Raw genomic sequence first — 230686 nt, forward strand, 5'->3', positions numbered from 1 at the left:
TCAAGATCACCGACCTTCTGCCGCAAGGGTGCGGCAGTAGAGGCTCCAGGGATGGATACCCACCGTGTCGGTGATACGTGAAATCAGACATCCATAACAGATGTGAAACAGTAGCCTATTTTGATTCGATGGTAACGACACTGATCCTCGTACCATCACGCATCAGGTTTACTTCATTCCAGTTCTTAAAGGTTCCTGCACTGATCTCCTGGTCGCTCCCACGTAGCACAAAGAAAATCTCACTGCCTACATAGCCGCGGCGTATTCCCATATTATCTTTTTTACACTCGGCTATAGTCATTGTTACGGTCGACTTTCCGGTTGGGACCGGGTCAATATATCCGTCATTATGGGTGTAGTCATATACTCCTCCGCAGGTCTGGCGAATATGCAACTTCACGATATCCCAGCCTGAATTACCTGTGTTCAAAGAGTAGGGGCTGGTCTTGCCTGCAGAGAGCAGATAGAAGTGAATATCTGTTTTGTGATGTCCGGCAAAAGAGCAGAATGAGATAGCAGACACAGTGCCCGCTAGCAGTAGTTTTTTAAGCATGCTTCATTCCCTTGAGGCTAAAGGCTAATTTATACATTCTTAGAATTTACAGCTGCCAAGGTACTTTGCTTGCTGAAATATAGCCAGCTCCAGGTGAATTGATCCGTCAGAACTCTTCGCAGCGCGGAGCGAACTTTTGGTTACTTTTCTTGACAGAAAAGTGACTCGTCGGTCGGGCGAGACCGACAATTGCCACACCGTGGCAAATAGCCATCCGCAGGATATATAAGGTTCGCTATTGGTACAAAGCGAACCTTTATCATTTGACCTGCAGTCGGCGGTTTTGTACCTGCGGCACAATTGTCCGGCCGCGGACTGCGGGTCAGGGGAACTGCTCACCCAGTCCCCCTAACAACCCCGAGGGTGCCCCCCGATTCGCGTTGATCCTCAGAGCCACTGGTTTTATGAGATACGCAGAAACGAGCCATCCATGGCTCGACCCTGCTTTCAGGATATCCATATCCTTCAATCTCAAACACCAACGTGGCCCTTCGGTGCGAATCAAAGGGGAGTTTAAACCCCGTTAGCGAGCGCTGAGGCGAACTATAAACCCACTATTTTTGTTTTCGAGACAGGGTGTAATTGCTCCCGGAGCAATGAAACGCGAGGTAGGGATACCGAGCTGGTAGGATTATCAGGGATGATAATCGCCGAGCACCGCAGCTCTGCGGAGGGACTCGAAGCGCGAAGGGAGGTTTTGCTGACTTTTGCCGATACAAAAGTCAGGCGCTGTCGGCGCCCCGACATATCTGTGGCGAAGCCACAATATTAGCTGCATGCAATGCTATCAAGTTCGCTATTGGTACAAAGCCAATTCTGATTTGTCCTTCGGACGGATATTTATGGCTTTGCCATATGGCCGTATTCGCCCGGCGGTCGAGTTACTTTGGTATCGCTCAAAGTAACCAAAGGCTCACTTCGGAACGATGTTCCCGACATCGACCTGCGTGGCTCGGCATCCTGCCTCTAACACATAAAAACCTAAATTTCCTCTATAGCCGAATCGGAGAAAGGAACATGATCCCCCCGTGAGCGAGCGCCGAGGTGAACCGTAGAGGATGGAGGTCGAGAAACAGGAGGTTTCGAGAGAACAGTCAGTATAGGGACATACTGTCTGTTCGGAACTTTAATCCTCAGGTGAGCCGAGGATAAAGCAAGATCCGGGGCGCCCCGGGAGATGCAAGAGGGTGCGGGCGAGCGCACCTTCTTGCCTGCTGCCGATCAGCACCGGCACTTGTAGCGAAGCTGCAGATTAGTCGTGCGCAGCACAAGCAATGATGGTGATTTCACCTGCGGTCAGCTTTTTGTGCCTAAGGCACAGTTGTCCGGCCGCGGATGTTGCACATGGATGTGCGAATGTAGCGATAGCCAAGGAGGGCGTTAGCTACCTGCGGGAAGAGGCCGTTCCCAGGCATCCTGCCTTTCTCGGCATTAATACATCCCTGTATGGCAGGATATGTTTGTCCAATACCCTCTTCACTCCCAAGGACACCCCGATATTTGCTTCTTCCTGATGCTTCAAGTTCGCAAAAGTACAGACAAACAGCCCGCATATCATCCATGATATGCCTCCCCAGTTCGGCATCCTGCCTCTCGTTTCGTTACTTAGGAAGTAACTTCACCCATATACTGTTTGTCTTTTCGTGGCATCCTTGCCACTCACCCTTTGCTCCTACTTGAAACTCTCGGCGCAAATAGACGGGGCCAGCTTCCCACGTGAGCGAGCACTCTGTTGAGCTATAGACTTGCGGCTTTTGTTTTTCGAGACAGGGATGGCGAGCCACGCAGGTCGATGGAGGACCCATCGCGCGGAGTGAGCTTTTGATTACTTTTGGCGATACAAAAGTAATGTGCTGCCGGCACCCCGGCTATTATGCAGCGCAGCCGCAAAAAGGCTATCCGCAGGATATAGAAAAGGCTCGCTTATCACATAAAGCGAGCCTCTGGAATCTGTGCCCGTCGGCAACTATGCAGGCTGCAGCTGGCACAGAGTTTAGTTCCCCATCAGATCCTGAAGGAGTCGCTCTTCAACCAGCGCCCGCTTGATGATCGCAAAGCCACCTATGGTTGGCTGGTTCTGGAAGCGTGCTGCGACGATTGGCAGATCCTGATGGAAGCTGGGAAGGGACTGATGCTCGATACAGCGCTGGATCGCCGGAAACAGGATCTCACTGGCGGCGACGATCTCACCGGTCAGCAGCAGCTTTTGCGGGTTAAACAGGTTGACCATGATGGCGATGGCGCGCCCTAAGTGTTCACCTACATGATCCAGGACACTGCGGGCTAATGGGTCTCCCTGAATCGCGGCCTCGCAGACGCCCTCAATGCTCAGATCCTTGGCACTGAGCATGCTGCTATGGCGGCCATCCTGGAGCTGATCGCGCACCCGTGACAGGATAGCACCGTTAGAGACTATGGTTTCCAGGCAGCCAAAATTGCCACAGGCGCAGCGTTTCCCCAGGGGATCGACCTGGATATGGCCAATCTCTCCCACACTGTTGTTTTGAGTGCGGAACACCTTACCATTGGTCAGGATCCCGGAGCCGATTCCCCGGTGGATACTCACCAGGATAGAGTCGAGGCTATCCTGGGAGGCCCCCAGCAGGTGCTCGGCCAGTGCCATTGCCAGAATATCGTTGCCGACAAACACCTGGCAGCCAAAATGCTCACGCAGGATCTTGGCGAGAGGGAGCTGGCGACAGCTATAGAGTGGTGTATAGACTATGGTGCCGTTATTGGAGTCTATGATTCCGGGAATGGTTACCGCAATGCCGATCAGTCGCTGAGAGGGATGGCAGTGCTCTGCCATAAAGACTTCAAGCTCATCCGTCAGAGTCTGGATCACCTGTTGTTGCTCAATCCCCGGCATATCCGCTTCGTGGTAAGCCTGCTCATTACCGGTCAGATCATAGAGGCTGACCTGCATTTTTCCCCGGGTCAGCTTGACCGATAGTAGCTGGAAAGATTCCTGGACCGTGGTGAGGGATACGGCGCGTCTGCCCCCGGTAGACGCCTGTAGAGCGACCTCCTTGATCAGGCCGTGCTCGAGAAGCTGGCGGGTGATCTTGGTGATACTCGCGGGCGCAAGCTGGCTGAGCTGGGCGATGCGGACCCGGGATATCGGGCCCTGCTGATCGATCAGCCGATAGACGGTCGCGCTATTGACCTGTTTAATCAGATCGACATTTGCAATTTGGCTAACTGGCATTCTAGTGACGGTTCATTTTTCCATTAACGATAGTGGCATCGACCCGGAAATTGGCATCAAAGACAGTCAGGTTGGCAATTTTCCCTGGTTCCACGGAACCTAGCCTGTCATCGACACCGATTGCCTGTGCCGGATAAAGGGTGGCCATCCGAATCGCTTCGTCCATCGGCAGGCCCACCTGCTCAACCAGATTCTGGATTCCCTCGATCATGGTTAGAGCTGAACCGCCAAGTGTACCATTATTATCGACGCACTGCCCATCACGAAAATAGATTGTTGAGCCCACAAAATCAAAATGATCGAATCCGGCAGGTGCGCCTGCGGGTGCAGCTGCATCTGTGACCAGGCAGAGCTTTTGCTGCTTCATCTGGTGGGCGATACGTACGTTCGCATAGTGGACATGGTGGCCATCGACGATGATCCCTGCATAGATCTCGGGGGAGTCGTAGACTGCACCGACCAGACCCGGCTCGCGGCCACTACCGATCGCACTCATTGCATTAAACAGGTGGGTGGAGAAACCGATCCCTGCGTTAAAACCTGACACAGCCTGCTGATAGGTGGCGTTACTGTGACCTGCTGATACCATGATTCCGGCATCACGGAGCTTGCCGATATGCTCGGCAGGCACCTTCTCGGGCGCCAGGGTGAGCATGCTGATGACGTCGGCATTGTCGCAGATATGCTCAATCATCCCGGGATCACTGGGGCGAATATACTCGGGGTTGTGGATTCCCTTTTTCTCAACATTGATGTAGGGGCCCTCCAGGTGCAGCCCTAACACCTGATTTGGCTGATCGCTCAGGTAGTCCCGGGTGACAGAGATCGCCTTGCGCATATCCTCATCACTGGAGGTGATCAGGGTCGGCAGATAACTGGTGGTGCCTGATTTGAGGTTCGCCTGTTGCATCGTCTGCAGGGTTGCAACACTGATATCAGCGTTGAGCATGACGCCGCCACAACCATTGAGCTGCAGATCAATAAAGCCTGCGCTGACCTGCTGTCCCTGAAGATCAATCTGCTCAATGGAATCATCCAGGGAAGACACAGGAACGATAGATTCAATCCGATCATCTGAGATGATCAGAGCATGCTCCCGCAGCGTCTGATGACCACAATGGAGAATACAGTTTACCAGTGCGTACATCGATGCTCTCCTTAAAGGTGTTTAATATTTTCAGCTTCCAGTTCCTGGAAGTAGCGAACCGTTTTGACTTTCAGCTCCATGGTGGAGGCCTGGTCACAGACGATCATCCCCTTGGGGTGAAGTTGTAAGGCAGATATGGTCCACATGTGGTTGACACTTCCCTCGACGGCCGCTTCCAGGGCCTGAGCCTTATTATGTCCGGTTACCAGGATCAGGATCTCTTTGGCATCCAACAGGGTTCCGACACCAACTGTCAGAGCAAGTTTGGGTACCTGGGTTATATCGCCATCAAAGAAACGAGAGTTGGCGATACGGGTATCTTCGGTCAGCGTTTTGATCCGGGTGCGCGAAGCCAGCGAGGAGTTTGGCTCATTAAAAGCGATGTGACCATCAATGCCGACGCCACCCATAAAGAGGTGAATTTTACCATAATGGCGAATTTTTTCCTCAAAGCGTTCACACTCTGCCTCTAGATCATCGGCATTGCCATCCAGTATATTGATGTTTTCAGCCAGAATATCGATGTGGTTGAAAAAGTTGTTGTGCATGAAGCTGTGGTAGCTTTGAGGGTGGTCTTTGGCAAGACCCACATACTCATCCATGTTGAAGGTGACCACGTGTTTGAAGCTGACTTCACCAGCCTGATACAGCTCAATCAAACGCTTATATGTACTCAGTGGGGTACCTCCGGTCGGGAGGCCGAGTACGAAGGGGCGCTCTGCAGTGGGATTAAACTTGTTGATACGATCCACTATATAGCGGGCGGACCAGAGGGCGACGTCTTTTGCATTCTTCAGAGGTATCAGTCTCATAGTGTTTCTCAACTCGCAAAGGATCTAGTGTTTCAGAACGTAAGTTATTTCATAGCGTAAACAAAGATAGCTACATTTTCCAGAATAGTTATCTGTAAGTACCATCATTAGTGACAAACCTCACACTTTCAAGGGTGTATCGAGGTTCATTATTAATTTTATAGTGTCATTAGTGACAACTGTCACAAATCATGTCTATTTAATTTGCAGTGTAAATTAAAGTGATTACACTTTGTTACAGCGCCAATAAGCACCTTGAGTGAGCGGTGTAGGCCTTGTGAGAGTCGTACTGAATTAGGAGAGTCAATGTGAATATTCTTGGTGGATTGCAGAAACTTGGGCGAGCGCTGATGCTCCCCATTGCGGTCATGCCTGTTGCAGCGATCTTGCTTCGTCTGGGACAGCCTGATGTATTTAATATTCCTTTCATGGCAGATGCGGGTAATGCAATCTTTGCGAACTTACCTATCCTGTTTGCCATCGGTGTTGCGATAGGTCTTGCAAAAGATGATGCCGGGGCCGCGGGCCTTGCCGGTGTCGTAGGCTACTTTGTGCTGGTATTTGCCGCTCCGGCGATCAATAAGACAGTGGATGCTAAATCCCTGAGTGTGCTTGGCGGGATGATCTCGGGTGGTGTGGCTGCCTGGGTTTATAACCGTTTCCATCAGATAAAAATGCCGGAGTTTCTGGCCTTCTTTGGTGGTAAGCGCTTTGTTCCCATCATGACAGCCCTGTGTATGTTAGTGGTGGCACTGATCTTTGGTTATGTATGGCCACCGATTCAGCACGCGATCCAGCTGGCTGGTGAGTGGATGCTGGCCCATGGTACCCCGGGTGCCTTTGTATTTGGTGTCCTTAACCGTCTGTTGATCCCAACCGGTCTGCATCAGGTTCTTAACTCTCTGGCCTGGTTCGTCTTCGGTAGCTACACCAACCCTGTGACCGGTGTTGTGGCTCACGGTGATATCGCTCGCTTCTTTGCGGGTGACCCGAATGCCGGCATGTTCATGACAGGTTTCTTCCCTGTGATGATGGGTGGTCTTCCCGGTGCTTGTCTGGCGATGTACTTTGCCGCTCGTAAAGAGAACAAGGGTAAGGTTGCAGGCCTGCTGATTGGTGTTGCCCTGACTGCCTTCATTACTGGTGTGACTGAGCCGGTTGAGTTCATGTTCATGTTCATTGCTCCGGTTCTGTACGTGGTACACGCAATCCTGACCGGTATCTCTCTGGCGGTGACCACGGCGCTTGGTATCCACCTTGGTTTTGGTTTCTCCGCGGGAGCCATCGACTTTGGTCTGAACTTCAATGCTCCGGCGGCTCGCCACAGTGCCTGGCTGATTCCGATGATCGGTATCTACTTTGTCCTGTATACCGCAATCTTCTACGCTGTTATCAAGTTGCTGAACCTGCCAACTCCGGGCCGCGAGTCTGACCTGGATGATGCCGATAGCTCTGTGGCTGTCGAGTCGGATATGAATGGTCTGGCAACTCAGTACCTGGAGCTTCTGGGTGGTCGTAATAACCTGACCGATATCGATGCCTGTATCACCCGTCTGCGTCTGGGTGTCAAAGATAAGTCTATCATTGACGATGCCGCGCTGAAGGCTCTGGGAGCTAAGGGTGTGGTTCACCTGGGCGAGAAAAATATGCAGGTGATTTTGGGTCCTCTGGCTGACCCGATTGCCACAGAGATGAAGAAGATGCCAGTTTAATCAAACTCTCCTTTACTTATGAAAGCCCGGGCGATTGCCCGGGCTTTTTTATTCCCAAATACTGGCTCAGTGCTGCATGTTTGCATCTGAGTTACTGCAGACAGGCCCAGGGGAGGCATTAGCTTTACTCAGGTGGACTCAAAATCCAGGGGAACAAGCTCTCTTGAGCAACATAGAGCTGCTTTGGGTTAATCAGCTTCATTATGTTCAACTCACCGAAAAGAGCTTCAGGCTTTGCTAAGCTGACCTTTTGCAGTAGAGGGGCCAAGGGCGTGGTTGCATCGTAACAAGCGAGAGGCATGGGGGGAATTGCCTCCTGGCAATAAAACGGGAGGCAGGATGCCGAGCTGGTGACGATGCCCATGGATGGGCATCGTCGAATTGGTGAGGATTATCATGGATGATAATCGGTATTGCGAGTCAGGGTGTAAATCCTGAGGTTAATCGCAGCATGGGTTCTATTTATGGACAAAATGCTCTGGCCTCAGTGGCAGGGAGCTAACAGGAGCTTTCAAATTCATGAAATTATATCGGTTCCTGCTCCTTTGGTTGTGTTGGCCTGACGGCTCAGCAATAATGGCGCGTCCTCAGGCAGGAGAAGGGGGCTTTGACTCAAAAAGTGATCTCTTTTATCCGGTTATTTCTGCATGAACCCTCTGCTCGCTTAGCCTGTGTCTCCATCATTATCTGGCTTGGAATCTCGTTATGTTGTTATCCCGAACCCCTTCTTATCTTCGCTGGCGGCTGTTGCTGTGCGTTACTCTACTTTTTTCCTTTTCTGCGATGGCCAGTCGCACCATTACCGATCAGACCGGCCACAGGGTGCAGATCCCGGATCAGATCCAGCGAGCGGTGATTTTGCAGCATCATACCCTGGATATTGCGGTCGAGCTGGGGGCGCAATCCCGGGTGGTTGGGGTCCTTCGTAACTGGCAAAAATTGTTGGGGGCCGACTTTTCAAGGCTCGCTCCAGGTTTGAAAAGCCTGCCGACCCCGGGGATCTGACCTCGGTGAATCTTGAGGAGCTGTTGAGTCTGAAACCAGATGTGGTGTTTATGAGTAACTATGCTCCGGAGCAAATGGTCAGCCAGGTAGAGCGCCTTGGGATCCCGGTGATCCGGATGAGCTTTTTTGTGGCGGGAGGGGAGCAGCAAACGCGGCTGAACCCTAAGATAAAGGATCCGGCGCTTGCATACCGTCTGGGAATGGAGCAGGGGATCCGCCTGCTGGGGCAGGTTTTTCACCGTCAGCAGGCCGCAGAGGCGTTGGTCCATGAGATCAAGGTGACTCACCGATTGATCGCCAAGCGTGTCAGTGGATTGACTGCAAGTCAGAGGACCTCCCTGTATATGGCAAACCCGGATATGAATACCTATGGCTCGGGTAAGTTTACCGGGGTGATGATGTCTCAGGCGGGTGGCAATAATGTGGCCCATGAAATTCATGGCTATGGCAAGGTCACCATGGAGCAGATATTGGCCTGGGATCCGCGGGTGATCTTTGTTCAAAGCCGTTACAGTCAGGTTGCAAAGCAGATCATGAGCGATCCTGCCTGGCAGGGCGTTTCGGCCCTTAAAAACCATCGTCTCCATATCTCGCCCGAATATGTGAAGCCTTGGGGCCATCCGGTTCCTGAGAGTTACATTCTGGGAGAGCTATGGATGGCCAAAAAACTCCACCCCAAACTCTTTGCAGACATTGATCTGAATCAGCGAGTTGAGAGTTTTTATCAAACCTTCTATCACTCTCACTATCTTCCCCGGGAGCAACAGGGATGAAGGATTTCAGTTATCCACGCTTGATGCTGCTCCTGTGTTCTGGGACTTTGTTTGTGATGCTGGTAGCTGCCTGTCTCGGACGTTATCCGATCGCGCCGCTGACTGTGCTGCATACCTTGTGGGAGCGGTTGATGGGGGAGCCGTCGTCATCTGTAGCGATGACGGTTCTGGATGAAGTCCGTTTGCCGCGGATCGCGATGTCCTTGCTGGTGGGGGCTAATCTATCCGTCAGCGGGGCTTGTTATCAGAGCCTGTTTCGTAACCCATTGGTGAGTCCTTTTATTTTAGGGATATCGGCAGGGGCTGGGTTTGGTGCGGCCTTGGCCATCTTATTCACTGCGGGCGGCTATTGGCTTTACCTGTGTGCTTTCGGGTTTGCGGTGCTGGCAGTTGGGTTTTCCGTCTTGCTGGGAGGGCGCCAGGGGCAGCACTCTACTCTGGTGCTGGTTTTGTCCGGCATCGTGATTGGCTCGGTCTTTACCGCCTTGTTGGCCCTTTTGAAATATACGGCGGATCCTGATAATAAACTGCCGGTGATCGAATACTGGCTGATGGGCTCTCTTGGGAACGCTCGCCCCAAGGTTTTGGCCTACTATGCCCTGTTTACCCTTCCGGCTCTTGCCCTGTTGTGGCGGTATCGCTGGCGACTCAATCTTCTGGCAAACCCAGATGAGATTGCTCAATCACTCGGGGTTCATGTGCGGCGTGAGCGGATGCTATTTATTGGGATTGCAACCTTGCTGGCATCGGCATCGGTTGCTGTGTGTGGGATCATCGGCTGGCTGGGGTTGGTGGTCCCTCATCTGGCACGGATGCTGGTGGGAGCCGATCACCGTAAGTTACTCCCTGTGACCCTGGTGCTGGGGGGCGCATTTTTGTTGGTGGTTGATACCATCGCCCGTTGTAGTGCCAGCTATGAGATCCCTCTTGGGATCATCACGGCCCTGGTTGGTGCGCCGGTATTTGCTTTGCTACTCAGAAAGGGGGAGCAGGTATGGATCTAAGGGTTGAGAGACTTGAATACTCCTACCCGGGTAGCGGGATCGCCATCTTTGAGGGGCTGTCATTGACCATTCCCAAAGCTCAGATCTTTTCGATCCTGGGTCCCAATGGGGTGGGTAAATCGACCTTGTTGCGCACCCTGGCTGGACTGCTTAAGCCAAACTCGGGTCTCATCTGGCTTGGAGAGCAATCCCTGCTTGATTTGAGTCCGGCACAGCGTGCTCGCAAGATAGCATTTGTCTCTCAGAGTGAGGCGCCAGCCTTTAGTTTTTCGGTGCTGGATGTGGTCCTGACCGGCTATGCAGCAAAGCTTGGCTTTAGTGGGCGTCCCGGAAACGTGGAGCAGGATGGAGCGATGGCAGCCCTCAGTTCCCTTGGAATTGAGGGGATGGCAGCCCAAAGCTATGCCCGGCTCAGTGGTGGGCAGCAGCAGCTGGTCAGGATTGCCCGAGCCATGGTCCAGCAGTGTCCGGTGATCCTGTTGGATGAACCCACCGCACACCTTGATCTTGCTTATCAGTTGCAGGTGCTTAAGGCGTTGCTCAAACTCAGAGATCAGGGGCATACGGTGGTGATGACGACCCATTCACCGGATCATGCACATTTTTGTGGGGGGCATGTCCTGATGCTCGGGCGAGAGCAACAGCAACAGGGGAGCACTTCTGAGTTAATCCACGCTGATGTGCTGCGTCAAATCTACCAGATTGAGCTTGAGGTGTTTCAAAGCCCCAGAGGGAGCCTGGTCTGTGTTCCGGACTATCAGAGTCTTGTGGTGGATTAGTCACCAATATTTATTAACATAAACTGTGCATGACCCTGTGGATAGTTTTGGAAAAGCTATGGCATATGAGTCTCTACAAGGGGTGGTTAAAAAATAACCTATATTGTTGTTTGTTTTTTCAAGCCCTTATGTGGTAAGGGATTGACAGGAGGGTTAAGCAGCAGCGTCGAGTCGCAACCTGAGGTCTGGGTGGGGATTTTTGAAAACGTTATCATAAAATCAACTGTTGATAACTAGGGCTATTTGATGTAAGTGCACGCTTGCACACCTAACCACTCATTTTACCGGTTGTGGGCAGAGACGTTATATAACCCTTCTGAAACCTCTTATCTCCATAGAGTTGATGGTTTCTTCGACAGCATCTCCTCCAGATGGATAGGGGATAGAAATAATCTAAAGAAAATCCTGCTCTGGCGATGGTTTGCTATTGAGCCTGGTCCCTGAATGGGGGATGATAAGCGGCTACGATTTTTTCTTATCGACGACAGAGGTAACCGAATGAGCCAGGCGGAGAATCGCCCCAGTAATTTTATCCGTCAGATCATTGATGCGGATCTGGCGAGTGGCAAACATGAGCAAGTGCATACCCGTTTTCCTCCGGAGCCAAACGGCCATCTTCATATCGGGCATGCCAAATCAATCTGTTTGAACTTTGGCCTGGCCCAGGATTACCAAGGCACCTGTAATCTGCGCTTCGATGACACCAATCCCGAAAAAGAGGAGCAGGAGTTTGTCGACGGCATCAAGAGTAACATTCACTGGCTTGGCTTTGAGTGGGATGGTGAGGTTCGTCACTCCTCGGATTATTTCGACAGGCTCCATGGCTACGCGGTTGAGCTGATTGAAAAAGGCCTGGCCTATGTGTGTGAGCTCTCATCCGACGAGATCCGTGAGTACCGCGGTAATCTTAAGGAGCCGGGTAGAAATAGCCCCTATCGGGAGCGGAGCGTTGAGGAGAACCTAGAGCTCTTCGCCAAGATGAAGGCCGGTGAGATCGCCGAGGGTAAGGCGTGCCTGCGTGCTAAGATCGATATGGCATCCTCTTTCATGTGTATGCGCGATCCCGTGATTTACCGGATCAAGTTTGCCGAGCATCACCAGACGGGGAATCGCTGGTGCATCTATCCCATGTATGATTTCACTCACTGTATTTCGGATGCGATCGAGGGGATCTCTCATTCCTTGTGTACCCTGGAGTTTCAGGATAACCGTCGTCTCTATGATTGGGTGCTGGATAACATCAGCATCGAGTGTCACCCACGTCAGTATGAATTTAGCCGGTTGAACCTGGAATACACAGTGATGTCGAAGCGCAAGCTGACCCAACTGGTTTCTGAAGATCTGGTAGAAGGCTGGGATGACCCACGGATGCCGACCATCTCCGGGATGCGTCGTCGCGGTTATCCTGCGGCATCGATTCGCGATTTTTGTCAGCGTATCGGGGTGACCAAGCAGGAGAACACCATAGAGATGAGCCTGCTGGAGGCTTGTGTCCGTGATGAACTCAACCACAATGCACCACGTGCCATGAGTGTGCTGGAGCCGGTTCGGATCGTCATCGAAAACTATGATCAGGATAAGGTTGAGATGCTGACCGCTCCTAACCATCCGAGCAATGAGGCGATGGGCAGCCGTGAGATCCCCTTCACCCGCGAGATCTTTATCGATCGTGCCGATTTCCGTGAAGAGGCCAACAAGAAGTACAAGCGCCTGGTGCTGAATAAAGAGGTTCGTCTGCGTTACGGCTATGTGGTGAAGGCGACCCGGGTCGATAAGAACGAGGCCGGTGAGATTGAAACCATCTACTGTGAATACGATCCCCAGACCCTGGGTCAGGATCCGGCAGATGGCCGCAAGGTTAAGGGGGTGATCCATTGGGTCTCTGCCAGTCATGGTGTTCCGGCTGAGATCCGCAGCTATGACCGCCTGTTTAAGGTCCCCAATCCGGCCGCGGAAGATGACTTTAAAACCTGCATGAACCCTGAGTCTCTGGTGCTGCATCCCCATGCGGTGGTTGAGCCAATGCTTGCCGAAGCGACTCCTGAGCAGGCATACCAGTTTGAGCGGGAAGGTTATTTCTGCCGTGATAACAAGCACCTGGATCGCCTGGTATTTAACCGGACCGTGGGTCTTCGTGACTCCTGGGCCAAGGTTGAAAATAAAGGCTAATTTAGAGTGTCTTGATGAGTGAAAATCCGGCCGAGTGCCGGATTTTTTGTATCCGTTTTTTGAATCATGGTGAGAAGAGAGGATGGAAGATCACTTTCAGGGGAAATATGAGGTCGAGTTCAAGTATCGTGTCGATGAGCTTGAGCCCTTCGCACTCAGGCTCGGTGAGATGGGGGCACTCCCGCATGTTTTGGATAACCATGAGCATGACCTCTACTTTGAGCAGGCCGAGGCTGGCTTGAACTCCAGAGGGATCAGCATGAGTCTTCGACAGATGGAGCCCAGTGGGATCAAGCTGTGGATCGTGAAGGGGCCGGAGCACTCTCAGTGCCAGGCGACCCGTATCGAGGATCTCAAGACGGCGCAGAACATGCTGCAGACCCTGGGCTATCGGGTTGCTTTTGAGATAGAAAAAGAGCGCAGCCTCTATTTTTTCGGAAAATTCCATATCACCCTGGACCGGCTGAGCGGACTTGGTCAATTCGTTGAACTTGCCGTGTTTTGCGATGATGAAGCCCAGTTACCTGGACTTAGGGATGAGCTCGAAACACTGGCTGTGAGTTTAGGACTGACCCGGGAGCAGCGCGAGCCTTGCTCCTATCGCCAGTTACTGGGTTTTTGAGGTTTACTTTATAAAAAGAGGGGTAGAATTCCCTCCTTTTTCTAAGAGGGGAACGTTGTGGCGAAATCGGGTCAAGGGGGAGAGCTTCATCCCAGAAATCCTCACCGGGGACGATACGATCTGGCCGCACTGTGTCGCTGTTGTCCCGAGCTTAAATCTTATCTCACAGTCAACCCCAGGGGACAGCAGACCATTGATTTTGGCGATCCCAGGGCGGTGCTGTGCCTGAACCGGGCACTGCTGGCTCATCACTATGGGATCCAACACTGGAAAATCCCCGAAGGTTACCTGTGCCCGCCGATCCCGGGACGTGCCGACTACATTCACCATGCAGCGGATCTGCTGGCGGGCCAGCCCCAGAGCTGTGATCCTGTCAGGGTGCTGGATATAGGGACAGGGGCGAACTGCATCTATCCTATTCTTGGGACTCAAAGCTATGGCTGGCAGTGTGTGGCGAGCGATATCGACCCCATCTCAATCAAAAATGCCCGGGCGATCGTTGACGCCAATCCGGCGCTTGTGGGCAAGATTGAACTACGGCTGCAACAGCACAGCGGCTCAATTTTTAAGGGGATCATAAAGCCGGGGGAGCGCTATGCATTGACCTTGTGTAATCCACCATTTCACGCTTCCCTGGCCGAGGCGATCGCTGGCAACCGACGCAAGTGGCAAAACCTCAGTCAGGATAGAGCTGCCAAAGCCAAGCAGAAGCTGAATTTTGGCGGACAGAAGGCCGAGCTTTGGTGTCCCGGGGGAGAGCGCGCCTTTTTAATCAAGATGGCGAAAGAGAGCTGTGACTATGCCAGCCAGGTGACTTGGTTTACCACACTGGTCTCTAAGAGTGATAATGTCCGCCCCCTGAAGAGAAAGCTAACCCAGCTTGGTGTGAAGCGTCTTGAGGTGGTCAAGATGAGCCAGGGGCAGAAAATTAGTCGGATGCTGGCCTGGAGCTTTTTCAGCGCTAACTCGCCGGATTAAACCACAGTTTTTAGCGGCACGTTAAGCTGCTCGCGTAACCAGAACAAAGCGGGATCGATTTCACTGAAATACCGCACCAGAACGCATGGTTGGGGTTTTTTCAATGAAGTGCTCGAAGACAGCTCCTAGTCCGCTCATGACGACAGCACCTAGCTTCTTTATGACTCAAATCTTTTGATTGCGTGGAGGAGTCAAAGATCAATAATGGCCGCTATCCCGGGAGCTGGACTATGGTGTATCTGGGGATTCATCCTGGGTGGTTTACTGGTATGATGCCGCTTTTATCTGAGCAGGGAGGAAGTTTATGGGCGAGTTACTATCGCATACTTTTGAGAGCGGAGCCGGGTTTGATAAGGCTCTGGCTGAGCTCAGGGGGCGCCTTGACAGCTTTCCACAGCATAGGGATCTGTTAGAGAAGCTGTGTCAGTTCGAGCTGGGGCGATTTCTGGTTGAGCACCGGGGAATTGATGGTTACTGGACCGATGTTGTGGTGAACCATCCTGAGCGGGGACGAGTCACAGGTGTCAATGCTCAGGGAGAGCCACTGAGCCTTCTGGAGAGACAGATCCTGGATCAGGCGCCCACCTTTCTGGCAACTCAGCAGCGTTATCAGATCTTTCGCAAGCAGTTACAAAAAGAGTTGCCCAAGGCGCGGCGCTTATTGTCTGTACCATCAGGTCTGATGAGTGAGCTATTAAGCCTGGATTACTCCGGGAGTGAATCTGTGCAATTGATTGCGGTGGATCTGGACTCATCGATTCTGCAAAGAGTGCAGGAGAATGCTAAAAGCCATGGCTTTAATGGTGAGCTTGAGCTGGTGAAAGCCGATGCTTGGGATTTTACACTGGATCAGCCGGTCGATCTCATCACCAGTAATGGTCTGAACATCTATGTTGCAGAGGATGACAGGGTCGAGGCTCTATACCGCCAATTTTACCGGGTGCTCAAGCCTCGGGGGCGGCTGGTCGCAAGCTTCCTGACGCCGCCTGAAAGCTGGGATATGGATAAAATAGACCCAGAGGCGCTTTCACTGCAAAAAAGTGTTTTTGCTGATCTGCTCGGAGTCAACTGGCAGCAGTATCGAAGCGAGCAGTTAACCCGTCAGCAGCTGCAACATGCCGGATTTTCCGAGATTGAGTTCATCTATGATGAGGCGCGGATGTTCCCGACAGTGGTTGCGTCAAGATTGGACTAGTCTAGGGGCTGTCGTCATAAGATAGCAGCCCATAGTGCTACACAACGTATTTGAACAGCCGCTTCAAATGAAGCGGTATTTTTTGCATATCGTGTCGCGATCCCCCGCCACCTCTTCAAATGAAGAAAGGCATTCTCTACCAAATGCCTAACTCTATAGAGACCTTTATCATGCTCCCGTTGCACCTTCCGGTTTCTCCTCGATGGAATAACCACTTTCATTCCCAGAAACTCGGCTTGGGAGACCAAGGCATTGCCTCTGTCAGCCAGTAAATACTCAGCATCGACACCATCAATCAGAGCCAAGGCCTGAGAACAGTCTGCCGTTGTACCTGAGGTAACAAAGCACTTCACAGGCATGCCATGAGAGTCTACTGCCAAGTGGATTTTACTGTTTAGCCCCCTTTTGTTATCCCCATATCTTGATTACCTCCCTGAGCACCGCTGGCATCCGGATGAACTTTGATATGGCTGGCGTCGATCATCAGCCACTCAAAATCTGGCTCATGGATTAAACGTTCCTGGAGGCGAGCCCAAACTCCCTTATCACGCCAGCGACTAAATCGTCGATGAGTATTTTTCCAGTCGCCATAATCGGGAGGAAGGTCTCTCCAAGGAGAGCCTGTCCTTAAAATCCAAAAAACAGCATTGATAAAGAGTCGGTTATCTCGACCCGCCTTTCCCCAGTCACCCTTTCTTCCCAAAATATGGGGTTCGATTAGGCTCCATACTCGGTCTGATATGTCATGGCGTCGGTGGGCTGGGCTCTTCATTGTGTAGTTTCAGATTAATGATGAAAGCACATATTGTACTCAAACTAGTCCTCTCAAGACGACAGCCCCTAGTCTAATCAGTTCATAAGTGCATTGCAGCTGTGTTGTAAACGGCTGCAATGCATCAACAGTCTATCGTATTAATCACCTATCAATCTGTGGGCTGAAGGGCCTTGCGACGGTTCTTTCCTGATTTGTAGCTCTCCCAGCTTCGCCCCTCCTGACCAAAGTGCAGCCCGGTTTGGCTGAATAGAAAGTCACAACCAGGGGCGATAAGATCCGCATCAATCATAATCTCAAGGTAGACCCCTGTGTCTGCTTCTTCAGCCTCTTTTAAAGCGTTTGCCAACTCCGTCGGCTCGGCTAATCTTCCGGGTAAGCCAGTGGCAGCCAAGGGCCTTTGGAAGCTCTGAGAACTGCCAGGGAGGGAGATCATTATAGATCTCATCCGGGTTACGATTGGTGACACGTTCAGCCAGGTATCCACCGTTATTGATCACCAGGAAAACGGGCTTTACCCCATAGCGCTCAAATGTTCCAAGCTCATTCATCGTCATCTGATGCCCCCCTTCACCCGCGAGTATCACGCAGCGGCGCTCGGGCGCAGCAATTGCGTGGCCCAGTGCCGCTGGCGTCCCCCAGCCGATTGCACCCCAGGAGAGCTGTGATTCAAGATCGACCCCGGCCGGAAGCTCTGCCCTGGCGGAGAAACACATTGAGGCCATTGCAGTGTCCGAGATCAGGATATCTCCAGGTTTGATAAATGCCTGGATCTGTTGATACAGGGCTTCATAGTTCAGGGGGGAGTCTGAAAGTAGCGGGGAGCCGATCGCCGTTTGGCTTTCCGGAAGTGGGGGATGAGAGTTCAACCTCAGATCCAGCTTGTCGATTAAGTCTGTCAGCAGCTCCTGCATATGAATGTTTTCATAGCAGTGATCGCCAATCTGTACCGAGTGGGGCATGATCTTAATCAATGCCCGGGGATCATAAGCCAGGGTATGGAAGCCATTGTTAAAATCATGGCTTTCGGTGCCAAGGGCCAAAATACAGTCACTGCTTTCAACCCAACCTGTGACCCAGGGATCGGCCCAGCCATGATATTGCCCCATATAGCTCCCGATGTAGTTGGGATGATCCATACCAACAATACCTCGTCCCTGAAACAGGTCGACAAAGGGAAGCCCGGTTTTGTTGATAAGCACCCGGGCTTGATCAACCAGTTGATGGCGTCGCAGCAGGTATCCCGGGATCACACAGGGTTGCTTCGCCTGATGTAAGCGGTAGCAGATCTCCTGGGCAAGCCAGGCTAACCTTTGCGGATCACAGGTAGGATGGCTCAGGGGGATCGGCAGGGGTTCAGACGGCATAATCACCGGGGCATGGGGCACATCCCGGGGAAAAGCAAGGTTGATAGGCTTGGAGTAATAGCGCATGGCTGCAATGAGCCGCTCCGTCTCATACACGCAGTTTTGTGGGGTGATCACCACAGCCCCATCGCCTCCGGCGGTCAGTGGTCGGGTCATCTGCACAAACAGATCATAATCCGGATCCTGATCCCCGATCATGTGATGATACCTGAGTTTTTTTCTCTGCTCAGCAAGGCCAGGCATGCCGGTCAATGAGATCAGCTGTGAGCTTTCTGCGTGAGCCCCTGCGAGCCCACCCAGGGTACAGAGCTCACCGGCACCATAGGTCGAGACCAGCACGCCGACGCCCCGGGTCCGTGCATATCCATCGGCGGCGTAGCTGGCATTGAGCTCATTGGTACATGAAATCCATTGAAGCTCTTCATCATCGATGATGGCGTCGCACACAGGGTACACAAAGTCTCCGGGAACCCCAAAAATATCGGTGACACCCAGGGATTTAATTCTTTGAAGAACATACTCAATCACAGTCGTGGGCTTGCTCATAACGGCTCCTTGAATAATCGATAGTTGTGATGCATAAAAGGGGGAGATGAGTTGAATGCCTTTAAGGCATTCAACTCATCTGTAGCGCCATTAGTAGCCTGCAGCCTCATAGGGGCCGCGATCTTTTCGGTAGACCAGCAGGGTGCGTCGATAGGAGAGTACCTCCTGCTGGGCTTCGTCATAGCAGCGGGTCAGCACATTGACGATACCCTGATCGGGCCGCGATCTGGATTCTCGCTTGTCGATGATCTCAGAGGTGACTCTAAGCTTCTCGTTGGGGAAAACCTCCCGGTGCAGTTTCACATCGGTCCAGGCGAGGTTTGCTACGACTCGCCCCAGGGTACGGGTGGTACAGGCGGTCATGGCTCCCATCCAGTAGCTCTCGGTGACCGGTGGCAAGCTGCTTTCTCCGGGCCTGGCCAGGTAGTTTTTGTAAAAGTCAGGATCCACATATTTGGGGTTCCACTCCAGTGAGCGCTGAGCATGGCTGATCGCTTCATCGGGGCTGATGAGCTTATAGGCGGCGTGCTCATAGAGCTCTCCGGGCTGAAGATCTTCAAAATAGATCCCGACGCTCTCTTTGAGGGAGCCGTCTGCCTGCAGGGCATAGGCTGAGAACTTATCCCCGCTGAGCTGGCAATCCAGCGAGCCATAATAGGGGTGCTGTCCCGCTTTATAGATGCGGATGTTATAAGTGACCCGGGTAACTATATCCCCGTGTTGATTGGTGCCTCGGGTCTCGACCCGCAGGATGCCGCATTCATCTTCGGGACACTCCTCAACACCAAGGATCTCGGATTCGGCATACAGGGTGTCGCCCCCGAATACCGGATGGGTCATCGCGATACTGGTAAATTCGATGATCCGATCCTTTCTGGCAAAGGTCTTCCAGCTGCCACCCAGCACCTTTTGCAGTGTCATGGTGCTCACCCCCAGGCAGTGCTGCCACTCGGTGTTGGAAGCATAGTGCTGATCATAGTGGAGCTGGGCCGAGTTCATGGTGTCTGTGGCTTCATCCACATTATCCTGCTGACTGATGGTGATCCCGGGCCTGTGATGAAACAGTTGTCCCTTCTCAAACTGCTCAAAGTCCAGTCCAAAGATTTCCCGGTATCTGTGTTGGTCGATTTTTGCGTATGCACTAAACATGATGTTCTCCTAGCGAATGAGTCCCATGGCTTTTGCCTGCTCGGTGAGTGAGGGGCGAAAATCCGGATGAGCCAGGTTGATGAGGGCCTTCGCCCGCTTGACGTTGGACATGCCGGCTAAATTGACGCAGCCGTATTCGGTGACCACATGCTGCACATCGGTGCGAGCCGTGGTGACTATGTTATTGAGTCTTGGCACTATCTTGGAGATGGTGCCATTTTTGGCGGTGGAGGCGGCGGCCAGGAAGCTCTTCCCTCCCTTTGAGGCGCTGGCTCCGCGCACAAAATCGACCTGACCGCCGGTGCCGGTGATCTGCTTCCAGGCGACTGACTCGGAGGCAACCTGGCCCAGCAGGTCAATCTCAACGAATGAGTTGATGGAGATCATCTTGTCTATTTTCTCAATGACACTGGCATCATTCACATAGGAGGCCGGGTAGCACAGCATGGAGGGATTGTTGTCCATCACCTTGTAGTAGGATGAGTCCGGCAACATGGCAACATTAAATACGGTGTGGTGGCGGTGGATGTTTTTGTATTTGTTGGTGACATTGCCGTTCTTCACCAGATCGATGAGGGAGGCACACATCAGCTCGGTGTGGATCCCCAGATCATTCTTATCCAGCAGGTATTTCCCCACCGCATCGGGTACCCCACCGATACCGAGCTGGATGCAGGCACCATCCGGAATCGAGTCGATGATAAAGTCTGCGATCCGGTGATCATTGTCAGTCATCGCCTTGGTTGGCAGGCGAAGCAGCTCGCTATTGTGCTCGACAATGGCATCGATCTCACTTAAATGGATGATCCCATCGCCGAAGGTACGTGGCATGTTTTCATTCACTTCGACCACGATTCGTTTGGCACGCCGGGCTGCCGGAATCGAGAAGCTTCCATCGAGCCCAAAGCTGAAATAGCCATTCTCATCCATGGGAGAGACCTGGAACATGTGGAGATCCGGATCGCCATACTGGGTCAGAAAACCACTCTCCATGTGGCTAAAGTGCCCGGAGATATATTCCGGATACTGCACCTTGTCCAGGTGATTGCGGGCGGTTTTCAGCAGGGAGCCAATTTCACCGCCGATGAATGGTAGCATCAGGTGGATTGACTCGAGCACCTCGGGATCATTAAAAAATTCTGTCACCTGGGAGGAGCAGCGGAACAGATAGGTATCGATCACCTGTTTAAAATATCCCTCTCTGGCGGCCTGGGCATAGGCTTTGGCCAGGGCGACCGGGGTCGCGGCATAGCAGCCAAAGGTGACAAAATTAACATCCTGCGCCAGGCTGCGGATCGCCTGATCTGCATCCATCAGCTTGGCCTGATATAGCTTGGGGATCTCGGCTTGATCATATCTGTAATGGGTCATCATTGGCTCCTTAGTAGGCAAGGTTTAATCTATCCAGAAGATCCTGACTTTTTTTGACGACAGGCACATCGAGCATCTTGCCGCGGTACTGGCAGGCAGAGCCTTGGGCCTCTTTGAAAATTTTGAGGATCGATTGTGCTTCAGAGATCTCCTCGTTGGTGGGAGAGAACACCTCGGCAATCGGTGTGAGCTGGGCCGGATGAATAGCGATCTTGGCGCTGTAGCCCATCGCTTTCACTTTTTTGGTTTCGGCAATCAGTCCGGCTTGATCTTTAAAATCTAAGTAGGGCACATCCCAGGCGACTTTCCCGGCAAAGCGCGCGGCCTGGACGATTCTGGCCCGATAGCTTTGGGTGTTTTCGAGGCTGAGCTCAACCCCGAGATCGGCGGCCAGATCGGCCCCGCCGAAACCAAGGGCCGCGACACTCGGGTGAGATGCGATCTCATGGGCATTCTGCAGACCGACCGCGGTTTCTATGGCTGCGATAAAAGTGATGGGAGTGTGCCGGCCCTGGTTCAGCAGCTCGCTGTAGAGCTCGATCTCCTGGAGGTTCTGCACCTTGGGTAAAAAGATGGTATCGGGAGCCAGCTCCTGTTCGACCAGCGCGCTAATATCCTTAAGGCCTGCCCGGGTGCTGATAGGGTTGATCCGGATGGCGGTGATCATGGGGTGGTCGGCGGGGATCCTGCCCCACTGTCTCAGGTATTCGATGAGGGTGTGGCGGGCGCCGTCTTTCTCATCCAGGGCCACCGCATCCTCAAGATCCAGTACCACCATCTGGGCATCACTGCACTGACCTGCTTTGGTAAAACGCTCGGGGCGATTGGCCGGGGTAAACAACAGGGTGCTGCACAGTTCGGGTCTTAGCTGTTTCATCTTCTGTTCCTTCATCTTGTTCTCAGTGGCCTGAGCGAAGCTCAGCTCATGATTTGCGTTGTCTGTTGTCCCGGGTACAGGGAGAGATTAAAAGGTCACAGGGGAGGGAAAAACAGGAGATCTGCAAAGATAGGTTGCACAATTTGCAACAATGGCTGAAGGGCCAGAATATAAGGGAAATTGGTGTTATAAAACTTGTGGGGGCTCTTATAATGGAAAGGCTCTTAGCGAGCCGAGCAGTTCACTTTTCAAATAAGTAAGTTGATCGCATATTACTCAACTGAATGCTATTCACTGTTCGTTGATTTTTTGCGACACGCTGTGAACCCATTCATGGGCGCTCTGATACCGCATCCATGCGGCAGAAGGTCGAAAAAACCTGCAAACAGCTTACTTTAGAAATAAATTGGGTGTGGTCGAGTTTTGGAGCTATATGGTGCTCTAGTGTATAAGAGGGAGGTCAAATGCAATCGGTCGAGTCTCTTCATTACTTTATCGCCGTGGTTAAATGGGGCGGCTTTTCGGCAGCGGCGAATCAGCTGAACTGTGCGACCTCAACGGTTTCGCGGCATGTGCAGCAACTCGAAGAGGAGCTAAAAACGCCGCTGTTTATTCGTCATACCCGTAAGCTGGCTCTTACCGAAGAGGGGCAGCTGGTGTATGACAGGGGTCTTGATATCTGCTCACAGCTTGAGGATCTTGAAAACTCCCTGGCCTACCGTCATCAGGAGATCCGGGGGATGGTGAGGATCAGTGCCCCCCACTGGTTTACCGCCAATCTGATTGCACCGCTCCTGCCAGAGCTGCATCAAAAGTGGCCGCAGCTTAAGATCTATATCAACCATGGGGATGAATATCGCGATCCCTTTCTGGCGGAGCATGATATCTACTTTTGTGTCGCAAGACCGGTGGACTCCTCCCTTATCATGCGTCCGGTCAGCTACCCTGAGTTCTGGCTCTGTGCCTCTCCAGAATACCTTAAATCGGCACCCGGGCTGAATAGCCCGGATGATCTTAAACAGCATAGCTTGCTGGGGCTGGAGCGAAACAAGCAGCTGGTGGATTGGTTCTTTAATAGTGCAGATGGGGAGCACAGGGTCAGCATAGATACATCCCACGCCTGGTTTGCCTGTAATAGCTACACCGCGCGCTATCAGGCGTGCCTGAACCATGGCGGAGTGGCCTTGATCCCTAAAGCCATGGCACAAGAGGCGGTCAGAGCAGGGTTGCTGCGCCGTTTATTGGTGAACTTCCAGTGTTCGACCATGGATGAGCAAAATGCCCTGTATATCGTATACACAAAGGAGAGCTCACGCAGACCTCGCGTCAAGGCGGTGATCGATGAGTTGATGCAATCTCTGCATTCATAATTGCGAATTATCCTGGCCGCGACAAAAATTAGATAATCAGCCTGTAACTATGAGGTCATCGGTGTGAGAGTCTTACCTGTGATGACCCTGCTTCTATTGCTGCATTCCTTGATGTTACCCGGCCTGGCCCTCGGAGATGAGGCTGCGGCCAGGCGCTGGGTTGAGCTTGAGTTCTCCCCCTCCACCCTTACCCGCGAACAGCAGCTCAAAGAGATGCGCTGGTTCATCCAGGCAGCCAAACCCTTTCGGGGGATGACCATTCGGGTGGTGTCTGAGCGGATTGCGACCCATTGGTATGAAGCTAGTGTGCTGGCTAAGGCCTTTTACCAGATCACCGGGATCAGGCTGGTTCATGAGTTGACCGGTGAGGATGATGTGATCAAGAAGCTGCAGACCCAGCTGATGATCGGTGAGAATCTCTATGATGCTTACATTAATGATAGCGATCTAATCGGCACTCACTCCCGCTCGCAAAAGATCCTGGTGCTCTCTGATTTTATGCAGGAAGAGGGGCGGGATGTCACCCTGCCGACCCTGGATCTGGATGATTTTATTGGCCTGGCCTTTACCACGGGAGCCGATGGTAAGCTGTATCAGCTCCCGGATCAGCAGTTTGCCAATCTTTACTGGTACCGTCATGACTGGTTTAGCCGACCCGATTTGAAACAGCGCTTTCGTAAGCTTTATGGTTACGAGCTGGATGTTCCGGTGAACTGGTCCGCTTACGAGGATATCGCTGATTTTTTCAGTCACCATGTCAAAGAGCTGGATGGTAAGCCGGTGTATGGCCACATGGATTACGCCAAAACTGATCCCTCTTTGGGCTGGCGGATCTCTGATGCCTGGTTGTCGATGGCGGGAGTGGGCGATAAGGGACTACCCAATGGACTGCCGGTGGATGAGTGGGGGATCCGGATGCAGGGATGCCACCCGGTGGGGCTTCGGTTGCCAGGGGAGGCGCCCTTGATGGACCCGCGGCACAATATGCGATCCGTAAGTTTATTCAGTGGTTACAGACCTATGCACCGGAGGAGGCGATTAATCTCAATTTTACCGAGGCCGGACAGTGGGTTGGTAAGGGGCAGATCGCCCAGCAGATCTTCTGGTACACCGCATTTGTCGCCGATCTCACCCGGGAGGGTCTTCCCGTGGTTAATGCGGATGGGACCCCCAAGTGGAGGATCGCGCCATCTCCGGTAGGGGCTTACTGGGAGAAGGGGATGAAGTCGGGCTACCAGGATGCGGGTTCCTGGACCCTTCTGAAGAGTACGCCCCTCAAGCGGCAACAAGCGGCTTGGCTCTATGCCCAGTTTGTGGTCTCCAAAACCGTCTCGCTGAAAAAGACCCTGGTGGGCCTGACGCCAATTCGCCGCTCTGATATCGACTCCGAGGTGATGACCAAGCAGGCTCCAAGGCTTGGGGGGTTGGTGGAGTTCTACCGGAGCAGGGGGCGGGATATCTGGACGCCGACCGGTAATAATGTTCCGGATTATCCGGGGCTGGCTGGTTACTGGTGGCAATATATTTCACGGATAGTTGAGGGCCGGGTCAGTGTCGCCCAGGGTTTGCAGGATTTTGCCCGGGTGGTGGACCAACACCTGCTTAAGCTCTCTAAGGATAAGGCGCTGCGCTGTCGCCCTGAGTTAAATCCACCTCGGGAGCCGGGGTACTGGCTCAGCCAGCCGGGCTCACCCAAGGCTAAAAGAGATGAAAAACCTCCGGGTAAGACCCTCAGCTATCAGGAGGTGATCCATGCCTGGCAATAAACTGAGCCTCATACTCTGTCCGTTGCTCCTTACCCTGGGCTGTTGGGTAAGCCAGGTGGCTTCTCAGATGATTACGGTCATCACCTACGAGGAGGCTCCTTGGGTTATCAAGGGGTCCAAGCTTGCCACCGGGTTGGTGCCGGATATTCTTCAACAGATGTTTGAACGTAGCGGTATCAAATATCGGCTCAGTATCCGGCCGGCCAAGCGTTCGCTGCTGATGGCGGAGCGGTTGCCATTTCACTGTATCGTCCCGGTTGAGCGTAGCCAGGAGCGGGAGTCGACCTATCGCTGGATAAGCCCGCTGGTGATCTCACGCTACGGTTTTTTCAGCATGCCGATGAGCAGCATCCAGCTGGATACACTGCTGGATGCCAAGCCCTACCGGATCGGTAGTTACCTGGGGAGCGGCATTGCTGAATATCTCCAGCCCTTTGGTTTTAAGGTTGAGCTGGCACCGCGTAATGAGATGAGCGCCTTTAAGCTTCTCAGAGGACGAGTCGATTTGTGGGCGAGTGATATCGATGCGGCGCTGTATTTGATCCAAGACAGCTCGAGCGAGCTGTTAGGCCATAAACTGATCGGTATCGGTAAACCCAAACTGGTTTTTTTCACCACCATCCGCGCCATGGGGTGTCACCGAGAGATCCCACAGCAGTTAACCCAAAAGCTTCAGCAATCTCTCAACCAGATGTTTTTGGATGGCACCGTCGCCAAAATTTACAAGAAATATGGGATTGAGCGTTGAGCCAGACCGGGATCCTAAGAAAATGGTCTGGCTTATTCATATCTGTGACCCAATTACCTCAACACATGGGCGACGGCGCGCACCGGGATCAGCAGATCTCTGCCCAGCTGACGGCTGCGCTCAGGGGACCAGCCGAAAAGGGGATCCGGTAGCTCGCAATTATCTTTAAACGGCATCTCCAGGGTATAGGAGAGGCAGTCGAAAGCTTCGGCCACCGCATTGGTGGCGACCGTCATATTGGCTTTACCCGGCTCATCCTTCTCATAGCCATGCTCATCCTGAAACTCTGGGGTGGCGAGTTTGAAGGCGTGCTTGAAATTATCCTCCAGAGCCTGGCGGCGGGTGTTATAACTTGGAGTACCTTCACTGCCAGCGAGGAAGTTAAAGGGCAGGGCCTCGTCACCATGAATATCTAAAAACAGATCTACCCCGGTTTTCTGCATCATCTCCCTGACCAGGAAGACCTCAGGGCTTTTCTCCATGGTCGGGGTCGCCCATTCGCGGTTAAGATTTGCGCCGGCTGCATTGGTGCGAAGATGTCCACGGGCGGCGCCATCGGGGTTCATGTTAGGCACAATATAAAACACAGCCCGGTTCAGTAGATCCCGAGCGACGCCATCCTCTTCGTCCAGCAGTCGCTCCAGCAATCCCTCTATCAGCCACTCGGCCATGCTTTCCCCCGGATGCTGGCGAGCAATGATCCAGATCGAGGTTTTTAGGGGGTTGGCTCGCCGATGGTCAGCAGCGACAGGTCACGCTTATCCAGAGTTTCCCCCAGGTGGGTAAGCTGACAACGAGGTGAAATCTGGGCCCAGGCCAGCAGATCCTGGTGTCTCTCATAGGAGTAGGGCGCGAAATAGGCGTAGTAGACCTGAGAGCACTCCGGAGTATGCTCAATGACAAGATTATCCCCATCAAACTGGGTCGGCACTCTGAACCATTCCTGGCGATCGTAGGAGGCAACAGCCTGGTACTCTTTCCAGCCATCCGGGTAAGCCGACTGTTTGAGATCTTCAATGGTCATCCGGTGCGGCGTGTCTGGGATGGTTTCCAGCTTATAGTGAAACCATTGATAGAATTCGGATTGGTTGTCCTTGTTGATTCTAAGGGTGATGGCATCGGCGCTATTGGCCTGGATCACCTGGATGTTACCACTATCGAAGTTGCTGCTTATTCTCATTGTTTTGCTCCGGAGAAATCGAGTGTCACTAATCTATCACAACTGCTCAACATCTAAGAGCCTGGCATATGCATATCCCTTGCGCTGTAGCAGGTTTTTTTTTGTTATACTCGCCCGCCTCAGTCACTTTTTCTTTCTCCACAGATAGATGGAATACTTTACCCAGTTTGAATATATAGGCCTTTTTTTATCCTCTTTTTTAGCGGCGACCCTACTGCCACTGAGCTCTGAGGTGGTGCTGAGCCTGTTGCTGCTCAAAGGACTTAATCCAACGACCCTGGTGGCTATTGCGACCCTTGGCAATGTGCTGGGCTCTTTTACCAACTATGGGGTCGGGCTGTGGGGTGGAAGTGCACTGGTGCGTAAACTTTTCAGAACCACTCCCACCGAGATGCAAAGGGCGGAGCAAAGGTTCTATCGATACGGGGTGCTGGCCCTGCTGTTTGCCTGGGTGCCGGCAATTGGCGATCCCCTGACTGTGGTGGCGGGCTTTCTGCGGGTCAATCTCGTCTGGTTCTGCCTGCTGGTGACTGCCGGAAAACTGGGACGCTACCTGGTGGTGAGCTACATGGTTCTTTAGTGGTTTTTGGTTAAGTTCGATGCAATATGGGCTCTAATTAAACCCAAAGGATTTACGACTTTGGCCCAATATGGTTCAAAATAGGATCGTCTTTTACATCTGTTGTTGATGTCTGACTCCCGCCTCACCAACAGGGTGTTTATCCGTCCATGGAACCTCTGCGGCCGTGACTACCATCCCTAATAGCCCATCCCAGCTCGGTATCCATACCTCGCGTTCAATGACTCAGTGAGCCATTTCACCCCTGCGACAGAAGGTTGGAGACCTTGAAATCAGTACACCTTTGTATGAGCAACGGATCTGAGACATAACCCAAAATGGTTTCATCCAGGATAAGAGCTTATTGATCTGCAGTGGCCGAAACATACCGACGGGTTATTGTCTCAAGCTTGCCATTTGCCACTATCGTCTCAAGCGCCGCCTTCAGCCTGGTTATTTTTTGCGGATCGCTTTCCCGGGATACAGCAATATAGTGGGGGTAGGTCTTAAAACGGACCGGCAGGATATAGAGTCTATCCTGCAGTTTATAATGGTCTATCGAATATTTAAGTCCCAGATCGTGATAGTAGGCGAAGCGGGCCTCTTTTGATATCACCGCATCCAGCATGGCGAAAACAGAGTTTTCAGTTTTGACATCTAACCCGGGGAACTCTTTGAGATAACGGTGGGTTGCCGTGTTCAGCAATGTAACCACCAGATTATCTCTTTTGATGTTAACGATATCCTGGAGCGAGTTAATCTCAACTTCATCGCCTTGACGGGCCACCAGAACATGGCTGACCTGATAGAGAGGCGGCATCATAAAATGGTGGTGCTTGGCTCGCTTGCTATTTTTAGCTGCGCCAAAGAAAACATCAAGCTGACCTAGCTTAAGTCGTTTGAAGATCCGCTGAACCGGGATAAATTTTGGCTCACTGTGAAAGTGGATGCTTGGATCTTCATCGGTGATCGCTTGCATGATCTCAGGCTCTAGTCCGGTAAACACCTTCTGGCCATCCACAATAGATTCGATGTACTTAGGTGTACTATCTTGATAAGCGGTTTTATAAACAGCAGCTTGAAGACTCTGGCTATCAAGGAGCGCGAAGAGGATGATGAGGTAGAGTGCCCGCCTGAGTCCTAGTGGCATAATCTCTATCCATGGAGGGATACTAAAGATAATTATAGTTTGTTTTCAGCTAGCTCTTAGGCTTGCCCGGCTAAGGCGGGTGGCTGAAACCTGTGTTCAACAAAAAGCCCCGCGTAGGCGGGGCAGCTGGAGTTACCCAGGGAGGGGGGCTTAACGGCGCGCCCGCTTGCGCACGATCTGCTGGTTGCGCCTTAGCAGGTAGCCCACAGGGACGCTCAGCATGTGAACCAGCCGGGTAAAGGGGAAGATCAGGAAGATAGTCATCCCCAGCACGATATGGGTCTTAAACACCCACTCGGCGTTGGCGACATAAGCCGCGGCACCGGGCCTGAAGGTGACTATGTGTTGCGCCCACTCGGCGAGCTCAACCATCCGGGAGCCATCGGTATGCTGGGCCGAATAGAAGATGGAGGTTAGCCCCAACAGCAGTTGCACCAACAAGACGATCAGGATGGCAATATCGGCAAAGGTAGTGAGGGCGCGGATCCTTGGGTCCTGCAGACGACGCGACAGCAGCATCAGCAGACCGACCAGGCACACCAGGCCAAAGAAACCGCCAAAGCCCATCGCCATCCACTGCTTCACCATCACCGGCAGTCCCAGCACATCCGCATACAACCAGTGGGGGGTGAGCAGGCCAACAAAATGTCCCAAAAGGATCATGATGATCCCGATATGGAACAGGTAGCTGGCCCAGATGAAATTGCCTTTGCGCAGCAGCTGGCTGGACTTGGTGCGCCAGGAGTAGGGATCCCTGTCCATCCTGAGGATACTACCCAACACAAACACGGTGAAGCAGATATAGGGGTAGATCCCGTAAAAGAAGGTATCCAGTCCAGACACCTCGGTCACAGGAAGTTGCGTGATACTCATGGGCGATTCTCCTGTTGACAGTTGCCCGCATGGGGACAGCCTTGATTGGGTTGGCCGGAGAAGGGTTCCTCCTCCTGCCAGTTTTCGTCCAGCTCTTGTGAGCTTGGTAGCTCTCCCTCACTGATTTTCATTGCGGCCTTCACCCGGCGCGCATTGGGCTTGAGCTTAGATAGTTCAACCAGGGCGGCAAAGATTCCGGCATAGGGACTCTGGCGTTTCTCAAGGCGTTGGCGCAGGGTTTCGAGCAGATCAACCAGCTCCCTGAGGCTCTCTTGGGCATCACTCACTTGGATCACCGACAGGTATTCAAGGAACAGCGGCAGATAGTCCGGCAGCTCGTTGCTGGTGGCAGCAAGCCCGGATTGCTGATACAGGTTTTGCAGATCGGCCAGTGCCTGCCCCCTGGCTCTGTCATCACCAAACACATGTTCAAACAGGTGAAGAGATAGGGAGGGGGTGCGGTCGAACAGATCCACGTATTGGATCTGCAGCTCCATCAGCTCCTGGCTTCGGAGGTGGTCGAATAACTCACACAGCTGGCGATAGCTGCCTCTTTTTAACAGTGATTCCTGCTCGAGTATCCCCTGGAGCTCATCGATGGCTTGGACCAGCTCAGCCTGAGGATAGAGCAACAGCGCTGAGAGAATGCGATAGGTTTTCATCACTTGTTCTCCTTAGGGTTAGCGGAATCATCCTGGGAGGGCTGGTAGTGATCCCTGACAAAGATGCGATTGATCTGCTGGCCCGGAGTCGCGGCCTCAAAGAAATCCGTATCATTGTTTGAGTGGTTTGAGCAGCCATTGCCAAAACTAAAGCCACAGCTGCCCCGCTCATTGTAGGCGTCCAGTGTGTCCTCCTTATGGGTAGAGGGGATCACGTAGCGATCTTCATAGTTGGCAATCGCCAGCAGCTGATACATCTCTTGAACCTGATCTTCGGTCAGAGAGACTTTCTCCAATAGCTTGGTGTTGGGGTTTTTCTCAACCGTGACGCTGCGCATGTAGCCGCGCATCGCTAGCAGTTTCTCCAGTCCCTCCACCACCGGCTTTTCATCCCCGGCGGTGAGCATATTGGCCAGGTATTTCACCGGGATCCGCATCGAGTGAACATCCGGCATCCCCTCATCACTCCAGGGTAGCTTGCCCTGCATGGCCGCGGTCTGGATCGGGCTCAGGGTGGGATATACCACACCATCGGCAGGGTGCGGTACTCAGGGTGCAGGGGCAGGGCGACCTTCCACTCGACCGCCATCTTATAGATGGGGGATTTTTTAGCGGCCTCCAGCCAATTGTCGGGGATCCCCTCGCTGCGTGCCGCGGCAATGACCGCAGGATCCTCTGGATCGAGGAACAGGTCGAGCTGAGACTGATAGAGCCTGGTTGGGTCTGCCACCGAGGCCGCCTCTTCGATCGCATCGGCATCATACAGCAGCACCCCCAGGTAGCGAATTCGTCCGACGCAAGTTTCGGAGCAGACCGTGGGCTCACCGCCCTCGAGGCGCGGATAGCACAGGGTGCACTTTTCGGCCTTGCCCGATTTCCAGTTGTAGTAGATCTTCTTGTAGGGGCAGCCGGACACACACATCCGCCAGCCGCGGCACTTATCCTGATCCACCAGGACCACGCCGTCCTCTTCCCGCTTATAGATGGAGCCGGAGGGGCAGGAGGCGACACAGGCCGGGTTAAGGCAATGCTCACACAACCGCGGCAGGTACATCATGAAGGTGTTTTCAAACTGGCCGAAGATCTCCTTGTCGATGTTTTCAAAGTTATAGTCGGCCTTACGCTTATCAAACTCGGTGCCCAGGATCTCCTCCCAGTTAGGCCCCCACTTGATCTTCTCCAGCCGCTCGCCCGAGATGAGGGAGCGCGGCCGGGCCGTGATGGCGCTGCGACTCTCTGGAGCGTTGTGCAGGTGAGAGTAATCAAAGGTAAAGGGCTCGTAGTAGTCGTCAATCTCGGGCAACCTTAGGTTGGCGAAGAGCTTGGCGATGATGGTGAGCTTGTTCCCCTGGGAGAGCTGCAATTTTCCGCTGGAGTTGAGACCCCAGCCGCCTTTCCACTGGCTCTGTTTCTCCCAGTTTTTCGGATAGCCGATGCCCGGCTTGGTTTCGACATTATTAAACCAGACGTACTCCATACCATCCCGGCTGGTCCAGACATTTTTACAGGTCACCGAGCAGGTATGGCAGCCGATGCACTTATCCAGGTTCAGGACCATGGCAACTTGAGCGCGGATTTTCATTGTGCATCCTCCTTCACCGGCTCATCGAGCCAATCGACATTGTCCATCTTACGAACCACCACGAATTCATCCCGGTTTGAGCCGACGGTTCCATAGTAGTTAAAGCCCCAGGAGAGTTGGGCATAGCCGCCGATCATGTGGGTCGGCTTGAGGGTCGCCCGGGTGACCGAGTTGTGGATCCCCCGCGGGTGCCGGTGATCTTGCTGCCCGGCACATTGACAATTTTTTCCTGGGCGTGGTACATCATCACCATCCCGGCAGGGACCCGTTGACTGACCACGGCTCGGGCCACCAGGGCGCCGTTATTGTTAAAGGCTTCTATCCAGTCGTTATCCTCGATGCCCACCTTTTGGGCGTCCTTTTCACTGAGCCAGACGATGGGGCCCCTCGCGACAGGGTCAGCATATGCAGGTTGTCTGAATAGGTGCTGTGAATTCCCCATTTCTGATGGGGGGTGATGAAATTGAGGGTGATACAGGGGGTCTCGTGACCATGCTTATCCAATAGGCTGGTCAGAGAACCGGCCGAGATTGGGGGTTTATAGGTGGTAAAGCCCTCTCCAAAGTCTCGCAGCCAGGGGTGATCCTGGTAGAACTGCTGGCGACCGGTCAGGGTTCGCCAGGGGATCAGCTCGTGGACATTAGTGTAGTTTGAGGTGTAGGAGACATGCTCGGACTCAAGACCGCTCCAGGTGGGGGAGCTGATGATCTTGCGTGGCTGTGCCTGAATATCCCGAAAACGGATCTTCTCCTCCTCTTTGCCCTCGGCAAGCTTGCTATGGTCGCGGCCGGTGACCTTAGATAGCGCCTTCCAGGCCCTGAGGGCCACCTCGCCATTGGTTTCGGGAGCCAGTGACATCACGGTGTCGCAGGCCTGAATATCTGTCTCCATCTTGGCCCGCTCGCGGCTGTCATCGGTGCCGTGAAGCTTTTTGAGCATCTCGACTTCACTCTTGGTATCCCAGGCGATCCCCTTACCCCCATTGCCTATGGTCTCCATCAGGGGGCCCAGCGAGGTAAACCTCTGATAGACATTGGGGTAGTCGCGCTCCACCAGTTTCATGGCAGGCATGGTTTTCCCCGGGATGGGCTCACAGTCACCGCTCTTCCACTGTTTTACCTCTGTGGGTTGCGCCAGCTCGCCCGGGGTGTCGTGTAAAATCGGGGTCAGCACCAGATCCTGCTCGACCCCCAGGTGGCCGGGCACCAGCTCTGAGAAGCGCTTGGCCAGTCCCTTGTAGATCTCCCAGTCGGAGCGACTCTCCCACACGGGATCGACCGCCTTGGACAGGGGATGGATGAAGGGGTGCATGTCCGAGGTGTTGAGATCGTTTTTTTCATACCAGCTGGCGCTGGGCAGCACTATGTCGGAGTAAAGCGCTGTGGTCGACATCCGAAAGTCCAGGGTCACCAGCAGATCCAGCTTGCCCCGGGGTGCCTCACCATGCCATTTGGCCTCCTGGTTTAATTTCGCTCCCTCGGCGCCGAGATCCTCTCCCTGGACGCCGTGCTCGGTACCCAGCAGATGCTTGAGGAAGTATTCATGGCCCTTGCCCGATGAGCCCAGCAGGTTAGAGCGCCACACAAACAGGTTGCGGGGCCAGTTGTTGGGATGATCGGGATCTTCACAGCTCATCGACAGCTTGCCCGATTTGAGCTGATTGACTGTGTAGGCCAGGGGATCTTCCTCTTTGGCCTGCTTGGCTATCTTAAGCGGGTTCTCCTGGAGCTGTGGCGCCGAGGGCAGCCAGCCCATCCGCTCGGCGCGGATGTTGGAGTCGATGATCGAGCCCTGCCAGCTGCTATTATCCGCCAGGGGCGAGAGCAGCTCCTGAGGTTTTAGATGTTCATAGCGCCACTGATCCGTATGGGCGTAGAAAAAAGAGGTGCTATTCATCTGGCGGGGAGGGCGAGCCCAATCCAGGCCAAAGGCGATCGGTTGCCAGCCGGTTTGAGGCCGGAGCTTCTCCTGGCCGACATAGTGGGCCCAGCCACCACCGCTTTGACCGGTACAGCCACACAGCATTAGCATATTGATGAGGCCCCGGTAGTTCATGTCCATGTGATACCAGTGGTTCATCGCGGCACCGACGATCACCATGGATTTTCCCTGGGTCTTGGCGGCGTTATCGGCAAACCCGCGGGCAACCTGGATGATCTGCTCCTTTGGAACGCCGGTGATCTTTTCCTGCCAGGCCGGGGTATAGGGGGCGTTATCCTCATAGCTGCTGGCCTGACTCTGGCTGTCGAGGCCACGATCCACCCCATAGTGCGCCACCATCAGGTCGAAGACGGTTGCCACATACAGGGTCCCCTGCTTGGTGGTAATGGCCCTGACCGGTACCTTGTGCTTGATGATCTCCTGCTGGGGATTATTGGCAAAATGCTCGTGCTCTATGCCGCCAAAGTAGGGGAAGCTGATATCCAGGATCTCGTCGTAGGCCCCGATATTGGTCAGGCGGGGCTGAATCGCCTCCCCCTTGGCTCCCTCACGCGGCTCCAGATTCCAGCGTCCCTCTTCACCCCAGCGGAATCCGATGCTTCCCTGGGGGGCGATCAGCTCACCGCTCTGCTCATCAAAGCAGATGGTTTTCCACTCGGGGTTATTTTGCTGCTCTAGATCATCGATGAGATCGCTGGCCCTGAGGAATCGATCGCTGCATAGGTGCTCATCCTGCTCCTTGAGCAGCACCAGCATCGGCAGATCGGTAAACTGGCGGGCGTACTCCTCGAAATAATCCACCTGCTTATCGATATAGAACTCTTTTAAGATCACATGGCCCATCGCCATCGCCAGGGCGGCATCGGTTCCCTGTTTGGGAGCCAGCCAGATATCGGCGAACTTACTCGCTTCACTGTAGTCCGGGGTGATCACCACCGCCTGGGCCCCCTTATAGCGCACCTCGGTGAGAAAGTGGGCATCCGGGGTTCGGGTTTGCGGGACATTGGAGCCCCAGACAATCAGGTAGGAGGAGTTGTACCAGTCGGCGCTTTCCGGGACGTCGGTCTGCTCGCCCCAGGTTTGCGGTGAGCTTGGCGGGAGGTCGCAATACCAGTCATAAAAACTCATGCAAGTGCCGCCAATCAGCGACAGGTAGCGGGATCCTGCGGCGTAGGAGATCATCGACATCGCCGGAATGGGTGAGAAGCCGATGATCCGATCCGGGCCATAGCTCTTGATGGTATAGATGTTGGCGGCGGCGATGATGGTATTAACCTCATCCCAGGTGGAGCGCACAAAGCCCCCGTGACCGCGGATCTGCTGGATCGATTGGCGCAGGGTCTGGTTGTCCTGGATACTGGCCCAGGCATCCACCGGATCCGGATACAGGGTGATCGCCTGGCGCCACGCCTTGATCAGCCGTCCGCGTACCAGGGGGTATTTCTGGCGATTGGCGCTGTAGAGATACCAGGAATAGCTGGCGCCCCGGGCACAGCCCCGTGGCTCATGGTTGGGCAGATCGGGGCGGGTCCTTGGGTAATCGGTCTGTTGGGTCTCCCAGGTGATGATGCCGTTTTTGACATAGATCTTCCAGCTGCAGGAGCCGGTACAGTTGACCCCATGGGTGGAGCGGACGATCTTGTCGTGTTGCCAGCGCTGGCGATACCCATCTTCCCAGCGACGATTCTCGTCAGTGGTCAGACCGTAACCGTTGGCAAAGCTCTCATTTTTTTTAAAAAAGTTGAGACGGTCTAGAAAATAACTCATGTTGAGCGCTCCTTAAGGATTACGGAATTTGACGCCGGGGCGAAGGTAAAACCACCAGTTGAGGATCACGCACACCAGATAGAAGGCGGCAAATCCATAGAGGGCGATCTCGGGTGTGGTGGCTTTTATCTGCTCCCCCAGAACTTTCGGGATGATGAAGGCGCCATAAGCCGCAACGGCTGAGGTCCATCCCAGAACCGGGCCCGCCTGCTCTTTATCAAAAACGATGGCGATGGTGCGGAAGGTCGATCCATTGCCGATGCCGGTGGCGGTAAACAGCACCAGAAACAGCAGGAAGAAAGGCACGAAGTACTGCTCAGGCGTTGCCGACTGGTAGGCAAGCTGCATGTAGTAGGCAACTCCCAGAGCACTCGCCACCATCACGATGGAGACGATCTGGGTGACCAGGGCCCCCCAATCTTATCGGAGATCCAGCCTCCCACCGGGCGGATCAGGGCTCCGATGAAGGGGCCCATCCAGGCATACATCAGGGCGCTCGGGCCGTTTGGGTTCACCAGGTTGTGCGTCATCACCCCATCGGCACCCACCACATGGGAGAAGCCAAAGATGATCTTGATCGCCAGGGCAAAGGCCGCCGAGAAACCGATAAAGGAGCCAAAGGTCATGGTGTAGATCACTGTCATCACCCAGGTGTGGGGGTTACGGAAGATCTGGTACTGGCGTTTGAGGTTTTCTTTGGCCGCTCCCTTGAGGATGAACCTCAGCAGGAATACGGTGGCAGCGATCACCAGCGGCAGGATGATCCATTTACTGATCTCGGTACCGGCACCATTGGCGGAGGCGGGCAGCATCAGGTACAGGCCTACAGAGGCTGTCACTAAGCCAACCAGCAACATCACGCTGATAATGCCAAAGGATTTAAAGGCCCCGCCGATGTCCGGGGAGACATGCTTAGCCTTGATGTTATTCATCCCAAACCAGGCGGCGATCACCAACACCACCAGGATCACCACCCAGATATAACCTGCATTGTGAATATAGGTTTCGGAGCCGGCCGGGATCTTACCGATCAGGGTACCGCTGGTGTTTTTCAGCACCATAGGCGAGCCACCAAACATCCCGAAGGTCATCACCAGGGGAACCAGGATCTGCATGGTGGTGACCCCAAAATTTCCTAACCCGGCGTTGAGCCCCAGGGATAACCCCTGCTTTTTCTTGGGAAAGAAAAAGCTGATGTTGGACATGGAGGAGGCAAAGTTACCGCCCCCAAAACCCGAGAGCAGGGCCAGCAACTGGAAGACCCACAAAGGGGTATCCATGCTTTGCAGGGCAATTCCTGTTCCCAGTGCCGGCAGGATCAGCAGCGCTGTGGTGAAGAAGATGGTATAGCGGCCACCTGCCAGGCGAATGAAGAAGGTGCTGGGGATCCGCAGCGTGGCACCCGACAGGCCGGCAATGGCCGCCAGGGTAAAGAGTTCGGCGTTGCTAAAGGGGAAACCCAGGTTCAGCATCTGAACCGTGATGATCCCCCAGTAGAGCCAGACCGCGAAGCCACACAACAGGCAGGGGATCGAGATCCACAGGTTACGGGTGGCGATCCCTTTACCTTCACTCTCCCATTGCTCACTGTTTTCGGGATCCCAGGTACTCAGATCATGATCGAGTTGTGGTTTGTTCATGGAGACCTCTCCTCAGGGGTAATTTTTCTCGTCATTTGATTGCAGCTCGAGAGTGCGGGCGGCTCTCAGGATTGAGATATGCATCCAGGTCAGGGCGGCGCCTGTGATGATAAACAGCAGCATGAAACAGCTGGTCCAGACACCCACCACATCATTCATAAAGCCAAAGGCGATCGGCAGGATAAAGCCACCCAGGCCACCAATCATGCCGACCATGCCGCCGACGGCACCCACATGCTCCGGGTAGTAGACGGGGATATGCTTGTAGACAGCGGCCTTACCCAGGGACATGAAAAAGCCCAGGATGATGGTCAGGGTCACGAAGGGCACCAAGCCTATGCCGATGGAGAACTCATAGTTTTGGTTAATCCCGTGGATCACATAGTCGGTCAGGGGGTAGGACATGAAGAACAGGCAGAGCAGCGAGACCCAGAAGGTCCAGTACATCACGGCCCGGGCACCGATTTTGTCGGATAACCAACCCCCTAAGGCGCGGAAGATACTGCCGGGCAGGGCATAGGCCGCGGCCAGCATGCCGGCAGTGGTGATATCGAGGTGGTAGACCCCGACATAGTAGCGAGGCAGCCACAGTGCCAGGGCGACAAAGCCACCAAACACAAAGAAGTAGTAGAGGGAGAAGCGCCATACCTGGATCTCCTTGAGGGGCTCCATCTGCTCAAAAATGCCGCGCGCCTTCTCCTTTTTGTCACGCCGCTCTACCAGGTGTGGGTCATCTTTGGTAAAGATAAAGAACAGGATGGCGGTGAGTGCCAGGATGATGGAGTAGACGATCGCCGTCTTGTGCCACCCGAGGGCGACCACCAGGAAGGGGGCGCCAAAGTTGGTGACGGCGGCACCGACATTTCCCATGCCGAAGATCCCAAGGGCGGTGCCCTGATGGTCGGGGTCCCGGGTAAACCACTGGGAGACATAGGCGATTCCGACCGCGAAGGAGCCACCGGCCAGACCGACTCCCAGGGCTGCAACAAGCAGCATGGGGTAGGTGGTCGCAGTGGTCAGGGCAAAGGTCGCGACCGCCGTTGTGAGCATCAACAGGGTGTAAACCAGCCGGCCACCATATTGGTCGGTCCAGATCCCGAGGATCAATCGGCTCAAGGAGCCGGTGAGCACAGGGGTTGCCACCAGGATCCCGAACTGGGTATCGCTTAACCCAAGCTCTTGTTTAATTTTAAGTCCAATGATGGAGAAGATGGTCCAGACGGCAAAGCAGACGGTAAAGGCAAGGGTACTGGCGATTACCGAACGATATTGATCACCTCGTGTGACATGCATGGGCACGCTCCTTGGTAGTGTCCCTGACCATTTGATTAAGGCATACTAAAACGATTATCCGATTGACAATTGTCAAGTGACACCATGGATGGTGATCCAATATGGAGAAAAAATGGGATTGATTGCCGAAAACATCCGACAGAAGGTGCCGTACTTACTGGGGTTGAAGCTGTTCCGGGACCTGTCTGAACAAGAGTTAGAAATTTTGTTAATCCCATCACAGATCAAGCATTTCTCTGAATCGGCAATGCTGCTCATGGAGGGGAGCCGGCCCGAATTTATCTGTGTGCTATTAAGTGGTCAGGCCCGCATCTACAGGGCCGATGAAAATGGCAATGAGGCGGTGACCCGGATGTTGCAGGCGGGTGAAACTATGTTTGAAAATGTGCTGTTTGATGAAAGACCCTCTGCGGTGAACGGCCAGGTGATCCGCGAGGCCGAGATCCTGTTTATTCCGGCCAGAGCTGTGCATAAGCTTTTAGAGCAGAGCCAGGCTTTTGCGAAGAACCTCATTCAGATCCTGGCGGAGCGGACCAACCAGATGATGCACAGGGTCGAGCAGGTGGCGATCCATACCGCCAGCTACCGGCTGGGTGCCTATCTTCTGGGGACCATGAAACAGCAGCAGGTGATCGATGGCAGCTTTACCCTGCAGTTTGATAAGTCGATGATCGCCAAGTACCTGGGGATGACGCCCGAAACCTTCTCAAGGGCGATCGCGAATCTCAGGAAGCAGGGGATCGAGGTGCTACAGCAGCAGATTGTATTAACCGAGCCCGATGCCCTGTGTCAGTTCTGTGATAGTTTTTGCGCTCCTCATTGTGAGAACCATCAGGGCGGAAGGCCCTGCTCGAAGCGGGAAAATAATGGCTGTCGTTGATTCTGGAGGTGCATTCGATCTCCAGCCGATTCACCTCTATTCCTGCCTGAGAGTCTGTTTACCCCTGTAGGGCCTTAATTGACATGAGGTATTAAAGATGTATATTAAATGCAACTTTAAATCGTGTCAGATTGACATTGGCAGGAGTACGACAGGTGCTGTTTGAACTGCAAATTCCCGAAAACTATTTGAAATGCCAGACCCTGAAATTATCCGGGCTTACCGATGCTAAAGCGGAACCACTCAAACCCGGGATCTGGGGCAGGCTTAAACTGCGCTCCGGTGCTCTCAAGGTAGAGCTGCTCGACGGGGAGGGAAACATCAGGGAGGAGTTGAGGCTTCAAGGCGATCAATCCCTGATAATACCCCCCGGTGTGAGTTATCGGAGCTCCTCGGCGGAGGGTGAGGTGCAGGGCCTGCTCGAGCTTTACTGTCATCCTGAGCACTATTTTCATGAGAAATATCAGCTGACCAAGCCTCACTCAGAAGTGATTCGCCTTAATGAAAAAATTCTGAGAAATCGATTGGATTCGCAGACAAGCCTTGATGTGCTTGATCTGGGCTGTGGGCGCGGGCGCAACAGTCTTTATCTTTCTCAGTTTGGCCATAACATCCGGGCCCTGGATATCGACTCAAAGCAGCTCAATATCTTATCCAATATCATAGATCGCGAGACGATCGATAATATTGTGGTCGAAGGGGCCGATCTGGAGCAGATCCGCCTCAATAAGAAGTATGATCTGGTGCTGCTGAATGTGGTGCTGCAGTTTCTTGATCCACTGCGGGTGTGGCATACCCTTGGTCAGGCTCAATCCTCGACCCGGCCCGGGGGATTGCATCTCATCGTTTGCCCGATTCAGACCCCTGGAATGAGCTGGCCTGCTCATTTTCGCTCGGTGTTTCAGCCCGGGGAGCTGCTCCGGGCCTATCAAAATGCGGGCTGGGCTATTCAGGAATACAATGAAAACTTTGGTAACCTTCACCGGCTTGATGCCGCCGGGCTGCCGATCCGGGGCCGCTTTGCCACCCTGATTGCCCAGAAGCTATTTCCCTCTTAGGGAGAAGCCCGGTAGGGGATTATCTTTTCAGATAGCGATACAGGGTCGGCTCAGAGATATCCAGAATGGAAGCGACGTTGGAGATAAACCCCTTGATCATGAAAAGGCCGCGCTTATCCAGCTCGCGAACAATCTGGCTCTTCTCTTCATTGAGCAGCTTTTCGGGCTGGCTGCCATATTGGCGGAGCTCCTCGCGGAGAATGTCCATCCCGACCTCTTCCACATTGTTGGCCAGAACCTCCAGGTGCTGCTGATCCGGGGCCTTGGGAAGCAGCTCTTTTACCGCCTCCAGGGCACGATAGTAGCGCTGATCATCTGAGTTGATGCAGACCATCAGCGCAGCGCCACTCTCTCTTGGAAGGATGAGGGAGGAGGAGCGAAGGGAGCGGCCATCCTGAGTCTTGCTGCTGTAGTTGAGTTTACAGGCCGGACTGTTCTGTTCTTTTGCCATCATCAATGCCAAATCGGTGGCCGGAGAGCCGACCTCGCGTTTGGTGATCCAGCCGTTACGGATCACCTTGAGTGAGCTTTCGACATTGGAGAGATCGTGGATCGCAACCTCATGATCATCGCCCAGGATCCCACTTAGAAAGTCTGCCAATAACTCGGCATCGATTGTAATCTGCATCGCAACAGCTCTCTCAACTCAGTTTTATCAAACTAGGCATTTTTACCACACTCTGGGGAATGATCAACTCTGAACCTCCCTTTTTGGCCCCTGTGTGTGAAGGGAGTGGGCCATCGTTCAAATATGGCATACTGTGGCGTTGACCGGAACCGTCTCTGGTTGACTCTCATTCGAGCCCCTTCATACTTGGAGAGTGGCTGTAACCATTTTTTGAGGATCATATATGTCAACGGATGCCCGCTTTATCTCTGGCTCGACTATGCGGCATGTTGTAGTGATGGCGAGTACCGGGGCAACCGGGTTAATGGCGCTGTTTTTGGTTGATCTGCTGGATATGTATTTTATCAGCCTGCTGGGGCAGGTTGAGCTGGCAGCAGCGATTGGCTTTGCCGGAACCTTGCTGTTTTTTTCAACCTCAGTGTCAATCGGGATCTCAATTGCCCAGGGTGCCCTGGTCTCGCGGGCGATCGGCTCCGGTGATCGACAAAAAGCGATCCGGGTTGCCTCCAGCGTGTTTGTGTTCTCCTTTATCACAGGTTGTGTGGTTGCGGCCCTGATGCTGTTTTTTCTCCCTGAACTATTGGCGATGATCGGCGCCAAGGGGAGGCTGCAGTCAAGGCCAAAGAGTACCTGATTATCATGTTGCCAAGCGCCCCTGTGCTGGCGATCGGCATGTCTGCCGGTGCGACCCTCAGAGCGCTGGGGGATGCCAAGCGCTCCATGTACTCCACCCTGGTAGCAGGATTTGTCAATGCGATCTTAGACCCCATCTTTATCTTTGGCCTGTCTATGGGAGTACAGGGGGCGGCAACCGCCTCGGTGATTGCGCGCTGCGCCGTCTTGGGAGTGGCTTTTTATAGCCTGGCCCGGCATCACCAGTTTTTGTCAAAACCTGAGCGTAAGCTCTTTGCCGAGCACTTTAAGTTGGTCGCCGTGATTGCGGTGCCGGCAATTTTGACCAATGTCGCGACCCCGGTGGGTAATGCCTTTATCACCTCCTATATTGCTCACTTTGGCGATAATTTTGTGGCGGGCTATGCGGTGATCGGTCGCCTGATGCCGGTGGCCTTTGCGCTGATCTTTTCACTCTCCGGGGCGATAGGTCCCATTATTGGCCAGAACTTTGGCGCCGAAAAGTGGGATCGGGTCTCCGGAGCGCTGCGAGATGCGATGATCTTCTGTGCCCTCTACTGTGTCGGAGTGTCGGTTATCCTGTACCTGGGGCAGGGGCTGCTGATATCGGCCTTTAGCCTCCACGGCGAGTCGGCCCACCTGCTCGCTGTCTTTTGTAGCTTTATCGCCATTACCTTTATGTTTAACGGCGCCCTGTTTGTCGCCAATGCGGCCTTTAACAACCTCAATCGACCCACCTGGTCGACGGCACTCAATGTGGGCAAGGCGACCATTGGTACCATCCCCTTTGCCTATGTGGGGGGGCTGCTGGGGGCGCTGTGGGCGTGCTGATGGGCCAGGCGGTGGGCTCAGTGGTTTTTGGTGTGCTTGGGTTTGTGTTGGTGAAACGGGTGACCCGCAAGATGGCGGCCTGCCACGAGCATCAGCAAAAGGTGCTGGTGACCGAGCCTGCGATCCCGCCAACGCCGTTTTGCTCATCACGGGCGTATATGGCGCAGGATGATGAGGAGCGTTAACCTGGCTGTAGCTAAGCGTTATTATCCATAGCGCTTAGCTGGGTTTTATGGTTTGCAGCTTCGCTGCATGATTGCCGGGGTGCCGGCAGCACATTACTTTTGAACCGCCAAAAGTAATCAAAAGCTTCCTCCACGTGATGAGTCCCTCCATCAAGCTGCGGTGCTCGGCATCCTGCCTCGAAAACAAAAATAGTGGATTTATAATTCTCCTCAACACTCGCTCACGGAGGGAAGTAGGGCCCCGTCTATTTGCGCAGAGGGTTTCAAGTAGGAGCAAAGGGTGAGTGGCAAGGATGCCACGAAAAGACAACCAGTACATGGACGTACTGTTTGCCTGTACCTCTGCGAACTTGAAACATGAGGATAGAGTAAATACCGGGGTGTCCTTGGGAGTGAAGAGGGTATTGGACAAGCAATACCCTTTTCCCGCTGTCCGCGGGAGGACACTGTGCCGCAGGCACAAATTAGCTGACCGTAGGTCAAGCTGCAGCCTTTTTTATCCTGTGGATGACTATTTGTGGCTACCGTCACTGGGATGTCGGGGGCGCCCTACAGCGCCCTACTTTTGTATTGTCAAAAGTAGGCAAAACCTCGCTGCGCACTGTCAATCCCTTTACAGAGCTACGCGGCTCGGCGTCCATGCCTCGAAAAAATTAAACTTCAAAGGACTCTCTATGAGCATCTTTGTAGCTGAATCGAAGAGATGGTTTCCACTCCCCGTGACGAACGCCGAGGCGAGCCGTAGAGGATGAAGGTTGAGCGGCAAGGATGCCGCGAGAGCTTAGCCGCGACAGGGAGGTTGCGTCTAAGCGAAGCCTGAATTATCAGGAGAGGTTAGAGTTTAGCGAGGTCCGGGGCACCCTCGGGTTGTTAGGGGGACTGGGTGAGCAGTCCTCCTGACCCGCAGTCTGCGGCCGGACAATAGTGGTTGCGAGCAACAGCCCCTAGCTAGCGCTGAGATATTCACTCAGGTTGGCATCGGCAATTGCGGATGCGATGCGGTAGGCCCGCCCGGGGCAGATGTCGGCCAGCGGGCTGCACATCACCATCCAGGATGCTTTTTTCCAATGACCTTGCTGTAACTCTTTGAGTAACCCCTGATGATTGAGCACCCAGGACTCCCCCAGGGCATCCAGGAGGTTGACGAATGCGACCTGTCGGGTCTGATCAAGGGCCTCAATGAGCGCACTGATTGTTTCGTTAGCTAGTGAGATGGAGCCGGTTTGAACTTGAGGATTCAAACGATGCTCAAACTCTAAAGCCTGTCGTGTTGAAACCTGTTTCATTTTAATCCGCCTTCTGTAACATTCATCCGCTTCCTGTCTACTTAAAACAGTGCATTATCTATTCCTGAAAAATGTCACCGTTCTGTCTTTTTTATCGGCCGGTTAAGCAGAATGATGAGGAGTCAGTGAAGCTTTCAGCGGGTCTTGTATTATGCTCTCTCCTCTTGCTGAGTACACAGCGAGGGGAAGTGCAGATTTCCAGATTTATTCTATCATCACAGGTAGATGAACCCTCCCCGGAGTTGCTATGTGTATCCGGCTTACTATCCTGATCCTGGCACTGAGTTGGAGTGCTGGCATAACTGCTGCTGGTAATACGGTGCGTATTGCCAGTGGGGACTATCCCCCCTATCTATCGAAGACCCTTCCCAACCAGGGGCTGCTATCCCATATCGTAACTTCTGCCTTTGGGACTCAGGAGCTTAAGGTCGAGTATGGCTATTTTCCCTGGAAGCGTACCGCCAAGCTGGTCAAGATGGGGCTGTGGGATGCATCACCGGGCTGGGTATGGAGCCAGCAGCGGGCCGAAGATTACTGGTTTAGCGATACCATAGTGGTTGGTGAGGGGGTATTTTTTTACAAGAAATCGACAGCATCCAAGCAATTTGAGTGGAGCGGCTTTAAAGAGCTGCATGGACTCAGGGTAGGGATGACTCTTGGCTACTATTACGGAAAGGATCTGGAGCGAGCCAGGAAGAATGGGGTGATCAAGGTCAGTAATCATAAAACCGATCTGGAGATCCTGATGAGCCTACTTGCCGGCAAGATAGATCTGGCTCCCTTGGATCGCTGCGTTGGCTTGTATCTCATCGACAAACACTTCCCTGACAAAAAAGAGATCCTCACCTTTGCGGATAAGCCCTTTCAAACTAACGAGTACAAAATGATTTTTCATAAAATCAACCAGGATAGCCAAGGATTACGTGAGAAGTTTAATCAGGGCTTACAAAGCCTGGATCTAAAAGATAACCTCAAAGACTTCGACCGATACAAGTGTTTGCGTGGGAGTTAAGCTCAAGGACAGGTATCGACAATCACTAAATTCGCCAGGGCACGGTATTATGCCGGGCCCTGGCAAGCTTCAGGGGGAAGCAGCTCCGGCCGGCTTAGCCTGGGAGAGCGCCTAATCGCGCCAGGCCTGGATCAGGGTATTTCTGGGGGTGATTCCCCGTTCACAGAACTGGCTCATCTCAACCCGGTAACCCTGCTCCTCAAGATAGAGGACCCTATCCAGCAGCAGCCACCACTCCAAGGCTTTTCGAAAGCCAAGACGCGCCTTCTCGAGGCGTTGAATGCGGGCGAGTTTCTGCCCGGCCCTATGTAAAATATCCTGGAAGTCCACTTCTCCCGGCAGGGAAAGCTGCTGCCAGTGGGCCATCTTGATGCAATAGTCCTCAAAAGTGCCGGATAGCTGGGCCTTATTGATTGAGGGGGTCGGCTGATATCGGTCACATCCGGTGAGCTGACGCTGCAGCAGATCATAGCCGGTTCGCCACAGGAGCTCCTGTTGGCGCAGCCGTTTGACCCGCTCCCCTCCGGTTACTGTTTCCATCACCGCCAGGCGCAGCTGTGAACGGGTTAAGGTTAATTCAGAGTTCTGTCCGGCCCTGGAAAGAGCCTGGTAGTGCGGTTCTTTGGTCAGGTGATAGCAGCAAGGGGAGAGCGCTATCTGCGGTGCATGGTGCCGGCAGGCATGGCTGAGCATGGCCTTGTGCAGATCACCACAGGCGTGCAGGGCGGTATGTAAGCTGACTTTCGAATTATCCAGGCTCAGAGCTGGGTCAAGCACATCCTGCTTGATGAGGCTGACATCTGCCTGTTGCTGCTGATTCAGCAAGGTGCCCTGCTCACACAGTTTGGGATCATACTCAAGCGCCAACACCCTTTGCCGGCTAGCAAAGTGAAGTTGACGCGCCAGGTGACCCTTGCCTGAGCACCAGTCAATAATCGGGCCTGCTGGAGACTTGCCAGCTGTGACTGCCGAGGTAAAACTCATGATCTGGGTAAGCTTGCGGCCCGGGATCCCCACATCACTGAATTTGGGAGCTGATAGCAGGGGAGCCTGGCCAGGAGCGATTTGCCATCTCTCTAACAGCGCCAGCTCGGGCAGGAAGTTTTGAGTCCAGGCGATGAGATTAGATTCATCTTCGAGCTCTTCAAGCTCATCATCACTGAGATTTTGCAGTGCATCGGCAAGCTCGCCATGATCGCTTAGCCAGCTCGGGTGATCCTGAGTAAAAGGGGATTCACGCCAGATCGGCTGAAATTGAACCAGCAGGCAATCGATCCCGTTAAAGGCATCCTGATAATTGAGTGAGCTGAGGCTGGAGGAGAGCATAGGGTGTCCGATAACAATGAAAGGCCTCATGCCCGGAATACGGCCACCTTGCCGAGGTGCAATTGTAATCACTAACCGTTCAGTTGCAATAATTGTGAAGGGAAAAATAGCACCGCAGTGTCATCATGGGACGACACTGCGCTTTAACAGGGGGCTAATTATAGAATTTGAGACGCTCGAGCAGCAGGTTTACAAACTGCAGGCGATCCACATCAACGACCAGCTCACAATTTGCCGGGTTAGCGGTCAGATTGTAGTAGTCTACGACTGTCATACCACGAGTTAATTCACCGGTTGTTTCCACGCCCACCCAGCACTCCTGGGTAGTAAAGATCTCGGGGGCCAGCAACCAGGCGATGGTGCAGGGATCGTGCAGAGGCGCTCCATCAAAGCCCCACTTGGGATCCTTGTGGTAGATGCAGAAGTAGTCGAGAAGGTCGGCCACTATCCGGGCGACCGGGTTACCGATCTCGCGGATCATGCTGATCTCATGCTCATGGATCTGTGCCCTGTGAGTGACATCCAGGCCGCACATGGTAATCGGGATCCCCGACTCGAAGACCGCCTTGGCGGCTTCCGGATCGACATAGATATTGAATTCAGCCGCCGGGGTCCAGTTCCCGAGAGCCGCTCCGGCTCCACCCATCAGCACAATCCGCTCAATATTGGTTTGAAGCTCAGGGTAGGTCGCCAGTAGCAGGGCGATATTGGTCAGGGGGCCGGTGGGTACCAGGGTGACCGGTTCCCGGGAGTTACATATTTTTTGTGCCATCAACTCCACGGCATGCAGTGGCTCGGGGTCGAAGCCTGGCTCGGGAAGAATGGGGCCATCCAGCCCCGATTCACCATGCACAGAGTCGGCGATGATGAGATCGCGGAGCAGAGGTTTGCTCGCTCCCGAGGCAACCGGGATATCTGTGCGCTTTAACAGAGTCAGGATACGCAGGGCATTATTCAGGGTCTTGGGCTGGGTCTGGTTTCCGGCACTGGTTGTGACCGCAAGGGTCGATAGCTCGGGGCTGGCAAAAGCAAGGATCAGATTGATGGCATCATCATGACCAGGATCACAATCGATAATAATTGGACGAGACATGGTTTTCCTCGGTCTGGTTGAAGGCTGACTGCTCATGCTAGCCCGAAGCTGGCTATTTGTGTAAATCCCATTGTTGTTTTTTGAGCCAGGGCTCATTTCCGCCAAGGAGCTGATTGATATGTGCTCAATAGACACTCTTCTTTAATGGCTATACTTGGGGTGTATGCCATGGAGGGTGTGTCATGAGACGAGTATGTGTGTTGTTGTTTACTTTTGTCCCCATGTTGGCACATGGCAATTTTTTACACTGTAGTGGGGCAGAGCAAAAGGACTCATCCAATCAACTGACGCTCAATCTGGAACTACCTAAGGCGATGGATCTCAGTGCAACCCTGAGTGATCGGGAGGGAGATGTGACGACCCTTCTGAGCTCCCTTGCGGTTGGTCAGGGTAAAATTGAGGTCAAGCATGGCACCAATGAGCCCAGGGAGCATACCCTCATTGTGACTCAACTCCCGGATAATGAGATGGATGTTCCCCTGGTGGGGTTCTACATCTTCCGTCACAACGTCCATGTGCTCAAAGCGGATCTATATAGTAAAGAGCGACCCTTCTATCTGTTCTCTCCCCTCTACAAGGGCGCAGCTCTATTCACCGGAAGCTGTGATTGAAGAGGTTTTACCCGGTGTAAATAGATAGTAAAATGCCCGTTACATTCAGGGGCATTCCCTCTTTTTATCTTTGGAAATTTATCTTTGGATTGTCGATGACCAAGAAAGATCTATCTGTTTCACTCCTACAGCGGCTTTTCTCTTTAGTGATGAGCTCCCTGTTGCATGGCGCGATTGTCGCGGTCCTGCTCTATTATGTGGCTCCGAGCTGGGTCGATCTCTACTCCTACTGGTTATTTGGTGCTGCACTGCTGGTGACCCTGGTGATTGTTGGCTCAGATGCTCTTCAGTCTGCTCTTGGGATCTCCTGTGCCGGTAAGGGGTGGCGATTGCTCCACCAGGGGAAGCTTGAAGATCAGCCGGTGGTTATCGCCCGTGATACCCTGGGGCGTAAGCGGGTATTTGTCTACCAGCAGGGCTGGAGCTTGCCCAGTGGCAGCCGGGTGACCAACAGCCGCACCCTGCGGTGGCTCGATGGGATCAAGGCAAGCGGCTAAGGCTAAGGGGCCGTAACGATAGATGGCCCCCTTGGTTGTCCCGGGGTGATGCTTTGCCAAACAATCGATTAGCTGAGGCAAAGCTCCAGGCTATCGAGTGTTTCCAGGTTGTGGTAGTTGGCCAGGACCTCGGCATTTTGCAGGTGGCGGCGGAGCAGATCCTGAGCTGCCATCGTGATGAGCTGCTGCATCAATGGATGGGGCCAGCGACCGATGCGCAGGTTTTTACCCCAAAATTGCTCCCGGGTCACCAGCGCAATGCTGACGCCATCGGTCTCTCTTCCCAGGCTGGATGTTCCAACCAGTAGCAGGTATTGACAGCCCAGGCCGGAAAACTGTTGGCGGGCCAGGCTTGCAAGCTGTTCCAGCTCAACGGGGAGGGCTGGCAGCCAGCTGCCATGCTTGAGATATTCACCCTCGCTCAGGGCCTGAGTCAGCAGGCCGCCGCTAAAGTTCTCGATCACACATACACTGTGCTTATCCAGCTGCTGGTTAAACCAGCCCCCCATGCTGGGAGTATCGCCGCTTCCCATCAGGTAGTGTCCCAGCTTCTGTGCCAGAAAGGCTTCGCTCTGATCCAGGGCAAGTTTGGGATCATCAAGCCCCCTGGCGATCAGCTTGAGTTCTATGGTGGGGAGGTCGGAGCGATAACCCAGGGTGACTCCCTCGGGCCACAGATGGTCTTTAAACTGATCACTGAGCCAGGACTCAGAGAGGCCAAAACTGTAGTAGCGGCGCAACCGGGTCTGTTGTGTCAGCTCGCTTTGCTGGCGAATCGCCGGCAGGATCTGATGCTCGATCATCTCAAAGAACTCTGAGGGCACTCCCGGGGTAAAAAAGAGCGTCGCCCGGTTAAGCTTGAGGCTAAAGCCACAGGCGGTTCCACAGGGGTTATCGATGAGTTTTGCTCCTTCGGGAAGCAGCGCCTGTTTACGGTTACTCACGGGCATGACTCGGCCCCTGTCCCGGTAGAAGGTTTCAAGCTCTTCGAGCCAGCGACTGTCCTCAACCAGCTCAAGATTTGCGGCCTTCGCAGCCGCCTCGGCAGTCAGATCATCCTCGGTGGGGCCCAGACCGCCGTTCACTATGATGATATCAGCCAGCAGGCTTCGTTCATTAAACAGGTCGATCAATGCACTGAGTTCATCGCCCACGGTGGAGCGGCGACTCATCTCCAGCCCCTCATCGAGCAGGGTTCGGGCAAGCCAGGCTGCATTACTATCCACGATGAGCCCGCTCAGGACTTCATCTCCGGTGGAGATCATTTCGATGATAGGGTTCATGTTATTCCTTTGTTCAAGTCTGAGGGCTGATGCCTGTCTGGTTTTCTAATTAGAGGCAATTTAACACCCAATTTCAACCGTACCCGGGATTATTCAATATTTGATAGTTATAATGCTTTGTTAAGCTAGAATGTCCATCTCAATTGACTTAATGAGATTTAAAAAGGAGTGCTTTTTGATTATGAAGCGTATTCTATTGTTGTCTGTTTTGTTCGTTTTTGCGCCTATTGCATTTGCACAGGGAGCAAATATGAGTGTATTTCAGGCGATTAATCAGCGGTTGACCTATATGCAGGATGTCGCCCTATATAAAGCTCAGCATAAGCTACCTATTGAGGACAGCACTCGCGAAGCTGTGGTGTTAAAGAAGGCTCAGGCCCAGGCAAGTCAAGCTGGGTTGGATCCTCAAACCATATCAGCATTTTTTAAAGCGCAGATCAATGCAGCCAAAGCGATCCAGTATCGTTATCGAGCTCAGTGGCTCTCTGATCCACAATCAATGGACAAACAGCCAAGGGATTTGGTAAAGGTTGTTAGGCCTGCACTGATCACTCTCGGTGATCAGATCGTGTTGAAAATCAAGGCTCACTTGCAACAGAAGGGACCCTTTACCCAAGAGGAGCGGTCACAATTTTTCCAGCAGATGAAGGTAAAAAATTTGTCGAGTAGTGATAAATCAATGCTTTATGATGCCTTAATGCAGATCCGTTTAAAGAAGTAAGCTTTTTCCAATGGACTAAAGAGCCCAAACCATGGTTGGGGCTCTTTATGCTTAACGATGGATTTGCGGTGGTAATAGCGAATTAGTTCACTATATTCCCCACAAAGTAAGCAAAGATGGTGAGGAGCAGGGTGCAGATCAGGTTGAGCACGATCCCCATCCGCATCATCTCCCGCTGACGAATATGGCCACTGGCAAAAACGATGGCATTGGGAGGCGTGGCCACCGGCAGCATGAAGGCGCAGGAGGCGGCTACCCCGATCAGCACCGACATCACTATGGGGGAGACCCCAAGGGCTTCGGCCACGGTAGCGAATACCGGGACCAGCAGGGCTGCGCTGGCGGTGTTACTGGCAAGCTCAGTGAGTGCGACCACAAAGGCGGTGATCACCAGCAGCACCCAGAACAGGTTTGCTTCTGCCAGCAGGGTACGGATCTGCTCCGCCAGAAACAGCGAGGTGCCGGTGATCTTGAGGATCACGCTCAGGGTGAGGCCGCCGCCAAACAGCAGCAGAACGCCCCAGTCGGTGGCCTTATCCACATCCTTCCACTCGGCACAGCGGGTGATCCCAAGCAGCACGATCGCCAGCAGGGCGGTCAAGCTATCCAGTCCCTTGATCCCACCGAGCATCTGCGAGATAGGCCGGGAGAAGATCCACAGGCAGACCGTCAGGGCGAAGATGGCGAGGGTCAGTTTTCGCTCCCGGGTCCAGTGAAATTTTTCTAAGGTCACCTCAAAGCGGGAGGAGAGCTCTGGCCTGAGGAGCAGGTACAAAATGACCACCATGCAGGGGAGCATTACCAATACGACCGGGATCCCAAACTCCATCCACTGCAGGAAATCCAGACCCGCCTGCGCGGCGGCGATGGCATTGGGGGGGCTACCGACCAGGGTGCCGATACCACCGATACTGGCAGAGTATGCGATCCCCAGCAACACAAACACATAGGTGGAGCGCTGCTTTTTCTCATCCAGCTGGCTGAGTAGCCCCAAGGCAAGGGGGAGCATCATCGCGGTCGTTGCCGTGTTACTGATCCACATTGACAGGGCGGCGGTGACGGCAAACAGCAGAAGGGTTGCGACTCCGAGATTGCCCTTTGAGAGGGCAATTAACTTACCGGCGATCGCCTTATCCAGGGCTTGTCGGCTCAGGGCTGCCGCCAGGGCAAAGCCACCGAGGAACAGGAAAATAATTGGGTTAGCAAAGCTTGCCAGGGAAGACTTGACCGAAAAGATCCCGAGCAGGGCTCCAAGAAGCGGCACCAGCAAAGCGGTAATGCTGATATGGATCGCTTCGGTCAGCCATAAGATGGCGATAAAGATCAGCAGGCTCAGTCCCTTGGTGACCATGGGGTCAAAGGGAAGCATCTTGAGCAGGGTGATCAACAGGATGATGTCGATCGCGAGTATCCAGGATTTGATAGAGAGCGGGGATTTAAGGGGCATTGTTTTTACTTCGGTGCAACATGGTAACCCCGATGTTACATTAACGGGGCCGGATTGAGGATATTCGGGGAGTTAAACAGTGAAATAGCTCACAGCCAGGCGTTGTTTAAGGGGCAGAGGCACAGGTGTAGATGGCTGGTTTTAGTTACTTGTTGCTAAACCGTTCAACAACCCAGCCGCTGGGCTCCAGAGCAAGATAGCCATGTCGGTCAAAGAACCAGCCATCGATATAGCCCTGTTGGCGCATCTGTTTCAGGTTATACCAAGCCTCCCGGGCTTCGGCACGGGCCTGATCTTCATCGTAAAAGGCGCGAAAGTAATCGGTTAATGCTTCAAGGGATACAGATTGTGAGACGCTCATGGGGATACTCCACCCTGGGACTCTGATCCAATAGTAGCCAATGAGCCGGCCGAGTGGCCGACTCGAATGCGTATATTTGGCTAAAAAGTTTCAGATTTGAGAGGAGCGGATCAAACGAGCAGGGCGGAACCCTGGTGATCAGTAACGTCCGAAATCACTCTTGGGTGGATGACGCTGATCTTTGGGGTGCCAGAACTCATCAAATCCGGTATTGAGGCTGGTCCCCTGGCGAAGCTGGATGATAAAGCGGTAGCCAAAGTCGGGAAGGAAGCCATCTGAGCCTGAATTAATAAAGCGAAATGATGCAATAAGGGTAAATATAAGCAGCACCGCCACCACGATTAATATCGGCAGGTTATGGCACTTTTGGCCATGGTATTTAGCGATCGCTTGTTGATCATTTTCAGCGCTGAGACGGCTGACAATCCGGTAGCCCTCGCCGATGAGCCTGTTCACACGCTTACGCTCCCAGGCATTATCCCGCTCTATGGCGATAATAGATTTTGATTTTTTTAATAATAGAAAAATCTGTTCAGTCACAAAAGAATGCCTCAGCACGATTGAGATGGATAAATAAAAGTAAGCTTTATATTTCTTTTTGGGTGACTCTTTCAGAGCCTGAGTGCTTACCCTGGTAACATCTTCTTATCTGTTAAAAGAACTCGAATGGCTCTTTTATTTCGAATTAGTGGTTCAGGTTATAGAAAAAAAGACCGGGCTGTCAATTTTTGGCGTGATGTTCTGTGATGGCGCTCCCCTTGAGACTGGCGGTTCGGTTAATCCGTAAGCTGAAGAGGGAGAGATGTCATCGCTAGTTTAGCGACTCTCATCCCCGGGCGCAGTCGATTTCTAAGCATTATGGTTTTTAATGTATTCCTCCCTGATGCCGTGAGTTTATTTATTGGGAGCTTTATTCAGGTGCTCCTGAATTTTTAACTGCTTCTAAAGTATCCGTTCGCTGAAAAAGAGCACGGCTTTTCGTGGCAGGGCTGGCCAGTTGATCCCATCAGGGGCTATAATCGCGACCCTATACAAAGGCTCAGAATCAACAGAAGGCAGACTCATGATTGAGATTGGAAAGATGAACACCCTGACGGTGCTCAAAGAGGTGAGTTTTGGGGTTTACCTCGACGGCAAGCAGCTTGGTGAGATCTTGCTCCCTCGACGCTATGTTCCCGAAGGCTGTGAGCCTGGCCAGCGTGTTGAAGTTTTTATCTATCTCGATTCAGAGGATATGCTGATCGCGACCACTCAAAAGCCCCGCGCTTGTGTGGGAGAGTTTGCCTCGATGCGGGTCAAGTCTCTTACCAAGGTTGGCGCATTCCTGGATTGGGGGTTGGATAAGGATCTGTTACTGCCCTTTGGTGAATATAAGCAGAGCCTTGAAGAGGGGCGCAGCTATCTGGTGTATGTCTATCTGGATAACAGCGAGCGCCTGTGTGCGACCACTAAGGTGGATCGTTACCTGGACAAGACGCCCGCGACCTATGTGCCGGGAGAGGCAGTGGATCTGGTGATCGCGGATAAGACCGAGCTTGGCTATAAGGCGATCGTCAATGGTGAGCACTGGGGCGTATTGTATGAGAACGAACTGTTCCGCCGGGTGAAGCGCGGCTATCGGACCAAGGGCTTTATTAAGAAGGTGCGCGATGATGGAAAGATTGATCTGACCCTGGAGAAGCCGGGCTATCTGCGGCTGGATGAGGTCGGTCAGGCAATCATCCGCAGGTTAGAGATCAATGATGGTTTTCTGCCACTCAATGATAAGAGTGATCCTGAATCGATCCGTGATGCATTTGGCATCAGTAAAAAGGTGTTTAAGAATTCGATTGGATCCCTCTATAAGCAGCGGCTGATCCGAATTGAGGCGGATGGCATCTACCTGAGCGAATAATTCACCGCTATAGCTTGTGAGCTCTGAGAATCCATAGAGTTAAAAATGCCGGTCGGCTCATTGACCGGCATTTTTGATCTTCAGCCAGGGGTTTGGCTACCGCTTCTAGTCAGCATCCATATCTGGACGTTGCGCAGAAGGCACGAAATCAACTAACCGCAGTCAAACATATCCTGTGGATGAGTGCTTTGCAGCTACGCTGCATATGCCGGTGCTGACCGGCGACAGGTAAGAGGCCGTTCTTAGGCGTCCTGCCTTTCACGGCATTAATACATCCATGTATGGCAGGAATACGCTCACCACACCTCTGATACACAGGGAAGTGTGAATGCCGCGTTAAACATGGATGTTGTTAGCGGCGTGCATCTCCCGGGGCGCCCCGGATCTCGCTGAATCCTCGACTCACCTAAGGATTGAGGCGCCACTTAGACATCACATCCATGTGATGACTAAGCTCTCGCAATATCCCTATCGCTCAACCTTAATCCTTAATGGTTCGCCTCAGCGCTCGCTTACGGGGATTTAGGGCCCTGTCTATTCGCGTCGAGAGTTTCAAATATGAAGAAGAGGAAGAGTGATATGGACACTGTGAAAAGACGACCAGAACATGGGCGTATTGTTCGTCTGCACTACTGCGGAGTTGAAACTTGAAGGTAAAGCAAACTCAGAGGTGACCTTGGGAGGTCAGAGGGGGTTGGACAAGCAATCCCCTCAGGCCGCAGGTAGCTAATGTCCTCCTTGGCTATCGCTACATTCGCACATCCATGTGCAGCATTCACGGCCGGACATGTGCTGAAGGCACAAAAACTCTGCATCCATCAAACAGTCGTGATTGACGGGTGATCACGACCGATTGAGCTATGCGTTACTAGTCAGCCCGCCCCATGAATTTCTTCTCCTGGGTGTGAATTTTGACCCGTTCGCCGCTGGCGATATATTCAGGAACCTGAATGGTCAGCCCGGTTGAAAATTCGGCAGGCTTGGTTCGCGCGGTAGCAGAGGCACCCTTGATGGAGGGGGCGGTTTCGCTAATCGTCATTTCAACCGAGGTGGGAAGTTCAAGGCCGATCGCACTTCCCTCAACAACCAGCACCTGTAACCCCTGAGTGTCTTCGTTGATAAACAGCAGCTCTTCGCTGATATCCTGCTGCTTGAAGCCGTATTGGGTGTAATCCTCGTTATCCATGAAGATATACTCATCGCCATCGATATAGGAGAAGCTCACCGGATGGCGGCTCAGATCGATCAGGTTGAGAATATCATCCCCTTTAAAGCGCTCTTCGACCTTGCCTCCGTTTTGAACATCGCTAAAACGCATTTTATAGAGGGTCGAGGCGCCGCGAGCACTGGGGCTCTGCACATCAATATCCTTGACCAGCAGCCGCTTTCCCTTGTATTCGACGGCCATTCCTTTTTTTATTTCACTTGCTCTTGGCATGATTGGCTCTATGTAAAACATCAATTGAGAGTGGCCGCACCTTACCATGAAGCGGGTTTGAGGCCAATGATCAGGATTATGCTCTGCTCAGATAACAGATTCGAGCACTTTGGGGTTAGTCGGATCACCAGGTTCAGCCCGGGCAGATTAAAATTCCAGCATTGATTCCATCTATGGAGAAAATGCTCTAAGTTCAAACTCTACCGCACCAACAAAGAAAAAATATCCGAATCCGGTTGAGGTACCCGGTTATCGGCAAGTTACTACCGATTTTTTCACTCTCGACAAGCCTGGGGTTTTGGTGTGAGATAGGGGAAAGGCATGGACTCAAAAGGATAGGGGCCTGTTATGGAAAACCGAGCCGTTCAGATCACAGTCTATCGCTGGGCCGGCCACTGGGGGCCTTTTAGGGTGAGGATCCCCTGTGGAGAGTGCTCCCTGACTAAGGATGTGATCCTGGATACTCTGGACAATGAGTTAGAGGGGATCCCGGTTGAGCTTGAGATGCGTGATTGGTTGAGCCAGTGGTGGAAACCCCTGATTAAGGGGGGCTGGCATGCTCCGATCGTGATGGTTGAGGGCAGGGTGATCTCTCAGGGGCACGCACTGAACCGGGGAGTACTCACTCAGGCGGTGATCGAAAGTTATGATCTGAAATCAACTCTTGAAGGGAACCACCTGTTTGGTAAAAGCAACTGTCCTCACTGTGTTCGGGCCAAGGGATATCTGGACAATGCAGCCATTGATTATCAATACCATGATGTGATTCACAGTCCCAGAGCCCTGTATGAGATGTTGGCGCGGGTGAAGCCAATTGTCGGCCCTAAGACCCCCATTACAGTGCCACAGATCTGGATTGAGGGCCTGTATGTTGGGGGAGCAGATGAGCTGAGTGATATTGTCGCACAGCCTGTGGAGGCGAATCCTGAGCGCGGTCAGTGCTCCATCTCAAAAAAGAGTTGAGAGTGATGAAAGAGGAGAACCAATGGGTTGGCTGACGTTTCAGGGGAGCCATCTCTATTATTTGTCGCAGGGCGAGGGACCGCTGCTGATATTGCTGCATGGGCTGGGGGGCAGCCATCTGGACTGGCAACTTCAACAGCAAGCATTTTGTGATGACTACCGAGTGATCTGTGTTGATTTAAGGGGCCATGGGCGATCGGATAAAACTTCGGGTCCTTACAGTATCGAACAGATGAGTCAAGATATCCTGACGCTGATCGAACACTTAGCCTGTGAGCCCGTCCACCTGCTGGGACTCTCCCTCGGGGGATGGTTGCACTGCAGACAGCTCTTGAGCGCCCCGAGCTGATCCGCAGCCTCACTTTGGTCAATACCCTGGTGGAGTTTCGCCCACATACGGTTCGCCAGAGGTTTGCGTTGTTTAGCCGGCGTATGATGCTTCGCTGGCTGAGTATGGAGAGAATCGCCTCGATTCTGGCGCAAAAGCTGTTTCCACAAGCGAACCAGACCGAGCTGCGTCGGCAGTTTGTGGTGCGCTGGAGTCAGAACGATAAAAAGGTTTACCAGGCGGTATTTGACCAGATGCTTCAATGGAGCGCCCGAGAGCGCCTTGGCGAGTTAGAGCTGCCGGCTCTGGTGATAGCTGGCCAGGAGGATTATACGCCGGTGGTGCAAAAAGAGGCGTATGTGAGACTGATGCCACAGGCCCAGCTCAGAGTCATCGAAGACTCCAGGCATGGGACCCCGGTCGACCAGCCCGGTACCTTTAATGCAGTCCTGAGGGAGTTTTTGCAGTCCCATTAGGTTCTGTTGCTGTTTCCAACTTTGAATCTGCTCCTGAAACCTTCTGTTTGCGATGGCTATCATGAGGTTTCGTTGTTTGATGAATAATAATGAACAGGTTTTTTTCAGGTGCAATTTACGAGGATGTGGCAATTTTCCGCCCTGCTGAGTTATCAGCTTCTCGGGTAGAGAAAGGGCAGTACAGAACGTGTGCCTTAGCGGACGAAAAATAGCCCATTGCACAGGAAAATCTGCAATGTCTGCAGAGCCCAGATGACAAAGCCCGCCGCGAGGCAGGCTTTGTGGCAGAGCCGTGCAGATTAGCCCTCTGTGAGAATTTTCATCAGCTCTTTGGGATCTTCGGTTTTTTCGAGAGCGGCTCTTACATTGTTGAACGCTTTACAGGCCTCATCTGGATATTTCCCAAAGGATACAACGCCAGTATGGCTCCAGCCTCCGGCTGCGATGATATCTTTTTTGAATTTCATTCCTTCATTACCGCCACCGCCGATCTGTAGCAGAGCTTGCTCGATCTGAGTGTGTGGCAGTGGGTCACGCGAAAAGGTCAGAAAATGTTCTGCCAAAACTTCCTTGAACTCCATGTAGCATCCTCCTAACGCCAAGATCTCAATCAAAGTATAACCCCAGTTTCGATTAATTCACGACTCCTTGCTGAGAATTTGTTAACCATTATGAGGCTGGCTATTTGTTTTGATCGGACAGGCCTAAAGCTGCCGTCACGCTGGTGGTGGGGAGGGGAGCTGGGTATTCGGAGTGAGACTACTGTTCGGGTGGTTAGAAACCACTGAAAAACAGGTAGAGAAAGATCCCGGTTAATCCAAGGCTGATAAATTCAATGAGAATAAAGGGCCAGCTTGCCTCAAAAAAACTTTCTAATGAAAAACTTACTGAGTCCGAGTACGCATGAATGAAGATCGGTGCCAGGATGCATAGGGTAATGATCAGCAAGGTGGCAGACAGAGTAATGGCGGGCCGCATTTTTCCTTGAGATTCAAATAAATGTTGCTCGTATCATAGCGAGCATTCACCAAAGAACAAACCATTTTTTGACAAGTTGCATCAACAGAGCCGGGATAACCAGAGTTTAAATAAACGCAGACTATGGATAATTATGCCGGCAGGGTAAGATATGGACTGATTTTCATGGAGCCAAGGGAGAGAAGATGATCGATTTTCGAAGTGATACAGTGACCCGGCCTTGTGCCAGAATGCTCAAAGCGATGGCTGCAGCTGAAGTTGGAGATGATGTATGGGGAGACGACCCAACAGTACTCAGGTTACAGGCTGCGGTTGCCGAGATCGCGGGTAAAGAAGCTGCGCTCTTCTTTCCGTCCGGCACTCAGAGCAACCTGGCCGGGCTGATGGCCCACTGCCAGCGGGGGATGAATACATTGTTGGTCAACAGGCGCATACCTATAAGTTTGAGGGCGGAGGTGCTGCGGTGCTCGGCAGTATTCAGCCACAGCCCATTGAGCATGCCGAGGATGGAAGTCTACCCCTTGAGAAGATCAAGGCAGCCATTAAGGCAGATGATATTCATTTTGCCAAAACACGGCTGTTGGCTCTGGAAAATACCATTGGCGGTAAGCTTGTTCCCCAACTTTATATGAAGCAGGCAACAGAGCTTGCGCACTCTCTGGGGTTATCGACGCACCTGGATGGAGCCCGACTCTTTAATGCCGCGGTCGCCAGCGGTCTTCCACTGAATGAATTGACCCATGGCTTTGATAGTGTCTCCATCTGCTTTTCAAAAGGGCTCGGAGCCCCGGTGGGTTCTGTTCTGGTGGGAACTAAGGAGTTGATTGAACAGGCCAGACGTTGGCGTAAGGTCCTTGGGGGAGGGATGCGTCAATCGGGGTTCCTTGCTGCAGCTTGTCTCTATGCCCTTGAGCATAATATCTCCCGGCTGGCAGAGGATCATCGCAATGCAGAGGATCTGGCGGCTGGATTGAAGGAGATTGCGCCCATCAGCAATGTTTCTCAGGCAACCAATATGGTTTTTGCCTGTTTTGCCGAGAAGGATTGCAGCGGTCTCGAATCCTACCTCAGGCAGCAGGGGATCCTTGCCGAGATCAAACCTCGCTCGCGTTTTGTGATCCATCTTGATGTGGACGGGGAAGCGATCAGGCAGTTCATTGCCGCCATCAAAGCCTATTTCCAGCAGGGATAACAGGCCATAGTTGTTTGACCTGCGGTCGGCTGACTTTGTGCCTGCGGCACAGATGCCACTGCCGGGTGGCGACGGGAAGAGGGTATTGCTTGTCCAATACCCTCTTCACTCCCAAGGACACCCCGATATTTGCTTCATCCTCAAATTTCAAATTCGCAAAGGTACAGACAAACAGTACGTCCATGTACTGATTGTCTTTTCGCGGCATCCATGCCGCTCACCCTTAGCTCCTTTTTGAAATCCTCGGCGCAAATCGACGGGGCCCAACTTCCCCCGAGAGCGAGCGCTGAGGTGAGCCACTAAGGATTAAGGTAAGTCGAGGGCTTAGCTATACTAGCCTTGTTCGCTGGCGATCACCTCAGCCAGTGAATAGGGGTGAAGCTTGATGCAGACCCCATCTTTTTTCAGGGCCAGGGTTGGGTTTGGCAGGCGTTCATGTTCTGCCGAAGGGGAGCTTTGTTTCGCTTTGATCCCAAGCGCCCTGAGCTGCTCTGAATCGTGTATGCGGGCAAACGCAGGAAAACGCTCCCAGAGCTGCTGATAGAATCTCTCCGGCTGGGCTTGCTTAGTTGGGATCACCCACTCAATGTGCTCCCAACCCTCTTCTGGGTAGCTTTTCTCGCCGGGATAGGGCAGCTCGAGCAGCTCTATATTCCAGTGGGCCACTCTCAGAGGCTGGTGCAGCCGGATCACCACGATAGGCCGGCCATTGATCTGATTGACAGAGATCTCCTCACCCAGAGCCAACCACAGTTGGTGCAACTCCCTGGCCTGATCTGAATCATTGATTCTAAGAGCGATGTGATCGGCGTAGCAGTCATTCAGCTCCAGTTTGAGCTCACTGGCAAGGGCTTGGATCTGTTTTGCAAAGTCCGGCAGTCGGGCGATCATCTGCTCGGGAGTGAGTCCTTTATCGTAGAGAGATTGCATGAAGGCTCCTGATGAGAGTAGGGAGGGTGATTGTAGCGGTAATCCCTGATCGGGACAATGAGTGGGGAGCAGGGATAGGGCTGGATCCGTATGGGTCTGAAATTTTCAGGAAAATCAATAAGATGGCTATTTTTTGATTCCTATCAACTCAAAAAACTGCGCTTTTCTATAGGATGCGGCATCGGTTTGATAGGACTTAATTCGAAAGAATTGTCTTAATTCGACATTGAGGTTATGGATTTAGTGCTTTGCAAGCCTAACTGAATTAAGCCAAACCTGTCCTTCGACTGGATCTCATAAGGATATTCATATGAAGCTAGACAGTAACTATCTTTCGTTTCGCCAGGCTCGGCACTTTAGCGATCTCATCAGGCAGAGCGCCTCAGATATTGAGGCCAGCCATGTCTGTTACACCTATCTTTCACAGGATAAGGGGATCCAGGTGATGGGAACCGATCCACGGTGGATTCACAGCTATTTTGATGCGGATCTTCAGGAGAACATGGCAAGCCGGATCAGCGATGGGGTGAATTTATGGCATCACTGCGATCACCTGACGGCAGAGCTGCTGCTGGCAAAAAAGCATGGCATCTATAAGCTTGATTTTCCAAGGCTTCGCCAGGGAGGTAGTGGTGAGATCCTATCTTTTGCTTTCTCCGAACCCCCCTCAAATGTTCCGGGTCTATACCGGCTGCTGTCATTGCTCAACGAATTGTCTCAGCATGCACTCAAACTTAGGCTTTCCCACAGAGGGCGATGCTTCATCGAGCCCTACTCAAGGCTGGAGATTTGTGATGAGCGAGAGCGATTGCAACCGGCTGAGAAGCAGCTGGTGCTCTATCTGATTGAGGGATATTCAACGGCCCAGATAGCCTCTGCCGAGGGGAGCAGTAGGACGGTTATTGAACATCAGCTACGACTGCTGGAGCGTAAGTGCGGAGCACCGGTGAGTCCCAGAGAGAGATTTGTTGAAGCTGTCTTTTCCAGGGGACTGTTGGAGCTCTGACCAGTGAACCTTAGTTTCAGGCTCTCAGTCGGGTTTGAGTGCAAACCTGCCACTTCCCAGAAACAGCAGCGCCAGACCACAAAATAGATAGATCACTTCCAACTCAATCGACCATCCCCCCTGATTCGTGAGACTGAATACCCCATGCTGATGTACCAGAAACAGGGCGAGCAGCATATTGATGAAGACCAGCAGCCCTCCTAACCGACAGGCAATACCGAGGATAATCAGCAACGGGGCGACGATCTCTCCCAAAAAGACCCCGTAGGCCAGAAGCTCCGGCAGCCCATGTCTTGCGAGCTGTTGGCCTATCTGCTGCAGACTGTCTAGCTCAAAGATCTTATGGATACCATGCAGCAGGATGAGTCCCCCCAGGGGTAGGCGCAGTAACAGCTTGCCGAGGCTATTTTGCTTGAGCAGCTTCATTGAAAACTCCTTGGTCAGGAAAATCGGGCCGATCACCTTGTGTGTTGAGGTTTGGCTGATTCGTAGAAAAATCTTCTATCCAGGCTGAAATCTTCGCCTGAGCCTTGGCTGAATAGGGAAGTCCCAGGTGGTTTGCCCCCTCAATCATGACAAAACCGACTTTAGGTGCATGTTGTTCCAGCAGTGGATAAAACTGCTCGGGATAAAAACTTTCATCCTGTGAGCCTATCAGTAGCAGGGCAGGGGGGGGTAACTGTTCCAGGGCCCTGACATGATCCTCAATCGACATGGACTGGTTGAGTCGGTAACTATAACTTGCAGGAAGCCGCGGATCCTTGATTGAGTCGGGACGATTAAAGAACAGTACCGGCAGATTGTTGAACCATCGAACATGCAGCTGATTGAGCATGGATAAGCCGATGTAGCGCTTTGTCGCAACCTGGACCCAGCCTCCTGAGTCGGGACGGACCGTGGGGGAGCGGTAACCCAGGTAAGGGGCCAGCATCAGATAAGCATCTGCTCTGGTGTTGGAGAATGCAGCATGCTTGAGGGCAAGCCCTCCTCCCGAAGAGTGTCCTCCCAGGATGATTTTTGCATCCGGGTGTTGTTTACGAAGCCTGGCCAGGAGATCGGTTAGATCGTCCATATACTGTCCAAGATAATCGATATCACCCAATATCGGTGTTGAGCGGCCATGCCCCCTGAGATCGGGCAGGATCACCAACAGATCCAGCTGTTCAGAGAGGCTGGAGGCCAATGGGATCAGGTAGCGGCTATCGGCTCCTGAGCCATGCAGAAAAACTAAAATGTCAGAGCCTTTCTCTCCAAGCTTCCGGTAATAGAGCGGCTTACCATCACGGGCCCGATATTGGCTGAGGTTATCCAGTGTTATATTTGCAGGGAGCTGCTGAATGGCAGAGAAGTCCAGGGTGCTCTTGCTTTTTTTATCCGAGATCGGCCAAAAGATCAGTAGCAGAGCGATTCCCAGGTAGATGAAGCCACTTATCAAGATAAATCGCAGCAGATGTTTGAGCTTTTTAAGGAGCATCGGCTTTCTCTAAGGAGGCTGTTGTTAACAGTGTAGCTCCAATATCACTCATCTGAGTCTCTATTTTTGCGAGTCGGATCAGCTTTCTGCCGGGCTGCTGTTGAGCTCAGTTTGCTGGATGTCTTGAATAAACTGCAGGGCAAAGGGGGAGATCAGGGTGTTAGCGACGGCAATACTGACTACCCTGAGTTGTTTCGGGGAGCGGATCTCAACCTGAGCGACCTGGACACCGACCACCCTGAACTGACTGGGCTCTCCCGGAAACTCATGCACCTGGATCAGCGGGCCTCCTGAGTCACCTTCAAAGGCGTGGCAATTGTGTTCAAGCAGGGCATTGCCTCGGTTTTTAATCAGGCTGCAACGCTTGGAGAGGCTCAGGACATAGGGGCGATCCTGGCGATAGCCTGCGAGTAACAGGTTATCTGAGCCATTTTTCAGCGGCGCCGTAGACAGTGGGATATAGCCAATCCAGCGCCCCAGAGGCTTGGCGAGCTCAAGCAGGGCCCAGTCATGGACCAGCTCACGAAACGGTGGATGCTCTTTAAAGTGATAGTCTTTCGAGCCGACCAGTTTTTTCCCCCGCGAGTGAGCCAAATGAGTATCGAGCTGGGCACCAGCCACAAAGTGGATTTCAGTGGCCGGGTAGAAACGATTTTTCCAGGGGTTCCATAGACAGTGCGCTGCCGTCAAAACCAGGGATTGGTGGATGAGCACGCCACTGCAGCGCCTTTGTCCGGCAACATTGATCTCACCGATACTACGCCAGGGTTTCATCGAGGCGTCGATGGCATAGCGGCTCTCGGGATAGCTCTCTGGCAGTTGATCTCTTTTGGCGGCTTGACTGGCCTGAACGGAAAAGATCAGCCCAATTGCGCTGGCTGCCAGCGTTACTCTGAGCGTACTCATGAGCACGGAAAGATTCACGCCGCAGGCTCCCGGGGATGAATCTTGATCTCCCGCTGCGGGAAGGGGATCTCAATCTTTTGCGCCTCAAGGGCCTGATGAATCGCCAGGTTCGCCTGGTAGCGGGTTTCAAAGAGCTTCTCGGTTTTGACCCAGCAGCGGATCCCAAGATCGATGCTGCTGTCGCCAAACTGATCTATTCCCACCAGGGGCTGGCGTTTTTGACTCAGATGCTCAAGGGTGCTGAGTGCCTGGCTAATCACAGCGATCGCCTGCTGTGGATCGCTGTGATAGCTGATGCCAACGCTCAGCTCTAATACTGTATCTTGCTGGGAGTTATGCAGGATCTCCCCCATGATATGGCGGTTTGGAATGGTGATCATCACCTCATCCTCATTACTGAGGATGGTAAAGGCAAGCCGCACCTCCCGCACTATGCCGCTGACCCCTTTGACCTGGATGGTATCCCCAACCACATAGGGGCGGGTGATGATGATATTGAGCCCTGCTCCATAATTGGAGAGTAGTCCCTGGACTGCCAAACCAGCTCCCAGTGAGAGTGCACCAACGGCTGCGATAAAGGGGGTGACGCTGATCCCTAATTTACCAAGGGCGATGATCACCACCATGGTGACCAGCAGCAGGCGGGTCACACTGGCGGTAAAATGGCTGAGGGTAATATCCAGCTGCTTACGCTGACACAGTGCAAAAACTGCGTTACCCGCTTTTCGGGCGATCAGGATCCCGATCACCAAAATAATAATGGCTCCCAGGAGCTGGAAGCTGTAGTTGGTCAGAAACTCAATGACCAGCTGATAGATCTCCTGAGCTTGTTTTAGTTCGACTGGCATCTGTCATCCTTGAAATCAGAAATTAAGCGCATCTTTATAATAATGCGCTTAATTTGAGTGATTGTCAGGGAGTCAGATTAACCGTTAGATCAGAGCTCTTGCCCGGATTCAGATCTCAGGTGACCACTTGCTCCGAGCCGTGCTCCAGGGGACGATTCTCTTTTTGGCTGGCTTCCTGGCGGGAGGTATATAGGGTGTGGTAGATGACTCCACTCATCACCATCAGGGTTGGGATCAGCTGTATTTTGATCCCCTGGAGCAGCTCGGCAAAGCCATAACGACCAAATCCATAATAGATCAGAAGACTACTCAGGGCTGTGATAACGGGACCAAACTGCATCACAATCGAGTTGAAGGCGGAGCGATGGGTCACGCTAAACGCCATCACCAGGAAAAGATAGCCCAGCAGATAGTTCAGCAGAAGATACAGCCCCCAGAAGATGAGACCACTTTCCATGCTGATAAGGGTGCTGTGGCTCTGATCCATGCCTCCCTGAGCAAGAGTTGAGATAAATGTGCTCAGGTAGCTGTGAGCAATGGCCTCGGGGTGACAGAGGGCACTGGCGATCAGGGCGAGGATTGCCAGGGGGGCGGCGAACACAAAGCGGATCAGGATCACCTCTTTAAAATCGAAATCATGGCCTAAAACACCCGAGTAGATATTGGCGGCGCCAAACAACATGCCTGAGATACCGATATAGATGATTGAGACATTAAAGACATACTGGCTGCTGCCACTGACAAGTCCCAGGGCGATGACACCGCAGAGCACCAGGGCCGAGGCAATTCCATCCGGGAGGGTAAAACGGTTGCGAAACAGGATCACACCAAGCAGGAGTGCTGCGATAAGATCCAGCTGCTGGGCTACGATATTAAAGGATGAGTTGACCCCCGAGCCATCGATCCAGGGCAGGGACCAGCCATACTGAACCAGGATCACCGAGACGAAGGTTCCCAGGGTTCCGGTGATGATGCTCGGAGCTAGGTGGCGCTTTTTAAATTTTTTGAGCAGGGTGGGCAACCGGCCATTGGCGATGAAATACCCGCCGTATAGCAGAGTCACCAGCAATACATTGATGGCGGTAAAAGGCAGGCTGAACCAGATTTGGGACACAGGGATAAATGCCAGCAGTGACAGGCCAATCCCAAAAAGACAAGCAGTTAAAAATGGAAAGATCACGATTTCACCTGGATATGTTGGCTCTTTTTAACCGGCCGTCGAAGACACATCACGGCTCTCTGAGAGCTAAGTCGGGAAAATATAGCATATTTGCCGCCGGCCAGCACCGGCACTTGCAGTCAAGCTGTAGATTTAGCCGCGCGCCGCACAATCAAAGGTTCGCTTTTGGTACAAAGCTGACTTATCTCTTTGTCCTTCGGGCAGGGTTTTGTGCCTGCGGCACATTGCCCGCTGCCGAGCGGCGGCGGGGAAAGGGTATTGCTTGTCCAATACCCTCTTCACTCCCAAGGACACCCTGGTATTTGCTTCATCCTCATGCTTCATCAGATTCACTAACGGACAGACAGAACGTCCCTGTTCTGGCTGCCCTTCAATCACATCCATGTGATTGATACGTTCATCAACAATAAAACATTCGGCGCAAATAGACGGGGCACTAAATCCCCGTTAGCGAGCGCACCTTCTTGCCTGTCGCCGGTCAGCACCGGCATTTGCAGCGAAGCTGCAGATTAGCTGTGCGCAGCACAATCAAAAGTTCGCTTCTGGTACAAGCGAACCCGGATAGTTGGACCAGCAGTCAGCTTTTTGTTCCTGTGGCACAACTGTCAGGCCGCGGATGCTGCACAAGGATGTGCGAATGTAGCGGTAGTCATGGATGGCGTAAGCTACCTGCGGGTCAGCCCGTAATAGCAAGCGGCTGCAATGGCGCTCAAACCGAGCATCACTCCCGCCAGGGGAATAAATGTATCGGTACCGACGCAGGTGGCGATCATGGTTCCGCTAAAGGCGCTGAGCATCTGGATCATGCCTGCCAGACCAGCAACTCTTCCTCCCCATGTTTTTGGAAAGGGCAGGAACATGGCGCTGGTGGTGTTTGAAAACAGAAGTCCTGCGCCCGAGCCAAACAGGGCTAAAGGGATCAGCAGAGCTGGCAGTGATTGTGTATTGGGCAGGCTTATCGCCAGCAAGGCGATCGGGGCCAGATTAATAAAAATCAGGGCTATGCCGTTTAACTGGTGCAGAGTGAGCCTTCCAATGAGCAATGAATTGGCAATTTTTGCCAGTAGTATGGTTGCACTGAGGCTAAGAGTGAACCATCCATAGCTGACTGCGTTCAACTGAAACTGTTTATGGAGCACAAAAGGGCTGATCGAAAAGAACACCATGGCACCGCTAAAGGCCAGAGACTTAGCGAGGGCGTTGGCAACAAACTGCCTATGGGAGAGGATCTGATGATAACTATGCCGCAGCTCAGCCCAACCAGCGCTAGCGAGGTTGGGCTGGGTTGATGGATCATCTTTCATCCAGGTGAGTGCGAATAATACCAACAGTGAGTAGCAGAAGATCAGGGTAAATATCAGTTGCCATCCATACAAGTGGCTGATGTATCCGCCAATAATAGGAGCGAGCAGTGGCCCTAAGCCGAAAATAACTGACAGTAGCGAAGCGGTTCTGGCAAAGCGCTGATCTCTGGCGATAGCGGGGACGGCGACACTGATTGCGGAAAAACCAGTCCCCTGGAGAAAACGTCCGAGGTTTAGTATCCACAGCTTGGTTGCTACAGCCGATAGCAGGGCACCAAAGCATCCCAGCCACAGCACCCTTAGCGCCCCCCGCCTTTTACCAAACCGGTCCAGCAGTGGCCCATAGAGCAGTTGTCCCATCGCAAAGGCGATGAGATAGAGGCTGATACTTAGCTGTACCGAGCTGGGTTCAGCCGAGAAGGATTGGCTAATTTGCGGCAGACTGGGAACATACATATCGGTTGCAGCTGACCCGAGCAACCCCATAAAGATCAATAGAGTACATAACGCAGGATAGGACATGGAAAACTCCCCTGGTTTGTAAAAACAATCCCTTCCCTATGTTTTTATCCAAAGAAGTTACTGGTGGTGAGTTCGACCCTTGCTCGCGTGGAGCTTTCCCGATGGAAGGGGGAGGCGCAGGGTTCGCTTCAATGATCCTACGTTTTCGGTTCAGACCCGTCAATTGTGAGTGAATACTTCGTATGGGTCTGATTCTGAGGACTCTGCCAGATATGTTAGATTAGAACGATGCCTATATCCGTTAGCGACTTAGCTGTGTAAGATTCATAAGCTGTTAAAAAATATAGGTTTTATCTATGTCGGCTTTTTGCGACAGACCCTGCCAAAAAAAATGCGTCAATATTTGACGCAACCTGTTGTTAGTATTTCATCCTGAGAAGTGCAACCAAGAAAGATATGTGGATATCGCCTTTGATGATGATAGATAGAGCCCATAACTTTCTTAACTGTTTAGTCGTTCTTATGATTGGGTGAGGCCGTTATGAGTAAAGTAAGAAATAAGCTGTTGATGACTTTGCGTACTTATGATCAATGGATGACCTCAAAAGAGTTATCTGAGAAATCCGGTGTGTCCGAGAATAGCATCCACTGTGCGTTTGCCTGCTTAGACTCAGATAACGTGATGTATAAGCTTAATGCCCAGGGGGCTCGCTTGTATCGCTATAAGAACAATCAGTATTTCTGGAGTATGGCACTGAATTTTCCAATTCCAACCATGACACGCCAACAGGCATGGGGATAAGTCGCTACTTTTTGATGCCCATGGATATAGTGACACCAAACCCTGTTAATGATGTTGGTCTTGCATGCCCGGGATAGCTGAGCATAATGATGCTAAAAAGCATAAATTGAAACTTAAAATGAGCCTAGGCATGTTACCTTTATCATGGGATAAGCTAGTTTTAATTTATTAAACGATATAATTTGTCGTGCGAATTATTTGCTTTTTTGAACTGGATTGACTTGAGTCCTGATCACTCTAACAATTAACCCTGATGAATGGTTATAGATGTTTTTCATCCTGACATGAGCCGCCTTTTTGAGGTGCCGTGGCTCTATCAATTACTATTTTTCATGGTTTAGAGTAGTGGACTGTTATTTAATTAAACTGAATGCTGAGTAAGTTATTTAAATGAATAGTCAAACTATCCAGGTTTTTTATCTGTGCGCTCCTTATTATCTGGATAGCTCTACTCTCTAAAGTCTTTTTGGAGAGATTCCAATGCAAGTCAAAAAGTTAGTGGGTTTGTTAGGTTTAGTGGGGGCCATGACGGTCACTCCTTTCTATGCCACGGCTTCTGGAGCTGCGGCCCTGATGCCAGTTAATAATCATGCAACCAAGCCTCAGGATGTGATGTATTACCAAAATGCCACATCGAAAACCATTACCCTGATGAACCACTCCAATAAAGTCATCTATCCGGTATTGGTTGGGGCAAACTCCAATTCGAAATATGACCGCCACGATCCTGAAAATCAGGCGTACCGTGCATATGTGGGTTACCAGGAAAATGGCAGGAACTACCTTGGCTTAAAGCCAGGAACAGTGGTGAAAATTCCAGTGCCCCAGGCCTTTTGGGATTCCGGGAGGATGGAGTTATTAGATGCTAATCCAGTGTCATCCAAAGATAGTAATACATTTACTTATAAGGTGGATGCAACACGTTTTGCTCAGCCCATTAGCAAAACTGCATCCATGACACTGAAAAGTGGGGAAACTCTGCAGGGCAGTGATGGGGTGCTGATGCTCTATCACTCACCGGTTCCTCAGGCGATGGGACTGGATGCACCGAGTCAGCTGATTGAGTTTACCTATCGCGATCCCTCACTGGCAGGCCCCGGGGCTCCTGCGTCAGAGACCCATAACCTGATCAACTATGATGTTTCCTACGTGGACCATATGTATCTGCCGGTAGCGATGGAGGCTCAATCTCCGAGCGGGAGTGCCCAGGTTGGATACATAGGCACCGGGATCAGTGTCGATAAGATGCAAAATGCAATCAAAGAGTTTGCTGATAATAGTGGCGATATTCTGGGGATTACTTTGATGGCAATGGCTGGCCAGAATTTTACATGCCGGCAGGTTTGACCCAAAGCGTGAAGATCCCGGGAGCCTATAACCTGTTTGCCCTCAATGGTCCGGCGTCAACTTATGATTCCAGCGAAAAGATGCTGGCAACCGGCACCCAGATGGGTGACCAGATCCAGGCTCAAAAGCTGACCTCTCTGTGGTTCTCCTGGGTTGCTTATTACCAGAAGAGCTCTGGTGCACCTCAGATCCCGGGGCAGGATCAGGTACAACTGAGCCCATTGAGCATCACGCGTGCAGAAAAGAGCAAGGCAGATGGGTTTGCCAAAGTCGTTTACAATGTGGTTGCTAACTTCCGTCAGGCGTTCCCCAAGGCAACCCCTGAGCAACTTATCGAAAATATTGTCGGTTTCTATCTGCCAACCGATAGAAAAACCACTCAAACCCGCGCTCAGCTAACCGAACAGGTGAAATCCCTGCTGCGTGGAGTACCGGATTACACCAAGACTCCCGATGATAAAAGCTGGTATCCGGATCCGAGCCAGGATGATTCAGCCAAATACAACCTGGACCCCTTTGTCTGGTTTGCCCATATCAAACTTGGGATGACAGGCTATGGCTTCTCGATTGATGATGATACCGCCGATGTGGGGGTTAATGGAGCCGAGAATCTGTATGTGAGTATCGGTAGTTTAGCGGGCCTTCCTAATCAGGATCCCTATGACAGAGGGCCTCAGCCCGGACCATAACCTTCGCCTTCTAAGGTGAATCTCACCTTTGCACCGGGCTGGCAAGGGGGAAGTTACTCCATCCGTGGCTGTGGGGTGACGGGGAGTGCGATAACCAGTACCACCTATGGGTTGAAACCGACTGCGGATGATGCTTGTCAGCTTACACTGAGTGATAGCAGTCACAGCTACCAGTATCAGCTGAGCTTTAGTCATGGCAGGATTAACTCAGTCACAACTCCAGAGAGTCAAGATCCCAACCATCATGGGGTGAACTTCTTACAACCCCACGGCGGAAATATTAGCGTCCCAGTGCCAAGCGCTATTTTTGGCAGCTAGTTTTGGATCAGGATGAGAATAAAGGGCTGCACTTCAGCCCTTTTTATGCGTCTCAACAATTCCTATCTATCGATTGTTGATCAATTCTTACCCTTGAATCGAGGCAATGGCGACTAGCGCCATAATTTGGCATATTGCTCCGGCGTCATTCCAGCATATTTACGGAACATGGCGATAAAGGCTGAAGGTGAAGTATAACCGACATCGAAGGCGAGTTGCTGAATGGATATTGGATCGCGCTTGAGCCGGTCCAATGCGTGAATGAACCGACATCTTTGGCGCCACTCACTAAATGTCAGGTTGAGCTCTTTTTTAAATCGCCGGGCCAAAGTCCTCTCTGTGGTGAAAAGCTTCTCAGCCCAATCATCAAGGGAGGCTTCATCCCCGGGGTATCGATTCAAATGTTCAATGATGGGTTGAAGATATCGGTCACAGCTGGTTGGCAGATAAGTTCTCATCAAAGGGGCTTGAATCAACTGTTCGATTAACACCTCTGACAATCTTAATTGAGATGCATTCCAGATCTCTGTAATACCAGATGCGATAAAATGATTGATAACCGCTTTGAGCAGGGGAGGGATAGCCTTAACGCATGGGTGATCCGGTAAGCCCTGGACGGAGGGACTCACTTTAAGGATACACATTTGGTTGACATTTTTAGTGGCACAGGAATGCTCAGTCTGTTGTGGAACCCAGATCGCATTATCCCTGGGTGCAATCAGGTGCTGGCCATTGGTTTTGACTTCAGCAATACCCTCATCAATCAATACTAAATGTGCGTAGTTATGGGAGTGGCTTTTGTAAGCATGATCAGCTTGACAATTCTGGTATGTAAAACTTATCTGTGACTCCAGATTATTCAGGTCGGCTATGTCATTCATAGGTTGTCTATTAAAAGGCATCAGGTGTCGAGTTGAGAATATAGGGCAAAAGTATACTGTGTGAAAATAGCTCCACAAATTATGGACAGGGAGTTCGACTATAGGATGTGAGATCTAACCTGAATCGAAAGTTATTTATATTATCGAAAGCATATGGGAAGAATTGTCTATTTCCATGTGTCAATTCATGCTTTTTCTTCTTTTTAATCAGCTTGCGTTTTTTGGTCCATCGCGATCACCCAATAAGATCGATAGCGATCACTGAATAATATCGATCGCGATCGCTCAATAATATCGATGGCGATCACTTTTGAGTTTTATATTATTGGGTGATCGGCATGAATATTATGCAGTCCCGACCGAAATGTTATTCATTTCAACTCCCGTTTCGCAGGTGTTTTTTTAACCGGCTATGCTCTCTGTTTGACCTCGAGCGGAGAGCCAGCCATGCCAACGGTGCATATCACCATGCGAAAACTCAAAGAGATCCTCAGACTCAAGTACCAAGGCGGCCTGAGTCACCGCCAGATCGCAAGCAGCCTGTCTGTGTCTCCGTCGACTGTGTCCAATTACTGCAAAAGGGCCCAACAGATGGGGCTATGCCAATGGCCTCTGCCTGCTGAGTGGGATGAAGAGCGGCTGCGCCGTGAGTTCCTTGAGACCCGGATCACGGTTCGTCAGACACCTCCTCTGCCGGATTGGGCCGTGGCCCATCAGGAGCTCAGACGCAAAGGGATGACGCTACAACTCCTGTGGGAGGAGTATGCTGAGCGACATCCCAAGAACCACTACAGCTATAACCATTACTGCATGCGTTATCGTGAGTGGCGTAAATGCCAGTCTCCCTCAATGCGTCAGAGCCATAAAGCCGGTGAAAAACTGTTTGTTGATTACTGCGGTCCAACCGTGCCCATCGTGGATCCGAGGACTGGGGAGGAGCGTCGGGCTCAGATCTTTGTCGCTGTGATGGGTGCATCCAGCTACACCTACGCCGATGCAACCTTGAGTCAGGGGCTGGAAGACTGGGTGATGAGCCATAAACGGGCCTTCGAATTTCTGGGGGAGTACCAGAGATGATCGTTCCGGATAATCTCAAAAGCGGAGTCAGTAGAGCGTGTCGCTACGAGCCAGATCTCAATCCTACCTATCAGCAGCTGGCTGCACACTATGGTGTTGCAGTGCTTCCTGCCCGTCCTTACAAGCCCAAAGATAAAGCCAAGGCTGAGGTGGGCGTGCAGATCGTTGAGCGCTGGATCCTGGCAAAACTGCGCCATGAGACCTTCTTCAGTCTGGCTCAGCTAAACCAGCGGATCGGGGCTCTGCTCACCGAGTTGAACAATCGCCCGTTCAAGAAGCTGCCGGGAAGCCGTAAATCACAGTTTGAATTGCTAGACAAACCGGTGCTCAAATCGCTGCCTCAAAACCCCTATCAGTTCACCCGGGTGAAGGCGGTTCGGGTTCATATCGACTATCACATCGAGCTCGACAAGCACTACTACTCGGTTCCCTATACCCTGCTCAAACGCAAGCTTGAAGCGCATATCTGCGACAACCTGGTACGGATCTATCATGGTGGTCGCTGTGTCGCGACACATCCACGCAGCTATCAGCAGGGAGGGCAAACCACCCACCCCGATCATATGCCGGTCGCACACCAAAAGCAGATGCAATGGACCCCGGGACGCTTTCTGAACTGGGCTCAGGAGATAGGCCCCTCCACGCTTGCGGTGATCAAACAGCTGCTCTACCGAAAGTCCCACCCGGAGCTTGGATATCGGGCCAGCCTTGGGATCCTCAACCTGGAAAAGCGATATGGACGCCCCCGCTTAGAAGCGGCCTGCCAGCGAGCAGACCGAACGGGCGTTTACTATCAGAAAGGGATCCGCTCCATCCTGGAAAAGGGGCTGGATGGCCAGCCACTGCCCGAAACTCAGCCGGATCGTCTGGCGGAGCTCACTCACCTCAATATCCGTGGCTCAGGCTACTATCACTAAGGATCAAAGATGACAGAACAACTCAAACAGCAACTTCGGGAGCTGAAACTAAGTGGTATCCGGGATGCCCTGGAAAGGCAACATCAGCAACCCGGGCACTACCAGGAACTCGGGTTCGAAGAGCGACTCAGCCTGCTGCTGGAGCAGGAGCTGACGGATCGGTCTCAGCGGCGGATCGAGCGCCTTATCAAGCAGGCCCGATTCCGGCTGCAGGCAAATCTGGAGCAACTGGATTATCGAAGTGATCGCGGCTTGCATAGAGCCCAGATCCGCTCACTGGCAGAGGGATACTGGCTTAGCCTGGGGCAGACTCTGATCCTGACCGGGGCGACCGGGTGCGGGAAAACCTATCTGGCCTGCGCCCTGGGCCATCACTTCTGTCTGCAGGGACTCGGGGTTCGCTACTTCCGGTTTAAAGAGCTGCTGGAGCAACTGCAGCTGGCTCAGGCTGATGGCAGCTATCGAAAGCTGATGGTTCAGTTGAGAAACACGCCGCTTCTGATCCTCGATGACTGGGGACTGGAGTCGCTGAATGCGCTTCAGCGTAGCGATCTACTGGAGTTAATCGATGCTCGCCATGGTCACGGAGCCACACTGATCGGCAGCCAGCTTCCGCTGGAGCACTGGCACACAATGATCGGTGAATCAACCCATGCGGATGCGATCCTGGATCGTCTGGTTCATGGAGCGATCCGTGTAGAATTATGCGGAGAATCGATGAGAAAAATCACCGCAGAGTTGACGGATGCCGATCACTCAGGGTAAAAAATAACCCAGTCTGTGAGACGGGATGTTGAGGTGATCGACATCATATTATTCGGTGATCGCCATCGCGATAATACGCAATCAGCTTTATTTTTGTGTGAAAATTGAGCGTTAATCCTTATGTATGAGCATGAATAATTCTTTTATGAGTTAAATCTAACTTATTGGTGCTTTTATGAGATATGCAACTAAAAAAATTACGCTAGCCACAGCGGTACTGACTTTGCTCAGTTCAGGTATCGCTCAGGCTGCAAGCTCTGCTCCATACTCAGATGTAACTATTCCAAAAATAGATGCCATAGTATCGAATTTTAGTATTCAGGTTCAGTTACCTTCTTCCTGGAAATTAGATCAGAAACAAAACCCGATCACCTACACTCTTCAGGGCGAAAAAAATGGTAGCTGGAGCAATATTTTTGGTACTGGAGCACAGGCAAATACTCAGATAACTCTCCCTGTGGTGGGGGGGAGTGCTTCGCCCAAGTCTGTTCACGTGGTTGTCCCTAAGTTTTCAACGGCTGGTTATTCTGATTACCGCTTGTTATTTATGGTCAAGGTTAGCACAGATCATCATTACCAGATGCTGGGTACGATTCCATTACAAAGTGGACAAGTGAGTAATAACGGATCTGTTGCTGGAAACATCTATACATTGGAGTGGCAAAATGGTGCGCCACAGCAGCTTAATCCGACTGGAGGAATCAATGCACTAACCACATCAACTCATCCGCCTAAAATTGCTGTTGACCCTCAAACGAAACATAAAATCCTGATGGTATGGAGTGAGACTAAGGGAGATTATGAGCCATTCTTTATTCGAGGGATGGACTATGAGCCGACGCCGGTGGGGCAGCTGAATGAGAGTGGCTCACCCATTACAGCTCCTGGTGAATCCGTTCACCTGGCTGATTTTAACCAAACAGGTGGTGGACAAATATGCTCATCTTTAGTGGGTGGACCCTTTGGTACTCCGAATAAGTCTTACTGCTTTGATAGCGATATGACAGGCCCGATGCACCAATACCTGAATAATACATCGCTAGCTGGTGCAGCAGAGCATAATGCCCTCCTTAAGCAAAGATGGGAAAGAGACTTTAAAATGATGAAGGCGATGGGAGTCAATACTATTCGGATTTATCATATTGACCCCCTGGTTCGGAATATGACCGATTTTCTGAACCTTGCTCATAGCTATGGAATCTATACCATAATGCCTGCGCCTGCTCCAAATCCTTCACAAACATTTGAAGGGAGCCCGTTAACAGGACATCTTCTGAGCTGGGAGCAAATGAGGGAGCCTAATAGTGGTCAGCCCTGGTCTGCCCTCATGCAGTTAGAGTTGGCGAAGTACGCAGCGAATTCGGATATCCTTGCCTGGACTGTGGGTAATGAAACAGAAGCGGATGAGCCTACTAACCCTGTGGCAAAATCAGCTGCAAAGGTTGAATGGACGCTGGCGAAAACCATAAAGCAGTTTGATCCGAATTTGCTGGTCACATCAACGAACCAGGATCACTATAATAGTGTTGACAACTTCAAGAGCTATTATGATGTCTTTAAAAAAGAGGGGGTGGAAGCTATCTTGATTTTTACTCTGTGAATTCCTATCGAGGCATGACTCCAACTAAGCTGGAACTTTCAGGAATGCAGAGCTTATTTAATACATACAACCAGCTAAAAAGCCCATATAACCTACCTCTGTTTATATCTGAATGGGGTAAGTATGATGACTATGATTGGGGAAAATTTGATGACCAGTGGGGCTTCGCGCGCCTGTGGCGCATGCTCTTAACCAGTAACTCTGATCCTGTCTCTTCTACACATCTCAAGAGCAGGGGAACTTTCTGAGCATAGAGTGATCTGATCATCGTATAATCCCGTTTCAAGGTACTCATACGATGCAGATTTCTCCCCATGATCCCCAACGCTGGGCCCAGCACATCTTTGGTTCGGCACAGCTTGGAGACGTGCGGCGTACAGCCCGGTTAGTCACACTCGCCAGCCATTGTGGTAGACATGTGGGGAAATCTTTGGCCGCTTCCTGTGAGGGTGACGATGCCCTGCTTGAAGGCAGCTATCGCTTTATCCGTAATCCAAAGGTCGAACCAATGAAAATACGTCAGGCTGGTTTTGAAAGGACAGTTGAGATAGCCCAGGATATTCCCGAACTCCTGGCTCTGGAGGACACCTCTTCATTAAGTTACAAGCACCAAGCCGCTTCGAAGCTGGGGAAATTAGGAAAGAAGGAGGATAAATCAAGAGGATTCTGGGTGCATTCCCAGTTACTACTCAATGCCCGAACGCAGCAAACGATAGGGTTGGTTCATCAGGAGTGGTGGTTGCGGCCGGATAACCCTGAGGATGCAGACGAGAAAGAGAGTGGTAAGTGGCCCGATGCGTCAGCCCTTTGCCGACACAGGATGGGAGCGCTGATGTCCCGGGTGATCACCGTTTGTGATCGAGAAGCAGATATCTTTGACTATCTCAAGGATAAGAAGGAGCACCAAGAAAGATTTATCGTGCGGGCAAAGCATATGCGCAAAGTGGAAGAGTCCGGACTCCCTTTAGATGAACATCTGCGCTCCCAAGCTTCCCTGGGCGGATATGAGCTTCATATCCCTCAAAAAGGGATGGTAGATAAGCATGGGAAACGGAAGAATCGGCCGACTCGCAAGGCGAGGCTACAAGTCTTTAGCAGCTCATTGACCCTCACTCAGGGGGGCAGAACTCTCACCCTCAACGCAGTACTGGCTGAAGAGCTGGGTCAGCCTAATGGTGCAGAGCCGATCCGCTGGCTTCTGCTGACCAGCGAGCCAGTTTCAACTCTGGAAGAGGCCCTGAAAGTTATCCAGAGCTACACGGCCAGATGGCGAGTGGAGGATTTCCACAAAGCCTGGAAATCCGGTGCAGGTGTAGAAGAGCTAAGAATGGGGTCGGTAGACAATCTGGAGCGAATGGCGTCGATACTTGGCTTTTCAGCGGTTCGGCTGATGCAGTTGCGGGAGAGTTTTACCTTGCCACTCAGCCTGAAGAAGCTGGGCCTGATTAAAGAGGCGAAGGAGGTCAGTCAGATAAGTGCGTCACGAGTGCTTACCGGAGAAGAGATTAAGCTCTTGATCTTGCTGCGCAATAAGAAGCAAACGTTCGAACCGAGTTTGGAGTGGGCTTACCAGGAGATTGCAAAGCTGGGAGGGTTCAATGATACCAAACGAAGCGGGATCGCAGGCTGGGATACTCTCTGGGAAGGTTGGAATCGACTTCAGGATTATCTTCGAGGATTTATGGTTGCCAGAGAGGCTATGACTTCAGGCTTGGAGATCTGATCAAGAGACAGACTCTGATCTTCTTGGGGCTGCTTACTTTGAGTTTTCGGATGAGCCGGTTGCAAAAAACCTTAGGGAGCAGCATTACATGGGGCTTGTTTCCTATCGCTTACCTGAGGACTATAGTCCTGATAATGATATGATTTCGGATGAGATCATGCCGAAGTTTAGTGGCTATAAGGGTGTGTTAGTGGGTGATAGTGGAATGTATCAGAACTACCCGGCGGTCAAACAAGCGGGGGTATTTGATTCCTTTATTGGTGATAACAGTGACTCTTTAACCCATGACTCCGGAGTCAATGTTGTTCCGAATATCTCTTACTGTTCATTTAGCCAGTCACCCGCACCGTGGGATATTCATTCAAACTGCTTAAAGCTAGATGCTTCGGTAAATCAAGCACAGCACCCTTATGTAATATCCATTACAAAGCCTGACTCTGTGACTATTGATAAGCAAACACTCAATAATATATCTATCACAACGGCCGATAATAATATGACAGGAACAGTAACTATTGTTGCCCATGATAGCTCTTCCGGACATAAGGCAACCCTGAAAATTGGTTTTAGTAAGCTAGGGGATATTCCGAGTGAACAGAATAATACTATGCTGAGTGAAGGCTTTTCAGGAAGACCAATGGCTCAGTGGGATAGTGCTAACCAAAAGTTGCTGATATCCCTTACACCTATTGCATAAAGCATTAATTGCTATGAATTAGTGTTATGGGCAGCCTTAGCCTGCCTAAGAAACAGGCTAAGGCTGCTCTTTTCATTGGTAATTAAGCCTCACCCTTAAACCAGGGTTCCTGTGTTAGGGAATCGATAGCCCTCTTTAAATACCTCAAGGCAGGCATCAACTACTGTGGGATCAAAGCGAGTTCCGCTATGGGTCTGGATCTGGTAGAGGCCAGCCTTGATCCCAAGGGCCGGTCGATAGGGCCTGTGGGTGGCGACCGCCTCAACCACATCGGCGACTGTGACGATTCGAGCACAAAGAGGGATCTCGTCTCCTTTCAGGCCCTTCGGATACCCCTGGCCATTGATCCATTCATGGTGGCAGCTGATGATCTCCTCCAAAGGCCAGGGCGTTTGGGTTTTAGCGACTATGTCGGCTCCCAGGGAGCAGTGTTCGCGGATCAGTGCAAACTCTGTATCACTGAGTTTGGATGGTTTAGAGAGGATCTCAGTGGGAAGGGCTATTTTTCCGATATCATGGATCATGGCTCCGAGGAAGATCCCCTCCTGCTCCGGTTGTGGCAGTCCCATCTTTTCAGCGATAGCTCGGGCCAGGGAGGCGACCCGGGCCTGATGACCATAGGTGTAAGGATCCCGGTATTCGATGGTTTTGGAGAGCATTTTGATGAGTTGCAGCAGCGAGTTTCGCACCTCCCGGGCGCTTTTTTCCAGGCAATGGGTAAAGTGTTGCTGTTGCTGACGAAGGCTGATGATGCTGTCGGCTAGGGCATAGTTACGGGCGACCCCCTCCAGAAGTTCAATGTTGTCCGGGCTGAAAAAACTGCTGGAGCGGGAGAGGTAGACTATGACCCCAAGCAGCTCGGGAGACTCGGTCGAGCGGATTGGGATCGCGAGGATAGATCGCACACCCTGACCCCATAAAAAATGCTGTAACTCGCCCACAAGAGTGGAGTGCTCAAGCTGCTGCAGAGCATTGAGTCCGGTAGTGAGGGCAGAGGTTGCCGGGCAGCCTTCATCCAGCTTACCCTGTGGAGTAAACAGCAACTTTTTGAGATCCCGGATATCAAAGCCATGGCTGCCAGTGACCTGCAGTTCACTTTCATTCGTCCTGCGAGGATTGAGCCCAATCCAACTTCCCGCCAGCTCACACTCAACGGTTGCGATTTCGCAGATAAGGTTGGGAAGCTCACGATTGCCACAGAGGGTGTTTTTTAGCAATAGCTCACTGGTGCGCGCCAGAACCCGTAGCGCGCGTGACATCTGACACAGCTGGTTCTGGCTTTGATGCTTCTCCGTGATATCTTCGATCAGCCAGACCGAATACTGGTACTCACCATCCTTATCCCGGATCGGTACATTAGTGGTGCGATAGACCCGCTCGTCATGGATCAGATCTTCACAGTATTCACGATAGTGGTGGTGGCTCTGGCGCAGGACTTTATTGTGAGGGGCCGCACCTTTGGGAAAGACTTTCCAATACTCCTGGCCGAGTATCTCACTGAGTTTCACCCCGGCAAGCTTCGCATAAGAGTGGTTGGCCCGGCGGATCCTAAGTTGCCTGTCATGGACAAACATCGGGCAGCGGATCGCATCATAGACCGACAGCCATTCAGTTGTTTCTATCCCTATGTTTGCCTGCATCACACCCAGCTCCTGGATTAAATCGACAGCTTCCTTGCTCTGGTTGTTTTCTCTGCAATCCCTGTTCCATTTGGCTAATAAATCGGCCTGTCCTGGCAGATCTGACAGTCGCTAGCCTGTGTTTGGGGGCGCTCTCAGAGTGAGAATTTGCAAAATGCCAGCTATCAAATTGATAAGCAATTTTGATAATTCGCAAAAGCTTTGAAGTGCGGTCTTAGTGCAACTGGCTGTTTTTTAACTGCATCTTGTTGCCTTTGTTAACCTGGCTCACAATTTTATCGATTGTCATCCGCTTTATCTCAACCAGGCCCGGTTCCTGCTTTTACCCTCCCAGAGATCGCTATCGGGCCGCAGAGCCTGAATCGAATTAACAACAATCGCCGGCAAATGCATCCAATACAAGATCAACATAGTGTGCATTGAACCAAGCCCAGCCAGGAGGAATACCATGGGTGATATCATGCGTCCCGTACCATTCGGCGCACTCATCGATAGAGTCTTTAGTGAGTACCGTGCCAGCCGCTCCATCTTCGGGATCCCCGAAAAGCAGTTCTACCACAAGCCCAACGAGACCAAGCTTTCTATCTTTGGTGAGTCCTGTAACACACCGGTTGGTCCGGCGGCAGGCCCCCATACCCAGCTCGCGCAGAACATCATCAGCTCCTGGTTGACCGGGGGGCGTTTCATTGAACTTAAGACGGTTCAGAAGCTTGATACCCTGGAGATCGCCAAGCCCTGTATCGATGCCGAGGATGAGTGTTTCAACACCGAGTGGTCGACCGAGTTTACCCTGCCCAAGGCTCATGATGAGTACCTTAAGGCCTGGGTGATTCTGCATCTATTAGAGACTCTGTTTGATCCGGTATCGGGCGAAGAGAAGTCGTTTATTTTTAACATGAGCGCCGGTTATGATCTGGCCGGGATCAAGACCCAAAAGATGCAGACCTTCCTGGATGACATGATGGACTCGAGTCAGCATCCAAAGTTTGCCGCCTACATTGGTGAGTTGCGTCGCCTAGTCAATGATGAAGCCTTTATCAACGACATCGGCGCCGGGAACAGAGCCGCACAGCTGCGTGAGTTGCCGGATCGGATCTCGCCTAAGATCGCCCGCTCCATGACATTATCGACCATGCATGGCTGTCCACCCGATGAGATTGAGGCGATCTGCCGCTACATGCTGTGTGAGCGGCAGATCAATACCTTTGTGAAGCTTAATCCAACCCTGCTCGGCTATGAGCGGGTGCGCTCTATTCTGGATCAATGTGGGTTTGGCTATGTGACCCTGGATCCCCATGCCTTTGAGGCGGATCTCAAGTATCCCGATGCGACGGCCATGTTGCGTCGTCTGCTGGAGGCGGCTAAACAACATGGGGTTCAGTTCGGGGTTAAGCTCTCCAATACCCTGGGAACCGTCAATACCAAGGGGGTGCTTCCCGACAAAGAGATGTATATGTCCGGGCGTGCTCTCTATCCGCTGACCATTAATGTTGCCGCTAAGCTTGCCCGTGAATTTGCCGGTAAGCTGGATATCTCCTACTCGGGAGGCGCCTGCAAACTCAACATTGAATCCATTTTTGCCACGGGGATCCGCCCCATCACCATGGCTACCGATCTTCTCAAGCCCGGCGGCTACCTGCGGATGAAAGATTGCGCCGAGCTTCTGGATACCAGCAGGGCCTGGCAGCGCGAGACCCTGGATATTGAGGCACTGGAGAAACTGGCTGCCGAGGCGTTGGAGGTGGATTATACCCAGAAAGAGTGGCGCGGACCTGAGACCATTTCGGTGGATGATCCTTTGCCGATGACCGACTGTTATGTGGCGCCTTGTCAGCATGCCTGTGCCATTCATCAGGATATTCCTGAGTATATTCGCCTGGTCGGACAGGGGCGCTACAAAGAGGCTCTGGAGGTGATCTATAGCCGGAACGCCCTGCCTTCCATTACCGGGCATATCTGTGATCATCAGTGTCAGTACAACTGTACCCGCCGTGACTATGAAGGGGCCCTGAATATCCGGGAGCTCAAGAGAATCGCTCTGGCCCAGGGGTGGGATCAGTACCTGGCACAGTGGCAGCACCCCAAGCTTCATCGCGAGGCGCGGGTGGCCGTGATTGGTGCGGGGCCTGCGGGATTGTCAGCAGGGTACTTCCTGGCGCGCAGTGGTTTCCCAGTCACCATCTTTGAGCGGGAGGCCAACGCCGGAGGCGTGGTGAAAAATGTGATCCCTCATTTTAGGATCCCGGCTGAGGCGATTAGCCATGACATCGAGTTTGTGCGTCAGCATGGGGTTAACTTTGAGTTTGGCTGTGATCCGGCTCTGACCGCCGATAAGCTCAAAGCTCAGGGGTTTAAGTATGTGATCCTCGGGGTAGGCGCCGAGAAGGGGAATCGGATGCGTCTTGCCGGTGATAATCAGCAGGTGTTTGAGTCACTCGATTTCCTGGCCCGCTTTAATCAGGGTGAGCAGCTGGAGTTGGGGCGGCATGTGGCGGTGGTTGGCGCCGGCAATACCGCGATGGATAGCGCTCGTGCGGCTCTTAAAGCACCCGGGGTGGAGAAGGTGACCATAGTGTATCGGCGCACCGAAAATGAGATGCCCGCCTATCAGGAGGAGTATGAGCTGGCACTGGCCGATGGAGTTCAGTTCCATTTTCTGACCAACCCAGAGTCCTTTAGTAAGGATGGCACCCTGCTGTGCCGGATGATGGAGCTCGGGGAGCCCGATGAACAGGGGCGCAGGCGTCCGGTTCCCACGGATCGCACCGGCACCCTGCAGGTTGACTCAGTGATCACCGCGATCGGTGAGCAGGCCGACTCCAGCGTATTGCAGCGGATGGGGGCTCCCTTAGGTGATGATGGCTGGGCGCTGGTGGACCCCGAAAGCTGCGAAACACCGGTCGAGAACCTGTTTTTGGTCGGCGATGCCAATACCGGACCCTCGTCGATCGTCAGTGCCATGGGGCAGGCGCGCAAGGCGGCCAATACCATTAGTGAGCGTGAGCAGGTCGAGGAGCACAGTGGTCCCGAGTTTGAAGCGGTGGATATCGAAGCCATCTATCAGCGTAAAGGGGTGATCCCGGTCCAGCTGGTGGACGGCAGTGATATCGATGCCTTCCGGGCCCAGGAGGCGCAGCGCTGTCTGGAGTGCAACTATGTGTGCAGTAAGTGCACGGATGTTTGCCCCAACCGGGCCAATGTCACCCTGGCGATGCCTGGTTTTGCCAATCCCTTCCAGATCATCCACCTGGATGCTTACTGTAACGAGTGTGGCAACTGTGCTCAGTTCTGTCCGTGGGAGGGGCGGCCCTATCAGGACAAGCTGACCATCTTCAGCCTGGACGAAGATTTTAGTAACAGCAGTAACCCGGGATTCCTGCTCCAGGAAGGCTCACTTAAGCTGCGCCATCAGCAGGAGATCTACAATCTGCCACTGGACGGAAAAGGCAGGGTGGCTGAGGTACCGGCTGGTCTCGAAGAGATCTGCACGATGGCGAACTTTATCATCGAAAATCATGGTTATCTGTTGGGTGAGGTAGAGGTATGAGCATGCTATTACTGAAAAATGCGACTCTGGTTGAGTTTGCACCGGCCCGGGTCCAGGAGGGGATGGATATCCTGCTTGAGGGCGATCTCATCAAGGATGTCGGCAATCAACTCGAATCCACCTATCCCACGGCAACCATCAAACAGATGCATGGTAAGCTGGTGATGCCGGGCATAGTTTGCTCTCACAATCACTTTTACTCGGGGTTATCGCGCGGGATCATGGCCAACATTGCACCCTGTCCCGACTTTATCTCGACCCTGCAAAACTTGTGGTGGCGGCTGGACAGAGCCATCGATGAAGAGGCTCTCTACTATTCGGGTCTCATCTGTTGTCTGGAGGCGATCAAGTCCGGCTGTAGCTCGGTCATAGATCATCATGCTTCCCCCTCTTTTATCCAGGGCTCTCTCAAGGTGCTGCGAGATGGGTTTCTCAAGGCGGGATTGCGCGGTATGACCTGTTATGAGACCACGGATCGTAATGGGGGAGTGGACGAGTTACAGGCCGGTGTCGAAGAGAATATGGCCTTTGCCCGGTTGATCGACCGCGAAAAAGAGCAGGGCAGCTCCCCCTACCTGGTGGAATCCCATATCGGGGCTCACGCCCCCTTTACCGTCAGCGACCCCGGACTGGAGATGATAGCCGAGGCGGTCAAGGCAACCGGGCGCGGCATTCATATCCATGTGGCGGAAGACAGGTACGATGTGTCCCACAGCCACCATCATTATCAAAAGGATATCCTGTTACGACTCGAGGCCTTTGATCTCTTGAATCACAAGAGCTTGCTGGCACACGGCCTGTTTCTCAGTGAGCAGGATATTGAGATCCTCAACCGACATGATAGCTTCCTGGTACACAACCCCAGATCCAACATGAATAATTCAGTGGGCTATAACCAGCAGCTGCAGAAGTTCAACAATGTGGCATTGGGGACCGATGGGATCGGCGCGGATATGTTTGAAGAGCTCAAATTTGCCTTCTTTAAACACAGGGACGCCGGTGGTCCGCTGTGGCCCGATAGTTTCCTGGGATATCTCAACCAGGGGAACAGCCTGTTGGAGCGCAATTTCTCAGCCAGCTTTGGCAAGATAGCCCCTGGCTACAAGGCCGATCTCACCATCTGTGATTATCGCTCGCCCACGCCGCTGGTGGGGGACAACCTGCCCGGACACTTTGCATTCGGCCTGAATTCATCGAGCGTCGACAGTGTGATCGTTGAGGGCCGCTTCGTCCTTGAAAATCGCCAGTTCCCCTTCGATGTGGCGCCTATCTATCGTGAGGCGCAGAAGGTGGCACAGCGCTTGTGGAAAACGATGGACGGTTTGGGTTCCTAAACAGGGAGGATTCGGGATGCAACATCTGGATGCTCTCGATTGTGACTTCAAACTGGCAGAAACCCGCGGGGAGGCCGCCTATGTGGCGGATCTTCCCCACAAGGGAATATGGACGGCGCGTTTTTATCGCGCCTCTATCCCAAGGGGAAGGATCCTTAAGATCCATCTTCCTTCGTTGCCAGCCGATTATCATGTGTTTGGTCCCGAGGATATTCCGGGTCACAACAGTCTTAAGATTGTCGGGCTGGACTGGCCGGTACTGGCCGATGGAGAGGTTCGCTATCTGGGACAGGAGATGCTGCTGTTCGTGGGCCCAGATCCCGACCTTCTTGATCGTCTGATAGAGGCGACCAAGGTTGATTTTGAGCCCCTGCCCATAGTTGCGGATATTGATGAGGCTGCCCAGCTTAAGGGAGGAGCGATTCATGGTGATGACAACCGCTTTGGGGCGATCGAGGTGGCAAGGGGGGATGTTGACCAGGCCTTTAATGATGCGCCCCGGGTGATTGAGGAGTGCTGTGAAACGGGTTACCAGGAGCACTCCTATATTGAAACCCAGGGGATGTGCGGGCGGATTGACTCACAGCAGCGACTTTGTGTCGAGGGATCGATGCAGTGCCCGATGGATGTTCACCATGCGGTGGCGCATATGTTGGGCCTTGAGCAGTCCAAGATCCGGGTGGTGCAGTGCCCGACCGGGGGCGGATTCGGCGGAAAAGAGGATTACCCCTATTTGCTGGCGTGCGCAGTCGCGCTGGCTGTGCATCGGCTTAAACGCCCGGTACGGATGATCTATGACAGGGTCGAGGATATGCTGTGCAGCACCAAGCGCCATCCTTCACGAATCCGTTTTCGCAGTGCTCTCAATGAGCGCGGAGAGCTTGTCGCAACCGATATCCTGATTGAACTCAACTGTGGTGCCTACGAGAGTCTGAGTAACATTGTGCTGCAGCGGGCCGTCACCTCGATCACCGGCAGTTACCGGATCCCCAATCAAAGGATCCGCGGCATCGGCTGGGCCACCAATGCGGTTCCAAGTGGTGCCTTTCGTGGTTTCGGGGCCCCTCAGGTCTGTTTTGCCATCGAGAATCATATGCAGCATCTGGCCGGGGTATTGGGGGAGGAGCCGGTTCACTTCAAACAGCGCCACTTTATCGCCCAGGGCGATCCCTTGGTGACCGGTGCACCGCTGCATGACAAGCTGGTGCTCGATGAACTGATCGAACAGGTGACACGCCAATCCGATTATTATCAAAAGCGTGAGCGATATGGGCGGGGAACCGGCCGGGGCATCGCCCTGTCTTTGGTCTTTCACGGTTGCGGCATGGCCGGTGATTGTGAGCAGAATCTGGTGGGAGCGATTGCCCGCCTTGAGAAAGATGGCGAGGATCGGGTCTCTATTCGGGTCAGTAACGTGGATATTGGTCAGGGGCTTTCCCTGACCTTTAGAAAGATAGTGGCCGGCGCGCTGGATTGCCCTCTCTCACAGGTGCTTTTTCACAACCCGGACACCAGCCTCATTCCGGATTCAGGGCCGACGGTGGCGTCCCGCTCCATTCAGGTGGTGGGTTATATCCTGGAGAAAGCCGCCCGCCGTCTCAAGGAGTCATGGCAAGCGGGGCAAGTGCAACAAGTGGAGGAGCAGTTTCGTCAGCCGGATTATCACCAGTGGGATCAGCAGAGTTTTCAGGGAAATCCCTACCTGACCAATAGCTGGGCGGCAAATGTGGTGGAGGTTGAGGTCGACCCGCTCACCGCGGAAGTGAGTGTCACCGGGATCTGGGGCAGTTATGACATCGGGCGTCCCATCGATCGCCGGGTGTTTGAGGGACAGATTGATGGGGGATGGCCCAGGCCCTGGGCTATGCCTACTACGAGAAACTTGAGTGCCGCCAGGGACGCTTTGCACAACACACCATGGCCGATTATGTGATCCCAACGTCCCTGGATCTACCGCGAATTGAGAGAAATTTTGTGGAGAACCTCTATCCCTACGGGCCCTTTGGTGCCAAGGGCGGTGGAGAACTGACCATTAATGGTGGGGCGCCCGCCTTTGTTGCGGCGGTTGAGCAGGCGGTGGGGCAGAGTTTTTCGGCGATTCCCCTGACTCCCGAGGTGATTTTGGAGGCACTGCAATGAAGCTATCTTTTATTCTCAATGGCGAAAGGCGAGAGCTGGAGACCGATCCTCTGCGTTCCCTGCTGGATCTACTGCGCAGTGAACTCCGAGCGGTTGCAACCAAGGAGGGGTGTGGTGAAGGGGAGTGTGGTGCCTGCTCTGTCTTGATGAATGATAAGTTGGTTAACAGCTGCCTGATTCCGGCGATTCAGGCTCAGGGAGCACAGATCCTGACCCTGGAGGGGCTCAAAGAGACGGCGCATGGACAATCCCTGACCCGGGCATTTCGCCAGGCGGGGGCGGTGCAGTGTGGCTTTTGTACCCGGGCATGCTGATGGCGCTCTATAGTCTGCTCAGGGACAACCCGACAGCGGATGAGCAGCAGATCCGCGAGGGAATATCCGGCAACCTGTGCCGCTGCACCGGTTATGGGATGATCATTGAGGCGGCGCAGATCGCGTTGGCGGATGGAGGTGGCTTATGGAACAGCTGATCCGCCCGGATAGCCTCGAGGAGGCCCTGGAGTTTCTGGGGCGCACCCGGGCCAGGGTGTTTGCCGGCGGCACCGATCTGATGGTTCGCCATCGTCGTCATGGGGGTCTGCGTGCCGATCTTACCGGCGATCTGTTATTTATTGATGGAATTTCTGAGCTTTGCCGAATCGAGTTCACCGAACAGGAGGTACGGATCGGGGCGGGAGCACTGCTCAGCGAGATTGAGCATCATCCACAGCTTCCGAAGGTTCTCAGGCAGAGCATCCGCGGCATTGCGGCTCCGGCATTGCGCAATCGTGCCACCCTGGGTGGCAATATCTGCAACGCCTCACCGGCGGCAGATACGGTGCCGGCTCTTCATGTGCTGGATGCTCAATTAGAGCTTCGTTCGGCAACGGCCCGTCGGCGCGTTTCGATCGCCCAGATGATCACGGGCCCCGGGGCAACCCTCCTAAACAGCGATGAACTTCTCACCGAGATCATCTTTCCGCGGCTTCAACCCGAGCTAAGCTTGTATCGTAAGGTGGGGACCCGTCAGGCTAATGCGCTGTCGAAACTATCGGTGGCAGCAATGGCTACCAAAAAGGGTGATAATTTTAGTGAATTTCGCATCGCCTTTGGAGCGGTTGCTCCGACAGTGGTACGCTGCCCCAAACTTGAGGAAATGGCCATTGGAGTCCCAATGGATGGCCCATGCATTGAGCAGATTTGTCACGGTTATGCTGAGCTGATCCAACCTATAGATGATCAGCGTTCGAGCGCCCGCTATCGTCAGCGAGTCGCTCTGAATCTGCTAAAACACAGTCTGCTGTCATTAGGCACACTTTAGGAAACCGCTATGAACGAACGTACGCAACGCCTGGAAGGAGAGCCGCAGAGTGCTAATAACACCCTGTTTGAGAAGATATTTCACTTGCGAGCCCATGGCACCAATGTTCGCACCGAGGTGATTGCCGGTGCAACCACCTTTTTTACCATGTGCTATACCCTGCTGGTAACCTCCGGCCTGATGTCTCAGGCCGGGATGGATAAGGGAGCCGTGTTTGTTGCAACCTGTCTGGTAGCGATTGTCGGTTGTTTGCTGATGGCATTTTTGGCCAACTATCCGATTGCGGTTGCTCCCGGAGTCGGCCTGCTGGGTTATTTTGCGTTTAGCGTGATCATAGGGAGCGGGGTGCCCTGGCAGACGGCACTGGGCGCCGTGTTTATCTCCGGGGTTTTGTATGCGGTGATCAGTCTGTTTAAACTCAGGGACTGGATCATCGAGAGCATACCCGACTCGTTGCGCATCGGTCTGAGTGGTGGGATCGGCCTGTTCCTGGCATTTATCGCCCTTCGTAACAGTGGGATCCTGGTGGCGAACCAGGCGACTCTGGTCTCCCTGGGCAATGTGGTCTCACTACACTCTCTGCTGGCGTTACTGGGATTTTTCCTGGTGATCGCCTTTGAATCGCGGCGGATCAAGGGTGGGGTGCTGCTGTCTATTATCATCATCACCATCATAGGATTGGTGATGGGCGACATTAACTACCATGGCATTGTGTCTCTGCCTCCCTCTTTGTCTCCGACCTTCATGCAGCTGGATCTGATGGGCGCCCTGCAGCCGGATATGATCAGCATCATTCTCACCCTGCTGCTGATCGCTATCTTTAACGATGTGGGAACCCTGCTGGCGATCGGTGATACCTACCCGGACATGAAAACCAAGCAGGGCAAGATGCCGCGTATCGGCCGGGCGCTGTTCTCCTCTGGAGCAACCTCGGTGTTTGCATCATTTTTCGGAACACCGACCGCGGCGGTTTATGCGGAGAACTTTGCCGGGGTATCGGCCGGGGGACGGACCGGCCTGACCGCATTTACCATAGCGATCCTGTTTGCGCTGGCCCTGCTGTTCTCTCCGGTTGCCGAGATGGTTCCCAACTATGCAACCGCCGGCGCCCTGCTATTTATCGCTGTGTTGATGATGGGAGGATTGGCCCGGGTGGACTGGCTGGATCTGACCGAGGCGGCTCCGGCTGTTGTGACCACCGCCATGATCCCGCTGAGCTCCTCCATCTCTGACGGTCTTGGGCTGGGCTTTATCTCCTACGTGGTGATCAAAGTTGTTTCCGGCCGCTTCCGGCAGATCCCTATCGGGTGCTGGGTGCTGGCCATCGTGTTCCTGCTGAAATTTATTTTTCTGCATTAACCTGAACGGGGAGAGTGGAAGGACCCTCCCCAAGTAGTGTGAGTTAATCGATAGGAATAATTATGATTAAACAATACTTAAAACCGCGCTCTGTCGCTGAAGCCTTGGCGCTCAAGGCTGAACATTCAGAGCAAGCGGTCTTTTTAGGGGGTGGCTCAAAACTAAACGCTGCTCTGACTCAAACATCCCGTGAAACTGTGATTGCCCTCGACGCCCTGGAGCTGACCGGCATAGAGGCGGATGGTCATAGCCGGCGGATCGGCGCCATGACCCGGGTCCAGGAACTGTGTGACAGTGAGCTGATCCCGGACAGCCTTAAACAGGCCGCGCATTTTATCTACTCGCGTAACCTACGCAATCAGGCCACCCTGGGGGGAGAGATTGTCGCACGGCAGCGTGAATCACATCTGCTGCCGGCCCTCATTGCGCTCAATGCCAAGCTTGAGCTGGCCAACGGCGAGCGGCTGGATATTGAACGCTATCAGCAGGAGCACGCCGGAGCCCTTATCGTAGCCGTGCACCTTGACGATATCCGGCGGCCGCTGGCGTGTCAGCGGGTGAGCCAAACCGTGGATGGTTGGTCGGTGTTGTCGGCTGCGGTAGCGGTTGAGCCTGCCGGTGGATACCGGATGGTGCTCTCAGGATTGGAGCCCCAGGTGCTTCGTCTCAAAGAGATTGAGCAGATGCAGATCGAAGGGGAGGCGTTGCAGCAAGCGGTCTATCGCGCCGTGAACCCGATGAGCGATGTTCGTGGTAGTGAGAGCTATAAGCGGTATATCAGTGGGTGGTGATCGCCGATCTGGTCGAAGCATGTAAGCAGCAGGGGGCTCAATGATGGATATCTGTTTTACCCTTAATGGTCGTCCTCATCAGCTTGAGTGCGAGGCGGGACAAAATGTGCAGGCGCTTTTGAAAAAACTTGGCATGCACTCGGTCCGCAACAGTGATGATGGATTTGGTTTCGCCGGATCAGACTCCATCTGGTTTAACGGACGGGTGGTCAATGCCTCGCTGCTAATCGCAGGGCAAATCGATGGGGGAGAGATCCGCACCGCCGAATCTCTTGGCAGTTGGAATGAACTGAGCCTGGTGCAGCAGGCGATGGTCGATGTGGGGGTGATCCAGTCCGGCTACAATGATCCGGCGGCGGCACTGCTGCTGACGGATCTCTTAGAGCGTGACAGCGCTCCATCCCCGGAAGCGGTCGATGATGCATTGTCGGGTTTGTTTAGCCGGGATGCCGGCTACCAGCAGTTTTATCAGGCGGCGGAGCTGGCCAGTATCAGGCTGCGTGATCCGGATTATAAGCCACAGGTAGCTCCTTCGTTCCGTGATGATCTTGAGCTGGTGGGCAAGGCCACCCCTAAGATTGATGCGGCTAAGCTGGTGCAGGCCAAACCCTGCTTCGTTGAGGACTTTGTCCCCTCCGATGCCTGTGCGTTGAAGATTTTGCGTAGTGAACATGCTCACGCCTGGCTGAAAAGCCTGGATGTGTCACAGGCCGAAGCGCTTCCCGGGGTGGTTCATGTGATCACTTACAAAAACTGCCCCGATATCTCATATACTCCGGGGGGCAGAGCGCTCCCGAGCCATCTCCCCTGGATCGCCGCATGTTCTGTCAGAAGCTGCGCCATGTGGGGGATCGCATCGCCGCCGTGGTTGCCGAGTCTGAAGCGATCGCCCTTGAGGCTCTCAAACTCATCAAGGTCGAGTACGAGATACTAGATCCTATTTTGAGTGTCGATGATGCGATGCAACCCGATGCACCGATTATTCACAATGAGCCGGTTGAATACCGGGCCGGAGCTCCGGAGAACCTGGCAGAGCAAAATGAAAACACCGATCCCCGCGCTGGTAAGCTGGTGGTGAATTTCCCCATCGGTTGTGAGCCGCGCAAGAATATCGCGGCCCGGGTCAGCGGTCACATCGGTGATATCGATGCAGGGTTTGCCGCGGCGGACAAGGTGATTGAGCGCACCTATCACTCGACTCAGGCTCAACAGTGTCCGAGTGAGCCTCATGTCTGCTATACCCGTATGGATGGCGATCGGCTGGTGGTGCATGCCTCGACCCAGGTTCCCTGGCACATTCGTCGTCACATCAGCAATATCGTTGGGATCAAGCAGAACAAGGTGCGGGTGATCAAGGAGCGGGTTGGCGGCGGCTTTGGTGCCAAGCAGGATATGGTGTTAGAGGAGGTCTGCGCCTGGGCAACCTGGCAGACCGGGCGTCCCGTTTATTTCCGCTATACCCGGGAAGAGGAGTTTATCGCCTCATCGACCCGCCATGTCGCCAAGGTCAAGGTGAAGCTCGGAGCCAAAAAAGATGGCACCATCACCGCGATCACCATGGATTTTCGGGCGCTGACCGGTCCCTATGGAAATCACTCACTGACGGTTCCCTGTAATGGACCGGCCCTCTCTTTGCCGCTATATCCCTGTGATAACGTGCATTTCGATGTGACCACCTATTACGCCAATATCTGCCCGACCGGGGCCTACCAGGGATATGGGGCGCCGAAAGGAAACTATGCGCTGACCATGGCGATCGCCGAGCTGGCGAAAGAGCTCGGTATCGATCAGCTGGAGATGATCGAGAAAAACCGGGTTCATGAGGGAGATACCCTGAAGATCCTGGCTGCTATCGGTGAAGGCAAGATGCCGACGACGGCACCCACTGCTGCCAGTTGCGCCCTGGATGCCATCATGTCTAAGGGGCGTGAGATGATCGGCTGGGACGAGCCGAAATCTGATGCTGACAGTGACTGGAAGTTAGGTCGCGGGGTGGCGATTATCCAGCAAAAATCCGGGATCCCGGATATTGATCAGGCAAACTGTTGGATCAAGCTGGCCTCCGATGGCACCCTGATCGTCCACCCGGGTGGTGCAGACATAGGCACCGGGCTGGATACCGTGGTCGCCAAGTTGACCGCCGAGGTGCTCAAGACGCCACTGGAAGATGTCACCATTCTTTCCGGGGATACGGATCATTCGGTATTTGATAAGGGCGCCTACGCCTCCTCCGGAACCTGTTTTTCCGGAAATGCCGCCAAGCGTGCCGCCGAGGCATTGCGCGATAAAATCCTAAGCTGCGCCGCCGAGATGCTTGAGGAGCCACTTTCACAGCTCTCCATCGAGGCGCCGTCTCAGGTTCGTGGCCAAAATGGCGTTGTTAAGTTTAGCGAGATCGCCCATAAGTCAGAGAGTGGCACCGGCTGGGGGCAGCTGATGGCCCAGGGCACTTTCATTACCCCTGAGTTTGCTTTCCCCTATGGGGCTAACTTTGCCGAGGTTGCCGTCAACCAGCGAACCGGAGAGATCCGTCTTAACAAGTTCCATGCCCTTCTGGATTGCGGCACCCCGATCAATCCGGATCTGGCGATGGGACAGATTTACGGGGCCAGCATCCGCGCCATCGGCCATAGCCTGTATGAGGAGCTGCAGTACGATAGCAAGGGTGTGCCGCTTAACCGGGATCTCCAAAGTTATGGAGCCCCCAAGATTGGCGATATTCCGGCCGACTTCAGAGCCGTGTTGGTGCCCAGTGATGACGAGGTTGGCCCCTATGGTGCTAAATCTATCTCGGAGATCGGGGTTAACGGGGCGGCGCCAGCCATCGCGACTGCGATTCATGATGCTACCGGGGTATGGTTGCGCGAGTGGCATTTTACACCGGAGAAGATCTTACGGGGGTTGAATCGCTTCTGATTTAAAGGGGGAGTCTGTCCCCCCATGCCAGGCTCTGTTATCTAAACGGAGCCTGGCCATCAGCTTTAAATCCTGGATCGTACCTGTTGCAAGTCAATCACTCAGCGAGTCGACTGGCGGTGGGTCTGTCCTCAAGAGATAACTATAAGAGAGTCGTCACCATGGAAGCGATGAATGCGTTAAAGGCAATGCGAGGTCCGATTTTAGATATTCTCAAGACTGTGGATTGTCCCGAAGAGATTGAAGCGAATGTTCGGTATATCGAAGATGGCCTGTTACTGGTCAGGGGAGGCCGATTTGAGTGGGTTGGAACCTTCGAGGAGGGGCGTAAGCTAGTCCCGGAACAGGTCAGGATCCGAGATTACCGTGGAAAATTGATGGTTCCGGGGTTTGTGGATACCCATATTCACTATCCTCAGGCAGAGATGGTGGGCGCTTATGGAGAGCAGCTTCTGGAATGGCTGAATAACTATACCTTCCCGGCTGAGCGGCGCTATAAGGATCCAGAGTATGCGAAGGAGATGTCCAGCTTCTTTTTAAAGCAGCTTCTTCGAAACGGTACCACCACGGCTATGGTGTTTGGTACGGTTCATCCGGAATCGATCGAGGCCCTGTTCCATGAGGCTGAAAAACATCATATGCGCCTCATCGCCGGTAAGGTGATGATGGATAGAAATGCCCCGGATTACCTGAGGGATACACCGGAAACCAGCTACCGGGAGAGTAAGGAGCTGATTGAGAAGTGGCATAACAAGGGGCGCCTGCTCTATGCGGTGACCCCCGCTTTGCACCAACCTCCACCCCGGAGCAGCTTGAGGCGGCGAGGCGTCTTAAGCAGGAGTATCCGGATGTCTATCTGCATACCCACCTGAGTGAAAACTTAGGAGAGATAGCCTGGGTGAAGGAGCTCTACCCGGAGCAGAAGAACTATCTGGATGTGTATCATCATCATGGTTTGACCGGGGATCGCAGCGTGTTTGCCCACTGTATCCACCTGGATGAGGATGAGTGGGACTGCATGGCCGAAACCAATTCGACCGCGGCATTTTGTCCGACCTCCAACCTTTACCTGGGCAGTGGTCTGTTTAAGCTTAGAACGGCCTGGGAGAAGAAGGTTCGGGTCGGGATCGGAACCGATATTGGTGCCGGAACCACCTTTAACATGCTACAGACAATGAATGAAGCCTATAAGGTGATGCAGCTTCAGGAGATGAAACTGTCGGCTTTTGAAGCCTTTTACCTGGCAACCCTGGGTGGGGCCAGGGCGCTGTCTCTGGACGATAAGATCGGCAATTTTGAGGTGGGCAAAGAGGCGGACTTTGTGGTGCTGGATCCGGTTTCAACCCCCCTGCAGCAGCTTCGCCACGATAACTCAAAGACTCTTGCAGAGCAGCTGTTTGTGCTGATCACCATAGGGGATGATCGGGGGATCTACCGAACCTATGTGGATGGCCGCCTTGCTTATGAGCGGACTTGAGCTGGATTTATCGCTTTCAGGATAAGTTCTGCTAAAAAGTGACAGCGAGTTGCCAATTGCCGTCAAGCTGCGGCATGCAATCGTTTTCACAAGCCTCAATTGGAGACTGCCTTTTCAGGAAACTGTGAAGGTGGTCTTTTGCTTTTCAGAGCAATTTGTCTAGTATAAGGGCTCCCCATCATCAAGGCAGTGAAGCAAATACCCAGGTATGGGTCGTGACTTTTCTGTATTCAGGAAATCGGTAGTCAATCGGATGATGTTAGATAAAGTACGCCGGCCTGTGTCTGAACTGATGCAGATACAGCCAACCATCATGCATTACGCAAAACTGCTTGCCGGGATCATGCAGCTCGATGTCGAGGTCGTCGATGAAGAGCTGGTCCGGCTTGCCGGAACAGGCCGTTATGATCTGGCCATCGGTGAGCCACTGACGGCAGGCACCCGGGTCCTTCGCCATGTCATGGAGACCAAGCAGCAGAAGCTGCTGCTGGAGCCTACCCGGGATCCGGTCTGCAAAGGATGTAAAAAAATTGAGTGCTGCAACGAGAAAGCGTTTCTCGGAGTCCCGATTATTGTCCAGGGAAGTTGCATCGGTGCTCTGAGCCTGGTTGCCTTTACCGACAAGGCCCGGGATCACTTGCTCGTCAATCAGCAGCTTTTCAGTGATTATATCCGGCATACCTCAGAGATGTTTGTGTCTAAGGTTCTCGAGCAGCGTGCCTATTCGACTCCTCAGGTTCCGCCCCAGGAGCTTCAAGAGCTGTTACGGCTTTTGATCGACAGGGTCGAGCAGGGGGTACTGATCCTCTCACAAAGTGGCCGGGTCGACTATTGTAATCAGGTATTGCTCAACCATCTTGGATGTACCTGGTCTGAGCTGAGTGCCTGTCAAACCCGGGTCCTTCCGACGGCTTACTCCAGCCACCAGGGGGAGGGGGCACAGCATTTTCATATCAGCTTTGAAGAGAAAACCGTGCTGGTCAGTGGTCAGCTACACACTCTGCCAGGTCGGCAGATCCTGGTCATGGCATTGCGCCAGCATCAGCGCTGCGATCGTTTGGATGAGGGGCTGCCCGAACTCTCCTCGGTGATCGGTGAGTGCAGCCAGATGCAAAGACTCAAGCGGATTGTCGCAAGGATCGCATCCAGCCCATCAACCGTGCTGATCCGCGGAGAGAGTGGCACCGGAAAGGAGGTGTTTGCCAAGGCGATCCATGAGCTCAGTGAGCGGCACAACAAGCCATTTATGGCGATCAACTGTGCGGCGATCCCGGACCAGCTTTTGGAAAGCGAGCTGTTTGGCTACGAGAAGGGGGCGTTCACCGGAGCGTCCAGCAAAGGGAAGAAGGGACTATTGCTCTCAGCCGATGGCGGTACCCTGTTTCTGGATGAGATCGGTGACATGTCGCTGCAGCTGCAGGCCAAGCTTCTGAGGGTGCTGGAGGAGCGAGAAGTGATGCCGGTCGGTGCCAGTAAGGCGATCCCAATCAATGTGCGGGTGATCTCGGCGACCAACCGTGATTTTGAGCAGATGATCCTGGGCAATGAGTTTCGTGAGGATCTCTATTACCGGCTCAATGTGATCCCCCTGTATCTACCGCCTCTGCGCGAGCGCTGCGGGGATGTGGCACTGCTGGTGCACCATTTCCTCGATCTGCATGTGCGTAAGATTGGCGGGCATTACCCTGAGATCACGCCGGCGGTGGTTGATCGCCTGTCCGCCTATGAGTGGCCGGGAAATATTCGTGAGCTGAGTAATCTTATCGAATACCTGGTGAACCTGGTGCAGCCGGGAGAGGCTATTGATGTGAGCCTGCTGCCACCTCAGTTTGATCGACTCAGGATCAGCTCCTCACCTGCGACCAGTCAGGGAGCCTCTTCGGTTAGCCTCGAGGAGATGGAGAGAACAGTGATTGTGGAGGCCCTGGCGCGCCACGACAATCGCAAGCAGGCGGCAGAAGATCTGGGGATCGGGATCGCGACCCTGTATCGTAAAATTAAGAAGTATGGCTTGAGTTGACCTCGCAAACAGATTGCCGCAGCCTTTGGTTTGTGGCACTGTCTGCGATAGAGGCTGGTTTTCCCGGTAATCTCGGGGGTTTTTTATGCCAGTCATAGCTTTTTTTTGATGGTCACTATAATAGCCTGTCATTGCTAATATTCGGGCATTTAGCCCCATTCATTTTTGTATTCAAGGGCATACATGGATAAATCAGAGAAGCTGGCCAAGATTAAGCAGGTGGTGGTTTACCTGACAGAAAAATTCCCCAACTGTTTCATTGCACAAGGCGAAGCGAAGCCGCTGAAAATTGGCATTTTTCAGGATCTGGCCGAGCGCCTGAAAGATGAGTCTGAGCTAAGCAAAACAACCCTGCGCGCGGCGCTGCGTCAATACACTTCAAGCTGGCGCTACCTCCATGGCTTAAAAGCCGGTGCAGAGCGTGTGGATCTGGATGGTAACCCTTGTGGCGTATTGACTGAAGAGCATGTTGAACATGCCCAGGCTGCGCTGAAGGAAAGCAAGGATCGCGCCTATGCACGCAAGCGCAAGAATGCGGATGCAGAGAAGGGTGACAAGCCTAAAAAGCGTCCTCAGGGAGCTCGCAACAAGGCAACCCCGCGTCCTGCAAAAAAGGTGGTACCTAAAAAGCCTGTCGATCCGTCAACACTGAGTGTCAATCAGGGCGTACAGGTTCTTGTCGGTAAGTCGCCCGTGCCTGCTACTATTAAAGAGATACAGAAAGATGAATTGCTGGTCCAGCTGAACTCTGGAATGGTTGTCAAGGTCAATTCACAGCACGTAATTCTTTAATATGAAATAGCGGGGGTTCCTGGCTATGACAAAGTGCTTTTTGCGATCACTGGTGATCGTGTGTGGGATTGTTTTATACGGATTTTCAGCTCAGGCAGCGACGCCCCCCTACAAGGAAAGCGCTTTGCCCCACCTGGCACAGGAGCCCCAGCACAGTGCTGAGAGTAAGCGGATAGCGGCTTACTTTACCCGAGTTCACTACAAGCATGTGCTGCTCAATGACGCTCTGTCACAGAAGATTTTTGATCGTTACCTGAATTTCCTCGATTACCGACACTGGATCTTTTTGCAATCGGATATCGATTCATTCAAGGCCTATCGGGATACCCTGGATGATGAGATTGAGCGGGGGCAATTGTCGGGTGCTTATCTGATTTTTAATACCTATATCAAGCGCCGTTATGAGCGCTTGAGTTATGCGCTTTCTCTTCTGGATAAACCCCTGCCACTCAATACTCCGGCCGCCGCCTTTGAGCTGGATCGCGAGAAAGCACCCTGGGCTAAATCCCGAACTGAACTGGATAAGCTCTGGTATAAACGGGTTCGTTATGATGAGTTGAATCTCGCCCTGGCCGGAAAAAAATGGCCCGAGATCCAAAAAATTCTGACCAAGCGCTACAGCAACGCTCTGAAATTTTTGAAGCAGAGTGAGAGTGAGGATGTGTTCTTTGCTCTGATGAGCTCGTTTGCCCACACCATAGATCCACACACGGATTATCTGTCACCGCGCCGCGCCGATCAGTTCAGCTCGAATATGAATATCTCCATCGAGGGGATTGGGGCTGTGCTGCAGGCTGAGGATGACTATACAGTGATCCGCTCCCTGGTTCCCGGGGGACCGGCCGCCCGCAGTAAAAAGCTCAGAGCCGAGGATAAGATCATCGGTGTCGCCCAGGAGTGCGGCAAGATGGTGGATGTGGTCGGCTGGCGGCTGGATGATGTGGTTGATCTCATCAAGGGGCCGCGCGGCTCCAAGCTGTGCCTGCAGATCCAGCGTGGTGAGGGTGCGATCTCAGATACCCATGTGGTCAAATTAGAGCGGGATAAGGTTCGACTGGAGGACAGGGCTGCTAAATCAAAGCTTCTGACCGTTCAGGGCGAAAAAGTGGGCTTGCTGGAGATCCCGGGCTTTTACGTAGATCTGCATCAGGATGTCGAAAAACAGCTTCTCAAGCTCAAAAAGCAGGGGATGCAGTCTCTGGTGGTCGATCTGCGTAGCAATGGTGGTGGCCTGTTGACCGAGGCGGTTGATCTGACGGGTCTTTTTATCAAGCAGGGACCCGTGGTGCAGATCCGCAATAACCAGGGCGATGTGGAGGTCGAGAAAGACAAGGATCCCGGTGTGGTCTATACCGGCCCCATGGTGGTTTTGATTGACAGGCTCAGTGCCTCTGCCTCAGAGATTTTTGCGGCGGCGATGCAGGACTATGGGCGGGCGGTGATCCTGGGCCAGGATAGTTTTGGTAAGGGAACGGTGCAGCAGTATCGGAGTCTGGGGCGTATCTACGACTTCTATCACCAGCCGATGGGTTATGTGAAATACACCATATCCAAGTTTTATCGGATCAATGGTGGCAGCACTCAGGATAAGGGGGTGATGCCGGATATCATTCTGCCGCCGCTTATCGATGCCAGTAAGGTGGGCGAGAGTGTTGAGAAAAATGCTCTTCCCTGGGATCGGATCAAGCCCCTTGATTATCGCCGGAGCACGGAAGTGAGCAAACTTCTGCCTGAGCTTAAAGCTTTGCACGCCAAGCGAGTCAAGAGTGATCCCGAGTACAAGGAGCTACTTCAGGAGATCAATCTTTATCGCAAAGAGAGCATGAAGACCTCGATCTCTTTAGTTGAATCTGAGCGTCTCAAGCAGAAAAAATTGCGAGAGCAGAAGGTTTTGGCCTTGACCAACTCCCGTCTCGAGCGCATGGGTAAGAAGCCGATCAGTAAGCTCAGTGCGCTGCCCGCCGATCTCGAGATGCCGGACTACTACCAGAATGAGGCCACCGAGATTGCAGCCGATCTGGCAAAGCTGGAGTCGGCAACCGGTTGATCATATCGACTAGATACAGGGGGCTCACTGAGCCCCTTTTTTACATCTGGTGACAGAGCGAGCTGTGGGGCGATCAAAGATCAAAACTCCCCGGGCTTTCTGCTATGATGGGCGTCGGTCGTAAGCGCCTTGCAGGCCGCTTACACAGGTTTTATGCAAGTAGATGACGGAGGCGCTGCATGAAGCAGTGGGGAATGAAAGGGTTTGGGGCTTCACATGGGTTAAAGTGGATCGGTCGCAGTTGGGGCTACTTCAGGATGGCGCCTCTGGTGTGGATTTCACTGTTGATGCTCTACATGATACTGGTGTTCTTTATCAGTCGACTGCCTCTGTCCGTGGATCTGCTGCTGTTGGAAATATTGGGCTTTGCCTTGATGGGCTTTTTTGTGATCGGCTGCCGCTGCTGCGATCATGGGCGTCCCTTTAATCTTTCGGCCCTGTTTAGTGCCCTGAAACCATACTGGTTCTCTTTTTTAAAGCTTGGGATCCTGTCGTTTCTGTTTGTGCTGGTTGCCCAAGAGATCTGGTCATTGGTAGGGATCGATTTTTCCAATGGGCAGCAGGCATTGTTGGCATCCATCGAAAAAATGGGCACAGAGCAGAATTTGATGGTCATCTTGCTGGTGGTTGTGTTTGCCCTGAAGTCGATGCTGTTTTATTTTGCTGTTCCCCTGGTGATCTTTAGTCGCTATAGCATAGGGCAGATCATGCTGCTTAGCATTCAGGGGTGCCTGAAAAACTGGTCGGCCCTGCTGGCATATAATATTGTGTTTGGTTGTGTGGTGGCGATCTCCAGTATCCCGATGGGGATTGGGCTTCTGGTCACCATTCCTATGGTTTATATGGCCCAGTTTGCGGCTTATAAGGATATTTTTGAGGTCGAGCAGCAGGAGAAGCCGACCCAACACAAAGAGCGGGATGATGTGATCAGTGCCTGATCTGAATTGCTGCTTCTATCGATAGGGAGCCTTTAGGGCTCCCTTTATTGTGAGGAATAAGAGAGTATCTGGATGGAATGGTTAGTGGATCCCAATGCCTGGGTAGCCCTGGTGACTCTGGCGGTATTGGAGATTGTTCTTGGAATCGACAATATCATTTTTTTGTCGATTCTGGTCGGGCGTCTGCCAAAGGAGCAACGTCAGCGAGGACGCATTCTCGGGCTTGGCCTGGCAATGGTGACACGAATCTTGTTGTTGCTCAGCCTTGCCTGGATGATGCACCTGACGACCCCCTGTTTAGCCTGGCGGGTTTTGTGATCTCCTGGCGGGATCTGATCCTGCTATTGGGAGGACTGTTCCTGATCGCCAAAAGTACCCATGAGATCCATGGCAGCCTGGAGGATGCAGATCAGGAGGTGACGGTCAGTAAGGGGGCCTCCCAGTTTATCCTGGTGCTTGTGCAGATCGCGATTTTGGATATTGTGTTTAGTCTGGACTCGGTGATCACTGCGGTCGGAATCGCCAAGGATGTTCCGGTGATGGTGTTGGCAATCATGATCGCGGTGGGGTGATGATGTTTGCGGTACGGCCGATCGGTGAGTTTGTGGAGGATCATCCCACGGTGAAGATGCTGGCCCTGGCTTTTTTGATCCTGGTTGGTTTCAACCTTATCGCCGAGGGGCTGGGCTACCATGTGCCCAAGGGCTATATCTATTTCGCGATGGGTTTCTCTGTGGTGGTCGAGATCCTCAACCTGCAGCTTCGGAAAAAGCGTAAGCCGCTCAAGCTTCACAAAAAGCAGGGACAGTAGGCCCAGGGTTGTAAAGGGCCATTGAGCCTGGGGTTACTCCTGTTGGTTTTTTGAGTCTATTGCCTGATCCGTTGCATCATAGAGCATAACCGCAATATGCTCGACCTTGCCGGTGAAGGAGAGCAGGGGAAGCAGGGTCATATTTTGATACATGAAGTCACTGCTGCCGGTGATCGGCCGGTAGTTGCAAAAGCGGATCAGACAGGGTTTTTGCTCCCAGGTGGTAAAGCCGCGAATATTGAGCTTAAACACCAGCTCCGCCTTGCGCTTAAACCACTGTTCATCGATCTCCGGGAACTGTTCAAACAGGTTACGATCCTTGATGTCCACGCTGAGCTGGCCACTGTGGCTCTCCATAAAGCCGTTCCAGATCTGGATCTTGTAATCTCTGTCGAGCACCATCAGGCCCACATCTATGGTTTGAATAATGTTCATCAGCCAGTGAAACTCTCGGATATCCATAGGGTATCTCCCGCTAATCTTCCAGTAAGAACTGGATCTTGTTATTCATGGTCTGAATGGAGTCTTCGGTAAACAGCAGCAATAGATCACACTGGATATTGTGGTCTTCTATGGTGTAGTTGATCTCGATGGCCAGCGTTTGCTTCCAGCGTGTTTTATTACACTGGATGAGATCGCTGATGCTGCGATGCTGGCCCAGTATGACCGGGTGCCCCTGGCTAAATGGGGTATCAATTTGCTCTGAAAAGCCGGCCAGAAAAGCCCCGATCAGCACATTGGAGGTGTCGATCAAAAGCTCCAGCTCGATCCTCCGATCCAACTCTCCCTCGTAGTTCATCAGGCGAGCCATATCTTTAAAGCTCGAGTCGTGGAACAGGATCAGTGCTTCTCCGGCGATCCCGGCGCCGATAAATCCCTGGCAAACGGCCGAGATGGTCTCCTGCTCAGCCGCGGCATGTAGTGCCATATGCAGCTCTCCTACCTCAAGAATATTGACATTGGGGATTGGCAGGATGACGTAGACTTCGAGCATACGGGCCAGCATATCTGCGGCCTGGCCCATGGCGACATTCGAGATCTCTTGGTAACAGTCCCGGATCTCCGGGGTTGCCCCCTTGAACTCGGTTTCCTGGGGCTCTGGCGCCGGAGGGGGGCGGCCTTGGTTTTACCCGGAACAGCGCCTCCCTCACTATAAAGCCGATGCTCAACTAACAGATTTTGCAGGGTCTCTTTGGATGCGGGCTTTTTGATAAAGTCCTGGGCTCCGAGTCCCTTGACTCGCTGTACCGCCTCGGGCTGGATGTCGCCTGAGACCACAAAGACCTGCGCCTTGACCTGCTCTTTTTTCAGTGTCTCAAGAACGCCATAACCATCAAGCTCCGGCATGGTCAGATCCAGAAAAACTATCTCTCCCTTCCCTGAGAGAATCGCCTCAACCCCTTCAACCCCGTTGGTGGCAAAGTTGATATCCACTTCCCAATCGGGAGGGAGGCAGCGAGCCAGCTGTTTACGGGCCATTCCTGAGTCATCACACACTAATACTTGAGGGCGCATTGGTTGATCCTTGTGATAAAGCTCTTCCTACACTATAGCGTTTGTCAGTTCAGTACTGTCAAACCGAGCGTTTGCAAGTTTTTATTTTTTCTGTCTGAGAGTCCCTCTCAGGGAATAGTGTCGCTCCCTGATGCTGGCTTTTTTGTGAGTGGGCATTGAGCTGATCTTTACCCAGGGAGGAGGCTTTAAAACTGGTGATCCACAGGCCACATCCCGTCAGACTCTGGAGTTTCTGCATCCGCCACCCAAGCATGGCGATAACACCATGGTAGGTGTGACCTTTGTGACTGCGAAACTGCCCCTGCTCAAATAACACAGAACGGGCGATCCCCCGTTTATGCATGACGGAGAGCAGGGCGGGGCGTTGCTCCGCCAGCAGCCAGGAGGCGGTTTCAGGAGTGATGGACTGGAGCAGTTCGTCATGATCTTTGAGCTCAAGGGCCAGACAGTTCAGTCGCGAATATTCGTGAGGGGGAAAATGCAGCTTCTTGATATTGCTCCAGCGCAGTGACCAGTGATAAAAGCCGCACAGGTAATAGAGACGCTCATTGGTCAGTTGCAACAGGACTTTCGGGCGCATCAGTAAGATGATTGCGGCCCCAATCAGGCAGCAGGCTGCGCCAAGCAGCAACAGGGTATTCATCACAGGGAGCTCAAGAGGCATCAGCAGTGGCAGGAGGGGAAGCACAGAGAAGCCTAACAGATAGAGTCCTCGCTTATTGGTGGTTGAATACAGGGATAAACAGTAACTAGGGTGGCTCATCCGTAAGCCTCTTGTGTATTCCTCTATTTAATCAGCATACCAAGGGATACCCCGGACAGCCAGTCAGTTACTGCGACTCGAAACCTGGATCGCCTCAATGAGCCCATCACAGGCATCTTCAATCAGATCAAGGACCTGCTCAAATCCTTGCTCACCGCCATAATAGGGATCCGGAACCTCCTGAATGTCACTGCCTGAATAACTGAGCAGCAGTCGGAGTTTGCTGCGATATTGCTCGGGGCAGATTGCACTTAGATCTTCAAGGTTGTCTCGATCGGCAGCCAGGATATAGTCAAAGGTCTCAAAGTCGGCCTGGGTCACCTGTCTTGCCCGCAGGGCCGACAGATCATAGCCTCGCTTTTTTGCTGCATCCTGAGCTCTGGGATCGGCGGGCTTTCCCTGGTGAAACCCTATGGTTCCCGCTGAGTCAACCAAAGGGGGATGTTTCAGTGTACTGATCTTGTCACGCATGACAGCTTCAGCCGTGGGAGAGCGGCAGATATTACCCATACACACAAATAAAATGCTTGGTGGCTTCATCGGGGCCTCATGGTTTGATTAGGGGGAGTTGAAAAGAAAGAGACATCCACCCAGGATGTCTCATTCGGCTTACCAGAAATGGGCTACCATTTTTTCTTGGGCTGAAACAGGACATCCAGCTCGTTGGTCTCTTTATCCTGTATATCCTGAAGCTCTTGTTTGCTGGCCTGCTGCAGGTGAGTGTCGATCTCTTTTTGCATCTCCTGCAGCTCCTGGAGTTTCTTGTTCAGGTAGTTGTCCCGATCACTCATGGCACTGAGCACCTTGATCCCTTTAGAGATCTGCTGCTTGGCGGTTCCCCACTGTTTGGTCATCTTGGCTGTAGCGGCTCGCTTGAACAGACTCTCCAGGTTGAGCTTGAGCAACATCACTTCGAGGCGTCGGTCCTGGGCGACATAACCCTGGGGATCAATTTTTCCCTTATTGTATTCGGCCCGCAGTACGGCGCGCAGCTTTTTCAGCACCTTCATCATCTGAACCGTCTGCTGATCATTGCTGGGGGCCCGGAATGACTTATCGTCCTGGGCGGTGTAGTTTTCTTTGATGTTGGCGATCTGATTTTTGACATCAACCAGACGCTGGGTGAGTTGCCGATAGCTTGGGTCTGTATCCTGGATCAATTGAAGAGCATCGTGGATCCGCTGTTGCATCAACAGGACCAGGGTTTTGCTGTAGGGGATGCGGTTGGCGTTGAGCAGGAGTTCGTCGGTTTCATCGATGATCACCTTTTGCTTCGCAACCAGGGAACGCTTTTCCTGTTCAACTTTCTGTTTATATTGCTGAACAATGTTGTAAGCGATGATGAGGAACAGTAGGGCTCCAATCGCTAACAGCACTAGGGTCAGAATCATAAGGCGCTCCCAAATTCAGTTGAGCGAAACCGATGCTAATACACTGATCTTACAACAAACTCCCAGACTAGGGTAGAAACAGGCGAAAAATGGCACCTTTTAACTCACCACCATTGGTCAGCTCAATCTTGCCATGGGTCTGTTTGTGTTGATGCGTATCCATAATTTTCCTGGCCAGCCATAGCCCTAATCCGCAATGGTACTGGCCAAGGCCCTGAGTCGGCGTATGACTCCTGTCTAGGGTCGACTGAGGAAAGCCCGAGCCGTCATCACAGATCTCAATGAAAACCCCCTCGTCGGCCTGATACGCCTGGATCAGGATCTGATGATGACAGAAGCGCAGAGCATTGAGCAGGGCGTTATTCAGAACATAGCCAATTAACACAGGATCGCCCAGGGCTGTCAGCTCGCTTTCGACTCGATTGGTCACAGTGATGGGTTCAATATTCGGGTGAATGTTGAGCTGGCAGAGCTGCTCCTCAATAAGCTCGGCGATAAAGATCTCCTCGGTGGTGATAGCAAGTTGCTGGTGTTCGACACGATACAGAGAAAGAAGGTTTATCAGTGAGGCATGCAGTTGGTTACTCTCCCGGTACAGGGCATTGAGTTGTTGCTTACTTCTTTCCGGAAGGGGATCGTCCAGTAACAGTTCTATGCGTTGGGAGAACAGGTGGAGAGTATTTTTCATGTCATGGACAGCGGTCACTAAGAAGTCAGTGAAATCAGGTCCTTTGTCAGCTTTATTCATCCTACAATCCATTGTGAAATTCGGAGTCGATCAAACTGTCCGATAAATTCCTTTGACCTTGGACTATAAGTATAACAGGACCCCTAATTGTTGTTGGTCGCCATGAAGCTTCAACAGTTGCGCTATATCGTAGAAGTCGCAAGACATGATCTCAATGTCTCTTTGACCGCGGAAAGCCTCTATACCTCTCAGCCCGGGATCAGTAAGCAGATCCGTTTGCTGGAGGATGAGCTGGATATTGAGATCTTTGAGCGAAGTGGCAAGCACTTTGTGCAGATCACGGATGTGGGAAAGGAGGTGATCTCCCAGGCCGAGCAGATCCTGCTGCAGGTTGAGAATATTCGCAGGTTAGCCCGGGAGCACCTGGCTCCGGAGCATGGCAAGCTGGACATTGCGATGTCACATCTGCATGCTCGTTATCTACTGCCTCAATTGGTGGGGCATTTTAAGGAGCAATATCCTCAGGTGGTGATCCATCTTCACCAGCATTCACCCAGGCAGATGCTGCAGCGGCTACTCTCCGGACGGGCGGATTTTGCCCTGAGCTCCTGGCCGATCTCTGATCATCCGGAGCTTATCGGGATCCCTTTTTGTCGCTGGAAACGGGTTTTGATCGCCCCTGAGCAGCACCCTTTAACCCAGCGTAACGAGCTAACTCTTGGAGATATAGCTCTTTACCCCCTGGTTGCATATGTTTCAAGTTGTGGGCGACTGTCTGGGATCGAGAATTTTTTCCGTGAGCAGGGGGTTGAGCCGACGATCGGTTCTTCGGTTTGTGATCTGGAGCTGGTGGTCAGGTATGTTGAACAGGGGGCCGGAGTTGGGATCATCCCCGGAACTCTGTTAGCAGACAGGCCTCTGGCTTCTGGGCTCAAAGTGCTTTCATTGGGGTTTGATTTTCCCGATGAAGTGGGGGTGATCATGTTTCGCCGCCATCGGTTTCTTCGCCAGTATATGCTTGATTTTATCAGCCTGTGTAATCCCTCACTGAGTAAGGCGCAACTTCAGCAGCAGTTACAGCGCCCACAGCAGGAGTGGACGCAAGAAGTTTTGGCCAATCTGCCTTGCCTTGGCTAAGCTCTGGCCGGTCTGTAATTAATGGCAGATCACCTTGATTGCCAGACCTCCTTTGGAAGTCTCCCGGTATTTTGGATCCATATCTTTGCCGGTGGCATACATGGTTTCGATCACCTTATCCAGAGAAACCCTGGGTTTAGAAGTGCGATTGAGGGCCATCCGGGTGGCATTGATCGCCTTAACGGCCGCAATCGCATTTCGCTCGATACAGGGAACCTGGACCTGGCCGGCAATTGGATCGCAGGTGAGTCCAAGATTATGTTCCATCGCTATCTCAGCGGCGGCGCAGATATGCTCGGGGCTGGCACCAAATAACTCAGCAAGGCCGGCTGCAGCCATCGAGCAAGCCACCCCCACCTCTCCCTGGCATCCGACTTCTGCCCCTGAGATGGAGGCGTTCATCAGATAGAGCATCCCTATGGCCCGGAGGTTAGATAAAAGCGCGAGATATCCTGCTCAGTGAGAGGGTGGACGAACTTGTTGTAATAGGAGAGGACTCCCGGAATAATCCCGGCAGCGCCATTGGTTGGGGCTGTGACCACGCGTCCACCTGCGGCATTCTCCTCACTCACCGCCAGGGAAAACATGTTGACCCAGTCGATGACGCTCATGGGATCATTGCTCATCCCTAGGCCACTGGTGAGCTTGCGATGCAGTGCGGCTGCACGACGGGTGACCTTGAGTGGGCCGGGTAGAACTCCTTCGGTGTGGCAGCCTCGCTCAACGCCTTGCTCCATCACTTGCCAGATCGCTGCGAGCTTTTTATGGATTTCAGGCTCACAATGAGTGATCTTTTCATTTTCCATGATGAGGGATGCGATGGACAGTCCGTGCTCCTGGCAGAGGCTCAATAGCTGTTCGGCGCTATTAAAGGGGTAGGGAACATGCGGTCCGGCTCCTGAGCTTTTCTGCTCAGAGGCAAAATGTGCTTCATCGACAATTAATCCGCCACCCACTGAGTAATAGGTCTCTTTGAGCAGCAGCTCATCCTCCTTAAAAGCACTCAGGGTCATGCCATTTTCGTGCAGGGGGAGTGCTTCATCGTGAAATACCATGGCCGATGATGGGAAGCTGACCGGGTGCGCCTCCTCCCCCAGTGGCAGCTGCTGTTGGGTCTCGACTCTTTGCAAAAAGTCGTCAATCTTATCCAGATCCACCTTTTCCGGGAGGTTTCCGGCCAGACCCAGTAAAATCGCACGATCCGTATGGTGTCCTTTACCTGTCCAGGAGAGGGAGCCATATACATCAACCAGGATGTGGGTGGTTTGGAGCAGTTTTCGGGATGCTCTGAGCTGGTCGATAAACAGCTTGGCGGCCTTCATTGGGCCTACGGTGTGAGAGCTTGACGGCCCGATCCCAATCTTAAAAATATCAAAAACGCTAATCATTTTATCTTTCCCTGCTGGCGCGTGGCCCTGGCGATGGATATCTGCTGTTGGCCACAAGATTGTCCTGATATTACCCCGTCCTTGAGCCAGATCAAGAAAACAGAGACAAGAATCGGATCCCTGTCTCTGTTCTTGCGATTCAACTCAAGCGCTTAGGAAAACATGCTATACAGTAGGCCTGAGATAGCAACGAGTCCCATGATGCAGATAAAGGCATTGGCAAAGGCATTTTTACGATATTTTTGCAGAGCTGGAACCTTATAAATCGCATAAACCGGCATGATGAAGAGGATCATCGCGATAATCGGACCTCCGATTGAGGTGATCATATCCAATATGCTTGGGTTTATGATGGCAACGATCCATAGGGTGATCAGAATAAATAGATTTGTGATCAGATTGGTTTTCTTTTGAGTGATCTCTTTACCAAAGTTTTGAGCTTGTTGGCTGATAATTCCGTTTAGCCCTTCCCGGGTTCCAAGATAGTGCCCAAAGAATGAGGAGACGATTGCGATGAAAGCGATAACTGGCCCAAGGTAGGAGATGACTGGGCTGGCACTTTCATTGGCCATGAATGAAAGAATCGATATATTTTCAGCTTTCGCCTGCTGTAACTCAGCCGGGGTCAGGCTCAGGACACAGGAGAATACAAATAGCATGACAAAGAATAACAGCAGGTAAGAGTTACGCCGCAAAATAGTATCGGTTTTCTGACTGGCCTTATCGGCAAACTTTTTACGCTGGGACACAGAGAATTGCGAAATAGCGGGGGAATGGTTAAAAGAAAACACCAGCACAGGTATGGTCAACCACAGGGTTTTGACAAAGCTGCCGCCGGTGGGGATCACATTCAGTGAGGTCATGCTCCAGTGAGGGATCAGGTAAAGGGAGAGGCCCAGCAGAATCAGGATCAATGGATATACCAGGAATTCACACACGATCAGCATCAGCTTTTCACCGGTGAGCATCACTCCCATCAGGGCTCCGATCAGGATGAGAGAGAGCAGAGGGCGGTTGACCTCAGGAAGATGAAGCTGGTGAACAATAAAACTCTGAACTGTATTTGTAACCCCAACACCATAAATTAACAAGATAGGGTAAATTGCAAAGAAATATAAAACTGTGATCAGCTTTCCGCCGCACGATCCAAAATGTTCCTCAACAACATTGGTTATATTTGAATCACCGCCACTTTTGGAGGATAAAACAAATCGAGCCAGATTTCGATGAGCAAGGTAGGTCATAGGTCCTACCAGAACAGTCATTAAAATAAGTGGCCAGAAGCCCCCCATACCCGCATTAATCGGGAGAAATAGAATACCTGCGCCGACGGCGGTTCCAAATAGGCCAAGCATCCACTTGGTATCATCATGTGTCCATTTTTAAGGGCGGATGAATTATCATTCATCTCTTTTGAAGAGGTTATATCAGTCACGTGTTGAGTCCTTTATTATTATCTGCAGAGAAAAAATTGAATAAAAAGCAGAGAGTCGAAGAATACGTTTTTTATTATAAAAAAGGGCGAGCAGAATCACACTTTATGAAAGAAAAAGTGATTTTTATTATAAAAATAGTGCTTTGATCACACTGTTGGGCTGAAACGGGTAAAATATATACTTTTCTTCTGGTTACCCTAATGGATAAGCTGTGTTTCAGAGTTTAATCCATCATGTTAATACATACTCCTGAATGGGTTAATTTTTCAGATCCAGGTTTATATAACGCTAATATCTCAAATCCATTGCGGATATGATGATGTGCAGGTTTTAACATCACAGGGACATGTTTCAGATCTATTGCCGATATCTAAGATGTGCTGGTTCCAACATCATCGAGCTTCTGCTGCAGGGAGGCGGCAGTAGAGATCCCATGGGTAAGTTGCTTTCGGAGCAACGCACGTGAAGCTGGAAGTTGAGCTGGCAAGGAATCTCATGGAAGATAATCGGATTTACTGCGCGCTGGTAACGCATGAATCCAAAGATCAACAACAGTTTCCAGACATCACCAGATAATCCGCTGCTCCTCTATAGCAACACCTTTTCAATTCAGCACTACACATCTCAGGATAATCCTGAAGCTGGGTATCCTGATTTGGGCGTCATGATTGAGCTGGGCTTAAGAGAGCTACGGGCGTTCAATCGGGTAGAGGGGCGTAGATTTTAGACCCTGGGGTTGGACCAGCCAAAGGAGCATCAGTGCCGGATTGAGATTTTTATCAACGGCAATCGGTGAGTGGAGCCAGACAGAGCTGGCATATCCGCTCAGAGTCTAAACAGGAGCAGCTCCTCAATCCTGAAAATATCCGGGATTTAGCCAGGGATTTTCCAGCCATACATCTATGATTTATATAGGTAATTGATGGATTGTTTTTGTCCGGAGTGATTTACTGTTTGTTACTTATGGTTACTTTACATTTTGCTGTTTAGTTTTTGTTGGGATGTCTATATTTTGAACTTCGGGTGGTATGTCTATGTTTTTAAAGAAATTTGCGGTTTGGTTTGAGCGAGTTATTTCACTGCCTAAAAAAAGGTTTTTGTATTACATTAGCTTACCAACTCGATCGCCCCGTGCGATTTTTTAAAACTAGTTTCTGCAAACGGTTTCAGGAGCAGAGACAAGGGATCTCGACAGATGGAAAGGACTATGGAACAACGAATGATGACCCTGGGTGAATATATCGTCAAACAGCAGGCGCATTATCCGGAGGCTAAGGGGGAGTTGACCTCTTTGCTTTCGTCGATTCGCCTTGCTGCGAAGGTGGTAAACAGGGAGATCAATAAAGCTGGGTTGGTTGCTGATATTCAGGGAGGCGTAGGCTCAACCAATGTCCAGGGAGAGGATCAGCAAAAACTTGATCTGTATGCCAATGAGCAGTTTAAGGCTGCATTGGAAGCGCGTCGCGAGGTGTGTGGTATCGCCTCCGAGGAGGAGCCGGATTTCGTCTCGTTTAACCCGGAGCACACCTCAAATTCAAAATATGTTGTTTTAATGGATCCCCTGGATGGCTCATCCAACATTGATGTGAATGTCTCTGTTGGAACCATCTTTTCGATCTATCGCAGGGTCAGCCCGGTCGGAACCCCTGTGACCCTGGATGATTTTCTACAGCCAGGCCGAAAGCAGGTTGCTGCCGGCTACATTGTTTATGGTTCATCGACCATGCTGGTTTATACCACGGGGCAGGGGGTTCATGGCTTTACTTATGATCCTTCCATCGGGTGTTTCTGTCTTTCCCATGAAAATATGCGTACTCCTGAAACCGGTACCCTGTACTCGATCAACGAAGGAAACTACATCAAGTTTCCCGATGGGGTCAAAAAATATATCAAATACTGCCAGGAGCGTGACGATGCAACTCAGAGGCCTTATTCGGCTCGGTATATCGGCTCTCTGGTTTCCGATTTTCACCGTAACCTCCTCAAAGGTGGGATCTACATCTACCCTTCAACGGCCAGTGCCCCTCAGGGAAAGCTGCGCTTACTCTATGAGTGCAACCCGATCGCTATGCTAGCCGAACAAGCGGGTGGCAAAGCCAGTGATGGTTTTGGGCGGATCCTGGATATTGAACCCACCGAGCTACACCAGCGTGTTCCATTCTTTGTCGGCTCTTCGGCCATGGTTGAAACCGCAGAAAGCTTCATGCGGGATTACTCATCACATGAAGATCCCGCTCGCGGATAATCATTGAGGAATCGACAATAAAGCCGCAAAGATGCGGCTTTATTTTTATCCAGAGGAGCCATCTCAGGATGGCTCTTTATGGTTTCTGACTAACGCTTTTTCATCGGGACAAACTGACGCTTTGGATGTCCCTTATACAGCTGACGTGGTCGGCCAATCTTCTGATCCGGATCCGAGTGCATTTCGTTCCAGTGGGCAATCCAGCCAACGGTACGCCCCAGGGCAAAGATTACGGTAAACATTGAGGTTGGAATGCCGATCGCTTTGAGGATGATCCCGGAATAGAAGTCCACATTCGGATAGAGCTTCTTATCGACGAAGTAGGGATCAGAGAGTGCCAGTTGTTCCAGCTTCATCGCTACATCCAGCAGTGGATCCTTGATCTGAAGTTCATCGAGAACCTCATGGCAAGCCTTACGCATCACGGTTGCGCGAGGATCGTAGTTCTTGTAGACACGGTGGCCAAAGCCCATCAGGCGGAATGGATCATTCTTATCTTTTGCCTTGGCAACATACTCATCAATCTTGTCCACCGAGCCGATCTCTTCGAGCATCTTGAGGCAGGCTTCATTTGCACCACCGTGCGCGGGTCCCCACAAGGAGGCGATACCGGCCGCGATACAGGCAAATGGATTGGCACCGGAAGAGCCAGCTAGACGAACCGTGGAGGTGGATGCATTTTGTTCGTGATCGGCGTGCAGGGTAAAGATCCGATCCATTGCCCGCTCGACGACCGGGTTCACTTCATAGTCGGCGCAGGGGGTTGCAAACATCATATGCAGGAAGTTGCCCGCATAACTTAAATTGTTACGTGGGTAGATAAATGGCTGGCCAACAGAATATTTGTAGCTCATGGCAGCCAGGGTCGGCATCTTCGAGATGAGGCGGAAGGCGGCAATCTCACGGTGGCGCTGATCATTGATATCCAGCGAGTCGTGGTAGAAGGCAGACAGAGCGCCGACGACACCACACATGATCGCCATTGGATGTGCATCACGACGAAAACCTGCATAAAAACGCATCAGCTGCTCGTGAACCATGGTATGTTCCATGACGATATGGCGGAACTCTTCATACTGACGTTTGGTTGGAGCCTCACCGTAGAGCAGGATATAGCAAACCTCGAGGTAATCGGCTGATTCGGCCAGCTCATCTATCGGGTAGCCACGATGCAGAAGGATCCCTTTGTCACCATCTATATAGGTGATCTCTGACTCGCAGGAAGCGGTCGCAAGAAAGCCAGGATCGAACGTAAAGTAACCCTTTGAACCCAATTTTCTGACATCGATAACATCATGACCTTCAGTCCCTGACAGGAGCGGAAACTCTATTGGCTCCGATCCCGGAAGCTGCAGGGTGGCTTTCTGTTCAGCCATAGTACTTCTCCTTGTTCTCATATGGTATCCAGAGGAAATGAGGTCGAGCCTGACTGGCCGGGAGAGAAAATTTCATCCGGCGAGCCAGCTTCGATCGGGATTATTTCAACCGATCCAGTCGTCAAATGTCAAATAAGATGGTTTTTTTTGTGTGATCTGTAAATAAAATGTTTCCTTCGGATGGCGTTTTGCTCACTATCTGTCCGCAAATATAATTCTTTAAAAGAGCTAAATGAAAGATTTTTGTAAATAAATAACATCATCAAACCCATTTCAAAGCCGAAAATCCCAGTGTTTCTTGGATTTTTGAGTAATAACACTACAGAACCACCCTTCAGCAGCCTTGCTCTGTATCTTTTTTGTGTTAATGGTTGCACCTTTGTTTGTAAATGTCATGTGATTGTAATTGCTGTTGGCCGCGAGTATACTGGCTTCGCGGTCCCAATCGGTTCAAATGAAGCACAAGCCCCGCTTACTTTGCTGGAGATGTACTTTTACCGGTTCTGTTGCCGCGCAAGACGTCTTTTCAAGGAGATTGTGTCTGTCTGCACCTCTCGATGGAGTGAATATTCGTGAATAAAAAACAACGACCCGTCAATCTTGAGCTGGCGACGATTCGTTTCCCTATCACTGCGATTGCTTCGATTCTGCATCGGGTTTCCGGTGTGATCATCTTTGTTGCTTTGGCTGTGTTGCTATGGTTACTGAATCTGTCTCTAAGCTCTCCCGAAGGTTTTTCACATGTGGCCAGCCTGGTCGATAACTTTTTTGTGAAATTTATCCTGTGGGCAATTTTGACCGCTTTGGGTTATCACATTTGTGCCGGGGTTCGGCACCTTGTCATGGATCTTGGGTATTGTGAGGAGAAGGAGTCGGGCAAGATGAGTGCCAAAGTCTCTTTCATCGTTGCGATCGTGTTGGCCATCTTGTCCTGGGGGTTGGTATGGTAAAAAATGCTGCATCACTGGGGCGAAGTGGAACCCATGATTTTATCCTGTTACGTGGCGCTGCGATTGTTATCCTGCTTTATGTCCTGTATATGGTTGGTTTCTTTGTCTGCCATAGTTCGGTGACATACCCTGTCTGGCAGGGATTTTTTGCCATGACCTTCACCAAGGTTTTTACCCTGCTTGCCCTGTTATCTGTGCTGGTTCATGCCTGGATCGGCTTATGGCAGGTCCTGTCTGATTATATCAAGCCCTATTGCTGGCGAATGCTGTTGCAGTTTGTGATCGTGATTGTTTTGTTGGTCTATCTGCTGTCAGGACTCGCAGTCCTGTGGAGTGTATAACCCTATGATTCCTACCTATGATTTTGATGCCGTGGTGATTGGTGCCGGGGGCGCAGGCATGCGTGCGGCCCTGCAGATCTCTGAGTCCGGCAAATCTTGTGCCCTGCTTTCCAAAGTCTTTCCTACCCGCTCTCATACCGTTTCTGCTCAGGGAGGGATCACCGTCTCTCTGGGGAATGCACACCAGGATGACTGGCAGTGGCATATGTATGATACCGTCAAGGGTTCGGACTATATCGGTGATCAGGATGCGATTGAGTATATGTGTCAGACCGGTCCCGAGGCGATCCTGGAGCTTGAGCATATGGGGCTGCCCTTCTCACGTTTTGATAATGGCACCATCTATCAGCGCCCCTTTGGCGGACAATCGAAGAATTTTGGCGGTGAGCAGGCAGCTCGCACCGCAGCGGCGGCGGATCGTACCGGTCACGCTCTGTTACATACCCTCTATCAGCAGAACATAAAAAATGAGACCAATCTGTTTTCTGAGTGGTATGCCCTGGATCTGGTGAAGAACCAGGATGATCAGGTGGTAGGTTGTACCGCGATCTGTATCGAAACAGGTGAACTCGTCTACTTCCGCTCCAAGGCGGTGGTTCTGGCGACCGGTGGTGCGGGGCGGATCTTTGCTTCCACCACCAACGCTTATATCAACACCGGGGATGGGGTGGGGATGGCCTTGCGCGCCAATGTCCCGGTGCAGGATATGGAGATGTGGCAGTTCCACCCCACCGGGATCGCCGGTGCCGGGGTCCTGGTAACCGAGGGGTGCCGCGGCGAAGGGGGCTACCTTCTCAATAAAGATGGCGAGCGTTTCATGGAGCGTTATGCGCCCAATGCCAAAGATCTGGCGTGTCGGGATGTGGTTGCCCGTGCCGAGATGCAGGAGATCCGTGAAGGACGTGCCTTTGAGGGGCCAGATGGACCCTATCTCAAACTCAAATTGGATCACCTGGGTAAAGACGTTCTGGAATCACGCCTGCCGGGCGTATGTGAGCTCTCTCGTACCTTTGCTCACATCGATCCGGTCAAGGAGCCGATTCCGGTTATTCCAACCTGTCACTATATGATGGGTGGGATCCCAACCAATATTCATGGTCAGGCGTTGACCCAGGATAAAGCGGGCAATGATCAGGTGATCCAGGGGCTGTTTGCCGTGGGCGAGTGTGCGTCTGTGTCTGTGCATGGTGCCAACCGGTTGGGTGGTAATTCGCTATTGGATCTTGTCGTGTTTGGCCGCTCCACCGGGCTTTATCTGGGTGAGGCGCTGGATGCGATGACCGAGTCTCGCCAAGCCAGTGAGTCCGATATTGAAGCGGCGCTGGCACGCTTTAATCGTTGGGAAGGGACCCGTAAGGGCGAGGATCCGGTGCAGATCCGCAAAGATCTGCAGCAGTGCATGCAGAACGACTTCTCGGTATTCCGTGAAGGTGATGCGATGGCCGAGGGGCTGGAGAAGCTCAAGGTGATTCGTGAGCGGTTGCAAAATGCCAGATTGGATGACACCAGTCGCGAGTTTAATACCCAACGGATCGAGTGTCTGGAGCTGGATAACCAGATGGAGACGGCATACGCAACTGCGGTGGCGGCAAACTTCAGAACCGAGAGCCGTGGGGCCCACACCCGCTTTGATTATCCGGAGCGGGATGATAAAAACTGGTTGTGCCACAGTCTCTATCTTCCCGAGAGTGAGCAGATGGCCAAGCGTGAGGTCAACATGTCTCCCAAGGTGCGTGAGGCATTTCCACCGAAAGTCAGAGCTTATTGATTCAGGGAGTATCGACAATGAACGTCACTTTTTCTATCTATCGCTACAACCCTGATACAGATAACGCACCCTATATGCGCGATTATGTACTGGATATCCCTCAGGGCTCAGACATGATGCTGCTCAATGCCCTGGTGCTGCTCAAAGAGCAGGATCCTACCCTGGCATTTCGTCGCTCCTGCCGTGAAGGTGTGTGTGGCTCCGATGGAATGAATATCAACGGCAAGAATGGTCTGGCTTGTATCACCCCTGTATCCGATCTACTTGCCAAGGGAAACCGGGTGGTGGTTCGCCCTCTGCCGGGTTTGCCCGTGGTGCGGGATCTGGTGGTGGATATGGGGCAGTTTTATGCCCAATATGAGCGAATTAAGCCTTACCTGAAAAACCGCGACAAGCAACCGCCAGCCCGGGAACGTCTGCAGTCCCCGCTGGAGCGCTCCAAGCTTGATGGTCTGTATGAATGTATCCTTTGCGCCTGCTGCTCCACATCCTGCCCATCGTTTTGGTGGAACCCGGATAAGTTTGTCGGGCCTGCGGGCTTACTGGCCGCGTATCGCTGGCTCATCGATAGCAGGGACAGCGCGACCGAGGAACGGTTGTCAGAGCTGGATGACTCCTATAGTGTGTTCCGTTGTCACGGGATCATGAACTGTGTGGATGTTTGCCCTAAGGGGCTCAATCCTACCCGGGCAATCGGTCATATTAAATCCATGCTATTAAAGCGGGCCGTTTGATACGGCCTTTTTCAACGCAGTTATTGTTGAGCCCTTAAGCGGGAGCCAAGCGATGCAGAGGGCATGAAGAGATGATAAAGGAAGCAAGATGCGAAATGACGTAATGAAAGAGTGGCTCGAATCATCGTATCTGGCCGGGGCAAATGCGACCTATGTTGAAGAGCTCTATGAGCTTTACCTCGATGATCCCGAGGAGGTTGACCCCAGGTGGCGGGAGCTATTTGACCAACTGCCCAGAGTGAAGGGGCATCTGGTCGAGAAGCCCCACTCTAAAATCCGTGACAACTATCGAAATCTGGCGACACCGGCAAGGCAGCCAGTGACAGGGCAGCCGGGAGGTGATGAGCGCCAGGCCAGGGTGATGCAGCTAATTAATGCTTACCGGCTCCGTGGTCACCTGAGGGCTAACCTGGATCCCTTGGGTTGGAAGCTACTCCAATAGTTGAGGCCCTGCATCTTGACTATCACGGCTTAAAAGAGAGTGATCTGGCCGATGAGTTTCATGTGGGGAACTATTCGGCCGGTCCGGCCAGCATGCATCTCTCCCAGCTAATTGACTCGCTTGAGTCTGTTTATTGTGGGTCGGTTGGGGTTGAGTATATCCATATCAGTGATCTCGAGCAGAAAAACTGGCTACAGCACCGATTGGAGTCGGAGGTAGGGCGCTGGACCTTCACTAAAGATGATAAAAGACGCTTCATCGAAGGTCTGAGTGCGGCCGAGGGATTAGAGAAATACCTGGGCGCTAAGTTTCCGGGAGCCAAACGATTCTCTCTTGAGGGAGGAGATGCACTGATCCCTATGATCCGGGAGCTTATCTACCAGGCCGGAGATGATGGGATCAAAGAGACGGTCATTGGGATGGCGCACCGGGGACGACTCAATGTTCTGGTGAATGTCCTGGGTAAGCGGCCTCAGGAGCTGTTTGATGAGTTTGCCGGTAAGCATGATGACAGTTGGGGAACCGGTGATGTGAAGTATCACCAGGGGTTCTCATCCGATTATGCGACTCCGGGGGGCCCGGTACACCTGGCGCTGGCTTTTAACCCTTCGCACCTTGAGATTGCCAATCCGGTTGTTTTAGGTTCGGTCCGTGCACGTCAGGACAGGCGTTCATGCACCGATGGCTCGCAGGTTCTGCCGATCACCATTCACGGTGATGCGGCATTCGCCGGACAGGGGGTGGTGGCTGAGACCTTTAACATGTCGCAAACCCGCGCCTATGGGGTGGGGGAACGGTGAGAATCGTGGTGAACAACCAGATCGGCTTCACCACCTCGAATCTGGCAGATGCTCGCTCTACCTATTACTGCACAGATATTGCCAAGATGGTTGAGGCGCCGATCTTCCATGTGAACGGCGATGATATTGAGGCGGTGGCCTATGTGACCAAGCTGGCACTGGAGTATCGCAACACCTTCAAGCGTGATGTGGTGATCGATCTGGTCTGTTACCGCCGTCATGGGCACAATGAGGCGGATGAGCCTAATGCGACTCAGCCTTTGATGTACCAGACCATTAAAAAGCACCCGACACCACGAAAAATCTACGCCGATAAGCTGGATCGGGAGCAGATCTTTACTCTGGAGCAGACCAATGCGATGGCGGATCTGTATCGTGAGGCACTCTCGTCGGAGCGCTCCATGGTTCGTGAGATGCAGGAGCCTGAGCAACAGGACACCCATTGGACCGCTTTTTTGAACCAGGAGTGGGATGTTCCTTATCAGACCGGCTGCTCCATTGAAAAACTTCAGGAGCTTGGGGAGGCGATGACCCGCTATAGCGAGGATTTCCCTCTGCAGAGCCGGGTTAAGAAGATCTATGATGATCGCCGCTTGATGACGAACCGGGAAAAACCGATCGACTGGGGATTTGCCGAGACCCTGGCTTACGCCACTCTGCTGGATGAGGGGAGCCGGGTGCGGATCACCGGCCAAGATTGTGGACGGGGAACCTTCTTCCATCGTCATGCTGTGCTGCATCATCAGCGCGATGCCTCGACCTATATTCCGCTGTGCCACCTCTCAAATGAACAGGGTAAGTTTGAGGTCTATGATTCCGTCCTCAGTGAAGAGGCTGTTCTTGCTTTTGAGTATGGTTACGCGACAGCTGAACCCAGAGGCCTCATCATCTGGGAGGCACAGTTTGGTGATTTCGCCAATGGTGCCCAGGTGGTGATGGATCAGTTTCTCTCTTCCGGAGAGCAGAAGTGGGGACGGATGTGTGGCCTGACCCTGCTACTTCCTCATGGCTACGAGGGGCAGGGACCGGAGCACTCCAGTGCTCGTTTGGAGCGTTACCTGCAGTTGTGTGCCCAGCAAAACATGCAGGTGTGTGTACCTTCAACGCCGGCACAGGTCTATCACATGTTACGCCGTCAGGTGTTAAGACCGGTGCGTCGTCCTCTGATTGTGATGTCACCCAAGTCTTTGCTGCGTCATCCACTGGCGGTTTCCAGCCTGGAGGAGCTCAGTGAGGGGCAGTTCCAAAATGCGATTGGCGAGGTTGATGCTCTTGATCCCAAAGGGGTGAAGCGGATTGTCCTGTGTTCGGGCAAGGTCTACTACGATCTGTTGGAGCAGCGCCGGCGCAATGAACAGCAGGATGTGGCGCTGATCCGGATCGAGCAGCTTTATCCTTTCCCACATCAGGAGGTTCGTGAGATCTTAAGTCGCTATGCCAAGGTTCGTGATTTTGTTTGGTGTCAGGAGGAGCCGCAGAATCAGGGGGCCTGGTATTGTAGCCAACACCATATTCGCGAGGCCCTTCCAGAAGGCGCCAAGTTAAGCTATGCAGGACGTGTTGCCTCCGCCTCTTCGGCCGAGGGGTACATGTCGGTGCACATTAAAAACCAGAAGGCGCTTGTTGAAAGTGCTCTGACGATTGAATAACCAGCAATCATTGTCGTAAGGAATTAGATGAATGAGCGTGGAAATTAAAGTACCAGATCTCCCCGAATCCGTCGCTGACGCAACCGTTGCGACCTGGCACAAGCAACCGGGTGACTTTGTTGAGCGGGATGAAGTCCTGGTTGATATTGAGACTGATAAAGTAGTCCTGGAGGTTCCGGCTCCTGAGACCGGGGTTCTCGACTCGATTGTTGAAGAGGAGGGGGCTACGGTCCTGGCGCGTCAGCTATTGGCCAATCTGTTGCCGGGACAGGCACAGAGTAAGCCGGCTACAAAGGAAGCTTCGGCTGAGTCTGTGTCCGAAGGTGAGCGCCTCAAGCCCAATGATCTCAGTGATCTCAGCCCGACCGTGCGTCGCCTGGTTGCAGAAAACGATCTGGATCTGGATAAAATTACCGGTACCGGCAAGGCAGGTCGGGTGACCAAGAAGGATGTTGAAGCCAAGCTGGCCCAGATATCTAAAGCCTCTGCTTCGGCTCCTGAAGTTAAGCCTCTGGCCGCTTCACGCAGTGAGGAGCGGGTACCTATGACCCGTTTGCGCAAAAGGGTGGCCGAGCGACTGCTGGAAGCGAAAAACAGCACTGCGATGCTCACCACTTTTAACGAAATCGATATGCAGCCTGTGATGGAGCTGCGTAAGAAATATCGTGACCTTTTCGAGAAAAAGCATGGTATCCGGCTTGGTTTCATGTCCTTTTATGTGAAGGCCGTGGTTGAGGCACTCAAGCAATATCCTGAAGTGAACGCCTCGATTGATGGGGACGATATCGTCTATCACAACTACTTTGATGTGAGCATTGCGGTATCAACGCCACGGGGTCTGGTGACACCGGTGCTGCGAGATTGTGATCAGCTGTCGATGGCCGAAATTGAAGAGCAGATCAAAAACTTGGCCGTGAAGGGGCAGGATGGCAAACTGACGGTGGAAGAGCTGATGGGAGGCAACTTTACCATCACTAACGGTGGTGTATTTGGCTCCTTGATGTCGACCCCGATTATCAATCCACCCCAGAGTGCGATTTTGGGGATGCATAAGATCCAGGATCGCCCGGTAGCGATCAATGGTCAGGTGGAGATCCGTCCCATGATGTATGTGGCGCTCTCTTATGATCACAGGATCATTGACGGCCGCGAGTCGGTTGGCTTTTTGGTCAAGATCAAAGAGCTCTTAGAAGATCCGAATCGATTGTTACTGAGCGTATAGTCACCGCCTCGTGATCAACAGGCCTGATGTTGTAGTTGATCATTATCTTTGGGGCTGTGATGCCTCTATTTGACGAAAGGACGTTGGGATTATGAATCTTCATGAATATCAGGCCAAGCGCCTGTTACTCGAATACGATATGCCGGTGCCTGAGGGCTATGTGGTCGGTAAGGCACTGGAAGCGGTACAGGCGTGTGAGCGCATTGGTGGGCAGCAATGGGTTGCCAAGTGTCAGATCCATGCAGGTGGTCGGGGCAAGGCTGGAGGGGTTAAGCTGTGCCACTCCCGTGCTGAGATCAAGGAGTTTTCGGATCACTGGCTGGGTCGTGAGATGAAAACCTACCAAACCGGCGATGAGGGAAAGCCAGTCAACCATATTCTGATCGAGGCTTGTACCGAGAGTGTTCAGGAGCTCTATCTTGGGGTGGTGGTTGATCGATCTTTGCAGCGGATGGCTGTCATCGCTTCCAGCGAGGGAGGGGTCGAGATCGAAACGGTTGCCAGCACCAATCCCGCAAAAATCCATACCGTTGCCATTGATCCTTTGGTTGGCCCTCAGCCCTACCAGGCTCGTGAGCTTGCTTTCAAGTTGGGGTTGGTGGAAAAGAAGCTGCTTAAGCAGTTTACCAAGCTGTTTCTTGGCATCGTCAAAATGTACAAAGAGCTGGATCTGGCGATGCTTGAGATCAACCCTTTGGTGATCACCAAAGAGGGAAAACTCTGCTGCCTGGATGCCAAGGTTAGCGTCGATGCCAATGCCATCTATCGTCAGCCCAGGTTACATGACTTGCGTGATCGCTCCCAGGAAGATGACCGCGAATACCAGGCCTCCAAGTGGGAGCTCAACTATGTGGCGCTGCAGGGCAACATCGGTTGTATGGTCAATGGTGCGGGCCTTGCGATGGGAACCATGGATATCATCAAGTTTCATGGCGGCGAGCCAGCAAACTTCCTAGATGTGGGTGGTGGTGCCACCCGTGAGCGGGTGGTTGAGGCCTTTAAGATTATCTTGTCGGATAGTAATGTTAGCGCAATCCTGGTTAACATCTTCGGGGGCATAGTACGCTGCGATCTGATCGCCGCCGGGATTATCGGTGCGGTTCAGGATGTGGGGGTATCGGTGCCTGTGGTGGTCCGTCTTGAGGGTAACCATGCCGAAGAGGGGGCTGCGGCCCTTTCGAGCAGTGGATTGGATCTTATTACCGCATCCAGCTTGAGCGATGCGGCCATCAAAGTTGTTGAAGCGGCCGGGAGGAGTGCATGAGTATCTTGATCAACAAGCAGACCAAGGTGATCTGTCAGGGATTTACCGGTGGTCAGGGCTCTTTTCACTCCCAGCAGGCCCTTGATTATGGAACCCGGTTGGTGGGAGGTGTCTCTCCGGGCAAGGGAGGCGAGACCCATCTTGGGCTTCCGGTGTTTGACTCGGTTCGTGAAGCGGTTGAGCAGACAGGGGCCGAGGCTTCGGTTATCTATGTACCGGCGCCGTTTTGCAAAGACGCGATTCTGGAAGCGATCGATGGCGGGATCAAGCTCATTGTTTGTATCACTGAGGGGATCCCGACTTTGGATCTGCTGGATGTAAAAATGAAGCTGGATCTGGCGGGAGTGCGGATGATAGGCCCCAACTGTCCCGGGGTCATTACCCCAGATGAGTGCAAAATCGGCATCATGCCGGGGCATATTCACCTGAAGGGGCACACAGGGATCGTCTCACGCTCCGGGACTCTTACCTATGAGGCGGTGCAGCAGACCACTGAGCTTGGACTGGGCCAGTCGACCTGTGTCGGCATCGGCGGGGATCCGATCCCAGGCTCGCACTTTATTGACATTCTCGAGCTCTTTGAGTCCGATCCTGAGACTCATGCAATCGTGATGATCGGGGAGATTGGCGGCAGCGCCGAGGAGGAAGCGGCGGCTTATATTAAGGAGCATGTTTCTAAACCTGTGATCTCCTATATTGCCGGAGTAACCGCGCCGAGTGGGAAACGTATGGGACATGCCGGGGCGATCATTGCGGGGAATAAGGGAGATGCTGAGAGCAAGTTCCAGGCCCTCGAGTCTGCCGGTGTTCATGTAGTTCGTTCGCCCGCAGAGATAGGCCTCAAGGTTCAGCAGGTCTTGCAAAGATAACTCCCTTTGTAATGGACTCCCTAAGCCCGGTTTATCCGGGCTTTTCTGGTTTAGGAGCAGTGTTGTTGCACACTCAAGACCTTGGGGAAACGCCTTGAAAAAAAGGTATCATAAACCATAATAAGCGTTATTAACTCATGGTTATAACTGATGCTGGTGATTTTACTGACGACGGCGCTTGCCGTGACCGATAATAATAAGGTTTGTTACCCAAATATCGGCTTCCCGCCCTATATTATTGGCGAGGATACTTATGTAAGGGCTAATCCGGGTAGTTTAGTCGAGTTAATAAAAGCTGCATTTAATACGAATGGAATTAAAATCACTTTATATAGACGCCCATGGGAGCGGTGTTTAATTGATCTAAAGTCCAATATGGCGATTGCTATCTTCCCTTCCGTCTATATCCCGGACGAGAGAGTTTTGCGGCCTACCCGGGTTCATCAAGGAGCTCGATGAAGGATTATCAGATAGGTATCGCTCGATTTTCTTTTTTCTACCGCCCTGATTTAGAGATTAATTGGGATGGTGAGAGATTCAATGGTGGAAAATGGAGGATCATCAGCATTCCAGGGACTAAAGCGGAAGAGAAGCTTCGGCGGCTAAAGGCTGACGCAAGTGATATTCATATAAAGCAACTGGAAGTTGCCTTGAAACTGGTAGAGCGGGGCAGAGCAGATGGTGTCATCATGGAGGAGCATTCGGGTGAGAAAATAGTGAAGGCGATGAACCTTGAGAATAAAATTATCAAATCAGAAAAGCCATTCATAGAGGAAGGCTTGTATCTGGTTTTTTCAAAAGAGTTTTACGATAGGCACCAGAGTATATCACGCAATATATGGTCTGAAGTGATTAACCAGAGATATCGAATTACTCAGCCAAAGGAGTAATATTGTTAATTATGATTATCCCTCTTAATATTTCATGTGAATAATATTTCATCTTTCCGCTGCATTTTTTGTTTTTCGACATGAAAAATAATTGAGATATCAATATTTTCTCAACCGTTCTGAATGCTTTGTGCTACCCTCAAAAGCTGTGGATTCCCTCCGGTACACTTGATTGAGCTGGCTTGACTAAACTAGATAGAGGGGAGTTCCCTAGCTTATTTCTCCGTGGGTTGGTGGGTGTGCAGAATCTCAAAAAATTAACTAGGCTTATAGGTTCAGGGACAGGTCAACACTAGGCTATGGATCAGTAAGATTGCACGCAGGCGATCGTAAGATCAGATATTGAAACCGGGGGTTGGTCATGGCTCAAACAACAGAGATAGCCGGTTGTGTTGTCACTCATCTTCATGGTGATGCCTATTTGATCAACTCCCGGGGGCAAGAGCTTCCGCTGGAGGTTGGGCAGACCATCTCTCCAAACACCATGGTGGTGACCGGATCTGCAAGCTCTGTGTTGCTGCAGGGCGAGAAATTTAGCCAGCTAGTCTCTGAGAGCAGTGTTTTTAGCTTTCAATCAACCGATGATACAGATTTTCCCTATCTGTTTAGCCGGGGGGAAGTGAATCTTGACTCTCTGCAGCAGGCTCTTGCGGCTGGAGAAGATCTCACCAGGGTTTTACAAACCGCCACATCCGGTGCAGAGGAGAGAGATAGTATTCAACAAGGGGTAACTCTTGAACGTACCGCCGATGAAACCCTGGCAGAGGCGGGATTTGATACATCTTATGCTCCATCAAACGTCCACGAGGCTCAACATACAGATTCTGTGGAGTATATTAAACCCGCTTCAACCGTCTCCCTGTCTGGACCGGCTCAAGTCTATGAGTCCGGTGGAGAAGCTCTCTACACCCTCACTTTGGATCGGCCGAGCGATGAACCGATCACCGTCTATATCAACTACTCTCCGGGAACAGCGATTGGCGGTGGTGTTGACTACTCTGAGGGAGTTAGCTCAGTGACTATTCCTGCCGGTGAAACCTCTGTTAGTTTTACGGTGGATATTGTCGATGATGCCCTGTCAGAGAGCCATGAAGAATACAGGGTTTCATTGGCTTCAACTTCGGGAGGCAAGGCATCTCTAGGCACAGAGTCATCGGTAACCACCAGTATTTTGGATGATACAAATGGAGGTGGTGCCCTGGATGGCCCAGTTGTGACTCTCACCGGCGATCTCAGTGTCGGGGAGTCTTCGGGGGTTGCGAACTACACAGTGAGCCTGGACAAGGCCGGGGCCGAGGATGTGGTGGTGACCCTCAGCTATGCCGATGGTACGGCGTTGGGAGAGGGTGTTGACTACATGGATGGGGTGGCGACCCTCACCATCCCGGCGGGGCAGCTCAGCGGCAGTTTCAGCGTCGCCATTACCGATGATGCTCTTTCTGAAAATGCTGAGGATTACACAGTATCCCTTGCCTCAACCTTGGGGGCGGAATCCTCCTTAGGTAGCAGCACTTCGGTGACCACCAGTATTGTGGATGATACCGGTGGTGGTGGCGCTCTGGATGGCCCAGTTGTGACCCTTACTGGCGATCTCAGTGTCGGAGAATCTGCAGGGGTTGCGAACTACACAGTGACTCTGGACAAGGCCGGGGCCCAGGATGTGGTGGTGACTCTTAAGTATGCCGATGGCACGGCGCTGGGAGAGGGTGTTGATTATACGGATGGGGTGGCGACTCTCATCATCCCGGCGGGGCAATTGAGCGGCAGTTTTACTGTTGCCATCACAGATGATGCCCTGTCTGAAAATGCTGAGGATTACACCGTATCCCTTGCCTCAACCTTGGGAGCGGAGTCCTCCTTAGGTAGCAGCACTTCGGTGACCACCACAATTGTGGATGACACAAATGGTGGTGGCGCCCTGGACGGTCCGCAAGTCACTCTCTCTGGCGATCTCAGTGTCGGAGAATCTGCAGGGGTTGCGAACTACACAGTGAGCCTGGATAAGGTCGGATCCCAGGATGTGGTGGTGACTCTTAATTATGCCGATGGTACGGCGCTGGGAGAGGGGGTTGATTACACGGATGGGGTGGCGACTCTCACCATCCCGGCGGGGCAGCTGAGTGGCAATTTTACCGTCGCCATCACAGATGATGTCCTGTCTGAAAACAATGAGGATTACACCGTCTCCCTTGCTTCAACCTTGGGGCGGAATCCTCCTTAGGTAGCAGCACTTCGGTGACCACCAGTATTGTGGATGACACAAATGGTGGTGGTGCCCTGGATGGCCCAGTTGTCACCCTCAGCGGCGATCTCAGTGTCGGCGAGTCTGCAGGGGTTGCCAACTACACAGTGACCCTGGACAAGGCCGGGGTCCAGGATGTGGTGGTGACTCTTAACTATGCCGATGGCACTGCGCTGGGAGATGGTGTTGATTACACCGATGGGGTGGCGACCCTCACCATCCCGGCGGGGGAACTCAGTGGCAATTTTACGGTTGCGATTACCGATGATGCTCTTTCTGAAAACAATGAGGATTACACCGTCTCCCTTGTCTCAACCTCTGGGGCTGAGTCCTCCTTAGGTAGCAGCACTTCGGTCAGCACTACAATAGTGGATGATACTGACGGGGGCGCCCTGGATGGCCCGCAAGTCACTCTCTCTGGTGATCTGAGTGTCGGGGAGTCAGCGGGTGTCGCCAATTATACAGTGAGCCTGGACAAGGCCGGGGCCCAGGATGTGATGGTGACTCTCAACTATGCCGATGGCACGGCGCTGGGAGAGGGTGTTGATTATACGGATGGGGTGGCGACTCTCACCATCCCGGCGGGGGAACTCAGCGGCAGCTTCACCGTCGCCATCACAGATGATGCCCTGTCTGAAAACACTGAGGATTACACGGTCTCCCTTGCCTCAACCTTGGGGGCGGAATCCTCCCTGGGAGCGAGCACTTCGGTGACCACCACAATTGTGGATGACACAAATGGTGGCGGTCCCCTGGATGGCCCAGTTGTGACCCTCATTGGCGATCTCAGCGTCGGCGAGTCAGCGGGTGTCGCCAATTATACAGTGAGCCTGGACAAGGCCGGTGCCCAGGATGTGGTGGTGACTCTTAACTATGCCGATGGCACGGCGCTGGGAGAGGGGGTTGATTACACGGATGGCGTCGCGACCCTCACCATTCCGGCGGGGCAGCTCAGCGGCAGTTTCACCGTCGCCATCTCAGATGATGATCTGTCTGAAAATGCTGAGGATTACACCGTCTCCCTTGCTTCAACCTATGGGGCTGAGTCCTCCTTAGGTAGCAGCACTTCGGTGACCACCAGTATTGTGGATGATACCGATGGTGGCGGCGCCCTGGATGGCCCAGTTGTGACTCTCACCGGTGATCTCAGTGTCGGAGAATCTGCAGGGGTTGCCAATTATACAGTGAGCCTGGACAAGGCCGGGGCTCAGGATGTGGTGGTGACTCTTAACTATGCCGATGGCACGGCACTGGGAGAGGGTGTTGATTACACCGATGGGGTGGCGACCCTCACCATCCCGGCGGGGCAATTGATCGGCAGTTTTACGGTTGCGATTACCGATGATGCCCTATCTGAAAACAATGAGGACTACACCGTCTCCCTTGCTTCAACCTTGGGGGCGGAATCCTCCTTGGGAGCGAGCACTTCGGTCACCACCAGTATCCTGGATGACACCGACGGCGGTGGTGCCCTGGATGGTCCGGTTGTGACCCTCACCGGCGATCTCAGTGTTGGCGAGGCTGATGGTGCTGCCAACTACACAGTGATCCTGGACAAGGCCGGAGCCGAGGATGTGGTGGTGACCCTCAGCTATGCCGATGGCACGGCCCTCGGTGGTGGGGTTGATTACACCGATGGGGTGGCGACCCTCACCATCCCGGCTGGGCAGACCAGTGCTAACTTCACGGTGGCACTCACCAACGACATTCTCTCTGAGAGTGCAGAGAATTATCAGGTATCTATTGCCTCCACCCGGGGGAGTGAATCCTCCCTTGGCGGGAGCACGCAAGTTACGACCACAATTCTTGATAATGATGATTTACAAAGTGTTGCCCTGAACGTGCATGAAGCAGATCTATCCTCGGGGAGTGATACTGCCAGCGCTAGCTTTGGGGTCGGAACCGAGGCCTTAGTGTTTGACTTGAGTCCGGCCCAGCAGGCGGCCCTGGATGCGCTTACCTCTGATGGGGTGAGTCTGCAGTATGCCAATGATGGAACCTCGATTACTGCCCATACGGGGGATCCCGACGATCCCGTGTTCAGGATCAGCCTCAATAGCGCCGAAGGTGGCTCGACGGCTGAGGTAGAGCTGTTTAAGGCGATCGACCATCCGGCGGCACAGGGGGCAAACTGGCTGAATACCGAGTTGGATGTGGTAGCGAAAACTGCCGATGGTGATCGAGTCAGCAGCCAGACTCTGGAGGTGAATTTTCAGGATGCTACTCCCGATCAGGGTCTTAGTGCTTCACATAATGTCCCAGTGGTTGCCGAGCCAACCTATCAATTGATGACGGTGTTGGATCTCTCCGGCTCCATGTCTTGGATCCCTGAGGCCGATATTGTGGCTGGTGCGGGAGAGCAGAGCCGGCTGGATGTCTCCAAGGAAGCGATCCGCAACATGGTTACCGAATATGCCCAGGAAGGCGACGTGGTCTTTCACGGTATCGGGTTTTCTGATCTGGGAGCTACCTCCCAATCCGGTTCGATCACCATCAACAAGGCGGACAGTAATGGTGACGTTGATCTTACTGCTCTGGATAGCTGGCTCAACGCCTTGGTGGCAGGAGGGGGGACAGACTATGAATTAGCCGCCAATACCCTGAACAGCTATCTGGATGTTCACCGAGATGAAATCAGAGCCGATGAGGGGCGTCTTTACTTTATCTCGGATGGTGTACCCCTAAGTGGGAATACGGATCCTGGCTATCTGACCGGATTGATGACAAATAACATGCAGGGGGAGAATGCCGATGTCTTTGATGAGAACTGGTCGATCGGGATCACTGCAGCAACCTCCAATGATTCATTGATCGCGATGGCAGGGGGGGAGGCCTCGGATCTCCTGACCATGACCAGTGCTAATCAACTCAGTGATGCATTGATCTCAACGGTAACGCCTCCCCAGGTCACGGTGAGCGGAGATGCAGTTGCAGATAATCTTGACCTGGTCGAGGGCGTTACAATCAATTCGGCCAGTATCGGTGGCCAAAGCTACTCTCAGGGGGATTTCCCACTGACTGTGCAGGACTCCGATGGAAAGGCGATTGGTCAGCTGACTCTGGATTTTTCAACCGGAGCCTACTCCTTCACCCCATCTGGTGAGAGTCTCGAAAGCTTTGTGGTGACCTATGATCTGATCGATAGTGACGCGGATGTTTCAGCACCAGCGACCCTTACCTTTGATCTGAGCACCCTCACTTTTGCCCTTAGTGGAGATGGCAGTGTGGCTGAAGGGAATACGGCCAACTATCAGCTTACCATTGGAGGGAGCGATATCCAGGCCGGAGAAAGTGTAACGATTCGGATTGATACCCTGGATGGGGTGAGTATCAGCTCCGCCAGTGAAGGCGTGGATTACAACAGTGCCGATGGCAGCCTTACCATCAGAGGTCCCCATAGTATCGGAGATACCATTCCATTGACGGTCTCTACCACTCAGGATGCTTTGGCCGAAGGTAATGAGGCATTTGTGCTTCAGATCAGTAATCCCAGTGCGGGGACGGTGATCAATGCCGATGGTTTACCTGTGGCATCATCGAGTGTCGAGACTACCATCATGGATGCCAGTGAGCTTGATGATCTGACCTTTACCCTCAGTGGAGATGCAAGCGTGGCCGAGGGAGGGGTTGCCAACTACCAAATTACATTAGGTGGCAGCGAGATCCTAAGTGGTGAGAGTGTCACCATAGATCTCAATACCCTGGATGGAGTAAGCATTACCAGTGCAACCGAAGGGGTAGACTACAACAGCGAAGATGGAACCCTGACCATCAAGGGCCCCCTGAGTAGTGGAGATATCGTTCCATTGACGGTGACCACGCTGCAGGATGCCGAGCTTGAGGGAGACGAAGCGTTCCGCCTTGAGATCAGTAACCCCTCCCATGGGGCGGTTAGCGGCTCCGGAGTGGTGGAGACCACTATCACGGATGCGAGTGTACTCGACGATCTGACCTTCAGCCTGAGTGGTGACACTAGTGTGGTCGAGGGCAATGCAGCGAGCTACGCAATCACAATTGGTGGCAGTGAGATCCTGACGGGCGAGAGTGTGACTGTCCAGCTCGATACCCAAGACGGTGTTTCGATCACATCGGCTACCGAGGGGGTGGACTACAACAGCAAAGATGGCACCCTGACCATCAGCGGCCCGATGAGTGCGGGCGACAGTTTTGATTTCACGGTGCAGACGACTCAGGATGCGCAGGTTGAGGGTGATGAGGCACTCCGGGTGCAGATCTCTAATCCGAGCAAGGGCGGCATCAGTGGCATCAGCACTGTGGAAACCACTATCAAGGATGCGAGTGTGCTCGACGATCTGACTTTCAGCCTGAGCGGTGATTCAAGTGTGGTTGAAGGCAATCAGGCAAACTATGCGATCACCATAGGTGGTAGTGAGATCCTTGCTGGCCAGAGTGTCACTCTGGATCTCAATACCCTGGATGGAGTAAGCATTACCAGTGCAACCGAAGGGGCAGACTACAACAGCGAAGATGGCACCCTGACCATCAGTGGCCCGAAGAGTGCGGGTGATAGCTTTAACTTTACGGTGCAGACCAACCAGGATCTGCTCCTTGAGGGGGACGAGGCCTTCCGGGTGCAGATCTCTAATCCGAGCAATGGCAGTATCAGCGGCACCAGTACGCTGGAGACCAGCATCACAGATGATGATGCATTGCAGGGGGTGACCCTGGCGGTTGAAGAAAGTGGTTTAGGCACCTCTTCAGATACGGCAACGGGCAGCTTTGTGGCCGGAACTTCTGAACTCACTTTTGCATTGACCCAGGCTCAGCAAGATGCTCTCGATGCCATCACCTCCAACGGCGCTGCGCTGCAATACAGCAATGATGGCACCACAATCACCGCCCATACCGGCAATCCGGCCGATCCGGTATTTCGGGTAAGCTTAACCAGTGATGTGGCAGGCTCCTCTGCGGATGTTGAGTTGTTTAAGCCAATTGAGCATCCCCAGGTCCAGGGGGAAAATTGGTTGGGTATCGATCTTGGGGTCGAGGCAAAAAATGCAGATGGCGATCTTGTGGGGAGTCAAACCCTGACCGTCAATATTCAGGATTCTATTCCCGAAACTCTGCCGGCTGAGAGTGTGGATCTCTCCGGGATCAATAGCTATTCAGGCGATCTTATCACCGGCTCTCTCAACCTGGTGGAAGGTGCCGAGATCCGCTCAACCACCATCGATTTTGGGGTTGATGCAGAGCAGGGGGTACAGGTCAGAACCTATGTGTTTAAGAATGCAAGTACTCTGGAGAGTCCCAATAGCTCTTTGGATATTTATGATGAGAAGGGGGACAAGGTTGGGGAGATCACAGATGAAGGGAATGGATGGTACTCACAGGCAATTATTGATGATGCTTCGGTAAACCTTGGAACCTTCAGGATCAATCCCACCACAAGCGAGTACTCCCTTACTCTGAACGATAATCGCAGTCTCCAGGAGCATTTCAATGTGAACTATGAGCTCCTGGATGTAGATGGTGACATAGTGGCCAGTCACCTTGATTTTGACCTGGGTTCGGCCCTGGATCGATTGACCTATGCGTTGAGCGGTGATGCGAATGTGGTCGAGGGTGGCAGCGCAAGCTATGCCATCACCATCGGCGGTACCGATATCCTGGCCGGTGAGAGTGTGACGATCAAGCTCGATACCCTGGATGGGGTAAGCATTGCCAGTGCCACCGAAGGAGTGGATTATAGCAGTGCCGATCAGACCCTCACCATCCATGGGCCCCTGAGCGCAGGGGATTCGGTTCCACTGACGGTCGCCACTGTGGACGATGCATTTGCTGAGAGTCCGGAGTCGTTCCAGCTCCAGATCAGTAGCCCCAGCAACGGCACAGTGATCGATGGTGGCGGAAGCCCGGTTGCCTCCAGTGCGGTGGAAACCACCATAACCGATGACTCGGGATCGGATCCTCAGGACACGGTAACCGTGAAGTTGATAGCTGTTGATAGCTCCGGTAATGCCATAGGTAGCAGCACCATCAGTGAGGTTGAAAGCAGTTTTGATTACTCGAGCCGAACCGCTGAGATTATTAGTGAAACAGATGCAAACCTGATTGGAACCTCCTCTAATGAGCAGCTCCTCGGGGATAAGGATGTTGCCATCGATGAGTTTTTTGATGCGAAAGAGATGTCGGATCAGATGGTGGGCTTTGATGGTCATGATGTCTTTATCTCCGGAGAGGGGGATGATGCTATCTATGGGGGCAACCAGGCGGCGGGATTCAATGCTTCTGATGGCCTGGATACGGTGATCTACAGGGGGAACTTTGCCGATTACAGCATAGATATGGGAGATCACGGGGTCAACGCTCATATAAATGTGAAAGATACCCGATATAACTCAGCACTTGGCCCGGATGATCCGGCCAACGATGGCGTGGATACCTATGAGTGGGGCGATGATCTCTATAGTGTGGAGCGGTTGCTGTTTGCCGATGGCTCTTACGTGATTGTTGATGATCAGCTGGTGAAAGAGGGTGAGCAGGCCTACTACAAAGCGATTTTAGTGGACCACAATGGTGATGAGATCGCCGGGGCTGCGGGAACCGTGGATGTAACCTTCACCGATGCTACAGCCACACTCAACCAGGATTATAAGGCTTCCAGTGGGCAGGTTGAGCTCAATCAGATCTTCAGTGCATCCAGCATTAATGATGCGATTGTGGATACGGCAGAGACCTTCAGTGTCGCTTTGGACGCTAATAGCGCCAATATCACCAGTGCCAGCTATGAAAATGTGACCGAAGATACCACGCCTGTGGTGACTACCATAACCGATGCCAGCGTGCTCAGTGAGCTGACCTTTGCCTTGAGTGGGGATGCAGCGGTAAATGAAGGTGAGTTTGCTCATTACCTCATCACTATTGGAGGGAGTGAAATCCTTGCCGGAGAGAGTATCACCCTTGAGCTTGTCACCCAAGATGGCACCAGCGTCATTGCGACCGAGGGTGTTGATTATAATAGTGCGGATCAGACCCTGACGATTAATGGTCCCCTGAGTGCGGGACAGACCATACCTGTCACCATCAAAACCAATACCGATAGCTGGGTTGAAGGAACTGAGCGCTACCGGGTACGTATCTCATCTCCATCCCAGGGAACAGTTTTGGCGGGTATGGCTATGGTTGAGACTGGTATCAATGATCTCAATACCCTCAATGATGTTGCTCTGGATGTTCAGGAGTCCGATCTCAGTGGTGCCAGTAGTGATAGTGACTCGGCAAGCTTTGGTGTCAACGCCAATGATCTGGTGTTTAATCTGGCGGCCGCTGAACTCAATGCTATCACCAGCCTGACTTCGGGAGGAAATAACCTGCAGGTTTCTGGTGATGGGACCTCTACCCTCACTATTCATACCGGAGATAGTAATGATCCGGTATTTACCGTCCAGCTCAATAATGGTGAGCCGGCCACGGTTCAAACCACGCTGTTAAAATCGATTGAGCATGATTCAGCCAACGGCGAGAATATTAAGGCTCTGACATTCACGGTCGATGCCCATGACACTGCGGGTGTCACTGCGGATAGTGCCAGCCTGACTCTGAATATTCAGGATTGGATCCCGGACACAGTCGCTCCGGTAAGCCAGGCGGTATCGGTCAATATGGATACTGTGACCTACCAGCTGGTGGTTAGCTTAGATATCTCTGAGTCTATGTGGTGGGATAACGGGGTTCAGTTTGATCTCCTGGATCCCAGCGAGTATGCCACCAAACCTCATGCGATGAAGGTTGCAATCGAGTCGATTCACAATATGGTGGAAGCCTATGCCAAGGAGGGGGACGTGGTCTTTCACGGGCTCACTTTTGCTGGTGATGCGGGACCCAGATCAGCCCCAATCACCATTAGCAAGAGTGATACCCCGGATCTCAGTGCCCTGGACAGCTGGCTCAATAGCCTGACACCCGCCTCCTATACGGATTACTCTGATGCAGCCAACGATCTCTATAACTATGTCACCGGGGATGATGGCACCAATGGAGGAGCAGGCTATAAGTCTGAGATAGGCTCAGGCGAGGCCCGCTACTACTTTATTTCCGATGGCTTGCCCTATCACGGTGGAGCGGTGGAGGGGCCGGGTCCCGACGCAACCTTCGATGCAAATAACACCCCGGCGGCGCTGCAAGCTAGTATGGATCGGGTATTAGGTGGCGATCTGTTTGATGAGCATCATGTGTTAGGGATCATGCAGGAGAGTGTCACTAATTATAACGGCTCATCTCCCAGTGATTATCTGAATGCGATGGCGGTGGGTGAGTCGGCCCAGGTGACTCAGGTAGACTGGAAGAGCTCGGGAGATCTCAATGATACTCTGGTGGATACGGTCGGTGAACCACTCCAGGATCTCATCAGTGGAACAGCCTTGCTCCCTTCTGAGCTGATAGAAACTACCTCGATCAATATCGTCTGGGTCAGTGGTACCGGTATTGAAACCTCGACCTATACCCAGGGTGCGGCCTCCATGACGGTTTATACCACAGGCGGTGCAGCGACCGGTACAGAGATTGGGGTACTGACCTTTGATCACAGCACCGGGGCCTATAGCTTCAGAGCGAGTGGCGAGAGTACCCAGGACTTTACCCTCAACTATGAGTACGTTGACCGGGACGGTGATTCGGTCAATAGTAGCATCGATTTTGTGCTCAACGAGAGTCCCGGGCAGTACCAGATCGAAGTGCTGGATCAGCACACGATCGGCTTTGATAATGTGTTGGGGATCTATAAGCTCGACGCTAATGGGCAGATAGATACCAGCAGCATAGAGATCATTCTCGACTCACAATCCAACATGGTCGATGCGGGGGATGTGTTTTATAAGCACCTTAAGACTCTTGACTTTGATGATGATGTGGGCTTTTTCCTCTTAAGTGATGGGGCAGGTACCAGTTTTAATAATGGCCCGGTGAGTGCCAGTAACCTTGAGCTGACCCGGGATCCTGGGAGCGGGGAGTATAGTGCAACCCTGGATGGAAGTGGCAGCCCGGTGGCGACCAGCATCTTCTTTAGCCATACCAGCTTTAATACAGATGAGACCGATCACTTTGAATTTACCCAAAATGGTGATGGTTCGGTGACCATAGGGATTGAAGATGTCGATAAGGTGCTCAACCCCGGGGGCTATTACGATAACGATCTCAATGATGTTGTTTTGCGACTTCGCCCGATACATACCAACAATAACCTGGATGCCAATGATTTTGAGTCCAACAAGATGGTACTGCATGGGGTGGAAACCGAGGCCACTCAGGAGAACTTCGTGATCCCGGATTATCCAGTTTCAGAGATCAACAGTTTTGAGGTAGAGAAGTTTGATGCGGGGGATCAACTGGATCTGCGCAATATCATGCAGAGCTATGATCCCGGTAATGTAGCAAATTACCTGGAGCTGGCGTTTAATACCGGCAGCGATGGCGTGGTTGATACTGTATTGACGGTCCATACTAATGGCACATCCGGAACCGCTGCCGATGATGTGACCGTGGTGCTGGATAACTTTGATGCCCACGCAGCAAACCCTGGTTGGACTGAGGAGCAGGCACTGCAGGATCTGCTGGATAACAATAACCTGATCATGCAGTAAGCACACCAGACTTACTGCATGCTATTTCAGGCCGTTTGGGCGGCTTCAAGATGAGTGCGAAAGGTCGCACTGAACTGTTCATTGTGCAGGTGTGGGCACAGAGTGCCCAGCAGCGGGGCCAACTTGGTGCGTCGCTCACTACTGGGGGTTGCCAGATAGATAGAGATACAGCGGTTGATGCTATCCTGACCATTGAGCTCGGCTTCGCTGTGTCCCAATAAAAAGGTGTGATAGGTGGCCAGGATCAACGGGGCCTCTCTTGGGAAGTTACAGTTGAGGGCTTGCTCCAGAAGATCTTCGAGCAGGAACATGTGGTACTGCTCTTTTTTAGAGCTATCCATATATGAGAGTGCGGTTCTCAAAAGAGCCAGCTGAGCGATAAACTGAACCCAATTTAACTCAAAGCCTAACAGGGTGACCCTGTCTTTGCCTTTACGCACTGTTTTTTTATGGCTGAGGCCGTTGTATGCAGTTTTGATCTCAGAGGCGAGCTTTTCACACTGGCCATCGTCACGGAGCATCATCGATTGGCGGGTCACATCAAGCACGAAATGGTAGAGGGAGAGCAGGAGCTCCTCATTTGCCCAGAGGATAACTCCTTCTTTGGTTTTGCGCGAAGTAAACTGCAGCATTCGGCCTCCTTGGCTTCTGACATCCCTGATTGAATCAGTTTACGGCCAGCGCTTTCATAAAAAAAGCCTTTGTTGCTGAAAAGTTATTCCAGGAAGGAGTGACCCTGGCGCAGATATCCAGGGCCGGAAGCTATCATGAATCGGCTGCAACGGGTGAGTAAAGCTCGGTTTGTGGGTGAAACGCCTGCCAGGCAAACCAGTAGGAGAAGATGTGGGGGATGAGGCGCCCTTGTTGATCTTTCACCGAGATGACTTCATTCTCCTGACTGAGCTCAAAATGGATCTCCCTTCCCTTAATATGATCTCTTCTCAATTTATCTGACGTCTTAAACAGCTCCACCGGGTAGGCTTTAGAGACCCCTTGAGTCTGGATCCCAACCACCAGGGTCTTAGCTGAAAGATCGGTTCTGACCTCTCCAACCGGAAACATCAGGCTTCCCAAACGATAGTAACCGGCGTAAGGGTCGACCGAATAGTCACGGTTGTAACCTGTGTCATCTGAGAGAACCTCGGTAGCGGCTTGCTTGCGTTGCCAGTTCTTCCAGGAGATCTGAACCGATGGCAGTTGTTTAAGCGTGGCTCCAGACATGGGACCTGTGATCGCTTTTTCCTTAAGCTGCGACCAGAGACTGTCGGTCTGGTGGTCGTACAGCAACACATTACTCTTATAGAGCTTGCCAGAGATCCCAAAGGTGTGGGTTTTGCCAGCGATCTTGCGCTCAAAGACCAGTGCACTCTGGGTTAGGGGGCAGAAGGTGACGACGATAGGCTCTCCTCCCAGGGTGTCATTGACGGCTTCATGCCAGTTGAGGATCTTGATCGGGTAGGCCCTGGACTGTCCATTGATGGTGACACCGACCACAGGATCGCTGCTCTTGAGATAGCGGGCTTGCCCCGGTGCGATAAATCTGGGCTTGAGCAGTGCCGGGATCCCATCTTTTGGGGGACCACCCGAGAGAATCTCATTGGGATCAACCAGGGCATTCTCGGTTGCTATCGCCATCTTGGAGTGCTGGTACCATAAGAAGCACCCAGCAAACAGCAGGATGATTAAACCGAGAATCATCCAACGGATAGAGGAGCTACGCATCCTGTTCCCCTTTGTCGATGAGCCATATCTATGAGACCGAATTTGCCACTAAAATCTTGCGCACTATCCCTGATCTACTCAAACTAAAAACAGGCGAGTAGAGGATTATCACCATGGCAGACGATAACTCAGAACTCAGGCTCATGACCGACGAAGAGGTTGAAGAGCAGATCCACCCTAAAAAGAGGGGGGGTGAGCAGAAGCCTTCAGAAGAGTACAGTGGGCCGGAGCGGCGCAGTGGCAAAGAGCGGCGAACTCAAAGAGACAGGCGAGAGACAGTGCGTTTTGAGCCGGGTGAGGAGAAGGCTGAGCGTCGCTCGGGTCAGGATCGCCGCAAGAGCGCTGATGAGGACAAGGATACCTGGGATCATCGGGACTTCTGACTTGAGCTGGGGAGCTGTGTCAGCCCCCATCTCACGAAAGCTAGTTACAATTGCAGCAGCTGTTGCACGCTTTTCTCTTGAACTGCAGCAGGCCGAAGATGAAAAACAGTGCCAGGAACAGGGCAAAGATCCCAACCATCCACTGCGGCATAGTCAGGCCTAAAAACTGCCAATCGATCTCGGTGCAGCTACCCAGCGGGGTAAACATCCAGGGAGCGATTTTTTCCAGGGGCATCCAGGAGGGGAACTGGGCAAATAGCGAGCAGACCTGAAACGGCGATGGATGGAGTTGGATCTGTACGTGCTCCAGTGCAAGCTGCAGGCCGCGAAAGGCACTATAACCCCACAGCAGAAATCCTATCCAGCGGATCGCGAAAAACCGCGGTGCGATGGCTCCGATTAAGCCAGCCAGCAGGATCCCCAGTACGGCTGCCCGCTCATAAACACACATCTCACACGGGCTTAATTTCAGCACGTATTGGAAGAACAGGGCACATAACTCAAGAAACAGAGCGCCGCCTGCCAGTAGCAGCCAGGCGCCTCTGTGTCGGGTAAATTGGTTCAGATAATCCAGCATAGTGTCACATTGTGTTGGATGAAGATTGCAATTCAATCATAAAATCATTGAAAAATATATGGGAAAACGCGACCTCAGGCTTTTGCCTGAGGTCGCGTTGGAGGTTAGTGGGCTGAGCTGGCCGCGTTGGACATCTCACTGAGAGTATGGTGGGAGATGATTCCCCACTCATAAAACTGCTGTGTCATCGGATGCAGCAGGAAGGAGATCGCAATCAGGCCCACGATTCCCAGCACGATAGTGTAGGGCAGTGCCATCCAGACCATGCGTCCGTATGATAAGCGCAGCAGGGGCGCCAGGGTTGAGGTCAGGAGGAATAGGAATGCAGCCTGACCATTAGGTGTTGCCACCGAGGGCAGGTTGGTTCCGGTGTTGATCGCAACGGCCAGCATATCAAAGTGATCATTATCGATGACACCATTCATCAGGGCCGCCTTGACCTCATTGATATACACTGTGCCGACAAACACATTATCACTGACCATCGATAGCACCCCGTTGGCCAGGTAGAATAGCCATAGATGGTGCTCTTTTTCGACCTGCAATACCCATTGAATGATCGGCTCGAACAGGTGCTGATCGATAATCACCGCCACGATCACAAAAAACACCGAGAGCAGTGCGGTAAAGGGCAGGGCCTCTTCAAATGCCTTACCGATGGCATGTTCTTCGGTGACACCGGTAAAGGCCGACGCCAGAATAATGACCGACAGACCGATCAGGCCCACGGCAGCCAGATGCAGAGCCAGAGCCACGATCAGCCACAGAGCGATCACCCCCTGGATAATGAGTTTGGCATAATCCTTATGGGACATGTGGGAGTCCTGGTGCTCATCATACTCCAGGATGATGTGGCGGACACTTTCCGGGAGCTTGTCACCATAGCCAAACCAATGGGTTTTCTCGAGAATGGCGCAGGTGATGAGTCCACAGATCAAAACCGGGAAGGTGACCGGAGACATGCGGATCGCGAACTCGACAAAGTGCCAGCCGGCACGCTCGCCGATGATCAGATTTTGCGGCTCTCCGACCAGGGTACAGACGCCCCCCAAAGCGGTTCCTATGGCGGCATGCATCATCAGACTGCGCAGGAAAGCTCGAAACTGATCCAGATCGCGGCGCTTAAGCTCATGCAGATCATGGTCGTGGCTGTGATCGTGATCATCATGGGTGAAGTGTTTGCCGGAAGCAACCTTGTGGTAGATGGCATAGAAGCCAACCGCGACACTAATGATCACCGCAATGACCGTCAGTGCATCAAGGAATGCTGAGAGCACAGCGGCGGCGAAGCAAAATGCCACTGACAGTGCTATCTTGGAGCGGATCCGCACCAAGAGTTTGGTGAACAGATACAGCAACAGATCTTTCATGAAGTAGATGCCGGCAACCATGAAGATCAGCAGCAGCAACACTTCGATATTTGCAATCAATTCATGTTTGACCTGGGCCGGACTCGTCATGCCAATAATCACGGCCTCAATGGCCAGCAGCCCCCCGGGCTGCAGCGGGTAGCACTTGAGCGCCATCGCCAGTGTCATGATGAACTGGATCACTAGTAACCATCCTGCGACAAAGGGGTTGAGCCAGAACAAAATGGGGTTAATGACCAGACAGGCTATGATGGTGTACTTGTACCATCGTGGCGAGTGTCCTAGGAAGTTGTGCCCAAAGGCACGTCCTAAACTGATAGCCATAGTATGTTATGTCCCTGTTTAGTGTGAAACCAAAATTAAAAGTGTTTGGGCTTATCGCCTTATAGTTATCTCTTTTGCCCTTTATTATTCTTAGCCTAGTTCAAAACTAGTTGATTCAGAAAGGGAATGTCATCTTATTCTAAACAGGCCGGTCAACTGGTCGCACCAGACTTGTTATCGTTTACTGCCCTTTGTTATTATCGCCGGATTGTCGCTATTCCTTGCTAAGAGACGGCTGTAGATGGTCATTAGAGCTCAGAGCCCTGCCGGCTTTGCTGAAGAGTATATTATCGAATCAATCTGGAAGAACCGATTTGCGCCGGGAACAGTGTTACCTGCCGAGCGTGAGCTTTCCGAGCTCATCGGGGTGACCCGGACCACCTTGCGTGAAGTCTTGCAACGCCTTGCCCGGGATGGCTGGCTAAAGATTCAACATGGCAAACCAACCCGGGTCAACGATTTCTGGTCCTGTGTCGGGCTTAATGTGCTGGAGACCCTGATTCGTCTTAATTCGGTGCAGGCCGAGGTGGCGGCCATGAGTCAACAGGTGCTTGAAGCTGTGATGCAAACCCGGACTCTTTACCTGGAAGGTGTGGCTGCTGATGTCAAAGAACCATTGTTGCGGCTGCTGAGTGAGCTCGACTCACTCGAAGATACCGGGGCTGAGTACCAGGCATTTGAGCTGAGCTTTTGTGAACTGATTCAACAACATGCCGGTAACTGTGCCTACCGCCTGATGTTCAACGGACTGAGGTCTCTGTACCAGAGGGTTTGTGAGTTTTACTTTTCCGAGCCCGAAGCGAGACAGGCCGCTTTTGATTACTGGTCTGAGCTTGGGGTGAAGCTGGGGGAGGGCTCTTATGAGGTGATTCCAACCCTTCAGGCAGAGTATGCCCAAAGGGTTGGAGATTTGTGGAGCCGGATGAGTGAGCGGTTACCCGTTCAATTTCCGGAGCAGACGGCTGGCATCTAGCTTGTCGCTGCTTTCTCACTCGCAGCTTCGGTCTCGGCCGGGCACTGAGCGATGATTTCGGTTTTACCGCTATCATCCTCCTGCTCCAGTATCACCTTGAATCCCCACAGCTGATACAGGTGCTTGATCACCTCCTCTTTGCTGTCAGCCAGCGGGATCCGGTTATGGGGGCGATAGCGCAAGGTTAGTGAGCGATCGCCCCTGATGGCGACGTTAAACACCTGAATATTGGGTTCAAGATTACTCAGGTTGTACTGCTGAGCCATGGTGTTGCGCAGCCGGCGATAGCCCTCTTCGTTGTGGATCGCGGTGACACTCAGATAGGATTTCTGATCATCGTCCTCCACCGAGAACAGCTTAAGATCCCGCATCACCTTGGGTGACAGGAACTGGCTGATAAAGCTCTCATCCTTGAAGTTCTGCATCGCAAAATGCAGGGTTTCGATCCAGTCACTGCCCGCAAAATCCGGGAACCAGTATTTATCCTCTTCGGTTGGCTCTTCACAGATCCGTCGCAGATCCTGGAACATCGCAAACCCTAAGGCGTAAGGATTGATCCCTGAATAGTAGGGGCTGTTATAGGGGGGCTGATAGATCACGTTGGTATGACTGTGCAGCACCTCCATCATGAAACGATCGCTCAGTTTCCCCTCATCATAGAGGTGATTGAGGATGGTGTAGTGCCAGAAGGTGGCCCAGCCCTCGTTCATCACCTGAGTCTGCTTTTGCGGGTAGAAATACTGACTTATTTTGCGAACAATCCGCACCAGCTCACGCTGCCAGGGCTCCAGGAAAGGTGCATTTTTCTCAATGAAATAGAGAATATTCTCCTGAGGCTCCGAAGGGTATCGAGCCTCCTGCTGCTCGGTACTCTCCTTTTGCTTGGGAAGGGTCTTCCACAAGGCGTTGACCTGGCTTTGCAGATACTCTTCGCGCGCCTTCTGACGTCGCTTCTCTTCGGCAAGAGAAAGCTTTTGTGGCCGCTTGTAGCGGTCAACCCCATAGTTCATCAGGGCGTGGCAGGCATCCAGCAGGCGTTCAACCTCATCGATCCCATATTTCTCTTCGCACTCAGAGATGTAGTTCTTGGCAAACAACAGGTAGTCGATGATGGAGCTGGCATCGGTCCAGGCCTTGAACAGATAGTTGTTCTTGAAAAACGAGTTGTGGCCATAGCAGGCATGGGCGATCACCAGTGCCTGCATCGGCATGGTGTTCTCCTCCATCAGGTAGGAGATACAGGGATCGGAGTTGATCACTATCTCGTAGGCCAACCCCATCTGACCACGCTTGTAGTTTTGCTCGGTCTGGATGAATTTTTTACCAAAGGTCCAGTGATGGTAGCCGATGGGCATCCCGACACTGGAGTAGGCATCCATCATCTGCTCAGCGGTGATCACCTCGATCTGATTCGGATAGGTGTCGAGACGATAATGCTCGGCCACCTTTTGGATCTCTTCGTGGTACTCCTGCAGCAGTGGAAACGTCCAGTCAGGCCCGTCATCCAGGCGTATAACTTTTTTCTTTCTGGGCATCATCTCTCCTTACGAGGCTGCCTTGACGCTCTGTTTCTTATAGAGCTCGCGGAACACCGGATAGATATCTTCCTGCTGACGAATGTGCTCCATGGCAAAGCTTGGATATTCCTGAGCCACAGTCTCATATTCATGCCACAGGGTCTGATGGGCCCGGTTGGTGATCTCGATATAGTTAAAATAACGAACAAACGGCATGATCTGCTTGGTCAGAAGCTCCCGGCACAGGGGAGAGTCATCGGCCCAGTTATCGCCATCCGATGCCTGGGCGGCATAGATGTTCCACTGATCGGCCGGGTAGCGCTCCTCCATCACCTCGATCATCAGTTTCAGAGCGCTGGAAACTATGGTGCCACCGGTTTCCTGTGAGTAGAAAAACTCATGCTCATCCACCTCTTTGGCCTGGGTGTGGTGGCGGATAAATACGATCTCAACATTCTCATAGGTGCGGGTCAGGAACAGATAGAGCAGCAGATAAAAACGCTTCGCCATATCCTTGGTCGCCTGATCCATCGAGCCGGAGACATCCATCAGGCAGAACATCACTGCCTGGGTGGAGGGGACTGGCCGCTTCACAAAGTTGTTGTAGCGAAGATCAAAGGTGTCGATAAAAGGCACCGCGCCGATGCGTCGCTTCAGATCCTCGATCTCACTCTCTATCGCTTCAATTTCGGTAACATCTGCGCCATTTTTCTTTTGCTCAGACAACAGCTCTTCGAGCTCTCGCAGGCGTCGGCGTTTGCCGGACTGCAGAGCTACCCGTCGCGCCAGGGAGTTTTGCAAAGAGCGAACAATATTGATGTTGGCCGGTACCCCGTCGGCGGTAAAGCCAGCCCGGAAGGTCTTGTATTCAACCAACTTATTCAGCTGGTTTTGTTGCAGGTTCGGTAGCTCCAGATCATCGAATAATAGATCCAGGTATTCATCCTTGGAGATCTGAAATACGAAGTCATCGTCACCTTCACCCTGATTACTGGCCTGTCCTTCACCTGAGCCCTGACCCTGACCACCCTGGGGACGATCGATCCGATCGCCCGGGGTGAACTTGTCATTGCCGGGGTGAGCACGCTCGCGCTCACCCCCCTGGCCCTGGTGGAAGACTGGCTCGGAGATGTCGCGGGTTGGGATCCCGACACTCTCTCCATTCTCCAGATCCTGGACGCTACGCTTGGTCACAGCATCGGAGATCGCTTTTTTGATCTGCTGCTTATGGCGGCGAATAAAGCGCTGTCGGTTGACAGCACTCTTATTCTTACCATTAAGCCGGCGGTCAATAAAATGCGCCATACTTCCTCCTTCTCACATCCGGGGATCAGGATGATTTACGCACACGCAGATACCAGTCGGAGAGGAGGCGAACCTGCTTGCGGGTATACCCTTTTTCCATCATGCGAGCTACAAAATCGTCGTGCTTCTTCTGCTCTTCGGTCGAGGTCTTGGAGTTGAAGGAGATCACCGGCAACAGCTCTTCTGTGTTGGAGAACATCTTCTTCTCGATCACGGTTCTGAGCTTTTCATAGCTGGTCCACTTCGGATTCTTACCTGCGTTGTTGGCGCGGGCACGCAGCACGAAGTTGACTATCTCGTTGCGGAAGTCTTTCGGGTTGCTGATCCCGGCTGGCTTCTCAATTTTCTCCAGCTCGTTGTTCAGTGCCGCCCGGTCAAATAGCTGCCCGGTTTCCGGATCGCGATACTCCTGATCCTGGATCCAGAAGTCGGCATAGGTCACATAGCGATCAAAGATGTTCTGACCGTACTCTGAGTAGGACTCAAGGTAGGCGGTCTGGATCTCTTTGCCGATAAACTCCACATACTTGGGCGTCAGATAACCCTTGATGAACTCCAGGTAACGATCATGGGTCTCCTGAGGGAACTGCTCACGTTCGATCTGCTGCTCCAGCACATAGAAGAGGTGAACCGGGTTGGCGGCAACCTCGGTGTGATCGAAGTTAAATACCCGCGACAGGATCTTAAAGGCAAAGCGGGTCGAAAGGCCGTTCATTCCCTCATCGATGCCGGAGAAGTCACGGTACTCCTGGTAGGATTTTGCCTTGGGATCCGTGTCTTTGAGGCTTTCACCATCATAGACTCGCATCTTGGAATAGATGCTGGAGTTCTCAGGGTTCTTCAGGCGTGACAGCACAGAGAAGTTGGCCAAAAGCTTGAGAGTTCCCGGGGCACACTTGGCATCGGTCAGCTCGGAGTTGCGCAGCAGCTTCTCGTAAATCTTAACTTCTTCAGAGCAGCGCAGGCAGTAAGGAACCTTGACGATGAAGACCCTGTCCAGGAATGCCTCATTGTTCTTGTTGTTCCTGAAGTGTTGCCATTCCGACTCGTTAGAGTGAGCCAGGATGATCCCGTCAAAGGGCAGGGCCGACAGACCTTCGGTTCCGTTGTAGTTGCCCTCCTGGGTCGCCGTCAGCAGAGGATGCAGCACCTTGATTGGTGCCTTAAACATCTCCACAAACTCCATCAGGCCCTGGTTAGATTTACACAGGGCGCCGGAGTAGCTGTAGGCATCGGCGTCATCCTGAGCAAAGTGTTCCAGCTGGCGAATATCAACCTTACCGACCAGGGAGGAGATATCCTGGTTGTTCTCATCGCCGGGCTCTGTCTTGGAGACCGCGATCTGATCCAGGATCGATGGGTGGACCTTCTCGACCTTGAACTTGGTGATGTCGCCGCCATATTCGTGCAGGCGCTTAGCCGCCCAGGGCGACATGATGGGGCGCAGGTAACGACGCGGGATCCCATACTCTTTTTCCAGGAGCTCACCATCCTCCTCTTCATTGAACAGGCAGAAGGGGTGATCGCTCACCGGTGAGCCCTTGATGCGATAGATTGGCATCTTTTGCATTAATGCCTTTAACTTCTCGGCCAGAGAGGACTTACCGCCGCCCACCGGACCCAGCAGATAGAGGATCTGTTTCTTCTCTTCCAGCCCCTGGGCGGAGTGTTTGAGATAGGAAACGATCTGCTCAATCGCATCTTCCATACCGTAGAAGTCTTTGAACGCCGGGTAGCGTGCGATAATACGGTTGGAGAAGATGCGGCTCAGACGTGGATCCAGCGAGGTGTCTACCATCTCGGGATCACCAATGGCAGCAAGCAGACGCTCCGCTGCAGATGCATAACACAGTCGATCCTCCTTACAGAGGTTCAGAAACTCTTGCAGGGTTAATTCTTCTTCCCTGGCTTCCTCATAGCGTTGCTGATAGTGTTCGAAGATGCCCATATTCTACCCCTAATCTATTCAAGTTGTGCCGCCTGTACTCGGCGCGTATCTAGATTGCAATGGATGTTGTTGTGTTGGATCTGAAACCGCTATGGCGATGTCTAATTGCTTTGGCGTGGACTCCGCCAGCGGGATAAGTAGCCAGGAATATAGAGGAGAGTCGGAGTTGGGGTAAGCCCCCTTTGAATCCCTTTGCGTGATGCCATTCAACTTCTCTGATATCCCTTTCATTCGATTGTAACGACATGCCCTCGTTCGTTACGTATTATGTTACCGTTTTTGCCACGAATCGCTTGAGTTGTCAAAGGGATAGGTGGCTAAAGTTCAGTATTCGTAATCATCATCTCATATTTTTAACCTGATGACTGCATAAAATTTTTCTCGTGAGCCAATAGCCAGATCTTTCTATCCAGGCCTCCGCCATAGCCCACCAACTGGCCACTGCGACCAATCACCCGATGGCAGGGAATGATGATACTCAGGGGGTTATGGTGATTCGCCTGACCAACCGCCCGGGCGGCTTTTGGCGAGCCGATCTGCTCTGCCTGTTCAGAGTAACAGCGGGTTTCACCATAGGGAATGGTCTGTAGGGCGCGCCAGCATTTTTGACGAAACTCGGTTCCATCATCAATCGACAGAGGCACAGAGAACTGCTGTAACCGCCCTGCAAAATAGGCGGTCAGCTGTTCGCCGGCCTCTCTTAACACAGGCGTATCACAAGGGGAGGCGACAGGCTCAGGGGTGAAGCTGACCCGGAGCAGAGCATGCTGATTGGCCTCCAGGGTTAACCAACCGATAGGCGTTTCAATTGAGCACTGATTTAGCGATGATAGTGGTGTCATAGATAGCTCGTTATCAAATCGGTGAAGTGCATCATGATAACGGGACTCACAGAGGATGAATAGGGAGGAGTGATGAAGCAGCAGGCATTAGTAACGGGGGCCAGCCGGGGGATAGGTTTAGCGGTTGCCGAGTATCTGGCGGGGCAGGGGTATGATCTGCTGCTGGTAGCTAAACATTTCGAACCGGTAGAGGCCCTCAGGCAGAGATTACAGGCCCGCTATGGAGCCCAGAATTTCCGTGCTTTTGCCGTTGATCTGGCGGATGTCGACCACCTCGAATTGCGACTGGATGAGATCCTCAGTGACAGCCCACCGATAGATCTGCTGTTTAATTGTGCCGGTGTTCTGGTCGCAGGCTCTATGGAGCTTGAGAGTGTGCAGCTGATGCAGATGCTACAGCTCAACACCGCGAGTAGTATCCTGGTTGCCAACCGGGTGGCACAGCAGATGAAGCACCGGCAGCGTGGCTACATCTTCAATGTGTCCAGTCTGGCGGGGGTACTGGGGGTATCCAAAATCGCTGGCTATGCGGCCTCTAAGGCGGCGCTACTCAACTATTCCCGGAGCTTGTTCAAAGAGCTGTTGCCCCACGATGTCCGGGTTACCTGTCTGTGCCCCAGTGTGGTCAATACCGACATGACAGATGATGGGCGGATGGATAATGAGAGCAAAATTCAAGTCTCTGACCTGGTTAAATCCGTCGACTACCTGCTCTCTTTGGGGGATGCTGCGCGGGTAGAGCGCTTGGATATCTACTGCAAGCCGATCGCCCTGCGGGATTTTCCGAGCTAGCTCAATCGGTTCCCGTATTACTCTCATCCTATCCTGAGTTGTGGACTATTTTGGCGTCAGGCAGAGAATCTGTCATTGGTGATGAGGGTTCATTTCATTGACCCCCTCAGTGTCCAAAGCACCTTTTCACATCTATAGGGTGTTAGGCTGGGAGAGGTGTGTAGGAGTGGCTATCCTTGAAGTAGCCCTGCCAGCAATAGGAGGGGGGATGTGTCTGGCTGTGATAGGGTTGGCTTTCGGCGACTTACTGTATTTCTGGGTGCCCTGGTTTTACTGATCGGTTCCGGGACCGGCTGGGCTGGTGCCCGCTGCGTCCTCAACATGGGATGGGAGCCCTATCAGTACCAGGAGGATAGCCACCTGACGGGGTTCGATATTGAGTTGATGCGGCTCGCAGCAACAGATATGGGCTGTGAACTGAAGCTTCACCAGCGCCCCTGGCAGCGCGGGATCCACGAAGCCAGGGTTGGAGTACAGGATCTGGTGGCCGGAGCCTCTATGACCGAAGAGCGTCAACGTTGGTTTTACTATTCGGCTCCCTACCGGACAGAGACCATGGCGCTGTTTGTGATGAAGGGGACCTCCGATCTCTACAGCTTCAGCCAGCTCCGAGACATTGTGGACAGTCAGTTCCGATTAGGAATCAACCGTGGGGTCTATTATGGAAAGGCTTTTGAAAAGGCTCGTCAGGAGCTCATCGACAACGGCAGGCTCTCGGTCTATAACACGGAGCAGCAAAAATATAAGATGTTTATGTCCGGTAGAATCGATGGTTTCCTGGGGGGGCAGGCTTCGATCAAGGCTCTGGTGAAGAATTATCTCGATGATGTGGAGATCTACCCTCTGAAGATCACCACCTCAGATCAATACATTCTATTCAGTAAAGTGTCGACAACTCCCGGGCAGGTTGCACGCTTTAACCAAAGCCTTGCCAAACTCAAACGAAGTGGTGCATATCAGAAGTTGGTCGAACGGTTTTTGCAGTGAAGTTGTGCCGCAGATGCACCGAGTTATCACAAGTGGTGGATGGACTGTTCAAAAAGTTTTCAGCTTGGGGCTGTTTCAGGCTCTGATGAGCCCGATTCCTCTGAGTTGTTTGATTTGAATCAATAGCTGTGTCAGCTTAAGGGTTTTCGTCTGTAACAGAGAATCGATAACAATGACAGCACCCCAACCCCAAACAAAATACCGCAAGGATTATCAGCCCCCCCAGTTTCTCATCGACAGCATAGATCTTGATTTTCAGCTGGATGATACCCAAACCCGGGTCAGCGCCGTCAGCCGGGTACGGCGCAATGGTGAGCATCAGCAGCCGCTGGTTTTGGATGGTCAGGGGTTGGAGCTGGCGGAAGTTTTGCTCAATGGGCAGAGCTTTACCGAGTATCAGCTCAAACCGGATCAACTGGAACTGAGCTCCCTCCCGGATGAGTTTGAGCTAACCATTACCACCATCATTGACCCTCTGAATAACAGTGCTCTCGAGGGACTGTATAAGTCCGGCGAGGCGTTCTGTACCCAGTGTGAGGCCGAAGGGTTTCGCCGCATCACCTATTTTCTGGACCGGCCCGATATCCTGAGTCGCTACCGGGTTCGGATCACCGCAGACAAGACACTCTATCCGGCGCTGCTGTCCAATGGTAACCGAATTGATAGTGGTGAGCTTGCCGATGGGAAGCACTGGGTACAGTGGGAAGATCCCTTTCCCAAGCCAAGTTATCTTTTTGCGCTCGTGGCCGGGGATTTTGATCTGCTCGAAGATAGCTTTAGTACCCGCTCCGGGCGAAAGGTTGCCCTTGAGATCTATGTGGATAAGGGAAACCGGGATCGAGCGTTTCATGCGATGGAGAGCCTCAAAAAATCGATGCGCTGGGATGAGGAGCGCTTTGATCTCGAATACGATCTGGATATCTACATGATAGTCGCGGTCGATTTTTTCAACATGGGGGCGATGGAGAATAAGGGGCTCAATGTCTTTAACTCCAAGTTTGTGCTGGCCAATGCCAAGACGGCGACCGATAACGACTACCACGGCATTGAGCGGGTGATTGCCCATGAGTATTTTCATAACTGGACCGGTAACCGGGTTACCTGTCGAGACTGGTTCCAGCTTAGCCTCAAAGAGGGGCTGACGGTATTTCGAGATCAGGAGTTCAGCTCAGATGTAGGATCAAGGGCCTATAACCGAATTCTCAATGTGCGGTTGATGCGCAGCCGCCAGTTTGCGGAGGATGCCAGCCCAATGGCTCACCCGATCCGTCCCGATGCGGTCATTGAGATGAGTAACTTCTATACGGTGACCGTGTATGAGAAGGGCTCTGAGGTGATCCGCATGATGCACACCCTGCTTGGGGAGGAGAATTTCCAGGCGGGGATGAGACTCTATTTTGAGCGGTTCGACGGCCAGGCGGTCACCTGTGATGATTTTGTTCAGGCAATGCAGGATGCCTCCGGAATCGATCTAGGTCAGTTTAGCCGCTGGTATAGCCAGTCCGGAACCCCGGTGCTGACGGTGCGCGACAGCTATGATGAGGCAAGCGGGGTCTATCGTCTGCACATAGCTCAACACACCCCTGCGACCCAGGATCAGAGCGATAAGCAGCCACTGCATATTCCCTTTAATCTTGAGCTCTACAACAGTCGGGGTGAGCCGCAGCCGTTTCGGATCAATGGTCAGAGCGTATCGCACATCCTTAATGTGACCGAAACCGAGCAGGAGTTCGAGTTTGAGGGGCTGAGCGAGCAGCCGATCCCCTCCCTGCTGCGGGAGTTTTCGGCGCCGGTAAAACTGGATTACCCTTATAGCAATCAGCAGCTGGCCTTATTGATGCGCCATGCGACCGATCTTTTCTCCCGTTGGGATGCCGCTCAGATGTTGGTAGCGAAACAGCTTAAGTCTAATCTTGAGCGCTATCGGCAGGAGCAGGCACTGGAGCTTCCCGATGAGGTGATCTCTGCATTCGCCAGTGTCCTTGAAGATGAATCCCTGGATCCCATGCTCAAGGCCGAGATCCTGCGGCTTAGTGATGAGAGCTCAATGGCGGAGCTATTTGATGAGGTGGACGTGGATGGTATTCATCGGGTGCGCTGCTTTATCAAGCAGCGGCTGGCAGAGGTATTACTGCCCCGCTTTACTCAGCTGATGGGGACGTTGAACCGAGATGAAGCTTACCAGATCAACCACCAGGCGATCGGTGAGCGCTCTTTGAAGGCGGTATGCCTGAGCTATATCGCCTGTGCCGATAAGGAACTGGGTCAGGAGCTGGTTGAGAGGCTCTATAAGGGCGCTGATAACATGACAGATACCATGATGGCTCTGAGTGTCGCCAATGGGGAGCAATTGGAGTGTCGCAACGTCCTGATGGCGGACTTTGAGAAAGCCTGGAGCCATGATCCTCTGGTGATGGATCAGTGGTTTGCCCTGCAGGCGCTCTCACCGGCACCAGAGGTGATAGATTCGATCACCAGCCTGTTTGAGCATCCGGTATTTAGCCTCAAAAACCCCAATCGGGTGAGGGCGCTCATCGGTGTATTCTCAGCCAGCAATCCGCTTCACTTCCACCGCATTGATGGCGCAGGATACAAGTTGCTTGCACAGGTGATCCGCGAGCTCAATACCCTCAACCCCCAGGTGGCAGCTCGCTTGATCACACCACTGATTCAGTTCAAACGCTATGATAGTCAAAGAGCAGCCCTGATGCGCAGCGAGCTTGAAAAGTTGCAGCAGCTTGAGTCTCTGGCTAAAGATCTATATGAGAAGGTAAGTAAGGCTCTTTCCTGATCGCACTAGGGGTGGGGAGTGGCTCCACCCCTGAATCAACCTGAGGAGTTCTCTTTGGTTCGATGATGAAGCAGTATGTTTTTAATCTCTATATTCCTTATCGTGAGCTACTCCTTTACTACCAGGGTGATGTCAACAAGCTGGTGGTTCGAACCGAGATGGGATTTACTCTGGAGATAGGGATTGATAAGTTTCGCTCATTTGTTTCGGCGGCCGGGTTGCGGGGACGCTTTTTGCTGACTGCGGATGATCACAATCGTTTTCAGTCGCTGGAGCGAATCGGATAACAAAATTTAAACATCAGCATCCACCTCAACTCCCATCTTTGTCGCAGGCAAAGAAAAACGGCTTCAACAACAGCAGATTGGTTTTTTTTGCGGGGTGGCTCTCAATGTGTGAGCTTGGTTCATTTATTTAACAAATCCCCCCCCCACTTCTCGATTTTGCGCCGGCAAAGGCTTAAACTTCCTGTCAGTTGTTACGGGGTTGTTGGTTTTCTCACACCGGCAGGCTCCTCTGAACGTCACCCTCGGCGGTACCCATAAGGATATCTAATAATGGCATTTAAAGACGCCCCGACTCCAGCACTCCTCGAGAATGTGATGGGGTTAATTCAGCGCAAAGTTGAAAAGCAAAGTACTGAGCTGGTTAAGCGCTTTGTCAGTAAGTTTTACGGAAATCTATCCCGGGATGATCTCTTTTGTCGCAACGACAGTGAGCTCTATGGCGCAGCGATCAGCCTGTGGAACGCCCTGAATCAGCGCAAGGGCGATGAGCCCTATATTCGGGTGTATAACCCGGAATTGACCCGCCATGGCTGGCAGTCCTCCCACACTATCGTTGAGATCATTCTCAACGATACGCCTTTCTTAGTGGACTCGATACGTATGGCGCTGAGTCGGCACAGTATTACCGCACACCTGTTGCTGCACCAGCCGCTCCACCTGGTTCGAACCAAGGCAGGAAGGGTCAGTAAACTGTTGGATCTGGATCAGAATGCCAAAGATGAGCGGGTCGAGACGGTATTTCTGATTGAGATCGACCGGCAGACCAGTGAGCAGGAGCTGGTGGCGCTCAGTGAAGAGCTTCACTCTGTGGTCACTGAAGTGAGGGCGGCGGTCTCCGATTGGACGCCGATGCTGGAGCGGCTCAATCAACTGATCAAAGAGCTCCCCAAGCAGCCCTTCTACGGTGAGAACTACCAGAGGGAGGAGGCCCTGGAGTTTCTCAAGTGGGTGGCGGATCATAACTTTACCCTGATGGGTTATCGCAGCTACGATCTGGTGGCGGTCGAGGGGATTATGAGCTCAGACCCAATATGGAGAGCAGCCTGGGGCTGATGAAAAACTCTCCGCAAAAGATTTTGAATTTAAGCCAGATGGCCGAGAGTGCCCGCCATGAGGCCCTGAGCTCGAACCTGCTGATCCTGACCAAATCCAATACCCGCTCCCGGGTGCATCGACCCGCCTATATCGATTACATAGGGATCAAACGCTTCGATAAGCAGGGACGGGTGATCGGGGAAGATCGTTTCATCGGCCTTTATGCCTCTTCAACCTATACCGCCAGCGTGATGCAGCTGCCACTGCTGGGCCACAAGATTGAGCGGATCATGAAGGCCTCCGGTTACGAGGCAGGCTCTCACGCCTATAAGGCGCTGCTGAATATTCTGGAAACCTATCCAAGGGATGAGCTTATTCAGGCCAGTGAGTCGGAGCTGCTCAATATCGGGATGGGGGTTCTGGAGATGCAGGAGCGGGATCTGACCCGGCTGTTTGTCCGGCGTGATATCTTCGGACGCTTCTTCTCCTGCATGGTGTATGTCACCAAGGATAGATACAGCACAGATCTCGCCGGGCGGATCCGCACCATGCTCAAAAACGCGCTGCATTCAGAAGAAGAGGTGGAGATGCACCCCTATTTCTCTGAGGGCAGATTGGCGCGCGCCCACTACATTGTCCGAGTCGAGAATAACAATATGGATGTTGATGTGAATGATATCCAGATTAATCTGGTTGAGGTCGCCCGTTCCTGGGAAGATAAGCTCGAATCGGCTCTGCTGAGTAATTATGGTGAGGCCCGTGGCAATAAGCTGGCCCGCCGTTATGTTAACGGTTTTCCGCGCTCCTACAAGGAAGATGTGCTGCCCGGGGTGGTGGTGGCCGATATCGCCAAGATGGAGAGCCTGAGCGCCGAGCATACCCTGGACATGATGTTCTACCGACCCCAGGAGGAGCTCAGTGATTCAGACCATGTTCATCTCAAGCTATTCCATAAGGACCGGCCTATTTATCTGTCTGATGTGATGCCGATGCTTGAGAACATGGGGCTTAGGGTGATCGGTGAGCGTCCCTATCAGATCAGGACCTCAGATGGTGAGATCTTCTGGATCCTTGAGTTCATGATGCTGTATAGCGGCGCAAGTGAGATGGATCTGGAGAAGAGCCAGGGGCTGTTCCAGGATGCCTTTGCCATGATCTGGCATGGCCAGCTTGAAGATGATGGCTTCAACCGTTTGGTGCTGGAGGCGGGACTGACCGGGCGGGAGGTTAGCGTGCTGCGATCCTACGCCAAGTATATGCTGCAAACCGGCTGGACCTTCTCCCAGGCCTATACCGAGCGTACCCTGATCCGCTATCCCAAGCTGGCTGGACTTTTGCTGGAGCTGTTCCGCCGCCGCTTCTCTCCCAAGTTAAAGCAGGATGGCAAGCTGCTGGATAAACTGCATAACCAGATCATCGATCAGCTCGACAATGTGGCGAACCTGGATGATGACCGAATCATCCGCCGCTATATGGAGATGATCGAAGCAACCCTTAGAACCAACTACTATCAGGCCGATCGTTTGGGTCGGGATAAGCGTTATATTTCGTTTAAGATCTCACCGCGCGATATCTCGGATATGCCGCTGCCGCTGCCCAACTATGAAATCTTTGTCTATTCACCGCGAGTCGAGGGGGTTCATTTGCGGTTTGGCAAGATCGCCCGGGGTGGATTGCGCTGGTCCGATCGCCGGGAGGATTTTCGAACCGAGGTGCTGGGACTGGCCAAGGCCCAGCAGGTGAAAAACACAGTGATCGTGCCGGTCGGTGCCAAGGGTGGCTTTGTGTGTAAGCTGCTGCCCGAGGGGGATCGCCAGGCGATCTTCGAAGAGGGTAAGAACTGTTACCGCACCTTTATCCGGGGCCTTTTGGATATCACGGATAACATGATCAAGGGAGAGGTGGTTGCCCCTGAGAATGTGGTGCGACACGATGATGACGATTACTACCTGGTTGTTGCCGCCGATAAGGGAACGGCTACCTTCTCGGATATTGCCAACGAGATCAGTGAGGAGTACGGACACTGGCTGGGGGATGCCTTCGCCTCCGGGGGCTCGGTTGGTTACGATCACAAGAAGATGGGGATCACCGCCCTGGGCGCCTGGGAATCGGTGAAGCGCCACTTCCGCGAAATGGATATCGACTGCCAAACCACAGATTTTACCTGTGTCGGGATTGGCGATATGGCCGGGGATGTCTTTGGCAACGGCATGTTGCTGTCACGCCATACCCGTCTGGTGGGGGCTTTCAACCATCAACATATCTTTATCGACCCTGATCCGGATGCCGCCTCAAGCTATATCGAGCGTCAGCGTCTGTTTGAGATGGCGGGCTCCTCCTGGGGTGACTATAACTCAGAGCTCATCTCCGAGGGGGGCGGGATCTTCCCGCGCTCTGCCAAGTCGATTCGTCTGTCACCCCAGATGAAGAAGCTGTTTAAGACCCAAAGAGTGAGCATGCCGCCCAATGATGTGATCCGCGCCCTGTTGCTTCTGGAAGTGGATCTTCTGTGGAATGGAGGGATCGGCACCTATGTGAAGAGCGTCACCGAAAGTGATGTGGATGTGGGGGATCGCGCCAATGATGCGGTTCGGGTCAATGGCTGTGAGCTGAATGTACGGATCGTCGGCGAGGGCGGAAATCTTGGCTGTACCCAGCTGGGGCGCATCGAATATGCCAGCAAGGGTGGACGGATCAACACCGACTTCATCGATAATGTTGGTGGGGTGGATTGTTCCGATAACGAAGTGAATATCAAGATCTTGCTGAACGGCCTGGTCGCCCGCGGCGATCTCACCATGAAGCAGCGCAACCGGCTGCTGTACGAGATGACCGATGAGGTGGCGAATATCGTCCTGACCAACGCCTATCGTCAGTCTCAGAGCATCTCGATCTCCTCATTCCGCGCCGCCGAGCTTCTCAAAGAGCAGCAGCGCTTTATCCATACCCTGGAGAAAGAGAACAAACTGGATCGGGCCCTTGAGCATCTGCCTACGGATGAGGAGCTCACCGATCGGATCGCCAATGATCGCGGATTAACCCGTCCCGAGCTGTCGGTGCTGGTCTCCTATAGCAAGATGGTGCTCAAAGAGGAGCTCGATTGTGAAGAGATCAGTAGCGATCCCTATCTGATGCGGTTGCTTCTGACTAACTTCCCGCCGGTCCTGCAGGATCGTTTCGGGGATGCAATGCCCGATCATCCGCTGGCGAGTGAAATTATCGCGACCCGGCTGGCCAATATGATGGTTAATGATATGGGGCTTAATTTCTCGGTGCGGATGAAGGATGAAACCGGGGCCGGCACACCTGAGATCGCTGCCTGCTTCATCATTGCCCGTGAAGTATTTGGCATGGAGCAACTGTGGCGTGATATCGAGGCGATGGATAACCATATCACGGCTGAAGTGCAGCTGGAGATGCTGATGGAGCATCGACGCCTGGTGCGCAGGGTGACTCGCTGGTTCCTGCGGGGACGTGATCGCAGCTTGTCGATTCAGCAAAATATCGACTTCTTCCGTCCGGCACTGGAGACATTGCATGAGAATCTCTACAAGCTGATGGAGCAGGAGGAGGTTGAGCAGTTCTCCCTGAAGGTAGAGCGTCTGATTGAGAAGAAGGTTCCAAAACATATCGCAACCCAGATCGTGCATATGGGAGCTCTGTTCTCTGTGCTGGATGTGGCTCAGGTAGCGGAGAAGAAAAAACGAGACATCCGGCTGGTGGCGGAGGTCTATTTCCGCCTCGGAGCCCGGATGGGACTGCACTGGTTTATGGATCAGATCAATGATCAGCCGGTGGCCAACCACTGGCAGGCTCTGGCGAAAGCCTCGTTCCGTGAGGAGCTCGATTGGCAGCAGCGCTCATTGACATCGGCGGTTCTGGGAAGCGAAGCCTGTAAGGATAAGGAGGTTTGTTTCAGTCTGCTCGAGAGTTGGATCGAGCTCAATGATCCCCTGTTGCAGCGCTGGAATCACATGCTCTCGGACTTTAAAGTAACCAGTACCCATGAGTATGCGAAATTCTCTGTTGCATTAAGAGAGTTGAATCTTCTCAATTTAAACTGTAGAAATATAGCGTGATCGTTATCTGGCCCCGGTGAACTACCGGGGCTTTTTTAGGAGCCCCTAATGCTATATAACCTTGTTCGGTCTGTATTGTTTAAATTTGATCCTGAAAAAGCTCATGATTTGAGCATGCGTCAACTTTCCCGCCACCATCACTTCCCCTTCGATTACTTCTACCGCCAAAACATCCCGGATAATCCCGTTGAGGTGATGGGGCTGACCTTCCCAAATCCGGTCGGACTGGCTGCCGGTCTGGATAAAGATGGTGAGTGCATCGAGGCGCTGGATGCCATGGGCTTTGGTTTTATCGAGGTGGGGACAGTGACCCCCCGCCCTCAGTCCGGTAACCCCAAACCCCGCCTGTTTCGGGTGATCCCGGCTCAGGGGATCATCAACCGAATGGGTTTTAACAATAAGGGGGTGGATAACCTGGTAGAGAATATCAAGGCGGCACGTTATCGTGCGGTTCTTGGGGTCAATATCGGAAAGAACAAAGACACTCCCATTGAGAAGGGGCTGGAGGATTACCTGATCTGCATGGATAAGGTGTATCAATATGCAGGTTACATTGCGATCAACATCTCTTCACCCAACACACCGGATTTAAGAAGCCTTCAATATGGCGAAGCTCTTGATGAACTGCTCGGTGGACTGAAGAAAAAGCAGCAGGAGCTGGCCGAGCAGCATGGTAAATATGTGCCGCTTGCGCTGAAGATTGCTCCGGATCTCAGTTTTGAAGAGGTGGACCAGGTTGCCCAGGCTTTATTAAAGCATGGAATTGATGGAGTGATTGCCACCAACACAACCCTGGATCGCTCATTGATATTTGACATGCCTCATGCCGGAGAGGATGGAGGATTAAGTGGCAGACCCCTACAAAACAGGAGCACGCTTATAATTAATCACCTTAAAAACAAGTTAGAAGACAAGCTTCCTATTATTGGCGTAGGTGGAATTGATAGTGCAATGGCGGCCCGTGAAAAACAGCAAGCGGGAGCACAGCTGGTGCAAATTTATACCGGCTTTATTTATAAGGGGCCTGAGCTAATAAAAGAGATCGCCAACGCACTTTAGTCATTTTACAGAATGTAAAATTAGAAAAAATGCTAATGGGTGAATAGACTGAAAGGGAGCTCATAAAAGAGATGGATAGAGATTATGTTACTACAACCAAGTGAAAATTGGTGTTGGAACTATGACAGGCAGCAGGAAAGACTGCAGCTTGAGCTATCCGAAGATATGATTTTTGTGAGCTCCTATTCGGCCAAGGAGCTGATCCCGGCTGCCCTGGAAAACCAACGTTTTTCCGTCGAAGATACCAAAAGTTACTACCAGTTAACCGAGGCCTTGCTTCCCCTGGATTGGCCCGTCCCTCTCAAGGTTCAGCTAATGCTTAATAGCATTGCGGTACAGCGTTTTTATAAACCTAAAATGCCACAGAGCTGGTTTTTTACCACATCGAAGCATAAGTTTAAGCCCTCATTTGGGCAGATTGTCAGACTCTGTTCTCCTGTCGACAGTGGTTTTTTCCTGGTGATTGAGGCGGGGGATTGTGCAAGTTTTTGTTTATTAATTGATGAGCGGATGACTCTCAACCCAACGAAACAACTGAATCAATTTTCAGTGATTAAGGTGATGAATGACAGGCTTTGGCAAACTGAGTTTTCTCAGGATGAAGATGAGCACTCACTGTCATTGGGGATCAGTTAAATCAGGGGCTGTGCCTTTTTTAATGATATTTCATTTTATTCTTCGAAGCCTTTTCACTGCAAAAATGTGAGCCAGCTCTCTGTCCGATCCCTGTCTGGTATCTCAATTTTATTCGAATTGGGTTTTTTTGAGCAAAGCGAGCTACGCTTGGGTTAACATATTCAAGCGAATCTGCCGATGGAACAGCAGCGAATTATAGGACCATTTCAACTCATTCTGATTATTGTGATCCTGACGGTCGCCACTCTTTTATTGTCTCCCCATATTCAAAATAGTAAGACCATGACTCACCGAGAGCTGTTATTTGAGCTTCAGGATGAGCTGCATTATCAGGTCAATCGAATTAAACAGCTGAGTATCGCCGAAGGAAAGTCTCAGGATGTGTATGCGCTGCTTGAGTTTCAGGGGCGTCTGATTGAGATCCATTATGGTTTACCCGGTTACGATTCACTGCTCAAGCTAGCTAAGGGCTATGGCCAGGGCTACTGGCAGGTGAACCGGGAGCGGCGCCAGGTGATCTTCTCGCCTAAACACCCGGTGATGGCCATGACCGATCATTGTCATCTTATCTATCAGCTCACACCGGATCGCAAACAGTATCAGATCCTGCTGGATGTCAAGGGTTGCTGAGAAGCCCTCGACTCTCCCTGCCTCTCATGGTTGTAAACTCTCATTTTGATAATTTTTTCTCATAGTGAGAAAAATGATAGTCCTGTCCATCGATAAATAAACTGCGCCGGGTCTGTTCAGGCTCATCCAACAGCTAATCCGGCTAGTCGGATCACAGTTCGCCTGGAAATTTCACTCCGGGAGCTATTGTGGCGCGTTTTCTGCGCTGTATCTTCCCGCAATCGCTGATCGAGCCATGACTGCTCCTGGGTCTCAGGAGTGATCAGCGGTTGCATTTACAGTGAAAGGTTTTCTATCGTCCCTCAGCCGCGAAAGGAATCACAATGAGTCATTTCAATCAGCTTGGAGCAAGGCACCCCAGAACAGATGGTCAGTTAAAGGTGACAGGGAAAGCCGTCTATGGGGCGGATATTTGCTTACCGGGGATGCTCTATGGGGCATGTCGTTATACCGATATTCCGGCGGGTCGGATCAAAAGGATCGATATCTCCCAGGCACAGGCGATTGAGGGGGTGGAGCGGGTGGTCCTGTTTGATGATATTCCCGGTAACCCATGCGTCGGATTCCCGATTAGCGATTATTACCCCCTGGTGAAGGATGAAGTTTTTTTCAGTGGTGATGTGGTCGCGCTGGTGGCCGCAGCCACAGCTGAGATTGCGGCCCGGGCGGTGGACTGTATCCGGATCGAGTATGAGCCCTACACTCCGATAACCGATGTTGCTGAGGCCCTAAAACCCGAGGCGCGGCGTATCCATCCGGAGCGGGATGACAATATTGTTGCCCAGCATCATACCCAGAAGGGAGATATTCGTCGTGGCTTTCTGGATGCCGATCATGTGATTGAGCGTAGCTACCGTGTCGGGTTTCAGGAGCACGCCTATATCGAGCCGGAATGCCTGTTAGCCTGGACAGATCCCCTAAGCGGGCAGTTGACCCTCTCCGGCTCGGTTCAAAATCCCCATAAGGTGCGCAACACGGTTGCCGGCTATCTTGGAGTGCACCAGTCCCAGGTGGTGGTGCAGCGTGCGGTGATGGGGGCTCCTTCGGCGGAAAAGATGACATCATCGATCACCTGGCCTGTCGGGTGGGCCTGCTCGCCCAACTGACCGGCAAACCGGTTCGCTTTCACTATACTCGTGAGGAGTCGATTCGTGAGAGCAGCAAGCGCCATCCCTACCTGATGAAGTATCGGGTTGGGGTGCGCCATGATGGACGGATCACCGCCCTTGAGGCAGAGATCCTGGCCGATAGTGGCGCCTATGCGGCGATGACCCCCTTTGTGACCTGGCGCTCAGTGGTGCAGGCGGCCGGCCCCTATGCCATCGAGCATGTGCGGGTCGATATCAAGGGGGTGTATACCAATAATAACTATACCTCGGCGATGCGTGGCTTTGGCTCGCCGCAGGTAACCTATGCCAGCGAATCCCTGATGGATGAGTTAGCCGCCTTGTGTCAGCTCTCCCCCATAGAATTTCGTGAGCGAAACTGCCTGAGGCAGGGGGGAGAGTCTATTACCGGTCAGCGCTTTGATGGCCACCGTGTTTCCGCCAGTGAGGTGTTGCAAAAGGCGATAACCGGCTCAGAGTTTGAGGCCAAGGCCGATTATTATCGGGCCCTCAATACCGAGGGAGGATCTCACCGCTATGGGATCGGGTTGGCCCTCAGCTATCGAGGATGCTCCCTGGGGGCCGAGGGAGTCGATACATCTTCAGCCCTGGTGACAGTCAATTCGGATGCCAGTATCAATGTCTCCACCGGGGTGTGTGAAAATGGTCAGGGGCTGCAAACCACCATGGCTATTATTGTCGCCGAGGTATTAGGGGTTGAGGTTGAGCGGATCACTTTTATCGAACCTGCGACCTCCATGATTGCAGACGGAGGCGGGACAGTTGCGTCCCGGGCCACCCTGATGGGCGGGAATGCAGTGAAACAGGCTGCCGAGATTTTACGTCAGCGTCTGGATGAGGTGGTGCGGGCTGAGTTGAAGCTCCCTCCCTCAACCTCCCTGAGCTGGCAGAAGGAGGGAGTCTGGTGTGACGACTGCGCTGCGCCAGGGCTTAGTTTTAGTGAGGCGGTTGCACTTGCCTTTGCGGCAGGGGTGAATATGGCGGCCTACGGCTGGTACAAGGCCCCCGATATCGACTGGAATGAAGAGCTGGGTCAGGGGAGTCCCTACTTTACCTGGGTCTATGGCTGCCAGGTGGTGGAGCTCAAGCTGGATACGGATACGGGGAAAGTCGAGGTGCTGCATGTCACGGCGTCCCATGATGTCGGGCAGGTGATTAATCGAACCGCTCTGGAGGGCCAGATCTGTGGGGGGATCGCCCAGGGGATCGGGATGGCAGTTCTGGAGGATTATCAGATAAGCCAGGGGCAGATAAAGAGTGAAAACTTTGATACCTACCTGCTGCCAACCATCCGGGATATGCCAACGGTGACCGTTCTGCCCGTTGAAAATACCGACCCTTATGGGCCTTTCGGGGCTAAGAGCATCGGCGAGCCTGCCACAGAAACCACGGCCGCGGCAATTAACAATGCTCTGGCGTTTGCTTCGGGTCGTTACCACTATCAGCTACCGCTGACTCTTGAGCAGGTATTCCTGGGATATAACCTTCGAAAACCGCAGCGCCAGAGTGAGCAGCAGTTTGAGCATTCGGATAAAAAACAGCGACTACGCCTGACCGGGATGAAGGTTTGTCGTCCAGAGTCCCTTGAGATGGCTCTGGATAAGCTCGGCTCGGGGCCGTGGCAACTGTTGGCCGGGGGAACCGATCTACTGGTCCAGGGGCGGATGCTCGCGGGCAGCAAGCAACTACTGGATATCTCGGGGCTGGAGGAGCTGGGCCAAATTGATTGCCAGCCAGATCGCTTAAGTATCGGGGGCGGGGTCCACTTCTCTAAGATTGTCTCCGACCCTTTTATCTGCAGCCGGTTTCCTCTGCTGGCCAGGGCCTGTGCAACCATAGGCTCAAGGCAGATCCGCAACCGGGCGACTCTTGCCGGGAATATCGTCAATGCAGCTCCCTGTGCAGATTCGGCTCCACCACTGATCGCTTATGGGGCCGAGGTAGAGCTGTGCAGTGTGGCGGGGACACGCTTTATCGACCTTGAGGCCTTTATCACCGGCAGCTACCGGACTCAGATCCGGCCCGATGAGATCCTCAAATCGGTTCATCTGCCAGTTCCCCAAGTGGGCTACTTCTCGGACTACTACGCTCAGCTTGGGCGGCGCAACGCCGTCAACATTACTCGTCAGAGCCTGAGTGCCCTGTTTCATTTTGTGGGGACAGAGTCGAGGAGTGTCGATTGGTGGATGGGGCACTCTTTTCCTTCCCGCAGCGGCTACGGGGAGTGGAGCAGATCTTGTGCGGCGCACCTTTAACCCCTGATCAGTTACTCAGGGCTGAGCTGGCCCTGAGGGATCAGGTGGAAAGTGCGATCGGCGGTCGTTGGTCTGCTCCCTATAAGGTGCCGGTATTTCTGAATATGTTTGGCACCATGATGACTCAGATCATGAAGGAGCATCCGGGTGTGGCTGAATCACAGGAGCATTGTTTATGAAAAGGATTTCGTTAGAGGTCAATGGGCAGGAGCTGTCGGTGAGCTGCCGGGATGAAGATCGCCTGCTGGATCTGCTACGGGAGGAGCTCGGTCTGACCGGAACCAAGGAGGGGTGCTCGGTGGGAGAGTGTGGCGCTTGCACCGTGATCTTAAATGGAGACGCGGTCTGTGCCTGTCTGGTGTTAGCGGTGCAGTGTGATGGTGCCAGGATTCAAACCATTGAGGGGGTTTGTGGTAGTGAAAAAGGTAAGGCCCTGCAGCAGGCCTTTGTTGAAAAAGGAGGTGTCCAGTGTGGATTCTGTACCCCGGGGTCCTGATGAGCGTCAAGGCTTTGCTGGACAGGGTGGAGCGTCCGGATGATGAGGCCATCTATGAAGCGCTCGAGGGAAACCTGTGTCGCTGTACCGGCTATCAACCGATTATCGACTCGATTAAATCAGTACTTGATGAGACCTAGTGGATTTTCTCCATAAATGGAATCAATGCTGTGATTCGTTTCTGGCTTTGCACGGTGACTCACAGTGCCGATTATTATCCAAGATAATCTTTGCCAGTTCGGTGTACATGCCTCTCGCTCTTTGTTGCGATGCAACAGCACCCCAGTGGCTCTGCTGCAGTCTCCATGCTGCGGAAGGTTTGCTAAGTAAAGCCAGAAACCCTGTTGTTCGGGCTGCATGTGTGCCGCCCCTGTTGAGTCCGAAAGTACTCAAGTGCGCTCAATCGGATGGCGTTTCACTTGCCCCGGAAAGGATTCATGGCCGGTTTAAGTTTGTTCCGGCTTGAATGTCACAAGGTGAACCGGATCAGAAGGATTTGAAAATGAAGCTTCTGTATGAATTGAATGACAGGCCAACACCTGGGGCATCCCTGGTGTTGGCGGCTCAGCATCTGTTAGCTGCGATCGGTGGGATTATCGCAGCTCCCCTCTTATTGGGGACTGCGGTGGGGCTTCCACCATCTGAGCTGGTTTTTCTGGTGAATGCATCACTCATCGCCTCCGGGCTGGTGACCATCATCCAATGTAAGGGGGGCGGGGGATCGGGATCCGCTTGCCTGTAGTGATGGGAACCAGCTTTGCCTTTATCGGGGTTGCCATCTCCGTTGGCACCAGCCTGGGGATGGCCGGGATCATCGGCTCGGCGCTGGTGGGCTCGGTTCTGATGATGATCGCCAGCCGCTTTATGCAACAGATCCGCCGACTTTTTCCTCCGGCGGTGACCGGGACCGTGATCTTGCTGATTGGTTTGTCGATTCTGCCTGTGGCCGTGGATTGGCTGGGGGGAGGCCATCCTCATTCGGCAACCTATGCCAGTGGCTCCCGACTCCTGTTGGGACTCTTTGTCTTGCTGGTAGTGATCCTGGCGGCGGTTAAGGGCAAGGGGCTGGTGTCGGCTTCGGCAATCATGATCGGGGTGATGGCGGGATACTTGTTGAGCCTGCTGTTTGGCCTGGTGAATTTTGAGCCGATTGTCAGGGCGAGCTGGTTTCGCTTTCCTGAGCTACTCGGGTTCGGGGTGCGCTTTGAGCCAAGCGGTATTATTACCATCGCCCTGGTCTATCTGGTGATGTTGACCGAGAGCACCGGAAACTATCTTGCCCTGGGGGAGGTGACTCACACCCGGATCACTGGGTCACAGCTCAAACGGGGGATCCTCTGTGATGGAGTCGGTGGCTTTTTTGCCAGTCTCATCGGCTCGACCCCGCCCTCTTCGTTTAGCCAGAATGTCGGAATTGTCTCTATCACAGGAGTTGCCAGCCGCCATGTGGTTGCCTGGACCGGGGTGATGCTGCTGGTGGCTGGATTGCTACCCAAGCTCGGAGCTCTGATGGTGACCATTCCAGAGCCGGTATTGGGGGGCGCTGGGATCGTGATGTTTGGCATGGTCACGGTGGCCGGAGTGCGTATGATGGCTCGTAGCGAAGATAGCAAGCGTAGTGCGATTATCATCGCCGTGGGAGTGTCCTGTGGGATGGCGGTCACCTATCGTCCGGAGATCTTAAGGAGCTTACCTCATCAGCTGCAGATGATCTTTGGTTCGGGGATCACCACAGGCGCCCTGGTGGCTGTGCTGTTGCACCTGATCCTGCCCGGAGAGGGAGCGGAGAGCTTACAGAGCGATGCTTGTGAGGAGGGAGACACCACGGAGGATCGCCAGGGTTATTAGCCGCTTTTGCCTTAGCCATGCTATCATCCGCGGCTGTTACCAAACCGCTTTGAGAGATGCATGGATTACCAGCTGATAGAAAACCAGAGTCAACTCACCGAACTGTGTCAGGGGCTCACAGAGAATAGATTAGCCATAGATACCGAGTTTATGCGCCGTCGCAGCTTTTATCCGCATCCGGGCCTTATCCAGGTAGCGAATGATGCCGAGGTCTGGCTTATCGATCCCCTCAAGGTGACCGATCTGACTCCCCTGTGGGATAGGTTATTTGGGCTGGAAAAGCGCTTGGTGATGCATGCGCCCGGTGAAGATCTACAGCTATTTCTGGCTTGCTCCGGGCGGCTTCCCGCGGCGATGGATGATACCCAACTTGCTGCGGCTTTCCTGGGGAAGGGGATCTGCTGTGGCTTGCAGAAATTGCTGGATACATACCTTGGGATAGAACTCAGCAAGGAGCATACTCGCACCGATTGGCTGGCTCGCCCCCTGTCACCGGAGCAGCTGGACTATGCGGCGAGGGATGTCAGCGATCTCTTGGCTCTTCAGGAAAAACTGGAGCTTGAGCTCAAAGAGAAGGGGCTACTGGACTGGTATCGCCAGGAGACAGAGCTGCAGCTTTCCAGAGCCGCAGTGGTCGCCGAGCCCGACGATGCTTATCTGCATATTCGTAACAGCTGGCAGCTGGCTCCAAAGCAGCTCGCCGTACTTAAGTTGTTGGCGGCCTGGCGTCTTAAGCTGGCTCGTGAGAAAGATCTGGCAGTGAACTTTGTAGTGAAAGAGGATGCGTTATGGGAGATCGCCAGACGTCAGCCTCAATCTATGGGCCAGCTCAAACGCCTGGGACTGCATCCGATGGAGCTACGTCGCCATGGTGAGATTTTGCTGGATCTGGTACGCCAGGGGAGTGCCTTAGCGGAATCTGATTGGCCCGAGCCGATAAAGAGGATCGTCGACTATCCGGATTATAAGGCGAAATATCATGAGATCCGCGAACTTGCCAGAACGAAGCAGGAGGAGAGCGGGGTAGCAGCCGAGCTTCTTGCCTCTAAAAAGCTGATTCACCAGTACCTGAGTTGGCTATGGAAAAAAGAGTATCCTGAGCAGCAGATCCCGGCCCTATTGCAGGGCTGGCGAAAGTCGCTGTTTGCGACTCTCGCCCAGACACCTCAGCGCGATTAAGCGCTATTTCTCGGGAAGCAGGATGTTGAGCTCCAGCACCGATAGCTCGGCCTCATTCTGGTCAAGCTGTACGTTGACCTGCTCGGGGCTGATATCCACATAGCGGCGGATCACCTCCAGAATGTCCCGCTCCAGCTGCGGCAGGTAATCGGGACCCGATCTGTGGTTACGCTCGTGCGCAACTATGATGTGCAGGCGTTCCTTGGCAAGCTTTGCCGTACTTTGCTGTTTTGCGCCATTGGAACGAAAGTAATCAAGAAAAGACATGCCTTAGCTCCCAAACAGACGGCTGAAAAAGCCTTTTTTATCCTCTTCGACAAAGCGAAGTTCCTGCTCTTCTCCCAGAAGACGGGCGACCGCATCACTGTAAGCCATCCCGGCATCTGAGTTTTCATCAAGGATCACCGGTTCACCCGAGTTTGAAGCCTTGAGAACCGCTTGTGATTCAGGGATCACTCCGAGCAAAGAGATCGCCAGGATCTCCTGAATATCTTCGACGCTGAGCATATCGCCGCGGTTGACCCGGGAGGGACAATAGCGGGTGATCAGCAGGTGCTCGCGGATTGGATCTTCGCCATTTTCGGCGCGGCGGGATTTTGAAGCCAGGATCCCCAGGATCCGATCGGAGTCGCGGACCGAAGATACTTCCGGGTTGGTACAGATGATCGCCTCATCGGCAAAGTAGAGGGCTCTCAGGGCTCCGGTCTCAATCCCGGCGGGTGAGTCGCAGATGATGTACTCAAACTCCATCTCTTTGAGCTTATCCAGAACCTTGGCGACACCCTCCTTGGTCAGGGCTTCCTTATCCCGGGTCTGTGAGGCGGGCAGAATATAGAGGTTGCCGACTCGCTTATCGCGGATCAGGGCCTGATTGAGGTTGGCCTCTTCATTGATCACATTGACAAAGTCGAATACCACCCGACGCTCACACCCCATCACCAGATCCAGATTTCGCAGGCCGATATCAAAATCGATCACTACGGTTTTATGGCCTTTGAGTGCCAGGCCGGTTGCTATGGCAGCGCTGGTGGTGGTTTTGCCCACCCCCCCTTTGCCTGAGGTTACAACGATAACTCGAGCCATATGTTGAGTCCTTATGCTAACTGTTCAAAGTAAAGCTGATCATCTTGCAGGCGGATAATGACCGATTGCTGCCAGCTGCGCTCTGGCAGCGCTTCACTGAGCTGGTAGGTTCCGCTGATCGAGATGAGTTCTGATTGTAAGTTGTCACAAAATATCTTTGCCTCGCGGTTTCCACTGGCCCCGGCGATGGCACGGCCACGCAAAGGACCGTAAATATGGATATCGCCATCGGCGATCACTTCGGCTCCGGGGCTTATTGCACCGATCACCACCAGGTTGGTGTTGGCGGCATAGATCTGCATTCCGGAGCGGATATGGCCCCGGTGAATTCGGGTGGTTGGAAGCTCGGGTGCTTTGGGCTGACTGGTTTTAGGAGAGCGGGATGAAAGCAATGGCAGGCCGGCCTGATGAATCGCTTGGCGGGCCAGGGTGTCCTTAGCACCGGAAACACCTACCGGAATGAGCTGTTTGGCACGGATCAGTGCATCGAGCTCCAGGAAATCCGGAAGACGGGTCAGCAGGCTGATATCAATGACGACCGGTGCCCAGGTAAAGAAGTGGGGCGCCTGAGCAATCTTGTGATCCAGGTAAGCTGCGATATTGGTCAGATCGGAATCTGCCAATCTCAGCACGGACAGAGTGAAGGTTGCTCCAGTCAGTTCAGTCCTTGGTTCAGCCATAGTATGTCGTCCTAATTTGGGGCTTTTTCCCTTTGGGTTGAGCTTCTCAACGGTCATGTTATAGTCTGCCCTGAATTAGAGGCAATGAACATAAGGATTATAACAAGAACCATGCTTTGTGCAGTGTATAAAAGTCCCAGAAAAGCAGAAACTTATCTGTTTATTGAGCGTCGGGACGATTTTTCATCAGTTCCTGAGTCTTTGCTAAATGTGTTCGGTAGACCCCAGTTGGCGATGATGGTTCATCTTGATCCTGAAAAGCCGCTGATTGTGGGCGATCCTGTGACAATCCGTGACCAGATCCGTGAACAGGGCTTCTATCTACATCTGCCTCCAAAACAGGACAATTTGTTAGATATTCATCTTAAACAGCAGAAAAAACAAAAAAAGGGTCCGGAATGCGACTAATTTCAGTAGTTCTGTTGTCACTTTTCAGCAGTGTTGTGTTTGCAAAGCAAAGTTTCGAGCAGTACCTGGGGGGCGTTAAGAGTGAGGCCCTTGAGCAGGGGCTGCAACCTAAGATTGTTGATGAGGCGCTCGGCTCGGCCAAGCTGCTGCATCGCTCCATCAAGCGGGATAAGAATCAGCCCGAGTTTAAGGTCACCCTGGACTCCTACCTGGCCAAGCGTCTGCCTGCCTGGAAGGTGGCAATGGCGCGCCGTTATTATCGCCAGCATTACACCCTGCTCCAGCAGGTTGGACAGGCCTACGGAGTGCAGCCAAGGTTTATTGTGGCGCTGTGGGGTAATGAAACCAACTTTGGTAGCTATACCGGGAATATTCCGGTGATCTCTGCGCTGGCCACCATGGCCTATGAGGGGCGGCGGGAAGCCTTTTTCCGTACCCAGCTGCTGGATGCCCTGAAGATCCTCAGCGATAAAGACGTGACCCTTAAAGACTTCAAGGGGTCCTGGGCCGGTGCCTTTGGTCAGGTCCAGTTTATGCCTTCGGCTTATCTGGCTTATGCCGAAGATTATGATAAAGAGGGTCATCCCAATATCTGGAGTTCTCTGCCCGATGTGTTTGCCTCGGCGGCCAATTATCTCAAGCAGAATCACTGGGATCCTACCCTGACCTGGGGACGGCAGATCCATGCTCCCTCAGATCTCATTGAGAAATATAAGGGCAAGCGTATGCTGCTCTCCAAGTGGCAGGCACTGGGTTTTCGTCGCTATGATGGTAAGGATCTTCCCAACCGAGATGTTGAGGCTAAGCTGGTTTCCCCCGATGGCCCCAAGGGGCGAAGCTATCTGGTGTATAGCAACTATCAGAGCCTGATGAGCTGGAATCGCTCCAACTATTTCGCGATCTCAGTAGGCTTGCTGGCCGATCAGATCATCTGGCCACCACTAGCCGGGCTCCCAGAGGCGACCAGTTGATGAGTCAACAGAAGCCTTTTTGGGAGGAGTTAACCCTCGCTCAGATGGATCAACAGCAGTGGGAATCTCTGTGTGATGGCTGTGGTAAATGTTGTCTGCATAAGCTTATCGATGATGATACTGATGAGCTGGTGCATACCAATGTGGTGTGCAACCTCCTCGATTGCGACAGCTGCCGATGCAGCAACTATCCTCAGCGCTTTGAGTTTGAACCGGACTGTATTCAGCTGACCATCCAGTCCCTGGAGACCTTTGACTGGTTGCCCCCAAGCTGTAGCTATCGGCTGATCAAAGAGGGTAAGCCTCTGCCGGCCTGGCACCCCTGCGTGGCGGCGGAAAGATTGCCATGCAGCGCGCCGGGGTATGGATTGGCGATAAGATTATTCATGAACGGGATGTCGAGGATATCGAGGATCACCTGCTGGATCATCCCCTTTAGCTTTCAGGCACAACTCAGGTTGTGCCTTTTCACATCCAGAATTTTTTTCAGAGAAGGCTTGGTTCGGCCCGATGCTTTTGGGAATGTTGGGGACGGACCCTGCTTGTATCCGATGGAGAGGGGGCTGCTTCAAGGAGCCCTGAACAGGGAGAGTATATGAAAGGATTATCTGTCATTTGTTGGGCCATTGTGGCTTTTAGTGTTTCAATGAGTAGTTGGGCTGCACAGAGCCCGCAGCCCCCTCATCAGCAACTGTTTAACCAGGCAAATCGGGGAGAGTCCGAAGCCCAGTTTACCCTTGGTCTGATGTATGAAAATGGCAAAGAGCTGGAGCACAGTGATAGTAAAGCGGTCCAGTGGTTCAGGAAGGCTGCGGATCAAAACCTTGCCAAGGCCCAATATAACCTGGGGGTCCTGTATGCCAGGGGCAAGGGGGTCCCCAAGGATGACGCTCTGGCCTTCAACTGGATCAGCAAAGCCGCTGAGCAGGGGCTGGTTGAGGCCCAGATGGGATTAGCTCTGATGTATGGTAAGGGGCAGGGCGTTACCAAAGATGAACTCAAATCTGTGCAATGGACCCGCAAGGCCGCCGAGCAGGGCAACCCTCAGGCCGAGTATCAATTGGGAATGGCTTATAAAAATGGCGTCGGGGTGCCTCAGGATTATTCATTGGCGGTTGATTGGTTGGGTAAGTCGGCTGAGCAGGGCAACTCCAAAGCATGGTGGTTGAAAAAATGGTTGGAGCTTTGGTATCTATAGGGCTGCATGCTTCTCATCAGCTTCTAATTGTCACTTCTCAGGGCGGTTTAAGCCGCCCAAGCTGATCCCCTGCCTAGGTTCACGATAAGAGCTTATCAAGTGAGGCTAGGTCTATCGCTAATAAATGAGAGCAATGGCGGCTCCAGGTTTATTTGATGTAAGAATCTAACACCTTCAATATTACGTCCAGATCCGACTCTCTTTTTGTGAGATCTTTTTCCAGTACTATATGTTCAACTAAATGTCCCTTGATGACCTCTCGCATGAGTCCATTCACTGCGCCACGAATGGCTGCGATTTGTTGAAGCACTTCCTGGCATTTATGCTCCTGTTCAAGCATCTTCTTAAGACCATTGACCTGGCCTTGTAACTTACTAACGCGAGCTGTGAGTTTCTTTTGATCACGGGTGGTATGGGACATGACATGCCTCACTCATAATTAGGAGCACTGATTCTAGCTGATAATCTAGCACCGAAATCATACTGGGGGGTAGTATAATATACTCGGGGGGAGTATAGTTTCTCTCAATGTAAAACAAAACCAGGTCATTAAGATGAATTTTTCAACCCTACTGCTTCAGGGGAATGGATGGCTTTTTATCCCCAGCGCTATTTTGTTAGGCGCACTGCATGGGCTGGAGCCTGGGCACTCCAAAACTATGATGGCTGCTTTTATCGTGGCAATTAAAGGAAGTGTTCGGCAGGCTGTCATGTTGGGTTTAGCTGCAACTCTCTCTCATACCGCTATTGTCTGGCTAATCGCGGTAGGCGGGATGTATATCAGTCAAAAATTTACGGCACAAGCGGCAGAGCCGTGGATGCTACTTGTCTCTGGGATCATCATTGTTTCTACAGGATTTTGGATGTTATGGAGAACCTGGAGTGATGCAAGGGCGTGGCGTAAAGCGGCGAGCCAAAGCCATGACAGGACTGAGCAGCTCGTTGACACGGGACATGGCCTTATCTCTCTGGCGATAGTCGAAGAGGGGCTACATAGTCGATTTCAGTTAAGAGTATTGAAGGGGAAGCCTTTAAAACCTGCAGAGGTGAAGCTCAAACTTTATCAGCCTGAGAGTGAGCAGGCCGTAGACTATTATTTTGTTGAGCGAAATGGCTACCTGGAGTCTGCATCCTGCGTTGTAAAAGCACCAAAGTTATCAACCAGACTGGTGATAGGGCATCATGATCATACGCATGATTTCGATGTTCATTTTCACGAGCATGGTCATCCGGCTGAGTCTGTGGGCAAGCAAGAGTATCAGGATGCCCATGAGCGTGCCCATGCCTTAGATATTCAAAAGCGTTTTACCAACCGGCAGGTCACTAATGGGCAAATATTGCTGTTTGGCCTGACCGGAGGGTTAATTCCTTGTCCTGCTGCGGTGACAGTCTTGTTGATTTGCCTTCAACTTAAGGCTCTGAGCCTGGGAGCGACCCTGGTGGTTTCCTTCAGTGTTGGTTTGGCATTAACTCTGGTATCTGTTGGAGTGATTGCTGCCGTCGGGATGCAAAAGGCGACCCGTAAATGGAATGGGCTAAACGAGGTGGCACGCAAAGCGCCGTATCTTTCAGGTCTTCTCATCAGTGTTGTCGGTTTATATATGGGGCTTCATGGGCTAAGTCTCCTGTTTAGCTGAAACTAGATCTTCAGCTGATGCTACGCTGCTCAATGGATTGGTGAAGTCGTCAGGGAGCACCTGGATGGGATAGGAGTTGAGAGATCTTAACTTCCTTTGGAATAGCTAAACTCTCATCATGTTTGGGAGAGAGCCTAAGGCTAGCCAGGTTTTTTCGGTGACATTAGGCTTGTATCATGGCCATCGGAGGTATGATGTCTATCCAGCCTACAGTGCTTCAAAAGCCAGTCGATTCGCTTTGCTGGATGCAGGTATTCATCGACAACCAAACTCGATTGTGAAGATAGGCTAAAACCGCATCACCAGGTTCACTTCCCAGTATTGTTCACGCTGACCGGTACGGGAGTGAATCGGGGTGCGATGATGAAGTTGGAGTGAGCCTGCGCGAAATATCTCACGACCAAATAAACTGTTCAACCCGGCTGCGATACTATCCACCGGATCGAGCATAAAGAGGGCCATGCTGCCCAGTGTCTGTGAGCTCATCACGGTTCCGCCGCGCTGGCGGATCTCACGCTCTTTATAAAAAGCCCATTCGCCATAGAGGCTCCCCGCGACCGGGGTAACAATCAGATCCTGGATGGATGGCTCTTCGGTGAAGGCCTCGACTCCATATTCCCAATAGAAGGTGGACATCAGTGTGGTATAGACGAAGGAGTCCCATTCGTCGTAGCCGGATTTTCGCGCTACCTGGTAATATACACCGCCGAAATAGGTGTGGCCGATGTAGTTCACGGCTAGATGATCATCATCCCACACAGGTCCCCTCGACACATTGTCCCACCAGTTCTCAAGGGGATTACCCTCATCAATATTCCACTCAAAATTATTTGAGGGTGACACTATATCCAGTAAAGTGGGCAGTGCGATACCAAGACCGAAAATCAGTTTGGTTTGGGACCATAAACGCTCCTTGTCTTCACTCTTTTTCGGGTTGAACAGGGTGATTTGAAACTGGCTCTGTTTAGCCGTTGGCTTATCAGCATTCTGTAGTGCATCTATGGTACTAACCGATGCTCTTCCCGGAGCATTTCCGAGCGGTTCCGTGGTGGTTTGCTGAGGCTTATTGCTGGTTTGGTGAGCCGGCTCTGCTCCCCCGGCAGTAGGGAGCAGAAGCAATATGGCCAATAGATGGGGGAGTGCCTTTAACATCCGAATCTATCCACACGGATCCCTGTGAGGTAATCGCTCTTTTGTCCTTATTAAAAGTGTAGATCCACATTTATAGGCTGACTTGCGATCGGTGCTGCAAGTGTAACCCTGAGCTGAAGGGGCGATTAGAGAATTTTCCGGATAATAGGTGCACTCTCGTAAGAGCCGCTTCGATTTTGAACACTGACACGCAAGTCACATCCATGTTGCCCTGCTGCATCGATTATCGTCCCTGATAATCTTTTCCAGTTCAGCCTCCCAGCTTCTCGCTCCGCTCTTGCTGCAGAAGGTCAGCTTAGCAAAGCCAGAAATTCTTTATCTCAGGCTGAAGTGATGACCCGGGTTAGTCCGAAAGTGTGCGGGTTGCTCAGATAAGCGATGCGCAGCAAAGATATCAGGGGGACCGTATAAAGAGAAAGGCAACAGTGATATCACTGTTGCCTTCAGAATATTATTAAAAGTTAAAAACTATTTCAGGAACTTATCTTTCATCTGCTGGAGTTCACCAGATTCTTCCAGTCTCATGATCCCTTTATCGACATCTGCTTTGAGGGGATCGGCAAGCTTGGACTTCTTAGAGATCAGCATATAGAAATCGCTCTTCTTAGCCCCGGGAATGCTGGCATAGGTCATGCCATCAGTGATCAGCTTTTCACCGGTTTTGGCAAAGCCAAGCAACACTTCAATTCTTGCCAGTACCACTTCACAGCGCCCTGTCTCAAGCTTCTTCAAGACCGCATTGAAATCTTTGGTATTGGTATTGATATCCTTGCTCTCAATCCCAAAGTCTTTGTAGTTATAGCCTCTGAGTCCACACACCTTATAGTTGACCAACTCTTTAGCAGAGCTCACCTTGAGTCCCTGGGGATATTTGGCCTTCATATAGATATAGGATGGGGTCAGAGAATAGAAAGGCTTTGAGAAGTAGGCGTAGCCAGCCCGCTCATCATTGTATGATGCATTGAGCACCATGTCGTATTTACCTTTTTCCAGATCGGAGAGGCAGCGCTTCCAGGGGGCAAGCTTCACGGTAAACTTGGCTCCGACTTTGCCCAGGATATCTGAAATGACATCCACCGAGTACCCGACGACATCCTTGGTTTTATTGCCATTATCACGTTGATAATAGATAAAGGGTGGCCATTCTGCGCCATCGTCACAAATTTTTACGGTTTTACCCTGCAGGGCATCAGCATGCGCCCGTGGCAGACTCAGCAGCAGGACAGTCAAGGTAAAAGACAGTAGGTACAACATCCTGTTCTTCATCGCTTCTTCCTCAAGCAAGTAAACTATTCAAAGAATAGCCTAGTTTTTGCCCGATCACCGAGCGCGGGACGAACAGCTATACAGCATCATAGGGTTTAACTGAACGGCTAACTCTTTGCTGATAGGGGATGTGATGAAATTTTGCTTTTATAAGGAGCAGCTTCACCAAAGCTGCTCCGGTTTTATTCAAGTTTTCTACTCGGCGTGGTAACCATACGCTTTGGCGGTGTGCTCCCTTTGCTTTTTCCGCCCGTTTACTGTTAGACTTGACCGCACAATTTGCTTCGTATAATCCCAATAATATGGTTTGGGAGTTTCTACCAAGAGCCTTAAATTCTTGATTATGAAGTCTGTAACTTTATGTTTTCTATAGTAAAGGTAGAGACTCATGGACTATTTAAACCTTCCCAAGATCGATCTTCATTGTCACCTCGACGGCAGCGTCCGCCCACAGACTATTATCGATCTTTCACATGAGCAAAATCTTCCCCTTCCCTGCAGCACGGTTGAAGAGATCCAAAGCCTGCTGGTTGCCCCACAAACCTGCCAGGATCTGGATGAGTATCTCAAGCGCTTTGAGCTTCCATTGAGTGTGATGCAAACCAAAGCTGGCATAGAGCGGATCTCTTATGAGCTCTTCGAGGATGCGGCAAGGGAGAATGTGAAATACATGGAGGTGCGTTTTGCTCCTCTGCTGCATACCCAAAATGGCCTGACTCCTCAGGAGATCATTGAGAGTGTGGTGCAGGGGATGAAGCGCGCTGAAAAAAGCTATGACATTCGTGGAAACTATATCCTGTCTATCATGCGCACCATGCCTAAAGACAGGATCCATGAGGTGTTAGATTGTGGCGCCCGATATCTGGGAGATGGGGTCGTCGCCTTTGATCTGGCGGGGAGTGAACAGCCTGGTTTTTGTCAGGAGTTTATCCCCTATGCTCAGTATGCCCTCGATAAAGGCTATCGGGTGACCATTCATGCCGGAGAGCAGGGGAGTGGTCAGAATGTAGAGGATGCGATCAAGATGCTTCAGGCGGAGCGGATTGGTCACGGCATAGGTATCAAGGGGCACGACAGTGCCTATCAATTGGTTAAACGCAAGGCGGTTGCCTTGGAGACCTGTCCAACCAGTAATGTTCAGACCAAGGCGGTCGATTCCCTGGCGAACCATCCGGTCAAGGCATTCCATAAAGACGGGGTGCAGATCACCATCAATACCGATAACCGGACTGTATCGAACACCACAATGACAGATGAAGTGCGTAAAGTGGTTGAAGAGTTTGACTTAAGCCGCGAAGAGTACTTCGAGATCTATCGCTGTAGTGTCGAGCAATCCTTTGCTTCTGATGCGATCAAGCAGCAACTGCTGCGCTTAAATTAGGCGAGTTATTGCTGAACGGGACTGAGTTGTAGTCCCGTTCTCATCTCAATTTTTAACCCGCATCCTGCGCCCTGACGCAATCAATCAAATCGTATCCTCAAAGCCGTCTCATCACAGCAATCACGGCGAGGGCAGTGTTGGCAGTCTTTATCTATTTTTTTGGGGTAATCACTCTTACTGACCCGCTCAAATCCGAGTTTTTCAAAAAATCCCGGAGCTCGGGTGAGTACCAGTACCTCCTCAACGTCCAGCTGCTGTGCTTTGCTAAGCAGATGCTTGATCAGCGCCGTTCCATGTCCCTCTCCATGCCACTTTGGATTAATTCCCAGGGAGCGGATCTCTGCCAGCCTGGCATGATACAGGTGCAGTGAGGCGCAGCCTGTCAGTTGATGGTCGCACGTAGTGCTGACAACAAAATTGTCCAGAGTCTGGAAAATATCCAGGCGGCTACGGGGCAGGTTTTCCCCCATTTTCACCCAGTGGCGGATAATCGCGGCAATGCTTTCAAGATCGGAGGCAATGGCAGTGCGAATCGAGAGCCTGCTATGGTTCGCCTGGGGGATTCCCCCTGAGTTGTGTTAATTGGTAAGGATGCAGTCTGCATGATGGAGGGCTCCGGTGAACATAAGGATCAGGTGGTTGAAACCAGGGTCCCGAAGGAGCCAGGGTTTATCGGGTGGTTGGAGAAGGGGTGCCGCCAGCTGCCAATTCTGACAGGCTGTCTCAGATCGCGAGCGGCTCTGAGTGCGGCTTTGACCTTGATGGCCATACCATCATGGATAGCTCCGCTTTCAATCAGCTCAAGGCTGTGCTCTTTACTGAGGTGGGCTATGGTGTTGCCCCCGGGGCCGAGAACACCAGAGGGCTCTGACAAAAACCACAGCTCGGCATTTATCATTCTTGCTATGGCAACCGCTGCATCGTCGGCATTGATATTCATCGGCTCCCCCTGAGCATTGATGCCGATGGAGCTGATGATGGGGAGTATTTGCCGGTTCAGTAGATAGTGAAGAAGGCTTGGGTCGGCACCGCAAGCCTGACCCACCTGACCGAGCTCTTTGGCCAGTGGGGTGATGTTACATAATCCGGCATCACTCAGGGTCAGGCCTACTGTTGGGAGCTGCTGCCTGATCGCCTGTGCCATTAAGCTTTTGTTTGCTACACCGGCCAGCGCACCGATCACCACCGGCAGATGCTCTTTGGGGGTGATCCTCAGCCCGGATTTTTTCTCTGTATTCAGGCCAAACTGTTTGAGCCAGTCATCGATCAGGGGGCCTGCCCCGTGGACCAGCACGATGGCACGGCTACGGCGCTGTTTGAGTATGCTTAGTTCTTTGAAGAAGGCTTCAAGGGATTCTTGTGAATCGAGCAGGGCGCCCCCTATTTTGATCACTAAAGGTTTAAGCTGCATAGTTCCTCCTAATTGAGAGCGGTTAATGGGTGGTGCCCCATATGCATGTTTATGCATTGAACAGCCTGACTTGCAGCCCCTTTGAGAAGGTTATCCAGCGCCGATATAACAATCAGGTAATCCCCGTCGAGCTGCCATCCGATATCACAGAACGGGCTATTTACCACATCCTGCAAACGCGGGATCCCCTGATGAAGCAGGCGGACCGCCCCCGGGGATGCATAGGCATGCTCAAACAGCTGATCGACTCTGGCCTGGCCGACTCCGGCTTGAAGGCGGCAGGTGATGGTGGCCAGGATCCCCCTTGGGAAGTTGCCAAGTTGCGGAGTAAATATGAGATCTCTTCCTAGCTGGCTTGTCATTTCAGGCAGGTGACGATGACAAAACAGCTGGTAAGGTTGCAGGCTGACCTCATTGAGGTGGGTGGTCAGTGAGGCTTTGCGTCCCGCACCCGAGGTGCCGCTGGTGGCATTAGCCACAGGGAGAAAAGTCGGATCCAGGCAGTCGCTATCGATGAGGGGTTTGAGTGCCAGCTGAATAGCGGTGGGGTAACAACCGGGAGTGGCAATGAGCCTGGCCTTTTTCAGGGAGTCACCGGTCCACTCCCCTAAGCCATAGACCGCGTGCTCCAGCCACTGTGGATGTTGATGCTCAAACCCATAGTATTTTGGGTAAAAACTGCTGGATTTCACCCGATAGGCACCGGAGAGGTCAACCACCAAATTGCAGTAGCGAAGAAACTCCGGGACCAGGGCATGACTGACGGGATGATCGGTTGCCAGCAGCACGATATCTGCAAAGCGCGCGGCCTCTTCAACCGAGTGCAGGGGGAGCAGCGGCTGATCACACAAACCACACAGCTGGCCATGCAATTTGCTGATCGGCTGATTTGCATTTGGGCTTTGCTCTGAAACATAGAGCCCGGTGAGCTTGAGGTGAGGATGGCGCATCACCAGCCGGGTCAATTCGGCGCCGGTATAGCCACTGGCACCGACAATAATGGTGTTTAACATACTGAGTCTCTGGGTTAGGTTTGGGGAGCTGCAGGGCAGCAAGTTGTGGGTGTCAGGCACCCTGAATCATCAGGAGGATCGTCGTCGAAGCTGGACTGAGGGGGAGGCTTTGTACGCCATTAAATTGAATCCTTTCATCAAAATTGCTGAGACTTGCTCAGGTAAACAATGGTTTTATATGCAATATATTTGCATTACTATGTTTAGCTGTTGGGTGAGATGATGTCAACCAGGAAGTTAAAAAATGTTCATTCCGGATCTATTAACCTGTTACCGAGATCTTATTGCGCAATCCACCATTAGTTCGGATGATCTTCGCCTGGATCAACCAAACCTGTCCCTCATCTCCCGTCTTGCCTGCTGGTTTGAAACTCTGGGCTTCAGGGTAGAGATCAGCGAGGTGGCACCGGGAAAATATAACCTGCTGGCCTCCAAAGGTTCAGGTGAGGGAGGTCTGCTGCTCTCGGGGCATACGGACACTGTACCCTGTGATGAGAGCCGCTGGAGCAGCGATCCCCTGAAGCTCACGGAGCGTGATGGCAGGCTTTATGGTCTGGGCGCCGCGGATATGAAGGGTTTTTTTGCCTTCATCCTGGATGCGGTGCAGTCGATGGAGTGGGGAGATCAGCGAAAGCCCCTGTATGTGCTTGCGACCTGTGATGAGGAGACCAGCATGTTGGGGGCGCGGCACTTTAGTGGACACTCTTCTCTCAGGCCCGATTGCTGTGTGATTGGCGAGCCAACCTCTCTTCGGCCTGTCCGTGCCCATAAAGGGCATCTATCCCAGAGAGTTCGGATCACCGGGCGTTCAGGGCACTCCAGTGATCCCGCAAGGGGTATCAATGCACTGGAGATTATGCATAGGGTGATGGGAGATCTTCTGAGCCTCCGGCAGAAATTGTCAACCGACTATCATCACAGCGGATTTGAGATCCCCCATCCGACGCTGAACCTGGGTTCTGTCCATGGCGGGGATAGCCCGAACCGGATCTGTGGCTGCTGTGAGCTTAGCTTTGATATTCGTCCTTTGCCGGGCCTGAGTCTGGATGGACTGGATAATCTGCTACAGGAGAGCCTCTCTGGGCTAAAAGAGCGCTGGGGCAAGGCTTTGAGTATTGAGTCTTTGCATCCACCAATCCCGGGTTATGAATGCTCAGAGCAAGCTCCCGTGGTTGGGATCGCAGAAAAAATAACTGGGAGCCGCGCCACCTGTGTGAACTATTGCACCGAAGCTCCATTTTTACAGCAACTGGCTCCGACAGTGGTGCTTGGGCCAGGTTCGATTGCTCAGGCCCATCAGGCGGACGAGTATCTGGCACTGGATATGATTCGTCCAACCCGGCAGATCCTGCAAAGATTATTCCGTCATTTCTGCTTTTAAAAAATCGATAAAATTAACGCTTGCATTGCAAATTTGTTTTACGGTAGGTTGAAAAAAGAGCGGGGAGTGGTTCCCAGTGGCTCTCAAGGAACAAAATGACTTACATGAATTTGACCATCAATCAGCACCATCACCATCCTGACTAGTCTTTCAGGAGGAGTGATTTCGACTGGAAGGCTGATAGGCGCTTCCAGTGGTCAATAAGAGTCAGACTTTAAAACCCCCGGAAGCGCAAGCCTCCGGGGGTTTTTTAGTTTTATTACAGGGATTTCTAATGACAGAGCAAACCAGAGTTCGTATTGCCCTACAAAAAAAGGGGCGCCTGAGTGACCAAAGCCAGCGATTACTGAAAGCGTGTGGTGTCGAAGTCGCCATTCAGCAGCAGCAACTGATCGCCCATGCCCAGAATATGCCCCTTGATCTACTGCTGGTGCGTAATGATGACATCCCGGGCCTGGTGATGGATGGGGTTGTCGATCTGGGGATCATCGGGGAAAACACCCTGGAGGAGTGTGGCCTGGAGCGGCGTGCCTTGGGACAGGCCTGTGAGTATCAGGTGCTGCGCAGGCTTAATTTTGGTGACTGCCGGCTTTCCTTTGCCATCGATAAAGATAGCGATTATGAGGGGCCCCAATCCCTGCAGGGAAAACGAATTGCAACGACCTACCCCAGATTGGTGGAGCGTTATCTGGGGGAGCGGGGGATCGGCTATCAAACCTGTATGCTCAATGGCTCGGTCGAGGTCGCACCCCGTGCCGGGTTGGCGGATGTGATCTGCGATCTGGTCTCCAGCGGTGCGACTCTGGAAGCCAATGGATTGCGGGAGGTGGATACTATTTTTCGCTCTCAGGCCGTGCTGGTTCAGGCGAACAGCTGCCTGTCACAGGAGAAGCAGGATTGGGTGGAACGTTTGCTGATGCGGGTTCAGGGAGTGATCCAGGCCCAGGAGTCAAAATATATCATGCTGCACGCTCCCCGGGAGCGTTTGGATCAGATTCGAGATCTGCTTCCGGGAGCCGAGGCACCCACCCTGATCCCCTTGGCCAATGATCCCAGTCGGGTTGCCGTCCACCTGGTGAGTAGCGAGGAGCTTTTTTGGGGAACCATGGAGCAGCTCAAGGAGTTGGGTGCCAGTTCAATTTTGGTGCTGCCGATCGAAAAGATGATGGAGTAGCGCCGATGAAAACCGTTATCTGGAGTGAACTCAGTGAGTCCGAGCGTTGTACCCTGCTGGAGCGTCCGGCACAGCGCCAGGATGATTCGATTAAATCAACCGTTACAGAGGTGATCCGCCAGGTTCAGAGCCGGGGAGATCAGGCCCTAAGGGAGCTGACCCAAAGGTATGATGGAGTGATATTGGATCAGATCCGCCTTGGACGAATACAGCAGGAGCAGGCTGCCCGGGGGTTGAGTAGTGCCTGTAAAAAAGCGCTGCGTCAGGCCTATCGCAACATCTTTAGCTTTCACCAGGCTCAGCAACCCTCTGAGGTTTCGGTTCAGACTCAGCCCGGGGTGTTGTGCGAGCAGGTGATCCGTGCCTATCAATCCGTAGGTCTTTACATTCCGGGGGGCTCCGCCCCTTTACCATCGACGGTTTTGATGCTGGGGATCCCGGCTCAGCAGGCGGGATGTGAGCGGGTAGTGCTCTGTTCGCCCCCTCCCATCTCAGATGAGATCCTCTATGCGGCCAGCCTGTGTGGAATCGATGAGATCTACTGTATCGGCGGCGCACAAGCGGTGGCGGCGATGGCTTATGGCACCGAGAGTATTCTGCCGGTCGACAAGATCTTCGGGCCGGGTAACAGCTATGTGACCCAGGCCAAGCGTCAGGTGAGTGAGGATCTTAAGGGGGCGGCAATCGATATGCCTGCCGGTCCCTCTGAAGTGCTGATCATTGCCGATGACAAGGCCCGTGCTGATTTTGTTGCGGCCGATCTCCTGAGTCAGGCGGAGCATGGACCCGACTCCCAGGTGGTGCTGGTTTCAACTTCGGACGGGCTTCTCGTAAAGGTACAGCGGGAGATCCAACGCCAGCGCGCCCAGCTATCCCGGGATCCGATCACGGCTCAGGCCCTGGATGCCAGCCTGATGATCCAGGCTCAGTCTCTGGATCAGTGTTGTGATATTGCCAACCGTTATGCGCCCGAGCACCTGATGATCCAGACCCGCTCTGCGCGCAGCCTGCTCAGGGCGATCAAGTATGCAGGCTCGGTATTTCTCGGGGACTGGTCACCCGAATCTGCCGGTGACTACGCCTCCGGCACCAACCATGTGTTGCCGACCTATGGCTATGCCAGGCGCTGCTCCAGCCTGGGTTTGGCCGATTATTATCGACGGATAACGGTGCAGGAGCTCACCCCCCAGGGGCTTTTGCAACTGGCGGAGACGATTACCGAGATCGCTGGCGCAGAGAAACTGGATGCCCACCAGGCGGCGGTAACGGTTCGGGTCGAGGCACTGGAGAAGGAGTTGTGTGATGTCAGTTAGAAAGTTATTACGCCCGGGTCTGAGGGATTTTAAGCCCTATCAATCGGCGCGGCGGATCGGAGGGGATGGTGAGCTGTGGCTTAATGCGAATGAGTCCCCATTTAATCCCATCGGCGATGCTAGCGAGCTGAGTTTAAACCGCTATCCCGAGCCTCAACCCGAGGGGCTTCTCCAGGATTACGCAGACTATGCCGGTGTGACACCTTCCCAGCTCATCTGCTGCCGTGGAGCGGATGAGGGAATTGAACTTTTGATCCGAAGTTTCTGTGTACCCGGCAGTGACTCCATTCTCTATTGTCCTCCGACCTATGGCATGTATCAGGTAAGCGGAGCCCTCAATGGGGTCTCCTGCAAAGAGGTACCTTTGACTGCCGATGGCCAGCTGGATCTCAAAGAGATTGAGGCGCAGCTTCCCGGGGTCAAGCTCCTGTTCCTGTGTCGTCCCAATAATCCAACCGGAAACTGTTTTCGTGAGCAGGATATTCGTAAAGTCCTGGAGCTATGTACCGGTCGGGCACTGGTGGTGCTAGATGAGGCCTATATCGAGTTTTGTCCTGAAAAGACCCTCTGCTGCTGGCTCAAGGAATATCCGGAGCTGGTCATCCTGAGGACTCTCTCCAAGGCATTTTCCCTGGCGGGGATCCGTTGTGGCTTTGTCCTGGGATCGCCTGAACTCATCTCTATCCTTAAGTCGGTGATCGCACCTTATCCGGTGCCGACTCCGGTCTGTGAGCTGGCACGCCGGGCCCTGTCTGAAAAAGCCGTGGCACGGATGCGTGAACAGGTGAAGCTCCTCTGTGGGCTGCGTGATGCTCTTTTCGGGGCTCTCTCTACCTTGCCGGATCTTAAGGCGTTTCCAAGTGAGGCAAATTTTGTGCTGCTAGAGTCACCCCGGGCCAGTTGCTTGTTTGAATTTTTAAGCCGTCAGGGGATTATCGTGCGTAAGATGGCCCATCCAGGGCAACTGCGTCTTTCGGTGGGGAGTCAGGCTGAATGTGAGCAATTGATCAGCGCTATTTCACAGTGGAGCCAGGAGCCAAGCTATGTCTAAACAGAAATTTCTATTCATTGATCGTGACGGCACCCTGATCCAGGAACCACCGGAGGATTTTCAGGTCGACAGGCTGGATAAGCTAAAGCTTGAGTCCGGGGTGATCCCCGCGCTGCTCGCGCTGATTCGTGCGGGCTATAAACTGGTGTTGATCTCCAATCAGGATGGCCTGGGAACGGCGAGCTTTCCTCAGGCCTCCTTCGATGGATCTCAGCAGATGATGCTGGATATTTTTCGTTCCCAGGGGGTTGAGTTTGAGGATGTCCTCATCTGTCCGCACTTTGAGGAGGATAACTGTGCCTGTCGTAAGCCCAGGCTTGGCCTGGTGGCTGATTATCTGCGCCGGGGGATAATCGACTTTGAGCGCTCACTGGTGATTGGTGATCGCCAAAGCGATATGCAGCTTGCCGAGAACATGGCGCTGCGTGGGATCCGATATCGACCCGATAGCATGGGTTGGTCCGAAATAAGCCGCTTGCTTACCACGACGCCAAGACGCGCACAGATTAGCCGTAACACCCGGGAAACCCGGATTCAGGGGAGGGTGGATCTCGATGAGCGAGGCTCACAGATTAAAACCGGCATCGGTTTTTTTGATCACATGCTTGAGCAGATATCGACCCATGCCGGGCTGAGTCTTGAGCTTGAGGCCGAGGGAGATTTGCAGGTTGATGAGCACCACAGTGTCGAAGATTGTGCCTTGGTCCTGGGGGCCCTTCTGAAAAAAGCATTGGGTGATAAGCGGGGGATCGCCCGTTTCGCTTTCCAGCTGCCGATGGATGAGGTGGCCGCAACTTGTCTGCTGGATCTTTCGGGGCGGCCCTATTTTCAATTTGAGGGGAGTTTTACCCAGCCCCGGGTAGGAGAGCTCTCCTGTGAAATGGTGCCGCATTTTTTCCGCTCCCTGGCCGATAGCCTGGGTTGTACCCTGCACCTTAGTTGTACGGCTGGCAATACCCATCATCAGGTGGAGAGCCTGTTCAAGGTGTTCGGCCGGACGCTGGGCCAGGCGGTGCGGATCACGGGTGACGGCTTGCCTAGCTCTAAGGGGTTCTGTAATGGGGAGCTCACAAGATGTGGTGATTATCGATACCGGATGCGCCAACCTGACTTCGTTGCGTTGTGCGATTGAGCGCCAGGGGTATGCCCCGGAGATTAGTTGCGATCCGCAGCGGATCCTGCAGGCGGATAAGCTGTTTCTACCCGGGGTCGGCAGTGCGGCTCATGCGATGAAGAACCTCAGGGAGCGTGGCCTGGTTCAGGTGCTCCGGGATATCCGTCAGCCTCTTCTCGGGATCTGCCTTGGGATGCAGCTTTTGGGGCGTAGCTCGGCCGAGGGGGAGAGTGAGTGCCTAGGGATCTGTGAGCTGACGAGTCGCTCTTTGGATACTCAGGGGGCGCCTTTGCCACACATGGGGTGGAACCGGGTCAAGTCCCGTGAGGCTCATCCCCTTTTCAAAGGGATAGGGAGTGCTGAGTATCTCTATTTCGTGCACAGCTATGGGATGGAGCCCGGTGCGGAAACGGTCGCGACCAGCTGCTACGGCACAGCCTTTAGTGCGGCAATCCAGTGTGGAAATTTTTACGGGGTGCAGTTTCACCCGGAGCGCTCAGGTCCTGTCGGAGCGCGTTTGATCAACAACTTTCTGAAGCTATAGGAGACACGGATGATTATACCTGCACTGGATTTGATTGATGGAAAAGTGGTGCGCCTCTACCAGGGCGATTATCGGCAACAGACCACTTATGGCGTTGAACCCACTGAGCAGTTTAGGGCTTATCAGGCCTGTGGCTCCAGTTGGTTGCACCTGGTGGATCTCAGCGGTGCCCGGGATCCTGCCAAACGGCAGTTTTCGGTGATCTCCAGGTTAGCTGAGGTATGTCCTCTTAACCTGCAGATTGGCGGTGGGATCCGAAGTGAGGCCGATCTGTTGGCACTGCTGGAGGCCGGAGCCGATCGGGTGGTGATCGGATCCCTTGCGGTACTGGAGCCTGAAAGGGTGCGGCAGTGGCTGCATCGTTATGGACCTGAGAAGATCGTATTGGCACTGGATCTTAAGCCCCGAAAAGAGGGAGGCTATGGCGTTGCGATAGCCGGCTGGCAGCAAGAGTGCGATCAGGATCTCAACCAATTTCTTGATGACTATCTCAGTGCCGGATTGCGGCATCTGCTGTGTACCGATATCTCCCGTGATGGAACCCTTCAGGGATCGAATATCGAGCTCTATCGGGATCTGTGCCGCCGCTTCCCGGCCCTGAAGGTGCAATCCTCTGGTGGGATTGGCTCACTGAATGATATCCAGGCGCTTCGGGAGACTGGGGTCAATGGGGTTATCGTTGGGCGAGCGCTGCTGGATGGCCGTTTTACCCTGGAGGAGGCGATCGAATGCTGGCAAAACGGATAATCCCCTGCCTGGATGTGCGAGATGGGGTGGTGGTGAAGGGGGTGCAGTTTCGAAACCACAAGGTGATGGGAGAGATAGTCGAGCTGGCACAGCGCTATGCTGAGATGGGGGCCGATGAGCTGGTGTTTTATGATATCACTGCCTCCAGTGATAAGCGGTTGGTGGATAAAAGCTGGGTGGAGCGGGTTGCCGAGGTGGTGGATATCCCCTTCTGTGTGGCCGGTGGGATCTCCAGCGTGACAGAGGCCGCGCAAATTCTGGCCTATGGAGCGGATAAGATTTCCGTTAACTCTCCGGCGCTGCGCCGACCCGAGCTTATCAGTGAGCTGGCGGATCGCTTCGGGGTTCAGTGTGTGGTGGTTGGGGTGGATAGCTACCAGGATCCGGCCACGGGGTTCTACCAGGTGTACCAATATACGGGAGATGAGAGTGCGACTCAGAAGACCTGCTGGCAGACCCTCAATTGGGTACGACGGGTGCAGGAGTTGGGGGCGGGTGAAATCGTACTCAACATGATGAACCGGGACGGGGTACGCCAGGGCTATGATCTTAAGCAGCTTAATCGGGTGAGGGATATCTGTAAAGTGCCCCTTATCGCTTCCGGGGGGCTGGCTGTATGGAGCACTTCAAAGAGGTCTTCCTGCAAGCCGATGTGGATGGTGCCCTGGCGGCCTCGGTGTTTCACCAGCAGCAGATCGAGATCCCTGCTCTGAAACAGTATCTTCACAACCAGCAGATCGAGGTGCGCTTATGAATGGGGGAGTTGTTGAGGCCATTGATTGGCAAAAGTGCGCGGGTCTGATCCCGGCGGTGATCCAGGACAGCCGGAGTCTGCAGGTTTTGATGCTTGGCTACATGAACCAGCAGGCCCTGCTGCATACACTTGAGTCTAAGCGGGTGACCTTCTGGTCCCGGACGAAACAGCGGTTGTGGATGAAGGGGGAGAGTTCGGGGCATATCCTTAAATTGTGTGAGATGAGCCTTGATTGTGATGGTGACACCTTATTAATCCAGGCCGATCCTGTCGGACCGACCTGCCACAAAGGCTCAGTGAGTTGCTTCTCTCCCGAGGCTGAGACTGTAAGAGGACTGGGTTTTTTAGGGAAACTGGAGCAGATCATCGACTCCCGGCGGGAGGCTGCTCCCGGGGAGTCCTATACGGCGGCCCTCTTTGATAAGGGGGTGAAGCGGATTGCTCAGAAGGTGGGTGAAGAGGGCGTTGAGGTTGCCCTGGCTGCGACGGCCGGAGATCGTGAGGAGCTTATCAGTGAATCCGCCGATCTGCTGTTTCACCTGCTGGCGCTTCTTAAACAGCAGGGACTCTCTTTGGATGATGTAGGTGCTTGCCTGGCTGAGCGGCATCTGGAGTCTTAGGCTTATTCTGAGAGGGCTGCCCTCTCAGCAACAAGTTTTTCTCTATTTGGGCCATGCCTCAGATCTTTATCAGTTGTCAGCTATTAGCTACAGATGCTATTACCCTTCATTATAATGTAAGGGCCCCTATCTTATTCCTGCGGGTAACCATGCAGTTAGCTTGACAGGCTGCCCGGCAGAGAAAGCTCTTAATGTATATAGACGAGAGCGTTTTCTAGATAAACCGGTTCATCTCATGAAAGCAGCTTTGACTTTGATCGCTGACTCGCAAGTCACATCCATGTTGCTCTACTGCAGCATCCTGGCTGCAGAAGGTCAGCTTAACAAAGCTCAAAGCAGCACTTGAACTTGAGGGCGGGAATAACTACCCGGATTAAACCAAAAATGCTCTAGCTGCTGCTGGGAAAATATCCCTCAGCAAGAGGCAGATGAAACTCTGGAAGGAGAACATGGATAAGGATTGCCTGGTTGGATGAGAATGCAGTCAAAAACTGGCATTGTCAGGAGCACCATGGCGACAGAGGAAGAGGCTTCACGTTCAGTGATACCGCTATCGAAACCGCGTTGATGCTCAAAGGAGTATTCAGCCTTCCACTGAGGGGGTTGCAAGGATTCCTTGATTCGGTCTTTCAGCTCATGAATGTTCCTCTTAAGTCACCGACTTATAGCTGTATCAGCAAACGAGCGAAGACCGTTGAGATAAAATATCGCCGCCCCAGCCGAGGCCCTGTTGCTCACGTGGTCGTTGATGGGACAGGGCTCAAAATCCACGGTGAGGGAGAGTGGAAAATGCGCAAGCACGGAAAAGAAAAGCGCCGAGTTTGGCGCAAGCTCCACCTGGCTGTTGATGCTCAAACTCATGAAATCATAGCAGCCGAGGTCAGCCTTGATAGTGTTGGAGATAACGAGGTGTTGCCGACCTTATTAAACCCACTACGACGCAAGATACAGCAAGTCTCAGCAGATGGTGCATACGATACAGAGGCTTGCTATGCACTGTTACAGAGAAAGGGTTGTAAACCAACGATTCCTCCCCGCAGTAATGCAGCTTACTGGAAAGGAGATCATCCCAGAAATGAAGCTGTCGAAGCGCTTAAAAATGGGCAGCTTTCACAATGGAAGCATGACAACGACTACCATCAGCGCTCGTTAGCAGAAACAGCAATGTCTCGCTACAAACAGCTCAATTCTCCACAGCTGAGCTTACGTTGTTATAACGGTCAGGTTGGGGAAGCCTTGGCCGGAGTTAAAGCTTTAAACAAAGTGATCGGGCTTGGTATGCCTGTCAGGCAGCAAGCTGCCTGAATGGGTACAAGTCAATTATCAGACTCGGATTTAGGAAACAACGCCCATTAAGAACCGAAATCTTCATCTATTTGTTAAAGATGGATACTCCTATGGTCGTTAGATTGACTTCCTATTAGAAGATCTGGATCCAAGAACTATTAAGGAAATCAATGAAAACATTAATAGGTTGCATATTATCCATAAGCTGCGAGCCGACTGCATGTTTATTACCTCGGAAGAGACTGTAAGTTTAATTCAAAGCTCAGGATTAAACTGGGATGATTTTGAATATATCTATTTCGACGATATCCCTCCGGTTAATAAGAGATATCTTCTCTGTAGCCATCAGGTCTCTCCCAAAATCATTACAAGATTAAATATGTATATTCCTTCGCCTTAGATCTGCTATTTAAAAATAACCCGAGCTTATCCAGCAGGATTGGTTCAATGAGCCAATCCTGTCGTTAGCGTCTGGCAAACCAGACGAAGGCGTAAGTCATAGGGATAAACAGGGTACTCAGAAGTAATCTGAAGCCAAAGGTGTAAAGACTTATCTCCATAAAAGAAACATGGGCGAATCCGTGGTGTATCAGAACAAAAGCAACAGGAGTAGCAAACACCAGGTGAACGACTGCGGTACTTGCAAAACAACGAAGCCACAGATGTCTTCCCACTGTTTTGCTTTTGAGCCAGCTGAATACCCAGATGCATAACCAGGAGCCAATAATACTGGCAATTGCTGTTGTGAATAAAGCATCCCGAATTCGAATCATGACCAGTTCTGAGTTATGGAATCCTATTTCCGGATTTTCTGGAAGCAGAAAGGCAATCCAAACCAGAAGCCCTCCGATGAGAAGTGCCAGTGATGAGAACCAAACAATCTGCCTTGCCTTACGGTATCCGAAAACGTCATTTGCTGAGTTCAGAATAGTAAACACTAGCGGAAAGAAAAATAATCCACCAGGGAAGTCGAATCCAAACACCCGGATCACATTCAGTGATCATACGGCAGATGTGAATATAACTCCGGTGAACAAGGCGTAGACGGCACTTAACAAAGAACGGTTCTCTTTCTTGATGGCTGTCGGCTTACCTCTATGAGTATTGATCACTAAATCCCTGCGCTGACTTGCATCAAGGATCATGTTGCGACTTTTCTCGTCAAAACTAGCAAGGGTGTCCCCATCGGTAGCGAGAGTTTCTGCACGCTCTCGAAATACAGAACCGCCACTTGTTTTAAACCGGACTGTGCCGTTGTCAGTAATCTCTACAACCTCAAGCATTACCAGTCTCCATGGTTAAAAATTGAGCACACAAAACCGATCACTTCAAGCTCGTTCAGATCAACATCTTGTAGAGTCTGATGGCGCCACTCTATTCGTGTCATTAAATCATATCGTTGAGTTAAGAATAGCTCTCCCTTGTACTGACTCAAAAAAAGCCCGGAGCCTGTTTTTTTCTTGACGATAATCAGAGATCCAGGTTCAAAATTTTCGGAATGATCGACAGTGTATCCGATGACATCGCCTGAAATCGGTAACCCGGGAATCACGACCTCTCGAAGAAACCGCTTTGAGCCATCACCATCGATTGCGTAGACATTGATGGCTTGGCCTGCGGCAATTTCCCCACTGCCATCGGGTTCACCTTCTCCATATACCAGCCAGTCTTCAGAAATTCTTAGGATGTTGCAGATAGAAACGATGTGTTTGCGCGGCTTCTTGATCACACCTCTCATAATATTGGATATATAGCTGTGTGGTACGCCAATTCGCCTGGCAAGCTCATTCTGCCCCATTCCCCTGGCTTCCAGAGCTTCGGTCAAGCGTTCCGAAAAATTGCTCATAGCTGTCCCCATATCAGTCAATCGTTCAACTTTCCGATAACGCAAAGAGCGTAACCGATGTCATGCGTGTCCCACGCTGTATCTGTTTTGATATGTTTTTGGTGTCTTGCACTGTAAAGAGTTCCGTGTTCAAGGCTATGCATAGCATAGTATATGTTGAATAACCATCAGGTCATTATTGGTTTAAGCCGGTTTACAGAGGCCACTATTGATACGACGGAGGGCATGTGTACTGTTTTTCAGTACCATAGAAATACCAATAAAGATAACAGTGTTGAGTCATCTTCATACACATTCATTGGCACCCAGAGCTCAATAGTAACACGATATGAGTATTCGATCAGAAGGGTAAACGAGCTTGAGCTGTTCTGCTTTTTCAGAGGCTCCTGGGTTCTCAACCAGACCCATTGCCTGAATGGTCCCCGTAGTTGAGGTGGCTGATGCAAGTTGCTGGCAGAGAGCATGGCTGGGTAAGCTGTAGCGTATCAAGTCTGGTGAGGCTGACTGGCCCCTAAGTGCTTTATACCTGGTGTTGTAATCAGAGGCTAAGCCCTATTGAACTCAAACAAGTTTATCAATGGTTATACTCATTAGTGGTATAAGTCCCGTCATTTAAGAGACAGAGTACTCTGTCATATCTCATAATACACTGGCTCAATTGAGTTCTAATCCAAAGAGATGAAAGGCTAGCGCGACACCAATTGGCGCATTGCTGGGCAGGAAACGGATGATTTTCGGTCTTTTTGGTTGGCTTTGCATCAAGTTCAGCTGTTTGATTTAATGCCGAATATAATGTGCTAGCTAATTCTCCAGGGACGGTTTCCATACACTTTTTACCACTGTAAAACAGAGAGTTACAAAAAATATTTAGTCTTGAATAAGCTCGAGTTAAGCGCGTATAGCATGGGGAGTTAGCAAGCTAAAAGGTGGCAGGGATCACATTCTGGCATAGTATTCATTACGATAGGCTTCGTTCGGAGCTTGTTTATTTTGTTGTGTTTTTTTATAACACTATTGCTGTTTTTGGTATACATCATGATTCTGGGTATCAGAAATCCAGGGAAGAGGTTTCTCTTGCAACCAGAGAGAAGCTGATCAGGGCAGCTCTCCAGCTGATTGAAGTGTCGCTGGAGCAACAAGGAGGTAATAGTATGGGACGGCTATGGTGAATTAATCAAAGTTGATAAGGCTTATCTGTTGGTTAAGTAGCAGCTGTGGATCAAATCAAAATAATCTACTTACTTTAAGTGACAGAACGAAGTATAAATATTTATGTATCCCTTGCAATATGAGATTCAGATTAGAATCTGAATTTTCATAACGATTGCAAGCAGGGCAAATATTTCTATTTCGATACAAATCAGGATTGATTTATTTATAGTGCAGCAAGGAAGAGCTGAAACTTCGGGGCGGTAGCATGTCAAATTTTTATTTCTGAATAGATAACATGCTAATGTACTAAGTTTATGGATATGAGAAAACGCCCTGCTAAGATGAGCGAGGCTCAATAGGAATTATTTATTTACCTAATGGAATTAATAATGAATAGATATTTGTTTGCTTTGCTGCTTGGTGTTGTTTCATTCGGGTCTAATGCAAGCGCTAATTATTTGCTAGGGTGTGAAGCTAAAAGTACAAAATACCCGATGACTGACGCTAAATATGTCGCATGTAACACTGGATCTGCGCCAAACGATATCATTAGCACCCGGATGCACGTTTCTTGCTGGAACTCGGCAGGCATAAATGGCTGGACGCATAACGATCACTTTCACGATTACCCCATCGGTGTCGGATTTCAGCGATTCAGTAATTCTTGCCGATTTTTTGCTGACACTTGGAGTCATGCTCAGATTTACGTGAACTTAAGGAATGGCCAAACATATAAACTGGGTACAACGCATAATCAGCAGTTTGTTTTTGTGGTGAGGGAACTCAAGTCTGACGGCAGCCCCTGCTGGCATATAAACCGGCATAGCGGATGCGGCAATCTTGTTAATTAAATATAAAGGATATTTTCGATGAAGCGGTTTAATTTTATTTTGTGCGTTGCGTTTATTCTTGGGTGGCTCGCAACCCCATCCATTAGCTTTGCGCAAGACTACACAAACAAAATGTATGTTGGTTGCTTTCAAAAAGGGAAAAACTTTGATCTATCTCACCCAATACCATGCCGTGATGGATCACCAGAGGGAATTAAATCTGTTGAGGGCACCTGGCATACGTCTGGTACATCAAGGTCTGCTACAACAGAATTGACTATGTTACTTCCGGTTGGTGGTCGTGCGGGTATCGGGTTGTTCGACAATGACACAGAAGTGACAAGCGTTAGCGCGAGTGTAACTTTTGAGAGTGGGTGGACCGCCTTGGTAGATAAAAGAACCTACGCCAATCGCCGATTTTATTTTGTGTGGTCGGATGCAGGCGGGGCGCCTTGCTGGCAAATGATGAGGTTTAATTACAAGCAAGAACCATACGATTATTCTGGCTGTATCATATATTTTTGAGGGGATAACACGTGAAGCGATTATTAATACTTGGCGTACTTCTGGTTTCGTCTGCGCCTGTCTTTGCAAAACCATTTTACTTGTTTTGCCAGAATACGCTTAACCCAAGGAGCCGTGTGTCTGATACGTGCATCTTTAGTCAGGGGGATAACAATCAAGATGTTGTCAAAATGAATATGACGATCTCGTGCGTTAAGGATGGCAAGACCAAGGGGACAGAAAGCCTTGAGGCAACAAACATTCCCAATCGCCAGGAATGGGTGAAACTTGATACAGACGAATCACCATGCAAAGAGATCGACCACTTTAAGTTGGTGTTAAAGCTCAGGGGTGGCGGGTCTGTTCACCTGGATTCTGTAAAGCGTAGCCTGAACAGAACATATTTTCTGGCTCGGTGGTCTCAAAACAAACGCAAATGGTGCTGGAACGTGCCAGGTAAAAGCGATTGTTTCCCTGCAGGGGGTGGTTGATTGTTCCCTTTTTTGGGTGATGTGCTCAACGTGTTGATTTGATTTTAGAATGTGGTCTTTTGCATGGATTGAAGATATGACTACTTTCGAAGTTAAATGTCGTTTTTGTTCAAGATCTGAGCATGCTCGTCGACATGGGCATGAATTCTGCGGGTTGTCGTGACACTGCTCGAACCTTAAAGGTTGGGCTTAGTACAGTCATACGGACTTTAAAAAACTCAGCCCCAGACAGGTAACGGCCTTGCCCCTGGGTGGAGAGGAAATCATCTTAGTCTGTGAAGTTGATGAGCAGTGGTCATTTATCCAGAGCAAGAAGGAGCAACGTTAGCTTTGGTATGCATGGGAGCCTCGATACAAGCGGATTATTGCCCATGCTTTTTGACCTCGTATCCTGTCGACTCTGAAAGAGTTACTGATGCTCCTTGCTCCCTTCAATATCCGATTTTTCTGTACGGATGATCTGGTTTGCTATAGCTCTGCAATTCCAGAAGATAAGCACATTGTGGGGAAGCGGTATACCCAAAGGATTGAGCGACAGTCCTACTGTGTTTAATCACCAAATTGAATACATGACCCGTTTCCCTGAGCAATGGGCATGATAATGGGTGCCACGGATGTTGTATGGATATCAATCTCTGGAGGGTGGGGATCCACTGCCGCAGGTAAGGCATACAAGCGTAAGAATCAAGGAGGTGAATAACAAATATAGGTAGTTATTTATTTTTACCCATTTGGGTCTTTTAAACTTTCTGAGGTAGAGATGAAGAAATTATTTTGTGTTTTTGTGCTGTTCATTGCGGCAGGGGCAGCCCATGGCACTGGTGTTATTCTGAAATGCGAGAGGTCTAAAGGATCGATGCCTGGAGCGTGCTTTTTTAATAGCGGCCAAACCCAGAACGATATGACCAAGATAAGGGTCACATTTTATTGTGCCGGGAATAACACGACAACACATGACTTTACTGTGGTGCCTCCTGTTGGTGTGAGCGTTCTTTATTTTGGTGGCCCGGAAGATAGTCGTGGCAAAGGGTGCAGTGTTACAGAGAATGCGATGGTTTGGTTTTATCAGAAGAATGGAGAGCGGCGGCGCACAAATATCCACTGGCGCCATGATAAAGACCAATATGGTCGCGCTATTTTTATTATGGAGAACTGGAGTCAGCCTAAAAACAAAGCTTGCTGGCATTGGCGCGGGAATACTGGATGCGCAAAAATAAAGACAAGTCCATAGGAGGTTAATGTGAAATTATTACCAATAGCGCTGGGAGCCATTATCACTATGGTATCTGGCGTAAGCGTGGCGGCACAGAAAGCTGTCGTGTGTGAGGATAACTCAAAGCACAAGCACGAATCATGCAGCTTTAATAAAGGGACAAGGGATATGGATGTGTTGAGGATGGAGATAGTTTGTATCACCTTCCAAGATCATAAGCATTCGTTTGATAAGCAGGTGTCGGTCGGTGAGAGCAAAATTCTTTACGGTGGACCCAACGATCCGCAAAGCGGAGGATGCGATAGAGATAGGGCGAAGGTTCGTGTATTCCTCCACTTGGCGAATGGCGAAACAAAAGCAACATCAACGATCTCCAATGTCGGGTATGCCTTTAAATTGTCGCCAACTCAGAGACACAAGAAAGACTCCCAAGGGAACTGGAGGAAATGTTGGCACCATCAAGGCTCTAAAGGTTGCGCTCCTGACTATTCTGGTTGAAAGGGCGAGCCTGTAATTCCAAGTGATTTTTTCATGCTGTATAAAGAGATAATGTGATGTTTAATTTAACAAAGTTGAAAGCCATTGTTGTTATAAGCTTATTTGCTGGCCTTCTATCTGGAAGTTCCCAATCGTCAGAGATTTGGGTTAAGTGCATTGATAACTCCACCCACAAAGATAAGGTTTGCCGATTCAATGAGGGGAACCGTGACATGGATATCGTTCATATGAGATTTACTTGCATCTCCGATTATAAGCGCTCTTTCGATAAGGATGTGTATAAGGGTGCAGTTCAAATGATTTTTGGAGGTAAGAAAGATCCGCAGGGAACAGGATGCTCAAATAGAGATGTCTTTAAAGCGCATATTGAGCTCACCCTGAGAGACGGCAGGGTATTAGCCTCCACTCAGAGAGATTTTAATCAAGGTATTCGGTTATCACCAACACAGAGGAACATCATCATTGATGAAGAAGGGCGCTGGAAAAAGTGTTGGCACCGGCGCGGAGTCAAAAAGTGCATGGCAGAACTCCATTGATTTCCTCCAAAGGGGGAGCCACACCGAAGTTTAGTGATTTCTGTATATCGCAATACTAAATAGGGTTTTCATCGGGGCGTCATTCCTAACTATGGTGCTCTGTCATGAAAAAAACTCTATTAGTAACCGCTCTGACTCCGAATGAATCAGAGCGTTGGTTCTGGAATGAAACACAAAACCGTGGCCAAAAATAGTTGACCACTATAGGTTATTAATGATTAAGAAACTGATTATACCGATGTTACTGCTTTGGTGTTCAGGCGCGGCTTGCGCTGCAAAGGTGACAGCCTATTGTATTGACAACTCGCACCACGACCATGCGGAGTGTACGTTTAATTACGGTAGCGATGACAACGATATCATGGAGATCAGATATTATTGCCAGCATGACAGCAAATCCCACGTTTCCCGTAAGCATCCAGCGATCGGGGGCACCAGTGTATCTTTTGGCGGCCCTGATGATCCAGACGGACCAGGCTGCTCAAATCACTGGCACACTGGCGTTTCAATTGAGATAACGCAGCGAGATGGGCGCGTGGTGAGATCTGGAGATATGCAGAACTTTACCAATAGATTCACAATTTCACCAACCCAGCGACACATCAAAGAACCCGGCGGCATATGGAAACAATGCTGGCACCGACAGGGAACCAAGAAGTGTTACAAGGAAGTTAAACAGTAGCCAAAAAAAGCCAGGGGGGTTGCGCCCCTGGCCAAACATGCTGCGTTAAATGCGAGTATAGTTTATTCCTATTTGGGTGTCCGGTCACCATTTCTTTGGTGTGTTGTCGGTATTCTGTGCGAGCTTCCATTCTTCCTGCTTTGACGACCATGCCAAAGTTACCCCGGAAGATGACCAGTTTTGATTGCCTGGTTTTTTCGCCTTGTTATTTTTCATGCTGTATAAAGCGATAATGTGAGTTTAAAAAAATCTGAAATTATTTATAGAAATAATTCGAGATACGGAAAAATCATAAGCCAGGAATATGTCTATACTACCAATTAGTGTTATGTTATGAGGTATATAATGTCACTTAAGAAACTCATGGTTTTAAGTTTTGTCTTGGCCTGTTTTACAGTAGCAGCCCAATCAACAGAGATTTCGGTAAATAGCCTAGCTACAGATAGCAAGTCACCAAGTCATGATGATGTTATCGCAAGCTTCAATAAAATGATTAAAAATAATCAGGATGTTAGAAATGCTCTGATTCAAGCATTAGCAGCTATGCCGGTAGGTACCTATTGGTACAATAAGAAATTACCGGAGGTTGGAGGTTTTTTCCAGCAGTGGCTATACAATAATCCAGACGTTGATAACCCACTTAAAATGAATATGATTTTTGTAGAGCTGGCATATACAGAAAAAGGGCAGGATTTTGTTAGACTTAATCCGGTTGCTTCCTGGCTATCCTCTTTCTTTAATGCAAAGGGACGATACCTGGATAGCAAAGCCTCCACAAGAGGATTGAGCGCATGGTTATCTAACAAGCAGGTGAAAATCAGTGACTATATCATTCCTAAAGGTGGATTCACCAGCTTCAATGAGTTTTTTACCAGAGAACTAAGAAAAAATGCCAGATCTATCGATGGTAGGGGAGATGATAATGTAGTGGTATCCCCAAATGATGGCTCTATGGGAGTTGTGATACCAGCAGTTCAGGATACATCCAAAATTGTTGCAAAAGGGGATAGCCTGAATATAAGAAAGATTTTTAATGGTAACCCTTTGGCTGAGCGGTTTATTGGTGGGCCAGTAATCATGTCTAACCTTGGGGCTTATAACTATCACCACTTTCATTCACCTGTTAGCGGAAGGATTTTACTTGCAGAAACATTCCAGGGTTTATATGACTCTCCAACAGATGATCAGCATGTCAGTGATGCAGATATTGTATATCAGCACGCTTATGAACATAGAAGAGGGGTATATATCATCAAAAATGATCGAGTTGGCCTGGTAGGTGTTGTTCCTATTGGTTACTGGATGATCAGCTCTGTTCAGCTGAAGCTGAAAGAAGGGGATTTGGTTCACAAAGGCGATGCTATTGGTAAGTTTGCCTATGGTGGTTCCGGTATTCTACTGTTCTTTGAACCAAATAAAGTTAGAATCGATGATCCATACCAAAGTGATATCAATGAACCTGTAATACTTGGACAAGAAATTGCTGAAAGCGTGAGTGATTAGTGGATTCATAATAAGATGATACTCCAGATGTATTGTATTGCACTATTGGCTACTAACGTATTATTTTTTCTATCAGATATATTAAGTTCTAGATATTTATAAGTGGTTATTAAACATGATGAGTCAAACTAAAAGAAGACCTTCTCGTAAAGAGAAGGAGGAAACTCGACGTCTCATATTCTCGGCGATGTCTAAAGAGCAATGGATGACAGCCTTGGAGATTTCGGAAGCTGCAAACCTCGATTGTAGAAAAGTGGCCGGGGCCATCGCTAGAATGACAAAGACATATCCAATAGATGTTAAGACTGCTGTGGGAGGGTTGCGGATGCCAAATATTTATCGTATTAAGCCGGATAGTTCAAATATAGGCTCAATATATAGGAACTCACTTTGGGGCCAGGTATTCATGTCGATGATGTCAGCTCCTGATCTGGAAAGAGTTAAATAATTGCTATTCATAGTAGATGTTTATCATGGGTGTTACATATAGTTTATTGGGCGGTGGCTGTATCACAACAACTGTATCGCCGAACGATAAGAGTGACTGAGGGAGAGGTTCTATGATTAATGCTGATTGGGGCAAGCTGGATCAGAAATACATAGAGGTTGATGGTGTGCCTCAACTAGCTCGAGACATCTTTGAGTGGGCTCAATATTTTGAGAAAGAGGATCGGTTTACCTATCAGAGTGTGGTTGGGCCATTCAGGGTGAGTACTGCCTTTCTTGGTCTTGATTATGGGTATGGCATGACGGAGAAGCCTCTCATCTATGAGACCATGATCTATGGATTATGGCTGAATTGTCATCTCGTCGGGCATGCATCCATGAGAGAGGAGGCGATAGAGGCTCATACACAGGGGTTGTTTATTGTTTTTGGCGGTGCAGAGAAGATGCGACGGAGTCGGACATGGCGGAGATTCAAGAAAAGGTGGAAGCCGGGCATTAGCTATCAGGGAAGTTGTCGAAAGTGGTTTAGCAAGGAATATCACAGGCTAAAAGGGAGTTAGTGGTGATCAGGAGTACGATTGTTTTCTTTATTGATGCAAGTGAACGTACAAGGTTACTCTTTTGGGAGCTGTGGCCAGTTGTGTCTTCCCTTTCCAAGGTAACGCTGGACAATTTTCTCTATGACCCTTCATCATACATGGCCTGGAGAGTCGTGCTCAACTGAGGGGCGACTGCCTGAGCCGATCCATATTTTGAGAGGCCCAGAAAGCTTGGAATCCGCTCCAGTGTATGGAGCAGCTCGAGGGTATTCGCAGGCTTTTTCAGGCTCTTGAGTTGATAAAAAATGACGCTGTCGTTATCGACCAGGATCTGGCAACGCTTTCGAAGCAGCTTTTTAAGGTTCAACAGGGAGGTATTTACCAGTTCAATATTCGGCAGCTGCCCATTGAGCACGGCGGTATCGAACGCCTTTCCCGAGCTGTATCCCCGAACCCGGCAAATTCGATACTCACCCAGAGAAGCGAGATCCCCCTCAAAAAGAATACCGGAGTCATGTCGCGTTACCATCACCACATTTTCATAGACCACAGGTAGCTGTGGAAAGTTTGCATAGACAAGGCGTTCGGGGGTTTTGAACATGGGAAAGAGGCCATCAATGGAGCCGACCTGCATCTCGCGAAGAGAACGGGCCCAGGGTTGGATAAAGATCTTGTGCTCTACTTCAAGGCGATTCAGGGCTTCAGAAACGATCTCAACCGCAAACCCCTTGATCTCGCCGTTCTCCATGTATGAGAAAGGGGGAAGAGACAGGCTGGCAATCTTAAGAGGCTGAGCCTTTGCCGACAGGAAGATAAGGCATAGCAACAGGGAAAAAAGGCGCATCAGTTTCTCCGTTAACCTCCCCTAATTTTAGTTCCCCTGTCAATTTAACAATTTTCAGGGTTCAGGAGCAGTGCCCGTGATCCCTCTTAAAAAAGAGTGGGCTGGTCATCTCGTCTATGGTTTATTGGGTTACAGATCTAAATGCATAATCGATGCGAGCTTGCAGGGAGATACTTCATGACAAGCTTTGAAGCCTGGTATCGGGAGGTTCACAAGCCTGGCTTGGGTGTCAGAGATCCTGTCCGGGTTCTCAAGGCCGGTATCAACTCCGAGAGCTGCTGAACTTAACCCAGCTTACACTGAATTCTCAACTTGGCAGGGAGGACTTCGTCGTGAGCTATCCTGGGCCAGGATACGAGGCTATACTGCTTGTTGGCCTGATGAATGGGTGCCCCCTGTAATGAAAGACAGCTTAAGCATTCGCGCTTATACCAAGCAGCAACAAACTCATGCTCATAGTGATCACCATCAGCTGGTACTGCCGATCCAGGGAGTATCAATCTACAGATGAAGGGTTACGAGGGGAAGGTGAATGTTTCTGAGTGTGTTGTGATCCAAGCTGGGGTTGAGCATGCCTTTCAGGCGGATGAAGCGGCGCGTTTTATTGTGGCGGATATGCAGGCACTCCCAGAAAACTTAGTGAGTGATAGCCCTCTTGTGTTCTCCATCACTGCGCCACTGGTGAGCTTTCTACTGTTTGTTGAAAAGCAGCTTGAGCATCAGGTCGATAGTGGAATTGAGACCTCAATGCTTGGTGTTTTCTATATGCTGCTTCAACAACAAGGAGCAACCCACTGCCTTGACCGTCGTATCCGGGCGGTGCAAACCAAGATGATTGAACAGCTTGATCAGCCCCTGTCAATTGCTCAGCTTGCTGAGGTTGCATGCCTGAGTCCAACCCAGTTTAAAAAGCGTTTTAAAGAGAGTCTGGGGGTTAGTGTGCATCAGTATCTTATCCAGCAACGGATGGAAAAAGCGAAAGCACTACTAACCCATACAGACTTACCCGTTCAGCTGATTGCACAAAGAGTCGGCTATGGCGATCTCTCCGCGTTTAGTCGTCGTTTCTCCCTCTATTTTGGTTTATCACCCCGGGCATTTGCATCCGGTGGATAAAACAGTCTCTTAGGGCAACTGTAGCGTCCATTCTGCAAAGTTACGCTCTCAGTTTCAGGATATTCTTTCTGGCAGGATAAACAGCATAACCTGAGCAGAATACACAATGGTAAAAAGTCATTTTACGAAAGAGCAATCCAGCATTGTTGCGATATTGGCCGCCTCTGTTTTATGGGGGACGACAGGCACAGCCGCGAGCTTTGCCCCAGATGTAAGCCCACTGGCGATCGGCGCATTTGCAATGGGTTTTGGCGGTATTCTTCAGGCTTTGTTAGCTTACAAACAGCTTACCCAAGAGCTCAGTCGAATTCTGCAGCTTAGAAAAAAGCTATTTATTGGAGCTGTGGCATTAACCCTCTATCCCCTCGCTTTTTATAGTTCGATGAGACTGTCTGGGGTTGCGATTGGGACAGTTGTATCTATTGCCAGTGCCCCATTGTTTACAGTCTTGATCGAGAGTCTGTTTGGCAAACAGAGTAAAATTACCCGGCGATGGCTGATAAGCTTTTGTTTCGGTGGGATAGGGATTGGACTATTAGTTTGCTCTGAGCCTTCAGCGGCAATTCATTCAAAGCCGGGACTGAGGGCCGTTGGCATCGCTCTTGGTGCGACCGCTGGTCTTATGTACGCCATTTACTCCTGGGTTGCGAAAGCCATGATCGACAATGGTGTTTCGTCCCAGGCTGCCATGGGAGGCATTTTTGGTATAGGGGCGATACTACTACTTCCAACGCTGTTGGTGACCGGAGATAAGTTATTTGCCTCATCCATGAACTCTCTGGTGGCGGCTTATATGGCGTTGATTCCCATGTGTCTGGGTTATATTTTATTTGGCGGCGGGTTAAGGAATACCAAGGCGAGCCGTGCAAGCTTGCTGACACTGTTGGAGCCGGTTGTCGCTGCAGTGTTGTCGGTACTGGTGCTCGGAGAAATTATCCCCTGGCTTGGCTGGCTGGGTATTGTTCTGATCTTCGCCTGTTTGCTTCTTCAATCAGACCTGATTTCACTGTGGTCTAAACGCTTGACTTCACGAGGCTAATTTTTAAAGTTCTGGTCCGCAGTCATCACTCTGTACCAGATTGAAAATACTGATTAGCTGTTTGGCCATGGCTTCATAAGAGGCAATATTGGCAATGCTGACGTCAACTGCACCCCAGATATTAGGGTTTCTATCCCGATAAAGGTAGTAGTTCAAGTCACTATAAAACCGGATGCCGGAGTTATAGATTAAATCCAGTTGTTTCGTTAGACGAGCCTCCAGCTTTTTATCACAACCGGGGTAAGAATTTTCGATTGCTTTTAGAAGGCTTAAGATTAAGTCCTGGTAGGACTTTCCGACCCTTTCACTATATTTTGCGACTGAAATGGCATCGGATACATATGAAGATAGTCCACGAATCTTAGTGTGTAGCTCTGTGTAATTCTTGAGCGTGTCATTTATGGTGTTTTGGCTGATGATACCATTATGCCTATCTTTATAGAGATGTGTAACACAGGTTTTGAAGTTATTGTTCTTATCTATCATGCAGTGTGGTTGCTTCTGATAATAGGTCATTACATTGCTATCAATGAAGTGATTCCAGGCAGCTGAATTGTTTAGTGTTTTTAATTTGTTTAGACGTTTTAGTTTTGTTTTTTGTGTTGCCAGAAGATCTTTGTCATTGTCAATTTTATGTTGTGATTTAATCATTCTACTTAGGTATAAAATGCGCTTTTGATAATAGTCAATCAGGCATTGGATATCGTTATTTTTTGTCGTATAAATACAGGCGTCTGCATCAACAATCCAGCGGATCTGCTCTGATTTTAGCAAGGGAGGAGAAGGGGTTAATTTTTTTGCTTTCTTATATATAGCACTTAGCTGTCTATCTAGGTCCATCAAGGGCAGACTACGGCATATTGCCTGCTCAACCGAAGTTTGCGCTTGATTGCAATCAAAGCTCGGGGCTGACGGAAAGCAAGTGAATGGAATACATGTGAAGAATAGTGCGATAAGTCGTAACGTTCCAGGCATATCTGGCATGGCCCTGATGTGTGAGTCGACTAGATAAAGTATGTGATAAGAGGAGGGGCATGTCGAGCATACGCTAAGGTTATGGCGGGTTTGCTGTTATGTTGTTCAACTGATTTGTAAAACTTTTGGCTGCTCTTTAATGCCGGTGGCTGGTGATCTGCTGCATAGATTATCTTTCCTGCTTCTCGCTACGTTGCATTGCAACTCCGCCCTTGCTGCAGAAAGTCAGCTTAGCAAAACCAGAAATTAATCTGATTGGTTTGAAAGGGGTGACCCAGATTAACCCAAAAGTGCTCTGGCATGATTGTGTTGCTCATTCGGAGACTATCGGCCAATCTGAGAACTCAGAGTTGGCTATAGTTATCCTATGTCGCTTCACATTGATCCTAACTATGCAGAGCAAACTTGCCCCCCTTGCTGCGCTACTCTTAAGCCTATCTTTCCTATCGTCTGTTGCTTTGGCAAACACTCAGCTATCCGGAGTGACTCTTAATTGGGAGCCCTATTATGGTAAGAAACTGGAAAATAACGGATTCATTACCGAGATAGCGGTCGCGGCATTCAAGGCCGTGGGGATTGATTATTCGGTTCGTTATATGCCCTGGAAGCGGGCGCTCAGGCTGGTAACTGCGGGAGAGGAAAAGATACTGCATGGAGCCTTCTACAGTGAAGAGCGTGAACAGAGTATGTATTTCTCCGATCCTCTCTACTTTTCGGAGCTGGTGTTTGTGCAAAACTCAGATCTATCTGAGATCCCTATCGAGCCGGATGCCCTGGATAAACTCAAGGGATACAGTATCGGGGTACTCAATGGCGGGGTATTTGGTGAGCGATTTGAGATTCACAGAAACAAGCTGGATGTGAAGCTCTATAACAACTATCGGCAGGCGGTGACTATGTTGAGCCTGGGGCGCTATGACATGATTTTGGAGTCAAAAGACAACATCATGTATTACATTAAGTTGCAGAAGATCCCCAGTGACAGCGTGATATTTCTGATGCCACCGATCGAGTCAGAGGGGATCTATCTGGCATTCTCTAAAAAATATGAAGACAACAAAAAGCAGGTCGACCTGTTTAACAAAGGGCTCAGTATCATTAAAGAGAATGGCCAGTATGAACATATTCTGGTGAAGCATGGCTTTAAGCTACTGAAATGATTGATTATTTTACTAGCGGCCATTTGTGCTCAGCTGCTCTGTTCCAGGCTAGAGCATTTTTGGTTTAATCCGGGTAGTTATTCGCGCCCCTCAAGTTCAAGTGCTGCTTTGAGCTTTGTTAAGCTGACCTTCTGCAGCAAGGATGCTGCAGTAGAGCAACATGGATGTGACTTGCGAGTCAGCGATCAAAGTCAAAGCAGCTTTCATGAAATGAACCGGTTTATCCGGAAAACGCTCTAGTCTGGCAGGAAAAGCGTACCTTTAAAGGCTGTTACCGCCTGGCCTATCAGTTTTACCCTTTGGTTTTCCAGCCGCTCCAGGCGAACATAGCCGCCCCGCTCAGAAGCCTGATAACCCAGAAGACTGGAGCATGTTAATTTATTCCCCCAATAGACAGCCAGCGCGCAGTGAGCTGAGCCTGTGACCGGATCTTCATTGACGCCAACCCAGGGGGCAAAGTAACGAGAGGTAAAATCATGTACTGTGGAGGTTGCCTTTGCAGTGATGAGGACGCCACGACCCTCTAGCTCTCTTAGCCCCTCAAAATTGGGCTTGAGCCCCTCAAGGATCTGCTCATTTTGCACTTCGATCAGGATTTTTTTATCAAAACGCCCATAGGCCAGAACTTGCTTGGAGTGAAGGCCGAGTAAACTCAGCAACTCCTCTTCCATGGGCAGATCCAGCTCTAGCTCTGCTTCAGGGAAGTTCAGCTCAATGTTTTCTGGAGTTACTTTGACCCGTAAAGCGCCGGACAGGGTGTTGAAGCTAATCTCTTCATTGAGGCTGGCCAGGCCCTTTTCTTTAAGCACATGGGTGAGGGCCAGAGTGCCGTGACCGCATAAATTTACTTCGGCTCTGGGAGTGAACCACCTGAGTCTTGAATCATTTAAGCTGAAGAAAGCGGTCTCAGAAACGGCTAGTTCTGCCGCGATCGCTAGCATCAGGGGTTCACCAAGAGGCTGTTGGGTAATGCAAACGCCGGCCGGGTTTCCTTTGAAGAGTTGTGATGTAAAAGCGTCAACTTGATAGATCTCTAGCTCCATGGTGGTCCGGTCCTTCTCTGTTCAAGTGTTATCAACCCATCCGGCAGCAGACGGTAAAGTTATGATCTTCAAGTTCATTAAGCGGGAAGTTTTTCTACAACAGGAACGCTTTCAAGCTCATGATCCCAATCTGCCCGGCTGGAGTTAAAAAGATGCAGCTGAGGTTTCATACTCAGTGAGCTGTCAAGGCTTCCTGCTGGCACCATCACAAGTTTACCGTCACTTGATTGTTGCGGTAGTGCAGAGCCGCAGGTCGAGCAAAAGCATTTGGCGTGACGGGTGCCGTCAAGGCGATAGATTATGGTTTTATCTTGTCCATTGAGCCAGGTTAGTTTAGCGCTGCTGGAGAAGAGGTTGGCAGCATGAGCTGAGCCGGTATCCTTGCGGCAGTATTCACAATGGCAAAGATAAAAGTGCTCAAAGTTCCCTTCGACCAGATACTCAACCTCACCGCAAAGGCATGAGCCCGAATGCTTTGTATTCATCTTTTATCTGCTCCTAAGTATGTTGGGTTCAGAGACTCAATTTTGAGCCAGCCGGTTTCTGCAGCGTATGGTAATTGTGCCTTCTGAGTTAAGTCAATTGATTGTTTTTATAAGATGTATTCTTTTGATTTATAAGGGTTTTCTCTGTGTTTGTTTTCAATGGATTGGGTTCGCCGGCAAGTAGGGTTAAGCTTGAACCCGTCGAATTTGCTGTGTCTAGCTTGCTACAAAACCTACCCTCAAGGTTAGAAAACATCCCTTACCTGAGTGATACTTAATTTATCTTGGGTTGTGTGATATCAGGTATGGAGCAAAACAAGAATCCCCATGGTGGGTATGAGGTTGACTCACAGTTCATAGGTTCACAGATCCTGTTTATTCGAAACTGGGGCCCCTGGAATACCCAGACAGCACTGGATGCATCGAATGAGATCATGGAGCATCTTGAGATCTTAAAGGCAAAGCCCTGGGCCCTTGTTGAGGATTTACGTCACTGGGAGCTCTGTACACCCGATGTGATGCAGGTCTTTGTGCGTGACGTTAAGGTATTGCTTACAAACAATTTAAAAGTGCGGGCAGTGATCCCGAATATGGCGATTCATCGAGAGATGATCCGGCAATCGATGGAGCATAAGCAGCCGATTATCACCGACTATTTTAAATCTCCAGATCAGGCTCTTGCTTGGTGTCGTCAGAAATTGGCTGAGTTTGAATAAACGAACGCTAAGACCCAGATCGGATCACTCACTATTTACAACAGGCAGTCGTCTCAATACCCATTAAACTTAAACCAGTAGCTGGATACTCGACTTTGAGGTGTGTGTTGGCTGGATTACAGCAGTTACTGGACTCTGTGGTTAGCGAAGTTGGCAAGGCTCTGGCGGGCAAGGAGTTGCAGATCCGTCTTGCGCTTTGCTGTATGCTTTGCCGCGGCCACCTGCTCCTTGAAGATCTGCCGGGCATGGGAAAAACCACCCTGGCCCTGGCGCTGGGCCGGGTACTGGGTTTGCAGGCCCAGCGAATTCAGTTTACCAGCGATCTGCTGCCGGCTGATATTTTGGGAGTGTCTGTCTATGAGACAACGACCTCCCAGTTTAGCTTTCACCCGGGTCCTATATTTCACCCCTTGATCCTGGCCGACGAGATCAATCGTACTACCCCAAAAACTCAGAGTGCTTTGCTCGAGGCGATGGAGGAGCGTCAGGTTTCTGTGGAGGGGGTGACTCGTCCGCTGCCCGATCCCTTCTTTGTAATTGCGACGCAAAACCCCCTGAGTCATAGCGGCACTTATCCACTGCCAGGCTCACAACTGGATCGGTTTTTCATGCGTCTGGCACTGGGATATCCGGATCCCGATGCCGAGCGACTGATCCTGCTGGGTCAGCATGGTCGGGAGCAGCTCACTCACCTCACTCAGCAACTGAGTGTTTCCCAGCTTAAAGAGATGCAACAGCAGGTCTCTGAGATCCGGGTTTCGGAGCCGCTTCTCAGCTATCTGCAACGTTTGATTGAGCATAGCAGGAGCCAGGAATCCTTCCCCTACGGCCTGTCCAGCCGGGGGGCGCTGGCTCTGCTACGAGCCGGTCAATGCTGGTCGATGATGAATGGACGTAACTATGTGATCCCAGAGGACCTCCAGGTTGTGTTGCCCGCGGTTGTGGAGCATCGACTGCAGGAGCAGACAGAGACAGGCCAGCAGTCCGCAGAGGCTCTTAGTCAGCGACTGCTGCGTGATGTGGATGTGATTGCCGAGTAACTGTTATGAATATCTTCCGGGAGTGGAATCGAATAAAGCACAAAGGGCGAGGTTTCATCGAGCGTTGGCTGGATGCAAGGATCCCGGGGGCAGACTCTGTCGTATTGAATGAGGGGCGGATCTTTATCTTACCGACCCGCTTTGGTTATCTGCTGCTATTGTTGGTGGTGATCATCTTCCTGCTTGGGCTCAATTATGGGAACAGCCTGGCTTTTGCCCTGAGTTTTCTGCTACTGAGCCTGTTTCTGGTTGCCATCTGGGAGACATTTTATAACCTGCGAGGTCTTCGGCTGAGTAAGCATCATAATGGCCATGGATTTGCGGGGGAGGAGATCTGCTTCGGCATCCAGCTCAATGGACCTGGTCATAGATCCCTCAGGCTTGGCTGGCCCGTAAGTGGTGAGATCACGGCCGATATACTCAGGGGTAAGTCCCACCACTGTCACCTTTATTACCCGGCTCGTCGCCGTGGACGATTGCACCCCGGGCGGTTTCGGATCAGTAGTCGCTATCCCCTGGGATTACTGGAAGCCTGGAGCTGGATCGATCTTGGATTTTCAGCCCTGGTGTACCCTGAACCGCTACCATCTCCGGTGCCGGATGGAGGGTGGAGTAGTGATGAGGGGCGAGGAAAAGTCACTCTGGGTCAGGATGACTTTGCCGGTTTTCGCCGCTACCAACCGGGGGATCCGATCAGTCAGATCGCCTGGAAGAAACGGGTCAAGGGAGACGCTTTGATCACTAAGCAGTTTATCTCCCGTGAAGATAGTCGTAACTGGTTGTGCTGGGAACAAACCCATGGGGGAGTGGAGATGCGCCTCAGCCAACTCTGCTATTGGGTCCTGGAGTCAGAGCGTCGTCAGCAGGCTTATGGTTTGCAGATGCCCGCTCAGCAGGTTGAGATCGGTTTGGGTGTAGCTCAGCAGAAAGCCTGTTTAAGACAGCTGGCGCTGTTTGGTGAAGGGCAGGGAGATGAGTGATCGGCTTGGATCACTCAACCGCAGTAGCCTGATCGGCCTATTAGCGATCCAGTTGCTGCTTTTTCTACCACTGTGGTCAGTTCTTCCCTATTGGCTGTCTTTGGTTGCGATTGTCGTGTGGTGCTGGCGTTTTCTGCTGCTGCAGATGCGGCGAAGCCTTCCTGGTCGGACATTCAAAATGTTGCTGGTGATTGCGGCGATCTTTGCCCTGGTTGCTCAGTACCGATTTGCGGTTCGCCTCGAGGCCCTGGTTTCACTCTTGTGTCTCTTTTACTGCCTCAAGCTGCTGGAGATGCGGCTGAATCGGGACGCCCAGTGGGTCTGCGGGCTGAGCTTTTTTGTTCTGGGATCGGTCTTCTTGTTCAAACAGAGTATTCTTATCAGTCTCTATGGATGCCTAGTGATCTGGGTCATCCTGCTGGTCCTTATCGGCTTGAATCGTCCCCACACCCGAGAGACCTTCTCAGACAATGCCTGGGCCGTTACCAGCTTGCTGCTTAAGGCATCTCCCCTGATGGTGCTGCTATTTATTTTGGTTCCCAGGGTTCCCCCGCTGTGGGCTGTTCCGCTGGCGAGTCACCAGGGACGGACTGGTCTGAGTGACAGGATAGCCCCCGGGGATATTGCTCACCTGACTCAGTCTGATGAACTGGTTTTCCGTGCGAGATTCGAGGGGGAGATCCCGGATAAAAGCAGGCTCTATTGGCGCGCCCTGACCCTGAGTGAGTTTGATGGGCGGCGTTGGTATCGACTGGACGAAACCCAGCTTGCAAGACGAATGGGACTGAAAGATGAAGCTTTGCGACCTAAGACGAAACGCAGTCCCTGGCTTAGAGGCACCCTTGCTTCTCTTGACTACGAGCTGTTACTGGAGCCGGCAGGAAGTTCCTGGATCTATTCGTTGGCCAGTGTGAGCCAGACTCTTCAACCTCTCATCTTTACCCGGGATTATAACCTGATGCGCCCTAAGGGCAGGGTTGAGCGGGCCAGCTACCGGATTAGCAGTGAATCCGCAGCGATACGAGATGAAAGCCTGCCCTACTGGCTCAGAGATCTGACATTGCGGCTACCTGCGGGAAATCCGCGTACCCGTCAGCTTGCCCGGGAGCTTCGCTCTGCTCATTCAGCTTCTGAGGAGAAGCTTCTGCAGGCCGCGCTCAACTATTTCAGGCAGGAGCCATTTTTTTACACGCTCAGGCCTCCAAGGCTTACCGGCTACACCATAGATCAATTCATGTTTGAAACGCGCCGTGGGTTTTGTGCCCATTTTGCAGGAGGGCTGGTGTTTGTGCTGAGAGCCGCAGGGATCCCGGCGCGGGTGGTGGCAGGATACCAGGGGGGGAGATCGACCCGCTTGGTTTTGTCCAGGTGCGCCAGTTTGATGCCCATGCCTGGGTTGAAGTCTGGCTTCCCGGACGTGGCTGGGTCAGCGTGGATCCAACCGCTATGGTAGCCCCCTCCCGTATCGAGCGGGGGCTTGCAGAGGCGACCGCTCCTGAGGGAAGTTTTCTTGAGCAGCGGCCACTGTCACTGCTGCGTTATCAGCACCTGGTGTGGCTCAATACCCTGCGTCGCCAATGGGATCGACTTGAGTATCGATGGCATCGCTATGTCATTGGCTATGATGAAAAGCGCCAGGGTGATCTGCTGGGCAACTGGCTTGGGGTGGCGGCTTATCTCAAGAGTGGTCTTATTCTGGTTACAGGATCTGTTCTTGTCCTGAGTGGATACGGCTTGTTTGGTTTGTGGCAGGTCCGGCAAAGACGCAGCCGATTGGACAGGTTATTTCTGAGGTTTTGTCGACGGATCAGGCGTCGGGGTTTTGAGCGAATTTGCGGGGAGACGGCACAGCAACTGGCGCAACGGGTTGCGACACAGAGCCCTCATCTGGCCGAGCCCTGTCAGACATTTGCTACACTCTATACCCGACTCAACTTTGATCCCCGTCAGCCTCCCACCCGCGAGGACTATCGAAACTTAACTGCCTGCCTTGCCAGACTTTAGGCTCTGTTGTGTCTCGCGCTTGTTAAGGTTTTTCGTGGGTGTTATATTTTGCTTCTAATTTGAAGGGAGAGTAAACGATGTTCAGGATTTGTATCGAGAAGCTGAAGTTATAGCGATCAGATCGGCAGCCGTTTTACTCTCTATCTTGTAGAAGCCCGGGATCTGATCCCGGGCTTTTTTATGCCCTGCTTCTCAGACGGAGTTCTTCGTCGTGTTGATGCAGACTCCTTTGAGGGAAACCTTAATTACAGGAGTAATTGCATCATGAACAATTCAACCTTTACCTCGAGTCATTGGCTTTTGTCCTTTCTATTTAACACCATCGGATTAAGTCGCTATGTATATCTGCCCGGAGCACGATCGCTGGCAATGGGATAAGTTCAAAGGCCAGCGCTTGCTAAACCATGGGGGAGGATGACTCCTTCCTATGGGGTTTAGCTATCGGGAGTTTAGCGGGAATAAGATGTTCATATCTTTAATATGAGCAGTCGTTCAGAAACATAATCAACAAGGATAAATAAAATGAATCCCATGGGATCAGAAAAACATTACAACAGTGTCGTTGAACTTCTTCCGCAAGAGAGGACGAATCTGTTATTGACGGAATCTATGACCGTTTCGACCCTGTTTGAAGGTAAAGTGCCAGAGGAATTTATTGAGGCACGATTAAAAGAGATTGTTAGCGTCAACCCGTGGGTTAGATCTCGGCTGGTCACCAACCCTGAAAGTGGTCAACCTGGGTTATCTTATCCGCATGATGATTTTACTCCGGGCGAGCTTTTTAAATCGGTGCATTTGTCGGAGCTTGGCATGGATGGTGGGGGCTTTGAGACGATGATTAAGCAGAGCAGCTCCCGTTTTATAACCAAGCAGCAACAGGGCCTGTACGTGAGGCAGGGGATCCATTGCATCGATAAAGATGAGTCCCTGATCAAAATAACTGTATGTGAAGGGGATAAGCATAACTTTATATTGATAGTGTCTATGTCCCATGTGCTTGGCGATGCAGCAACTTTCTATCAGCTCTATGGGATGCTGAGTCCTGAGTCTGAGGTGAAGTTCCTGGAGTCTAAGCGTTGTTTTGAAGTTGTCGATAACCTGTCTCACTTGCCCGATGAGATAAGAGGGTTTTCCTGTGATAACCGAAAACGGCTGGCACATGTGTTTAAGGATATGAAACTTAATAAGAGGCAATGCCTCATCAATGGATTCAGGATAAAGGAGGAGTCGCAATATGATGAGCAGCCCGATCACCACAAGAGCGGATTTTTCAGGATCAATAAAGCATGGGTCGATCAGGAGAAGCAAGCTGTTTTAGCTCACAGTGATGGTTCGGCCTATGTATCGACCAATGATATTTTAACCTCATGGTTTATGAAAACGAGTGAAGCACACTGTGGATTACTTGCGGTTAATCTTCGGGGGAGAGATTTAAGGCTTAAGGATAATCAGGTGGGGAACTATGTGCTTGCCTCGATTCTGTATCCCGATGAATTTGCCAGTGCCCGGAATGTTCGTCAGTTTGTAGACTCACTCGATAGCTATCATCTCAGTGATAGCCAGGAGTCAACCCCGAGTAACCGGGTATTAATCACCAACTGGACTCAATATTATGTCGATCTGGACTTGGGTCCTGAGTGCCGGTTATTGGAGCACAGGCCTGTCTTTCCTTATGGCTTTGGCTCAGGGTTGCGTTGGAGCTCAATCATGTTCATCTATTGTTTGCGTGAGGGGGCTCTCGGAGCCTTCATCGACAGTGAGTGCTTTAGCCGTTTTGAAAAAGAGATCGGAGGGATACTCAGTCCCTTGTAAGCCCGATAGGCAGGGTGAACTCTCCTTGGTTATGCTGATTAGCCAACCCCTGATTCAGGGACAGGGGTTGGTGTTCTGACGATTTCAGATATTTCAGAGCAGATCGGGTATGGGATGGCCGGTGAAGGTTACACTCTCTTTTTTCGTAAATTAACCAGAATAACGACAGGTATACCTCAGTCGGCCTCCTCTGAAAGAACCGAGTGAGCCCAGCTGTGGGTCAGCTGTACTCAACCCAGGGATATGACAGGGCATCGCTGATGAGAATTATTCTTGCTTTAATACTCTTTGTTTATCTTTTACCTGTGGCTCGGGCGGCAGAAGTGATCACTCTGGTCACCGATCCCTGGCCTCCTTATTATGTTCCGACTCTTAAACAGCAGGGCTTTTTAACCGAAATCGCCCGCCAGGCGTGTGAGCGCTCAGGTTATCAACTTGAAGTTAAATTTATGCCCTGGAATCGGGCTCTCAAGCATGCAAGGATGGGGGTCTATGACGGTACATTGGGGGCTTATTATACCCAGGAGCGAGCCAGAGACTTTTTCTATACCCGGCCTCTCGCCGATAGTCGGGTAGTGTTCTTTGCCCTCAAGGATAATCCGATCCAGTATACAGGTCTTAAGAGTTTGCAGGGGTTATCTGTGGGGGTGATGAATGGCTACCATTATTCAGATGCTTTTAACTCCTCGACCCTGTTTCAAAGGGTTAAAGCCAACACCCTGACCAAGAGCTTTGAGCGATTACTTGCACGACGTGTCGATCTGGTGATCTCAGATCAGCTGGTGGCAAAGGGGTTACTCAAGAGCGGGTTCTCTTCCCGGCAAGACTCACAGATCAAGTCGCTGGAGCCAGCTCTTAAGGTAAATCCTCTGTATATATTGGTTTCTAAGCTCACAAAAAATGCAGAGCAGAAGCAGCATAAACTGGATCTTGCTCTTGAACAGATGAGGGCGGATGGAAGCCTGCAGAAAATCCTGCAGGCTCATGGCTTTTAAGCTCCGGATTTATGGGATGAGCTCAGCTTGAAGCTGCTCAGGGCACTCCACTCATCAGCACTGATTGACTCGGGGTAAAATGCCAGGACTCGCTTATGCAGTGATGGTGTATAAAAGATAGAGTCGGCTCGTTTGGCGGCCGTCAGGGCATAAAAACCATCTGGTTTTTGGTTATACAGAAGAGCCCCCACGATTTCGCCTCCCTGGATCAGCTGGCCTTGCTCCTGTTCAATCGCGCCGAGTGAGTCTGTCAGGTATTGCGACATGTTTACCTGATTCGGGTTATCGAATCGCTTACAGTTTGAGAGAAAATAATTCAACGCACTCTCATCCTGAGCCGTTGCTGGCTTGGTTAAAAACTCCTGTAATACGCTTTGGTTATCTCCAAGCAGTTGGGGATCACTGCATGGCGTTCTCCTGACATTTGGGAGTGTGAATTCCGGTTTTGCAAACTCCTGGTTGAACAGGTTCAGGTGTTCATACAGGGTCGTGGTTGCGGCGCCGGGGACAACGAACATCACTGGCAGTTTGGCCCCATATCCACCCAGATAGGCTTTGACAGCGTTTGCGGCAGCCATTTTGTACTGAGACTCGCTGAGTGCTCTGTAGGGGTGCTTGGGATCAAGGCCGAAATCATAGAGGGCTTGCAGCGCCATAGCGTTGTGGTACTTAGCATTTACTTTCGCCAGCGCAGCGACTTTGGCATCAAATACCGCAACTATCTTGCCTTTAGTTTGTAAAAGTTCAGAGATCCTGCCGATAAAATTCTCAATCGTGCTATCACTCATGCCAGGACCTTCGAGATCAAAAGAGACACCTGCTGCATAGGGATCAGAGTTGATCTCTGTTGCAATCGCCTCCGCCAATTGTCTTTGGGTACTAATACTCCACTGATTTAATTGATCCGCTGAGCCGTTGAACATGGGGAGCACTTTGATATCGGCTTTGGGAAGGGATTGATGGTATAGCCGGGTGATCTCCTGACCTGGGATACAGGTTCCGAGTATCTCGGGGCGATTAACAACCGTGGATTTGATCAACGGCAAAGAGCTGTAGTTAAAGGTGAACTCCTGAGTATGAGTGCTACAGCTATCGTTTGCCCAATGGGGAGCCGCACCTGGCTTTTGGATGATGCTGGCAAAGTCAGGCATCAGGTAGATAGTTTTTCCATCCGCCTGGTAGTTGAGTTTGATCGCATCCATGGTGGTTGAATGAAATCCGGCTCCACTGGTGTGGATGTCTTGGGCAACATCATCGATGATGACACCATTTCCTGCAGCGATCTTGCCGGCTGGAGGTGTTGGCCCGGGTGTAGGGCCCGGGGAGGGGGCTGCATTGAAGTGACAATTTTGTGGAGAAGAGCCCATGATCAACAGGTATTGGGATTTATCCGCCATCAGATTACGAAAATCACCATATCTGTTTGTTGCCTTTGAATCTCGGCAACCCCCATTGGTTCCTATGTAAAGATGTGAGCCTTCAGCGGAAGGATTGAGCTGAACCCTGATCGTTTTTTTTGTGCCTGCGGGTACTTCAAAATGACCCTTTTGATCCAGAGCCGGGGAGCTGCCAAGTGTAGGAGGGACCATGATGCTTGCCTGGGTTGAACGCTGGCTGTTGTCTATGGTTAACTGAAAAGAAGAGGCTGCGTTTGCCTGAGTCGCAAAGAGTGCAGATATAAGAGCAACTGTACAAGACAGCCGTAGTGCTGTTGATTTCATAAATACCTTATTCAGAAAAAAGCTGATGGACTCATCAGTGGGATGCTCCAGTCAGGAGACGAGTGTTTCATCAAAAAGAGGTCTCATCAGCTTGCTATCGGATGATTTGATACCCGGGTATTAAACAAACGAAGTCGCCAGCTGCTGAAGTGGTTCACTGGAGGCTTGGTAAAGATAGTCTGCCTGACAGACTATTTGTGTCGCGCAGGATTACGAGATAACTGTCGCCAAATGGCAACAATATTGAGAGGGAGAGTCAGGGGGCCGATATCCTGTATATTGGTTAGCAGAATTAGCCTGGTGGCTTGAGCAGGCCTGAAAGTCCATCAGGCCTCAACAGATCATGTGCCCATGCCCAAGGGAGGTTTGTATCGCTGGTTAATCCAGCTTCGCTCTGTTTGAATGGGTCATGTGCGTGTCCTGAGCTTGAGGTGCAGCAGTGGAAAAGGTTTCCCCATACCGTCTCGTTCGGAGCGTCCCGTCACAGTAAACCCGCAGTGTAGGTAAAAGTGCAGGGCGTCCGGGTTTTGCTCATTCACATCCACACAGCGGGCATCCATCTGATCAACGGCTTCTTCCAGGAGGGCTCGCCCCACCCCCTGGCCATGAAAAACTGGATCAACAAACAACATTTCAATATTGCCTTGGGCGACCCCGACAAAACCCTGGATAGTTCCCGGTTGCGCCTCTGCCACCCTCAGCTCAACCGCATCAAAATATTGATCCAGGATCAAGGGCTTAAAAAACGCTATATCCTGTTCAGACAAAAAGTGGTGGGTGGCGCGCACAGAGGACTCCCATAACCCAATGAGCCTTGGGTAATCGGCTTGAGTGGCTTTTCTCAGTTTCATTGAGCTTCCCTGTGTGGCTCTCGGGCGGCTTGGATCAGTTTATTGGCATTTTCGCCGGTGAGCTGCCAGCTCAGGCACCGAAGATTTCCCCCGAGATAACAGACGTTTTGTGCATCGACACTGATGAGCTTTTTGTCACTGCTATCCTGGATCGTTTGCAGAGCCTGATGATCTTTGGAGTTTCCAAAGCGAGGGGCATAGATGTAATTGTGGGTCACCACGGAATTGACATAGATACCACAGGCGGAAGCATAATCTCCATACTGTTCACCATAACCGGCACCCTCGATTTCAGTGATTTTTATTCCGGGCAGATAATGTTTTAGGGCACTGAGGACTTCCTGCTTAAACTCGGGATCGTCCGGGTAGTTGTTCACCAGCAGTTGATGGGGATTGGAGAACATCACCATCCCATCGGCGTGGCCGAGAAACTCTTCATCCATTGGGATATAGGCGATCTGTTTTGCGCCAAGAGCCCCCTTAAGCTTGCGAGTCAGCTCTTTTTCAGTCAGTCCCGGATTTCGCTCGAACACCTTATCGGTGAGGATCACAGTACCATCACTACTGTCGACGACATTGCCACCATCAACCTTGAGCTTACTGTGGGAGAACTTAAGACCCAGCTCCCTGGCAAAGCGCGCAAAGCTTTGCTGGATAGATTTCTCTTTGGGCCTGTCATAGACAAATGCCACCATCTTATTCGGCAGGACGGTGCCAAAGTCACGGATCCAGATATCATCTATGTTGGCCTCGAGCAGAATGTCGTCGGGGAGTTTTCCCTCCAGGTAGGGGAGTGTCTTTTTATCCGCCAGTACAACCACATTGTCGTGACCCATGATCGCCCTGGCAAAGCGGACATCAAAATCGATGATCTTTGAAAAGGAGTCTTTGTAGTAGGGATCATCGACCGACGGTGCTGAGAGTACAATGAGCATCCGCTGGGGAGTGATCTGATTGGTATACCGTGGGGCGCAAGTTGCCATCATGGGTAAAGTTAGAGTGAACAGGATGATGAATATGCCAGCTAGTCTATCCATTGGTGGCGCTCCTTGCCACGACTGATTAATTACAATCCTATACGATTATGAGTTCCCGGTGAACCTATCCTGAACAATCCTATAATGATTGGGCTGGATCTGTTGACCCTGGATAGCTTGAATTTACTGGGATGATCTTATCCTGAACGTATTGAGTAATATTGCTCAGGATTATGGGTAATGCAGATGAATAGCAAATGCCATGGTCGTTAAAGCATTATACTTTCAGCGGTGGCTGTTTCTCTTGGGATCTATGATGGCAAACACAAGGAATAAGCATGGGACATACAGCATAGAGCTGGACTCCAATATAGTGATCATGCGTGCCTACGGGTCTTGGAATCTGGAGCAGGCTGAGGCCTATTGTCATGATCTGTGTGAAAACTATGTCAGCCATATAGAGCACTCCCCGTGGGGCTTGGTGGGCGATCTCACTGAGTGGGGGCTCTGTACCCCCGAAGCGATGCAGCGTTTTGAGCAGTTGGCAGAGGAGCTATCCAATCGTAACCAATACTTCCAGGCAGCGATATCCCAGATGAAGATGCAACAGAGCTTAGCCCGGGAATACGCAACCAGAGCAGGACACTTACTGACGGTGAAGCACTTCCATGATTTTGGTGAAGGGCTGCGTTGGTGCAAAGAGCAGCTCGCAAATTTGAACCGGTAGCCAAGCCCCTGCATATTTTGAGAGACCTTCCATGACTCCTCTGAGACGAATTACTCATGAGAAGATAGCCCTTGGCTTAGAAACTCAAGGAGCAAACGCAACTTGGTTGAGAGCTGTCGATTTTGAGGGTAGAGTGCCCAGATCCCTTCATCCGGGATCTTATAGGCCTCAAGTACGGGGATCAGCTTAGCTTCCTCCAGGGCTGATTGCAGGTAGTAATCGGGAAGCTGAACTATGCCAATTCCCTTGAGCGCTGCATCCACTAATGCAAAGCCGCTGTTACAACTCAGGCTGCCCTGAACCCGCACCGGGCGAACATTTCCCTTAAGATGAAACCGCCAGAATTCCAGGGTTCCCAGTAAACAGTTGTGATGGGATAACTCTGAAACTGTATGGGGGGTGCCCTTACGGCTCAGATAGCCCACGGAGGCGCAGGTCACAATAGAACGGGAGGCCAGTTTCCTGGCGATCATCCCTGAATCCTTGAGCTGCCCCAAACGGATCGCCAGATCAAAGCCTCCCTCCAGCAGATCCAGTGTCTGATTGGTCAACTGCAGTTCAATACTCAGCTCAGGGTAGCGCTCCATGAAGTCATGCAGCAATGGAGCTATGGTTTTCTCACCATAGCTGACGGGGGCGGTGATCCTAAGATTTCCAGCCGGAGTTTCATGCAGCTGTGTCAGGGCGCGTCGCGCTTCCTCTAATCCATCCTGTAGCGGTTTACACTGTTGGTGGAACAGCGCTCCTCCCTCGGTCAGTGATACCTTTCGGGTGGTTCGGTGAAAGAGCTTAACGGCAAGCCGCCTCTCCAGCGCGCTTATCTGACGACTCACCTGAGCGGTTGACAGTCGCAGCCTCTTTGCCGCCTTGGTGAAGCTTTGCTCCTGTGCAACCGCGATAAATTCGCGGATCCCTTCCCAGCTTTGCATGAGACCTCTGAAACTCTGTATGACTCGGGCTAAGACCGGATAGAGTTGGTTGATTATTACAATATGGTAAAAGTGATTTACTAAATTGCTGGATTATCATTAGTTCTGGGGTAAATATAATAGGTTTTATCGAAATGACAAGCGGGACATACTGATAATACGCCCGTAAAGAGGGAGAACTGATGAGCACGACCACGATTAAATCGAAAGCCGCGATTGCCTGGGGACCAAACCAGCCCCTGTCCATTGAAGAAGTGGATGTGATGCCTCCGCAAAGAGGAGAGGTCCGGGTACGGATCCTTGCCAGCGGCGTTTGTCACACCGATGCCTTTACACTCTCCGGTGATGATCCTGAGGGCGTTTTTCCCTGTATCCTGGGTCATGAAGGGGGAGGCATCGTTGAATCGATCGGCGAAGGGGTGACCAGTGTTGCGGTGGGCGATCATGTGATCCCGCTTTATACCCCGAGTGTGGTGAATGTAAGTTTTGTAAGTCCGGTAAAACCAATTTGTGCCAGAAAATTCGGGAGACTCAAGGCAAGGGGTTGATGCCGGATGGTACCAGCCGTTTTTCAAAGGATGGTCAACCCATCTACCACTATATGGGTACCTCCACTTTCTCTGAGTATACAGTTTTGCCTGAGATCTCTTTGGCCAAGGTAAACCCCGATGCGCCCCTGGAAGAGGTGTGCCTGCTGGGGTGTGGTGTCACCACCGGGATGGGTGCTGTGATGAACACGGCCAAGGTTGAAGCGGGAGCAACCGTCGCTATTTTTGGCCTGGGTGGAATTGGTCTGTCTGCAATTATCGGTGCCACCATGGCGAAGGCTGAGCGGATCATTGCCATCGATATTAACGAGAGTAAATTTGAGCTGGCCCGCAAGCTCGGCGCGACCGATTGTATCAATCCTAATGACTACGAGAAGCCGATCCAGGAGGTAGTGGTTGAGCTAACCGATGGAGGGGTGGATTACTCCTTTGAGTGTATCGGTAATGTGCATGTGATGCGTTCCGCCCTGGAGTGTTGCCATAAGGGATGGGGGGAATCGGTGATCATCGGTGTGGCAGGGGCCGGCCAGGAGATCTCGACTCGGCCATTCCAGCTGGTGACCGGGCGGGTTTGGAAGGGATCCGCTTTTGGTGGGGTAAAGGGGCGTTCGGAGCTGCCAGAGTACGTTGAGCGTTACATGCGCGGAGAGTTCCGGCTGGATGATTTTATTACTCATAACATGGGATTGGATTCGATCAATGAGGCCTTTGAGTTGATGCATCAGGGCAAGAGCATTCGTAGCGTGATCCACTTTGACAAATAACAAGCAGCCGCAAGTGTGAGAGCACTTTCGGCTGAGGTTTTCCTATGTCGATTGAAAATATCAGTTTGAATAAGAGTTTTGGTGGCTGGCAAAAACGCTACCGTCATCATTCACGGACCCTTGGCTGCCCGATGAATTTCTCCATCTACCTGCCTGCGCAGACGTCGGGTGGCGAGAAAGTTCCGGTTCTTTACTGGTTGTCCGGGCTGACCTGTACCGATGAGAACTTCATGCACAAAGCCGGTGCCCAGCGGATAGCCGCTGAGCTGGGGATCGCGATTGTGGCTCCGGATACCAGCCCCCGCGGAGAGCAGGTCGCCGATGATGAGGCTTACTATCTGGGGCAGGGTGCTGGCTTTTATGTCAATGCCACCGAACAGCCCTGGAGTGAGCATTACCGTATGTATGATTATGTGGTGGATGAGCTGCCGCAACTGATCGAGGAGCATTTTCCGGTGAATGAGCAACGCGCCGTTTGTGGTCATTCGATGGGGGCCATGGTGCGTTGATGATAGCCCTGCGAAACCCGGATCGTTACAGCTCGGTTTCGGCGCTGAGCCCGATCTGCAATCCTCTGAATTGCCCCTGGGGGAGGGGATCTTGACTCAATACCTGGGAAGCGATCGTGAGACCTGGAGCTGCTATGATGCCAGTGTGCTTATGGCCAGGGGATCCAGGATTGTGCCCATGCTGGTGGATCAGGGGAGTGAAGATGAGTTCCTTGAGGAGCAGTTAAAGCCTGAGGCACTTGAATATGCGGCACAAGCCAGGGGCTACCCTCTGCAGCTTAACTACCGGCAGGGCTATGATCATAGCTACTATTTTGTGGCGAGCTTTATTGAGGATCATTTGAGATTCCATGCGCGCTACCTTCTGGATGTTATGAGCTAACGAATGGGGGTGGCTTAGCCACCTCCATTAAGTTATTGAAATTGAGGTGTGATTAGATTCAATGCGTGGCGAAGTATTTATTTAACATTGAAAGAACACTGCTAACATGGTGGGTGTTTAGATTATTTGCCATCCGTGTTTCGTAGAAATATGGATATAAAAACAATTTGTGAAAGTATTTTATGGTTTGATGTTCACAAGGAGTTAACATTTTCCGGGTTGAATGCTTAATTTTTATTTTCTGACAAGCTAAAACTTATAGTTCATCGTATTTATATAAGTCTATGTGTCATCTTTTTATCTATAGCTATATTTTTTAATTTTCATAGAATTACTCACTCATTTTTCTTCTGATAATTTATGAGAGTCTGCTTTGTTGTTTAAATATAGAACTGGTCTTATTAAGTTGGTGTTCGGGGTGATGCTTGCATGCTCTATGGTTAACTATTGCTATGCAGGTTGTAAGGATGATTATGGACATACTAACCTTGATGTATATCTCAAGAGCCAAATTCCAGATGGCGGTGGCCCAATCTATATAAAATATATTCATTCACATAAGATAGGTTACTTTAATTACGTCAATCCAGATTATAAAAAAGGTGATACTATAGCAATTTATCCCGGAGAGACCTTGCACATCCAGATAAAACCAGCTATTAGGTTAACGGGTGTTATGTGTGGCAGGCCTCATGGGATGTTCACAAATGATGATCGGGATGAAGTAAATTTTAAAATTGGTTTTGATAAAAACAATTTGGCTCAGGACTTTAACCTCCATGCGGTTAGTGAGCGAGAGCTGGGGGCTTTTATCTACTCGGCGAATGTGGAGCACACGGTCGGGGCTACCCCGTTTGGCTCTATGGGTAAAGCGATTAATCGATATAGAAATGAATATACGAACGGTGTGTTAAGCCAGGTGGTACTTTATAAGCTTAATTGATCCAGAATCTAAACGGGGAAATTGAGTATTGAGGCGGAATATCCGCCTCATTCGAATTAAACCCGATACATCTCAATGACCTCAGGGTTGAGCTCAATGCCCAAGCCCGGGGTATCCGGTACCCGGACATAACCATTTTCAAAGGGCAGGCGATTACTGACCAGCTCGGTAAACAGTGGGCTGGAGCTTTGAGAGTACTCCATCAGGCTGGCATGCTCGCAGGCCGCCAGAAAATGCACCGATGCAGCCAGCAGGATCCCGGTACTAAATCCATGGGGGATCAGCTCACAGCCGTAGAGTTGGGCCAGATCATAGATCTTTTTCATTTCACTGATCCCGCCGCAGCGGGTGATATCCGGCTGGATGATATCGACCCCGGATTGCTCCAGGAAATCCCTGAATTCGTAGCGGGTGGTGAGGGATTCACCTCCGGCCAGTTTGCAGTCGATTTTTCGGGACAATTTGGCATACCCTCTCAGGTCATCGGCCAGAACCGGCTCTTCGACCCAGTTTAGGTTAAACTCGGCTAATCGCTGACACATCTTAGCGCTGTGGCTGGAGGTTCGCCACTTGGAAGCCAGATCGATCTGCAGTTCGATCTCATCGCCAATCGCTTCACGGATATGACGCACGATCTGATAGTCGAGCTCGGGATCATCACCAAAGACCCCGCCACCGAATTTAAGGCTGAGGAACCCCTGATTTACCAGATCTGAGGCGATCTTCCGGTTTTCCTCGGGGATTGCACTGGGAATGAAGGTCCCATAGGCCGGGATGCTTTCCCGGTATTTCCCTCCCAGCAGGGTGTGGACCGGCACTCCATAGAATTTTCCAGCAATATCCCATAGCGCGATATCTAAGGCACTAATGGCGTGGATCCCTGCGCCGCGCCGCCCCATGTAGTTCGAGGCCCAGTACATTTTGTTCCACAGTCGCTCGATCTCCAGAGGATTCTCACCTATCAGTAACTCTTTGAGCCCATAGCAATAGAGGTTGGAATTTTTAGTTTCAATACAGGCTTTGATCACCTCAGGAGAGCTGTCAGCCTCGCCAATGCCGGTGATCCCCACATCGGTATGGATCTGGACAATGACTGCATCTTCTCCCCATTCGCAACTTTGATCGGTTGGGCAGGCTCTCAGGCAGATCACTTCAACATCGGTAATTTTCATCTTGTACCTCATCTACATGTTGAGCAGGGGTTAGGAAACCGCTTGTGCGGAAGAAAGACGCAGCTTGATTTTGATCTTTTCCCAGCTCATATCGAACAGGAACAGGGAGACAATCACCAGAAAAACGCCGAAGGTTTTTTGTAGGGTAAAGCTTTCACCCAACATGAAAATTGACAGCAGGAAGGCCGACAGGGGGATCAGGTTTTGCACCATGTTGGCACGGTTGACCCCGGCTAATTTCAGGGAGTTAAAGTAGAGCACATAAGCCAGACCGGAGCAGACCAGACCCAGCATCAGAGTGCAGAAGATGTAGTATCCATTGCCAAAGGCGATCCAGACCTGGGAGAGAGACTGGTGTCCGAAAGGTAGAACCAGCAGCAGGGCAATGGTGGCAAACAGGAACTGGTAGAGCATGGTGGAGAGACCATCGTAGCGATCGGCAAATTTTTTGTTAATAAAGCAGGAGATAATGAACCCCATTACGCCAATCAACATATAGAGATGGCCAATGTTGAGCCCTGAGAACTTATTGCTGGGATCAAAGGCGATACAGAAGGCGCCGAAAAACGAGAGAATGACCGCAAAAAACTGAATCGTAGTCGGGATCTTGCGGTAGATGGGGATACTCACCAGCAGGGTGAAGATGGGGATCATCCCGTTGATAACCCCGACCTCTGAGGCTGAGATATACTTAAGCGCCAGCAGGGAGGTGTAGAAAAAAATGGCCTGTGCAGCAATTCCGGAAATTGCCATCAGTGGAATATCTTTGAGGCGCAACCAGCAGCGATTTTTGGTAAACATAAAGACGATGGCCAGTCCAAGGGTTGCCAGGGTGTAGCGGACAATGGCAAAGATTACGGGATCCATCTTATCGGCTAACACCGCCGAAAATGGGAAGGATGCACCCCATACCACGGCGCAAAATATCGCCATCAATAAGCCGGAGGTTTCTGCACGGGTCATTGTTTTTATCCTTATTATGGGGTGGCCAATCAGGCCACCCGAGATGATTGAGTCAAAAGAAATTTTTTAAACTTCGATACACAAGGTTTTTTCGAGGCGCCGATCTTTTTGATACAAAGAGCAGGTTGAGAAACCAACCCCCTCCAGTTGTGTTGGTTCACCATTGGCGACGGCCTCTATCTTGGTGAGGATCTTATCTGCAACGCTGTTGATCCCCTCTTCGGCACGCATGATGCCGGTGGCATCAATATCTATATCTTCATTGATGAGTTGCTGGTTTCCACTGACCCGAATGACCGGCACGATCGGGTTATTGAACCCGGCGCCTCCCGTGGTCCAGACGATGAGCTGGGCACCAAGGGCCGCAAAGTGCATTCCCGAGCTGCCACACAGGTGGGTCACCTCCGACAGATACATGCCAGGGGCCTTGGGCTTTTCATGGTGGTTGTGATTGATCCGTAGCAGATCCTGGATGGGGCGAGTGCCTGTCTTATGCAGGGCGCCAATGGATTTCTCTTCGAGAGTGGTGAGTCCGCCCACGCTATTGCCGATACTCATGGTCTCAACGTCGGCTCCCGGAATGTGCCAACGCTTTTCCTCTTCGGCGATTAGCAGCTCAATCTTATCGGCAACCTCAGGAGTCACGGCACGCTTGCGTAGCAGCTCCTCACAGCCGATGAGCTCAATCAACTCACCGGCAACCGCGCTGCCACCGGCATCGATCCATTGATCGATGGCGGCTCCAACACTAGGATTTGAGGCAATCCCTGAGCTGGTATCGGACCCTCCACACTTGATTCCGATCAGCAGCTTGGAGATAGGTGCCGTGGTTCTTTGCTGACGGTTGGCATACTCCTGAAGCTCTTTGGCCAGAGCAATTCCTTCCCGGACCGTGCTGCGGGTGCCTTTGTGCTTCATGCAGGTGAGGGCATGAGCGGGTTTACCCGCAGCGAGAATCGGTTCGATGATAATCTGCGGATCTATGCTGCCACACCCCATTGCCAATACCAGGGCGCCCGCAACATTGGGGTTGAGTGCCGTATGGATCATGGTATTGATCATCTCTTCATTGCCGGCATACATACAGGTGTTGTAATTGGTGACTATGGTGGCCTGATCCAGGGTCTGTGCGATGGAGCGGGCGATCCCTTCGGCACATTCATCAACCACCAAAAGCAGGATCTGGTTGCGGATCCCGACTGAGCCATCCGGGCGGAGATAGCCTTGAAATGTATTCATGTTATACCTCGATCTGCATCTGATGGATGATTTCATTGATGATGTTGTGTGGAATATCCAGGCGGTCACTTCGTACATTCTGAACATGAACCAGATCGCCCTGAGGGATGAAGCTGACACTCCGGCCGACCGGGCAATTAGCCTTGATAATTGGGCTCTGCTCCGGAATCGGCTTCAGGGCAATTTTATTTCCGAACGGGATCGCCTGACGGGCCGTCAGGGTGCTGAGCAGATGGTTCTCTGCCGAGAAGATCGCAACTTCATCTCCCTTAGGAAGATCACTTAACAGGGTGGCGACATTATCTGAAGCGGATAACTGGATCGCTTTGAGCATATTCTCTCCGATTGATTATTGTCGATTGTCGGACAATTTGCATGTTAGGGCTGTTTTGGAATTATTTATTGATCCAGATCAATTTCCGCTATTGGAAAGTGACTTCATCCCTGAAACTGTGAGCTTCACCACAACGCAGTTGCGCCATGTGAGCTGATTGAGTCCACCTTCGGGTGTCCGGGATCTTGGCTGTCGTGGGGCAGTCGCTTCTGAGTGTTTGGCTCTGTGTTATGATGCTTGCGCAGGGAGTGCTGAGCACGCTGTTGTATCCACCTGGGCTATTTGGCCGGGGTCGTGTTATTGATGGAAGTGAATACTGAGCAAAGATGAAAATTAATAAGCAGAGTCTGGAAGAGCAGGTAACCCAGTACCTGAGGCAAAAAATTGTGGACGGTGAGATCCACCTGGGGGAGAAAATAGTGGAGAGTGCGCTCGCGAAGGAGCTTGATCTCTCGCGGAGCACCATCAGGATGGCGCTAAATTCATTGGCCCATGAGGGGCTGGTGATCCAAAAGCCCTACGCGGGTTGGCAGGTGTTTACCCTGGAGGAAGCGGATCTTTGGGAGCTTTATCACATGCGGGTTGCTCTGGAGCGCCAGGCTGCCGAAATGGCTGCAGAAAAGGCGACTGCGGAGGATAAACGTAAACTCAGGGAGACTCTCACTCGATTCTGTGAGCTGTGTGAGGCGGCACCTACCGATCGTAAGGGGATCAGTCAGGCGGATTTTGAACTGCATGAGTTGATTGTTGAGATCAGTGGCAGTCGCCGGCTGTATAAGATCTATCATCAGATCTCGAATCAGCTTCGGGCCTACATCAGCATGACCCATCACGATTATGACCTGTCTCAGAGTGGTCTCTCTCATCGGGCGATGGTGGATGCTATCTGTGAGGGGGAGATTGAGATCGCAGGCCAGGAGGCCACCGCCAATATCACCACCTTTACCGAACTCAGAGATAAGCTCTGAAGGGCAGATTCCTGAGGGAGTGTGACACACTCAGGCCCTGTTGCTGTGACTCATTTTGAACCACATCTGAAACAGCATCAGGGCCTGAAATCCCCTGGTCATTATGAGCCAAATCCGATCAGGCACCATAACAGCATTGGCATGAGTAACCCGTAGTAGAAGGGATACCCAGCGCTACCCGCTGAAAAATTTTTGTGACAGATCATATCCTTGACGTGGCCAATTACACATCCCCAGCTCCAGACTGAGGCAGCAACCGCGGTGGCCAGCCAGAAACTTCCGGTGTACCAGCTACAGAGGATCCCGAGAGTCGCGATCGCCAGGTTGGCGATCCCCACTTCAAATTGAAAGGGGTTACCCTTAGGCCAGCCAATATACTCGGCAATTTGATCGCCCAGCAGCAGATGACCTATGGCAAATCCGACAAACTGATAGCCGACCCCGTAGAGTAACAGATTAAACAGCAGAAGCTGTTGCCAGTCAGCCGTCCCCTGGCTTATGAGATCTGCAATGGTGAAAATGCAGACCAGCAATGCAGGGATCGCGATCCCATATTTCATAAAGAGCTTTTTCAGAATCATCCTTTCTCTCCACTAAACTATCCTGTATCACCCATGGGGTGCTGCCGAGCTGGGTTATTCAGGGAGTCTGAATGGCCTTGATCCGCGCCTTGCCGCTTGGGGCAACCATCAACAGGGCGATGCCTCCACTCCTGAGCTGCTTTTCCAGGGCGAGTGCCTTTTGTTTGGGTGCAAAGTAGGCTTCGATACCATAGCGGATCCGGACATAGCCTTGCTTGTTGCGGAAAAAACGAGCCTGCTCAACCCGGCCCCGAAGAAAAATACCACGACTCGGTTGGGTCACTGATGCCGTTGAAAACTGGTAAAGGCCGTCGGCTCCTTTGCTTAACAGCACATAGACCAGGGCTCCCTTATGCAGGGCCGCCGGATTGGAAAATGCTGAACGTGGGATCCGTGAAAATTCATAACCAAGGCGGGCATAGTTGCCGCGAAACAGTGAGCGGGGATCGACGGGAATCGTCTTGACCTCAATCGGCGAGCCCGTCCACAGGGGAAGGGCCGCCTGCAGCACCATACCGATCAGAACCAGCAGCTGAAAAGTGATGGCCAACAGGATTGCGAAAGTCACTTTGCTTTTCATCGCGCCTCCTTGCGAGCCTTATAAAATCGCCAGTACCGGGCGGCCCCTAACAAGATGGCGGCAAAGACGATGAAGAGAATGGCTCCTCCTGTGTAATCACCGATGAGATCGATATAGCGCATCAGGGCCGTGAGTAAAATAGTGACGACACCGAGGAAAAAGTAGTGAGAGATGGCACGATGGATCCCCTGAATGATCAGATAGACTCCCCAGAGGATCAGCAGCAGGTTATAGAGTAGCTGAAAGTAGATGGCGTGGGAGTCGTGATGGGTTAACAGCAGTGCTGCCACGGACAGTAGATAGCACACAAGAATCAGCAGCAGGGGAAATAAGCGCTTAGAGAAGATAGCCAGACCCAAACTTAGCACCGACAGTAATCCTGCTATGAATGACATCGAGAGCTGATGTTTCCAGTGAGCCCGGATAAGTTCCTCCCAGGGCGATTCAAAGCTCAGCACAAACATTAAAATGAGGGCGCCCCGCAGGCTCCATAGAGAGATAAATGCGGCATAATCTTTGGCTTTCGCTGAACCGGAGCGATTCAGCCAGAGGCTCAGAGCATAGGCCACTATGCCCAATCCGACCCCCAGGATCACCTGCTCAGCATGAACATCCAGTCGATAGCCCGGACTCCAGTATTCACTCAGGCTCAGCTCAAGCCAGAGGAACAGACCTATCATAAAACAAAAGAGTAGCAGCAGACTGGGCTTACCCTTGTAGAGGATCCACAGGGCAGCTCCCAGGAAAAGGATAAAGAGTGGCGGGTAGAAACCGTAACTTGCTTCCAGGATCATCCAGATCAGGGCCAGTAGCAGAGACTGCAGGGCAAGCCAGTGATTGTTGAGTAACAGCGCAAAGGGAAGACAACCCAGGGCCCACCAGAACACACCGTCCGGCATGTGCTCTCCCAGATGATAGATCTGGGCGATCAGAATAATGGATGCGCCATAAAGCATGTTTGCAAACAGGAACAGGGTGACAGCGTATTGGGCATAGCCTCGTAAGTACTTCCTAAAAGCAAAGCCGTGAGCCGTCAGGGTGATCAGGAGTAATCCGGCCATCCGCACTGCTCTTGGAATTTGCTCCCAGTTTGCCCCGATGAGTGTGATGGCGGCCAGAGCGATAAACAGGTAGCCCAGGGTGAGCAACAGGTAATAGCCCAGGCTTCGCTGGCCTCTGCCCTGGTAGTCAATCCCATATTGAGCACAGATCTGCTCGGCCTGATCGGGGGTGATGATCTCTTGCCCGACCCAGCCGCGGACTTCGCGAGCAAGATCGTTTTTAAACAGTCGAATAAGGCGCATCCGTATCTCTCAGCTCAGAAGATGAATAAAGCAGGGAGTATCGGATTCAAGTGTAGCTATATCTGGGGCGCTTTTCCAAGTCATACAACAACTCATGGAGGCAGACTTTGCTAGTGCTGACTGAGGCCGAACTCCAAAAAATTCGGAGCTTATAAGCTAACAAAAGAGGTTACTTATAAAGGCTAAATTTTTTAGTGAATTCACCCAGCTCCAGGGTGTCACCAAAAAGGCAGATCCCATAGTATTCAAGCTCAGCCTCAGCGGTGTTGGAAGTTATCTGCTGTTGGGCCACAGAGCCACCCTCAACCATGGTGTGGGTGAAGTCTGTGAACTTGATGCCACGAGCCTGAGCTTCCTGGCGGGCTTTGCGGATCTGGTTTGAGTTATTCGCCCTGAGAACGATGAAGGGGTAATGGGATAAGCTGGGATGCAGCTCGCCATCAGCGTCCCGGTAGTCGACGAAGCAGGCTTCATCCTCGGGGCTGAGTTGAGCACTCAAGCCTGATGCCAGGTGTCCCAGCACATTGAAAAGACGCCCTGGCTCAACCTTTTTGTTTAAAATCGCGATAAAGCGTTTTTGGGTTTCATCTGTAGGCTCTGGCATCGTTATCCTTCCGTTGAAATGGTTTTATCTGGAGCCCTCAAGAGTAGCAGGCTGAAGTGCCAGCACAAATTGCTTTTTATCGTCAGTGGGGTTGCATTGCCAGCACAGTGCTGCAGGGGCAACAGCTTCTCGCAAGGGTTGTGGTAAAATCTCTGGCATCTTTGACTGTCCGGAAAACCGGCCAAGGGACGAAAGTCGTAAAGTATATGAATCCAGCCGAATTACTAGCACCGATTAATGCGTTTTTACAAACACCCACCCCGGATGAATGGATCCGCAAGGCGAAAGATCCTGTTAATCTTCCGATCATCCTGCAGGATCACCTGTTGTGCGAGCTTAAAGCGGCTCAGAGTGCGCTTTTTCTGATCCGAAAATATGCTGTCGACGAGCAGAGTAAATATGAGCTCAGTGAGTGGATTAAGCCTTATGAGGCCTTGGCCTACCAGAAGTCAGGGGATCTTGATTCACTCAGAGGAAAAAGCGGGTTTTCAAAAAAGATAAAAGCTCGCAGCGACTGCCCCTATGGCCAGGAGCTGATCAATAAGATGATCCAGCTCATCAAAGAGGAGCTTCACCATTTTTACCAGGTGCTGGAGATCATGGCCGATAAAGGGATTCCTTATGAAAGTATCTCGGCCAGTCGCTATGCAAAAGGTCTCTTCAAGCAGGTGAAGAGCTATGAGCCGGATGCGCTGGTCGATAAGCTTATCATCGGAGCCTTTATCGAGGCGCGCTCTTGTGAACGCTTTGCAAAGCTGGCACCCCATCTGGATCCGGATCTGGAGAAGTTTTATACCTCCCTGCTACGCTCCGAAGCCCGGCATTACCAGGATTACCTCAAGCTCGCTAACCAGGTTGCGGGTCAGGATATCTCGGAGCGGGTGGCGTTTTTTGCCAGGGTGGAAGCCGAGCTTATCAGCTCTCCTGATCGGGAGTTTCGCTTTCATAGCGGCCGCCCGCAATAGAGAAAACCTCCCTCGCCTGGAAGTTGTTGCTTTCAAATCCTTAGCCTGGAGCGAGTGGGGTCTTCATCATCACCAATAATCGGTCGCAGCAAAAGTCCAGATATTGCTGCATCGCATCTGCTTCCTGTGGGATGGCGTTTGGATCATAGGCGGCGGCACTGATGAGGGCGCCGATCATGGTGATGATATACTCAGGCTTGATCTCCTGACAGATCTCTCCTTTTTTCTGGTATTGGGCAAAAGCGGCTATCCAGCGCAGAGACTCCTCAGAGAGGGCGCCATCAATTCCCATCTTTTGATAGTTTTCCATCCGTTGCCAGCTGAGCATCCGTAGCAGATCTGAGTCCTTGTGATAAAAGGTGAACAATCTCTCGATCAGCAGTTTCAAA

Annotated in this window: 193 protein-coding genes, 19 pseudogenes, 1 riboswitch and 1 other annotated feature (1 of these 214 only partly in view); of the genes and pseudogenes, 123 read left to right on the forward strand and 89 right to left on the reverse strand. The window is 51.9% G+C overall.

The window, feature by feature from the left end; all coding sequences use genetic code 11:
- Positions 1 to 115: 115 nt before the first annotated feature.
- The 4 genes from DB847_RS09520 to nagB form a co-directional block, all read right to left on the reverse strand.
- Complete coding sequence (locus tag DB847_RS09520) at positions 116 to 553, reverse strand: hypothetical protein (protein WP_108650470.1); 438 nt, start codon at positions 551 to 553, stop codon at positions 116 to 118.
- Between the two features lie 1993 nt (positions 554 to 2546).
- Positions 2547 to 3761: an ROK family transcriptional regulator gene (locus DB847_RS09530; protein WP_108650472.1), complete on the reverse strand. Its 1215-nt coding sequence runs from the start codon at positions 3759 to 3761 to the stop codon at positions 2547 to 2549.
- A 1-nt stretch (position 3762) separates the two neighbouring features.
- The gene (nagA, locus tag DB847_RS09535; RefSeq protein WP_108650473.1) at positions 3763 to 4908 is read right to left on the reverse strand and encodes an N-acetylglucosamine-6-phosphate deacetylase; all 1146 of its coding nucleotides are present in this window, start codon (positions 4906 to 4908) and stop codon (positions 3763 to 3765) included.
- Between the two features lie 11 nt (positions 4909 to 4919).
- Positions 4920 to 5720, reverse strand: a complete 801-nt coding sequence (gene nagB, locus DB847_RS09540; protein WP_108650474.1) for a glucosamine-6-phosphate deaminase — start codon at positions 5718 to 5720, stop codon at positions 4920 to 4922.
- A gap of 308 nt (positions 5721 to 6028) precedes the next feature.
- Between nagB and nagE the strand changes: the two genes are divergently transcribed.
- The 9 genes from nagE to DB847_RS09580 all read left to right on the forward strand — a co-directional run bounded on the left by nagE (position 6029) and on the right by DB847_RS09580 (position 15957).
- Positions 6029 to 7432: an N-acetylglucosamine-specific PTS transporter subunit IIBC gene (gene nagE, locus DB847_RS09545; protein ID WP_108650475.1), complete on the forward strand. Its 1404-nt coding sequence runs from the start codon at positions 6029 to 6031 to the stop codon at positions 7430 to 7432.
- A 705-nt stretch (positions 7433 to 8137) separates the two neighbouring features.
- Entirely contained in the window at positions 8138 to 8437 is a 300-nt protein-coding gene (locus DB847_RS24890) for a TroA family protein (protein ID WP_199911782.1), read from the forward strand.
- A 23-nt stretch (positions 8438 to 8460) separates the two neighbouring features.
- Positions 8461 to 9210, forward strand: coding sequence for an ABC transporter substrate-binding protein (locus DB847_RS09550; protein ID WP_199911783.1), 750 nt, complete (start codon positions 8461 to 8463; stop codon positions 9208 to 9210).
- Positions 9207 to 10214, forward strand: a complete 1008-nt coding sequence (locus tag DB847_RS09555; RefSeq protein ID WP_108650476.1) for a FecCD family ABC transporter permease — start codon at positions 9207 to 9209, stop codon at positions 10212 to 10214. The genes DB847_RS09550 and DB847_RS09555 overlap by 4 nt, the downstream gene beginning before the upstream one ends.
- Entirely contained in the window at positions 10205 to 10993 is a 789-nt protein-coding gene (locus DB847_RS09560; protein ID WP_108650477.1) for an ABC transporter ATP-binding protein, read from the forward strand. Before DB847_RS09555 ends, DB847_RS09560 begins: the two co-directional genes overlap by 10 nt.
- A gap of 498 nt (positions 10994 to 11491) precedes the next feature.
- A complete protein-coding gene (gene glnS, locus DB847_RS09565; RefSeq protein WP_108650478.1) occupies positions 11492 to 13162 on the forward strand; it encodes a glutamine--tRNA ligase in 1671 nt (556 codons plus the stop codon).
- A gap of 82 nt (positions 13163 to 13244) precedes the next feature.
- Positions 13245 to 13784: a class IV adenylate cyclase gene (cyaB, locus tag DB847_RS09570; protein ID WP_108650479.1), complete on the forward strand. Its 540-nt coding sequence runs from the start codon at positions 13245 to 13247 to the stop codon at positions 13782 to 13784.
- A gap of 57 nt (positions 13785 to 13841) precedes the next feature.
- On the forward strand, positions 13842 to 14762 hold the full coding sequence (rlmF, locus tag DB847_RS09575; protein WP_108650480.1) for a 23S rRNA (adenine(1618)-N(6))-methyltransferase RlmF: 921 nt from the start codon (positions 13842 to 13844) through the stop codon (positions 14760 to 14762).
- A gap of 304 nt (positions 14763 to 15066) precedes the next feature.
- Entirely contained in the window at positions 15067 to 15957 is an 891-nt protein-coding gene (locus DB847_RS09580) for a class I SAM-dependent methyltransferase (RefSeq protein WP_108650481.1), read from the forward strand.
- 14 nt (positions 15958 to 15971) lie between these two features.
- Here the strand turns inward: DB847_RS09580 and DB847_RS09585 are convergent.
- From DB847_RS09585 to DB847_RS09605, 6 genes are all read right to left on the reverse strand, one after another.
- A protein-coding gene (locus tag DB847_RS09585; RefSeq protein ID WP_108650482.1) for an IS5 family transposase occupies positions 15972 to 16729 on the reverse strand; the annotation gives its coding sequence in 2 pieces (ribosomal slippage) (positions 15972 to 16354 and positions 16354 to 16729; 759 coding nt in all).
- A 151-nt stretch (positions 16730 to 16880) separates the two neighbouring features.
- Complete coding sequence (locus DB847_RS24340; RefSeq protein ID WP_159084509.1) at positions 16881 to 17078, reverse strand: hypothetical protein; 198 nt, start codon at positions 17076 to 17078, stop codon at positions 16881 to 16883.
- Entirely contained in the window at positions 17053 to 18642 is a 1590-nt protein-coding gene (locus DB847_RS09590; protein ID WP_108650483.1) for an alpha-keto acid decarboxylase family protein, read from the reverse strand. Before DB847_RS09590 ends, DB847_RS24340 begins: the two co-directional genes overlap by 26 nt.
- A gap of 90 nt (positions 18643 to 18732) precedes the next feature.
- Positions 18733 to 19791: a MaoC family dehydratase gene (locus DB847_RS09595; RefSeq protein WP_108650484.1), complete on the reverse strand. Its 1059-nt coding sequence runs from the start codon at positions 19789 to 19791 to the stop codon at positions 18733 to 18735.
- A gap of 9 nt (positions 19792 to 19800) precedes the next feature.
- Positions 19801 to 21162, reverse strand: a complete 1362-nt coding sequence (locus DB847_RS09600; RefSeq protein WP_108650485.1) for an acetyl-CoA hydrolase/transferase family protein — start codon at positions 21160 to 21162, stop codon at positions 19801 to 19803.
- Positions 21163 to 21172: 10 nt separating this feature from the next.
- On the reverse strand, positions 21173 to 22039 hold the full coding sequence (locus DB847_RS09605; protein WP_159084510.1) for an HpcH/HpaI aldolase/citrate lyase family protein: 867 nt from the start codon (positions 22037 to 22039) through the stop codon (positions 21173 to 21175).
- A gap of 464 nt (positions 22040 to 22503) precedes the next feature.
- On the opposite strand from DB847_RS09605, the gene DB847_RS09615 reads away from it, so the two are divergent.
- The 4 genes from DB847_RS09615 (at position 22504) to DB847_RS09625 (ending at position 25923) form a co-directional block, all read left to right on the forward strand.
- The gene (locus DB847_RS09615; RefSeq protein ID WP_108650488.1) at positions 22504 to 23409 is read left to right on the forward strand and encodes a LysR family transcriptional regulator; all 906 of its coding nucleotides are present in this window, start codon (positions 22504 to 22506) and stop codon (positions 23407 to 23409) included.
- A 63-nt stretch (positions 23410 to 23472) separates the two neighbouring features.
- Positions 23473 to 24609 (forward strand): ABC transporter substrate-binding protein, encoded by a 1137-nt coding sequence (locus tag DB847_RS24895; protein ID WP_199911784.1) that lies wholly within the window; start codon positions 23473 to 23475, stop codon positions 24607 to 24609.
- Positions 24610 to 24629: 20 nt separating this feature from the next.
- Positions 24630 to 25175, forward strand: a complete 546-nt coding sequence (locus DB847_RS24900; protein ID WP_199911785.1) for a hypothetical protein — start codon at positions 24630 to 24632, stop codon at positions 25173 to 25175.
- A 67-nt stretch (positions 25176 to 25242) separates the two neighbouring features.
- Positions 25243 to 25923: a substrate-binding periplasmic protein gene (locus tag DB847_RS09625; protein ID WP_159084511.1), complete on the forward strand. Its 681-nt coding sequence runs from the start codon at positions 25243 to 25245 to the stop codon at positions 25921 to 25923.
- A 53-nt stretch (positions 25924 to 25976) separates the two neighbouring features.
- Here the strand turns inward: DB847_RS09625 and DB847_RS24905 are convergent, their stop codons facing one another.
- Positions 25977 to 26594, reverse strand: coding sequence for a M14 family metallopeptidase (locus tag DB847_RS24905; RefSeq protein ID WP_234418542.1), 618 nt, complete (start codon positions 26592 to 26594; stop codon positions 25977 to 25979).
- A 44-nt stretch (positions 26595 to 26638) separates the two neighbouring features.
- Positions 26639 to 27103, reverse strand: a complete 465-nt coding sequence (locus tag DB847_RS24910; RefSeq protein ID WP_199911786.1) for a M14-type cytosolic carboxypeptidase — start codon at positions 27101 to 27103, stop codon at positions 26639 to 26641.
- A gap of 148 nt (positions 27104 to 27251) precedes the next feature.
- Between DB847_RS24910 and DB847_RS09635 the strand changes: the two genes are divergently transcribed.
- Entirely contained in the window at positions 27252 to 27683 is a 432-nt protein-coding gene (locus DB847_RS09635; protein WP_108650490.1) for a YqaA family protein, read from the forward strand.
- Positions 27684 to 28023: 340 nt separating this feature from the next.
- Here the strand turns inward: DB847_RS09635 and DB847_RS09640 are convergent, their stop codons facing one another.
- The 11 genes from DB847_RS09640 to DB847_RS09670 form a co-directional block, all read right to left on the reverse strand.
- Positions 28024 to 28812, reverse strand: a complete 789-nt coding sequence (locus tag DB847_RS09640) for a substrate-binding periplasmic protein (RefSeq protein WP_108650491.1) — start codon at positions 28810 to 28812, stop codon at positions 28024 to 28026.
- Positions 28813 to 28962: 150 nt separating this feature from the next.
- The gene (narI, locus tag DB847_RS09645; protein WP_108650492.1) at positions 28963 to 29685 is read right to left on the reverse strand and encodes a respiratory nitrate reductase subunit gamma; all 723 of its coding nucleotides are present in this window, start codon (positions 29683 to 29685) and stop codon (positions 28963 to 28965) included.
- The gene (gene narJ / locus DB847_RS09650) at positions 29682 to 30347 is read right to left on the reverse strand and encodes a nitrate reductase molybdenum cofactor assembly chaperone (protein ID WP_108650493.1); all 666 of its coding nucleotides are present in this window, start codon (positions 30345 to 30347) and stop codon (positions 29682 to 29684) included. Before narJ ends, narI begins: the two co-directional genes overlap by 4 nt.
- Positions 30347 to 30874 carry a nitrate reductase subunit beta gene (locus DB847_RS24345; protein ID WP_159084512.1) on the reverse strand — a complete coding sequence of 176 codons (528 nt, stop codon included), beginning with the start codon at positions 30872 to 30874 and terminating at the stop codon, positions 30347 to 30349. The genes narJ and DB847_RS24345 overlap by 1 nt, the downstream gene beginning before the upstream one ends.
- Positions 30856 to 31929 (reverse strand): nitrate reductase subunit beta, encoded by a 1074-nt coding sequence (narH, locus tag DB847_RS24915; RefSeq protein WP_199911787.1) that lies wholly within the window; start codon positions 31927 to 31929, stop codon positions 30856 to 30858. Before narH ends, DB847_RS24345 begins: the two co-directional genes overlap by 19 nt.
- Positions 31926 to 32066, reverse strand: coding sequence for a hypothetical protein (locus DB847_RS26350; RefSeq protein WP_325049157.1), 141 nt, complete (start codon positions 32064 to 32066; stop codon positions 31926 to 31928). Before DB847_RS26350 ends, narH begins: the two co-directional genes overlap by 4 nt.
- Positions 32063 to 32275, reverse strand: coding sequence for a molybdopterin dinucleotide binding domain-containing protein (locus tag DB847_RS26355; protein ID WP_325049158.1), 213 nt, complete (start codon positions 32273 to 32275; stop codon positions 32063 to 32065). The genes DB847_RS26350 and DB847_RS26355 overlap by 4 nt, the downstream gene beginning before the upstream one ends.
- Positions 32248 to 35637, reverse strand: coding sequence for a nitrate reductase subunit alpha (locus DB847_RS09660; RefSeq protein WP_325049159.1), 3390 nt, complete (start codon positions 35635 to 35637; stop codon positions 32248 to 32250). The genes DB847_RS26355 and DB847_RS09660 overlap by 28 nt, the downstream gene beginning before the upstream one ends.
- Before the next feature lie 12 nt (positions 35638 to 35649).
- On the reverse strand, positions 35650 to 36021 hold the full coding sequence (locus DB847_RS25500) for a hypothetical protein (protein WP_234418543.1): 372 nt from the start codon (positions 36019 to 36021) through the stop codon (positions 35650 to 35652).
- Positions 36018 to 37277: an MFS transporter gene (locus DB847_RS09665; protein ID WP_234418544.1), complete on the reverse strand. Its 1260-nt coding sequence runs from the start codon at positions 37275 to 37277 to the stop codon at positions 36018 to 36020. Before DB847_RS09665 ends, DB847_RS25500 begins: the two co-directional genes overlap by 4 nt.
- A 12-nt stretch (positions 37278 to 37289) precedes the next feature.
- A complete protein-coding gene (locus DB847_RS09670; protein ID WP_108650494.1) occupies positions 37290 to 38570 on the reverse strand; it encodes an MFS transporter in 1281 nt (426 codons plus the stop codon).
- A 112-nt stretch (positions 38571 to 38682) separates the two neighbouring features.
- Here DB847_RS09670 and DB847_RS09675 point away from each other — a divergent pair, with 112 nt between their 5' ends.
- Both DB847_RS09675 and DB847_RS09680 read left to right on the forward strand, forming a co-directional pair.
- On the forward strand, positions 38683 to 39450 hold the full coding sequence (locus DB847_RS09675) for a Crp/Fnr family transcriptional regulator (RefSeq protein ID WP_159084513.1): 768 nt from the start codon (positions 38683 to 38685) through the stop codon (positions 39448 to 39450).
- A gap of 155 nt (positions 39451 to 39605) precedes the next feature.
- The gene (locus tag DB847_RS09680) at positions 39606 to 40508 is read left to right on the forward strand and encodes a methyltransferase domain-containing protein (RefSeq protein WP_159084514.1); all 903 of its coding nucleotides are present in this window, start codon (positions 39606 to 39608) and stop codon (positions 40506 to 40508) included.
- 19 nt (positions 40509 to 40527) lie between these two features.
- On the opposite strand, the gene DB847_RS09685 is transcribed toward DB847_RS09680, so the two are convergent.
- Positions 40528 to 41136, reverse strand: coding sequence for a helix-turn-helix transcriptional regulator (locus tag DB847_RS09685; RefSeq protein ID WP_108650497.1), 609 nt, complete (start codon positions 41134 to 41136; stop codon positions 40528 to 40530).
- Between the two features lie 334 nt (positions 41137 to 41470).
- On the opposite strand from DB847_RS09685, the pseudogene DB847_RS26830 reads away from it, so the two are divergent.
- The 4 genes and pseudogenes from DB847_RS26830 to DB847_RS26010 form a co-directional block, all read left to right on the forward strand.
- A pseudogene (locus DB847_RS26830) lies at positions 41471 to 41847 on the forward strand (MATE family efflux transporter); the annotation flags it as partial.
- Positions 41848 to 41925: 78 nt separating this feature from the next.
- Positions 41926 to 42600 (forward strand): MATE family efflux transporter, encoded by a 675-nt coding sequence (locus DB847_RS26835; RefSeq protein WP_456073092.1) that lies wholly within the window; start codon positions 41926 to 41928, stop codon positions 42598 to 42600.
- Positions 42600 to 42785: a hypothetical protein gene (locus DB847_RS24930; RefSeq protein WP_199911790.1), complete on the forward strand. Its 186-nt coding sequence runs from the start codon at positions 42600 to 42602 to the stop codon at positions 42783 to 42785. The genes DB847_RS26835 and DB847_RS24930 overlap by 1 nt, the downstream gene beginning before the upstream one ends.
- A gap of 768 nt (positions 42786 to 43553) precedes the next feature.
- On the forward strand, positions 43554 to 43685 hold the full coding sequence (locus DB847_RS26010) for a hypothetical protein (protein WP_267897752.1): 132 nt from the start codon (positions 43554 to 43556) through the stop codon (positions 43683 to 43685).
- 44 nt (positions 43686 to 43729) lie between these two features.
- On the opposite strand, the gene DB847_RS09695 is transcribed toward DB847_RS26010, so the two are convergent.
- The gene (locus DB847_RS09695; protein ID WP_108650498.1) at positions 43730 to 44071 is read right to left on the reverse strand and encodes a hypothetical protein; all 342 of its coding nucleotides are present in this window, start codon (positions 44069 to 44071) and stop codon (positions 43730 to 43732) included.
- 247 nt (positions 44072 to 44318) lie between these two features.
- Here DB847_RS09695 and DB847_RS09700 point away from each other — a divergent pair, with 247 nt between their 5' ends.
- The gene (locus DB847_RS09700; RefSeq protein WP_108650499.1) at positions 44319 to 45083 is read left to right on the forward strand and encodes a substrate-binding periplasmic protein; all 765 of its coding nucleotides are present in this window, start codon (positions 44319 to 44321) and stop codon (positions 45081 to 45083) included.
- Positions 45084 to 45194: 111 nt separating this feature from the next.
- Here DB847_RS09700 and DB847_RS09705 read toward each other — a convergent pair whose 3' ends face one another.
- Both DB847_RS09705 and rihA read right to left on the reverse strand, forming a co-directional pair.
- Positions 45195 to 46439, reverse strand: a complete 1245-nt coding sequence (locus tag DB847_RS09705) for a methyltransferase (RefSeq protein WP_108650500.1) — start codon at positions 46437 to 46439, stop codon at positions 45195 to 45197.
- A 124-nt stretch (positions 46440 to 46563) separates the two neighbouring features.
- Positions 46564 to 47502, reverse strand: a complete 939-nt coding sequence (gene rihA, locus DB847_RS09710; RefSeq protein WP_108652949.1) for a pyrimidine-specific ribonucleoside hydrolase RihA — start codon at positions 47500 to 47502, stop codon at positions 46564 to 46566.
- 182 nt (positions 47503 to 47684) lie between these two features.
- On the opposite strand from rihA, the gene DB847_RS09715 reads away from it, so the two are divergent.
- Positions 47685 to 48113, forward strand: a complete 429-nt coding sequence (locus DB847_RS09715; protein WP_159084515.1) for a hypothetical protein — start codon at positions 47685 to 47687, stop codon at positions 48111 to 48113.
- A 95-nt stretch (positions 48114 to 48208) separates the two neighbouring features.
- Positions 48209 to 48610, forward strand: a complete 402-nt coding sequence (locus DB847_RS09720) for a hypothetical protein (RefSeq protein WP_108650502.1) — start codon at positions 48209 to 48211, stop codon at positions 48608 to 48610.
- 68 nt (positions 48611 to 48678) lie between these two features.
- Here the strand turns inward: DB847_RS09720 and DB847_RS09725 are convergent, their stop codons facing one another.
- Positions 48679 to 49893, reverse strand: a complete 1215-nt coding sequence (locus tag DB847_RS09725; protein WP_108650503.1) for a CinA family nicotinamide mononucleotide deamidase-related protein — start codon at positions 49891 to 49893, stop codon at positions 48679 to 48681.
- Positions 49894 to 50074: 181 nt separating this feature from the next.
- Here DB847_RS09725 and DB847_RS09730 point away from each other — a divergent pair, with 181 nt between their 5' ends.
- On the forward strand, positions 50075 to 50614 hold the full coding sequence (locus DB847_RS09730; protein WP_234418607.1) for a chorismate mutase: 540 nt from the start codon (positions 50075 to 50077) through the stop codon (positions 50612 to 50614).
- Positions 50615 to 50696: 82 nt separating this feature from the next.
- Here DB847_RS09730 and DB847_RS09735 read toward each other — a convergent pair whose 3' ends face one another.
- From DB847_RS09735 to DB847_RS09745, 3 genes are all read right to left on the reverse strand, one after another.
- Complete coding sequence (locus tag DB847_RS09735; protein WP_108650505.1) at positions 50697 to 52061, reverse strand: SLC13 family permease; 1365 nt, start codon at positions 52059 to 52061, stop codon at positions 50697 to 50699.
- 145 nt (positions 52062 to 52206) lie between these two features.
- Positions 52207 to 52422: a hypothetical protein gene (locus tag DB847_RS09740; RefSeq protein ID WP_108650506.1), complete on the reverse strand. Its 216-nt coding sequence runs from the start codon at positions 52420 to 52422 to the stop codon at positions 52207 to 52209.
- Between the two features lie 138 nt (positions 52423 to 52560).
- A complete protein-coding gene (locus DB847_RS09745; protein ID WP_159084517.1) occupies positions 52561 to 52962 on the reverse strand; it encodes a hypothetical protein in 402 nt (133 codons plus the stop codon).
- A gap of 523 nt (positions 52963 to 53485) precedes the next feature.
- Here DB847_RS09745 and DB847_RS09750 point away from each other — a divergent pair.
- Positions 53486 to 54316, forward strand: coding sequence for a CvfB family protein (locus tag DB847_RS09750; protein WP_108650508.1), 831 nt, complete (start codon positions 53486 to 53488; stop codon positions 54314 to 54316).
- A gap of 868 nt (positions 54317 to 55184) precedes the next feature.
- Here the strand turns inward: DB847_RS09750 and efpL are convergent.
- Positions 55185 to 55754, reverse strand: a complete 570-nt coding sequence (gene efpL / locus DB847_RS09755) for an elongation factor P-like protein EfpL (RefSeq protein WP_108650509.1) — start codon at positions 55752 to 55754, stop codon at positions 55185 to 55187.
- A 348-nt stretch (positions 55755 to 56102) separates the two neighbouring features.
- On the opposite strand from efpL, the gene DB847_RS09760 reads away from it, so the two are divergent.
- Positions 56103 to 56717, forward strand: a complete 615-nt coding sequence (locus DB847_RS09760) for a glutaredoxin domain-containing protein (RefSeq protein ID WP_108650510.1) — start codon at positions 56103 to 56105, stop codon at positions 56715 to 56717.
- 22 nt (positions 56718 to 56739) lie between these two features.
- A pseudogene (locus DB847_RS26360) lies at positions 56740 to 57521 on the forward strand (alpha/beta fold hydrolase).
- Positions 57522 to 57820: 299 nt separating this feature from the next.
- Here the strand turns inward: DB847_RS26360 and DB847_RS09775 are convergent.
- Positions 57821 to 58135 (reverse strand): hypothetical protein, encoded by a 315-nt coding sequence (locus tag DB847_RS09775; protein ID WP_234418545.1) that lies wholly within the window; start codon positions 58133 to 58135, stop codon positions 57821 to 57823.
- Between the two features lie 160 nt (positions 58136 to 58295).
- Positions 58296 to 58499, reverse strand: coding sequence for a hypothetical protein (locus DB847_RS09780; RefSeq protein WP_108650514.1), 204 nt, complete (start codon positions 58497 to 58499; stop codon positions 58296 to 58298).
- A 242-nt stretch (positions 58500 to 58741) separates the two neighbouring features.
- Here DB847_RS09780 and ltaE point away from each other — a divergent pair.
- A pseudogene (gene ltaE / locus DB847_RS09785) lies at positions 58742 to 59691 on the forward strand (low-specificity L-threonine aldolase).
- Between the two features lie 333 nt (positions 59692 to 60024).
- On the opposite strand, the gene DB847_RS09795 reads toward ltaE, so the two are convergent.
- Positions 60025 to 60621, reverse strand: a complete 597-nt coding sequence (locus DB847_RS09795) for a VOC family protein (RefSeq protein WP_108650516.1) — start codon at positions 60619 to 60621, stop codon at positions 60025 to 60027.
- A gap of 310 nt (positions 60622 to 60931) precedes the next feature.
- Between DB847_RS09795 and DB847_RS09800 the strand changes: the two genes are divergently transcribed.
- Positions 60932 to 61627, forward strand: a complete 696-nt coding sequence (locus DB847_RS09800; RefSeq protein WP_108650517.1) for a helix-turn-helix transcriptional regulator — start codon at positions 60932 to 60934, stop codon at positions 61625 to 61627.
- 24 nt (positions 61628 to 61651) lie between these two features.
- Here the strand turns inward: DB847_RS09800 and DB847_RS09805 are convergent, their stop codons facing one another.
- From DB847_RS09805 to DB847_RS09835, 6 genes are all read right to left on the reverse strand, one after another.
- Positions 61652 to 62053 (reverse strand): DoxX family protein, encoded by a 402-nt coding sequence (locus DB847_RS09805; protein WP_108650518.1) that lies wholly within the window; start codon positions 62051 to 62053, stop codon positions 61652 to 61654.
- Positions 62031 to 63101: an alpha/beta hydrolase gene (locus tag DB847_RS09810; RefSeq protein ID WP_108650519.1), complete on the reverse strand. Its 1071-nt coding sequence runs from the start codon at positions 63099 to 63101 to the stop codon at positions 62031 to 62033. Before DB847_RS09810 ends, DB847_RS09805 begins: the two co-directional genes overlap by 23 nt.
- 78 nt (positions 63102 to 63179) lie before the next feature.
- Positions 63180 to 64025, reverse strand: coding sequence for a trypsin-like serine peptidase (locus DB847_RS09815; RefSeq protein ID WP_108650520.1), 846 nt, complete (start codon positions 64023 to 64025; stop codon positions 63180 to 63182).
- Entirely contained in the window at positions 64022 to 64855 is an 834-nt protein-coding gene (locus DB847_RS09820; protein WP_108650521.1) for a mechanosensitive ion channel family protein, read from the reverse strand. Before DB847_RS09820 ends, DB847_RS09815 begins: the two co-directional genes overlap by 4 nt.
- 115 nt (positions 64856 to 64970) lie before the next feature.
- Complete coding sequence (locus DB847_RS09825) at positions 64971 to 66035, reverse strand: hypothetical protein (protein ID WP_108650522.1); 1065 nt, start codon at positions 66033 to 66035, stop codon at positions 64971 to 64973.
- Positions 66036 to 66700: 665 nt separating this feature from the next.
- A complete protein-coding gene (locus tag DB847_RS09835; protein ID WP_108650524.1) occupies positions 66701 to 67861 on the reverse strand; it encodes an MFS transporter in 1161 nt (386 codons plus the stop codon).
- A gap of 481 nt (positions 67862 to 68342) precedes the next feature.
- On the opposite strand from DB847_RS09835, the gene DB847_RS09840 reads away from it, so the two are divergent.
- The 3 genes from DB847_RS09840 to DB847_RS09850 all read left to right on the forward strand — a co-directional run bounded on the left by DB847_RS09840 (position 68343) and on the right by DB847_RS09850 (position 70639).
- The gene (locus DB847_RS09840) at positions 68343 to 68603 is read left to right on the forward strand and encodes a hypothetical protein (protein ID WP_108650525.1); all 261 of its coding nucleotides are present in this window, start codon (positions 68343 to 68345) and stop codon (positions 68601 to 68603) included.
- 480 nt (positions 68604 to 69083) lie between these two features.
- Positions 69084 to 69950 carry a hypothetical protein gene (locus DB847_RS09845; protein ID WP_108650526.1) on the forward strand — a complete coding sequence of 289 codons (867 nt, stop codon included), beginning with the start codon at positions 69084 to 69086 and terminating at the stop codon, positions 69948 to 69950.
- The gene (locus DB847_RS09850; RefSeq protein WP_108650527.1) at positions 69935 to 70639 is read left to right on the forward strand and encodes a hypothetical protein; all 705 of its coding nucleotides are present in this window, start codon (positions 69935 to 69937) and stop codon (positions 70637 to 70639) included. The genes DB847_RS09845 and DB847_RS09850 overlap by 16 nt, the downstream gene beginning before the upstream one ends.
- Positions 70640 to 71070: 431 nt before the next feature.
- Here the strand turns inward: DB847_RS09850 and DB847_RS09860 are convergent, their stop codons facing one another.
- On the reverse strand, positions 71071 to 71916 hold the full coding sequence (locus tag DB847_RS09860; RefSeq protein ID WP_234418546.1) for a helix-turn-helix domain-containing protein: 846 nt from the start codon (positions 71914 to 71916) through the stop codon (positions 71071 to 71073).
- A gap of 369 nt (positions 71917 to 72285) precedes the next feature.
- On the opposite strand from DB847_RS09860, the pseudogene istA reads away from it, so the two are divergent.
- From istA to DB847_RS09890, 5 genes and pseudogenes are all read left to right on the forward strand, one after another.
- Positions 72286 to 73832: pseudogene (gene istA, locus DB847_RS09865) on the forward strand (IS21 family transposase).
- Between the two features lie 9 nt (positions 73833 to 73841).
- Entirely contained in the window at positions 73842 to 74597 is a 756-nt protein-coding gene (istB, locus tag DB847_RS09870) for an IS21-like element helper ATPase IstB (protein ID WP_108649424.1), read from the forward strand.
- A 175-nt stretch (positions 74598 to 74772) separates the two neighbouring features.
- Positions 74773 to 76197: a glycoside hydrolase family 2 TIM barrel-domain containing protein gene (locus tag DB847_RS09875; protein ID WP_108650530.1), complete on the forward strand. Its 1425-nt coding sequence runs from the start codon at positions 74773 to 74775 to the stop codon at positions 76195 to 76197.
- Positions 76198 to 76495: 298 nt separating this feature from the next.
- Positions 76496 to 77920: an IS4 family transposase gene (locus DB847_RS09885; protein WP_108650532.1), complete on the forward strand. Its 1425-nt coding sequence runs from the start codon at positions 76496 to 76498 to the stop codon at positions 77918 to 77920.
- Between the two features lie 88 nt (positions 77921 to 78008).
- Positions 78009 to 78617, forward strand: coding sequence for a hypothetical protein (locus DB847_RS09890; protein WP_108650533.1), 609 nt, complete (start codon positions 78009 to 78011; stop codon positions 78615 to 78617).
- Positions 78618 to 78712: 95 nt separating this feature from the next.
- Here DB847_RS09890 and DB847_RS09895 read toward each other — a convergent pair whose 3' ends face one another.
- Positions 78713 to 80257, reverse strand: coding sequence for an HD domain-containing phosphohydrolase (locus DB847_RS09895; protein WP_108650534.1), 1545 nt, complete (start codon positions 80255 to 80257; stop codon positions 78713 to 78715).
- A gap of 448 nt (positions 80258 to 80705) precedes the next feature.
- Here DB847_RS09895 and ygfK point away from each other — a divergent pair, with 448 nt between their 5' ends.
- From ygfK to DB847_RS09970, 16 genes and pseudogenes are all read left to right on the forward strand, one after another.
- Entirely contained in the window at positions 80706 to 83804 is a 3099-nt protein-coding gene (gene ygfK, locus DB847_RS09900; RefSeq protein ID WP_108650535.1) for a putative selenate reductase subunit YgfK, read from the forward strand.
- Positions 83805 to 83806: 2 nt separating this feature from the next.
- The gene (ssnA, locus tag DB847_RS09905; RefSeq protein ID WP_108650536.1) at positions 83807 to 85138 is read left to right on the forward strand and encodes a putative aminohydrolase SsnA; all 1332 of its coding nucleotides are present in this window, start codon (positions 83807 to 83809) and stop codon (positions 85136 to 85138) included.
- A gap of 16 nt (positions 85139 to 85154) precedes the next feature.
- Positions 85155 to 87071: a xanthine dehydrogenase family protein molybdopterin-binding subunit gene (locus DB847_RS09910; RefSeq protein ID WP_159084519.1), complete on the forward strand. Its 1917-nt coding sequence runs from the start codon at positions 85155 to 85157 to the stop codon at positions 87069 to 87071.
- Positions 86984 to 87277 carry a hypothetical protein gene (locus DB847_RS26365; RefSeq protein ID WP_159084520.1) on the forward strand — a complete coding sequence of 98 codons (294 nt, stop codon included), beginning with the start codon at positions 86984 to 86986 and terminating at the stop codon, positions 87275 to 87277. Before DB847_RS09910 ends, DB847_RS26365 begins: the two co-directional genes overlap by 88 nt.
- Entirely contained in the window at positions 87274 to 87591 is a 318-nt protein-coding gene (locus DB847_RS09920) for a (2Fe-2S)-binding protein (protein WP_199911791.1), read from the forward strand. The genes DB847_RS26365 and DB847_RS09920 overlap by 4 nt, the downstream gene beginning before the upstream one ends.
- Positions 87591 to 87749 (forward strand): 2Fe-2S iron-sulfur cluster-binding protein, encoded by a 159-nt coding sequence (locus tag DB847_RS24935; RefSeq protein ID WP_199911792.1) that lies wholly within the window; start codon positions 87591 to 87593, stop codon positions 87747 to 87749. The genes DB847_RS09920 and DB847_RS24935 overlap by 1 nt, the downstream gene beginning before the upstream one ends.
- Positions 87737 to 88579, forward strand: a complete 843-nt coding sequence (locus DB847_RS09925; RefSeq protein WP_108650539.1) for an FAD binding domain-containing protein — start codon at positions 87737 to 87739, stop codon at positions 88577 to 88579. Before DB847_RS24935 ends, DB847_RS09925 begins: the two co-directional genes overlap by 13 nt.
- Before the next feature lie 9 nt (positions 88580 to 88588).
- Positions 88589 to 89938 (forward strand): NCS2 family permease, encoded by a 1350-nt coding sequence (locus DB847_RS09930; protein WP_234418548.1) that lies wholly within the window; start codon positions 88589 to 88591, stop codon positions 89936 to 89938.
- Positions 89939 to 90000: 62 nt separating this feature from the next.
- On the forward strand, positions 90001 to 90729 hold the full coding sequence (gene ygfM, locus DB847_RS09935; protein ID WP_108650540.1) for a molybdopterin-dependent oxidoreductase FAD-binding subunit: 729 nt from the start codon (positions 90001 to 90003) through the stop codon (positions 90727 to 90729).
- A 40-nt stretch (positions 90730 to 90769) separates the two neighbouring features.
- Positions 90770 to 93645, forward strand: a pseudogene (locus DB847_RS09940) (molybdopterin-dependent oxidoreductase Mo/Fe-S-binding subunit).
- A gap of 425 nt (positions 93646 to 94070) precedes the next feature.
- A pseudogene (gene guaD, locus DB847_RS09945) lies at positions 94071 to 95122 on the forward strand (guanine deaminase).
- A gap of 253 nt (positions 95123 to 95375) precedes the next feature.
- Positions 95376 to 97142 carry a sigma 54-interacting transcriptional regulator gene (locus tag DB847_RS09950; protein WP_234418549.1) on the forward strand — a complete coding sequence of 589 codons (1767 nt, stop codon included), beginning with the start codon at positions 95376 to 95378 and terminating at the stop codon, positions 97140 to 97142.
- 183 nt (positions 97143 to 97325) lie between these two features.
- Positions 97326 to 97934: an RNA chaperone ProQ gene (gene proQ, locus DB847_RS09955; RefSeq protein ID WP_108650541.1), complete on the forward strand. Its 609-nt coding sequence runs from the start codon at positions 97326 to 97328 to the stop codon at positions 97932 to 97934.
- Positions 97935 to 97959: 25 nt separating this feature from the next.
- Positions 97960 to 99981 carry a carboxy terminal-processing peptidase gene (gene prc / locus DB847_RS09960; protein WP_108650542.1) on the forward strand — a complete coding sequence of 674 codons (2022 nt, stop codon included), beginning with the start codon at positions 97960 to 97962 and terminating at the stop codon, positions 99979 to 99981.
- Between the two features lie 179 nt (positions 99982 to 100160).
- Positions 100161 to 100919, forward strand: coding sequence for a BPSS1780 family membrane protein (locus DB847_RS09965; RefSeq protein ID WP_108650543.1), 759 nt, complete (start codon positions 100161 to 100163; stop codon positions 100917 to 100919).
- A 72-nt stretch (positions 100920 to 100991) separates the two neighbouring features.
- Positions 100992 to 101730 (forward strand): annotated as a pseudogene (locus tag DB847_RS09970) (TerC family protein).
- 33 nt (positions 101731 to 101763) lie between these two features.
- Here the strand turns inward: DB847_RS09970 and DB847_RS09975 are convergent.
- The 6 genes and pseudogenes from DB847_RS09975 to DB847_RS10000 all read right to left on the reverse strand — a co-directional run bounded on the left by DB847_RS09975 (position 101764) and on the right by DB847_RS10000 (position 106147).
- Positions 101764 to 102192, reverse strand: coding sequence for a PAS domain-containing protein (locus DB847_RS09975; protein WP_108650544.1), 429 nt, complete (start codon positions 102190 to 102192; stop codon positions 101764 to 101766).
- Positions 102193 to 102205: 13 nt separating this feature from the next.
- Positions 102206 to 103245, reverse strand: a pseudogene (locus DB847_RS26630) (response regulator).
- A 58-nt stretch (positions 103246 to 103303) separates the two neighbouring features.
- Positions 103304 to 104008 carry a DUF2982 domain-containing protein gene (locus DB847_RS09985; protein ID WP_108650545.1) on the reverse strand — a complete coding sequence of 235 codons (705 nt, stop codon included), beginning with the start codon at positions 104006 to 104008 and terminating at the stop codon, positions 103304 to 103306.
- 63 nt (positions 104009 to 104071) lie between these two features.
- Complete coding sequence (locus DB847_RS09990) at positions 104072 to 104548, reverse strand: low molecular weight protein-tyrosine-phosphatase (RefSeq protein ID WP_108650546.1); 477 nt, start codon at positions 104546 to 104548, stop codon at positions 104072 to 104074.
- Between the two features lie 83 nt (positions 104549 to 104631).
- Positions 104632 to 105399: a DNA repair protein gene (locus DB847_RS09995; protein ID WP_108650547.1), complete on the reverse strand. Its 768-nt coding sequence runs from the start codon at positions 105397 to 105399 to the stop codon at positions 104632 to 104634.
- A gap of 67 nt (positions 105400 to 105466) precedes the next feature.
- Entirely contained in the window at positions 105467 to 106147 is a 681-nt protein-coding gene (locus DB847_RS10000; protein ID WP_159084521.1) for a sensor histidine kinase, read from the reverse strand.
- Between the two features lie 87 nt (positions 106148 to 106234).
- Between DB847_RS10000 and DB847_RS10005 the strand changes: the two genes are divergently transcribed.
- On the forward strand, positions 106235 to 107224 hold the full coding sequence (locus tag DB847_RS10005) for a LysR substrate-binding domain-containing protein (RefSeq protein ID WP_234418551.1): 990 nt from the start codon (positions 106235 to 106237) through the stop codon (positions 107222 to 107224).
- A gap of 18 nt (positions 107225 to 107242) precedes the next feature.
- On the opposite strand, the pseudogene DB847_RS10010 reads toward DB847_RS10005, so the two are convergent.
- Positions 107243 to 108612, reverse strand: a pseudogene (locus DB847_RS10010) (L-serine ammonia-lyase).
- 152 nt (positions 108613 to 108764) lie between these two features.
- Positions 108765 to 109967 (reverse strand): aromatic amino acid transport family protein, encoded by a 1203-nt coding sequence (locus DB847_RS10015; protein ID WP_108650550.1) that lies wholly within the window; start codon positions 109965 to 109967, stop codon positions 108765 to 108767.
- Positions 109968 to 111255: 1288 nt separating this feature from the next.
- Here DB847_RS10015 and fbp point away from each other — a divergent pair.
- Positions 111256 to 112293, forward strand: coding sequence for a class 1 fructose-bisphosphatase (gene fbp, locus DB847_RS10025; RefSeq protein ID WP_407644443.1), 1038 nt, complete (start codon positions 111256 to 111258; stop codon positions 112291 to 112293).
- An 89-nt stretch (positions 112294 to 112382) separates the two neighbouring features.
- Here the strand turns inward: fbp and DB847_RS10030 are convergent, their stop codons facing one another.
- The gene (locus DB847_RS10030) at positions 112383 to 113669 is read right to left on the reverse strand and encodes a citrate synthase (RefSeq protein WP_108650553.1); all 1287 of its coding nucleotides are present in this window, start codon (positions 113667 to 113669) and stop codon (positions 112383 to 112385) included.
- Between the two features lie 572 nt (positions 113670 to 114241).
- Between DB847_RS10030 and sdhC the strand changes: the two genes are divergently transcribed.
- The 12 genes and pseudogenes from sdhC (at position 114242) to DB847_RS10090 (ending at position 136439) form a co-directional block, all read left to right on the forward strand.
- Positions 114242 to 114619 carry a succinate dehydrogenase cytochrome b556 subunit gene (gene sdhC, locus DB847_RS10035; RefSeq protein WP_199911793.1) on the forward strand — a complete coding sequence of 126 codons (378 nt, stop codon included), beginning with the start codon at positions 114242 to 114244 and terminating at the stop codon, positions 114617 to 114619.
- Positions 114613 to 114960, forward strand: a complete 348-nt coding sequence (sdhD, locus tag DB847_RS10040; protein ID WP_108650555.1) for a succinate dehydrogenase, hydrophobic membrane anchor protein — start codon at positions 114613 to 114615, stop codon at positions 114958 to 114960. Before sdhC ends, sdhD begins: the two co-directional genes overlap by 7 nt.
- A 4-nt stretch (positions 114961 to 114964) precedes the next feature.
- Positions 114965 to 116728 (forward strand): succinate dehydrogenase flavoprotein subunit, encoded by a 1764-nt coding sequence (sdhA, locus tag DB847_RS10045; RefSeq protein ID WP_108650556.1) that lies wholly within the window; start codon positions 114965 to 114967, stop codon positions 116726 to 116728.
- 17 nt (positions 116729 to 116745) lie between these two features.
- Positions 116746 to 117462 (forward strand): succinate dehydrogenase iron-sulfur subunit, encoded by a 717-nt coding sequence (locus tag DB847_RS10050; protein ID WP_108650557.1) that lies wholly within the window; start codon positions 116746 to 116748, stop codon positions 117460 to 117462.
- A gap of 88 nt (positions 117463 to 117550) precedes the next feature.
- Positions 117551 to 120353: pseudogene (gene sucA, locus DB847_RS26370) on the forward strand (2-oxoglutarate dehydrogenase E1 component).
- A gap of 31 nt (positions 120354 to 120384) precedes the next feature.
- Positions 120385 to 121575 carry a 2-oxoglutarate dehydrogenase complex dihydrolipoyllysine-residue succinyltransferase gene (gene odhB / locus DB847_RS10060; protein WP_108650558.1) on the forward strand — a complete coding sequence of 397 codons (1191 nt, stop codon included), beginning with the start codon at positions 120385 to 120387 and terminating at the stop codon, positions 121573 to 121575.
- Positions 121576 to 121666: 91 nt separating this feature from the next.
- Positions 121667 to 122839, forward strand: coding sequence for an ADP-forming succinate--CoA ligase subunit beta (sucC, locus tag DB847_RS10065; RefSeq protein WP_108650559.1), 1173 nt, complete (start codon positions 121667 to 121669; stop codon positions 122837 to 122839).
- Positions 122836 to 123708, forward strand: coding sequence for a succinate--CoA ligase subunit alpha (gene sucD / locus DB847_RS10070; RefSeq protein WP_108650560.1), 873 nt, complete (start codon positions 122836 to 122838; stop codon positions 123706 to 123708). Before sucC ends, sucD begins: the two co-directional genes overlap by 4 nt.
- Positions 123709 to 123858: 150 nt before the next feature.
- Complete coding sequence (locus tag DB847_RS10075; RefSeq protein WP_108650561.1) at positions 123859 to 124167, forward strand: hypothetical protein; 309 nt, start codon at positions 123859 to 123861, stop codon at positions 124165 to 124167.
- Entirely contained in the window at positions 124164 to 124598 is a 435-nt protein-coding gene (locus DB847_RS10080) for a type 2 periplasmic-binding domain-containing protein (protein WP_108650562.1), read from the forward strand. Before DB847_RS10075 ends, DB847_RS10080 begins: the two co-directional genes overlap by 4 nt.
- 361 nt (positions 124599 to 124959) lie before the next feature.
- Positions 124960 to 126819 carry a retention module-containing protein gene (locus tag DB847_RS10085; protein ID WP_108650563.1) on the forward strand — a complete coding sequence of 620 codons (1860 nt, stop codon included), beginning with the start codon at positions 124960 to 124962 and terminating at the stop codon, positions 126817 to 126819.
- Positions 126820 to 126833: 14 nt separating this feature from the next.
- Positions 126834 to 136439 (forward strand): Calx-beta domain-containing protein, encoded by a 9606-nt coding sequence (locus tag DB847_RS10090; RefSeq protein ID WP_108650564.1) that lies wholly within the window; start codon positions 126834 to 126836, stop codon positions 136437 to 136439.
- Positions 136440 to 136465: 26 nt separating this feature from the next.
- On the opposite strand, the gene DB847_RS10095 is transcribed toward DB847_RS10090, so the two are convergent.
- Entirely contained in the window at positions 136466 to 137071 is a 606-nt protein-coding gene (locus DB847_RS10095) for a hypothetical protein (RefSeq protein WP_108650565.1), read from the reverse strand.
- A 133-nt stretch (positions 137072 to 137204) separates the two neighbouring features.
- On the reverse strand, positions 137205 to 138161 hold the full coding sequence (locus DB847_RS10100; protein WP_108650566.1) for a DUF3179 domain-containing protein: 957 nt from the start codon (positions 138159 to 138161) through the stop codon (positions 137205 to 137207).
- Between the two features lie 113 nt (positions 138162 to 138274).
- Here DB847_RS10100 and DB847_RS10105 point away from each other — a divergent pair, with 113 nt between their 5' ends.
- A complete protein-coding gene (locus tag DB847_RS10105) occupies positions 138275 to 138544 on the forward strand; it encodes a hypothetical protein (protein ID WP_199911794.1) in 270 nt (89 codons plus the stop codon).
- Between the two features lie 40 nt (positions 138545 to 138584).
- Here the strand turns inward: DB847_RS10105 and dsbB are convergent, their stop codons facing one another.
- Positions 138585 to 139121 (reverse strand): disulfide bond formation protein DsbB, encoded by a 537-nt coding sequence (dsbB, locus tag DB847_RS10110; RefSeq protein ID WP_108650567.1) that lies wholly within the window; start codon positions 139119 to 139121, stop codon positions 138585 to 138587.
- A 104-nt stretch (positions 139122 to 139225) separates the two neighbouring features.
- Complete coding sequence (gene nhaB / locus DB847_RS10115) at positions 139226 to 140815, reverse strand: sodium/proton antiporter NhaB (RefSeq protein ID WP_108650568.1); 1590 nt, start codon at positions 140813 to 140815, stop codon at positions 139226 to 139228.
- Positions 140816 to 141056: 241 nt separating this feature from the next.
- Between nhaB and fadR the strand changes: the two genes are divergently transcribed.
- Positions 141057 to 141788, forward strand: coding sequence for a fatty acid metabolism transcriptional regulator FadR (gene fadR, locus DB847_RS10120; RefSeq protein ID WP_108650569.1), 732 nt, complete (start codon positions 141057 to 141059; stop codon positions 141786 to 141788).
- Here the strand turns inward: fadR and DB847_RS10125 are convergent.
- The 4 genes from DB847_RS10125 to DB847_RS10140 all read right to left on the reverse strand — a co-directional run bounded on the left by DB847_RS10125 (position 141785) and on the right by DB847_RS10140 (position 147400).
- Positions 141785 to 143326: a SpoVR family protein gene (locus DB847_RS10125; RefSeq protein WP_108650570.1), complete on the reverse strand. Its 1542-nt coding sequence runs from the start codon at positions 143324 to 143326 to the stop codon at positions 141785 to 141787. The genes fadR and DB847_RS10125 overlap by 4 nt on opposite strands.
- Positions 143327 to 143332: 6 nt before the next feature.
- Positions 143333 to 144610, reverse strand: coding sequence for a YeaH/YhbH family protein (locus DB847_RS10130; protein WP_108650571.1), 1278 nt, complete (start codon positions 144608 to 144610; stop codon positions 143333 to 143335).
- Positions 144611 to 144635: 25 nt separating this feature from the next.
- On the reverse strand, positions 144636 to 146558 hold the full coding sequence (locus tag DB847_RS10135; protein WP_108650572.1) for a PrkA family serine protein kinase: 1923 nt from the start codon (positions 146556 to 146558) through the stop codon (positions 144636 to 144638).
- 353 nt (positions 146559 to 146911) lie between these two features.
- Positions 146912 to 147400 carry a methylated-DNA--[protein]-cysteine S-methyltransferase gene (locus DB847_RS10140; protein ID WP_108650573.1) on the reverse strand — a complete coding sequence of 163 codons (489 nt, stop codon included), beginning with the start codon at positions 147398 to 147400 and terminating at the stop codon, positions 146912 to 146914.
- A 72-nt stretch (positions 147401 to 147472) separates the two neighbouring features.
- On the opposite strand from DB847_RS10140, the gene DB847_RS10145 reads away from it, so the two are divergent.
- The 14 genes and pseudogenes from DB847_RS10145 to rnd all read left to right on the forward strand — a co-directional run bounded on the left by DB847_RS10145 (position 147473) and on the right by rnd (position 166601).
- Positions 147473 to 148192 (forward strand): SDR family NAD(P)-dependent oxidoreductase, encoded by a 720-nt coding sequence (locus DB847_RS10145; RefSeq protein ID WP_108650574.1) that lies wholly within the window; start codon positions 147473 to 147475, stop codon positions 148190 to 148192.
- A gap of 210 nt (positions 148193 to 148402) precedes the next feature.
- Positions 148403 to 149179 (forward strand): substrate-binding periplasmic protein, encoded by a 777-nt coding sequence (locus DB847_RS10150; protein ID WP_108650575.1) that lies wholly within the window; start codon positions 148403 to 148405, stop codon positions 149177 to 149179.
- 166 nt (positions 149180 to 149345) lie between these two features.
- Positions 149346 to 151970 carry an aminopeptidase N gene (pepN, locus tag DB847_RS10155; protein WP_407644460.1) on the forward strand — a complete coding sequence of 875 codons (2625 nt, stop codon included), beginning with the start codon at positions 149346 to 149348 and terminating at the stop codon, positions 151968 to 151970.
- 65 nt (positions 151971 to 152035) lie between these two features.
- Positions 152036 to 152257: a DUF2835 family protein gene (locus DB847_RS10160; RefSeq protein WP_108652953.1), complete on the forward strand. Its 222-nt coding sequence runs from the start codon at positions 152036 to 152038 to the stop codon at positions 152255 to 152257.
- Between the two features lie 270 nt (positions 152258 to 152527).
- Positions 152528 to 157371: pseudogene (locus DB847_RS10165) on the forward strand (NAD-glutamate dehydrogenase).
- Positions 157372 to 157419: 48 nt separating this feature from the next.
- Positions 157420 to 158430 carry a quinone-dependent dihydroorotate dehydrogenase gene (gene pyrD / locus DB847_RS10170; RefSeq protein WP_108650577.1) on the forward strand — a complete coding sequence of 337 codons (1011 nt, stop codon included), beginning with the start codon at positions 157420 to 157422 and terminating at the stop codon, positions 158428 to 158430.
- 84 nt (positions 158431 to 158514) lie between these two features.
- Entirely contained in the window at positions 158515 to 159066 is a 552-nt protein-coding gene (locus tag DB847_RS10175; protein ID WP_108650578.1) for a cell division protein ZapC, read from the forward strand.
- Positions 159067 to 159243: 177 nt separating this feature from the next.
- Positions 159244 to 159696: a hypothetical protein gene (locus tag DB847_RS10180; protein ID WP_108650579.1), complete on the forward strand. Its 453-nt coding sequence runs from the start codon at positions 159244 to 159246 to the stop codon at positions 159694 to 159696.
- A 439-nt stretch (positions 159697 to 160135) separates the two neighbouring features.
- A pseudogene (locus DB847_RS25525) lies at positions 160136 to 163075 on the forward strand (molybdopterin cofactor-binding domain-containing protein); the annotation flags it as partial.
- A 47-nt stretch (positions 163076 to 163122) separates the two neighbouring features.
- Positions 163123 to 163257 carry a hypothetical protein gene (locus tag DB847_RS26035; RefSeq protein ID WP_267897758.1) on the forward strand — a complete coding sequence of 45 codons (135 nt, stop codon included), beginning with the start codon at positions 163123 to 163125 and terminating at the stop codon, positions 163255 to 163257.
- A pseudogene (locus DB847_RS10190) lies at positions 163254 to 163714 on the forward strand ((2Fe-2S)-binding protein). Before DB847_RS26035 ends, DB847_RS10190 begins: the two are co-directional and overlap by 4 nt.
- A 362-nt stretch (positions 163715 to 164076) precedes the next feature.
- Positions 164077 to 164316 carry a solute carrier family 23 protein gene (locus DB847_RS26040; protein ID WP_199911798.1) on the forward strand — a complete coding sequence of 80 codons (240 nt, stop codon included), beginning with the start codon at positions 164077 to 164079 and terminating at the stop codon, positions 164314 to 164316.
- Positions 164316 to 165422, forward strand: coding sequence for a nucleobase:cation symporter-2 family protein (locus DB847_RS10195; protein WP_267897762.1), 1107 nt, complete (start codon positions 164316 to 164318; stop codon positions 165420 to 165422). The genes DB847_RS26040 and DB847_RS10195 overlap by 1 nt, the downstream gene beginning before the upstream one ends.
- Before the next feature lie 60 nt (positions 165423 to 165482).
- On the forward strand, positions 165483 to 166601 hold the full coding sequence (gene rnd / locus DB847_RS10200; RefSeq protein WP_108650580.1) for a ribonuclease D: 1119 nt from the start codon (positions 165483 to 165485) through the stop codon (positions 166599 to 166601).
- Between the two features lie 3 nt (positions 166602 to 166604).
- Here rnd and minE read toward each other — a convergent pair whose 3' ends face one another.
- From minE to minC, 3 genes are read right to left on the reverse strand one after another with little or no spacing between them, the layout of a single operon-like run.
- Positions 166605 to 166868 (reverse strand): cell division topological specificity factor MinE, encoded by a 264-nt coding sequence (gene minE / locus DB847_RS10205; protein ID WP_108650581.1) that lies wholly within the window; start codon positions 166866 to 166868, stop codon positions 166605 to 166607.
- Positions 166869 to 166871: 3 nt separating this feature from the next.
- Positions 166872 to 167684: a septum site-determining protein MinD gene (gene minD, locus DB847_RS10210; RefSeq protein WP_108650582.1), complete on the reverse strand. Its 813-nt coding sequence runs from the start codon at positions 167682 to 167684 to the stop codon at positions 166872 to 166874.
- An 11-nt stretch (positions 167685 to 167695) separates the two neighbouring features.
- Complete coding sequence (minC, locus tag DB847_RS10215) at positions 167696 to 168364, reverse strand: septum site-determining protein MinC (protein ID WP_108650583.1); 669 nt, start codon at positions 168362 to 168364, stop codon at positions 167696 to 167698.
- 111 nt (positions 168365 to 168475) lie between these two features.
- On the opposite strand from minC, the gene DB847_RS10220 reads away from it, so the two are divergent.
- From DB847_RS10220 to DB847_RS10235, 4 genes are read left to right on the forward strand one after another with little or no spacing between them, the layout of a single operon-like run.
- Entirely contained in the window at positions 168476 to 168772 is a 297-nt protein-coding gene (locus DB847_RS10220; protein ID WP_108650584.1) for a YcgL domain-containing protein, read from the forward strand.
- Positions 168763 to 169743, forward strand: a complete 981-nt coding sequence (locus tag DB847_RS10225; RefSeq protein ID WP_108650585.1) for a lytic murein transglycosylase — start codon at positions 168763 to 168765, stop codon at positions 169741 to 169743. The genes DB847_RS10220 and DB847_RS10225 overlap by 10 nt, the downstream gene beginning before the upstream one ends.
- Entirely contained in the window at positions 169743 to 170342 is a 600-nt protein-coding gene (locus DB847_RS10230; RefSeq protein ID WP_407644444.1) for a YcgN family cysteine cluster protein, read from the forward strand. Before DB847_RS10225 ends, DB847_RS10230 begins: the two co-directional genes overlap by 1 nt.
- Complete coding sequence (locus DB847_RS10235; protein ID WP_108650586.1) at positions 170339 to 170941, forward strand: tetratricopeptide repeat protein; 603 nt, start codon at positions 170339 to 170341, stop codon at positions 170939 to 170941. The genes DB847_RS10230 and DB847_RS10235 overlap by 4 nt, the downstream gene beginning before the upstream one ends.
- Before the next feature lie 148 nt (positions 170942 to 171089).
- Here DB847_RS10235 and rcnR read toward each other — a convergent pair whose 3' ends face one another.
- Complete coding sequence (rcnR, locus tag DB847_RS10240; protein WP_108650587.1) at positions 171090 to 171362, reverse strand: Ni(II)/Co(II)-binding transcriptional repressor RcnR; 273 nt, start codon at positions 171360 to 171362, stop codon at positions 171090 to 171092.
- A gap of 133 nt (positions 171363 to 171495) precedes the next feature.
- On the opposite strand from rcnR, the gene DB847_RS10245 reads away from it, so the two are divergent.
- On the forward strand, positions 171496 to 172578 hold the full coding sequence (locus DB847_RS10245; RefSeq protein WP_108650588.1) for a nickel/cobalt efflux protein RcnA: 1083 nt from the start codon (positions 171496 to 171498) through the stop codon (positions 172576 to 172578).
- Positions 172579 to 172866: 288 nt separating this feature from the next.
- On the opposite strand, the gene DB847_RS10250 is transcribed toward DB847_RS10245, so the two are convergent.
- Together DB847_RS10250 and DB847_RS10255 are read right to left on the reverse strand one after the other, a co-directional pair.
- Positions 172867 to 173730: a DUF3943 domain-containing protein gene (locus DB847_RS10250; protein WP_108650589.1), complete on the reverse strand. Its 864-nt coding sequence runs from the start codon at positions 173728 to 173730 to the stop codon at positions 172867 to 172869.
- Positions 173731 to 174198: 468 nt separating this feature from the next.
- On the reverse strand, positions 174199 to 174996 hold the full coding sequence (locus tag DB847_RS10255) for a substrate-binding periplasmic protein (protein WP_108650590.1): 798 nt from the start codon (positions 174994 to 174996) through the stop codon (positions 174199 to 174201).
- A 264-nt stretch (positions 174997 to 175260) separates the two neighbouring features.
- A riboswitch (purine riboswitch) is annotated at positions 175261 to 175360 on the forward strand.
- 24 nt (positions 175361 to 175384) lie between these two features.
- On the opposite strand from DB847_RS10255, the gene add reads away from it, so the two are divergent.
- On the forward strand, positions 175385 to 176377 hold the full coding sequence (gene add, locus DB847_RS10260; protein ID WP_108650591.1) for an adenosine deaminase: 993 nt from the start codon (positions 175385 to 175387) through the stop codon (positions 176375 to 176377).
- An 80-nt stretch (positions 176378 to 176457) separates the two neighbouring features.
- Here the strand turns inward: add and DB847_RS10265 are convergent, their stop codons facing one another.
- The 3 genes from DB847_RS10265 to argC all read right to left on the reverse strand — a co-directional run bounded on the left by DB847_RS10265 (position 176458) and on the right by argC (position 178801).
- Positions 176458 to 176847: a GNAT family N-acetyltransferase gene (locus DB847_RS10265; RefSeq protein WP_108650592.1), complete on the reverse strand. Its 390-nt coding sequence runs from the start codon at positions 176845 to 176847 to the stop codon at positions 176458 to 176460.
- 161 nt (positions 176848 to 177008) lie between these two features.
- Positions 177009 to 177788 (reverse strand): acetylglutamate kinase, encoded by a 780-nt coding sequence (argB, locus tag DB847_RS10270; protein WP_108650593.1) that lies wholly within the window; start codon positions 177786 to 177788, stop codon positions 177009 to 177011.
- Positions 177789 to 177796: 8 nt separating this feature from the next.
- The gene (gene argC, locus DB847_RS10275) at positions 177797 to 178801 is read right to left on the reverse strand and encodes an N-acetyl-gamma-glutamyl-phosphate reductase (protein ID WP_108650594.1); all 1005 of its coding nucleotides are present in this window, start codon (positions 178799 to 178801) and stop codon (positions 177797 to 177799) included.
- Positions 178802 to 179045: 244 nt separating this feature from the next.
- Here argC and argE point away from each other — a divergent pair, with 244 nt between their 5' ends.
- The 10 genes and pseudogenes from argE to DB847_RS10325 all read left to right on the forward strand — a co-directional run.
- Positions 179046 to 180182, forward strand: a complete 1137-nt coding sequence (argE, locus tag DB847_RS10280; protein WP_108650595.1) for an acetylornithine deacetylase — start codon at positions 179046 to 179048, stop codon at positions 180180 to 180182.
- Positions 180183 to 180303: 121 nt separating this feature from the next.
- Positions 180304 to 180437 (forward strand) — a sequence feature (His leader region).
- A 19-nt stretch (positions 180438 to 180456) separates the two neighbouring features.
- Entirely contained in the window at positions 180457 to 181356 is a 900-nt protein-coding gene (gene hisG, locus DB847_RS10285) for an ATP phosphoribosyltransferase (protein ID WP_108650596.1), read from the forward strand.
- 5 nt (positions 181357 to 181361) lie between these two features.
- Positions 181362 to 182669: a histidinol dehydrogenase gene (hisD, locus tag DB847_RS10290; protein ID WP_108650597.1), complete on the forward strand. Its 1308-nt coding sequence runs from the start codon at positions 181362 to 181364 to the stop codon at positions 182667 to 182669.
- Positions 182659 to 183720 (forward strand): histidinol-phosphate transaminase, encoded by a 1062-nt coding sequence (hisC, locus tag DB847_RS10295; protein ID WP_108650598.1) that lies wholly within the window; start codon positions 182659 to 182661, stop codon positions 183718 to 183720. The genes hisD and hisC overlap by 11 nt, the downstream gene beginning before the upstream one ends.
- Entirely contained in the window at positions 183713 to 184852 is a 1140-nt protein-coding gene (gene hisB / locus DB847_RS10300) for a bifunctional histidinol-phosphatase/imidazoleglycerol-phosphate dehydratase HisB (protein WP_108650599.1), read from the forward strand. The genes hisC and hisB overlap by 8 nt, the downstream gene beginning before the upstream one ends.
- A complete protein-coding gene (gene hisH / locus DB847_RS10305) occupies positions 184779 to 185378 on the forward strand; it encodes an imidazole glycerol phosphate synthase subunit HisH (RefSeq protein WP_108650600.1) in 600 nt (199 codons plus the stop codon). Before hisB ends, hisH begins: the two co-directional genes overlap by 74 nt.
- Positions 185379 to 185387: 9 nt before the next feature.
- Entirely contained in the window at positions 185388 to 186125 is a 738-nt protein-coding gene (gene hisA / locus DB847_RS10310; RefSeq protein WP_108650601.1) for a 1-(5-phosphoribosyl)-5-[(5-phosphoribosylamino)methylideneamino]imidazole-4-carboxamide isomerase, read from the forward strand.
- Positions 186107 to 186879, forward strand: a pseudogene (gene hisF / locus DB847_RS10315) (imidazole glycerol phosphate synthase subunit HisF). Before hisA ends, hisF begins: the two are co-directional and overlap by 19 nt.
- Positions 186876 to 187499 (forward strand): bifunctional phosphoribosyl-AMP cyclohydrolase/phosphoribosyl-ATP diphosphatase HisIE, encoded by a 624-nt coding sequence (hisIE, locus tag DB847_RS10320; RefSeq protein WP_108650602.1) that lies wholly within the window; start codon positions 186876 to 186878, stop codon positions 187497 to 187499. The pseudogene hisF and the gene hisIE overlap by 4 nt, the downstream one beginning before the upstream one ends.
- 465 nt (positions 187500 to 187964) lie before the next feature.
- Positions 187965 to 188804: pseudogene (locus DB847_RS10325) on the forward strand (IS5 family transposase); the annotation flags it as partial.
- A gap of 446 nt (positions 188805 to 189250) precedes the next feature.
- Here DB847_RS10325 and DB847_RS10330 read toward each other — a convergent pair.
- The 3 genes from DB847_RS10330 to DB847_RS10340 are packed head-to-tail and all read right to left on the reverse strand — an operon-like array spanning position 189251 to position 190632.
- On the reverse strand, positions 189251 to 189769 hold the full coding sequence (locus tag DB847_RS10330; RefSeq protein WP_159084522.1) for a queuosine precursor transporter: 519 nt from the start codon (positions 189767 to 189769) through the stop codon (positions 189251 to 189253).
- An 18-nt stretch (positions 189770 to 189787) separates the two neighbouring features.
- Positions 189788 to 190069 (reverse strand): hypothetical protein, encoded by a 282-nt coding sequence (locus tag DB847_RS10335; protein ID WP_108650605.1) that lies wholly within the window; start codon positions 190067 to 190069, stop codon positions 189788 to 189790.
- A complete protein-coding gene (locus DB847_RS10340) occupies positions 190069 to 190632 on the reverse strand; it encodes a helix-turn-helix domain-containing protein (protein ID WP_159084523.1) in 564 nt (187 codons plus the stop codon). Before DB847_RS10340 ends, DB847_RS10335 begins: the two co-directional genes overlap by 1 nt.
- Before the next feature lie 2021 nt (positions 190633 to 192653).
- Between DB847_RS10340 and DB847_RS10350 the strand changes: the two genes are divergently transcribed.
- The 8 genes and pseudogenes from DB847_RS10350 to DB847_RS10395 all read left to right on the forward strand — a co-directional run bounded on the left by DB847_RS10350 (position 192654) and on the right by DB847_RS10395 (position 199048).
- Positions 192654 to 193139 (forward strand): hypothetical protein, encoded by a 486-nt coding sequence (locus DB847_RS10350; protein WP_108650608.1) that lies wholly within the window; start codon positions 192654 to 192656, stop codon positions 193137 to 193139.
- Between the two features lie 11 nt (positions 193140 to 193150).
- Positions 193151 to 193609: a hypothetical protein gene (locus DB847_RS10355; RefSeq protein WP_159084524.1), complete on the forward strand. Its 459-nt coding sequence runs from the start codon at positions 193151 to 193153 to the stop codon at positions 193607 to 193609.
- A gap of 125 nt (positions 193610 to 193734) precedes the next feature.
- A pseudogene (locus DB847_RS26635) lies at positions 193735 to 194144 on the forward strand (IS1 family transposase); the annotation flags it as partial.
- A gap of 225 nt (positions 194145 to 194369) precedes the next feature.
- Positions 194370 to 194840: a hypothetical protein gene (locus DB847_RS10370; protein ID WP_108650612.1), complete on the forward strand. Its 471-nt coding sequence runs from the start codon at positions 194370 to 194372 to the stop codon at positions 194838 to 194840.
- Between the two features lie 9 nt (positions 194841 to 194849).
- Complete coding sequence (locus tag DB847_RS10375; RefSeq protein ID WP_108650613.1) at positions 194850 to 195320, forward strand: hypothetical protein; 471 nt, start codon at positions 194850 to 194852, stop codon at positions 195318 to 195320.
- Between the two features lie 56 nt (positions 195321 to 195376).
- A complete protein-coding gene (locus tag DB847_RS10380) occupies positions 195377 to 195856 on the forward strand; it encodes a hypothetical protein (RefSeq protein WP_108650614.1) in 480 nt (159 codons plus the stop codon).
- Positions 195857 to 196883: 1027 nt separating this feature from the next.
- Complete coding sequence (locus DB847_RS10385; RefSeq protein ID WP_159084525.1) at positions 196884 to 198041, forward strand: phosphatidylserine decarboxylase; 1158 nt, start codon at positions 196884 to 196886, stop codon at positions 198039 to 198041.
- Between the two features lie 560 nt (positions 198042 to 198601).
- On the forward strand, positions 198602 to 199048 hold the full coding sequence (locus tag DB847_RS10395) for a hypothetical protein (protein WP_108650617.1): 447 nt from the start codon (positions 198602 to 198604) through the stop codon (positions 199046 to 199048).
- A gap of 118 nt (positions 199049 to 199166) precedes the next feature.
- On the opposite strand, the gene DB847_RS10400 is transcribed toward DB847_RS10395, so the two are convergent.
- Entirely contained in the window at positions 199167 to 199871 is a 705-nt protein-coding gene (locus DB847_RS10400) for a substrate-binding periplasmic protein (RefSeq protein WP_108650618.1), read from the reverse strand.
- A gap of 507 nt (positions 199872 to 200378) precedes the next feature.
- On the opposite strand from DB847_RS10400, the gene DB847_RS10405 reads away from it, so the two are divergent.
- Both DB847_RS10405 and DB847_RS10410 read left to right on the forward strand, forming a co-directional pair.
- A complete protein-coding gene (locus tag DB847_RS10405; protein ID WP_199911800.1) occupies positions 200379 to 200987 on the forward strand; it encodes a helix-turn-helix domain-containing protein in 609 nt (202 codons plus the stop codon).
- Between the two features lie 106 nt (positions 200988 to 201093).
- Positions 201094 to 202026, forward strand: coding sequence for a DMT family transporter (locus DB847_RS10410; RefSeq protein ID WP_108650619.1), 933 nt, complete (start codon positions 201094 to 201096; stop codon positions 202024 to 202026).
- Positions 202027 to 202029: 3 nt separating this feature from the next.
- On the opposite strand, the gene DB847_RS10415 is transcribed toward DB847_RS10410, so the two are convergent.
- Positions 202030 to 202866: a lysozyme inhibitor LprI family protein gene (locus DB847_RS10415; protein ID WP_108650620.1), complete on the reverse strand. Its 837-nt coding sequence runs from the start codon at positions 202864 to 202866 to the stop codon at positions 202030 to 202032.
- 527 nt (positions 202867 to 203393) lie between these two features.
- Between DB847_RS10415 and DB847_RS10420 the strand changes: the two genes are divergently transcribed.
- A complete protein-coding gene (locus tag DB847_RS10420; RefSeq protein WP_108650621.1) occupies positions 203394 to 204161 on the forward strand; it encodes a substrate-binding periplasmic protein in 768 nt (255 codons plus the stop codon).
- Positions 204162 to 204397: 236 nt separating this feature from the next.
- Here DB847_RS10420 and DB847_RS10425 read toward each other — a convergent pair whose 3' ends face one another.
- Together DB847_RS10425 and DB847_RS10430 are read right to left on the reverse strand one after the other, a co-directional pair.
- On the reverse strand, positions 204398 to 205204 hold the full coding sequence (locus tag DB847_RS10425; protein ID WP_108650622.1) for a PhzF family phenazine biosynthesis protein: 807 nt from the start codon (positions 205202 to 205204) through the stop codon (positions 204398 to 204400).
- A gap of 77 nt (positions 205205 to 205281) precedes the next feature.
- Complete coding sequence (locus DB847_RS10430; protein ID WP_108650623.1) at positions 205282 to 205689, reverse strand: GFA family protein; 408 nt, start codon at positions 205687 to 205689, stop codon at positions 205282 to 205284.
- Positions 205690 to 205994: 305 nt separating this feature from the next.
- On the opposite strand from DB847_RS10430, the gene DB847_RS10435 reads away from it, so the two are divergent.
- The 7 genes and pseudogenes from DB847_RS10435 to DB847_RS10465 all read left to right on the forward strand — a co-directional run bounded on the left by DB847_RS10435 (position 205995) and on the right by DB847_RS10465 (position 213236).
- Complete coding sequence (locus DB847_RS10435; RefSeq protein WP_108650624.1) at positions 205995 to 206405, forward strand: Tim44 domain-containing protein; 411 nt, start codon at positions 205995 to 205997, stop codon at positions 206403 to 206405.
- Between the two features lie 107 nt (positions 206406 to 206512).
- Complete coding sequence (locus DB847_RS10440) at positions 206513 to 207445, forward strand: AAA family ATPase (RefSeq protein WP_234418554.1); 933 nt, start codon at positions 206513 to 206515, stop codon at positions 207443 to 207445.
- Positions 207446 to 207450: 5 nt separating this feature from the next.
- Positions 207451 to 208425, forward strand: a complete 975-nt coding sequence (locus DB847_RS10445) for a DUF58 domain-containing protein (RefSeq protein WP_108650625.1) — start codon at positions 207451 to 207453, stop codon at positions 208423 to 208425.
- A pseudogene (locus DB847_RS10450) lies at positions 208418 to 209787 on the forward strand (transglutaminase family protein); the annotation flags it as partial. The gene DB847_RS10445 and the pseudogene DB847_RS10450, both read left to right, overlap by 8 nt.
- Positions 209788 to 209793: 6 nt before the next feature.
- Positions 209794 to 210429, forward strand: coding sequence for a DUF4129 domain-containing transglutaminase family protein (locus DB847_RS10455; protein ID WP_159084526.1), 636 nt, complete (start codon positions 209794 to 209796; stop codon positions 210427 to 210429).
- Positions 210430 to 210951: 522 nt separating this feature from the next.
- Positions 210952 to 212241: a hypothetical protein gene (locus DB847_RS10460; protein ID WP_108650628.1), complete on the forward strand. Its 1290-nt coding sequence runs from the start codon at positions 210952 to 210954 to the stop codon at positions 212239 to 212241.
- Positions 212242 to 212456: 215 nt separating this feature from the next.
- Positions 212457 to 213236: a substrate-binding periplasmic protein gene (locus DB847_RS10465; RefSeq protein WP_108650629.1), complete on the forward strand. Its 780-nt coding sequence runs from the start codon at positions 212457 to 212459 to the stop codon at positions 213234 to 213236.
- Here the strand turns inward: DB847_RS10465 and DB847_RS10470 are convergent.
- The 3 genes from DB847_RS10470 to DB847_RS10480 form a co-directional block, all read right to left on the reverse strand.
- Complete coding sequence (locus DB847_RS10470; RefSeq protein WP_108650630.1) at positions 213233 to 214957, reverse strand: hypothetical protein; 1725 nt, start codon at positions 214955 to 214957, stop codon at positions 213233 to 213235. The genes DB847_RS10465 and DB847_RS10470 overlap by 4 nt on opposite strands.
- Positions 214958 to 215364: 407 nt before the next feature.
- Complete coding sequence (locus tag DB847_RS10475; RefSeq protein WP_108650631.1) at positions 215365 to 215808, reverse strand: GNAT family N-acetyltransferase; 444 nt, start codon at positions 215806 to 215808, stop codon at positions 215365 to 215367.
- Positions 215805 to 216845: an agmatine deiminase family protein gene (locus DB847_RS10480; RefSeq protein WP_108650632.1), complete on the reverse strand. Its 1041-nt coding sequence runs from the start codon at positions 216843 to 216845 to the stop codon at positions 215805 to 215807. The genes DB847_RS10475 and DB847_RS10480 overlap by 4 nt, the downstream gene beginning before the upstream one ends.
- Positions 216846 to 217101: 256 nt before the next feature.
- On the opposite strand from DB847_RS10480, the gene DB847_RS10485 reads away from it, so the two are divergent.
- Positions 217102 to 217512: a hypothetical protein gene (locus DB847_RS10485; RefSeq protein ID WP_159084527.1), complete on the forward strand. Its 411-nt coding sequence runs from the start codon at positions 217102 to 217104 to the stop codon at positions 217510 to 217512.
- A gap of 50 nt (positions 217513 to 217562) precedes the next feature.
- Here the strand turns inward: DB847_RS10485 and DB847_RS10490 are convergent, their stop codons facing one another.
- Entirely contained in the window at positions 217563 to 218441 is an 879-nt protein-coding gene (locus DB847_RS10490) for a LysR substrate-binding domain-containing protein (RefSeq protein WP_108650634.1), read from the reverse strand.
- 182 nt (positions 218442 to 218623) lie between these two features.
- On the opposite strand from DB847_RS10490, the pseudogene DB847_RS10495 reads away from it, so the two are divergent.
- The 3 genes and pseudogenes from DB847_RS10495 to DB847_RS10505 all read left to right on the forward strand — a co-directional run bounded on the left by DB847_RS10495 (position 218624) and on the right by DB847_RS10505 (position 221587).
- Positions 218624 to 219753, forward strand: a pseudogene (locus DB847_RS10495) (S-(hydroxymethyl)glutathione dehydrogenase/class III alcohol dehydrogenase).
- Between the two features lie 44 nt (positions 219754 to 219797).
- Positions 219798 to 220644, forward strand: a pseudogene (fghA, locus tag DB847_RS10500) (S-formylglutathione hydrolase).
- A 418-nt stretch (positions 220645 to 221062) separates the two neighbouring features.
- Positions 221063 to 221587, forward strand: a complete 525-nt coding sequence (locus DB847_RS10505; RefSeq protein WP_159084528.1) for a hypothetical protein — start codon at positions 221063 to 221065, stop codon at positions 221585 to 221587.
- A gap of 56 nt (positions 221588 to 221643) precedes the next feature.
- Here DB847_RS10505 and DB847_RS10510 read toward each other — a convergent pair whose 3' ends face one another.
- From DB847_RS10510 to DB847_RS10525, 4 genes are all read right to left on the reverse strand, one after another.
- Complete coding sequence (locus DB847_RS10510) at positions 221644 to 222759, reverse strand: mandelate racemase/muconate lactonizing enzyme family protein (protein WP_199911801.1); 1116 nt, start codon at positions 222757 to 222759, stop codon at positions 221644 to 221646.
- Positions 222760 to 222789: 30 nt separating this feature from the next.
- Complete coding sequence (locus tag DB847_RS10515) at positions 222790 to 223722, reverse strand: DMT family transporter (protein WP_108650637.1); 933 nt, start codon at positions 223720 to 223722, stop codon at positions 222790 to 222792.
- Positions 223723 to 223788: 66 nt separating this feature from the next.
- Positions 223789 to 224961 (reverse strand): UxaA family hydrolase, encoded by a 1173-nt coding sequence (locus DB847_RS10520; RefSeq protein WP_108650638.1) that lies wholly within the window; start codon positions 224959 to 224961, stop codon positions 223789 to 223791.
- A 1-nt stretch (position 224962) separates the two neighbouring features.
- Complete coding sequence (locus tag DB847_RS10525; RefSeq protein WP_108650639.1) at positions 224963 to 225295, reverse strand: UxaA family hydrolase; 333 nt, start codon at positions 225293 to 225295, stop codon at positions 224963 to 224965.
- Between the two features lie 326 nt (positions 225296 to 225621).
- On the opposite strand from DB847_RS10525, the gene DB847_RS10530 reads away from it, so the two are divergent.
- Positions 225622 to 226263, forward strand: coding sequence for a GntR family transcriptional regulator (locus DB847_RS10530; RefSeq protein WP_108650640.1), 642 nt, complete (start codon positions 225622 to 225624; stop codon positions 226261 to 226263).
- 101 nt (positions 226264 to 226364) lie between these two features.
- Here DB847_RS10530 and DB847_RS10535 read toward each other — a convergent pair whose 3' ends face one another.
- The 4 genes from DB847_RS10535 to DB847_RS10550 all read right to left on the reverse strand — a co-directional run bounded on the left by DB847_RS10535 (position 226365) and on the right by DB847_RS10550 (position 229332).
- Complete coding sequence (locus tag DB847_RS10535; RefSeq protein WP_108650641.1) at positions 226365 to 226844, reverse strand: DUF6790 family protein; 480 nt, start codon at positions 226842 to 226844, stop codon at positions 226365 to 226367.
- A gap of 58 nt (positions 226845 to 226902) precedes the next feature.
- The gene (locus DB847_RS10540) at positions 226903 to 227424 is read right to left on the reverse strand and encodes a GDYXXLXY domain-containing protein (RefSeq protein ID WP_108650642.1); all 522 of its coding nucleotides are present in this window, start codon (positions 227422 to 227424) and stop codon (positions 226903 to 226905) included.
- Positions 227421 to 228728 carry a DUF2157 domain-containing protein gene (locus tag DB847_RS10545; RefSeq protein WP_108650643.1) on the reverse strand — a complete coding sequence of 436 codons (1308 nt, stop codon included), beginning with the start codon at positions 228726 to 228728 and terminating at the stop codon, positions 227421 to 227423. Before DB847_RS10545 ends, DB847_RS10540 begins: the two co-directional genes overlap by 4 nt.
- Positions 228729 to 228897: 169 nt before the next feature.
- Positions 228898 to 229332 carry a DUF2000 domain-containing protein gene (locus DB847_RS10550; protein ID WP_108650644.1) on the reverse strand — a complete coding sequence of 145 codons (435 nt, stop codon included), beginning with the start codon at positions 229330 to 229332 and terminating at the stop codon, positions 228898 to 228900.
- A 56-nt stretch (positions 229333 to 229388) separates the two neighbouring features.
- Between DB847_RS10550 and miaE the strand changes: the two genes are divergently transcribed.
- On the forward strand, positions 229389 to 230297 hold the full coding sequence (gene miaE / locus DB847_RS10555; RefSeq protein ID WP_407644445.1) for a tRNA isopentenyl-2-thiomethyl-A-37 hydroxylase MiaE: 909 nt from the start codon (positions 229389 to 229391) through the stop codon (positions 230295 to 230297).
- A gap of 40 nt (positions 230298 to 230337) precedes the next feature.
- Here the strand turns inward: miaE and DB847_RS10560 are convergent, their stop codons facing one another.
- Positions 230338 to 230686: the 3' portion of a TetR/AcrR family transcriptional regulator gene (locus DB847_RS10560; RefSeq protein WP_108650645.1), read on the reverse strand. Its footprint extends 275 nt past the window's final position; 349 of the gene's 624 nt are visible here — the last part of the coding sequence; its start codon lies beyond the right edge, outside the window; the stop codon is at positions 230338 to 230340.

This window comes from Dongshaea marina (genome assembly GCF_003072645.1).
In the GTDB taxonomy this organism is placed as follows: Bacteria; Pseudomonadota; Gammaproteobacteria; order Enterobacterales; family Aeromonadaceae; genus Dongshaea; species Dongshaea marina.

Excerpts from the sequence above, each read along its gene's own strand:
- DB847_RS09520 (WP_108650470.1), bottom strand. The coding sequence starts at position 553 with ATGCTTAAAAAACTACTGCTAGCGGGCACTGTGTCTGCTATCTCATTC.
- DB847_RS09530 (WP_108650472.1), bottom strand. The coding sequence starts at position 3,761 with ATGCCAGTTAGCCAAATTGCAAATGTCGATCTGATTAAACAGGTCAAT.
- nagA (WP_108650473.1), bottom strand. The coding sequence starts at position 4,908 with ATGTACGCACTGGTAAACTGTATTCTCCATTGTGGTCATCAGACGCTG.
- nagB (WP_108650474.1), bottom strand. The coding sequence starts at position 5,720 with ATGAGACTGATACCTCTGAAGAATGCAAAAGACGTCGCCCTCTGGTCC.
- DB847_RS24890 (WP_199911782.1), top strand. The coding sequence starts at position 8,138 with ATGTTGTTATCCCGAACCCCTTCTTATCTTCGCTGGCGGCTGTTGCTG.
- DB847_RS09555 (WP_108650476.1), top strand. The coding sequence starts at position 9,207 with ATGAAGGATTTCAGTTATCCACGCTTGATGCTGCTCCTGTGTTCTGGG.
- DB847_RS09560 (WP_108650477.1), top strand. The coding sequence starts at position 10,205 with ATGGATCTAAGGGTTGAGAGACTTGAATACTCCTACCCGGGTAGCGGG.
- glnS (WP_108650478.1), top strand. The coding sequence starts at position 11,492 with ATGAGCCAGGCGGAGAATCGCCCCAGTAATTTTATCCGTCAGATCATT.
- cyaB (WP_108650479.1), top strand. The coding sequence starts at position 13,245 with ATGGAAGATCACTTTCAGGGGAAATATGAGGTCGAGTTCAAGTATCGT.
- DB847_RS09580 (WP_108650481.1), top strand. The coding sequence starts at position 15,067 with ATGGGCGAGTTACTATCGCATACTTTTGAGAGCGGAGCCGGGTTTGAT.
- DB847_RS09590 (WP_108650483.1), bottom strand. The coding sequence starts at position 18,642 with ATGAGCAAGCCCACGACTGTGATTGAGTATGTTCTTCAAAGAATTAAA.
- DB847_RS09595 (WP_108650484.1), bottom strand. The coding sequence starts at position 19,791 with ATGTTTAGTGCATACGCAAAAATCGACCAACACAGATACCGGGAAATC.
- DB847_RS09600 (WP_108650485.1), bottom strand. The coding sequence starts at position 21,162 with ATGACCCATTACAGATATGATCAAGCCGAGATCCCCAAGCTATATCAG.
- DB847_RS09605 (WP_159084510.1), bottom strand. The coding sequence starts at position 22,039 with ATGAAACAGCTAAGACCCGAACTGTGCAGCACCCTGTTGTTTACCCCG.
- DB847_RS09615 (WP_108650488.1), top strand. The coding sequence starts at position 22,504 with ATGCAATCGGTCGAGTCTCTTCATTACTTTATCGCCGTGGTTAAATGG.
- DB847_RS24900 (WP_199911785.1), top strand. The coding sequence starts at position 24,630 with ATGAAGTCGGGCTACCAGGATGCGGGTTCCTGGACCCTTCTGAAGAGT.
- DB847_RS09625 (WP_159084511.1), top strand. The coding sequence starts at position 25,243 with ATGATTACGGTCATCACCTACGAGGAGGCTCCTTGGGTTATCAAGGGG.
- DB847_RS24905 (WP_234418542.1), bottom strand. The coding sequence starts at position 26,594 with ATGGCCGAGTGGCTGATAGAGGGATTGCTGGAGCGACTGCTGGACGAA.
- DB847_RS24910 (WP_199911786.1), bottom strand. The coding sequence starts at position 27,103 with ATGAGAATAAGCAGCAACTTCGATAGTGGTAACATCCAGGTGATCCAG.
- DB847_RS09635 (WP_108650490.1), top strand. The coding sequence starts at position 27,252 with ATGGAATACTTTACCCAGTTTGAATATATAGGCCTTTTTTTATCCTCT.
- DB847_RS09640 (WP_108650491.1), bottom strand. The coding sequence starts at position 28,812 with ATGCCACTAGGACTCAGGCGGGCACTCTACCTCATCATCCTCTTCGCG.
- narI (WP_108650492.1), bottom strand. The coding sequence starts at position 29,685 with ATGAGTATCACGCAACTTCCTGTGACCGAGGTGTCTGGACTGGATACC.
- narJ (WP_108650493.1), bottom strand. The coding sequence starts at position 30,347 with ATGAAAACCTATCGCATTCTCTCAGCGCTGTTGCTCTATCCTCAGGCT.
- narH (WP_199911787.1), bottom strand. The coding sequence starts at position 31,929 with ATGAAAATCCGCGCTCAAGTTGCCATGGTCCTGAACCTGGATAAGTGC.
- DB847_RS26350 (WP_325049157.1), bottom strand. The coding sequence starts at position 32,066 with ATGATCGGCGGCTATGCCCAACTCTCCTGGGGCTTTAACTACTATGGA.
- DB847_RS09660 (WP_325049159.1), bottom strand. The coding sequence starts at position 35,637 with ATGAGTTATTTTCTAGACCGTCTCAACTTTTTTAAAAAAAATGAGAGC.
- DB847_RS09665 (WP_234418544.1), bottom strand. The coding sequence starts at position 37,277 with ATGAACAAACCACAACTCGATCATGATCTGAGTACCTGGGATCCCGAA.
- DB847_RS09670 (WP_108650494.1), bottom strand. The coding sequence starts at position 38,570 with ATGCATGTCACACGAGGTGATCAATATCGTTCGGTAATCGCCAGTACC.
- DB847_RS09675 (WP_159084513.1), top strand. The coding sequence starts at position 38,683 with ATGGGATTGATTGCCGAAAACATCCGACAGAAGGTGCCGTACTTACTG.
- DB847_RS09685 (WP_108650497.1), bottom strand. The coding sequence starts at position 41,136 with ATGCAGATTACAATCGATGCCGAGTTATTGGCAGACTTTCTAAGTGGG.
- DB847_RS26835 (WP_456073092.1), top strand. The coding sequence starts at position 41,926 with ATGGGAGTACAGGGGGCGGCAACCGCCTCGGTGATTGCGCGCTGCGCC.
- DB847_RS24930 (WP_199911790.1), top strand. The coding sequence starts at position 42,600 with ATGGGCCAGGCGGTGGGCTCAGTGGTTTTTGGTGTGCTTGGGTTTGTG.
- DB847_RS26010 (WP_267897752.1), top strand. The coding sequence starts at position 43,554 with ATGCCGCGAGAGCTTAGCCGCGACAGGGAGGTTGCGTCTAAGCGAAGC.
- DB847_RS09695 (WP_108650498.1), bottom strand. The coding sequence starts at position 44,071 with ATGAAACAGGTTTCAACACGACAGGCTTTAGAGTTTGAGCATCGTTTG.
- DB847_RS09700 (WP_108650499.1), top strand. The coding sequence starts at position 44,319 with ATGTGTATCCGGCTTACTATCCTGATCCTGGCACTGAGTTGGAGTGCT.
- DB847_RS09705 (WP_108650500.1), bottom strand. The coding sequence starts at position 46,439 with ATGAGGCCTTTCATTGTTATCGGACACCCTATGCTCTCCTCCAGCCTC.
- rihA (WP_108652949.1), bottom strand. The coding sequence starts at position 47,502 with ATGTCTCGTCCAATTATTATCGATTGTGATCCTGGTCATGATGATGCC.
- DB847_RS09715 (WP_159084515.1), top strand. The coding sequence starts at position 47,685 with ATGAGACGAGTATGTGTGTTGTTGTTTACTTTTGTCCCCATGTTGGCA.
- DB847_RS09720 (WP_108650502.1), top strand. The coding sequence starts at position 48,209 with ATGACCAAGAAAGATCTATCTGTTTCACTCCTACAGCGGCTTTTCTCT.
- DB847_RS09725 (WP_108650503.1), bottom strand. The coding sequence starts at position 49,893 with ATGAACCCTATCATCGAAATGATCTCCACCGGAGATGAAGTCCTGAGC.
- DB847_RS09730 (WP_234418607.1), top strand. The coding sequence starts at position 50,075 with ATGAAGCGTATTCTATTGTTGTCTGTTTTGTTCGTTTTTGCGCCTATT.
- DB847_RS09735 (WP_108650505.1), bottom strand. The coding sequence starts at position 52,061 with ATGCCCCTTAAATCCCCGCTCTCTATCAAATCCTGGATACTCGCGATC.
- DB847_RS09740 (WP_108650506.1), bottom strand. The coding sequence starts at position 52,422 with ATGAGCGTCTCACAATCTGTATCCCTTGAAGCATTAACCGATTACTTT.
- DB847_RS09750 (WP_108650508.1), top strand. The coding sequence starts at position 53,486 with ATGATTGAGATTGGAAAGATGAACACCCTGACGGTGCTCAAAGAGGTG.
- efpL (WP_108650509.1), bottom strand. The coding sequence starts at position 55,754 with ATGCCAAGAGCAAGTGAAATAAAAAAAGGAATGGCCGTCGAATACAAG.
- DB847_RS09760 (WP_108650510.1), top strand. The coding sequence starts at position 56,103 with ATGGAAAACCGAGCCGTTCAGATCACAGTCTATCGCTGGGCCGGCCAC.
- DB847_RS09780 (WP_108650514.1), bottom strand. The coding sequence starts at position 58,499 with ATGCGGCCCGCCATTACTCTGTCTGCCACCTTGCTGATCATTACCCTA.
- DB847_RS09795 (WP_108650516.1), bottom strand. The coding sequence starts at position 60,621 with ATGCAATCTCTCTACGATAAAGGACTCACTCCCGAGCAGATGATCGCC.
- DB847_RS09800 (WP_108650517.1), top strand. The coding sequence starts at position 60,932 with ATGAAGCTAGACAGTAACTATCTTTCGTTTCGCCAGGCTCGGCACTTT.
- DB847_RS09805 (WP_108650518.1), bottom strand. The coding sequence starts at position 62,053 with ATGAAGCTGCTCAAGCAAAATAGCCTCGGCAAGCTGTTACTGCGCCTA.
- DB847_RS09810 (WP_108650519.1), bottom strand. The coding sequence starts at position 63,101 with ATGCTCCTTAAAAAGCTCAAACATCTGCTGCGATTTATCTTGATAAGT.
- DB847_RS09820 (WP_108650521.1), bottom strand. The coding sequence starts at position 64,855 with ATGCCAGTCGAACTAAAACAAGCTCAGGAGATCTATCAGCTGGTCATT.
- DB847_RS09835 (WP_108650524.1), bottom strand. The coding sequence starts at position 67,861 with ATGTCCTATCCTGCGTTATGTACTCTATTGATCTTTATGGGGTTGCTC.
- DB847_RS09840 (WP_108650525.1), top strand. The coding sequence starts at position 68,343 with ATGAGTAAAGTAAGAAATAAGCTGTTGATGACTTTGCGTACTTATGAT.
- DB847_RS09845 (WP_108650526.1), top strand. The coding sequence starts at position 69,084 with ATGCAAGTCAAAAAGTTAGTGGGTTTGTTAGGTTTAGTGGGGGCCATG.
- DB847_RS09850 (WP_108650527.1), top strand. The coding sequence starts at position 69,935 with ATGCCGGCAGGTTTGACCCAAAGCGTGAAGATCCCGGGAGCCTATAAC.
- istB (WP_108649424.1), top strand. The coding sequence starts at position 73,842 with ATGACAGAACAACTCAAACAGCAACTTCGGGAGCTGAAACTAAGTGGT.
- DB847_RS09875 (WP_108650530.1), top strand. The coding sequence starts at position 74,773 with ATGAGATATGCAACTAAAAAAATTACGCTAGCCACAGCGGTACTGACT.
- DB847_RS09885 (WP_108650532.1), top strand. The coding sequence starts at position 76,496 with ATGCAGATTTCTCCCCATGATCCCCAACGCTGGGCCCAGCACATCTTT.
- DB847_RS09890 (WP_108650533.1), top strand. The coding sequence starts at position 78,009 with ATGGGGCTTGTTTCCTATCGCTTACCTGAGGACTATAGTCCTGATAAT.
- DB847_RS09895 (WP_108650534.1), bottom strand. The coding sequence starts at position 80,257 with ATGCAGGCAAACATAGGGATAGAAACAACTGAATGGCTGTCGGTCTAT.
- ygfK (WP_108650535.1), top strand. The coding sequence starts at position 80,706 with ATGGGTGATATCATGCGTCCCGTACCATTCGGCGCACTCATCGATAGA.
- ssnA (WP_108650536.1), top strand. The coding sequence starts at position 83,807 with ATGCTATTACTGAAAAATGCGACTCTGGTTGAGTTTGCACCGGCCCGG.
- DB847_RS09910 (WP_159084519.1), top strand. The coding sequence starts at position 85,155 with ATGCAACATCTGGATGCTCTCGATTGTGACTTCAAACTGGCAGAAACC.
- DB847_RS26365 (WP_159084520.1), top strand. The coding sequence starts at position 86,984 with ATGGCCCAGGCCCTGGGCTATGCCTACTACGAGAAACTTGAGTGCCGC.
- DB847_RS09920 (WP_199911791.1), top strand. The coding sequence starts at position 87,274 with ATGAAGCTATCTTTTATTCTCAATGGCGAAAGGCGAGAGCTGGAGACC.
- DB847_RS24935 (WP_199911792.1), top strand. The coding sequence starts at position 87,591 with ATGGCGCTCTATAGTCTGCTCAGGGACAACCCGACAGCGGATGAGCAG.
- DB847_RS09925 (WP_108650539.1), top strand. The coding sequence starts at position 87,737 with ATGGAACAGCTGATCCGCCCGGATAGCCTCGAGGAGGCCCTGGAGTTT.
- DB847_RS09930 (WP_234418548.1), top strand. The coding sequence starts at position 88,589 with ATGAACGAACGTACGCAACGCCTGGAAGGAGAGCCGCAGAGTGCTAAT.
- ygfM (WP_108650540.1), top strand. The coding sequence starts at position 90,001 with ATGATTAAACAATACTTAAAACCGCGCTCTGTCGCTGAAGCCTTGGCG.
- DB847_RS09950 (WP_234418549.1), top strand. The coding sequence starts at position 95,376 with ATGATGTTAGATAAAGTACGCCGGCCTGTGTCTGAACTGATGCAGATA.
- proQ (WP_108650541.1), top strand. The coding sequence starts at position 97,326 with ATGGATAAATCAGAGAAGCTGGCCAAGATTAAGCAGGTGGTGGTTTAC.
- prc (WP_108650542.1), top strand. The coding sequence starts at position 97,960 with ATGACAAAGTGCTTTTTGCGATCACTGGTGATCGTGTGTGGGATTGTT.
- DB847_RS09965 (WP_108650543.1), top strand. The coding sequence starts at position 100,161 with ATGAAGCAGTGGGGAATGAAAGGGTTTGGGGCTTCACATGGGTTAAAG.
- DB847_RS09975 (WP_108650544.1), bottom strand. The coding sequence starts at position 102,192 with ATGGATATCCGAGAGTTTCACTGGCTGATGAACATTATTCAAACCATA.
- DB847_RS09985 (WP_108650545.1), bottom strand. The coding sequence starts at position 104,008 with ATGAGCCACCCTAGTTACTGTTTATCCCTGTATTCAACCACCAATAAG.
- DB847_RS09990 (WP_108650546.1), bottom strand. The coding sequence starts at position 104,548 with ATGAAGCCACCAAGCATTTTATTTGTGTGTATGGGTAATATCTGCCGC.
- DB847_RS09995 (WP_108650547.1), bottom strand. The coding sequence starts at position 105,399 with ATGATTCTGACCCTAGTGCTGTTAGCGATTGGAGCCCTACTGTTCCTC.
- DB847_RS10000 (WP_159084521.1), bottom strand. The coding sequence starts at position 106,147 with ATGAATAAAGCTGACAAAGGACCTGATTTCACTGACTTCTTAGTGACC.
- DB847_RS10015 (WP_108650550.1), bottom strand. The coding sequence starts at position 109,967 with ATGCTTGGCCTATTTGGAACCGCCGTCGGCGCAGGTATTCTATTTCTC.
- fbp (WP_407644443.1), top strand. The coding sequence starts at position 111,256 with ATGGAACAACGAATGATGACCCTGGGTGAATATATCGTCAAACAGCAG.
- DB847_RS10030 (WP_108650553.1), bottom strand. The coding sequence starts at position 113,669 with ATGGCTGAACAGAAAGCCACCCTGCAGCTTCCGGGATCGGAGCCAATA.
- sdhD (WP_108650555.1), top strand. The coding sequence starts at position 114,613 with ATGGTAAAAAATGCTGCATCACTGGGGCGAAGTGGAACCCATGATTTT.
- sdhA (WP_108650556.1), top strand. The coding sequence starts at position 114,965 with ATGATTCCTACCTATGATTTTGATGCCGTGGTGATTGGTGCCGGGGGC.
- DB847_RS10050 (WP_108650557.1), top strand. The coding sequence starts at position 116,746 with ATGAACGTCACTTTTTCTATCTATCGCTACAACCCTGATACAGATAAC.
- odhB (WP_108650558.1), top strand. The coding sequence starts at position 120,385 with ATGAGCGTGGAAATTAAAGTACCAGATCTCCCCGAATCCGTCGCTGAC.
- sucC (WP_108650559.1), top strand. The coding sequence starts at position 121,667 with ATGAATCTTCATGAATATCAGGCCAAGCGCCTGTTACTCGAATACGAT.
- sucD (WP_108650560.1), top strand. The coding sequence starts at position 122,836 with ATGAGTATCTTGATCAACAAGCAGACCAAGGTGATCTGTCAGGGATTT.
- DB847_RS10075 (WP_108650561.1), top strand. The coding sequence starts at position 123,859 with ATGCTGGTGATTTTACTGACGACGGCGCTTGCCGTGACCGATAATAAT.
- DB847_RS10080 (WP_108650562.1), top strand. The coding sequence starts at position 124,164 with ATGAAGGATTATCAGATAGGTATCGCTCGATTTTCTTTTTTCTACCGC.
- DB847_RS10085 (WP_108650563.1), top strand. The coding sequence starts at position 124,960 with ATGGCTCAAACAACAGAGATAGCCGGTTGTGTTGTCACTCATCTTCAT.
- DB847_RS10095 (WP_108650565.1), bottom strand. The coding sequence starts at position 137,071 with ATGCTGCAGTTTACTTCGCGCAAAACCAAAGAAGGAGTTATCCTCTGG.
- DB847_RS10100 (WP_108650566.1), bottom strand. The coding sequence starts at position 138,161 with ATGCGTAGCTCCTCTATCCGTTGGATGATTCTCGGTTTAATCATCCTG.
- DB847_RS10105 (WP_199911794.1), top strand. The coding sequence starts at position 138,275 with ATGGCAGACGATAACTCAGAACTCAGGCTCATGACCGACGAAGAGGTT.
- dsbB (WP_108650567.1), bottom strand. The coding sequence starts at position 139,121 with ATGCTGGATTATCTGAACCAATTTACCCGACACAGAGGCGCCTGGCTG.
- nhaB (WP_108650568.1), bottom strand. The coding sequence starts at position 140,815 with ATGGCTATCAGTTTAGGACGTGCCTTTGGGCACAACTTCCTAGGACAC.
- fadR (WP_108650569.1), top strand. The coding sequence starts at position 141,057 with ATGGTCATTAGAGCTCAGAGCCCTGCCGGCTTTGCTGAAGAGTATATT.
- DB847_RS10125 (WP_108650570.1), bottom strand. The coding sequence starts at position 143,326 with ATGATGCCCAGAAAGAAAAAAGTTATACGCCTGGATGACGGGCCTGAC.
- DB847_RS10130 (WP_108650571.1), bottom strand. The coding sequence starts at position 144,610 with ATGGCGCATTTTATTGACCGCCGGCTTAATGGTAAGAATAAGAGTGCT.
- DB847_RS10135 (WP_108650572.1), bottom strand. The coding sequence starts at position 146,558 with ATGGGCATCTTCGAACACTATCAGCAACGCTATGAGGAAGCCAGGGAA.
- DB847_RS10140 (WP_108650573.1), bottom strand. The coding sequence starts at position 147,400 with ATGACACCACTATCATCGCTAAATCAGTGCTCAATTGAAACGCCTATC.
- DB847_RS10145 (WP_108650574.1), top strand. The coding sequence starts at position 147,473 with ATGAAGCAGCAGGCATTAGTAACGGGGGCCAGCCGGGGGATAGGTTTA.
- DB847_RS10160 (WP_108652953.1), top strand. The coding sequence starts at position 152,036 with ATGAAGCAGTATGTTTTTAATCTCTATATTCCTTATCGTGAGCTACTC.
- pyrD (WP_108650577.1), top strand. The coding sequence starts at position 157,420 with ATGCTATATAACCTTGTTCGGTCTGTATTGTTTAAATTTGATCCTGAA.
- DB847_RS10175 (WP_108650578.1), top strand. The coding sequence starts at position 158,515 with ATGTTACTACAACCAAGTGAAAATTGGTGTTGGAACTATGACAGGCAG.
- DB847_RS10180 (WP_108650579.1), top strand. The coding sequence starts at position 159,244 with ATGGAACAGCAGCGAATTATAGGACCATTTCAACTCATTCTGATTATT.
- DB847_RS26040 (WP_199911798.1), top strand. The coding sequence starts at position 164,077 with ATGAAGCTTCTGTATGAATTGAATGACAGGCCAACACCTGGGGCATCC.
- rnd (WP_108650580.1), top strand. The coding sequence starts at position 165,483 with ATGGATTACCAGCTGATAGAAAACCAGAGTCAACTCACCGAACTGTGT.
- minE (WP_108650581.1), bottom strand. The coding sequence starts at position 166,868 with ATGTCTTTTCTTGATTACTTTCGTTCCAATGGCGCAAAACAGCAAAGT.
- minD (WP_108650582.1), bottom strand. The coding sequence starts at position 167,684 with ATGGCTCGAGTTATCGTTGTAACCTCAGGCAAAGGGGGGGTGGGCAAA.
- minC (WP_108650583.1), bottom strand. The coding sequence starts at position 168,364 with ATGGCTGAACCAAGGACTGAACTGACTGGAGCAACCTTCACTCTGTCC.
- DB847_RS10220 (WP_108650584.1), top strand. The coding sequence starts at position 168,476 with ATGCTTTGTGCAGTGTATAAAAGTCCCAGAAAAGCAGAAACTTATCTG.
- DB847_RS10225 (WP_108650585.1), top strand. The coding sequence starts at position 168,763 with ATGCGACTAATTTCAGTAGTTCTGTTGTCACTTTTCAGCAGTGTTGTG.
- DB847_RS10230 (WP_407644444.1), top strand. The coding sequence starts at position 169,743 with ATGAGTCAACAGAAGCCTTTTTGGGAGGAGTTAACCCTCGCTCAGATG.
- DB847_RS10235 (WP_108650586.1), top strand. The coding sequence starts at position 170,339 with ATGAAAGGATTATCTGTCATTTGTTGGGCCATTGTGGCTTTTAGTGTT.
- rcnR (WP_108650587.1), bottom strand. The coding sequence starts at position 171,362 with ATGTCCCATACCACCCGTGATCAAAAGAAACTCACAGCTCGCGTTAGT.
- DB847_RS10245 (WP_108650588.1), top strand. The coding sequence starts at position 171,496 with ATGAATTTTTCAACCCTACTGCTTCAGGGGAATGGATGGCTTTTTATC.
- DB847_RS10250 (WP_108650589.1), bottom strand. The coding sequence starts at position 173,730 with ATGTTAAAGGCACTCCCCCATCTATTGGCCATATTGCTTCTGCTCCCT.
- DB847_RS10255 (WP_108650590.1), bottom strand. The coding sequence starts at position 174,996 with ATGAAGAACAGGATGTTGTACCTACTGTCTTTTACCTTGACTGTCCTG.
- add (WP_108650591.1), top strand. The coding sequence starts at position 175,385 with ATGGACTATTTAAACCTTCCCAAGATCGATCTTCATTGTCACCTCGAC.
- DB847_RS10265 (WP_108650592.1), bottom strand. The coding sequence starts at position 176,847 with ATGGGGGAAAACCTGCCCCGTAGCCGCCTGGATATTTTCCAGACTCTG.
- argB (WP_108650593.1), bottom strand. The coding sequence starts at position 177,788 with ATGCAGCTTAAACCTTTAGTGATCAAAATAGGGGGCGCCCTGCTCGAT.
- argC (WP_108650594.1), bottom strand. The coding sequence starts at position 178,801 with ATGTTAAACACCATTATTGTCGGTGCCAGTGGCTATACCGGCGCCGAA.
- argE (WP_108650595.1), top strand. The coding sequence starts at position 179,046 with ATGTTCATTCCGGATCTATTAACCTGTTACCGAGATCTTATTGCGCAA.
- hisG (WP_108650596.1), top strand. The coding sequence starts at position 180,457 with ATGACAGAGCAAACCAGAGTTCGTATTGCCCTACAAAAAAAGGGGCGC.
- hisD (WP_108650597.1), top strand. The coding sequence starts at position 181,362 with ATGAAAACCGTTATCTGGAGTGAACTCAGTGAGTCCGAGCGTTGTACC.
- hisC (WP_108650598.1), top strand. The coding sequence starts at position 182,659 with ATGTCAGTTAGAAAGTTATTACGCCCGGGTCTGAGGGATTTTAAGCCC.
- hisB (WP_108650599.1), top strand. The coding sequence starts at position 183,713 with ATGTCTAAACAGAAATTTCTATTCATTGATCGTGACGGCACCCTGATC.
- hisH (WP_108650600.1), top strand. The coding sequence starts at position 184,779 with ATGGGGAGCTCACAAGATGTGGTGATTATCGATACCGGATGCGCCAAC.
- hisA (WP_108650601.1), top strand. The coding sequence starts at position 185,388 with ATGATTATACCTGCACTGGATTTGATTGATGGAAAAGTGGTGCGCCTC.
- hisIE (WP_108650602.1), top strand. The coding sequence starts at position 186,876 with ATGAATGGGGGAGTTGTTGAGGCCATTGATTGGCAAAAGTGCGCGGGT.
- DB847_RS10335 (WP_108650605.1), bottom strand. The coding sequence starts at position 190,069 with ATGCTTGAGGTTGTAGAGATTACTGACAACGGCACAGTCCGGTTTAAA.
- DB847_RS10340 (WP_159084523.1), bottom strand. The coding sequence starts at position 190,632 with ATGAGCAATTTTTCGGAACGCTTGACCGAAGCTCTGGAAGCCAGGGGA.
- DB847_RS10350 (WP_108650608.1), top strand. The coding sequence starts at position 192,654 with ATGAAGCGGTTTAATTTTATTTTGTGCGTTGCGTTTATTCTTGGGTGG.
- DB847_RS10370 (WP_108650612.1), top strand. The coding sequence starts at position 194,370 with ATGAAGAAATTATTTTGTGTTTTTGTGCTGTTCATTGCGGCAGGGGCA.
- DB847_RS10380 (WP_108650614.1), top strand. The coding sequence starts at position 195,377 with ATGTTTAATTTAACAAAGTTGAAAGCCATTGTTGTTATAAGCTTATTT.
- DB847_RS10385 (WP_159084525.1), top strand. The coding sequence starts at position 196,884 with ATGTCACTTAAGAAACTCATGGTTTTAAGTTTTGTCTTGGCCTGTTTT.
- DB847_RS10395 (WP_108650617.1), top strand. The coding sequence starts at position 198,602 with ATGATTAATGCTGATTGGGGCAAGCTGGATCAGAAATACATAGAGGTT.
- DB847_RS10400 (WP_108650618.1), bottom strand. The coding sequence starts at position 199,871 with ATGCGCCTTTTTTCCCTGTTGCTATGCCTTATCTTCCTGTCGGCAAAG.
- DB847_RS10405 (WP_199911800.1), top strand. The coding sequence starts at position 200,379 with ATGAAGGGTTACGAGGGGAAGGTGAATGTTTCTGAGTGTGTTGTGATC.
- DB847_RS10410 (WP_108650619.1), top strand. The coding sequence starts at position 201,094 with ATGGTAAAAAGTCATTTTACGAAAGAGCAATCCAGCATTGTTGCGATA.
- DB847_RS10415 (WP_108650620.1), bottom strand. The coding sequence starts at position 202,866 with ATGGACCTAGATAGACAGCTAAGTGCTATATATAAGAAAGCAAAAAAA.
- DB847_RS10420 (WP_108650621.1), top strand. The coding sequence starts at position 203,394 with ATGCAGAGCAAACTTGCCCCCCTTGCTGCGCTACTCTTAAGCCTATCT.
- DB847_RS10425 (WP_108650622.1), bottom strand. The coding sequence starts at position 205,204 with ATGGAGCTAGAGATCTATCAAGTTGACGCTTTTACATCACAACTCTTC.
- DB847_RS10430 (WP_108650623.1), bottom strand. The coding sequence starts at position 205,689 with ATGAATACAAAGCATTCGGGCTCATGCCTTTGCGGTGAGGTTGAGTAT.
- DB847_RS10435 (WP_108650624.1), top strand. The coding sequence starts at position 205,995 with ATGGAGCAAAACAAGAATCCCCATGGTGGGTATGAGGTTGACTCACAG.
- DB847_RS10445 (WP_108650625.1), top strand. The coding sequence starts at position 207,451 with ATGAATATCTTCCGGGAGTGGAATCGAATAAAGCACAAAGGGCGAGGT.
- DB847_RS10460 (WP_108650628.1), top strand. The coding sequence starts at position 210,952 with ATGAATCCCATGGGATCAGAAAAACATTACAACAGTGTCGTTGAACTT.
- DB847_RS10470 (WP_108650630.1), bottom strand. The coding sequence starts at position 214,957 with ATGAAATCAACAGCACTACGGCTGTCTTGTACAGTTGCTCTTATATCT.
- DB847_RS10475 (WP_108650631.1), bottom strand. The coding sequence starts at position 215,808 with ATGAAACTGAGAAAAGCCACTCAAGCCGATTACCCAAGGCTCATTGGG.
- DB847_RS10480 (WP_108650632.1), bottom strand. The coding sequence starts at position 216,845 with ATGGATAGACTAGCTGGCATATTCATCATCCTGTTCACTCTAACTTTA.
- DB847_RS10485 (WP_159084527.1), top strand. The coding sequence starts at position 217,102 with ATGGCAAACACAAGGAATAAGCATGGGACATACAGCATAGAGCTGGAC.
- DB847_RS10490 (WP_108650634.1), bottom strand. The coding sequence starts at position 218,441 with ATGCAAAGCTGGGAAGGGATCCGCGAATTTATCGCGGTTGCACAGGAG.
- DB847_RS10510 (WP_199911801.1), bottom strand. The coding sequence starts at position 222,759 with ATGAAAATTACCGATGTTGAAGTGATCTGCCTGAGAGCCTGCCCAACC.
- DB847_RS10515 (WP_108650637.1), bottom strand. The coding sequence starts at position 223,722 with ATGACCCGTGCAGAAACCTCCGGCTTATTGATGGCGATATTTTGCGCC.
- DB847_RS10520 (WP_108650638.1), bottom strand. The coding sequence starts at position 224,961 with ATGAATACATTTCAAGGCTATCTCCGCCCGGATGGCTCAGTCGGGATC.
- DB847_RS10525 (WP_108650639.1), bottom strand. The coding sequence starts at position 225,295 with ATGCTCAAAGCGATCCAGTTATCCGCTTCAGATAATGTCGCCACCCTG.
- DB847_RS10530 (WP_108650640.1), top strand. The coding sequence starts at position 225,622 with ATGAAAATTAATAAGCAGAGTCTGGAAGAGCAGGTAACCCAGTACCTG.
- DB847_RS10535 (WP_108650641.1), bottom strand. The coding sequence starts at position 226,844 with ATGATTCTGAAAAAGCTCTTTATGAAATATGGGATCGCGATCCCTGCA.
- DB847_RS10540 (WP_108650642.1), bottom strand. The coding sequence starts at position 227,424 with ATGAAAAGCAAAGTGACTTTCGCAATCCTGTTGGCCATCACTTTTCAG.
- DB847_RS10545 (WP_108650643.1), bottom strand. The coding sequence starts at position 228,728 with ATGCGCCTTATTCGACTGTTTAAAAACGATCTTGCTCGCGAAGTCCGC.
- DB847_RS10550 (WP_108650644.1), bottom strand. The coding sequence starts at position 229,332 with ATGCCAGAGCCTACAGATGAAACCCAAAAACGCTTTATCGCGATTTTA.